This window comes from uncultured Desulfovibrio sp. (genome assembly GCF_902477725.1).
GTDB lineage: Bacteria > Desulfobacterota > Desulfovibrionia > Desulfovibrionales > Desulfovibrionaceae > Desulfovibrio.
In genome coordinates this window covers 113,655-286,850 of record NZ_CABSIF010000003.1, presented here as the reverse complement: position 1 = coordinate 286,850, position 173,196 = coordinate 113,655, and the positions used below count along the sequence as shown (strand labels likewise).

The following is a 173,196-nucleotide window of genomic DNA, read 5'->3' as shown; positions in this document are numbered from 1 at the left end:
AGGAAAGCTCAAGCACACCCAGAAGGTCTTCAGGACAGTCCACAGGGATCTGATAATCAAGACCCTTGGGATTCTGGGCCCGAGAGGCCGCCTCCTGTTTGATGTCGGACACAAAGCTCGGCCAAGGGCCGCTTTCAAGCTGGTCCAACAAGGGGGTTGCATGTTTCGCCATTGCCATACCTCCACATGGTTTGTTTGTATCACGCGCTCGCGTGACGTGCCGGTCAACTGCGGCGATCCGGTGCGGCAATCCGGGGTACAGGCGCGAAATCGCTGCCCGTGCATGCGGGGATACTCCCCCCAGCACACGCATGAAGGTAAAAACCTGCATGCGCCCGCCCCGTAAAATCGGGACGCCCCAAGGGATCGCGGATAACGGACGTGCAAGGGCCACCGACCGTCAGGCCGCAACGCGGTCAAAACACTGATTAGCCCATTTTCCACTTAATGACAACCGGGGCGGCATGATATACGCAAAAGGCGCAAGAATACCCGGCGATCAAGGCTTTGCGACACAATGCACGTGAGCACAGTATGCCAAAATCATTACTTTAGACGAGAGGCACAGGCATTTTTTTACGTAAAAAAGCAACTTTTTTCTTAAATATTGTACTATTTTTCACAACAATATCGCACAGCCTTGGCAAAGTGCTTTCTTGCGCGTATGATTAAAATGGATTGTGCGGATGCGCCGCACCAACAACGGCCTCACATGGCCCATATCCGCAAGGATTATCATTATAATGAAAGACGAACTTGGACTGTACTATCACCCGCAGGCGGGCAATGCCCTTTCGCGCGTCTACGTGCGCCGCGGGCCTGACGGCGAGGTTGAATTTCGCCTCTGGCGCGCCGACCATCCCGAAGTGTGGGAGCGGCACCCCTGGCTGAGCATGGCTGTGGTGCGCAGTGCCGCGCGCATGTATCAGCAAGAACGCAATGCCGAATCTGACCCCCTGCTGCTGTACGACATCGCCGTGGCCCGCGCCCTGCTCCAGGAGGACGAAGCGTGAACGGACGCTGGCTGCTGGCCAACCGCGATTTTCTTGTGCGCGATCTGGTGCGCGACTATTGCACCGTTTACAGCCTGCTGGTCGACCAGCGCCGCCGCTTTGACGTGGACGGAGCCGTTTCTTACACAGCCTTGCGCGACCTTTTGGGCGAGGCCATGCGCAAGGGCGTTTTCTGGCGGCTCAAGGATACGGCCCACCACCTTTTCCGCAACAGCCCCGGCATAGAGGCCATGGCCCCCGGCGGCATGCCGCCGCTGGAGCTGCCGTTGCCGGAAGAACCCGCCGATGATAACGGCAATGCCGCAGAGATGGCGCAGATCACGGCGTTACGCCGCCATGCGGACAATGTGCTGCCTGGCGGCGCTCATGCCCAGAAGGCATTTGAAACCCTCATTGACTGGTGCATCGGCTACGCCTTTCACGAATGCGCCAAACTGAAGGAAGACGCCTTTCAGGGCCAGCATTACGCCAACCGCCTTATCCAAATTTCGCGCAGGCCTGGGGTTACGGCAGACATGTACAACCCCTTGCGCGGCCTTGGCGGCCAAACCTCTGAAAGCTCCTCGCGCGAACTTTCGCGCATAATGCACGTTCTGGCCCACGGGCTACGGCTCCTCACAAGTTATCTGGCGGTCGAGCGGCACAACGCCCATCTGGCGCGCTGGCTTGCCACAGAAGAAGACTTTGCCCGTCAGGTCTTTGGCCCGGGTTACGAACACCTCCTGGCTTCGCTCTTTGGCAATGACAGGGAGCGCCTCTACCTTCTGGCTGCAAGGGATTTTCTCAATGCTGGCCGCCGCAACCCGGCACTGGCCCTGCTTGCCCGAGCACGCGATCGCGGCAGTCTGGGGCAGGAAGGCCTTGCCCTGCTGCATGAACTGGAATGCACCGCCGCGTCTGAGGCCGACTGCTCCGGTCTGTGCGCCGCCTGCGGCAAAAAGAACACACTCCCCTGCCTGCCCTACCTGAGCAGCCCGGGACGTGGATGTGCATGACGGTCAGACCGCTCCTTGTTTTTCTTGTTGCTCTGCTTTGCGCCGCGCTCTTGAGCGGCTGCGGTTCACGCTCCTGGCGTAAGGGCGGGGTTCCCGGCAGTCGCCCTTATACGGTGCGCGGCAAGACCTACTATCCCCTCAAGTCAGCCAACGGTTTTGTGGAAGAAGGCACGGCCTCATGGTACGGCCCTGGTTTCCACGGCAAAACTACGGCCAATGGCGAGACCTACAATCAGTACGCCATGACGGCAGCCCACAAGCTGCTGCCCCTGGGCACCAAGGTGCGCGTCACCCATATGGGCAACGGGCGCTCCATCATTGTGCGCGTCAACGACCGTGGGCCTTTTGTGGACGACCGCGTCATTGACCTCTCCCGCGCTGCGGCCACCCGCCTGAACATCCTTGGCCCCGGCACGGCGCGGGTGCGCATTCAGAGTATGGGCGGCGTTGAGCGCATGAAAGAAGACGGCGATCTTACCGGTGCTTTTTATGTGCAGGTGGGGGCATTTGCCGACAGGGTGAACGCCGACAACCTCATCAACATCCTTTCCCAGACCGGCAACCGAGGACGCCTCATCTACGGCAGCAACAACATGTGGAATGTGCAGGTGGGGCCGTGGCCCGATTCTTTCGGAGCACAGCAACAACTTGATATTTTCCGCGCCATGTATCCCGGCGCTTTTGTAGTGGGCGACAATTAGAGACAGTGCATATAGGTCAGAGGCGTGAGGATTTACGGGGGAGGGAGCCTCCACCGACTTGAAGAAGTCACCAGCCGCCGGGACTCTCCCGATCTCTGTACCCATTGCTATTTTGACCTTGGACAACAAAAAACCCCGCTTGCGCGGGGTTTCATATTTCTGGAATGCGGTTGGCTGCTACAGGTTGGCTGCGTACCAGTCGCCTGCAAGCCGCAGGCCTTGGCGCACGTCAAACTGGGGGCCGTAGCCCAGCAGGTTTGCTGCACGGCTGATATCGGCAAGGGAGTGCCGCACATCGCCAGCGCGGAAGTCGCGATGCACGCATTCGGCGCTCATGACTTCGGGCTTGTGGCGGGCCACTTCTTCCTTGATGAGGTCAAAAAGCTCATTCAGGGTGGTGCGCTGGCCAAAGGCCACGTTGTAAATCTTATTGGTGGCATCGCCCTGGGCAAAGCTGGCAAGCAGATTGGCCTGCACCACGTTGTCGATATAGCAGAAGTCGCGGCTGGTTTCGCCGTCGCCGTTCACAAAAACGGTTTCCTGCTTGATGAGGCTGGCGAACCACTGGGGAATAACGGCGGCATACGCGCCGTAAGGATCCTGGCGCTGGCCGAACACGTTGAAATACCGCAGGCCAACGCTGGAGAAGCCATAGCAGCGGTTGAACACGTCCGCATACAGTTCGTCCACGTACTTGGTGACAGCATAAGGGGAAAGCGGGCTGCCGATCTTGTCTTCTACCTTGGGCAGTTCGGGCGAATCACCGTAGGTGGAGGAAGACGCGGCGTACACAAAGCTCTTCACGCCCGCATCGCGCGCGGCCACAAGCATGTGCAGATAGCCAGTGATATTGCAGCTGTTGGACAACAGCGGGTCGTCAATGGAACGCGGCACAGAACCAAGGGCCGCTTCGTGCAGAACATGCTGCACGCCCTTGCAGGCGGCGTGGCAGGTGTCGATATCGCGAATGTCGCCTTCGATGAAGGTAAACCGACTCCACGCTTCTGGGCCAACGATGTCTCGCACCATGTCCAGATTTTTCTGGTAGCCGGTAAGAAAGTTGTCCAGACCAACCACGGTCTGCCCAAGTTTCAGCAGATGTTCCAGCAGGTTGGAGCCAATAAAACCCGCAACGCCGGTGATAAGCCAACGCGAAGGCTGGGCAGTCATGGACTTGGTAAGATCGGAATACGCGCTCATTTTTGCGTCCTGTTTTCAGATTTCCGGCCTGCGCCAAGGCATACTCCCGGGCAGCAGAACCATTCCTCTTTTACCCTGTAGCAGCGCGACTGTAAAGCTGCGGCGGCCTGCGCCGCCTATATATGCAAAAGCTTCTCCCCTTTTCATAACACGGTTGTAGTGCTATAGGCTTGCGCATGCGACACAAGCCCGCAGGGCAAGCGCCGAACAAGGGAGAGCGCCGAGCATGAAGATCATTGTTCTGGGTAACCAGACCAAAGCCATGAGCAACTTCTGGAGTGTATTGATCCGGCACATGCGCAAGGCCGGGCACGAGGTAGTTTGCTGCGCCCCGCCAGGCGATGCCGATGCTGAAGCAGCACTGGCCGCTCAGGGCGCGCGCCTGCGCCACTATTCGCTGGACAGGAAGGGGCTGAACCCCCTGAGCGACCTGCGCACCACGCGGGAGTTGTTCAGCCTTTTCAGGGACGAAAAGCCAGACCTGCTTTTCGCCTCCACCATCAAGCCTGTGATCTACGGCTGCATGGCGGCAAGAGCGGCTGGGGTTCCCCACATTTATGCCACCATCACCGGCCTTGGTTATGCCTTTGAGGCTGATTCCTTCTTCAAGAAATGCGTCAACCTTCTGGGCCGCCTGCTATACCGCGTGGCGCTTTCGGGCGCGGAAGGCGTTTTTTTTCAGAATCAGGACGACATACAGGTTTTCCGCCAGTCGGGCATCCTCGGGCGCAATGCACGCGTGCTTACGGCGCGCGGCACCGGAGTGGATACCAAGCGCTTTGCCCCCAGCCCTTTCCCCAACTATTCCGCCGATGGCCGCCTGAGCGGGTCACCCGTTTTTTTGCTGGTGGCGCGGCTGCTTGAAGCCAAGGGCTTGCCGGAATATGCCGAAGCCGCGCGCCTGCTCAAGGCCCGGTACCCTGACGCCCGCTTTCAGGTGCTCGGCCCGCCGGAAAAAGGCCTTGGCAGCGTGAGCATGGAACAGATGGATGCGTGGCAGAAACAGGGCTGCATAGAATACCTTGGTGAAACACGCGATGTGCGCCCCTATGTGGCTGCCGCCCATGTACTTGTGCTGCCTTCGTGGCGCGAGGGAACGCCGACCTCCATTATGGAAGGAATGAGCATGGGCCGCCCCGCAGTGGTCACGGACGCCCCCGGCTGCCGAGAGGTTGTGCGCAACGGCGTCAACGGCTATCTTGTGCCGGTACGCGACCCGCAGGCACTGGCTGGCGCCATGGAATCCTTTATCACCAGCCCTGAAAGCATTGCCCGCATGGGACAGGCCGGGCGCGAACTGGCCCTGAGTGAATTTGACGCAGAAAAAGTGGCCGCGCGCATTCTTGTAGACATGCGCGTGCCCGCCATTGAGGATACCCTATGATAAGCACATACCGCATGGCCATGCTGCAGGTTCTGGATCTGATCTGCATTTTACTGGCTCTCAGCATTTCCGGCTTTCTGACGGTCGAATCCGATCTGAGCATTTTCCACGACTATACGGGCGCTACGCTCTTTACCATCTTCTTTTACATGCTCTTCTTTTACATCCTCGATGCGTACAGCGTGGGCAACGAGGACTTCAAGGAAACCGTGGGGCGGGTGCTGGTAGCCTGCCTGCTTGGCATTGTTTCTTCGGCTACCGCTTCTTATGCCTTTCAGCACTGGCGTTTTGACCGCGAAACCGTGGCCATGCTTTTTGCCCTTTCGCTGGCCTTTTCTCTGGGCTGGCGCTGGATTTACCACCTCAACGCCGAAAGGCTTACCCACCCGCTGCGCATTTTGCTGGTAGGGGTGGACCGCGCGGGCAAGGTGCGCCAGTTGCTCGCAGAAGGCCTGCCCAAGGCCGAGATTCTTGGCTATGTGGGCGAGCGAGATCAGGGGCCGGATGCCGGGCCGTGCCTTGGTGCCCCCTTCATGGCACTGGACATTGCCAAAGAAAAACAGGCGACCATGATCCTTTTGTTGCCCGATGCGCCCATTGACGACGACATTGCCCATGACCTTCTGGAAGCAAAGCTGCGCGGCAGCATGGTGGTGGATATCCGCAGTTTTTACGAGCACGTGGTACAGCGCCTGCCGCTCTCGCAGATCAACGATGAGTGGCTGTTGCAGACCGAAGGTTTTTCGCTGAACACGCGTGGCTCGCTGCGCAGGCTCAAGCGCGCGCTGGACGTGCTGATTTCCCTGCTCCTTCTCATTCCCGCAGCACCCATCATGCTGTTGACGGCCATTGTGGTGCGGTTGGAATCGCCCGGCCCGGTCATTTACAAGCAGGATCGCGTGGGCCTTTTTGAAAAGGAATTCACGGTCTACAAGTTCCGCTCCATGCGCGCCGATGCCGAAAAGAACGGAGCAGTATGGGCCAGCACCCATGATGCGCGCGTGACAAAGTTCGGCAAGTTCATCCGCAAGGTGCGCATAGACGAGCTGCCCCAGATCTGGAATATCCTGAAGGGCGACATGAGCTTCATCGGCCCGCGCCCCGAGCGTATGGCCTTTGTGACCAAGCTCAAAGAAACCATCCCCTACTACAGCCTGCGGCATACGGTTAAGCCGGGCCTCACCGGCTGGGCGCAGGTGTGTTATCCCTACGGCGCGTCAGAAGACGATGCCCGCCGCAAACTGGAATATGACCTGTACTACATCAAGAACATGTCCATTCTGCTGGACATAAATATCGTGTTTAAAACGGTCGGCGTTGTGCTCTTCCCCAAGGGAGCGCGCTAGCCCGAGCCTGAAAGCGCATACCGCTGTAAATGCCAAAGCCCCGCAGGAATAACCTGCGGGGCTTTTTACGGCCTTGAAAAAAGGGGAATTAAGCCATTATCCCAGCAATGCTATCGGCGGAATTTTTCAGATAGGTTGCAAAATCGCTGCCGCTGAGCGCCTGCGAAAAAATATACCCCTGAATTGTACTGCAACCATTTTCCGCCAAGAAATCAAGCTGTTCCCGCGTTTCAACCCCTTCGGCTACTGTTGCCATACCAAGGCCGGAGGCGAGAGTCAGGACGGTTTTGACAAGTTCGTTAGAGGCATTGAGCGGTGCGTTAATGGCGTCAATGAACGACTTGTCGATTTTCAGGCTGGCGATGGGCATGGTGTGCAGGTAATACAGCGATGAGTATCCGGTTCCAAAGTCATCCAGATATATCTGTATTCCCTGCTCGCTCAACGCCGCTATGGCCCTCGAGGCCTCAGCCATATTGGACATAAAGGCCGTTTCAGTGATTTCCATGCCCAGGTGCTCGGGGCGCATGTCTTCCCGGCCCAGCACATCCAGCACATCATCCACAAATGTTTCTGCAATGATGCTGCGCCCGGACATGTTCACAGACATATGGACATTCCCAAGGCCCTGCTCCCGCCATTCCCTCTGTTGCCGGCACGCCTTGCGCAGCACAAACATGTCGAGCCGACGCACAAGCCCGGTTTCTTCAGCCAGGGGGATAAACACAGAGGGAGCAATCCATGTGCCGTCAGCGCGCTTCCAGCGCACCAGAGCTTCACAGCCTGCCACTGCGCCGTTGCCAATATCAATCTTGGGCTGGTAGTGCACCTCAAAAGCGGCACTGTCCATGGCGCGAAAAAGCTCAGTTTCCAGCGCCATGCGGTCATTGGCCGCCACCGTGAGGTCTTCTGTAAAGAACGTATGCGTGTTCTTGCCCTTGGCCTTGGCTCTGTACATGGCAAGGTCGGCGCTTTGCATCAGTGCTTCCACTGTAGTGCCATCGCCGGGATAACAGGCAATACCAATGCTTGCGCTAAGATAGATGGAATATTCGTCCACATAAAAACAGCGGTTCAACGAATGCAACACATTGTTTGCCAGGGCCTCAAGCTGGATCTTCCCCTGCGCCTTGCCCACAACAATGACAAATTCATCGCCGCCAGTCCGGGCCACGCAATCATCCTGCCGGGCCAGATACGTCAGACGCTCCGCAGCCTGCCGCAAGAGCTTGTCGCCCAACGAATGCCCGAAGCTGTCGTTCACCTGCTTGAAGCGGTCAAGATCGATAAGCAGCACGCCAACCATGCCCCCGAATTCATGCACATCTTGCATGGCGGCCATGAGTCGCGTTGCCACCAGAGCCTTGTTGGCAAGCCCTGTGAGCAGGTCATGGTTGGCCCTGTAGGCCAGCTCCCTCTCCATTGCCGAGCGTTCCGAAATATCCAGGAGGGAAATGACTGACAGGCCGCTCTCTGGAACTTTTGCCCGGGTTACCAGCACATTGATGGTTTTTCCCATGCTGCTCCGGATTTCTGCTTCATATTTTTCACTGCTCCGTGTTGCAGAAGAGCCGAACGACAGCGGCGAATGCCCTTCGCCCTTACCCAGAAATCTGCTTATGAAGAGCTTTCCTTCAATTTCGTCCTGCGGCATGCCCACAAGGTTGGAAAATTCCGTATTTGTCAAAAATATCAGCCCTGTACTGCTGATAACCGCCGTTGCCGTGCCAGTGTTCATAAACAGGGTCTTGTACCGCTCTTCTGAGCGTTGCAGTTCCTTACGTGTTGTTTCCAGATCCGTTATATCCACAAACGATTCCAGAAAAATCTCTTCGCCCTTCATCTCAATGGCGCGCACGGATTTGACGATGGTCTTCATGGTGCCGTCTACAGACGTCAGCTGGCCTGCGAGCAACTCGCCCTTGGGATTGCCATTGCTCATGGGACAGAGATCCACCCCGCCGGGGCAGATAAATTCATGACAGGGCCTGCCCACAATTTCATCAGCGGGCAAGCCGATGAACTGTTGCGCAAAAGCATTGATGCTGCGCACTTTCAGGCTGCCCGGTTCAATAGTGATTACGCCAGCCTGAAGAGTATCCAGCGTCTGTTGCAAAAACTTTTCGTTGGATTGCAGGGCGTCGATCATGCTGTTGATCTTCTGGGAGAGGTCAAATATTTCGTCATCACCATGAATATCAATCTTTTTTAGCGGTTCGCTGCTTTTTTCAATATGCTGCGCCTGCCGCTGCATGGAGAGAATGCGCCTGAGTATCTGCTTTTCTGTAAACACCAGGAATGCAATCAGCATACCCATGCCTGTGACGACAATCAGAATAAAATTCTGCAAAAACATGCGTTTGCCAAGCTGAGCAATTTCCCGGCCTGTCACAAGCCGCAGGCAAAAGGCCGCACAATCAAACACATCGCGCATCACTGAGTATGAATTGATGCTGCCGTCTTCACGCACTATTTTGAAGGCGTTCACATCATCCGCAGCCACGGGCAGGCTGTTGAACGCTTCCACCGGCAGCACGGTAAAGCGCAGCAGGGTATCGTGTTCCACACCCTTTATAAAATCCGCATCAATGGCGCGGGTCATAAAAACCACACCGTTGGCGGGCAGCAGCATAGCCGTATCGCGTATTTTCTGAGCCGCAACAATGTGCGGCACAGAGCCAATCATCATGATCCCTGCAAGGCCTTCTTCCGAACTGCCCTCAAGCCTGTTGACCAGTTGCGCGTAAAGACGTTGCGCCTCAGCTGTAAGCCCAGGCTTGCGCCAATCCGCATCCTCTTCAACCATATATACGCTTGCGGCATTTCTGCTGACGTAGGCAATGGACGACAGGTTCTGCTTTGTCAGCATCTGCTGCCGCAGGTTGGTTCGGACAAATTCATCATTATTGTCCTGCATGAACCGGTAGGCGTCATCCCAGCATGCCCAATCCACTGCGATATGGGTTAGCTGTGTTTCCTGCGCATGGATGTGGTTGCGCAACTGCTTCATTTTTTCGGCGGAACTGTTGCTCTCAATGGCATCCACGCCGCGCACCACCACCAGCTCGGACGTGACGTAGGAAATAAGCACGAACAGCCCGACTATGGCGGCGCACACAATAAAGGAAAGCTGCTTTATACGCATAGATCACCTGCCCGGTGTGCGAGCCTGCCAAGGCAGGCCACCTGAGCGACATACGCGGTTGTACGCCAACACCGTTTGGGAAGGGATAAAATGATGCGGCTGAGCTTGCAGGGTGTAGCCCGCCGTTCCGCTGATAGCATTCGCATAGCCTCTCCCGAATTTTTTGGAAAAAGCAGTGAGCAGTGGCGGCTTAGATAAATACTGGTTTCAAGTTACCTTTTTGCGGGGAACATTTCCACCGCTAGTTACACCCCAATTTTGCCTGCTCATAAAAAAAGCCCGCCAATGGCGGGCTAAAACAAGAAATATTCACTGCGCAGGGGATGCACACCACGCAAATTATCAAAGGATGCTCGGTTGCCTCGCTATGAGTTCTTCAAGCACCACAGCATCGGCAGGCAAAAACCCGAGAGCAAAGGCTTCCTGCGGCTCTACCCACCGCAGGTTCTGCCCTTCTTCGCCACAGGGTTCACCCACGAATTCGGTGACATGAAAAAAATACAGCCGCACGCTGAAGCCGCGCTCCACATATTCATGGTCAAGACTTTTCCAGAACACGACCTGGCGCACGCCCACGCCCAGCTCTTCAGCCAGTTCGCGTTTGAGGGCGTCTTCCGGACTTTCTCCGGCTTCGAGCTTGCCGCCGGGAAATTCCCAGTACCCTTCAAGAGGTTTGTCGCTGAGGCGCTGGCTGGCCAGAAACCTCTTGCCCCGCCAGATGATGCCCGCAGCTACTTCTATATGTTGCATGCCGCTCTCCACACCGGGCGCGAAGCCCTGGAGCAGTTTTGGGTGAAAACGTATTTATACTATTGCACCAAGCTGTTACGTCACGCAACGCCTTTGTGGGGGTTGCCGCGAAACCTGTCGGTCAATCCTGCTCCACGTTCCACTTTTCCCGCACAGCCGTCATGCCTTCTTCAAGTGTGGTCATTTCTTCCAGAATGGCTTCGCTACGCTGCTTGCACGATTCAAATGTCTTGAGCAGATCGCTGGAACGGGCGTGGTCGGCGTACACATCCGGGTCGGCCAGTTGGCCTTCCACAAGGGCCTGCTGGTCAAGCACCGAGGCAAGCTCTGTTTCCAGCGCTTCGTAACGGTTTTGCAGGGGCTTCAGTTCCTTGTGCAGAGCATTGCGCCTGTCGGCCTGTTCGCGCTTGATGCGCTTCTGTTCATCGCGCGATAGCGGCTGCGCGACGGACGCGTCCGTCTGCCGGACGCTGTTGCCCGATGCAATGACGGCACTCTGGGGGCTTTCGCCCAAACCGTTCTGACGGGCCCTGCGGTTTTCGTCATACGAGGCAAAGTCGGGAAATACGGTCAGCCCGTTCTCATTGAGTTCCCACGCTTCAGCACCAACCTGCGAGAGCAGCCAGCGGTCATGCGCCACCATGAGCAAGGTGCCGTTAAACTTCTGTAGCGCGCTCACCAGGGCTTCGCGGCTTTCAAGGTCAAGATGGTTGGTGGGTTCGTCCAGCAGCAGGAAATTGCAGCGCTTCAAAAACAGCGTCGCCAGTACAAGGCGGCTTTTTTCGCCGCCCGAAAGGGCGCTCACCTGCCGTTCAAAATAGTCCTGCCCCAGCATGAAGAGCCCGAGAACACTCATCAGCTCTTCTTCCGTGGTGCGCGGATCTGAAAGGCGGCGGATTTCGCCAAGCACCGTGGTATCGCCCCGCAGTGTGTCCATCTGATGCTGGGTGTAGTAGCCCATTCGCATTTGCGATGACGTGACCATATTGCCGCCGCAGCGCTCCAGCGTGCCAGCCAACAGCTTGAGCAGGGTGGACTTGCCGCAGCCGTTATGCCCCACCAGAGCCACCCGCTGCCCACGGAACAGGGTCAGGGTCAGCGGCGGCCACATGGTTTTGCCGTCGCCAAAATGAAATTCCAGATCTGCGACGGACAGAACAATCTTTTCTGAATGCGGAGCTTCGGGCCAGCTGAAATTCAGCTCTTTGCGCTTGGGTTCCGGCCTGTAGTCTTCCAGCTCTTTTTCGAGCTTTTTAGCCATCTTCATCCGGGAGCCCGCCTGACGGGCCTTGGTGGCCTTGGCGCGGAACCGCTCAACAAAGGCCATCTTGCGGTCAAGGTCTTCCTTGAGGGCGCGGGCCTCACGCTCACGCTGGGCGTTGTATTCGTCCTGAAGTGTCAGAAACTGCGTGTAGGTGGCCTTGCGGAACACGGGCTTGGACAGCCCGAGGTAGAGAACGTGCGTGCCAACATTATCCATGAACACACGGTCATGGGCCACAAATACCAGTGCGCCGCTGAAGTCCATAAGGAAGGATTCCAGCCATTCCACAGCTTCTACGTCGAGATGGTTGGTGGGTTCGTCGAGCAGCAGCACATCGGCGCCGGCGGTAAGCACACGGGCCAGCTTGGCGCGCTCGCGCCAGCCGCCGGAGAGTTCGCGCAGGGTTCGGTTCCACTTGTTTTCGGCAAAGCCCAGACCGGAAAGCACGGCCTTGGCCCGATGCTCGGGATTGTAGCCGTAGAGCGCCTCAAGCTCACTCTGACGGTGCATCAGGGAGGTCAGGCGCGACTCGTCCTTGCTGGCGGCGGCTTCTTCCCATTCGGCCCAAAAATCGCTCCAGTCGTGCAGCACGTCCAGCACATAGGCCAGCAGCGGCGTTTCGAGGGATTCCTCTGAAAGCTCCTGTTCCACGAAACCCAGGCGGCAGCCGCGCGGCAGAATTACCCGTCCGCCGTCAGGGCTTTCCACCCCGGCCAGAAGGCGCAGCAAGGTGGATTTGCCCGTACCGTTGGGCCCGCAAACGCACAGCCGCACACCGGGATCCACTTCCAGCGAGAAGTTGCTGAGAATGTCCCGTCCGCCAAATGCCTTGGAAAGTTCCTGTATGGTGATCTTCACAACCAGCCCTCGCGGCGGTAGCCGTCGACGGCTTCGGTCATACCTGCCTCAAGGCTCACGCGCGGCGCAAAGCCCAGTTCGCGGCAGATGCGGCTGTTGTCGCACAGCCACCCGGCCTGACGGGCTTCACGGTATTTGTCCAGATTCCAGGCCGGGGCGCGCCGCAGCCCACGCCCCAAAAGGCGGCGGAACACGGCATCGACAGCCACGGCAAAGGCCGTGGACAGCCCGGCAGTACAAGCCATGACGGGCAAAGGCATGCGCACTGCGCGCACATTGCGGGGCGCGCGGCCAAGCGCCTTGTCCACAGCTGCGCCCATAGTCCGGCAAAAACCGGACATGGTATAGGCCTCGCCGTCACTGAGATGATAAACGCCGCTGGCTTCGGGCCTGCATGCGCACAGCACGGCCTGGGCCATGTCGTCCGCATGCACGGCGCTGACCGGGAACTCGCGTCCAGCGCCGGGGCTCACGGCCACATGGGCGCGCATAACCCCCTGAAATACCGGCAGCAGACCCTTGTCGCCCGAGCCATAAATGATGGGCGGGCGCAGGGTTACGAGGTTTTGCCCAAGAGCGCGCCCAAGCACCTGCTCTGTCAGCATTTTTGACCAGCCGTAGGCGGAAACCGGCGCAGGCGGCGTGGCATCGTCCACACCGGGGGCCGTGCCACAGGGGCCGGTTGCCGCGAGGCTTGAAACAAGCACAAAGCGAAAGTCCGACCCAATGTTTCCCTCTCGGGCAAGGCTGGTTATTGCACTGGCCATGCTGCGCGCGGCAAGGGCATTGGCCCGCAGATAATCCTGCCAGCCAAGACCAAAAAGCAGGGCCGCCATGTGGATGACCACATCCTTGCCATGCAGGGCTTCTGCAAGCCCCTGACCCGTGCTTAGATCGGCCTGGACTGTTTCCACACCCGCTGGCAGATGCCCGGTACGCGAGACAGCTCGCGTGAGGCAGGTGACCTGCGCTCCGGCTTCCAGCAGTTGCGGCAGCAGATGCCGTCCCACAAAACCAGTGCCGCCCGTAAGCAGCACTTTTTTACCCGCCAGATGCGGTGTATATACGGCGCTTTCAGTCATGGTCACGACTGAATCTCCCTGCGGTAGAGGCGGTAACGCTTGGTAAGCTCGCCCGAGAAATCTTCGAGCAGATCGTTGACGGGCGCATTGTCTTCCAGCACCCAGGAACCCTCAACCCACTGAAAATGCGGGTGCTGACGCGCCTTTTCCAGCATGAAGTCGAGCAGCAGCAAGGGCAGGCCCATGAGGCGGAATTCTTCACGAATACCAAAAAGAATGATGCGGTAGCCGCCGCGAATTTCTGCGCGGGACTGCCACCAGTGCCACAATGCCGAAATGCCCAGCTTGCCGTTGAGCCGCCGCAAGAGCGGGGCCATATCCGGCAGGGCCACCATGCCTGCGGCTGGTTCATTATTGTGGAAGAACAGCACAAAAAATTCCGGATCAAGAACACTTTTGAGTTCCTTGACGTGCTGCTCCGCCTCGCCGTCAGAAAGGGGAGAAAAACCCCAGTTCTTGGCCCATGAAACTTTGTACAGCTCCAGCATGGCGCGGATATCTTCCGCCAGTGTGGCCTTGCTGGACGTGCGGCAGGTAAAGCGCGCCTCGGCCTTGAGGCGCGTCACTTCCTCACTGAGCCATTCCGGCGGCGTAAGGCGCGAGCGCTCAATCTGGTAGGCGAAAAGATCCTGCTCCTTGCGCAGATGCCACGTTTCGAGCAGTTCTGCGTAATATGGCGGGTTCCAGGGCATCATGATGGTGGGCGCAAGGTCAAAGCCGTGCACCAGCAGGCCGCAGGTATAGTTGGCCGAGGGATTCAGCGGCCCGCGCATAAAGCGCATGCCCTGCGCGGCCAGCCAGCCGTACGCCGCATCCAGCAGGGCGTGGGCCGCCTCGGGATCATTGGCGCTTTCAAAAAAGCCGAAGGCTCCACACTTTTCATTGGCATAGGCATTGTACTTTTCATCCACAATGGCGGCTATGCGGCCAATGGCGCGGCCATCGCGCATCACAAGAAAGAGTTCGCGCCGGGCGCTTTCCCAAAAGGGATGTTCACCGGGCGTGAGCAGTTCACGATCCTGACTTTTAAGGCCAGGAGTCCACAGGGAGCCACGTTCGTACAGGCTCCACGGCAAATCCATAAACTGGTCAAACTCCTGCTTGGAGCGGGCGGGGATAACGGTAAGCGACATAGTTAGTCCAAATCCAGGCTGCCACAATAAGCGCCCAGGTCTTCAATGCCCAGCTTTTCACACAGGGCGGGGAGTTCCTCTGCCAAGGCAAAGGCGCAGTCGGGCCGCATGAAGTTGCCCGTGCCAACCTGCACGGCACGCGCACCCACCAGCAAAAATTCCAGCGCGTCCTCGGCGGTGACAATACCGCCAATACCGATAACGGGGATGTTCACGGCGCGGGCCACCTGCCACACGCAGCGCAGGGCAACGGGCTTGATGGCAGGGCCGGAAAGACCGCCCACCACGTTGGCCAGCGAGGGTTTGCGGCTGTTCAGATCAACAGACATGCCGAGCAGCGTGTTGATGCACGAGATACTGTCCGCGCCCGCGTCTTCAACGCTGCGGGCCATAAGGGCGATATCCGTCACGTTGGGCGAAAGCTTGACCATAACGTGCTTGCCCGGCGCGGCGCGGCGCACGGCAGCCGTAACCTGGGCAGCAAGCGCCGGATCCTGTCCAAACAGCACGCCGCCTTCCTTGACGTTGGGGCAGGAGACGTTCACCTCAAGGGCGGCAACGCCCTCCTCCGCATTGAGACGGGCGGCAAGTTCGGCGAATTCCTCCACCGAACCGGCGTAAATATTGGCGATAACGGCTGTTTCCTGCCAGGGCAGGCGGGGCAGTTTGTCTTTGCAGAAAACCTCGACTCCGTCATTTTGCAGACCCACGGCATTGAGCATGCCCGCAGTGGTTTCCACAATGCGCGGCGTGGGGTTGCCCTGACGCGGCAACAGGGAAAGGCCCTTGGCCACCAGACCGCCAAGCGAGGCAAGATCGCCGTAAGAGGCAAACTCCAGCCCATAGCCGAAGGTGCCTGAAGCCGTGAGCACAGGGTTCTTAAGGGTCAGATCGTGCGTCTGCCCCTTGAGTGTGACGGAAAGATCCATGCCGCTTTCTCCAGATTGCCGGCATCCGGCATTTTGTGCGTGGCTTCGCCTGGCAAGACAGGCCCGCGCGTACCCACGCGCGACCGCCAGTTCGCCGGTGCGGCGCGCCATGGCCGTAAGGGATGCCGCATGCGGGCGTTAACGTCGTTTCAGGAATCAAGGAAGCGCAGGCAAAACCTACAGCTCTATCTGATCCGACCAGAATACCGGGCCGTGGTTGCACACCTGCACCAGCCCTTCGCGCTTTTCTTCAACCGGCCAGGTTTCTGTGGTTTTGGTCACGCAACCAAGGCATGCACCCACGCCGCAGGCCATGCGGTTTTCAAGCGAAACCTGGCAGCGAACGCCAAGTTCGGCGGCAAACTTCTGCACGGTGCGCATAAAAGGCGTAGGCCCGCAGGCAAGCACAAGACCCTTCTGCTCGGCGTATTCGCTCATGCGCTCCTGAATGGTAAAAATAAAGTCGTCCAGATCGCCGGATTCCGCTTCGCGCAAACTGTCCAGCGGCACGTGCTCGTTGATGCTGTCCACAGGATAACAGCTGATGTGCTCGCGGTGTCCAAACAGCATGGACACATTCCACGGCTTCGGATGCTCGCTCACGTAACCCACAAAGGGCACTATGCCCATGCCGCCTGCCAGCAGCAGGGTCGGAGTATCCGGCTCAACGGCAAACCCGTTGCCCAGCGGCCCCCACACACGCACCTTGTCGCCAGGGCGCAACTCGGACATGCGCCGCGTGCCTTTACCGCGCACCTGGAAAAAGCAGATCATATGCCGGGAGGTCATATGGCAGATGCCAAGGGGACGCGCCCAAGGGATATCCAGCCCGAAATTTCGGGGGCGGATCATGACAAACTGCCCAGGCCGCCACCGAGTCCACTCGGGGCGGGAGAGGCGCAACGCAAAAAAGCGGCTTTCGTTGCCGGTCTGCCCAAAAGGCACAAGATCGAGAACATCAAGCTCGCAAGAAGATGTTTGTGACATGTCTATAATTATAGTCCTAGTTAGGTTCTAGGTCAACTGACCACGCTACTCCAAGCCTCTTTGCTAATGTATACAAGAAATGTATCAATTGTCCATTCTCCCGGCCCGCCTGCCCACCATGATCTGCCTCGTTCAACCCCGTCAAATTTAACCTTTTCAGTCAGCCCCGCGCTGGGTATAGTGCCCGCAGGAGAATTTTTATGAGTGACATCTTCGCTTCCCGCCGTGAAAACCTCCGGCGCGCCATGCGTTTGCGCGGGCTTGACGCCATGCTCATCAGCCAGGCTGCCAACAGGTTTTATCTTTCCGGTTTTGAGCTGCATGATCCACAGTTTAACGAAAGCGCAGGCAGGCTTGTCATCACGTCTGATGGGCACGACTGGCTGGCAACAGACGGTCGCTATCTGGACGCAGCCTCACGCATCTGGGATCGCGAACGCATCTTTATATACGGCGGCAGCGCAGCGCGCGAACTGCACAAATTGCTCAGGCGCTGCGGCAGCCGCATCGGCATTGAGGCCAACGGCGTCAGCCTCGCCTTTGCCCGCGAGCTGACTGGCGCTGGCTCCGGCCTGTATTGCGAAGCGGCTGACGGCATGGTCGAGCGCCTGCGCCGCATCAAAGAACCCTGCGAAATCGCCGCGCTGGAAAAATCTTTTGCGCTCAACCACAAGCTGATGAAATGGGTTGAGGGCCAGCTGGAACCGGGTCGCACCGAGGCCCACATAAGCTGGCTCATCGAACGCTTTTTTCGCGAAAACGGCGCATCGGAGCTTGCCTTTGCCAACATTGTGGCCGTGGGCAAAAACGCCGCCCTGCCCCATGCCATCCCCGGCCAGGATGCCGTTACAGACAACTGCCCGGTTCTGGTCGACGTGGGTTGCCGCGTTGAGAACTACTGCTCTGACCAGACGCGCACCTTCTGGGTGGGCACTGCGCCCACTGACGAGTTTCGCCGTGCGCTCGACCTTACCCGGCAGGCGCAAACAGCGGCCATCGAAGGCATGCGCCCCGGTATGCCTTTGCGCACGGCCTATGCGTTGGCGCACGACGTTTTTGCCAAGGCTGGCGTCGCCAATGCCTTTACGCACGGCCTTGGGCATGGCGTGGGCCTTGAAACCCACGAAGCGCCCAGCCTTTCGCCCCGCGCTGAGGGTGTTCTGGAACATGGCATGGTTGTGACCGTCGAGCCGGGGCTCTACTACCCCAACTGGGGCGGCATTCGCTGGGAATACACGGTGCTGGTCGAAGAAGACGGCGTCAGGATCCTTTAAGGGGGCGGCATGAGCATTCTCTTTCTGGTGGGTGCGCGGGCTTCGGGCAAAACCACCATCGGCAAGGCGCTTGCCAGAAGCCTCGGCCTGCCCTTTGCCGACACCGATCAGCATTTGTTGCACCGGGCGGGCCTTACCGTAGAGCAGATTGTGGCCGCAGAGGGTTGGCCCGGCTTCCGCAGCCGGGAAAGTCAGGCCTTGCAGGAAGTGGCGGACGCGTACCCCGCTGGCTGTGTTGTCTCCACCGGGGGCGGCATGGTGCTGGCGGAAGAGAATCGCCTTCTCATGCGGCAACGCGGCATGGTTATTTTTCTTGATGCGCCTTTGCAGACCCTTGCCGAAAGACTGAGCCGCAACCCTGTCAACAGTCAGCGCCCTTCGCTGACTGGCAAGGGGCTCATTGAAGAAATCAGTCAGATTTTGGACGAGCGGCGGCATCTTTATGAACAGGCAGCCCACCACATAGTTGACGCAGCGCAGCCCATGCCTGTTGTCTGCCGACACATAGAACAACTCTGGCAGGAACGGAAACCGCAAGGTCACGCCAAGTCATGACCGCACATTTCCCCCTGCCTTCATTGCTTGCCTTCCATGGCTGCTACTAATCACATTTCATCTCAGTTGCCCGCCCCCCTTGTATCTGTGGTGCTGCCCGCGTGGAATGCGGCCCACACGCTGGGCGCAACCCTGCAAAGCCTGCTCGGACAGCGCCCCGCCCCTGGCGCGCCCTTGCCCGAATTTGAAGTTATTGTTGCTGACGACGGCTCAACCGACGACACCTGCGAGCTTCTGGAATACTGGGCAAACCCCGCCCGTTGCGGCCACAGATTGCGGGCACTGCACCTTCCCCACGGCGGCATCGTGGCGGCGCTTAACGCAGGCCTTGCTGTAGCGCGCGGCACGTTTGTAGCGCGCATGGATGCGGATGACACGGCGCATCCCTTGCGCATTGCCAAGCAGACGGCGCATCTTTTTAACAATTCGCAGATCAGCGTGTCCGCAACCTGTGTGGCCTTTGGCGGGGATCGCGCCACAGCACACGGCTTTGCCCACTTTGTGGACTGGCAGAACAGCCTGCTCACACATGCCCAGATCAGCCGCGCACGCTTTCGGGATACGCCTGTGTGTCATCCGTCGGTCATGTTTCGCCGGGAATGCGTGGACAAATGGGGCGCGTACCGTGACGGCGACTTTGCCGAAGACTGGGAAATATGGCTGCGCTGGCTGCACCACGGGGCGATAATGGAAAAGCTGCCGCACGAAATGCTGGTGTGGAATGACGCTCCCACCCGCGCCACCCGGGCAGACAGCAGATACGCGCGCGCCGCCTGTGACAGGCTGCGGGCACTGTGGCTGGCCCGCTGGCTTGAGGAACACAATCCCTTCCATCCCCATGTCTGGGTAATCGGCGGCGGGCGTGTTGCCAGACAACGGCTGGCCCCCTTGTGGACGCTGGGGCCAAGGCCTGCTGCCTACATTGATATTGACCCCAAAAAGATCGGCAACAGCGTAAACAGTGTTCCTGTTCTTGGACGTAGTGCCCTGCCCAAGCCAGGGCACTGCCGTATTCTCAACGCCCTTACGGCACACGGCGCGGCGGAAGAGGCTGGCCAGTGGCTCGCGCAGGCAGGGTATGGGCAGCAGGACTGGCTCCTGGTTTGATATACCCTTTTTTAATAATGCAGACCTGTTAAATCTGGTTTAGCATTGGTTTGTGTCTTTCTGCGCAAGCGCTTTTCACTCAGTAGTGCACGCTGCCCACTGCAATACTGCAACTACGGTACACTTTATTACACAATTCTCTGCTTCATGCGCTGCCACAACCTGCCGAGCACTTTATTTGTTTGTTTAAACAGCCAATATTGACGCACAGACAGCACTAGGATGATGCAGTAGACCAAAACAATCGTCATAAAGACTGTTTTACACTCCCCGCAGCCTTGAGCACAAAGCTTGTGAAAAAAAAATTGCGGAGTTTGCGAAATTTGTCACCAATACCCTTTGACATAACAGGGCTGAGCAGATATCTTGCAAGGGCTTTATGTATTTTCAACTCCTTCAATCCGCAATTCACATGGAGGATGCGGCATGCTGGACCTAAACGTCACTCTTCTTTTTCAGCTGGCGAACTTCTTTATCGCCATTTATGTGCTTAACATCCTCCTGATTCGCCCCATCCGCGAAATCATCAAAAAGCGCAACGGCGTCATGGATGACATGGCCGAGGAAGCCGGCTCCTTCGAGTACCAGGCTGGCGAACGGCTCACCAACTATGAGGCCGAACTGGCCCGCGCCCGTCAGGACGCAGGCAGCAACCGTGAGGCTGGCCGCGCCGCAGGTGTGGCCGAACAGCAGAAGCTGGTGGGCGAAGCTCAGCAAAGCGCCCGCGATATTCTGGCTGAAACCCGCGCCTCGCTGCAGGCACAGGCTGCGGAAACCCTTGCTGCGTTGCGCAAGCAGGTGGGTGAATTTTCCACCCGTCTGGCCGACCGCCTCATCAAGGGCTAGCAAGCGGCGCTGACACAGGCCTTTGCGGGCCGTTCCGCAACGCTCGCGTTGCGGCTTCATTGGGAACTGTTTTCGAATCGGTATTATCGAACAGAGGGGGTGGGCTTTGAGCAGATGGAAACACGCGGGGTTTATCCTGCCGCTCGTTATTGCCTTTGCCGCGCTGGTGGTCATTCCTGCGGGAGCCATGGCTTCTGAAGGGCATGCAGCGCCGCGTTGGGGCGACTTCGGCTGGCGCGTGCTCAACTTCGTAATTTTTGCCGGCATCCTCTGGTACTTCGTTGGCGGGCTGGCCAAGCGTTTCTTTAAGAACCGCCGCGAAGGCATCAAGAATGCGCTGGACGATCTTGACGAACGTCGCAAGACGGCCAAGGAGCAGCTGGCCTCGGTAGAGACCCGCATTGCCAACCTTAATGCTGAACGCGAGGCCATCCTGGCCGAGAGCCGCCAGCAGGCCGAAGCCCTCAAGCAGGGCATTGTGGAAGAGGCTCACCGCCAGGCCGCTCAGATTGTGGAGCAGGCGCGCCTTACGGCGGAAAATGAAGGCCGCGCGATCTTTGCAGAAGTGCGCGCCTCCATTGCCGATGAGATCGTGAACGCCGCCGAGAAAGCTCTGAGCTCCAAGCTCAATGCGGCCGAACACGACAAGCTTATCGCCAACTCCCTTAACAAGGTGGTGCTCCATTGATTAACACCGTGGTTGCACGCAGGTATGCCAACGCAATTTTTGCGCTTGGCAAAAAGGATGGGGATGCAGCCCTGAGCTCGCGTGGCGATTGCCTGGCGTCTCTTGGTGAAATGCTTGCCGCCGCGCCTGGGCTTGACCTTACCCTGAAAAGCCCTGTTATCGGCGTAAGCGAAAAGAAGGCAGTTCTCGACAAACTGCTGACCAAGCTCAAGGCTGACGAAACCATGCGTAATTTCTGCTTTCTGCTTGCAGATAAAGAAAGGCTTGCCTTTCTAAGCGAAATTGCGGCGTGGTACGGCAAACTGCTGGACGAGGCCAAGGGTATCATCCGCGGCCAATGCATAACCGCAGTACAACTTTCCGCAGACAAAAAGTCTAAGCTCAAGGATACCTTGCAACAGAAAGCGGGCACCGATATTGAGCTGACCTTTGCCGTGGACAAAGACATACTAGGGGGTATGGTGCTCAAAATGGGTGACCGGGTGCTGGACGCAAGTCTGCGCGCGCAGTTGGGAATCCTTCGGGAGACATTCAAGAGGGGTGAATAGCACATGCAGATCAAAGCGGAAGAGATAAGCAAGATCATTGAGGATCAAATCCAAAACTACGAGCAGCGCGTCGAAATGAGCGAAACTGGCACCGTACTCTACGTCGGTGACGGTATCGCCCGTGTCTACGGGGTCAAGAACGCGATGTCCATGGAACTGCTGGAATTCCCCGGCGGCATCATGGGCATGGTGCTCAACCTTGAAGAAGACAACGTCGGCGTGGCCCTGCTCGGTTCGGACGTGGGCATCAAGGAAGGCGACCCGGTCAAGCGTACCGGCAAGATCTTCTCCGTGCCTGTGGGCGACGGCGTTATGGGTCGTGTGCTCAACCCCCTGGGTGAGCCCATCGACGGCCTTGGCCCCATCGAAGCCACGGAAGTGCGCCCGGTGGAAATCAAGGCCCCCGGCATCATCGCGCGTAAGAGCGTGCATGAGCCCATGCCTACCGGCCTTAAGGCCATTGACGCCATGACGCCCATTGGCCGCGGACAGCGCGAACTTATCATTGGCGACCGCCAAACCGGTAAGACCGCCGTTTGCCTTGACGCCATTCTGGCGCAGAAAGAAACGGACATCCACTGCTTCTACGTGGCCATTGGCCAGAAGAAGTCGTCCGTGGCTCTGGTGGCCGACACCTTGCGCCGTCATGGCGCGATGGAATACACCACCATCATTTCAGCCACGGCGTCCGATCCCGCGCCCTTGCAGTACATTGCGGCATACACCGGCTGCGCAATGGCCGAGTTCTACCGCAACAACGGCAAGCACGCCCTCATCATTTACGATGACCTTTCCAAGCAGGCCGTGGCTTATCGCCAGATGTCGCTGCTGCTCCGTCGCCCCCCGGGACGTGAAGCTTTCCCCGGCGACGTGTTCTACCTCCACTCGCGTTTGCTTGAACGCGCCGCGAAGGTGAACGACAGTCTTGGTGCCGGTTCTTTGACGGCTCTGCCCATCATTGAAACCCAGGCGGGCGACGTTTCCGCGTACATCCCCACCAACGTGATTTCCATCACCGACGGTCAGGTGTACCTGGAACCCAACCTCTTCAACGCCGGTGTGCGTCCGGCCATTAACGTGGGCCTTTCGGTTTCCCGCGTGGGTGGCGCAGCGCAGATCAAGGCCATGAAGCAGGTCGCCGGTACCATGCGTCTTGACCTTGCCCAGTATCGCGAACTTGCGGCTTTTGCCCAGTTCGGCTCTGACCTGGACAAGGGCACCAAGGCCAAGCTTGATCGTGGTGCACGTCTGGTGGAACTGCTCAAGCAGCCCCAGTACAAGCCCATGCCCTCGCATGAGCAGGTCGCCTCCATCTACGCCGCTACCCGTGGTCACATGGATGACGTGCCGGTGGATCAGATCCGCAAGTTTGAAGACGACATGCTCACCTTTATGCGTGATACGCGTAAAGACGTGCTTGACGCCATTAAGGATAAGAAAGTCATTGACGAGGCTGTGGAAAAAGCGCTCACCGAGGCCATTACCGCCTTCAAGCAGGGCTGGAAGGCCTAGGGGCCCCCTCCATACGGGAGATAAGCATGCCTTCACTCAAAGACGTAAAAATGAAGATCGTGGGGGTCGGTAAGACCAAGCAGATCACCAAGGCCATGAACATGGTGGCTTCGGCGAAACTGCGCGGCGCCCAGGCCCGCATCGAGCGCTTCAGGCCGTACGCGGCCAAATACCGCGACGTGCTCGCCGAACTGTCGAGCAAGGTGGAGGGCAACGCCCACCCCCTGTTGGCAGAACATGAGGAAAAGAAACACTGCGCCATTGTGCTGGTTACATCAGACCGTGGCCTGTGCGGCAGCTTTAACGGCAACATCATCGCCACCGCAATGCGGTTGGCGAAGGAAAAAGCCGGGGCAGGGATGGAGATCAGCTTTGCTTGTGTGGGACGTAAGGGCCGCGACGCCATTCGTTCTGCCGGGCACACGATCCTCACTGCCTATGGCGACCGCATGGGGAGCATAGACTTCGCTCTCGCCAGCTCAGTGGCGCAAGAAGTCATTCACGGCTACGAAACCTTCGCATTCGACGAAGTGTGGCTGATCTACGGCGAGTTTGTATCCATGGGCAGCCAGCCGCCCCGCACCCTTCGCCTTCTGCCGTTGCAAACGCCGGAAGCTGAAGAAGTGGCAGAAGTGGCCGGAACGCCCCGTTGCGAATACGTGTACGAGCCGCAGGAAGAAAAGCTGTTGGCGGAGCTTTTGCCCCGCTACGTCAAGGTGCAGGTTTACCGTGGCATGTTGGACACCTCGGCCAGCGAGCACGCCGCCCGCATGGCTGCCATGGACAACGCCACACGTAACTGCAACGAGATGATCAACATGCTGACGCGGCTCTATAACAAGACGCGGCAGGCTTCCATCACCAGCGACCTCATCGACATCGTCGGCGGCGCTGAAGCGCTGAAGGGTTAAGGAGCCAAACATGAGCAAAAACATCGGTAAAGTCGTTCAGGTTATCGGCGCCGTGGTGGACGTAGAGTTCAGCGACGGCAACCTGCCGAGTATCTTCACCGCCCTGGAGATAACCAACCCGAACAATAGCGATGCTCCCAGCCTCATCTGTGAGGTTGCGCAGCACCTGGGCGACAACGTCGTTCGTACCATCGCCATGGACGCCACTGAAGGCCTTGTCCGCGGTATGGATGCGGTCGACACCGGGAACCCCATCATGGTTCCTGTTGGCAAGGCCGCCGTTGGCCGTATCCTGAACGTCATCGGTCGCCCCGTTGACGAACTGGGCCCGGTCAATGCTGAAAAATACTATCCCATCCACCGTCCGGCTCCTAAATTCACGGATCTGAACACCAAGGTGGAACTGCTTGAAACCGGCATCAAGGTCGTTGACCTTCTTGTTCCCTTCCCCAAGGGCGGCAAGATGGGCCTCTTCGGCGGCGCCGGCGTGGGCAAGACCGTTATTCTGATGGAGATGATCAACAACATCGCCAAGCAGCACGGCGGTTCGTCGGTTTTCGCGGGCGTGGGTGAACGCACCCGTGAAGGCAACGACTTGTACCACGAACTCAAGGACGCAGGCGTTCTGGAACGCGCTACGCTTGTGTACGGTCAGATGAACGAACCTCCGGGAGCCCGTGCCCGCGTGGCCCTTACGGCCCTTGCTTGCGCGGAATACTTCCGTGATGAAGAACATCAGGACGTGTTGCTCTTCATCGACAACATCTTCCGTTTCACGCAGGCTGGTTCCGAAGTGTCCGCTCTGCTTGGCCGCATGCCCTCGGCCGTGGGTTATCAGCCCACCCTGGGTACTGACCTTGGTGCCTTGCAGGAACGCATCACCTCGACCAACAACGGTTCAATCACGTCGGTGCAGGCCGTTTACGTCCCTGCTGACGACTTGACTGACCCGGCCCCGGCCACCACGTTCTCGCACTTGGACGGAACGCTCGTGCTTTCCCGCCAGATCGCAGAACTTGGCATCTACCCCGCCGTGGACCCGCTCGACTCCACCTCGCGCATCCTCGACCCCAACGTTGTGGGCGATGATCACTACATGGTGGCCCGTCGTGTGCAGATGGTGCTCCAGAAGTACAAAGAACTTCAGGACATCATCGCCATCCTCGGCATGGACGAACTGTCTGACGAAGACAAGCTGACCGTTGCGCGTGCGCGCCGCATTCAGCGCTTCCTCTCGCAGCCCTTCCATGTGGCCGAAACCTTCACCGGCACCCCTGGCCAGTATGTGAAGCTTGAAGACACCATCAAGGGCTTCAAGGGCATTCTGGACGGCGCATACGACCACATGGCGGAAGGCGACTTCTACATGCTGGGCGGCATTGAACAGGCCGTTGCCAAGTACGAACAGCGCAAGCTGCAGGAAGAGAAGTAAGGCGTTAATCGCAACGCTTTGAGGTTCTGGGTCGCGCCTTGTAAGAGGCGCGACCCGAACCCGGCCATCTGCGTATATCAGGAGCGAAGGAGTACCTATGGGCACGCTGCAACTTGAAGTGGTTACGCCGGACAAAACCGTGGTCAGCGGCGAAGTGGAAATGGCCGTCTGCCCAGGAATTGAGGGCGAATTCGGCGTGCTGCCCAAGCACGTTTCCCTGCTTTCTGCCCTGAAGATCGGCGGCCTGCGCTACCGCGCTGACGGCAAAGATGGGCACGTTTTCATCTCCGGCGGTTTCGCCGATGTGAACAACGATGTGCTCACCGTGCTGGCCGAATCGGCAGAGATGGCGGACAGCATCGACACCGCTCGCGCCATGGCAGCCAAGGAACGCGCTGAAAAGCGCATTACCAGCCATGACGAAAAGGTGGACATTGTCCGCGCTGAAGCCGCTCTGCAACGCGCAGTTGTGCGCTTGCAACTGGCCCAGCTCCGCTGAGCTACCAATTTTCAGATTTGTTGGGCCGCAGCAGCGTGGAAACGTCCGCGCTGCTGCGGCTTTGCTTTTTCCTAAAAGTCCATCTGTTCTGTCTGTTGTGCCTTCAATCTCCCCGCTCCGGCATTTTCATCTGCCCGACCTGACAATCCACAGTGACTCGGGCTGAAATCGGCATTCTGCCAAGAATTCTCGCCTTGCAAAAATAGACTTCCGCACGAATCTTGGATATTAATACAGGTTCAACGCGGAAAATTCGCCGCCAACCAATCCAGTTTCTCAGGACATGATCATGCCCAACCAGGAAAATATCCGCAATTTTTGCATTATCGCCCACATCGACCATGGCAAATCCACCTTGGCCGACCGTATTCTTGAGCTGACCCAGGTTGTCAGCAAGCGGGAGGCGCGCCAGCAGTATCTGGATAAAATGGACCTGGAACGGGAACGGGGCATCACCATCAAGGCCCAATCCGTGCGCATCCCCTACACGGCGCAGAACGGGCAGGTGTATGAACTCAACCTCATTGATACACCTGGGCATGTGGACTTCAATTATGAAGTTTCGCGCTCGCTTGCTGCCTGCGAGGGTGCGCTGCTGGTTGTTGACGCCACTCAGGGCGTGGAAGCGCAAACGCTTGCCAACGTCTACCTGGCTCTGGATCACAACCACGAAATCGTGCCTGTGCTTAATAAAATCGATCTGCCCAGCGCGGAAGTTGAACGCGTGAAGGCCGAAATCGAAGAAAGCATCGGCCTTGACTGTTCCGAGGCCATGCCAGTTTCCGCCAAAACGGGCATGGGCGTTGATGCTGTTCTTGAAGCCATTGTGCACCGCCTCCCCGCGCCAAAGGGCGATGTGGCGGGCCCTCTCAAAGCGCTTATCTTCGATTCGTGGTACGACAGCTATCAGGGTGTGGTTATCCTGTTCCGCATTATGGATGGTGCCATCAAGCGTAACGACATGGTGCGCCTGATGAGCACTGGCAAGGAATATGAAGTGCTGCGCCTTGGCGTGTTCTCCCCCGAAGCCACGGATGTGAACGAGCTTCACGCTGGCGAGGTGGGTTTCATGTGCGGCTCGATCAAGGAGCTTGGCGATGCGCGCGTTGGCGACACCATCACACTGGTGGAAAACCCTGCCACAACACCTGTTCCCGGCTTTACGGAAGTAAAACCCATGGTTTTCTGCGGTCTGTACCCCACAGAATCAGACGAGTACGAAAACCTCAAAACCGCCCTTGAAAAACTTCAGCTCAACGATGCTGCTTTTTCCTTTGAGCCGGAAACATCCCAGGCGCTGGGTTTTGGGTTCCGTTGCGGCTTTCTTGGCCTGCTGCACATGGAGATCATTCAGGAACGGCTGGAACGCGAATTTGAGGTCAGCCTCATCGCCACCGCGCCTTCTGTGGTCTACAAGGTAGACACAAACGATGGCAAAACCTTGCAGATCGACAACCCCAGCCATCTGCCAGACCCCACCAAGATCCGCACGCTTTATGAGCCGTATGTGAACATGGACATCCACGTGCCCAACGATTACGTGGGCAACGTCATGAAGCTGTGCGAAGAAAAGCGCGGCATGCAGAAAAACCTGCACTATCTGGCCACCAACCGCGTGGTTGTCACTTATGAGTTGCCGTTTGCAGAAATTGTTTACGACTTTTTCGACCGGCTCAAGTCTGCCACGCGCGGTTACGCCTCCATGGATTACCATCCGTTGGACTACCGCGAATCGGACCTTGTGCGTCTCGATATCATGCTCAATGGTGAAACCGTTGACGCTCTTGCCGTCATTGTTCACCGCGATCGCGCATATACCTACGGACGCGGATTGGCGCTCAAGCTCAAACGCAGCATTCCCCGCCAGCTTTTCCAGGTGGCCATTCAGGCAGCCATCGGGCAGAAGATCATTGCCCGCGAAACCGTTTCAGCCTTCCGCAAGGACGTGACAGCCAAGTGTTATGGCGGCGACATTACGCGTAAGCGCAAGCTGCTTGAAAAGCAGAAGGAAGGCAAAAAGCGCATGAAGCGCATGGGCAACGTCGAGTTGCCGCAGGAGGCGTTTCTGGCTGCTCTCAAAGTGGGCGACGAATAGATTTGAAAATGCAAAAAAGAAGGGTGACTGCAAACGAGTCACCCTTCTTTTTTGCATCGAAGCATGCCCCTCTGTCATCACGCCCAATCTGCTTCACAAATGCCCCTCCAAAGCTCGACTGAACCAGCGCGTATCCATCTATCAAAAATCAAAAAAAAGCGGCTCACAGGGCAAACCTGAGCCGCACTTTTTCGTTTCTCACCACTTTGGTCGACGTGCGCAGCAACTCAAGCCTTGCTGTGTTTGCATGGCTAGCTTGGGGCAGGCGTAATTACGGCAGGCGCAGCTTGCGCATTTCCGCATCACTGATCTCAAAGCGCCTCATGCACATGTCGTAATAGGCGCGCCACGGGAAGTAGCTAGTGTCACCGCGCCACTCATTGTTCATCTGTGTGGCTTCTGCCCGACACTGCTGATTGGCCGCCAAGGCCTGCTGATCGTCAAATGTCAGGGGAGGCCGCTCACGAGGGGTGCATCCGCATGCCAGGCAACCTGCCATCAGGCACAACGTAAGCAAGCCGCTGCCAACCAATGGATTTTTCTGCATGCCGGGCCTCCCTAGCGCTCATACTCGGGCATTGCGCCCAGGCTACATGTCTATGCGACTGATAACCCCATGCACGGCATGCACCGGCATTTTGTAAAACTGTACGAACGACGGCGCCAGTTTTTTGATGATGGCGTAAATGCGCCACAAGGGCGAGCTGGTGAGGATGTCTTCCACACCATAAAAAATGACACGCGGCTTGATGCCCGCCTCAGACAATATGTGGTAGATATCAACTACCTCCATATAACCTGCTGCCACTTCAAAAACACGAATGCCCTCAGCGGGGTCCTCATCAAAATGCCATGTCACGCCAATGGGCTCATTGGTGCGCCCGATGCAAAGCATGATGTTTTGCTCATAAATGATGCCATTGCTGAACATGGTCTTGACTATGTAGGGCGAAACCTTGTCCAGACTGCGCAGAAAAAATATGGCTGTACCGCGTATGGCGCAGCCTCTGGCCCGCTCTTCGGCAAATTTTTCCAGAAACTGCTCCTTGCCCATAGGGCGCATGCGTTGGTACGCAGCCCTCTGCCCACGGGTATAGATAAGGATCACAGTAAGCGGAATAAGGGAAATGAGGATGGACCAGTACCCGCCGTGCGGAAATTTATAAAAATTGGCAAAGAGGTAGATGAAATCAAGTACACAGACCATGGCCGCAATGACGGAATTGAAGTGCCGCCCCTGCAAATGGAAAATCCATACCATGAATACGCCTGTTATGGACATGGTGCCGGTAACGGCAAGACCATAGGCGGCGGCAAGTTTGTGAGATTCGCCAAAACCGCAGATGGCAAGTACCACTGCCACATACAAAGCCCAGTTTACTGAATTGATATATATCTGCGAGTGCAGTTCTTTTGAGGTAAAGTCCACCTTGAACAAGGGCATAATGTGAGTTGCCATGCACTGGTACATGATGGAAAACAAACCGCTTATGAGGGCCTGCGAGGCAATGACCGTGGCCATAAGGCTGAGTATCAGGAATGGAACATACAGATGCCTGGCCTGACTGTTGATCAATTCAAACAGCACGTTCCCGGCATCAGGATTGCGGATAAGAAACGAGGTCTGCCCCATATAGCTGGCCACCAGAGCCACAAAAACAATGCCCCATGCCGCAATAATGGGTTTACGCCCCATGTGCCCCATATCCGCATAGAGAGCCTCGCCGCCTGTGGCGCACAAAATAACCTCAGACAGCACAAAGAAGCTCGCAATACCGTTGTGCACCATAAAATCAATGGCGTACATGGGGTTCAGCGCCTTGACCACCTGAGGCGCCTGCGTAATGGAGGCTATGCCTGAAACAGCCAGCACACCGAACCACAACGCCATAATCGGGCCAAACACGCCAGATACCGCGCCGCTACCCTTTTTCTGTACGGCAAACAGCACCGTTGTAAATACCAGCGCAACGGCAATAATCGCAACCTTGGGGGTTTCCTCAAAGCCTGGCACAAGGGTCAGACCTTCCACGGCTGAAAGAATTGAAATGGCCGGGGTAATGACCCCATCGCCAATGAGCAGTGAAACGCCCACAAAGGCCATAATCGAAGCAAAGCCTATTTTTCTGCCAGAGCGCAGCAAGGGCCGCAGGATGGAAAGCAGCACAATGGTACCGCCCTCGCCGCCCTTGCTCAGGCTCATGGCCAGCCACGCATATCCCACTGTCACAAGCAGCAGCAAAGTCCAGATAATCAGCGAAAGAATGCCGATAAAATGGTCTTCTGTGCGCTCGGTCAGCATGAATATGACGGCCAGCGTATATATAGGGCTCGTGCCGATATCGCCAAACACAAGGCCCAGCGATTTGACGGTTGAAGAAAACGTAATCTGCTGCGAATCCATGTACTCCTCCAAGCATTGCAGCGCACCATAAAGCAGACAAGCGCGACTGGCAAGACAGCTTGGAACGCGCGGCCCATAAGGGTTTGCTGGTTCTCTGATGGGGGGTGCTGCTGTGTTCTGCCTTTGCAGCGGCTCACCCCTTCCCATAAACGCAAAAACGCCGCCCCTTGCGGGGCGGCGCCATATTACGGAAGGAAAACCAAGTTTACGGCAGCATCCAATGCAGCACGTTGGACTGCAGGTAGGTGAGCACGCAGATAAAGCCCGTCATGGCCAAGCTGTGCCCAAGCGTAAACCGGAAGAGGTCGCCTTCATGACCAACCAGATTGGTGGCAGCAGTTGCCACACTGATGGACTGGGGCGAAATCATCTTACCGGTAACACCGCCTGAAGAGTTGGCGGAAACGGCCAGGGCCGGATCCATGCCCACCACTTCAGCCGTGGAGCGCTGCATACCGCAGAACAACGCGTTTGAAGAAGTGTCCGAACCGGTCAGGAACACGCCCAGCCAGCCCAGAAGGGGCGAGAAGAGCGGGAACAGCGGGCCAGTCAAGGTAAAGGCAATACCCAGGGTGGAGCTCATGCCGGAGAAGTTCATGAGATAAGCCAGGCCCAGGATCATGGCGATGGTCGCAATGGGGAAGCGCAGCTGGTGAATGGTACGGAACAGGCAGTTAACAGCCTTGCCGAACGAATAACCAGGCATGAAAGGCACGGAGAAGAAACCAGCCAGCAGGATGGCCGTACCACCGGCGGAGAGCCAGTTGAACACGAACACTGCGGGGTAGTTGGGATCCTTGCCAGCGGCCAGAATGGGGGCAGCCTTGTGCACCATGCCGTCAAGAGCGGGCCAGGAGAACTTGAGCACCGAACCGGGCACGGCGTTCAGCAGGTTCTTGAACTGGGGCAGGCCCCACAAGAACACCATGACGGCCAGAACGATGTAAGGCAGCCACGCACGCAACACCACACCCGTTGAAGGGGCAGCACCGCTCAGCACGGTTTCCTTTTCGCCTTCAAAACGCCACACGGTCTTGGGCTTCCACACGCGCAGCAACAGCACCATCGCGATGATGGTGATAAGAGCCGACATGATATCGGGCAGCGTAGCGCCGTGGTAGTTGGAGAAGAGGAACTGCGAACCAGCAAAGCTCACGCCGGCCACGATGATGGCGGGCAGCACTTCCATGGCGCGCTTGAAGCCGCACATGACCACGCAGAGCCACAGGGGCACCAGCACGGACAGGAAGGGCAGCTGACGGCCCACGATCTGGCTCACGTGCATTTCAGGAATGCCGGAGACCTGGGCGCCAACGATGATCGGGATACCAATGGCGCCAAAGGCCACGGGCGCGGTGTTGGCAATCAGACAGATACCAGCGGCGTACAGGGGGCGGAAGCCCAAGCCCACCAGCATGGCGGCGGTGATTGCCACAGGGGTGCCGAAGCCGGCGGTACCTTCAATGAAGGAACCAAAGGCAAAGGCGATAAAGATGGCCTGCAAACGGCGGTCGTCTGTCAGACGCGCGAGCGATTCTTTGATGTATTCGAATTCGCCCGATTCCACAGTCATGTTGTACACCCAGACCGCCGTAATAACGATCCAGATGATGGGGAAGAGGCCAAAGGCCGCGCCGTAGCTCAATGCGCCCAGCGCTGTTCCGAACGGCATGCCCCACACGGCAACCGCCAGAACGAAAGAAAGTGCCACAGCAAGAGCCGCAGCGTAATGCCCCTTAGCACGGCGCACGGCCAACATGTAAAAAAGGCTGATCAGGGGGATACCTGCCAGCAGGGCGGAAACTACTGCTCCGCCAAACGGATCATACACTTGTGTCCAAGCCATATAACAGACCCTCAACTGTTATGTGTTGCAAGGGGGGCCTGAGCAAAGTGAGTCCCTTCCGTGCGACCCAGAAATGCTACCTCTTTCCCCCCACTAAGACCTTTGAGTGCGAATATAATCTTTCAGCAAAAAATACAATATGTTTCCCTATCCAAGTCGAGACAAAACTTACTGCTATTGTCGCAAATTGGCTGGCAGCGCGAAATACAGGCGAGCGGCCACGTCAAAAAAAATTCCTGGCAGATAGCTTGCCCACCAGAAAAGCCTGAATTTGCGCCCGCTGTTGCGCCAGGGTTTTATGGCCTCCCGGGCGGCGGCGTTGTGCCCTTCGCGCCACAGGGCCACAGCTTTCTGAAAGCATGCCCTGCGGGTCATCATTGTGACAAGGCCTGAATATTCCTGATCATAGCCAGGGTACAACACCCGGTGTTTCTCAAGAATTCGCAAAGTTTCATCAGCAAACTGGCCAAATTTACGAAAGGTCGTGTTGCCCCCATGCACCCGCCAAAGGGTCAGAGGCTCATCCACATAGTCCAGCTCCCAATCGTGAGCGATGCGGTAAAAAACATCGGCCTCCTCGCACACGTTGAGGCTCTGGTCAAACCACCCACCGTTGCGGCCTTCGCCCGACGGAGTTTTGTCAGACGAAAGGCTTGCCAGTGCCTCACGGCTGACCATGGCAGACGACATGGAAATCCACTGGCGTTCCATCAATGCGGCAAAGGCCATACCCCGCGCAGGGGACGTTTCGGCAAAAAGCCTCTTGAACACACGCTTGCCGTCAAAAATTTCCGTATCCGTGCACACCAGGCCCACACGCGGATTGCCTTCAAACAGAGCCACCTGGCGCTCCAGCTTGGTAGGCCGCCACACGTCATCGCAGTCAAGAAAGGCCAGATACCGCCCACGGGCCTGCGCCAGGGCCAGATTGCGCCCCTCGCCCAGAGGCACAATGCTCTCTCCCCGGAAGTAGCGCAACTTTTCGCCATAGCTTTTGGCAATGGCGGGGCTTTCGTCCGTTGAGCAGTTGTCCCAGAAAACAACCTCAAAATCCGTGAATGTCTGGGCCATGAGGCTGTCCATGGCTTCGCGCAGATCGCGGGAACTGTTCAGGCAATTCATGATGACCGAAACTGCGGGGGCGTTCATGCTTTATCCTCATTGCGCGCGGTGGGGGGTGTGGATGTCTGTTGCGCCGGGCTTTGCTCTGCCCCGGCGGGAGCGAATGAAGCCTGAGTTCTGAATACCCAGACCTTGCACAGCGCATAAACCATGACAGGCACGGTCAGAACAGCAACGGGCATGGCCCAAGCATAAGGAACGCCAAGCCGCACCAGCAGCCAGACAATGGCCGAATTGCAGCACAGGCCCACAGCCTGGGTAGCCGCAAAGCGCGGCAGCATGGTGCGATGGCTGGCAATGCCTGCGGCGGAATCTGCGGCGCGGAACGTCCACAGGCATTGCCCAAGATAGGAAACAATAAAACTGAGCGCATAGGCCAGGGCGTTGCCCGCCAGCGTGGGCAAACCTGCCACATTGACGAACAACAACCCCAGCAGAAAGTAGCTTACGGAAGCCGCGCCGCCCACAATGCCAAAGCGCACCCAGCGCCGGGCCAAAAGCCCGCGCACCAGATCCGCCAGCCATCTGAAGCCTGGCACAGCCTGCCAGCCGCTAACCACGGCAAATCTCCAGCGCACTGGCGAGCGCTACTTGAGTGCGGCAACAAGCGCGTCGCACACGCTCTCCACATCTTCGGCGCTGAGGCCGGGGTGCAGGGGCAGGGTCACAAGTTCGCCATAGAGCTGTTCCGTCACGGGCAGCGATTCCGCGCCCCCGCCAAAGCAGCTAAGCAGGTGGTTTGGTTTGTAATGTACGCCGGTGGGGATATCGCGTGCCGCCATAAATTCCTTAACGGCATCTTTGCGGCCACCCAGAACACGCACGGGCATGATATGGCGCACCACAAAGTCCTGCGGGTCAGTGGCCAGCAGGGCAAGGCCCTCCACATTTGCGAGGCGCTGTTCATAAATGGCTGTAAGCATGCGGCGTGCGGGAATAAATTCCGATTCAAGCCGCCCAAGCTGCACCCGCCCGATGGCGGCCATGATATTGCTCATGTGATAGCGCCAGCCCTGACGGGTCACATCGGGATCCCACGAGCGCGCCCCGGCAAAACGCTGTTTTGCATCGTTGGCTACAGAAAGCAGCCGGGCGTCAGAAGCCAGATTTCCGGCGGCCTCATCAAAGGCCACCAGGCAACCGCCTTCACCGCAGGTAATATTTTTGATGCCGTCAAAGCTGAAGCAGACCATGTCGCCAAAACTGCCGATCATGCGTCCCTTGCTTTTGCAGCCAAAGGCGTGAGCGGCGTCTTCCACCACGCGCAAGCCCTTTGCACGGGCAAAATCGTATATGGCGTCAATATGCCAGGGATTGCTGGCATAGTGCACGGGCATGATGGCAATGGTGCGGGGGGTCAGGCGGCGTTCGGCATCGGCAAGGTCAATGGTGCCTGTTTCGGGCAGCACATCGCAGGCCACAGGCTGGCAGCCTGCGGCGGTAATGGCCTGAAAAGACGCCACAAAGGTAAGGGAAGGAACCAGAACTTCCGGCTTGCCGTCTACGCGGCACTGGGCGGCAACGGCATCCACAGCCAGATGCAGGGCCGCAGTACCTGTATTTACGGAAATAACCTGACTGGGCTTGACGCCGAGGTAGCGGGCGACTTCTTCTTCAAAAAGACGCACTTCGTTGCCCATGCCGAGGTAGCCGTCTTCAGTAATAACACGGCTTACGGCGCGGGCTTCAGCTTCACCCACAATGGAGCGGGAAAGACGCATGGACATAAGGCCTCCTGCTGCGGCGGCATAACCGTAGCGGCTGTGCCGCTCCGGCTGGCGAAGGCTTCAGGCTGCGCGTCGTTCACTCAAAATACCGCAGGACGCCGGGCTTTAAAAAGTCCGCCGTCCGCACGGAATCAGTAGTGCGCGCCTGGCCGCCATGCTAACCCGCATCGGCGTTCATGTCGCTCAATAACGTGTCGAGGTCAAGCAGAATGAGCAGGCGGTCTTCAAGCTTGCCCACGCCCCGGATATACTCGGAGCCGATACCGCAAACCACCGGTGGCGCGGGCTCCACTGTGGAGGCGGGAATGCGCAGCACTTCGGATACGCCGTCCACCAGAAAACCCACTATCTTCTGGTTAAATTCCATCACAACAATGCGCGTATTGCCATCGTGCTCCAGGGCGGGCATGCTGAAGCGCGTGCGCATGTTGACGACCGGAATAACCTTGCCGCGCAGATTGATGACGCCTTCAATAAAGGCTGCGGCATGGGGTACCATGGTGATCTGCATGAGACGGATGATTTCCTGAACGGAAAGGATGTCCACCCCGAACTCTTCTTCGCCAATGCGGAACGTCACCAGTTGAAGCAGATCGCCCTCATGTTCCTGCTCGGAACCTTGCAGCACGTCCTGCCTAGTCGCCTGCGCCGCGTCCATTGTATCCGTCATGGGATGGCCTCCATGGTATAAGCGGGCGTTTTCCGCCCATGAATCGCCGCTTTTGCGGCAATCCGTCATATGCAATCCGCTGCAATCTGCGCCGGGATCGACCCCGCTAACTGGAGCGTTCAGGCCCCGGTTTCAACCTTATCGGACAGAGCGGAGAATACTTCAGAGTGGATGACAAAAACAATACTTTCGGGCCGGGTTACGCCCAGCTTTCCACCAGCGCGCGTTCCTGGGGATTCAGGTATTCCATCCAGATTCCCCGCATGTAGTCATAGTGATTGATGCATAGGTCAGGCAGGTTGGTTTGTTTATATGCCCAGGGCTTGGGGCCGTGAAAATGCACGATCCGCGCTTCATCCCTGCATTCCTCTCTATAGGGGGGGCTGTTCCAGCAATCATCCAGCCGCGTAATGCGCTTGCCAAAAAAATAATTCACCAACGACTGATCAAGGTTGCCGATACGCGATTCATTTTCCCGGCAAAAAGCCATGAAGTGTCCTATCAGGTCGCGCTTGCGCAGCCGCTCAAGATTGAACAGCGCCACTCCGCTGGAATATGTCCAGATGGGAAAAGGCATGGGAACGGTATACCGTTCGCCCCTGTATTCATAAAAAAGCTGCTGGTGCTGGTGATAAAATGGAGCTGTGTATTCCCTTGCCATGCCCACGTAGGCGGGATGTTGCGCAAAAAGTTCGTCCAGAGGGCGATAAAAAAGCACATCCGTATCGCAGTAAAGTACACGGTCGTCCTGGGCAAGCTCGGGCACAAGAGCAAGCTCAAGTTTGAGAAAGCATCCGGCGCAGGCCTGCCCCAAGGGTGTGAAACCGCTTGGATCAAGACGCGGCGTATAGCGCGCAACAGGAATATTTTCCGCAGCAAGTTCTGCCAGCAAGGCCGCATCATTTCCGGCGTAGACGCAGAGGCAGGGGGCGTCCTTGCCCTGCACTGCGCGCAATGACCGCACCGCCACCTTGAGCAGGGTCAGATACTTGATCTTGTCGTCAAGGCAAAAAACGGTCTTCACAGGCTTTCTCCGCGCAGACGCCGTTGCAGGGCTGCCGCCTGCCCCTGTAGGGCCGCATTGTCAAAGTCTTTTACCGAGGCAAGAATGGCGGTCAGATCTTCTGCATAGGGGGTGCCGTTCACAAGAGGCATAAACCGTTCAATAGCGCTTTCCGCATTGCCCCAGTCCGTTTCCATCAGTTCGGGCAGTTCGGCAAGCAGAGCCAGCAGGTTGTCCCGGTGCTCGCCTTCCAGATGCATGGTGCCTGCTGTGGCCACGCTCCCATCGCCTTCTAGACAGCGTACGCGCAGCAGCACCTCGTTCATGCACGCTTCAAACTCATCCATCAGTTCTTCACTCGGCGGAATAAGGGGCAAAGAGTTTTCCATGTGCCGCGTAAGGCGGCATACCCGCTCCACGCCAAGGTTGGCGGCAACGCCCTTTACCGTATGCGCCAGACGGGCCGCGCCACGCAGATCGCCGCAGGCAAGCAGCCCGCGCAGCTCCCTGGCGCTCTCGCCGTAGTGATCCACAAAACGCAGCAGCAGTTCACGGTACAATTCGCGGTTGCCGCCTACGGTTGCAAGGCCAGCCTCCACATTGACCGCCTGCCCCTCCGGCACTGAAGAGGCTTGGGCCGGATCGCGCATAACGTCCAGCGAAAGCCGTTCCTCACCCTCCTGAACACGGCTTTCCGCGGCTGCTGCGGCAGAAAAATCATCCGGGCCAACATCTGCGGTCAGCGGATTGGACTGCAATCCGCCCGGAAGCCATGTTTCAAGGGCGGCATACAGGGCGGCAGGATCAACCGGCTTGGTGAGATAATCGTTCATGCCCACGTTCTTGCCTTCCAGACGGGAAGCGGCATCAGCGTGGGCAGTCATGGCAAGAATGGGCAGATCCGCAGGTGAAAAACCCAGCGCGCGGATGCGCATGGTGGCTTGAAGCCCGTCCATTACGGGCATCTGCACATCCATGAGCACAAGGTCAACGCCGCCGTCGCGAACCTCTTTAACCGCCGCAAGACCGTTGGAGGCCACACGCACGGCAAGCCCGGCCTGGGTCAGCAGCTCGCTGGCGATCTGGGCGTTGATATCGTTATCCTCCACCACAAGTACAGTACGGTGCGACGGGGTTGCAACGCCAAGGGCACTGTCCACAACAGCGGCGGCTTCTTCCTGAGCCGAGGTGGTCTCCGTAATGGCTTCGCCCTGTTGCACCCAGCCGAAGGACAATTCAAAGAAAAAGCGGCTCCCCTTGCCGGGTGCGCTTGCCACAGAAAGCTCGCCGCCCATGAGGTTGACCAGCTGCCGCGCCAGCGCAAGCCCGAGGCCAAGGCCACTGTTTGAACGGGTCAACGACTCGTCGCCCAGGGCAAAGGGTTCAAAAAGCTTGTCCTTAAGAACAGCATCCATGCCGGGGCCGCTGTCGGCCACCACAAAAAGCAGACGGCATCCGCCATCTTCCAGGCCGCCGTGAGCAAGCTGCACACTGCACTCTACGGAGCCCGTGCGGGTATATTTGACCGCATTGTCCAGCAGGATGCGCAACACTTCTTCCAGATGCCGTTCATCACCTTCCACAACCACCGGCACAGCCGGATCAAGTGTAAAAATCAGCTCCAACTGTTTTTCAAGGGCGCTGCCCGCCACGCTCTGCCGCAACAGCTCCAGCAGGCGGGGCACCTGAAATGCCCGGTTTTCGCGGCGCAGCAAGCCCTCGTTGGCGCTTGAAAAATCAAGAATCCTGTTGACCATGTCCAGCAGCAGGCTGCCCGATTTGTTGATCTGGGATAGATAGTCGCGCTGCACGCCACTGAGGCCCGCTTGCAGGCTAAGATAGCTCATGCCGATGATGGCATTGAGGGGCGTGCGGATTTCGTGGCTCATGCGGCGTAAAAAATCTTCCTGCACGTGTGAGGCCCTTTGGGCGAGTTCCAGTGACGACAGGGCCTGCGCACGGGCAAGCACGGCCTGCTGCTTGCTTTTGCGAGCACGCCTTTCGGCCTCTTTCAGTTCGCGGATACGGGAGAACAGCGTTCCCTTCATGCGTTGCAGGGAGGCGAACATGACGGCCAGTTCATCGCGGTACTTGAGCTTCAAGGGCTCGGGATCCTCGCCCGCCGCCACGCCTTCCGCATACTGGCTGACCTCGCCCAGCGGCTTGGCGACCCTCTTCTGGAAGATATAAATATTGGCAACCGCGCTGGCCCCTAAGGCCAGCAAGGCAAAAAACATGGCCCAGACCATCTGGACAAGCGGAGACTCCTGTTTGCTCACCTGTTCCAGAAAGCTGCGGTACTGCACTTCGCGCAGGGCCAGCGCGCTGAAAAGAACCTGCTGCGCTTCACTGTCCAGATTGACCCTGTCTACCCAGCTCTGCGCGCCTTTCAGGTCAAGCCCGTCCCTGTCCCACAGAGGCGGCCCGCTATTGCCCACAGCCATGTTCATGGCGGTATCAAGCAGACTGTCGAGGTGCCTGCGCTGGGCAAGAAGCGCCTGAACCTGCCCTTGCAGACCTCCCGTCACATTGAGATTGCGGGCAATATGTTCAAAGGTTCCCTCGTGCCCGACGGCGTCCTGCATCTCGTGGACGCGATCCTGATTCAGCATCTGCCACTTGGCGTAACGCTCTGGATTGCCTGTAAAAATAAAGGCATGGGCTTCTTCGTAACTCTGGCGGGTATTGGTTTCCACATCCACCAGGAGGGAATCAAGCTTGTAGTAGTTTTCGAGTACCCTGCGGCCCTCATTCAGGCCACGCCCCAGAGACACCAGGCAAAGCCCAAGCAGAAGAAGAAGCAGCAACTGCGCGAGGTTGGAAGTTTTGATGATGGTTCTGATGCTCATGCTTCTTGCTCCCGCAGGCAACGGACAGTGCCTTTCGTCAAGCTTGAACCCGGACAGGCAGGCACCCCCGCGCGACTGGCGGATGGCCTCATACCTTGAAGTATTGGCATTCTTACCATAGGCTGCCGCAAAAATCATCCGCGACCATTCTGGAGAAACTGAAAACCCTTATGTCCCCCACCGCCCGGAATTTATTGCCCCACGCGGCCTTGCTGACAGCCATGGCCTTTTGGGGCTCCACCTTTGTAGTGCTGCGCATCGCCCTGACCGCCTTGACCCCCCTGCAAACCATGGCCGGGCGCATGCTTGTGGCCTGCATTGTTTTTTTGCCCCTGTGGCCGCGCCTCTGGCGCGAACTCAAGGAACACGGCAATCTGGGGACGCTGGCGCTCATGGCCCTGTGCGAACCCTGCCTCTTTTTTCTGTTTGAAACCAACGCGCTGCGCCTGACCACGGCCTCGCAGGCTGGCATGATAACATCCCTGCTGCCCCTGCTGGTGGCGGCAGTAGCCTTTGTAGCCCTGCGCGAACACGCGGGCCTGCGCATGTGGTTGGGTTTTTTGCTGGCAGTTTGCGGCGTCACGTGGCTCACCCTTGCCGCGGTTCCGGACGAAAAAGCCGCCAATCCCCTGCTGGGCAACATCCTTGAGGGTATCGCCATGTGCTGTGCCGCCGGATATACCGTGCTGGCCCGCCACCTTTCAACCGTATACAGCGCCCTGTGCATCACCGCGGTTCAGGCCTTTGTAGGCATGATCTTTTTTTGTCTGCTGGCTCTTGTGGTGCCGGAATCAGACACGCTTATCAGCCTTGGCAGAGATTTTCCCACCTGGGTTCCCTGGGCCTGCGTGTTCTATCTGGGCGGCATTGTGACCTTTGCAGGATACGGCCTGTACAATTTTGGCGTTAAGCGCCTTTCTGCTGGGCGCGCCGCCGCCTACACCAATCTCATACCTGTTTTTGCCCTGCTCTTCGGCGTCGCCCTGCTGGGCGAGAAACTCCCGCCCGCGCAATATGGCGGGGCCTTGCTTATCGTGCTTGGCGTGCTGCTGAGCCAATGGCGAGGAATAAGCCGCAACGCCCTGGCCCAAAAACCGACAGCATGATTTTTCTGCTCAAGCCAGTTGCAGCACGTTGAGTATGGCTGGCATGTCCAACGCTGCTTCCACAGCATCGGCCAGCCTGTCCAGCTCGGGGCCGAGGCTGTAGGCTGTTTCCGGCGCTGACGGCAAACCCGCCTCATGCCGCAGGCGGCGCAAAAATGCATGGCGAAAGGCGTCCTCGTCAAAAAGGCCGTGCAGATAACTGCCCCACACGCGGGCGCTCCCCTGGGCATCGCACCGCCCCCAGCCCAGGGCGCTCCCCCCGGAGTCGGTCATCACAACCCGCATGACGGCAGACGCGACAGCGCCCGCAGCTGGTTCGCCAGCTATATCCGACAAATCTCCGTGCAAGGAGGAGGTCTCGCCGTGATGGATTTCATAGCCTGCCACGGCCTGACGTTCTGCCCCGGTCACACAGGCATCCGCCCATCCAGCGGCGCGGCACAGGCGCTTGGCTGCCAGCAGCCTTGTGCGGAGGGGCAGCAGGCCAAGCCCCGGCTCGCATCCGCCTTCTTCAATCAGCAGAGGGTCGGCTATTTCAACTCCAAGCATCTGCAATCCCCCGCAAATGCCCACCAGTGCGCCAGTGCCGCGCGCCATGCACTGACGGGCAAATTCCTGAACCAGCCCGGCCAGCCCGGTGCGCCGCAAAAAATGCAGATCACCCACGGTATTGCGGCTGCCCGGCAGAATGACCACATGCGGCGCGCCCCACTGATCGGCATGGCGTACAATACGCAACTGCACCCCCGGTTCGTCCCGCAGGGCGTCAAGATCCGTGGCATTACTCAAATGCGGCAGATCAGGCACCACGATATCCAGCAAGCCGGGGCCACCAGAGGTTTGCCCCATGTGCAGGCCAGGGGTCAGGCCTTCCTTGAAGCTTACGGAGTCCTCTTCGGGCAGGCGCAGGTTTTCCAGCATGGGCACCACCCCCCAAAAGGGCTTGCCCGTGCGTTTCTGGAGCATGGCCAGGGCGGGATCCAGCAGGCTGGCATCACCCCGAAACTTATTGAGAATAAAGCCCCCTATCCGCACCCTTTCGGCGCGGGTGAGCAGGGCCATGGTGCCCGCCAGAGCCGCAAAGGCCCCGCCACGGTCAATATCCGCCACCAGGGCCACATGCGCCCCGGCATAACGGGCCATGCGCATGTTTACAATATCATGCGCCTTGAGGTTGATCTCAGCCGGGCTGCCCGCCCCTTCAAGCACCATCACGTCCATATCTGCGGCCAGGCTGCGGTAGGCACGGCGCACAGCCTTCCAGGCTTCCGGCTTATAGGCGAGATACTCGCCCACGCGCATGTGCCCCACGGCTTCGCCCAGTACAATAACCTGAGAGCCAACGTTGGACGTGGGCTTAAGCAGCACCGGGTTCATGCGCACGTCTGGCGCGAGGCCGCAGGCGGCAGCCTGCAAGACCTGAGCACGGCCCATTTCCTTGCCGTCGCTGGTTACAAAGGAATTGAGCGCCATGTTCTGCGCCTTGAAGGGCGCAACCCGCAGCCCCCTGCGCGCCAACAGACGGCATACAGCCGCCGTAATCAGGCTTTTGCCCGCGTTTGAGCATGTTCCCTGAATCATGAGAGCCGGGGGCAAAGAGCGCCCCGGCCCCGATTGCGCCATGTGAACCGGTCTGGCCGCCATGTGCGGTAATCCTCCCTGCACCTGCGGCAATGCCCGTTCAGTGCTGTGTCTTTTATAATATCTTTCCGGCAATATATGGATTGAGGGAAGCTACCGCAACCGATGCGCCCGGGCTGTCCGCTAAAGTGCAAAGCTGACCTGTTGCGCTGCGCGTTCTTCGCCTTGCACTGCTTGCCAGCTTTTCGTATAAAAGAAATGGTGGTCATACAAATACCCGCCGCAGCCCTGAAGGGGCACGGCGGTTTACGCGGCCGCCATGGCCGCAAATACCTGCGGAGTTTCAATGAAGCGTGTATTTTTATGGATTCTGGGTGGCGCCACGGTTCTGGCAGTGGCGGCGGCTGTTCTGCTCAGCAGGGTAGACGCTGGATTTGTGGTGCGGCAGATAGCCGATGCCACGGCCAAAGCCACTGGGCAGCCTTTAACGTTTGACAGCCCGCCCGGAATTTCCTTTTTCCCCCCCGGTGTCAATTTTGGACAGGCGCACTGGGGCAGCGCCAGCGATGGGCAGGGCGTGGTCATCTCCGTCAAAAGCGGCATGGCCCAACTGGAGCTGAGCCCCCTGCTTACGGGCAATGTTGTCGTGCGTGAAGTACGGCTGAACAGCCCCGTGATTGAAGTCCGCGAAGGCAAGGCCGTTGCCGCTGCCAAGCCGGACGCGGAAAAAACCGCCGTTGAAACCAAGCCCGCCGCTGCGACCCCGCCAGCCCTTCCCATTGAGCTGAAACGCCTTGTACTGCGTCAAGGTGTTGCGACCTACACAAGCGCAAATGGTAAAACACTGCGCATTGATGATGTAAACTTTTCTGTAGAAAATCTGCGCACCGGGCAAGAAGCAGTGGTGCAGTGCGACTTTGCCTTTATTTTTGGCGACAGCGCCGCCGAGCCTGCTGCCCCCGCCGCCAAATCTGGCGCAAACAACATCTCGGGTACGCTGGCATTTTCTTCCCGCCTGCGCTACGCGCCGCCTCAGCTGCTTTTCCGGCAGACTGCGCTGACTGTCACACCGCTCACCGGAGCGCTGCCCAAGGAAGCCGGGCCCTTGCAGTTCACCTGTGAAGGCTCGTTGCGGCTGAGCGATCTGCACCTCCAGTTGAGCAAGGCCTTGCTCAATACGCCCCAGGCCCGGGTGAGCGCATCCGGCGAAGGCGGATTGGCTCCTCTGGCGTTCAACGGCGCGCTTGAGATGGAAGGTTCGCCCCACAAACTTGCCGCGCTGGCAGGCCACAAACTGGCGACTCCCTCTGCCAAGGACGATCTTCGCTTCAGAACAATGGTGCGCTATGCCGCCAATGCCCTGAACCTCAGCCAGATGCTTCTCCAACTTGACGATCTTTCCCTGCGCGGCGGTTTGCGCCTTGACCTGCCCGAAAGCGCCCCCATGCTTGTGACTGCTGACGTGCAGACCGGCATGCTCAATCTTGACCCCTACATGCCCCAGGCAGAATCCGGCAAAAATGCGGCGGAAACCAAGCCTGCTGGGCACGACGGCGCAGCAGCCAGCGGCAAGCGCGCCAAGCCGGATGCGGAAGCGGCACGGCGCATGCCGGGGCTGGACATCCGCGCCAAAGTGGCTGGCATTACCAAGAGCGGATTGCAGGTAAAAGACATTGCGCTGGCCATCAAGGGAGAAAAAGGACGCTATGCCCTGACCTCCTTAACCGCCAGCCTTGGCAGCGGCGGGCTTATCAAGTCCACCGGCAACATGGATATGGCAACTGAAACTTGCACTCTCAAGGCGCAGGCCGCCGATGTGGAGCTTGGCCCGCTGCTGGTTGCCCTTGGAAAGGGACGGCTGGCCGACGGGCAGGCCTCGCTGGATGCGGATGTGACTATGAGGTGCGCGGACGCCAATGATATTCGCCAAAGTCTTGGTGGGCGCGGGCTGCTTGAAATACGCCGCCTGCATGTTCCGGCCATGGCGGAGCTTTCCAAGAACATCCCCTCGCTCACCGGCAAGGGGGGGGCGCTGCCCGACCGCTTTGATCTGGCCCGTGCGCCCTTTACCGCCCGCGATGGCGAAATCAACGCAAGTCCCATCACTGTCACCTCCGCCACTCTCAACGCTGCGGGCAAGGCGCGCATCAGCCTGCCCAAACAGTACATGGACGCGGCTCTGGACATCAAAACCATGGGGCTGACAATTCCTGTGACGGCCAAGGGGCCTTTGAGTGACATTTCGTATGGTGTTGACCCGCGTTTTGCCCTTGATATGGCAAAAAATCTGCCGGGCACATTGCTGAAAACGGGTAAGGAAGCTGGAAGCACCACCAAGGGCGCGGCAAAGGGCGCGGAAGGGCTGGTTCGCGGTATCCTGGGCCGTTAACAGACATGGCTGCGGCCCTGACAAAAATACTTGCCAGGGCCAAACGGCAAGGCAAACAGCTCCGGTTCACGGGTAAGGGTATTTTGTCCGGGGCTTGCCTTTTCGGCGTCATGGGCTAAAGCTATTAGCATCACGGGCGTTAAGCATTAAAGAAGGCCTGAACGCGCTGTAAAGGCGCGATTGGTGAGCGGAGTGGTCAAAATTCCGCCAGCCAGGCAATACACGAGCTTTACGGGGTTTCCTTGCCCGGTAAGGCATAGAGCGAACAGGCGGCAGTATGTACTTACTTATAGGACTGGTCATTGTTGCGGCTTCAGTCGGCACGGGCTACACCATGGCCCACGGCGACTGGGGCGTTCTTTTTCAGCCCGCCGAGTTCATCATTATTTTGGGTTGCGGCCTTGGGGCTTTTTTTGGTTCGCAGACCAAGTACACCTTTGGCCTGGTTGTCAAAAGCCTCAAACATCTGTTTGCCGACCCTGGTTCCAGCAAAAACCACTACCTTGAGACTCTTGCCCTGCTGTATGCACTCTTTTCCAAAATGCACCGCGAGGGCGTGATCAGTATTGAAAGCGACGTTGAAAAACCCGAATCCAGCCCGATTTTCAGCAAATATCCCAATATTTCCAAAGATACCGTACTGGTGAACTTTGTGGGCGACACGCTACGCGTGTACCTGACCACTGGCGACCCCGCAGATATTGATAGCCTCATGGACGTGGATATCGAAACCATGCGCGAAGAAGGTATTTTGCCCGCCCACGCCGTGTCGCACATGGCCGAATCACTGCCGGGCATGGGTATTGTGGCCTGCGTTCTGGGCGTTGTTTTGGCCATGGGTAAGATCAATGAACCGCCGGAAGTTCTTGGCCACTACATCGCGGCAGCACTTGTCGGCACGTTTTTTGGTATTCTTGCCTGCTATGGCCTTTTTGGCCCCATGGGCGCAAAACTTGAAAACTACGTGGCCGAAGAACATTTTTATTTTAATGCCATCAAGGAAGCCGTGGCTGCCGCCATTCGCGGATCAACTCCGCTGATCGCCGTGGAATACGGGCGCAGGGCCATACCCTACCCCTTCCGGCCTTCTTTTGCCGAAATGGAAGAACGGCTCAAGAGCGGCTAAGCCGGGGAAAACGGGCTGGCTGCCCCCTAATCGGGGAGTGCGGGCGCAGATATTTTGCCCTTCTGTAAAAACCTGCTATGGTTTGTACATCAAGGGCGCGGACGGCTGATTTTTATGCCGTCAGCAAAAGCGTAAGGCCCGGCGCAGATTACTACGAAGGAGAAAGCCTATGGGCGGCGGCGCATGGAAAGTGGCGTATGCCGACTTTGTTACGGCCATGATGGCCTTCTTCCTTCTGTTGTGGATCCTCAGCATGGTGCCGCCCGACACCAAGGCGGGTCTAGCCGCGTACTTCAGCGGCGAGCGCAATTTCGACTCCAGCTCCACATCCCCCATATCAAACAATCCGTTCATCCAGAACACGGATAAAATCGATGCGCGCGACCTCAAAATCAACGAGGTTGAAAAGTCGCACTACGCCATCGCGCAAAAAATCAAGCAGATGCTCATGGCAGATGCCGTGCCGCAAAATTCCTCGGGCATCAGCGCGGATGATGTGGGTGTGCAGTTGCGCGTCAATTCGGACGTTATGTTCCGCCCCGGCAGCGTTGACCTGCTGCCCGAAGGCACCAAGGTGCTGGAAGCGGTGCTGAAGCTCATGAACGAATACAACCTGTACCTTGTGGTGCGCGGACACGCGGACTCCACCGAGGCCAGACCGCCATTTGCCTCCGCGTGGGAGCTTTCCGGCGCGCGCGCATCGGCCATGGTGCATTTTCTTGCCGAAAAGGGCATCAAACCCACGCGTATGCGCGCTGTGAGCTACGGCGATACGCGCCCCCTCAAGCCGGGCATTGACGAACAGAGCCGCGCCATGAACCGGCGTGTGGAATTTTTCTTCCATCGGCCAGAGGTCATGTCGTACAGCGTGGTGTACTAGCCCGCCTTTCTGCCAGCAAATTGCAACAAAAACGACCCCTGTGAAAACTCACAAGGGCCGTTTTTCTATTCACTGCCAGGAATGCCTTTGCGGCCTCCCGTTCAGCGCTATATCTTACGCACTTCCGTATACCAGGCGGCTGCTTCTTCAAGCAGCTTGCCCGTGCGGGCGGCCAATGCCTGAGGATCCTTGAGGTAGCCGTCCAGCAGCAGGCTGGCGTCAAACAGGCAGCCAGTCATGTCGGCCAATATTTTGTCGTCCGCGTCTGCCTTGAACATACGCAACATGCTGCGCAGCAGCGGATGATCGCGGTTGACCTCCAGCACCTTCACAGGGATGGAATCATCCTTCTGCATGACCTTGAGCAGCTTTTCCATGGAGGACGACAGGCCGCCATCGGGCGAAACCAGCACTGCGGGGCTGTCTGCCAGACGGTGAGAAACACGCACGTCCGTCACTTTGTCGCCCAGGATTTCCTTCATCTTGCCAAGCAGGGCGTCAAAGCTTGCCGAATCATCGTCAGAAAGCGGCGCTGCGGCTTCGTGTTCCGGCTGCTCCTTGTCGGCAAAGTCTTTCAGGGCATCGTCCGCCGCTGTTTCCACTGACTTGAATTCCCAATCCTTGTACTTGGCAAGGCCGTCCATGACAAATTCGTCCACAGGCTCGTACAGCCACAGCACTTCAATGCCCTTGCGGCGGAAACGCTCCATGTGCGGATTGAGCCGGGCGGCCTCTCGGTTGGGCGCAGCCACATACCAGATGGTCTTTTGCCCTTCGGGAGCGCGGGCCATGTATTCATCAAGGCTGGTGAGCGCCTCCGCATCAGTGAGGGACGAAGAATTGAAGCGCAGCAAGGCGCTGATACGCTCGCGGTTGGCGTAGTCGTGGTAACCCAGCTTGAAAACCTTGCCGTGCAGCTTCCAGAAGCGGCTGTATTTTTCCGCATCGTCCTTGGCCAGCTTTTCAAGATGGCCCAAGGTCTGTTTGACCAGCACCTGATTGATCTTGCGTAGCACCACGTTTTCCTGAAGCGTCTCGCGCGAGATGTTCAGGGGCAGGTCTTCCGTATCGACCACGCCTTTGAGGAAGGCCAGATATTCAGGCACCAGCTCTTTGTTGCGGTGCTGGATGAGCACGCGTCGGGCATAGAGATCAAGCCCCCAGAATTCGCGGTCGGCACCAAAAAAATCCTGCGCCGAATCGGGCGTGAACAGGAGGGCATTAAACTGCACAGGCGCATCCACAGAAAGATGCAGGGTGTCCAGCGGCTCCTTGGCGTCATAGGTCAGGGCTTTGTAAAAGGAATCGTACTGTTCCTTGGTGACCGAAAACTTTGGCTCGCGCCACAGCGCAGGCTGGGTGTTGACCCGCTCTCCGTCCACGAGGACAGGGAAGGGAACAAAGGCCGAATGCTTGCGGATAACCGACTCAACGCGGAACTTTTCTGCAAATTCGGCGGCATCGTCCTTGAGCCATGCCTTGATAACCGTACCGCGCGCTGGTTCATCCCCGGTTGCGGGTTCAACGGTAAAGGTGCCAAGCCCGTCGCTGACCCACACGCTGGCTTCGGCATCATCGCCAAAAGCCGGACGCGAAGTAACTTCCACCTTGCTGGCCACCATAAAGACGGAATAAAAGCCCACGCCAAACCGGCCGATAATATTGGCGGCATCCGCAGGACCTGAGGTCTCGCCCTCCTCCCCGCCTTCAGGCTTTGCCGCGTCGCTGCCGTTGGCTGCATTTTCAGCCGCAACATCGGCCAAAAACTGCTCTGAGCCGGATCTGGCAATAGTGCCAAGGTTTTCAGCCAGTTCATCTGCGGTCATGCCAACGCCTGTATCTGCAATGGTCAAAACCTTGGAGTCCTTGTCCAGGCTGATGCTGATTTCAAGGGGAATATCAGCAAGACGAGGGCTTTCGCCCCTGTTCATGCGATAGCGCAATTTATCCAACGCGTCCGAGGCGTTGGAAACAAGTTCCCTCAAAAAAATTTCGCGATTTGTATAAAGCGAATTGGTGAGGATATGCAGGACTTTGCGCACCTCAGCGCGGAATTGGCGGGAATTCTTACCAGCCTCTGCCATGACAAACCTCCTGAAAAAAGATATAGTTGAAAATAATATCCCCCGCTGAAATTTCAAGGGGGATTTGCCAAATTTTACGGCATTTTTCCGCGTGGCAGGTGGCAACGCTGGAAAAGTCACGCGTCCGGCACCCTGTAAAACAGGCTGGCAGGCACGCACGGACATTCCAATTCAATATTTCATATAAAAGGGGGATAAAACATCAAGCCCGCAGGATTCATAATCATACGGGCAAAATGATATTCGTAACTACTTGCCATTTGATGGGAAAAAAGCTATCTCGCCAGAAGGATATTCAAGGAGGGCCTACATGGACGTTGTAATGCTTTCGCGTTTGCAATTCGCTGTGGCCGTTTTTTTCCATTTCATATTCGTACCGCTTACGCTCGGTCTTTCCGTCATTCTCGCCTGGATGGAAACCCGCTATGTGCGTACCGGTGACGAATTCTGGAAAAAACAAGCCAAATTTTGGGGAAAACTTTTTCTCATCAACTTTACCCTTGGCGTGGTGACGGGCATCACGCTTGAGTTCCAGTTCGGCACCAACTGGTCCCGCTACTCGGAATACGTGGGCGATATTTTCGGCTCCCTGCTGGCTATTGAAGCCACGGTGGCTTTTTTTCTGGAATCCACGTTCCTTGCAGTGTGGCACTTCGGCTGGAACCGCGTTAGCAAAAAAATGCATCTTGCCGCCATTTACATTGTGGCATTTGCGGGCAACCTTTCCGCCCTGTGGATCATTCTTGCCAACGGCTTTATGCAGCACCCGGTGGGCTATACCATCAATGAGACAGTTGGCCGTGCAGAGCTTGCCAACTTCTGGCAGGTGGTGACCAATGGCTACGCCTGGGGCATGTATGCGCATACGGTGCTTGCATCTTGGGCGCTGGGCGGCTTTTTTGTGCTGGGCGTTTCGGCCTGGCATTTGCTGCGCAAGAGCCAGGTGGACTTTTTCAGGGCCTCCTTCAAGATGGCCGCGCCTTTCACCCTGATTCTTGTTTTGCTGCTGGGCCTTTCGGGCGACCAGCAGGGCAAGACTGTGGCCCAGGTGCAGCCTGCCAAGCTGGCCGCGCTGGAATCCCACTGGGAAACCGGGCGCAACGTGCCCTTCTATCTGCTGGCATGGCCTGACGAGGCCAATGAAGGAAACAAGGTTCAGGCCATTGGCATTCCCGGTCTGCTGAGCTGGATCGCCTACGGCGACACCAACGCCGAAGTGAAGGGCCTCAAGGACTTTGCCAAGGAGGACCGCCCCCCGGTCATGCCTACCTTCCTGAGCTTTCGCGGCATGATCGCCATGGCAGGCCTGTTTGTGCTGCTGGCCGTGGGCGCTTTTTTGCAGCGTAAAAAGGACGAACCCTGCCCCCTGCTGCTCAAGGCGCTGGTGTGGAACATCCCCCTGCCCTACGTTGCCATCATGCTGGGTTGGGCAGTGGCCGAAATTGGCCGCCAGCCCTGGATTGTTTATGGTCTCATGCGCACTTCCGACGCGGTTTCGCCAGTTCCAGCCGAGAATGTCGCCATTTCGCTGGGTGCCTTCATAGTGGTGTATTCCCTGCTTGGCCTTCTGGACATTTACTTGCTGCGTAAATACGCCATCAAGGGCCCTGACGCCCAGGAGGTATAGCCATGTTGGAAACCATCTGGTTTGTGCTGTGGGCATTGTTGTGGGCCGTGTACTTTATTCTGGACGGTTTTGATCTGGGCCTTGGCGCGTTGCTGCCCTTTTTGGGCAAAAACGAGTCTGAGCGCCGCATCATGTACAATGCTGCCGGGCCCTTCTGGGACGGCAACGAAGTGTGGCTTATTTCCGCTGGCGGCGTGACCTTTGCGGCTTTCCCCAAGGCCTATGCGGTTATGTTCAGCGCGCTGTACGCTCCGCTGCTTCTGCTGCTGTTCGCCCTTATTTTCCGGGCTGTTTCCTTCGAGTTCCGCAACAAGGTGGAACATGACAGCTGGCGCGCCCTGTGGGACGGTGTGCACTTTCTTGCCAACCTGATCCCCTGCGTGCTTCTGGGCGTGGCTTTCGCCAACCTGTTCATGGGCATTCCCATTGACGCCAAGGGCGTTTACCACGGCAATCTGCTTGCCTTGCTGAGCATTTACGGTCTTGCGGGCGGCGTGTTCTTTTTGTGCATGTTCCTGCTGCACGGCTCCCTGTGGCTGGCCATCAAGAGCACAGGCAGCCTGCAAACCCGAGCTGTGGCATCGGCTACATTCCTGTGGCCTGTCATGCTGTTGCTGCTGGTGGTCTTTCTGGTTCTCACCGCCATGTACACCAAGCTGTATGCAAACTTCTTGGCCATGCCTGTTCTGTTTGTTCTGCCCTTGCTGGCGCTGGCGGGCCTTGTGGGTGCGCGCATCATGCTGGGTGCGGGCAAGCTGTGGCTGGCCTGGGGGTGCAGCGCCGTATTCATTCTTGGCGTTACATTCTTTGGCGTGGCGGGCATGTTCCCCGGCATGATCATATCTTCCATTGATCCTGCCGCCACGGTTACGGCCTTTAACGGCGCTTCCAGCCAGCTGACGCTCAAGATCATGCTGGGGGTGGCCCTGGTTATGGTGCCCATCGTGCTTGCGTACCAGTTCTGGATGTACAGGCTGTTCTCTGCCCCTGTGACCAATGAAGACATCAAGGACGAACACGCCTACTAGCCTTGTCCACAAATGATTAAAAAAGTCCCGTGCTGGTCTACAGCTCGGGACTTTTTGTCGATACCTGTCACAAACACTTTCTTTATAATCAATCCGTTCCCACTACTGAGCGAGATAATCACCGCCCTGCTGAAAGGAATTTTTCAAATCGAAGCAGTGCATTTATTACTGCCCGATGTGACTTATTCCCCCTCTCAGATTTTACTCCTCCGGCGCTATATTCTTTAACAACTGGCTCAATCTTCGCAGCAAGAGCTAACCATGTCATATTTTCCCATTGGCAAACCTTATCAATACGATTTGCATAGTCATAAACTGTGCTCAAATTACCACTAGGAGTTATAACACTATATCCATTGCTAACAAGCCATTGCCTAAATTCATCCTTCATCTTTGCCCCAAATTTATTAGACACCTTTGGAACAAAAAAGCTTCTGGCAATTGGTTAATCGGTGGATTCCACCTCACGCACACAGTAGCCCTGATGCCGTAGCGGCGTGAAGTAGTTGGTGCCCCAGGTCACGGCCAGCACAAAGAGCGCGGCGAAAAGACCAATGGCAGGGCTCCACACCGGGCTTGCGGAAAGGGCCAGCCGCATGAGCAAGGTGCCGATAACAAAGCCCGAATTGCGGAACACCGCGTGAAAGGCGGGCATATAACGCTGTGCAATGAGCACCATGGCGATATCTGCAAAAATCAGCACCGTGTAGAGAGTTTCAAAGAACTTGAGGTCTTCGCCGGTTTTGACAAAATGCATGAAATCGCGGGAGCCTATGAACAAAAAAATGATAAACAGGGCAAGTGCCAGCATTTTTTTGCTCATGACGTAGCGCATGCGCAAATCGGCCGTGGCGATAAAATGCAGATGCTGCCGTGCAATGCGCTTGTACATCCCAAGGCACATATATACGGCCAGAGCCCCTGCCCCGGAAACCGCGATGCTGACAACCGGCAGCAGGTCGTCAACCACGCTGACCGGCTCCGGCAAATGGGCCAGCTCTTTAAAGGCGTTGCGCAGCAAAATGAGGGTAAGTATCTCAAACTGCTTGCCCATGGATTGCGAAAGGGAACTGGGGATCGCCAGAATCAGGCTCATGACCTCAAGCCCCAGAATCAGGGTAAAGGCCAGATGGATGGCGTAAAAATGGCTGTGCGGCGTAATCGCGGCAAGCCACGGGGGCAAGATGCCCATGCGCTTGAGTTCCACCCCAAGCAGGGAGAGCAGATATACCCAGAGGATGCACAGGGCCACGCGGCGCTGGGTAGCGGCACGCTCCCAGGCTGAGTGCAACCAGTCAAAAACATCCGTAATTGGCTGTAATTTTATGATAAACATGCGGATAACTCCATAGATGAATACCCGGAGGCACAGGGCGCCCCGTCTGGCAGAAGAATATCTACAGCTTGCCAAATGTCAAAGACTACTAATCCTGTTATGGCAGACGGGATGGTGTATGGCGGGCTTGGGCCAATGCCCTGCGCACTTGCCATCCATCAATATAGAACGTAGAGAAAAGGCTTCCCCCGCGTTGCAGACCTTCGGCTTGCCCGATGGGTTTGAACAGTGTCGGCGGCCTGCGGCCTGCCGAGAGCGCGAGTTTTTTCCAAACTGCCATGCCGCCCGACCCCGCATCACTACGGGCATCGGTTCGGCATGGTCGGCTATTGGGCGGCTCGCCAATGCGCGGGAAAACAGGGGGTGGATTGAGCATGCCCCGCCTGTCTTAACGGATTTGACCGGCGGCAACGCCGCAAGAGCTTCATCGAGCTTTACGAGGTAGAACGTCATGCCCCACAAGGGTCCGCATATCTCCATTTCTCCCGACTATGTGGTGAACAGGATTCTGCGCATCAACATTGATGACTTTGCAGAATGGCCCGAATCTGTGCGCAACCTGGCCATCGCCATAGCCGAAGAACTTTTTCTGGTGGCCTACAACCCCTTTATCAATGCGGAAACCGTGCGCACCAGCGTGCGCGAAAGCTATGACAAGGAATCAGTCTCTCTGGCGCACTATTACGCCACGGCCATCAGCGAAGGCCTCACCATGTTCTGGTCGGCCCACGAGGCCGAAACCGCCTTCCGCGCCAAACTGGTGGACGCCCTGCACGGCGTTTTGCCCGATGAATGCATTCTGACCAATCCCGCTGCCATGGTGGAATCGGCAACAGACGCCACCGACTTGCGCATGGAACTGCCCTTGTTGGTGGTTGAGCCGGACAATACCGAGCAGGTGGCCGAGCTTGTAAAGCTTGCCAACGACATGAAGTTTGCGCTCATTCCGCGCGGCGGCGGCTCTGGCATGACCGGCGGCGCAGTACCCGCGCGCAAGCGCACGGTTATTGTCAGCCTTACGCGGCTGACGCGCATCGGGCCCGTTGACCTTGAAACCATGACAGTCACCTGTCAGGCAGGGGCCATCACCCAGGCCGTTATCAATGCTGTGGACGCCGAGGGTGCGCTGTTTTCCGTTGATCCGGCCTCCAAGCAGGCCTCGACCATCGGCGGCAACGTTTCTGAAAACGCGGGCGGCCCCAGCGCCTTTGAATATGGCACCACGCTGGACAATCTGCTGTGGTGGCGCATGGTCACGCCCACGGGTGAAATCATCACCGTTGAACGTGAAAACCACCCCCGCCACAAAATTCTGCCTGACGAAACCGCCGTCTTTGTGGTCAAGGACGTGAGCGGCGGCGTACGTAACGTGGTGCACCTGCGCGGCGACGAAATCCGTCTGCCGGGCCTTGGCAAGGACGTGACCAACAAGGTTTTGGGCGGCCTGCCGGGCATGCAGAAAGAGGGCGTGGACGGCATCATTACCGAAGCCTGCTTTATCGTTCACCCCAAGCCCAAGTATAGCCGCGTCATGGTGCTTGAATTCTTTGGCCGCTCCATGCACCCCGCTGCCATCGTGGTGCGCGAGCTGGTGGCCCTGCGCAACCGTATCCGGCAGGAAGGCGACTACGCCCACCTGTCGGCCATGGAAGAATTCAACGCCAAGTACGTGCAGGCCATCGAATACAAGCGCAAGTCCGAAAAATACGAGGGCTCGCCCATTTCGGTTATCATCCTCCAGGTGGATGGCGACGATCCTTACCTGCTCGACAAATGCGTGGGCGACATCGTGGGCGTTGTGGAACAGCAGGACAACGTGGATATCATCGTTGCTGCCGACGACAAGGAAGGCGAACGCTTCTGGGAAGACCGCCACAGGCTCTCGGCCATCGCCAAGCGCACCTCCGGCTTTAAAATGAACGAGGACGTGGTCATCCCCATGGACCGCATCCCCGACTTTGCGCTGTTCCTTGAGCAGATCAATCTGGAGTGCACGGCGGCCTCCTACCGGTACGCCTTGCAGGAAGTGGGGCGTCTGCCGGGCTTCCCCATGGAAGACAAGGACTTTAACCGCGAGTTTTCGCAGGCCTCCAAGGCTGCCTCGGGCGATGTTGCCGCCACCGAAATTTCGGATATGGAACTGGCCGCCCGCGCCGAAGACTTTCTTGCCAAGCTCAAGGAAAAATACCCCCATCTTGCCAAAAAGATCGACAAGATCAGGGAGTACATGGACGCCAGCCGCATTGTGGTTGCCAGCCATATGCACGCGGGCGACGGCAACTGCCATGTGAACATCCCTGTGAACTCCAACGATGCCCACATGCTTGAAGAAGCGGAAGAAACCGCAGCCCGCATCATGGCTGAATGCCAGGAAATGGGCGGCGAGGTTTCGGGCGAGCACGGCATCGGCATCACCAAGATCGCCTTTTTCGGCAAAGACAAGATGGACGCCCTGCGCGCCTTCAAGGAGCGCGTGGATCCACGCGATGTGATGAACCCGGCCAAGCTGGTTTTCCGCGAACTGCCGGTGCGCCCCTTTACCTTCTCGTTCAACCGCCTGATCCGCGATATTCGCGAAAGCGGCTTGCCCGACAAGGAAAAGCTCATCAGCCTGCTCACCTCCATTCAGGTCTGCACACGCTGCGGCAAGTGCAAGCAGGTCTGCTCCATGTGCTATCCCGAGCGCTCCATGCAGTACCACCCCCGCAACAAGAACATGGTGCTGGGCATGCTGCTGGAGGCCGTGTACTACAGTCAGGTCAACAAGGGCCGCATCGAGGAAAGCCTGCACAAGGCCCTGCGCGATATTGTGGAGCACTGCACCGCCTGTGGCCGCTGCATGGCCAACTGCCCGGTCAAGATTCCCTCGGGCGAGGTGGCCCTTACCCTGCGCGCCCTGCTGGAACACGAAGGCGCTGGCGGGCACCCCATCAAGGGGCATGCCCTTGAGTGGCTCTCGCGCGACATCCAGCACCGTGCGCCCAAGGCGGCCAAAATGGCTTCGCTCGGGCAAAAGATGCAGAACAAGTTTCTCGGTTTCGTGCCAGAAATGTGGAAACGCCGCCTGAAGAGCCCGCTCTTTTCCGGTCGCGGCCCCAAGATGGGCTACACAAATCTGTATGAAACCCTCAAGCTGCACAGGGGTTCCATTTTTGCGCCTGCCGAGCCAACGCCGGGCATGCCCTGCGTCTTGTACTTCCCCGGTTGCGGCGGCGCGCTGTTCTATGACCGCATCGGCGTTTCGTCCGTCATGCTGCTGCTCAAGGCCGGCTTTGCCGTAGCCGTGCCACCCCGGCACATGTGCTGCGGCTTCCCCTTGCTGGCTGCGGGCATGGATACGGCCTTTGAAGACAACATGGCCCAGAACCGGCAGTATCTGGCCTCCATGCTGCGCAATCTTGCCAAGCTGGGCTTTGACTGCAAGCATATGGTAACAGCCTGCGGCTCGTGCCGTGACGGCCTTGAACGCCTGCACATGGAAACGCAGTTCCCGCAGTTGACCCTGCGCGATGTGGGCCAGCTTACCCTGCCCCTGCTGGACAAGGACATGCTCAAGGCTCCCCTGCCGGAAGGCTCAAATGTGGTCTACCATGGCGCATGCCACTGCGAATGGGCCGATGTGCACAAGATCAAGGGACAAAAGCAGATTATCAAGGCGCTGGGCGACTTCAGCGGTGCCAAGATTACGCTCAACCCCGGCTGCTGCGGCGAATCGGGCATGGGCGCCATGACCTCGCCCGACATCTACAACCTGCTGCGTTCGCGCAAGCAGATGCGCCTTGGCGAAGCCTTTGAACAGGGCAATGACGGCCCCGTGATTGTGGGCTGTCCCTCTTGCAAGATCGGTATTGGCCGCTGCCTCATCAACATGCGCGACAAACGCCCTGTCATGCACGTGGTTGAATGGCTGGCCGGTCAGGTGGATGGTGAGGACCGCCGCCAGACTTTCCGCAAGAAGGTCAACGAAATGCGCGGCGAAGTGCGCGTTATTGACCTGAAATAACAGCCTTATCATCAGGCGGCCTGCCCATTCAGGCTCGGCCTCCTGTTTCTGCAAGGCCAGCACACATTCTCAAAATACAGCGCGGGGGGTTCCGGTAACGGGGCCTCCCGCGCAAACACAAGGTCTGTCAGCACATGGCGCACCCTGCCGATTCCTGCCCCGCACACTGCGGTAAATCCCCGGCCCCTGAATTTAAGGCGGATACTTTTACCTTGCCTGCTCCCGGTTGGGGATGGTGGGGGGCAGTTGTGGCTCTGCTGTTGCCCTTTGCCTATGCCTTTGGCTTTCTGTTTCCGCGCGGGGACGACTTTGATGAAGTCACCCGAGCCATGTTCCCCTTTGACCTGCCCGGCGGGCTGTATGAAATTGCCCGCGAATGGCTGACCTGGAGCGGACGCTACACCTATCACTTCCTAGCGGTTTTTCTGGGCAAGGCCGGGGAAATCCGCCCCCTCTACGGGCTTGTATGCGCGGGCGTGGCGGCGCTGTTCGGCCTTGGCCTGTTCGGCCTTGCACGTGTGCTAAACATACGGCGTGGCTCTGCTGCTTTTTGTGGATTGCTGGGCGTGCTTGTGGTGCTCGCTGGTCATCAGAGCCTGCCCAACTTCTACCTGCTGACAGATGCGCTCACCATGGGCCTTTTGCAGGCCATGACCCTTGTCTTTCTGTGGATGCTCTGTCGCCTGTGGGCCGCTCCGACAACCGAGGCCCGCAAGGCGCGGCGTCAGGCCATCATTGTGGGTGTACTGACCGTGGGTGTGTTTGAGCATTCAGCGCTGGCGGCTTTGGCGGCATGCACGGTTGCTGTTCTGCTGGCCCTTGTGGATCACTTTGCAAGCAGGGAGACGGAACCCGATGCCACGCAAAGCGCCCGCACCCGTCTGCGCCATTTAAGCGTTCTGTGGATATGGGTTTTCGGAGCTTTGCTGTTTTCCTTTCTTGCTCCGGGCAATCAGGTACGCAGGGCGGCCCGCCATATCGGCACAGACATACAACTGCGCCAGCTTGCCGCAGCTTTTGACGAATGGCGGCAGGTAGCCTTTTGGTTTTTTGACGGGCTGTGGCCGTGGGCTGTTCTGCTGCTGGTGCTTGTGCTGCGCGGCATGCGCGGGCAATGCCCGGCCTTTGCCAGGGGAACTGCGCGTTCCGGCCTGCTGATGGCAGTTTTGGCTATAGCCGCGTATCTGGGGCTTTCAGCCCTGCTCACCGTGGTGCATGCCCTCAGTGATGTGACCATCAGCTCCACTGGCAAGCTGCCCGCAGGTCTGACTATTTATTCAGCCTATGCCTGCGGCTTTGCCCTCTGGGGCTTGCTGAACGCGTTCCCTTCTGTGGAACGCGCCTTGGCGCGGTTGCCCCAACGGGCGCTCATGGCTGCGCTGCTTATTCCCCTGCTGGTTCTGCTTGCCAGCAGTTCCAACTGGCGCAACACCATGACCAATGCTGCCAACGGCAGCATGCTCCACCTTGGGCTGCAATTGCAGGAGCGCTATGACACGTTGCAGGTCATGGGCGATGCCGCCCAGCCAAAGGATGCGCCGCCGCGCTTCGGCCTGCTTGGCGAAATCTACCGTCCCGGCGCGCGCAAGCGAACCATAGACAAGAATTTGCCCCTGCCTGTGGTGCAGCGCAGTATTCCGGCGACGGTCTTTCCCGTTCAGATGGATGAGGCATTGCCCGCGCAACCAGAAACATGGCCCAACCTCTGGGCGGCCTGGATGCTGGGCCTTGGCGGTGTATACAGCGCACCGCCCGTGGCCACCGCAGCCGTGGCGGCGCTGGAGGCACCTGCGGACATGGCCGCGCAAAAGCCTGTAACGCTCGGCTTGTCGCAGGCCTTGCATGATGCGGGAATTGACGCTGCATGGCTGGTGCGCGCCAATGGCGCGCCGTCAAACGTGCAACCGTCTGCGGCCACCACCTCGTTCAGCGATCTGTGGCTGGTGCTTCACGGACAGGATATTTCAAAGATTGAGCGCATTGCGGTTTTGCGGCTCAACAAAACGGACTGGCGCAGGCTTATGCCCGTATTTCTGCAACGGCTTGCTGCATCACATCTTCTGGAGCGGCAGAGGCTTGCAGACAGCACCGCCGGAGGCTCCGCTTATCAGCAAATACTGACCACACTGGCAGGCGAACAAATCCACTTCATGGCTGAAGGCTGGAAGGTCGGTGAGTATCTGGCCGTACCGGTGAGTCCGGCTGTCAATGTGCCGCTGGGCCTTTTTGTGAGCCTGAACAACGGCCCGATGCTCCGGCTTGATTTGTCAAAACCCTGACCCTCCGGGCATTGCAAGAGCTGGGCAGCGCTGAAGTATATCAGGGATAATCCGGCACTCCGGCTTTATCAGACTTGCTTGTCCGTACTTACTTGGCTGCGGAATGACCTGGCGGCGTGGTCAGGCGTAGCTTGCCCAGGGCACGGCCTGCAATACCGTGGTGACACCGCGAAAGAAAGCCTGTGCTTCCTCCGCTGTAATGTGTTCCGGCAGGGTGTACCGCTCCCTGTACCAGGGCAATGTGAGCCGCAAGGCTGCCTGCATGGCATCCTGGCGCGGGTGCAGCACATCAGCAGGGCGGGTCTGGGTGGCATCCTCGCCCGCTTTACACGGCTGGCCGAAAACTACATAGCGCCTACACGCAATCGGACGTACAGGATAAGCGCCGCAGCACCCCTCCAGCAGGAACGGGCAGGCACCCCCAAGAGTTGTCCGTTCTCTGTGGAACAGCGCAAAGGCTGCTTTGAGAGCATCCCGCCTGGAGGGTGGAAGCTCCAGCTCCGCAAAAAGGCGCAAGGCCAGAATTTCCAGTGGGGTTGCAGGGATGGGCTGGATACAGCAATAGCAGCACCCCGGCCCGCAGGCTGGCGGCTCCTTCTGGAGCGCGATGGATTCCGCTACGCCGCAATCCACCAGGGCATACGCGTCCAGCAGCAGACTCATGCCCGGCATGCGCTCAAACCTGCGGTTGTTGTACCTGAAGCGTTGTGCGTCTTTTTCCTGACTGGCAGCCATTTCTATTTCCTTGCCAACGCGCAGCCCCGCAGAAAACCACTGCAGAAGCAGCGGCCTGTCCACGGGGCTGGCAGATCGGGGGCTACTTCAGCCGTAACGTCCAATCGGTCATGGCCTGCATGAGGGCCGTTGCCTGACTCGCAAGGGCTTCATCCTGCACATCGCCGTTATCGGCAAAGGCAGGCGTGAAAGCGTTGGAAAAAAGCTCAGGCTTGTTCAGTACGTGCAGGTTCAGATACACGCACACCTGACGAAGATGGTACTGCGCCCGCGATGTGCCCATGCCGCCGCCAGCACCCACGATGCAGGCGGTTTTGCCTGTAAGGGGCGCGAGGTCGGGTTCGCGTGAAAGCCAGTCCAGCGCGTTTTTCAGCGCGGGAGCAAGAGAATAGTTGTATTCGGGGCAGGCCAGGACCAGCCCGTCCGCTGCGCTCACCTGATCAATGAGGCGCTGCACCACAGCGGGTTTTTCAATATCCGCGTTGTAGAACGGCAGAGCGGAAATATCTGCAATTTCAAGGCTTACACCCTGAGGAAGATGCGCTGCGCAGCACCGCAAAAGCCCGGTATTGCGCGAAGCCTTGCGCAGACTGCCCGATATGCCGACAAAAGTAAGGTTGCCCATAACTACTCCTTAAGGGTTGCATAGACATGAGTAGTTTACTGTGTTTTTAGGCAAAAGCCCATATGCCAGAGCCGCTGAAATCCCGTAGGGAGGGTTGTTTGTCAGGCTTTTGCCTTGTCCCTGGTTCTGCTCTCAAATTTATCTTTGTTCACAACCACGCGCTCGTGCGTCCCCTCGCCGATCAGCCCTGTCTCGTCATAGGCAGCCACCTTGAAACTCAGGCCTTTGCCGTTGGGGGAAACTGCGGTTACTTCCGCAGTAAAACGCACTTTCATACCCTGCGGCGTCGCTGCCACATGGCTGACGCTGATGCCGGTTCCTACGGTTGTCTGCCCTTCTTCCAGGCTTGGCTGCACCACATCCACAGCGGTGCCTTCCATCCAGGCCACCATCATGGCCGTGGAAAACACGCTGACCTTGCCGCTGCCCACCGTGCTTGCCAGCATGGCCTCGGTAACTGTGGTTTCTGCCATGCCGTTCATGCCGGGCGTAATAGTATTGCTCATGTCTGCCTCGCTGGCTTATTGGATTGGTGGCACGCAGAAGAACATGCCGAGCGCCACTCTGATACTTGCGTATTGTTTGCCAGAGTAAAGGACTTGCCCAGCTCTTTCAACGATTGTCTGCCTTGAGAGGCAGCATGCAGCGAATGGCGCGCCAGCGGGTTGCAAAAAGTTGAAGGCTGCAGAAAATGAAAAAGCCCTCGCAAAGAGGGCCGTTTCATGTGGAGGTTGCTGCCGCCAACGCATACGCGGTGACTGCGGCTATATGGAAAAATCAGGCATTGGCTGCCTTGAGCATCTCTTCAACCATGGAGAGCGAAGGGGTCGCGCCAGAATCAAGGCCGCACAGGCCACGCACTGCCAGCATGAGCATGTCAAACTGGAGGGCCATTTCGGTCACGCCGTTGTGGATCACGCACACATCGCCGCGCATGAACAGCTTGTAGGCGTGACGGCTGCGCTCCTGACCGCTGGAACGAACAATGTAATAGATCTGTTCATTGCTTTCGGTCACATACAGCTTTTGGCGAGTAAGTGTGCCAAGCGATTCGTCATACCAGGAACATTCCGAAAAAAGACGACCGCAAAAAGCAAAGTCGCAGCCGTTGTCCTGTTTCAGGCAAATGTCTTCCATGGTTTTCTGCACGTCCATTCATTCCCTCCGCAGGCTCAGACCATCAAACAATGGCCACAAAATCCCCAGTTAACGTTGGGGAAAACTAGCACCGCACCAGAAGCGTTGTCAATAAAGCGCAGCAAGCGAACAACAAAATCGCATGCACAAAGTGCGATTAAAATTTATAACACATCAATATATATACTTAAAAAAGATATGTTTTCTTTTGCGGTTTACCCTAAAGAAAATGGAACGCCGTACCTGCCACGAATAAAACAGAAGGGGGAAGGCAAGGGTACTCACAGGCAGTTTTTTCTGTCCTGAGCGCTCATTGTTCTCAATACGCATTGCGGTTGCGGGCTCCCTGCCGGGGCTGCCCGCCTGTGCTCAGCGTGTGCGACGCTGCCGAATAAAGCGCGCATAGGCACGCGCCACCGGCGATGCAGGATCCATTGCCTCCAGATACACGCCATCAGCGCACCGAGGCTCTGGTGCTCGTAACCGGGGCGCTGGCTTATCCTCATTTGCCGTTTTCCGCGTTGCGGCTTTGTCCAGACCGGCCTTGCCCATAAGCAGGCTGACCTTTATGGCGCTGAAAAAAGGCTGTTCCATAAAGGCATTGACCCTCTCCAGCATTTCGCCCGCCATAAGGTGCAGCTCCTGCGCCAGCATGGCATCCTCTGCCCCGATAAGCAGAACATCCCTATGATGTCCCATGGGCCGCGCCAAAGGCGCAAGATCAGGCCCCATGACCATGCCCCAGTTGAGCCAGAGCTGTTGCAACCGCGCCCGCGTTTCCCCCTGACCGGGGGCCGCGCCAAGCCCCGCCATCACTGAGGCCATGACCTCCATGGCGTGCATGGGCTGAGAGCCTTTCTGTCGTTTACGGAATACGGCCATTATCGTTCCTTAAAAACAGGCAGCGCCCCGGATCCTGGCGGGAATTCGGGTGCTGTTGGGCGCGGGCTTTTGTCTATGCTTTTTTTGAACATATTGACTATATGCTGATATATTGATACTTACATCAATCAAATTTGATTTATTGAAACTGGACAGATAATGGCACTTTTATTTTTCAAAGCTCTGTCGGATGAAACTCGCCTGCGGCTGGTTCATATTCTGCTGCATTACGAACTCTCGGTCAACGAGCTGGTCAGTATCCTTGATATGGGGCAATCGCGTGTTTCGCGGCACCTCAAGATTCTTACCGAGGCAGGGCTGCTCACTTCGCGCCGTGATGGCCTGTGGGTTTTTTATGCCACGCCTCGCGCGGGCGAATATCTTGATTTTTTGCGCGCCATCACGCCCTTTGTCCACCCGGACGCCGCCATGCGGGCAGACCTCAATATGGCCGCGCAAATTCTTGAAGAACGCGCGCTTAAAACCCGCCAGTTTTTTAACGCCATTGCGGAAGACTGGGACGAGTTGAACCGCGAGGTTCTCGGTAGTTTTGATCTGGCCGGGGCAGTTTTTGATGCCATGCCTGACGACTGCGGCACAGCAGTGGACCTTGGCTGCGGCACTGGCACTGTGCTCGCACGCATGCTGCCCAAGGCGCAAGGGGTCATTGGGGTGGACGGCTCCGCCCGCATGCTTGAAATCTGCCGCCGCCGCTTTACTCCAGAGGATCTGGCCGAAGGCCGCGTTTCACTGCGCATTGGCGAACTGAGCCACCTGCCGCTGCGCGACCACGAGGCGGACTTTGCCTGCATCAACCTTGTGCTGCACCATCTTTCAGACCCGGCTGAAGGCCTGCGCGAGATCCGGCGCATCATGGCTGTGGGCGGCAGGTTCTTTGTGGCCGATTTTCAACGCCATGCCGATGAAACCATGCGCTCCCGCTACGGCGACCGCTGGCTTGGCTTTGACGAACAGCAGCTTGGCCTTGATCTGGCTGCGGCAGGCTTTGCGGTTTTGCACTGCAAGCACATGCAGGTGAACAGAAACATGACCATGCTTCTGCTCAGCGCCGAAGCCCGCTGACAGCCTAGCCCAGCGGCTCATATTTCCCAAGATTTTACCGACAACAACAAAATTGCGGATAGGAGAAAACAATGATTAAGCCTCTTGACCTGACCCTTGACTACAAAGTGGCCGACATATCTTTGGCTGACTTTGGCAAAAAAGAAATGCAGCTTTCCGAGCGCGAAACGCCCGGCCTCATGGAATGCATCAAAAAATACGGTCCCACCCAGCCCCTCAAGGGCCTCAAGGTCACCGGCTCCCTGCACATGACCATTCAGACGGCCATGCTCATCAAGACCCTGCACGCCCTTGGCGCAGACATCCGCTGGGCTTCGTGCAACATCTTTTCCACTCAGGATCACGCCGCCGCCGCCATTGCGGAAAGCGGCATGGCCAAGGTCTTTGCCTGGAAGGGCGAAACCCTTGAAGACTACTGGTGGTGCACGGAAATGGCCCTCACCTGGCCTGACGGCAGCGGCCCCGACCTTATCGTGGACGACGGCGGCGACGCCACCCTGCTGATCCACAAAGGTTTTGAGGCGGAAAACGATCCCTCCATCCTTGACCAAAAGACCGACAACAAGGAATTTCAGTGCATTCTTGACCGCCTTAAGCTGCGCCTCAAGGAAGCCCCGCAGCACTGGCACAAGGTTGCCGCCAAGGTAAAGGGCGTTTCGGAAGAAACCACCACCGGCGTTCACCGCCTCTACCAGCTGGAAGCTGCCGGCACCCTGCTGTTCCCGGCCATCAACGTCAACGACTCGGTCACCAAGTCCAAGTTCGACAACCTGTACGGCTGCCGCGAATCCCTGGCTGACGGCATCAAACGCGCTACCGACATCATGGTGGCGGGCAAGGTTGTTGTGGTCGTGGGCTACGGCGATGTGGGCAAGGGCTGCGCCCAGTCCATGCGCGGTTTTGGCGCACGAGTGCTGGTGACGGAAATCGACCCCATCTGCGCCCTTCAGGCCGCTATGGAAGGATTTGAAGTCACCACGGTTGAAAACGCCCTTCACCAGGGCGATATCTATGTGACCTGCACCGGCAACTACCATGTCATCACCGGCGCCCACATGGAAGCCATGAAGGACGAGGCCATTGTGTGCAACATCGGCCATTTCGACAGCGAAATCGAAATGTCCTACCTGGAAAACACCCCCGGCATAACCTGCCTGAACATCAAGCCGCAGGTGGACAAGTGGACGCTCAAGTCCGGCCGCAGCATCATTGTGCTGGCCGAGGGCCGTCTGGTTAACCTTGGCTGCGCCACCGGGCACGCCAGCTTTGTTATGTCCAACAGCTTCACCAACCAGACCCTTGCCCAGCTCAAGCTTGCCTCCGAACCGCTGGAAAACAAGGTTTACACCCTGCCCAAGGAACTGGACGAAGAAGTGGCCCGCCTGCACCTTGCCCGTCTTGGCGTCAAGCTTACCACGCTTACCCCCGAGCAGGCCGAGTATATCGGCGTGAAGGTTGAAGGGCCTTACAAGCCCAGCCATTACCGCTACTAAACCCGCAAGGCGAACATTCCAGAAAGAAAAAGCCGGAGCATTGCTCCGGCTTTTTCATGTTGCACTGCCCCGGAAAATAAAAGCATACTGTCATGGCACATCCATTTTTTTCATGTTTTCAACCTCATCCATTACTAATTGAATAAATACATCAGGTTTTATTTCAAGCGCCTCACTTAAACAAAACAAAACATTCAATGACACATTCCACTTACCATTTTCCAATCCGGTAATATAAGCCCTTTCTATCATCGCAAGCTCAGACAACTTACGCTTGCTCATGCCAAGAGCTTCACGTCTGCCCTTCAGGATATTCGCAACTGCTTCATTTAAATAAGGATATTTTTCCATCCTATTACTATACCGGAATTTTCTTGACTAGACATGGGAGTATATTACCATCTATATCAGGGGCAAGTAGCCTCGGTGTTTCGTGCTTTTTGGTCAAATAATACAACAGCATTATTTTTTTATTGCAATTCAATTCTATTTTCATAACCAAATAAAATGGGGCTTGAATTATTATCTGCGCAAGCATCTACCTTAATGACAACATAACTACTTCTCATAGTAGTTATTTTATTTTGTATGTAATGTTGTCATAAAAAAAAAATTTCACTTTATTATTTTACACAAAATAGAACTTACGTACTTTTTATTATTATAATATTTTATAATTCCTTTTTATATTTCAGTTCAATGTTATTTTTTCATTTTTATGTGTTTTTATATTTTTACACTTAACCAATATATACCTATCCAAAACACATTAAAATCCGATAATACTAAAATAATAGCAGAAAATTTGATACAAAATCAATATCTGCATTCCATCCAATTAAAATTTTAACAAAAGATTGAGCAAACCGTTTAAACAGATCTTATCACAGTGGAGAAGCATCATGAAGTTGAGTGTCAAGTTATCCTTGATGGCAGGTTTTTTAATGGCTCTGACAATTGCGCTTGGGCTTTTCAGCCTTGTGCAAATGTCAAAGATCAATGACGGCACAACAGACATCAATCAAAACTGGCTCCCCTCCACCAGGTATGTATTGAATCTCAACGTTAATACATCAGATTATCGCCTCGCCCAGGTGCAGCTTGCCAACAGCCCTGAGGCACAGGACAGGGCTCGCTATCAGGCCAGAATGGACACCACGCTCAAAGATATTGAAAAGAACAAGTCGCAGTACGTGCCGCTCATTGCTTCAGCAGAAGAAAAAAAGGTCTACGAGGCTTTCCAGCGCGAATGGCAAAGCTACATGGATATTTCAAAAGATGTGGTCATGCTTGCCGACAAAGGACAACTGGAAGAAGCGCGCGACCTCACCCGTGGCAAAACCCGGGCTATTTTTGAAAAAACCACGGCCTACCTGGAAGATCTTGTCCGCATAAATACCGAGGGCAGCCTGGCCGCCAGCAAGGGTTGTGATGACTTGTACGCCTCGGCCAAACTTTTGGTTATCTGCCTGCTGGTGGCCTCTCTTCTGGCGGGAACCGCCACAGCGGTTGTCATCCTGCGCGGCACCCACAAGCAGCTGGGCAAAGACCCCGGCGAACTGAACACCATTGCCCTGCGGGTTGTGGACGGCGACTACAACATTGACGATGGCAGCCCCAAGGCTGGCGTGTACGAATCCATTGTAGCCATGGTTGCGGCCCTCAAGAGCCACATTGACCACGCCAAGGAAGAATCCCACAAGGCTCAGGAAGCTGCGGAACAGGCCCGCAAGGCACAGATTGTGGCCGAAGAAGCCACCGCGCGGGCAGAAACAGCCCGCAAGGAAGGCCTGCTTGACGCCGCCACCCAGCTTGAAGGCGTGGTCAACGTCATCGCATCAGCCTCTGAAGAACTTTCCGCCCAGATAGAGCAGTCTTCGCACGGCGCTGAGCAGCAGGCCCACCGCATTGCGGACACCGCCACCGCAGTGGAAGAAATGAATGCCACGGTCATTGAGGTTGCCAAGAACGCCGGAGCCGGTGCAAACCTGTCCGCATCCACACAGAGCAAGGCCAAGGAAGGCGATGATGTAACCACAAAGTGTCGGCGAGCCATGGACGAGGTTCAGGCCGAAACAATAGGTCTCAAAACCAACATGGACACTCTTTCTGTCCACGCACAGGCCATCAACGAAATTATGACTGTTATCTCGGACATCGCCGACCAGACAAACCTGCTGGCCCTGAACGCGGCGATTGAAGCTGCGCGCGCTGGCGAGGCGGGCCGTGGCTTTGCCGTTGTGGCAGACGAAGTGCGCAAACTGGCAGAAAAAACCATGTCCTCCACACAGGATGTGGGCAAGGCCATTCAGGCCATTCAGGAAAGTTCCAAAGAAGGTGTGCGCCGTATGGACCAGGCGGTTGGCAAGGTAAACCTTGCTGCCGATCTTGCCGAAAAATGCGGTGCCGCGCTTGCGGAAATTCTCAGCCTTGCGGAGCAGACAGCTGATCAGGTGCGCAGTATCGCCACCGCCAGCGAGGAGCAGTCCGCTTCCTCTGAAGAAATCGCCCGCTCGGTGGAGCACGTCAATACCATTGCGTCTGAGACATCACAGGCAATGGGCGAAGCCAGCAAGGCTGTTTCCGAACTTGCGGCGCAGGCCCAGAACCTGGCCCGCATCATAACCCAGCTCAAAAATTCCTAACTCTCGCTGCATGCAGTCACAGGGCGGCCTTGCATTCGCAGGGCCGCCTTTTTTGGACCCTGGGCGAGGTGCCCGCACACCCGCTATTTTCCCAAACCTCTCTGCGCCACCCAAAGCTCGCCCCACTCCCTCACCAAGAAGAAATACGCACTCCTGCTCTGGCGGCAGTGGCGACAACGTGCTCTTCCATAGCCAAACGCGCCCCGTGCGAGTTCCGCGACCGGAGATGTTCCAGCAGAACCGCATGTTCACGCATGGTGTCCACCAGCCCTTCCTGATTGGAAAAAGGCAACCGCTGGCTTTCAGAAAACAGATCAAAAAACGGGCGCATGGCCTCAATGAAAAAAGGATTGTTTGCCGCTTCAATCATCTGGGTATGAAAGGCGAAATCCAGTTGGGCAAAAAGCTGCACGTCACCGCGCACGCTGGCCTGCTTCATGTCGTCAAGCATGGCTGCCATGTCGTCAAGCTGGGCCTGCGTAGCGTTCAGGGCCACAAGGGCGGCAATGGCTGGCTCTATGGCGTGCCTGAACTGAAAAATCTGCGTTTCTTTGCCCGCAATAAATGACCGGTCAAACCGCGTGACAGGTGCCACAGGCAGGCTCTCCTGCGCGCGTGTCACAAGGAATACGCCCTTGCCGGGCTGAATGGTCACCTTGCCCATGGTCTCCAGAATAACCAGAGCTTCGCGCACCGTAGGACGGCTGACCCCAAGAGATTCCGCAAGCGCGCGCTGCGGGGGCAATTTATGCCCTTCTTGCCAGTTATTATGCAAAATCATTGATAAAATGCTTTCAGCAGCTTCTTCCGAGCTAGACTTCCACATTTTTGTAGCTTCTTCAAGTTTTTCCTGTAATTTAGCACACATAATTTCCACCAAACTGTAGAAGTAATATTTTCCGCCTACCCATGTTGACAAATTTGTAGAAAACGCGCAATCATTTTTTACCGGTCTTACCAGAAAATGACCAAAACGTGGATAATTCCGGATTTACTCAAACATTTTCTTCGGGGGACGTCATGCAATTTTTTCCCAGCCGCCTTGGTTTCATCCTGGCCGTCATGCTGCTGACCGCAGCCCTGCCGCAATCCCTTTACGCCCAACAATCGGGCAACACGCTTGAATCAATAAAAAAATCAGGCGTTATCTCCATTGCTGTTCCGCAGGACTTCCCCCCCTTTGGTTCTGTGGGCGCAGACATGCAGCCTGTGGGTTACGACATCGATACTGCCCGGCTTATTGCAAAAAGCCTTGGCGTCAAAGTGAAGCTTGTGCCAGTAACCAGCACAAACCGCATCCCCTACCTTACCACAGGCAAGGTTGATCTGGTCATCTCCTCACTGGGCAAAAACGCCGAACGCGAAAAAGCCATCGACTTTTCAGTGGCCTACGCGCCTTTCTTTAACGGCGTATTTGGCCCCGCCGATCTCAAGGTCGCCACGGCAGAAGATCTGACGGGCAAGACAATTGCGGTGACCCGTGGCGCGGTTGAGGACATGGAACTGACCAAGATTGCGCCCGCATCCACAGAAATCCGCCGTTTTGAGGACAACAGTTCAACCATCGCCGCATATCTTTCCGGCCAGGTGCAGATGGTTGCCACAGGCAACGTTGTGGCGGCTTCCATCAACGGGCAGAACCCGGCCAAACATCTGGAAGTCAAATTCCTCATCAAGAACTCGCCCTGCTACATCGGGCTGAACAAAAACGAGCCGGAACTGCAAAAGGCTGTGGACGACATCATCATCCAGGCAAAGAAGGACGGGCAGCTTGAAGCCATTGCGCAAACATGGCTGCACACCACCCTGCCGCAGGATTTTTAAAGATTTTCTGGTGGCTTGCCAAAAAGGACAGCGAGGAGCACCGTGCTTACCAACTTTTTACCGGTAAGACCACAAGGTTATAACGGCAAGATTCTGATGCGGCAACCTCGCAAAGCTGCAAAATAGCGACTTTGCCGCAGCAATCAGGACATATGGAGGTGGTCGCCATAGAGCGACCTCCAGTTAGGGGAACAGCCATGGCCTATCAGTTTACCTTCGAGCCCATTGCGGCAAACTGGCCATTGCTGGTTCAGGGGGCAGCACTGACGCTGACCCTCACGGCGGTCAGCGCCACGGTGGGCCTTGCCGTGGGCATTTTGGGAGCGGTTTCGCGCGAGTGGCGGTTGCCCTTTTTGCACCCGTTTTTTACCGCCTATGTAGAATGCGTCCGCAACACGCCCTTTATTGTGCAATTGTACTTCATATACTTCGGCCTGCCCGCCCTTGGGGTGCGGCTGAACGGATGGGAAGCCTCCGTGCTGGCAATGGTCGTCAACCTTGGCGCATATTCGACCGAGATCATCCGTGCTGGTGTGGCGGCTGTGCCCAAAGGCCTGATTGAAGCCGCAGACTCCCTGGCCATGAGCCGCTGGCAGTGCCTGCGCCACGTGATTCTGCGCCCGGCGCTCAAAACCGTGTGGCCCGCCCTGTGCAGCCAGATTGTCATTGTCATGCTGGGGTCTTCGGTATGTTCACAGATCGCCGCCGAGGAACTGACCTTTGAGGCAAACCTGATCCAGAGCCGTACGTTCCGCGCCTTTGAGGTCTACCTCGCCAGCACCCTCATGTACCTTGCTCTGGCCATCGCAGTACGCAAGAGCCTGCATGCCTTTGGCAAACACTGCATCCGCAGGGGGCGCGCATGATCAGCTTCTCCATCTGGGATATGGTGCGCCATCTGCTGACGGGCGCGGGCTGGACAATCGTTTTATCCGTCATCGCTTTCGCTCTTGGCGGATTCATGGGCCTTATTGTGCTGTTTGTACGCATTTCGCCCAAGGCACAGCTGCGCGCCCTGGCCGTGACGTACATTGAGTTTTTTCAGGATACGCCGCTGCTTATGCAGTTTTTTCTCATCTTTTTCGGGCTGGCCCTGTTTGGCGTGGATATTTCGCCCCTGGCCGCCGCTACGTTGGGTCTTACGTTCTTTACCAGCGCGTACCTTGCTGAAATCTGGCGCGGATGTGTTGAGGCGCTGCCCAAGGGTCAGTGGGAGGCATCGGCGTGCCTCGCCATGAACCGTTACGAGCAGCTGCGTCACGTCATTCTGCCCCAGGCCTTGCGCATAGCCATCCCCCCGACTGTGGGCTTTTCAGTACAGGTCGTCAAAGGAACAGCCGTGGCCTCGATCATCGGCCTTGTGGAAATAACCAAAACCGGGACCATGATCGCCAACGCAACCTTCAAGCCGCTGCTGGTCTACGGCCTTGTGGCTGCGGGTTATTTTCTCATGTGCTATCCGCTTTCGGCCTTTGCCCGCTGCATCGAAAGGAGGCTCCATGTCGCTGGTCGTCGTTGATGAACTGCACAAGCAGTTCGGTGAAACCAAGGTGCTGCGTGGGGTCAACCTCACGGTGGAAGAAGGCGACGTTGTGGCCGTCATTGGCCGCAGCGGATCTGGCAAGAGCACGTTTCTACGTATTCTTAACGGGCTGGAAACCTTTGATGCGGGTTTTGTGAGAATTGACGGAGATCGTGTCCATGGGCTGGAAAACGATTTGCGCCCACTGCGGCTCAAAGTGGGCATGGTCTTTCAGCAGTTCAACCTCTTTCCCCACCTTACAGCGGGGGAAAATGTCATGCTGGCCCCGCGCATTGTCAAAAAAGAGCCCGAGGCCGAAGTGCGGGAGCTTGCCGCAGAAATGCTCGCGCGGGTGGGCCTTGCCGACAAATTCAACGCCTTTCCCGATCAGTTGTCTGGCGGGCAGCAGCAGCGGGTGGCCATTGCCCGCGCGCTTGCCATGCGCCCCAAGATGTTGCTGTGCGATGAAATAACCTCCGCCCTTGATCCCGAGCTGGTGGGCGAAGTGCTTGAGGTTGTGCGCAAGCTTGCGGCAGAAGGCATGACCCTGATCATGGTCACGCACGAAATGCGCTTTGCACGTGAAGTAGGCAACAAACTGGTGTTCATGCACCAGGGCAAGGTTCATGAGGCCGGGGCCCCCAAGGCGCTTTTTGCCAAGCCCGGCACTCCGGAGCTGGCTTCGTTCATCCAGACGGTGAACTGAGCATTATGGGCAATTTATCAAAAATTGCTCCGGCGTCCGCCCATGCGAACGCCCGTTGCGGAGACCGGCGCGCTGTGCCCGGTCTGGGCAAGCAAAACTAAATCTGCTCAAGGAGGAAACATGGCTTATCCAGAGGGTTTGCTGAAGACACGGGCCGTCATCCGGCCCGGCGAATATGCGGTCATTCCGCCGGAAGGTCGGGTGCGCAACGTCATACCCGGCATTGAGGGCTGCAACATGTCCATCATTGCCTCCCCCAAACTGGGCGCGAGTTTTGTGCAGTATGTAGGCACCGCCCTGCCCGGCGGGGGTACCGTTGCCCCCTTTGCGCAGGAGCCGGGCGTGGAAGCCTTTTTATATGTCATGGACGGCGCGGAAGCGCTGACCGCAGCCACCTGCGGGCAGAAGCACACTCTGGCCCCCGGCGGCTACGTGTTTGCCCCTGCGGGAAAAGGCCTTGAATTTAGCAACACCACCAATGCCCCAGTGCGCTTTCTGCTCTACAAGCAGCGCTACATAGCCCTGCACGGGTACGAAGCCGAAGCAGTATTCGGCAATACCGCAACAATGGAAGAACGCATTTACGAAGACATGGCCAACGTGTTTATCCGCGATCTGCTGCCCACCCATCTGGGCTTTGACATGAACATGCACACCCTCAGCTTTGACCCCGCAGGCTGCCACCCCTTTGTGGAAACCCACGTGCAGGAGCACGGGGCCTACCTGCTGGAGGGCGAAGGCATCTATCTGCTGGGGGCCGAGTGGATTCAGGTGCAGAAGGAAGACTTCATATTCTTTGGCCCCTACACCCCGCAGGCAGTGTACGCCACTGGCAGGGGACGGCTCACATACATCTACTCCAAAGACTGCAACCGCGATGTGGCCCTCTAGCCTCCCGCTTTTTCAATAAGGATATACCATGTCACAGTTTGGCGAAATTTACCGGGACGAAGACGTTGATATTTCCGTGCTGCACGGCAAGACCATTGCCATCATCGGCTACGGCAGCCAGGGCAAGGCTCAGGGCAAAAGCCTGCGCGACAGCGGCATCAACGTGATTGTGGGCGTTGGCGACAAGACCGTGCACAACAGCTGGAAGGACGCCGAGGCCGACGGCTTTGCCGTGTACGACATCGAGGAGGCGGTCAAACAAGCTGATATCGTTCATATTCTGCTGCAAGACCCGGCCCAGCCCGCTGTGTACTATTCTTCCATCCACGCCCACCTGCGCCCCGGTCAGACCCTCAGCTTTGCGCACGGCTTTGCCATCCTCTACGGTACCATCAAGCCGCCCAAGGATGTGGACGTCATCCTGTTTGTGCCCAACGGCCCCGGCCCGGTGGTGCGCCGCAAGTTCAAGGAAGGCTCGGGCATCTACGGCGCGGTGGCCGTTGATCAGGACGCCAGCGGCCATGCCGCCGACACTGCCCTTGCCATTGCCAAGGGCGTGGGCAGCACCCGCGTGGGCACCATCAAGCTCTCGTTCCAGCACGAAACCGAGGGCGACAATTTTGAAGAGCAGGTGCTCTACGGTGGGGCTATTCAGCTCATGCGCTCCATCTACAAGGTCATGACCGATAACGGCTATCCGGCTTCCTTCGCCTATGCCAAGGCCGTGCGCTCCATCCGCTCCATCATTGACGATATCGATGAAGTGGGCGTGGAAGAATACCTCACGCGGCGGGCCAGCCGCACGTGTGAATTTGCCGTGCGCACATCCGGCCCGCGCGTCATCAACGAAGATGCCATCCAACAAATTTTTGAAGAAACGGAAAAAGGCATCTTTGCCCGTAACTGGCTGAATGAATTCAATCTGGGCATGCCCACCCTCAACCGCATGCGCCGCACCTGGGCCGATTCGGACATGGAGCGCACCGGCAAACTGTTCCGCGACAAATTCGGCATGTCATAGGCTTTTTCCGCCGCTGGCGGGATGTGCCTGCGGGCACGGGCTGGCAGCCCGTGCCCCCGCCGGATAAATAGAGCCTGAACCAAGGGAGAAGGCATGAACTCTGTGCGTGTAGACAAAGCGCGGCTGCAAAACCGCATGGAAGCAATATCTGCATTCGGGGCAACTGCGGGCGGCGGCGTCACCCGACTGGCCCTGTCCGATGCAGACAAAGACGCCCGGCAGCAACTCAGCGCATGGCTGAAGGAGCTGGGTTGCGAAATCCATGTGGACGGCATGGGCAACATCTTTGCCGTGCTGCCGGGCAAGGACAGAAGCCTGCCCCCGGTGATGACAGGTTCTCACGGCGATTCCCAGCCGCTCGGCGGTCGTTTTGACGGCATGCTGGGCGTTGTGGCTGGCGTGGAGGTTGTGAACGCTCTGCGCGATGCGGGCGTGACCCTGCTGCGCGATCTGGTGGTGGCCGACTGGACCAACGAGGAAGGTTCCCGCTTCACCCCCGGCTGCTCCGGCTCCGGCGTATGGGCTGGCAAGCTGGCGCAACAAGATATGTACGCCCTCAAAGACCAGCAAGGCCTTACCCTTGGCGGGGAGCTCACACGCATCGGCTTCCGGGGCGATTCCAGTTATTTCCCCCGCCCTGTACACGCGGCCTTTGAACTGCACATAGAACAGGGGCCTGTGCTGGAAGAGAAAAGCATCCCCATCGGCATACCACAGGGCATTGTGTGCCTGCGCTGGTACAATGTGCGCGTGCAGGGCGTGCCCAACCATGCCGGGCCAACGCCCATGACCAGCAGGCAGGATGCCATATACGCCTTTTCGCTCATGGCAGCGCGCATCTTTGAGATCGCCCGCAGTTCCGGCCAGGTGGTTGCCACTGTGGGCGAAGTGCATGCTTCGCCCAATTCACGCAACGTCATTGCCGGGGATGTGCAGTTCACCATCGACGTGCGCGGCTGGGACGAAGCCGCCACGGATGATGTGTGCCTACGCATCGAGTCCGCGCTGGCCGAAGCTGCGCAACTGGCGGGGTGTGAGGTTACGCCCGAACGCATCTGGCAGGTTTCGCGCGTGCCCTTTGACCAGCGCCTGCGCGGAATGGTGCGCGAGGCTGCGACCAACCTTGGCCTGCCCTGCCTGGACATGGTCTCCGGAGCATCGCACGACATGATTTATATTGCTCAGGTTGCGCCGGGAGCCATGATATTTGTGCCCAGTATGGGCGGGCGCAGCCATGCCGAGGTAGAAAACACCTCGTGGGAAGACTGCGCGGCAGGCGCTGACGTGCTGCTGCACTGTCTGATGCGCGCGGGCAACGAACCCGGCTAGAGCAGTTTACAAATGAAATGAGTTAACTGCTCTGCAAGGATTTTCCTGAAAATTCTTGCCACGAAATACGAGCAGGCAGGCATATCAAGTGTTAACTGCTCTAAAACAATTTTAAATTACGAAATTTTCGGGGGAGGAGGCTATTCTCTCCCCCGCGCCCTCGCGTCATTATTTCTGCCGCAATCTACCCAGGGATCTTTCTGCCGGGTGGAATCCGCCCTCACCTGCCCCAAGAGGCGCATTGCCCAGCAAGGCTTTGCCGTGTATGCTTGCCGTTCGCCGAACAGCTTCGGCAGGAACCCGCGTAAAGGACTACAATGCAGAAAGTGACCATTCATACTGACGGCTCATGCCTGGGCAATCCCGGCCCCGGCGGATGGGCCGCCGTACTCAAACTTGACGATCAGGACTACCGCAAGGAATTTGCCGGAGGCTACAAGCTGACCACCAACAACCGCATGGAAATCCTGGCGGTTGTGGAAGCCCTGAGCCAGTTGCAAACCCCCTGCGAAGTCGAGCTCTACTCCGACTCAAAATACGTCTGCGACAGCATTGAAAAGCGTTGGGTCTGGGGCTGGCAGAAAAAGGGCTGGATCAAGAGCGACAAAAAGCCCGCCCTCAATGTGGATCTGTGGAAGCGCCTGCTGCCCCTGCTTTCCACCCACAAGGTGCGCATGCGCTGGCTGAAAGGCCATGCCGGGCACCCTGAGAACGAACGTTGCGACGTTCTGGCCCGCGCAGAAGCTGGCCGCAGGGATCTGCCCCCCGACACGGGCTATAATCCCTAGCCACGGCGAACCCTAGTTTTGCCCTTGCGGGCATTCCCGCAGGGGCGCGCAAATCCTTGACTGTTCCTCATTTCAGCTTCCGGCAGCGCCAAGCCCATCAGCATGACAGCAACCTCCCCAGATACCGCACTCACACTCGCAAGCCTCTGGCATTCCCTGGGCTGGCCCTTGCTGCGTCTGCTGCTGGGGCTGGCGGTGGGCCTGCTTGTGGCAAACCTGCTGGAGGCCCTGCGCTGGACGCGCCATCTTGCCCGCCTTGCCGCGCCCCTGGCCCAGACCGCCCATCTGCGTGAAGTCGCGGGCGCGAGTTTTTCGCTGGCCTTTGTGTCCCCCGCCGCTGCCAATGGCCTGCTCTCTGACAGCCATAATCTGGGCGAGCTTTCGAGCAACGAGCTTATGCTGGCAAACCTGTTCAACAGCCTGCCAGCCTACCTTGTGCACACGCCCACCATTTTTCTGCTCACCTGGCCGGTACTGGGCACTCCTGCCCTGGTGTACGTGGGGCTTACCTTTATCGCCGCCGCTGGACGCACGGGCTTTACCGTCGTGCTTTCACGCTGGCTGCTGCCGCCGCCACCGCCGGGCTGTATTGCCTGTCAGAACATCAAGCAGGCGGGCACATCGTGGCGCGAGGCCCTGAACAAGGCCTGGCGGCGCTTTTTGCGGCGTCTTCCCAAGCTGGTGTACTTCACGGCGCCCATTTACGTGCTTATGTTCTGCATGCAGCGCTACGGCTATTTTGCGCTGGCAGAAGCATGGCTGGCCGATCATATGGGCTGGCTCTCGTTTTTAAAGCCGCAGGCCATGGGCATCATTGTGTTGCACCTGGCAGCGGAGCTTGGCGCGGCTCTTGGCGCTGCGGGCAGCGTGCTGCAAACTGGCGGGCTTTCGCCGCGCGATGTGGTGCTGGCCCTCATGGTGGGCAATATCCTTTCCACACCCATGCGGGCCATACGGCACCAGCTGCCATCCTATGCGGGCTTTTTCCGCCCGGCGCTGGCCATGCGGCTTATCCTCGCCAATCAGGGGCTGCGGGCCGCCAGTATGACCGTTGTAACCCTCGTTTACTACTTCTGCACATAAGGACAAAGCATGAGCACCCCTCCTGAACTTGAAGAAGTGCAAGAAGACTTTAACATGGGCATTATCTGCGCGCAGCAGGTGCTGGCCCACTTTGCAGACAGGCTTGGCCTGACGGAAGAAACAGCCCTGCGCATTGCCTCGGCCTTCGGCTCAGGCATGGGCAAGGCCGAGGTATGCGGCTGCGTTTCCGGCTCGCTCATGGTCATAGGCATGATGTACGGCCCGAGCGGCCCATGCCCGCGCCCGCAGAAAGAGGCCTTCTACGCCCGGCGCGACGCCTTTACCGAAGCTTTTGCCAAGGCTCACGGCAGTTTGCAGTGCCGGGGCGTTCTGGGGCATGACATTACCACGCCCGAGGGCATGGCAGCTGTCAAACAGAACAATCTTTTCATCAAAACCTGTGCGCCGCTGGTTTGCCATACCTGCGCGCTGCTCGAAGACTACCTGTAGGAGTACTGCATGACTGACACCGCCACCCCGGCTAACGATACCCAGGCAACCGAGGCCGCAGCAGCCCCCGCCGCGCACACCGCTCACGTTCAGGTGGTCAAGCCGGAACACACGGGCGCGCGCGTGACCGTACTGGTGCAGCCGGAAGAAAAATACCTTTCCATGCCCCGGCCCAAGACTTCGCGCCAGCTGCTTGCAGCCCTTGGCCTTGCTGAAGAAACCGCCCTTGTGGCCCGCAACGGTCAGCTGCTTACGCCTGACCGCCACATCTGGCCTGACGACGATCTGCTGGTGCGCAAGGTAGCCTCCTCGGGCTAGGCCCGACCTTGCCGCGCCAAGAGGAAAATGGTACCCGCAACATATGCTGAACCTAGACCTTTCCCAGGTGCTGAGCACCCTGGCCGTAGCCGCTGTACCCGCTCTCCTGGGCATCATTCTGCACGAAGTGGCCCACGGATGGGTGGCCTTTCGCTGCGGCGACCCTACCGCAAAAGTCATGGGGCGGCTGACCCTGAACCCCCTGCCGCATATTGACCCCATGGGCCTTTTGGCCTTTGTGCTGACAAGCCTTTCCGGGGCCTTTGTGTTCGGCTGGGCCAAGCCAGTGCCAGTCAATCCCCGTTACTTCCGCAATCCCGCAAAAGACATGATGCTGGTAGCCCTTGCCGGGCCGCTCACAAACTTTTTGCTGGCAGGGCTTTTTGGCCTTTTGCTGTGGGCGGTGCTGCATGTTTTTCCACCGCAACAATGGATGGACAGCACAAGTTACGTCTTTGCGCTCAAGACCATCCAGACGGGCGTAATCATTAATTTCGGGCTGGGCTGGCTCAATCTGATGCCCATTCCTCCGCTGGACGGCAGCAAGGTTGTGGCCTATTTTCTGCCCCCAAACGCCGCATATCGTTACCTGAGTGTGGAGCGTTACGGATTTGTCATTCTTTTGTTGTTGCTGTTCACCGGGGCGCTTGGGCTTGTGCTTGGTCCGCTGGTCAGCGGCAGCGCCCTTGGCCTGCTGTCGCTGCTGGGCATCATTTAGACCACCTTGCCTTTGAGAATGCATTTTCTTAGGGATGGCCGCACCCGCTGGCAAACGCGCCGTACACAACGAGGCTTGCAGTGAAATTCGTTGCCGTTGATTACGGTCTGGCCCGCACGGGCCTTGCCGCATCCGACCCTGAAGGACGGCTGGCCTTTCCGCTGGCTACCTTGCGGCTTGAAGATTTTACCGACCGCAAGGCCTTTCTGGCCGCCCTTGCCGAGCGCATTGCCGAGGCCGGGGCAGAAGCGGTGGTGGTAGGTTTGCCCCTGACCCTTGATGGGGAAGAAACCATGACCACGCGCCAGATACGCAACGTGACCGAGCGCCTTAAGCGCCGGGTGCCGCTGCCTTTTTTCTTTATGATTGAGGCGCTGAGTTCCGAAGAAGCCTGGGCCGACCTGCGCGAGGCCGGTCTGGAAATGCGCAAACGCAAGGCAGTGCTTGACCAGCAGGCCGCCGTGCGCATTCTTTCTTCCTTTCTTTCGCTTGCGCCCCAAGACCGGAGACCCGCATGAAAACACTGTTGCGCGCGCTGGGCCTGCTGCTTTTGCTGGTCCTCGCAGGCGGAGGATGGTTGGCTTACGAGGCTCACACTTTCCTCACCACCGCACCGGAAACCCCAGGCCGCGATGTCTTTTTTGACGTACCAGCCGGGGCGCGTCTGGCGCAGGTAAGCGCAGGGCTGGTCAAGCAGGGGGTTGTTACCGACGCCCGCAAGCTCGACCTGCTGGCCCGCTATAAAAAATGGGAAAACCGCCTCCAGGCTGGCAGATTCGCCCTCAATACGGGCTGGCTGCCGGAAAAGGTGCTGGACGAGCTGGTCAACGGGCACCCCGTGCTGTACCGCGTTACCGTGCCGGAAGGCCTCACATGGTGGCAGACAGGCAAGGTGCTTGAAGAGGCCGGACTTGTAGTTTTTGACGACTTTCGCAAGGTCGTGACCGACCCGGACTTTCTGCGTCATTACGGCATCCCCTTTGCCACGGCTGAGGGCTTTTTGATGCCGGATACATATCTGCTCAAAAAGAATGACATTGTCGATCTGGCGCAGGCCAAGGCCGTTGCCGGGCGCATGGTGGACAACTTCTGGCGCAAGACCGCCAACGTATGGCCCGACGGCAAAAAACCGGGGCCGAGCCAGACCGAACAGCTCAAAACATGGGTTATCCTTGCTTCCATAGTGGAAAAGGAAACAGGCATTGACGCAGAGCGCGCCCGCGTGGCCGGGGTCTACCAGAACCGCATCAACAAGGGCATGCTGCTCCAGGCCGACCCCACAGTGATTTACGGCCTTGGACCCAACTTTGACGGCAACCTGCGTCGCCGCGATCTGGACGATCCCAATAACTTATACAACACCTATCAGCGCCCCGGCCTGACGCCAGGCCCCATCTGCTCGTTCGGCGCAGCGGCCCTTGCCGCAGCCGTCCACCCCGAGGCGCACAACTATCTGTACTTTGTGGCGAAATTCGATGGTGGCGAGCATGTTTTTTCCACCAACCTCAATGACCACAACAAGGCCGTGCGGCAGTATCTGCAAAACCGCCGCAATGCCAAGCCCGCCGCGCCCGATGCGCGCTGAGGAGGCCCCTGTGAAGTACCTCATCGTTGAAGACTTTTCTGGTCAGGAAGTGCCTTTCATCTTTCCGCGCCGTGTAGACCACAGCGACATGCGCGAACAGCTGCCTTACAGCCGCGTTGTTTCCGCCGGTTTTGTGGAACTGGGGCCAGAGGGTTTTGCCTGCTCCGGAGGTAACCCCGAGCTGCAACTCAAAGCCCGGCCAGAGGCAGACGCGGCCATCATTGCCGAGGCCCTGCGACAACGCTGACAGCATCTGCCGCAAGGCAATCCCTGCCGACATCATACGGAGCGCAAACATGCTCAAGCCGCAGCCGAGCATACCCGGCCTTGTCATAGGCGGCACGGGCAGTAATGCGGGCAAAACGACCTTTACCCTGTCCCTGCTCTGCGCCCTGCACGCTCGCGGGCTCATGGCCCGCGCGGCCAAGACCGGGCCGGACTATATTGATGCTGCCTTTCATGCGGCGCTGACAGGCCAGCCCGCAGCCAATCTGGACACATGGATGTGCCGGGAAGCCACGCCGTCCCCTGCTGAACACCCCCTGCCCGCTGGGCGCATCCCCAAAGGGTTGGGACGCGTTTTTGAACGCATGTCCGCAAGTTGTTGCCAGCATGAGGACGCGGACGATGCAAAGGCCGGAACAAATCCTTCCGCCAAGCCAGACCTGCTGGTGGTGGAAGGGGCCATGGGTCTCTTTGACGGAGGGCACCGTGGCGCGGGCAGCACTGCGCATCTGGCCTCCCTGCTGGGTCTGCCTGTGCTGCTGGTACTCAACGCAGGCGGTATGGGGCAGTCCATTGCCGCGCTGGCAGAGGGCTTCCTGCATCACCGTCCCGCATGGGCTGGCGGCCTGCCTGTCCGTTTTCTTGGCATGGTGTGCACCCATGTGGGCAGCGCCCGCCACGCCGACCTGCTGCGCCAGTCATTGACGCCCTTGGCAAAGAGCGCTCGCGTGCCCCTCTTGGGCCTGCTGCCCCGGCAGGGGGCACCGGAACTTCCCTCCCGCCATCTGGGGCTAGTGGAAGCGCGCGAGGCCCTGCCTGCGGTGGACAGACAAGCGCTGACCCAATGGGTTGAGCAACACTGCGACCTGAACCGCATGCTCAAACTGGCGGGAGTGCAGACGTCACAAAGGGCAGTCGATGCAGACAAGTCCGGGGCGGCAATGCCGGAAGTTGCACGGCAAGCGCGATTATCCGAGGCACATGAACCGCCGTCGGACAGATTTTTTCCCCTTTCAGACGCACAAACGCAGCACCCACCCCGCCCCCACCGCAAGCGCTGGCTTGTTGTGGGCCTAGCATGGGATGAGGCTTTCAGCTTTTGTTATGCGGATCTGCCTGCCGTGCTGCACGATCTTGGGGCGCATGTTGTCGCTTTTTCTCCACTGCGGGATGCCGCGCCGCCAGCCGAATGTTCTGGCCTGTACTTTCCCGGCGGCTACCCGGAACTGCATGCCCCCCGGCTCGCGGCCAACACGGCCATGCGCGCAGCCCTCCACGGGCTGGCTGCACAGGGCATGCCCATGTACGGCGAGTGCGGGGGCTATATCTATCTCATGCAGTCCGTGCAGATTGCAGGGCAAGACCACGCCATGAGCGGCCTCTTGCCGCGCAACTGCGCACTTGGCGCAAGCAAGGCTGCTCTGGGCTACCGGGCCGCGCAAGCCGCGCCTGATTGGCCCGCGCTTAAACGACCTGCCGCCCGTCCCCTGTGGGTGCGCGGACACGAATTTCACTATGCGCAGGAAGAAGAAATACCCCTGCCCACTCCATGCCGTCCCCTGTGGAAGCTCTATGACAGCCATGGCCGTTTTTTACGGGACGAAGGCTGCCGCCTCGGATCTGTCGCCGGATCATGGCTTCACTGCTATCCCGAAGGCTCCCGCCGCTTCTGGCGCGCATGGCTGCGCACTTGCGCCGCCTACTTTTCAGACACACGCCCCTGAGGATTTTATGGTTCACAACCCCACAGACAAAATCAGTGTTGATCTTGACCCGGCCTGCACCCCAGCCGAAATCGAAAGCCGCTCTTTCGCCATCATAGATGCGGAAATTCCTGAACCGCGAACCTTTGATGGCCCGCTCTGGCAAGTGGCCCGCCGCTGTGTCCACACCCTTGGCGATACGGATATCGTGGACGACCTGCGGCTGAGCGCCCTTGGCCTTGAAGCTGGCGTGACCGCCTTGCTCGCGGGCTGCACCGTGTATACCGACACCCGCATGGCCGCCGCTGGCCTGCCCATGCGCCGCCTTGATCCGCTGGGGGTAACAGTGACGCCTCTCATGGCACTGCCCGGCCTTGCGGAGCTTGCCGCCAGCCGGGGCACCACACGCTCCCGCGCCGGACTTGAGAGCATTGCGCAGAACATGGGCGGCAACATTGTGGTCATCGGCAACGCGCCCACGGCCCTGCTGGGCCTTCTGGACGTGCTTGCGCAGGGCGCGCAGCCGCCTGCCCTCATAGTGGGCATGCCTGTGGGCTTTGTGAACGCGGCGCAGTCAAAGGAACTTCTGCGACAAAGCCCCTGGCCCCACTTTACCTTGCTGGGCCGTAAGGGCGGCTCCGCTGTGGCGGCGGCCTGCATCAACGCGCTGGCTGACATAGCCCTTGCGCGGCGCGGCCTCACGCAGGTTGCGGCTCTTTAGACAAAGCACCGGGTAGCGATTTTTTTTCAGCAAAAGTCCGAATACTAGCTGGTTATTGAAAATGGGCATTCTCTGAACATGAACACGTTCAGGGAATGCCCATCAGCTTTTGGCGGCAACACCTTGAAAAATCAGTCACACGGACACATGCTGCCGTCTTTGCAGGTTTGACCTTGGGCAGTTCTTGCTATTTTTTTCATAGCGCGCTACTTATTCCATAGCGCGCGCAAGAACACTACCTTTGCTTGCAGTTTCGCAAAATATGCGGAGCGCAAGCCGCAAGATCAAACGACAAGGAGCAAATCATGCCCGTCATCACCATAGCCATGCACAGCACAACGGAAGAAGTGAAGAAGAACCTGATTGAAGGCCTGACCGCAGCCGCAGTGGCGGCAACGTCCGTTCCGCAGGAAAAGTTTGTGGTATTTGTTGAGGAATACGCAACCGATGCCATCGGTCTGGGAGGCCGGACGCTCAAGGCCATCAAGGCTGCGCAGCAATAGTCGCGGCCCTATTATGCAGGAATCCCCGGAGGAGGCTACGCGAGCCTTTTGCTGAGCAGTTCGCTCCAGCGTTCGGCCTCCTCCGGGGCCACTTCCATAGCCCAGGTAATGGCCCAGGCTCCAAATGGCTCCAGAAGAAGGCTCAACTCCACACCCATGCCTGTCAGAGCATAGCCGTCATTGGTGGTGCACACGAGTTTTGCCTCGCGCAGTTCTTTCAAGCGGCTGTTGAGTACCGCTGGGGATATGGATTCGCAGGCCTCCTGCAAGCCGCGGAATGTGGCCGGGCCCTTGCGCAGTTGCCAGATAACGCCCATGGCCCACCGTTTGCCCAGCAGGTCAAACAGCGCCATGAGCGGCACGCCGCTGCGGGAACCTCGAACAGGTTTACCTGGTATGGGTATGCTCATGCTTCCGCCGCATTCGTGCTGAACAATATGGTGCCATATCAGCAATTAACCTTGCTTGCGGGGCTTTTCAGCCTCATCGGTTGCGGAGGCCACGGGCTTTGACGCGTCAGCGGGACTGGCTGCGCTGTCCGCAGGGGTCGTGTCAGCCTTATCTTCAGCCGAAGCTGCCGTGTCGGGGCTGATAATTTCCGCATCGGTCACATCGTCATCATGCCCTGCTGCTCCATTCCCGTTAGCTGCGCCATCACCCGATGCAGCTTCGGCGTCAAGGGCCGGGGGCAAGGCCTGCGCCTCCACCACATGCCCACCAAGAGCCAGACGCTGCACCTCATTTTGCGGCAGGGGTATGCAACCCTTGTCCACCAGCACGATGCCCGTGCGCTCAAGCACTTCGCGTCGGTATTCATATTCCTGCTGCATGCGGTGATGCCGGTACACAAACCAGCGGTGCACCAGATAGCACACGGCAATAAGTGCGGCCAGACTGCCCGCAATCCAGGGGATATATTCTGCCAGCGCGCCGCCAAGGCGCATCAGGGCAGAGAAAGCCCCGTCCACAAAAAACAATCCCGCACCCAGCAGCATGATGCCCAGCAGCAAAACCACCGTGGGCGCATTGCGGATTATGGCATAGAAACGGCGCAGCCGTTCAGGAACCTGCTCATCGTCCGCCGCCTGCCCTGCTCCCTGCCCGCCCTGCATGCTGTCCTCGCGCCCCAGATAGCGCGAAACCCAGGTGCCGGAAAGGTGCACAATGAGCATCAGCCCCACAGGGGCGAGCACCGCGGCCACGGCCCAGCCAAGCCAGGGGAAACGCGCCAGCGGCGGGCCGCTGGGAACATCCGGCGCGGCATGCATGACGCCGTAAAAAAAAGAAATGCCGCCGACAATCATCTCTACAAAAAAGATGGCGACCATAAGATATATAAGCGCGTCCTTGTACGGGCCAGCGTACCAGGCGGCGCGATCCTGACGGCGGCCTTTATCCGCAGAAGATGCGGACTTGCCTTGCGCTTCGGATCCTTTATTCTCTGCTTTCTGCATTCGTTACCTCGGTCCCCAAAACATACGATGCGGCGCTTTTTCCCGCAAGCCCCCATACCCCGAAACAAGGATTTCACCGTTTCGCGCCGCTCTTGCCCAGAACGCGCATCTGGCTTACTTTGCCTGCATGCACACTGGGAGGTTCTCATGCATGTTCTGGTAACAGGCGCAGCGGGCTTTATTGGATACCATCTTTCCCAACGGCTTCTGGCCGATGGGCACAGCGTGGTGGGCGTTGATAATTGCAACGACTATTACGATGTGCAACTAAAAAAAGACCGTCTGGCCCAACTTGCCGCCATGCCGGAGGCGCAGCGCTTCCGCTTTGAACTTTTGGACATGGCCGATGGCCCGGCAATGACCGCCCTGTTTGCCCGCGAAGGATTTACCCATGTGGTCAACCTTGCGGCGCAGGCTGGCGTGCGCTACAGCCTCCAGAACCCGGAATCGTACCTCAATGCCAACCTGCTGGGCTTTGGGCATATTCTTGAAGGTTGCCGCCAGAACAAGGTGGGGCATCTGCTTTTTGCCTCGTCTTCTTCCGTGTATGGCATGAATACCGCACGGCCCTACAGTGTGCACCATAATGTTGACCACCCGGTCAGCCTGTACGCCGCCACCAAGAAAAGCAACGAACTGATGGCCCATTCCTACAGCCATCTGTTCCGCATTCCCTGCACGGGATTGCGCTTCTTTACGGTATACGGCCCCTGGGGCAGGCCGGATATGGCCCTGCACCTGTTCACCACCGCCATTGTGCGCGGCGAACCCATCAAAGTGTTCAACGAGGGGCGCATGCGCCGCGATTTTACCTATATCGACGACATCATCGAGGGCGTGGTGCGTTTGCTGCCGCTGGCCCCGCAGCCCGACCCGGACTTTGACCCCGCAAATCCCAACCCCGCCAGCAGCTCCGCACCCTGGCGCATCTACAACATAGGCAACAACAATACGGTGGAACTCAACGATTTCATCAGCACCCTTGAAGACGCCCTTGGCATGAAGGCCCGCAAGGAACTTCTGCCCATGCAACCGGGCGATGTTGAATCCACCTGGGCCAATATTGACGACCTCACCGCCGCCACCGGCTTTGCCCCTTCCACGCCTCTCAGCGAGGGTATAGCCCGCTTTGTGGCCTGGTACAAAGAGTATTATAAAATATGAACGACACTTTCTCCACATCTGCGGATCATCTGAGCATATCCGCCCCCACGCCCGCCCGGCCCGAAATTCTGGCTCCGGCGGGCGACGCGCCTTCATTCCTGGCCGCTCTTGCCGCCGGGGCAGACGCCATCTATCTGGGCCTCAAACATTTTTCTGCCCGCATGCAGGCAGAAAACTTTGGCCTGACGGAACTTTCGCGCCTGACAGACCTTGCCCATGCGGAAAACGCCCGCGTTTACGTGGCCATGAATACCCTGGTCAAGCCCAACGAGCCAGCACAGGCCTATCGGCTGGCGGCGCGCCTTGCCCGTCAGGTCAGGCCCGACGGGCTTATCGTGCAGGATCTGGCCATGCTGGATCTGGCGCGCCAGGCTGGTTTTGAGGGCGGGCTTTATCTTTCCACCCTTGCCAACCTCACCCATCCGGAAAGCCTTGTGCAGGCCAAGAAACTCGGCGCCAACCGCGTTATCCTGCCGCGCGAGCTTTCCATTGATGAAATCCGCACCATGGGCGAGGCCTGCCCCGAAGGCCTTGACCTTGAATGTTTTGTTCACGGCGCGCTCTGCTACTGCGTTTCGGGCCGTTGCTACTGGTCGAGCTACATGGGCGGCAAAAGCGGCCTGCGTGGCCGCTGCGTACAGCCTTGCCGCCGCGTGTACCGCCAGGGCGGCCCTGCGGCCATTGCCCTTGTGCGCAATGCGGAACGTGAGGAACAGGACCGCATGCGCCAGGAACAGTCGCGCATGGACATTGCCCGCAAAAACCGCACCGGGCGTGATGGGCGTGGCAAGGCCGACGACCGCCGCAACGAATCTTTTGACGCGCCCCGCCGCCCAAGCTCACGCGGGCAGATACGCGGCAAGGAGCACAACGGGCGCTGGTTCTCCTGCCTCGACCTTTCGCTGGATGTGCTGGCAAAAACCCTGCTGAATATCCCCCACCTTGTGTCGTGGAAGATCGAAGGCCGCAAGAAAGGTCCGCACTACGTGTACCACGTGGTCACGGCCTACCGCATGCTGCGTGACAACCCCGGTGATGCGCAGGCCCGCAAGGCTGCGGAAGAAATTTTGCAGATGTCGCTGGGGCGACCCTCATCCCGCGCGCGCTTTTTGCCGCAGAAGGACCATACCATCCCCACAATGCCGGACGGTCAGACCAGTTCCGGCCTGCTGGCGGGCAAAATTCGCATTGAACCAGAAGGCGGCATAACGCTCAAGCCCTTCTTTGAACTACTGCCGCAGGATTACCTGCGCGTGGGCGTTGAAGACGAGCGCTGGCATGCCACCATGCCCGTAACCCGGCGTATTCCCAAGGGCGGCAGCCTTACCCTGCGCCTGCCCAAGCACAAGACGCCCAAGGCTGGTACGCCCGTTTTTCTTATAGACCGGCGCGAACCCGAGCTTATGCGCATCATCAAAAGCTGGCAGGCGCGCCTTGAGGCCATGCCCTCCCGCCCCAGCAAGGCCGTGGAAAGCGATCCGCGTCTGCCCAAGCCCATCAAGGCCAAAACCCGGCCCGACATGTACGTGCGCTCGAGCGTGCCCCATGGCAAGGAGACACGCACCGGCCGCAGCCAGTTGCAGGCCCTCTGGCTTTCGGCACGCAGCGCCGATCTTTCGCGCACGGTTGCTCCGCGCATGTGCTGGTGGCTGCCGCCGGTTATCTGGCCTGACGAAGAAGAAACCATCCGGCGCTCCATCGGGCGGCTGTGGCGTGACGGCGCGCGACATTTTGTGTGCAACGCTCCGTGGCAGCGCGGATTGTTCCCCGAACAGCTTGAAGAAAACGCCGACCTGTTAGCCGGGCCTTTCTGTAACGCGGCCAATGCCTCGGCCCTTGGCATACTTGCCAGTATGGGATTTTCGGGCGCGTTTGTAAGCCCTGAACTGGCGCGGGAGGACATGCTGGCCCTGCCCGCGCAAAGCCCCCTGCCGCTTGGCGTGGTGCTTTCCGGTTACTGGCCCGTGGGCATCAGCCGTTTCGGCATGTTGGGCGTCAAACCCAACGAGCCATTCCTCAGCCCCATGGGCGAACCATTCTGGGCGCGGCAGTACGGCGGCAACATCTGGATTTATCCCGGCTGGCCCTTGGATATCACCGCCAAAAGGCAGGAACTGCTCTCGGCGGGATACGGTTTCTTTGCGCACATGCAGGAAAATCCGCCGGCCTCTGTGCCTGAAATGCGGCGCAAGAGCCTGTTCAACTGGGAAGGGGATCTGCTGTAGCAGGCATGTCTCCCCAAACATCGGGGGGGGCTGACCGCATTCGCAGCATCCTGACACATACTTGCGGGCCGCCGTCAGAAACCATGTTCTGTCGGCGGCCTTTTTCCGGCGCAGGAAGCCCCAATGCACACGGATGAACCATCTTACAGCGCCCGACAGCTTTTTCCACGCGGGCTGGAGCAGCCGGAGGGCAGTCTGCGCTTTGGCGCGGACGCGCTCCTGCTGGCTGCCTTTGCCGCCCGGCACGTGGAAAGCCTGAACGCGCCACGTCAGGTGCATCTGACAGCAGCAGAACTTGGCTGCGGCTGCGGGGCTGCCCTGCTGGGGCTGGCCTTGCGTTGCCCTGGCATTACCGGGCTGGGGCTGGACAGGGAAGCGCCGCTTGTGCGGGCCGCCGCTGCCAATGCCGTGGGCCTTGGCTTGACAGACAGGCTGCGCTTTGCCGAAGCTGATCTGGCCGACAAAAAGCTCTTGGCAGAGCAGGCAGACGCAACAAGAGTCAGCCATGCCGGAAAGTTTGATCTGGTTCTGGCAAACCCGCCCTATGGAGTAGCCGGGAGGCCCTCGCCCCGCCATATGCGCGAACGGGCACTGCGTGGCGCACAGGGCGAGGAAAATCGGGAATACGTGCTCCAGCTATTCTGCCGAGCTGCGGCAGCTCTGCTGCGGCACCAGGGCTGTTTTTGCTGCATCTATGATGCCTCGGCCTTGCCGCAATTGTGCACGGCCTTGAACGATGCGGGCCTTGGCCTGCGCCTCCTGCTGCCCGTACGGACGCACAGGACAAAACCCGCTTTGCGGATTCTCGCGCTGGCCCGCAAGAATGCCGCACACGAAACCGTGATTGAAGCGCCGCTGACGCTGCACACCGGGGCATCCGTCAATGGCAGCCCTGAAACCAGTAGTGGAGTCATGGGTTGCGGCAAGGGCGGGCCTCGGTGGTCTGCACAGGCCTTACGCTTCTGCCCCTGGTTGGCCTGACGCAGGCTTTACCGTGATCAATCCCGCACAGATTCCATCCCCACAGGGTGAATTATGAATTTTATAGCTGATCTGCACATCCATTCCCGTTTCTCGCGCGCTACAAGCAAGGCTCTCAATCCTCGCCATCTAGCGGCCTGGGCGCGCTGCAAAGGTATCAACGTACTGGGCACCGGGGATTTTACGCACCCCCAGTGGCGGGCGGAACTGGCGGAGCAGCTCGTGCTGGACGAACACACGGGCCTCTATAAGCTGGCGGTTGAGCCGGAAACGCTTGAGTTCATGGATGCCAAGGCTGGCCCGGGCTTGCAGGAATCCACCGCTCCGCTGTTTTTGCTGCAGACGGAAATCAGCTCCATATATAAACGAGGCGGCAAGGTGCGCAAGGTGCACAACCTTGTGTTTGTGCCCACCCTTGAGGATGCAGAGCGCCTTTCGTTGCGGCTGGCGCAGATCGGCAACCTCAATGCCGATGGCCGCCCCATTCTGGGGCTGGACTCGCGCGACCTGCTTGAAATCATGCTGGAATGCGCGCCCGGTTCGGTGATGATTCCCGCCCATGTGTGGACGCCCTGGTTTGCGCTTTTCGGCTCCAAATCAGGCTTTGACAGGTTGGAAGACTGCTACGGCGATCTTTCGGAGCATATCTTTGCGCTGGAAACGGGCCTTTCGTCCGACCCTGCCATGAACCGCCTGATCAGCAGGCTTGACGGCTACGCCCTTGTGTCCAATTCAGACGCGCATTCCGGGGCCAACCTTGGGCGCGAGGCCAATCTGTTTGCGGGCCGCCCCAGCTATGCGGGCATGTTCGCGGCCCTGCGCGCCTCTGCCCGGCGAGAAGACCAGAGCAATCTGGACTGCCGCTTTCTCGGCACCATGGAATTCTATCCTGATGAAGGCAAATACCACCTTGACGGGCACCGCGCTTGCAACGTGGTGCTGGAACCTAAAGAATCGCTGGCCCTTAACAATATCTGCCCGGTCTGCGGCAAGCCGCTCACTGTCGGCGTACTGCACCGGGTGCTGGAACTGGCAGACAGGGAAACCACGCCGGAACTCCCGCGCGAACCGGAAGTGCGCCCACTGATTCCGCTGGCCGAAGTCGTGGGTGAAATCCTCGGCGTTGGCCCGGCATCGCGCCGGGTGCAGGAACGTTACAGCAGCCTGCTGCGCGAACTGGGGCCGGAGCTGGATATCCTTTGCAGCCTGCCGGAAGCAGACATCCGCGCTCACTGGGAGCCGCTGGGCGAAGCTGTGGCCCGCATGCGGCGCGGTCAGGTCTACCGCGAAGGCGGCTATGACGGCGAATACGGCACTGTGCGCGTTTTCTCCCCAGAGGAACTGGCCGATGCGCGCGGCACCCTGCCGGGCGTAAAGGCTCCTGCCAAGCGGGGACGCAAAAAGGCTGATCCGCCAGAGGCTGCGAATGCGCAGGCAACTGCCGCACAGCCCGCATCCGTGCGGGTGCGCCGCGCCAGCCTCCTCCTTGCGGGTGATACCACCACAGGAGCCACAAGCAATTTTTCTGCGGTAAAATCCGCAGCTAAAACTGACACACCTGCGCAGGCCTTTGCCTATTCTGACGAGCAGCAGACGGCGCTTGCAGCGGGCCCAGCGCCAGTGCTGGTGCTGGCTGGCCCTGGCGCGGGCAAAACCCGCGTTCTGGTGGGCCGTTTGCAATGGCTTGTGGAACAGGCCGCGGACATGCGCAGGGTGCTGGCCGTCACCTTTACGCGGCGCGCTGCGGATGAACTGCGAGAGAGACTGGCCAAGGCCTTTGAGGGTACCTCGCAAGCTGCGCTACCGCAGTGCGATACGCTGCACGGCATGGCCTGGGCGGCCCTGCGCGCCGCCAGCGCCGACAATCTTCCCCTGCTGCTTGGCGAGGATGCCGCGCTCAATCTGTTTTATCTGGCGAATCCGGAACTAGAAAAGCGCGATGCGCGCAAACTGTGGGATGCCCTTGCGCTGGCGCGTGAGGGTGGTGTTCTTGCCCAGGAGCCTGCTCAAAGCCCTCTGGCCCGAGCTGCTGCCAACTACGCTGCGCGCAAGAATATGGGGCAGCGTTATGTGGACTACGCCGACCTTCTGGACTGGTGGCTGGAGCACGCCCGCACCCTGCCCGAAAATGAGCGCCCGCAGCACGTGCTGGTAGATGAAGTACAGGATCTTTCGGCTGTGCAGCTTGCCATTGTTCGCGCCTTGCTGCCTGCAGATGGTCATGGATTTTTCGGCATTGGCGACCCGGATCAGGCTATTTACGGCTTCCGTGGCGTTACGGGCCAAAGCGAGATTAGCCTGCGCGCCTGCTGGCCGGGGCTGAACGTCTTCCGCCTTGGGCAGAGCTTCCGTTCCAGCCAGAGCGTGCTGGACATGGCTCGCAGCCTCCTGCTCCACAAGGGGCAGTGCGGCCCGTTGCTGGCCGCGCAATCGCTCACGGCTGAGCTGCGGCTCTTTTCCGCACCCGATGAGCGCACAGAGGCCCGCTGGGTAGCCGAGCGTGTTCGACATCTGTTGGGCGCTACGGCCCACACCCTGCTGGATCACAGCAAGGGGGACGACCTGCACGGTCTGGCCGGAGCACTGGCACCGGGCGACATTGCGGTTCTTGTTCGCCTGAAAGCGCAAATTCCCCCCTTGCGGGCTGCCCTTGAACAGGCGGGGATACCATGCGCCGCGCCCTCGCAAGATGGATTCTGGCAGGACGCCACATGCGCGCGCCTGCTGGGATTGCTTGGCTCTCATTGCGGTTTTGCGCAAATGCCCACTGAGGAGCAGGAGCGACAGGGCGCAGTGCCGCAAAGCTGGGCATCGGCAGAGAGCCTGCCTACGCCGGAGCGCATGCTCCCCTGGCTTGCGGAACAGCCCTGGGCTGGAGAAGTCTTTACCGGCAGCCGCCCTTGGCGCGAACTGTGCCGTCTGTGGCACCAGAGCGGCCACTGGACGGGCTTTTTTGAGCAGTTGGCCTGGCTTCAGGAAACCGAGCTTGTGCGCGCCAAGGCCGAGAGTGTGCAGATTCTGACTTTGCACGCTTCAAAGGGGCTTGAATTTCAGGCTGTTTTTCTGCCGGGGCTTGAAGACGGCCTTTTACCTTTGCGCCGTGAACTTTTGTTCCCTGCCGCGGATGCCGCCACCAGCAGCACCCAAAGCGAGGACAACGAGGCCGAGGAACGCCGTCTGCTGTACGTAGGTCTGACGCGTGCGGCGCGGGCACTTTTTCTCAGTCATTGCGCGCAGCGCACTCTTTATGGCCGCACCCTGCGTTTGCAGCCCTCGCCCTTCATGGGCCAGATTTGTGAATTCTGCCGGCACAGCACCCTGGCAACGCGCACCCGCAAGGAACAAAAGCAGATCAGCCTGCTCTGATCCCCTGCCCCTCCCACGCGTTCAGCAGCGGGATGAAGAACAAAAAAAGCGCCATTGGCGCTTGTGCATTTGCGGGATTGATTTCGGCCTGAGGCAGAGAGGGGCGATTTAACGGGTCATATCGGGCACAGGGGCATTGCACCGCGCTTGCCCCTGTACTTGAACGGTCTGGAAACAAGGGCGCAACAGGCTGTCCGGCCTGACAAACGCCATACCCGGCAAAACTGCTCAAGAGTGCATCACAACGTGACGCAATAAAGCCGCTTATTCTTCCAGCCAGGAGTCGTCTTCAAGCACCTTATAACCGCGCACGATGAGGTACGCCACTCCGTCCGCTTCTTCCATGATGCCTGAAACTTCCACGGGCACGCTGACTTCGTCATCCAGGTCAACCCCGGCGCCGCGCGGCACAATGCGGTATTCCACATCATCCTGCACAACAGCGACACGGGCCTGGCGCGCATCCACAGAACGCGGCACTGCCGCAACATACCCTCTGACAGTAATGGGACTCTTGTTCATAAGCTCTAACATTGCCTTTCAATGCCGATTTTTCTCGCCTATAGCTCCTTTTATTTTCTGACGCAAGCATCCCTGGCTGTTTACCGCGTTTTTTTGCTCGACCTGTCTGAAGTCCTTGCTACAGGCCGTTTTTTTTCATCAGCTCATACCAGTGCCCGCGCGAAATACCTGCCACTTCCGAGGCTTTTCGCACGTCTTCCGAGCACATGTCCCAGACCTGCCGCACGTAGGCTTTTTCAGCCTGCGATTTCCATTCACGCAGGCTGGGCGGTTTTTGCTCCATCGTATCATTGACTAAAAAACCATTTTCGACCGCAGTTATTCCCGCGCTGCCACTCCCGTGTAACCCACCATTCTCTTTGACCGGCGGCACGGTTCCCTGCCCCATGCGACGCCGCACGGAGTCCACACGCATGCGCGTGGGAAGATGCGCAGGCAGGATCAGATCACTTTTACCCGCCGTAAGACACGCCCGCTCAAGGCAATGGATCAGTTCACGCACATTGCCGGGCCAGGTGTACTCCAGCAGCACATCCAGAGCCTCATTGGAAAGAGTTTTTTCCGGCTGGTCACTGCCCAGACAAAAACGCGCAATGGCCTGTCGCACCAGCGCGGGGATTTCATCAAGCCTCTCGCGCAATGGCGGAATTATAATGGTGAGGCCTTGCAGCCTGTAGAGCAGATCTGCCCGAAAGCTGTTTTCCTTGGCCATGTGTTCCAGATTTTTGTTGGTGGCAGCAACCAGCCTGAAATCGCTGCTGACCTCACGCACCTCGCCCACAGGGCGAAAACGTCGCTGCTCCAGTGCGCGCAAAAATACCCCTTGCATGGGCTGGGGCAGATCGCCAACTTCATCCAGAAACAGCGTACCTTTGTCTGCCGCAAGCAGCAGCCCCTCGCGCGCCCTGTCCGCACCAGTGAACGCGCCACGGCTATGCCCGAACAAATGGCTCTCCACCAGTGTTTCTGGCAGAGAGGCGCAGTCAACCGTTATAAATGGCCTGGCTGCCCTTGCACTGTTGCGAAAGAGCGCCCGGGCAAAGAGTTCCTTGCCTACCCCGGTTTCACCCAGCAAAAGTACATTTACTTCGCTTTTTGCGGCCTGCGCCAGCAGCTTCAGCGCGCGGCTCATGCCGGGGCCGCTGCCAAGGATATGCCCGCTGTCCACAACAAGAGCTTCTGATACCGGGGTACGGTTTTGCCTGAATTGCAGAATTTGCCGCAAACACTGTTCAATATCACGCATCTGCAATGGCTTGGTGAGGAATTCCCATGCTCCGGAGCGCAAGGCTGCCTCGGCATTGTCGCCATCGCCGTTGCCAGTGATGACAACTACATCCGGCGCGCCCGGCAAATGTGCAAAATCGGCCTGATATTCAAGCCCGTTACCGTCCGGGAGCCATACGTCCAGCAGCACAACATCCACAGGCTCGTTGACCATACGCAGTGCCTCCTGAATGGAGGCGGCCAGCAGGGTTTCATGCCCCATGCGGTTGCAGACCACCTGCACCATTGTGCGCATCAGCCCTTCATCGTCCACCACGAGCACTTTGGCCATCAGCTTGTTCCCCCTGCGATCCTGCTTCTACCGATTTTTCTGCCTGCACGTTTTACCGCGCTGGCCAGCAACTCCAGCTGCGCGCATGTGCGCTACGCGGTCTTGCCTTGCTCCACATCTGCTGTCAGCGCCTGAACGGCTTCCTGCATTGCGGAGCGTAATTTTTGTGCTTCTTCTGCAATCGCTCCTGATTCCGCACTTTCTGTCGCCGTTGCTACAACGCGCAGATGGTCAAGCCGCATGACGCCTGCCGAGTTTTTGCAGGCATGGGCTGTGCGCCGCAGTTGCTCAAAATCACCCGTTGCAATGGCGGCATCCAAGGCTTGCAGACGCTCATGAAGTTCATGTTCCAATACGTTGGCAAGGCTTTTCAGCACGTCTTCATCGCCATCCAGCGCCTCGAGTGCGGCATTGCGGTTCCAGATCTCAGCTTTGCATTGTATTTCAGCATATTGATGCTCAGTCACGGCGGTTTCAGGCATGTTTGCTATTGCGCTTTTTTCCTGGGTGACATTTTGGGGCTTGCCTGGGCAATCTGTCGACTTTTCTCCCGACTTTGCTGTCACCAGTTTTTCCAGTTCATGGCGCAATTGTTCAAAACTCAAGGGTTTTAAAAACACGCCATCCGCGCCTAGCGCTTCACATTGACGCAGGAATGTGTCGCTTGTTGTTGCAGTATAGACGACGGCGAGAGTTTTTGCCGGGGACAAAGTATCGCCGTTCCGCAAAGCGCGCAGCACTTCCAGCCCATCAATGCCGGGCAACCGACTGTCGAGCACAAGCAAATCCCAATGCCCTTGGTGCGGATCCCGCAGCTGTTCCAGCGCCTTTTCACCAGTTTCAGCCACCACGGGTTCTGCCCCCATGCCTCGCAGCATATGCTGCATGGCATAGGCAATGGATGCGGTGTCTTCCGCCACCAGTACCTTTTTGCGAGCCAGTAAATGCGTTGCGCTATCCTGCGCCTCAGACTTGGCTACATCTAACTTGGGCACATTCTCTATGCTTGTAGCCTGTTCGGGTTGCGCACACTGCAAGAGCCGCACGTGGAGCGTGAAGCAGGCCCCCTGCCCTGTACGGGAAGCCAGATTCACATCTCCGCCCATGAGCCTTGCAAGAGTGCGGGCAATATTCAGGCCGAGGCCGGTTCCCGGAGTGCGGGCGGTATCGCTCCCCCGCTGAAAACTCTCAAACACCCTGGCCTGATCTTCCTGCGACATGCCGGGGCCAGTATCAGTGACAGAAATCGCCAGCTTCAGATGTTCACTGGTGCTTTCAAGCGCCGTGGCGTAAATGCGAACAGAACCTGCCTCTGTAAATTTGACCGCATTGCTGACAATGTTGCCCAAGGCCTGCCGCAGCCGAAAGCTGTCGCCCACTGCGCATTGCGGTAATTTTTCATCCAGGCCAAGCGTCAGGGAAAGCCCCTTACTGTCGGCAATGGGCCTGTACAAGTTCACACAGCTTGCGAGGCACTCCCGCAGGTCAAAGGGCAAGGCTTCAAGCGTGGGAGTTCCCTGCTCCAGTGCTGCGTGGTCTGTTATGTCGCCTACCATTTCCCGCAGGGCCTCTGCGGCTTGCGCAAGATAGCCCAAGGCTTTTTTGCGTTCCTTTTCAGGCAGGTCAGTACGCTGGGCCAATTCGCTCATTCCCACAATGGCTGTTAGCGGCGTGCGCATGTCGTGACTGAGGTGCCCCATAAACGAACTTTTCATACGACTGGCTTCCTCTGCCAGCCAGCGCCGGTGCGTAAGATTGAAGGTCAGGCCGCCGATGGCAAGCACCCCAGTAAACGCAAGCAGGCCATACAACAAGCGCATGTTGTAGCGTTGCCTTTCCAGCCCTCTGTGGAATGAGCTTGCGTCCTGGCTCACGCTGATGCCACCAAGCACTTCCCCCACTTTTTTGTTCACATGGCACCGCAAACAACTTTGCTGAGCCATAAGCACGCTCAGCAGGCGCAAGCTTTGGCCATTGCCGGACTGGGGAGCTGTAAACACTTCGGGGGTTTCTTCCGCACAGCGGGCAAGTGCTGACTTTTCCCACACATCCGCCATGTTTTCCGGCCGTAGCGGCGCACTGCTTATCACGCTGATGGTCACCCCTTCGCGCGAACTGCGCTCCGCCAGCTGACGGCTCATGTATGCGGGGTTGACCAGAACAAGGGTGCGCCCATCCTGTGTGGCTACTGTGCGTTCCGATTCTGGCAACCATGGGTTTGGCTGGCCGTAATCGCTTTTTTCAACATATACGCCGCCATGCGCGGCATTCCAGTTTCTTGCGTCCATTAATTGCTGCGCCATGGTTGAAAGTCGTGTATGCTCCAACGCAAGGCTATGCTCAGCATTGACCTGCACTGCCTGGCTGTAAAGAAAGCCAGTAAGTCCAAGCCAGGCCAAACTGGCAACAAGTACCAACCACGGCATCTTTTTCGACTTTACTAATGATTCGCGCAGCATCGCTCACCCTTCCGGTGGAGTTGTCATTTATTTCTGAATCTGTCTTTTTTTTCTGAATTTTTCTGTGACCGGAATCACTTATTTTGTTCTGATTTCATGCAATTAGCCTATTTATCTACTAATTATTTTTTTATTTAATTTGCCGGTTTTGGTACGTTTTTTGTTTTCTTAAGAGGGATGCCGCCATGGGGGCGGCACACAAGGAGCGAGTTAAGGAGGCTCTATGGGAACACCCCGCAATGGACCATGGCTTAAGGTGCTGTTGGGCGGCGTTGCGGCGGGAATGGTGCTTTTGGGTGTGCTTGCGTACGCCATGACGACAACTGACCAGCGACCTTTTTGCGCCAGTTGTCACATAATGCAGGAAGCTGCCGTGACCCAAAAAATGGGATCACACGCCAAGCTTTCCTGCAATGAGTGCCATGCCCCGCATAATCTGCTGGCCAAGCTGCCGTTCAAGGCCCAGGAAGGTCTGCGTGACTTTATCGGCAATGTTTCAGGCCACGACATTCCGCGTCCTTTGAGCGTTCGCACCAAGGATGTGGTCAATGCCAACTGCATGGCCTGCCATAGTCAGACCAATGTCAATGTGGCCAGCATGGACGCTAAGCCCTACTGCGTGGATTGCCACAAGGGTATGGCCCACATGCGCATGATGCCTATAAGCACAAGGACGGTAGCCAATGACTAAGAGCAACATACACAAGGCCCTGGGAGTGGCGGCCCTGCTTGGCATAGCTTTGCTTGCGGGCTGTCAGGATGTCTCCACAGACCTTAAGCCCCCCAAGTACAAAACTTCCATTCCTGAAAGCGAAACCCGTATTTCTGCTTTCCAGAAAGATTTTCCGCAGCAGTACGCCTCGTACATGAAGAACAACGAATCCTCGGTTATGACCGAATACAAGGGTTCCATCGCCTACCACAAGAACGACAACGTCAATCCCCTGCCCAAGGGCTTCAAGCATGCCCAGCCCTATCTCAAAAATCTGTGGCTGGGTTATCCCTTCATGTACGAATACAATGAAGCGCGGGGACACACCTACGCCATTGAAGATTTTCTCAACATTGACCGTATCAACCGCTTTGCCGCCGACGGCAAGGGCGGCCTGCCCGCCACCTGCTGGAACTGCAAAACCCCCAAGATGATGGAATGGGTCAAGCAGTACGGCGATGCTTTCTGGTCAAAAGACGTCAACGAATTCCGCAGCAAAGACAAGATCAACGAGATGGATGAAACCATTGGTTGCGCCAACTGTCACGATCCTGTGACCATGGAACTGCGCCCTTACTCCGAGCCGCTCAAGGACTGGTTGAAGCGCAGCGGCCAAGACTGGGCCAAGCTTTCTCGCAATCAGAAACGCAGCCTCGTATGCGCCCAGTGCCACGTGGAATACTACTTTACCCACAAGGACAATGGCCCCGCCGCCAAGCCTGTGTTCCCCTGGGACAACGGCTTTAACCCCGAAGACATGTATCAGTACTACAAAGGGCACGGCCCCAAGGGCGCCGATGGCAAGCCCGGGCCTTTTGTTGACTGGACGCACGCGGCCTCCAAGGTCGGCATGATCAAGATGCAGCATCCTGACTATGAGATGTTCCAGGACGGCCCCCACGGCGCTGCTGGCGTTGCCTGCGCCGACTGCCACATGCCCTACATGCGTGAAGGCGGCAAAAAGGTTTCCAGTCACTGGATGACCTCGCCCCTCAAGGATCCTGAACTGCGCGCCTGCCGCCAGTGCCACGCCGACAAGACCGCCGATTACCTGCGCGGCCGCGTGGAATACACCCAGAAGAAGGCCTTTGACCAACTGCTGAAAGCGCAGGAAATCTCGGTCAAGGCACATGAAGCCGTTCGTCTTGCCAATGCCTACGAAGGCAAGCGCGCCGCCGATTACGACGCTCTGATGACTGAAGCGCGCGAAATGGTGCGCAAGGGCCAGTTGTTCTGGGATTACGTTTCTGCGGAAAACAGCGTTGGCTTCCACAACCCCGCCAAGACGCTTGATACACTCATGACCTCTATGGAATGCAGCCAGAAGGCCGTTGATCTTGCCACCAAGGCCACGGATTTTGGCATTGCTGAAGCGCTTTCCAAGGATATCAAGGAAACCGTGCCGCCCATTCTGGAAATGAGCCGCAAGCTCCAGCAGGACCCCGAATTCCTCAAGAAGAACCCCTGGACCAAGCTGCTGCCCACCTTGCCCAAGGCTGATCAGGTTTGGGACAATCAGACAAGGATCACTTCTGAGGCAAAGCCTGCCCAGTAACTCGTATTGAATGTCGAGGCCCGCTCATGCGGGCCTCTGCCCCCACTTAAGCAAGGCTCCATACCGGAGCCTTGCTTTTTTATTGCGCGCTGTTAGTGACAGTGACTCTTTGAAATCATTACGGTATCTCCAAGTTTATTCTCGAAAACCTGAAAATCAGAAGATTCGGCATAAACAGGCACACAAATTGCTTAATCCTATGCAGCACATAGCGTGTTATATTTTTGACTATTGCAAATTTATTTGCAAATACAGCAGGTTGCAGCATGGAAGCAGCAATGCACTCAAACACTTGGCGACGATGGCGCAATTTTGCGCTGTTCTTGGCTTGCGCCGTACTTCTGACAGGTTGCGGAGCTTTCAGGTCAGCTCCTGATGGCGGCCCTGCCCCAGAATCTGCGCGCAAAGTAGTTAAAACGGCCTACACGCAAATGGGCACAAAATACAGACCTGGCGGAGCGTCACCACAAAAGGGCTTTGACTGCTCCGGTTTGATCTGGTGGGCATATAAGCAAAACGGCGTAAAAGTACCGCGCATAACATCTGATCAGGCGCACACAGGGCAACAGATTCCGCTCACGGCGGCTCGCCAGGGCGACATTTTGGTGTTCCGCACAGGCTCCGGCCCCAGAGGCCTGCACACAGGCATCTATGCTGGCAGCAATTCCTTTATCCACAGCCCCAGGCGCGGGGAAAATGTGAGGGTTGAGAGCCTTGATGTACCCTACTGGCGCAACAAACTAATCGCGGTAAGGCGGGTGGTGTACTGATCAGCAGCAGCGCCACCGCGTAATCACGCAATTGTTTATTTTATTGGCGGTAACGGCATAGTCTGTACCGCCTTTTCTGTTTGCTGACTTGCTATTAAATTTTGTTTGGAGTATTTCCAAAAGAATTACATCGGAATCACTTTGTTGCTGATTTCCGTTTCTGCCCACTCCTTTTATCCGATTCAAATTGCCGGGTGACGCGCCTCGTAGCGTGTTTCAGGCGTCCTTTGCCCGGCGCGGGAGGAGACATGGCTCGCAAGGCTGTAGTTGCTGAAAGCCTGTTGAGTATTGCGGATATTTCGCGCCATTTTTCCTTGCCAGAATCCACCACCCGCTATTACTGCAAACGGTTTGCCCATTTTATTCCCAGTGTTGGCGATGGCCGCAGACGCCGCTATCGGCGCGAAACACTGGATGTCATTGCGGCTGTGCTTGAGCAGATGCAAAAATCCCGCACGGCAGCTGCTGTTGAAGATGCGCTTAACGCGCGCTTTCCGCGAAATGCCGTTGCTGTTGCGGATGCTGATTCTTCCACAGCCATTGCTGAAATTCCCTCAAGCAATGACTATTTCCCCTCAGTTGCTCTCCAAATTCTGGAGCGCCAGACAAACGCCATTGAGGGGATTGCCCATCTGCTGCAACTTGTTGTGCAGCGGCTCCCTGCCCCAGGTGACAACAATACGCCAGAGGTTGGGCTTCTGCGCCAGGAGGTTGCAAACTTGCGTGTTCTGCTTGATTCGTCGGAAAAAACGCAACAAGCCGACCTTGATCAGTTGCGCTCATGGATGACCAAGGTTATCCGCAATCGCGGTGGATCAGGACAATCAGAATAATTTTTTCCAATGAACATGAGAAAGGCCGCGCAATTGCGCGGCCTTTTTTGCTTGCGGAACACTCCGCCAGAACATCACTTTGAGGCGTGTCGCTCACTACCGAGCTTGCTGATTTTCTCCAGCCAGACCAGTTCAACCCCGTTTGCGGTTTGTGCCTTTTTATACGGAACGAACCCGAACTTTTCGTATAACCGCAAATTACGTTCGCTCTTTGCGCTGGTGAAGAGTTCATACCGGGCGGCCTTTGTTGCGGACAAAATTGCCGTCATCAGTGCAGAACCGTATCCCCTGCCCTGCCATTGCGGCAGGACGGCAAGGCGGGCAATGTGGGAGGTGTCTTCTGCAAGGTGCGCCCTGACCGTTCCCACCAGCGTTTGCCCATCCAATGCCTTGAGTACGACGCCAGTGCGCCGTTCCTCCACCAGATTCTCAAGCGTTTGCGTGAGAGGCGGGATATCCCAATTTTTTACCAACCTCGCTTCGCTTTCAAACGCAGCCTTTTGCAGGGCCAAAATCTGCGGCAAATCGGATTCACGGGCTGGCAGGATTATCATGTGCTACTTGCTGTTTTTCAGCGCCATATCAACGGCACTCTTAAAGAGATCAAGCGGCAGGGCTCCGCGAACCACCAGGTTGTTCACGAGGAAGTACGGGGTTCCCTCAATACCGAGCTTCTGGGCATCCATCTGATCTTCAGCGATGATGTCCGTAACCTTTTTGCTGTGCACATCCTTGGCAAGGCGCTTCATGTCCACATTGAGGCCTTCAGCAGTCTTTTTCAAGAAGGCTTCACCCTCGGCAATGAGTTTATCCCTGTCTGCAAAGAGTGCTTTATAGAACTGCCAGGCCTTTTCTTCGCTCTGCTGCGATATGGCTACAAAATATGCCGAAGCAATGTTGGCCGGGCCTTTGTCGTCCAGAGGCATGTTTTTAAAAACAAGGCTCACGTCCTTGCCGTATTCCTGCAAAATGGCGTCCACAGTTTTGGATGCTTGCTGGCAGAAGTGGCAGGTAAAATCAGAAAAGGCCACAATGCGCACTTTGGCCTTGGACGCACCCATAACCGGACGGCCTTCAGTTTTAACCGTTTTGGTCACCTTCATGTCTTGCGCCCACTGGGCCTCAAGGCTGTGCTGGCGGCGCAGATTTGACCCCTGCTGAGCAATATCAAGCACAGACTCGCTTTGCCTGCGCAACACATCCATGACCAGTTCTGGCCGCTCACGGAATAGTTTTTCAAGAAGCTTGGGCAGGTTTTCTTCCGTAACTTCTACGGCATTTGCAACGGCGCTCATGCCAGGCACAATCCCAGCAGTCATGCTTGAAGCCAAAATAAAGGACGCCACCATTCTTTTACTAAACATAACTTTCCTCATTTTCTACGCGCTCGCTTAGCCCTGCTCCGCCTCAAGGCGAATCTGTGTTGCGGCGTCCTCAATTTTAAAGAGCAGCTCATCAATGTCAACAGGCTTCATCAGGTAGCCAAATGCCCCCTCGCTCATGGCCTGAACCGCAAGCTGCATGTCAGCATGACCAGAAAGCAAGATCACCTGAGTTTTGGGCCATCGGGAATGGATAATCTGCAAGGCGGACATGCCATCCATAACCGGCATTTTTACATCCATTATTATAATGCCAAAGGGGAACTGCTCCATGGCATCCACAGCTTGTTGCCCGTTAGCAGCGGATTGGCACTCATACCCTCGGCGCCCAAGGCGCTTGGAGAGTATCCGCGTTACATCTGATTCATCATCAACCAACAGCACTTTTGCTAGTTCCATACTTTCTCCAGCCAAGAGATTGTGCCATTTTTTACGCGCTTTAGCTTTACGGGGCAAGTTTTGTTGCTCAATCTGCTTTAAGCCTTGACGCTCTCACCACTCTCTTTTACAAACAACCCATTGCAGCTTCCAGCGCCGCCCCCATGTTTCATGTGAAACACGAAGTTTTTCCTTCAAGTGAACGATGAAAAAGGCGGCAAAGCCAGAAATTTCATGCTCGTTGACGTATCTGCTCCTGACAGGCTCACCTGACAGTTGAAGCAGCAGTTCCTCTAAAATCAGTCAAAATGACTGGGAGGCCTCAATGGCGCGCATCATTTCCATCGCAAATCAAAAGGGCGGGGTGGGCAAAACCACCACGGCCATCAACCTTTCCGCTGCTCTTGCAGTCATGGAAAAAAAAGTTTTGCTCGTTGATTGCGATCCGCAGGCTAACAGCACAAGCGGAATAGGCCTGCACCAGGAAGACCTGCACGGCGACCTTTACAACACCTTTTATGAACCAGAAAAGCTGAAAGAAAATATAGCCAAAAGCCGCTCTCCATTTCTGGATATTTTGCCTGCGAGTACCAACCTTGTGGCCGTTGAGCTGGAACTTGTGGACAAAATGGCGCGCGAATTTTTCTTGGACGAATGCCTCAAAAGCGTGCGCAACGACTATGAGTATATTATTCTCGACTGCCCTCCTTCTTTGGGGCTTTTGACGCTCAACGCCCTCTGTGCGTCCCGCGAACTGCTCATTCCGCTGCAATGCGAATTTTTTGCACTTGAAGGCATCGTCAAACTGCTGCAGACCTACGAACAGGTGAAAAAACGTCTCAATCCTGATCTCTCACTACTGGGCGTAGTGCTGACCATGTACGACACCCGCAACCGCCTGACGAGAGAAGTCAAAAACGAAGTGCGCCGCTGCTTCCCAGAACATCTGTTTGAAACAGTCATTCCTCGCAACGTACGCCTTTCAGAAGCGCCCAGCCACGGCAAATCCATCATCCATTACGATATAAAATCCAAGGGAGCGGAAGCCTACCTTGGATTGGCCAAAGAAATCGTACTACGCAGACCAAGCAAAAAAAATACTGTTCTGCAATAGGCGCAAGATTATTCTTTGGGCGTGGTATGCTCTATCGCAACGTGTTTGTGAAAGTGCTTCTGCCGGATTGTGGTTCCACATGCACGGCAATGAAAAACGAGCAAGCCGCCAATATTAGCGTTAGTCAGAATAAACGGGTGTTCGGGATCATTACGCCAATCCTCGGTGCTGGCAGCACAGTGGGGGCAGGTAACTGAAGGGCTGTAGGGATATTTGAAATCCCAAAACTTCATGAGCTCTTCAAAACTTTCCAGGGGGCCAGCTGCCTGTTCAAGCTCTTGCGGCTTTTCGTCTGCTGCCAAAATATTGCGAACTTTGGGCTCCATTTTTTCCCAGAGGGGCCAGGGAATGATCACAGAAGAAATATTGCCCTTGATATCGGTGATGTACTGAAGCTGCGGGTTATCCAGCATAACAAGTCCTTGAAGTAAAAAGCGGGGCCAAGCCAAAGTCGAGCTTTGGAACAAAAAGATACGCCTCGCACAAGGGCAAAAGACAGCCCATTGCGCAACTGATCAGTCATGCAGGTTTCTGCCAGAAAACAATAGCGCATAAGGTGCCGCGCCCCAAGGGCAAATGTCAAGGAGACTGCAACGAAGTTCAGGTGTTTTACGCAATGAGCTTGCGACCAAAAAATTTACCCTGCATCGTGCAGCAAATGTTCGGCATATACAAATATTGAATGAAGGCAATCACGCAAGCGGTTTGCTGAAACGGCAATCCGCAATGGCAACGGGCCTACACCACTGAGGTTCGAACACTGGTTGTATTGCCGCAACCACAGCTTATGTGGAGGAAAAGAAATGAGCAGCAGCAAGGGATTGGGCAGAGGGCTTGACGCACTGTTTGGTGGAACCGCGCCAAAGCAGGAACCGCAAGGGCTGGAAAGCGCCGTGAACCTGATGCCGATTACGGCCTTGCATCCCAACCCCAATCAGCCGCGCAGGCACTTTGACGATGCCGCATTGCGGGAACTGGCCGATTCCATCAAATCGCAGGGAATTATTCAGCCGTTGCTGGTGCGCCCGCTGGGCGGCGAAAATACCTATCAGATTGTTGCGGGTGAGCGCCGCTGGCGTGCCGCGCAACTGGCGGGGCTCAAAGAAGTTCCCGTTTATGTACGCCAGCTGAGCGACAAAGAGGTTATGGCCGCTGCTCTTATTGAAAACTTGCAGCGCGAAGATCTCAACCCCATTGAAGAAGCCGAAGCCCTCCAGGCCTTGCGGGATGCCCTTGAGCTAACGCAGGAAGAACTGGCAAGTCGACTTGGCAAAAGTCGCCCAGCTATCGCCAACGCATTGCGTTTGCTGCAACTGAGCGCAACGGCAAGGGCCGATATCCAGGCCGGATTGCTCAGCGCAGGGCACGCGCGATGCCTGTTGGGCATTGATGCGCCCATTGCTTCCGAAGCGCTGCGCCAGCGCATCCTGAGCCACAAACTGACTGTACGCGAGGCAGAAGACGCCGCGGCATTCTGGCGTGGGCACAACGCCCTGCCCTGGGAACAGGAGGACACGACTCCGCAACCTCGCGCTAAAGCCCCCAGAAAGAAAAGCCCACAATTCAAAACCCTGCAAATGAATCTTTGCTCCAGCATTGGCTGCAAAACACAGGTAAGCGGCGATGAAAACAGCGGCCGCATTGCGTTTGCATACGGCAGCCGCGAAGAACTTGAACAGCTTTTGCAGAAACTGGGTGTGGCCCTGCCGGAAGCAGAAGAAAAATCTACAGAAAATCCCGCCGGATAAGCAGCGGGAAAATACGCGAACAGAATAGCCTGCCCCACCAATCAGAGGATAAGCGCAATGCGGAATCACCCCGTTGCGCTTACCCTTCTTTGAAAAGATCAAACCTTACGCAACAGCGCACCAAACATGCCCTCAAGCCAGGGGTGCTCAAGTGGCGTCTGCCACTGTCTGAGCAGCTGCAAGCCGTCTAATTCACGCACAAGACGCTCAATCTGCTTTTCATTCTCATTGGGCCGAAGGGTGCAGGTAATGTAGGCTATCTGGCAACCCGAATGCATCCTTTCTGCAAGGCTGCGTAAAATGGATTGCTGCAAGCTCTCATGCGCAATGCCTTCTTGCGGGGATCTACGGCGGATATCAGGCCTGCGGGCAAGAACGCCAAGTCCGGAACAGGGGGCATCCACAAGCAGATAGCCATCCCAATGTGCAAGCGGTGGTTTGACTGCATCGGCAAGTGCAACTGCCGGGCAGACAAGACCCAGCCGTGCGCACTGACCCGGCAAACCCGCAAGGCGCTGCATGCTGCGGTCTGTAGCTAGAGGAACCGCGATCCCCCGTTCTAGCAGGGCAACAGTCTTGCCACCAAAACCAGCACAGACATCCCAAACAGGTTTATCCCAGTCGTAGAGACCAAGCTCCTCAAGAACAAGCTGCGAACCTGCGGATTGAAACGAGAGCGCGCCTTCACCTTGCAAGCCCTGCAAAGAACGACCGCAAACGACAGCCGGCTGCGCACCCGGCGCAAAAGCAATCCCCCACTGCCCCACCGCTTCGCCGCCACTGGCAAGCAGACCCTCACGCAATGTCACGGCAGCAGAATGTTGCGCGTTGACGCGCACCGCGCTCCAGGGTCGCTCAAACGATCTACGGGCAAGTTGCAAGGCGATATCACGCCCATAGTGCTTGTACCAGTGCCCCATGATCCACAAGGGCAAAGAATAGAAAAGTCCCATGTGCTCAGCGCATCCGGCCTCCGCACCCTTGGACAGATAAAAATCTTCATGCATGGGGGCGTCTGCAAGGCGCTGTACTGAACGCAATGCCCCGTTAGTTACACGGGCCAGCCCTTGACCGTATAAGGCCTGTGCAGTCTCAACAGCGCTAAAAACAGCGGCATGATCTGGCACTCTGTCCTGAAACAGCAGGCCGTATACCGCAAGGCCCAGCACATGCAGAAGAGGCCGCGGCAGGGATTGCGGGCGCGGCAACACTCTGGACAAAATAAACGCAATGCGAAGTTCCGTTCGCAGGTATCCGTATACAAGCTCTGAGCATAGATTGCGCTCAACCGGGGCAAGGCCTGAAGCTTCTGAGCTGGAAGCAGTTGTGGACGCACTGGACAAAGCCGCTGCAAGTGCCTGCTGGGCTGTCATGCCGGAATCAACCAACAACAAAGCCCACAGCGCGCAATGACGTGCCGTGGGGCAAAGCTTGCGAATTTTCCCAGGCAAGGGCGCAGGGCCTGATTGGGCAACGCGAATGTTAGCCATGTTATGCCCTGCCCTGATGCAATGGTTGAGAAAGGCCAAGAAAAATCCGCACGGCGTCTTCCAGCGCCTTCATGGGCACAAGCGTATCAACGCACGGCCCATGCGGCCTCTGGTTGAGAACACCAAAAACAGGCAAAGGATAACTGTCCTGAATGCCGGATGTAAGGTCACGTTCGCAAGCAACAGCAATAATGCAGCGCGGGCGCGTTTGCACCACAATGCGGCGGGCAATGGTGCCGCCAGTGGCAATGGCAAGCCGCACACCATATTTGTCCCTTAATGCAAGCAACTCACCAACCGGACATTTGCCACAACGCTGGCAGTTGTCCGGGTTATGGACAAGCCGCTGGGGGCACAAGGCCTGCTGAACGCAATGCGGTAAAAGCAGCAAAAGTTCCTGCGGCTGCGCCGTACAGCCACTGGCAAGCACCAGCTCGTTGTTCACCTTGATAAAGCTGCGCCTCACTCTTCCTCTGTCAATGCCAACTGCTTTTGCAAGCAATTCCATAAGTGGAAAAAACAGACGAATGGTGACATGCCGCACACTATCTACACCAGGCAGAGATTTTCCCGTATAAATATGAAATATAAGAATAATACAAAGCCACAACAAGGCAATGATAACAACAAAACCAAAACCCATGCTCAGCGTAGGCAGCCAGTGTTGCGTAGAGAAAAAACCAATCCACGGCAAAATAAGAAAAAATGCAACCCCGAGGCACAGCAGAAGGCACGAGGCCAGCATAAGCCCGATAAAAACGCGTTTTCGCGCACCACCATACTGCTCTGGCGGCAAAGAAAAGGGCGATTTACGAAACATGTGACCTCGGTTTGATGAGTCAGAAGCAAAAAACAGTCTTGAGCCTCAAAATCGCACAAAACTGCCCTTATGAAAAGCGCAAGCTCGCAACGCGATGAGTAGGTCAAAAAAAGAAAAAACGAGGCTCAAAAGAGCCTCATTAAAAATACCCATTGCGGAAAAAAAATCACTCCCCTGGTTCAGGAACTCTTGCCAGACCGCAAACTCCCTTGGGCAACCCGCGTAGCACTCCGTTGAGCAGATCGCGCGCGGACATTTCTTTTTTCCCCTGAGGCTTGACCGCAGAAAGTACATACCAGCAATCAGCGCAGGCAATGCTCAAACCGTCAGCATCGATCCGCAATGTGCCGGGGGCCTGCCCTTGTGCAGATTGCCCCACCCTGCCCGGGGCAAGAATGAGCGAAAGGGGGTCGCGTTGCTTGCCATCGGGGTCCACAGTTTCAAGCACAGTGCGCGCACCAGGCCACGGGGTAACACCCCGCACCCGCGCATGCACCTGCACAGCGGGAAGCGACCAGTCGATAAAACCGTCTTCCTTGGAAATTTTAGGGGCATGGGTGGCGAGAGCATCGTCCTGCTCCACTGCATGGGCCTTGCCGTCAAGGATATCGTCAAAAACGCGCACCAGTAGTTCTGCGCCAATGCCAGCAAGGACATCGTGCAGAGAACCTGCCGTATGCTCGCCGATGGGCAGGCCATCTGTTGCAAAAACAGGCCCGGCATCAAGTTTGCGCACAATGCGCATGATGGAAATACCAGCCCGAGCACCTGGCTGCCAGCCTTCCATCACTGCCCGCTGAATAGGGGCAGCACCACGCAGGCCAGGCAAAAGCGAAGCATGAACATTGATGGTATCAAGCGTGGGCATGGCAAGGACGGCGTCTGGCAAAATAAGGCCATAGGCCGCCACAGCCAGCAGATCAGGCTTGAAAGCCGCCAGCTCCGCCTGAGCCTCGGCACCTTTCAGACTGGCGGGCTGCATGACAGGCAGGCCAAGCTGCAAGGCAAGCTTTTTGACTGGCGATTCCGCAAGTTTATGGCCGCGCCCTGCTGGTCTGTCCGGCTGGGTGTATACCGCCACAATTTCGCCACGAGGCCAGGCCGCCAGCCTTTTCAGGCTGGCGGCGGCAAACTCGGGCGTTCCCATAAAGACTATACGGCACTTTTTCGTTTGAGCCATTTTTTCACCTTGCTGTCGTACAGGGTGCGGCGCAGCCGGCTTATTTTGTCAATAAACAGAATGCCGTCCAGATGGTCATATTCATGCTGGATAATAATGGCCGGGAATTCGTCCAGATATTCATCAATGATATTGCCGTCCAGATCCATTGCATGCAGATGCACGTTGCTCATGCGCTTGACGTCGGCCCTGTAGTTCATGGGAACAGAAAGGCAGCCTTCCTGTTCGCTCAAAACTTCTTCACCAGAGAGGGTCAACACAGGGTTAATCAGCACCCTGGGCTGTTTTTCCTCGTCCTTCATTGCCGGATCCATCACAAGCATGCGGATGTTGCGCCCAACCTGCGGCGCAGCAAGTCCAACACCAGGCGCAGCGTACATGGTTTCAAGCATGTCGGCTGCAAGCTGACGAATGTCGTCCGTCACCTCGGCAACAGGTTCGCAAACCTCTTTGAGCCTGGGGTCAGGATAGGTGACAATATCAAGAATCATGCAGACGTTCGCCTCCTACGCTTTGTCGGCTGTAGCGCCGTCCTTTTTCTGCTCTGCGCCGGGCACCTCACGCAAGCGCAGGCCGAGATCCCTCAACTGACGCGAAGACACCGGGGAAGGCGCGTTGGTCATGAGGCAGGTTGCCTTCTGCGTCTTGGGGAAGGCAATGACATCACGGATGCTGGACGAACCAGAAAGCAGCATGACCAGACGGTCAAGGCCAAAAGCCAAACCACCATGAGGCGGCGCACCAAGATCAAGCGCCTGAATAAGGAAACCGAACTGCTCTTCTGCCTGCTCGGGCGTAAAGCCAAGGGCCTCAAACATACGGCGCTGCACTTCACCGGAGTGAATACGGATGGAACCGCCGCCCACTTCGCACCCATTAAGCACCATATCATAGGCGCGGGCGCGGGCCTTGGCCGGGTCAGTAACCATCAGTTCCATATGGCCGGGCGCAGGCGAGGTGAAGGGATGGTGGCAGGCCACATAGCGCTTGTCTTCCTCATCGTATTCATACAGCGGGAAGTCCGTAACCCACAGGAAATTAAAGCTGTTTTCAGGTATCAGCTTCAGATGATTAGCAAGATGCACACGCAGGTTGCCAAGGGCGGCGTTGACCATGGAAGCCTCGCCCGCCTGGAAAAAGACAATGTCGCCGACCTGAAGATCAAGCGCTTCCGCAATACCCTTGCGTTCTTCGTCCGAAAGGAACTTGGCGATGGGTGACTGCCATTCGTCGGCCTTGATCTTGATCCAGGCCAGACCCTGAGCGCCATAAATCTTGACGAATTCGGTAAAGGCATCAATTTCCTTGCGGGTCATGGATTCGCCGCCGGGAACCTTCATACCCTTGACCAGCTGCGCAGTGGCAAAAAGCTTGAAGCCGGAGCCACGCACAATATCCGTAATATCCACAAGCTCAAGGCCAAAACGGGTGTCGGGCTTGTCCACGCCATAACGGGCCATGGCTTCGTCCCAGGGCATGCGGGGGAAGGGAAGAATCAGGTCCTTGCCCATCACATCCTTGAAAACTCGGGCCATGAGGCCTTCGGCAATGCCCATGACCTGTTCTTCATCGGCAAAGCTCATTTCAAGGTCAACCTGAGTGAATTCAGGCTGACGGTCAGCACGCAGGTCTTCATCGCGGAAGCAGCGCACGATCTGGAAGTAACGCTCCATACCGGCAACCATCAGCAGCTGCTTGAACAGCTGGGGAGACTGCGGCAAGGCGTAAAATTCACCGTTGTTCAAACGGCTGGGCACCAGAAAGTCGCGCGCACCTTCAGGGGTGGACTTGGTAAGCACCGGGGTTTCCACTTCCGTAAAGCCGTTGTCATCCAGAAAACAGCGGGCAGCCTGCGAAACCTTGTGCCGCAAACGCAGATTGGCCTGCATGCGCGGACGGCGCAGATCAAGATAACGCCAGGTAAGGCGCAGGTTCTCACCGGCGTCGCTGCGGTCTTCAATGGCGAAAGGCGGCGTCTTGGAAGTGTTGAGCAGCTTCCACTCATGGGCCACAATTTCAATCTGGCCAGTGACCATATTGGCGTTGACCATGCCTTCGGGGCGCGGACGCACCTTGCCCTTGACCGCAAGCACATATTCCGAACGCAGAATATGCGCGTTCTCGTGCGCAGAAGGAGCAATATCCGGGCTGAAAACAACCTGAGTGAGGCCGTCACGGTCGCGCAGGTCGACAAATATCAGGCCGCCGTGGTCGCGGCGGTACTGCACCCAACCCATCAGGCAAACATCTTCACCATCATTGGTAATGGTCAACTGACCGCAGGAATGGCTGCGCTGCCAGTCACCAAGCTCAGTGACAAATTTCTGGTGTTCGCGCTGCACATCCTGCTGCGCGTCCTGCGTCTGCATCTGTTCAGTCATTGTTGGTTCCCGTTTGCAAGAATTGGAGTACGCCTGACTGCGGCACAGAGCACTGCTCGCCGCTTTCAAGGTTTTTAACGACCACTGTGCCCTGAGCGGCTTCGTCAGGGCCAATAATCAGACAATGCCCGGCGCCGGACTTTCCAGCCTGACGCATAAGGCTTTTAAAGCCGCCTTCACTGAAATTCATCTCGCCAGAGAGCCCGGCGTCACGCAACTTCTGGGCAAGCTGCCAGCCCTGAGCGCGGCTCTGCGCGTCCATGGCAACCAGATAAAAATCGGCTGCCTGGCCACTGCCCTCGCCCATCATGAGGGCAAGGCGTTCCATGCCGCAGGCAAAGCCAACGCCCGGAACATCAGGCCCGCCAAGACTCTTCACAAGACCGTCATACCTGCCGCCGCCGGCCACTGCAGCCTGCGCGCCAATGCTGCCGCTTACCACCTCAAAAGTAGTGCGGCAATAGTAGTCAAGACCGCGCACAAGCCTGTGATCAAGCTCAAAGGCAAGTCCCTGACCTTGCAGCAGTTCCAGCACCGTATCAAAGTGGGCGCGGCATTCAGGGCAATTGTAATCAATAAGTTTGGGGGCATTGTCCGTAATAGCGCGGCAACCGGGCTGCTTGCAGTCAAGCACGCGCAAGGGGTTGGTTTCCACCCTGCGGGCGCAGTCCGGGCAAAGGGCGTCCTTATCGACTCCGGCAAGATATTCGAGCAATGCAGCCTTGAATTTGGGGCGGCATTCCGAACAGCCAAGGGAATTGATCTTGAGCGTCAGGTCCGTAAGGCCAAGGTCTGACAGAAAGCGCAGCAGCATGCTGACCAATTCTGCATCAGCCATGGGGCTATGACTGCCAAGGCACTCGCAGTTGATCTGGTGAAACTGGCGCATGCGGCCCTTTTGCGGGCGTTCATAACGGAACATGGGGCCGGTGGTGAACAGTCGGCTCACAGGCTCGCGGTTGGTCAGCCCGCTCTCGATATAGGCGCGCATAACGCCAGCCGTGGCTTCAGGCCGCAGGGTAAGCGAACGGCCCTTGCGGTCAGGAAAGGTATACATTTCCTTTTGCACCACATCGGTTTCCTCACCGATGGAACGACAAAAAAGCTCGGTAAACTCCAGCAGTGGCGTGCGAAGCTCCACAAAACCGTAGCGCCCAAAAACCTGACGCGCGGTATTTTCAATGCGTGTGAACTGGTCGCTGTCCGGCGGAAACATATCCGCAAAACCCTTGATACGTGCAATACTCATGGCTTCCTCATAAAAAACTGGCTGCCCTGACGTGCAAGACGGCGCGAAAGAAATGGTCTACCTGCTGGCGCAAGGGGATTCAAGGCTGAATTTTCCGGCGCAATCGTCACAGGGCACAGGATATTCACCAGTGAAGCAAGCCATGCAGTAATGCTGCGGCTTGCTCACGGAGCCGAGCAGCCCTGCTATGCTGAGATAATGCAGCGAATCAACATCCAGCTTGCGGGTTATTTCCGGCAGGCTGTGCTGGGCTGCAATAAGCTCCCCGCGCGAAGAAAAATCTATGCCGTAAAAGCAGGGAAACTTGACCGGCGGGCTGGAAATGCGGATGTGCACCTCTTTGGCCCCCAGCTCGCGGAGCTTTTTGACGCGCGTCATCATGGTGGTGCCGCGCACGATGCTGTCGTCAATAATGCAGATGCGCTTGCCCTCAATCATTTCGCGCACAGGGTTGATCTTAACCCGCACGCCAAAGCTGCGCATGCTCTGCGAAGGCTGGATAAAGGTACGCCCCACATAGTGGTTGCGGATCATGGCATGCTCATAGGGCAGGCCGGAGCGCTGGGCAAAACCAAGGGCGGGATAAATGCCCGAATCCGGGAAGGGCATCACATAATCCACTTCCGGCGCAGATTCGTCAGCCAGATTCCAGCCCATCTTTTTGCGGCACAAATAGACCTGCTCGTCAAAAATATAGGAGTCGGGCCGGGCAAAATAGACCAGCTCAAAAATACACTGGCGTGGCTTTTCGGGCAGCGGCCCCATCAGATGGTCGCTGCGCACGCTGTTGCCGTCAACGATGATCATTTCGCCCGGCTTCACAGAGCGTTCAAAATCGGCCTCAAGCAGATCAAAGGCGCATGTTTCAGAGGCGAACACGGGGCTGCCGTTCATGCGGCCAAAAGCAAGAGGATGGAAGCCGTGGGGATCACGCACCGCCACCATAACGCCGTCTACCATAACCAGCAGGCAGTACGCGCCGCGAACCCGGGCACAGGTTTCCTTGACTGCGCCAGGCAGGTCGTTGTGCCTGAGCGCGCGCACCAGCAGATGCATGAACACTTCAGTGTCGTTGCTGGTGGAAAATATGGCGCCCTCGTTCTCAAGGTCTTCGCGCAACTGCGCGGCATTGACCAGATTGCCGTTGTGCGCAAGCACCACATCCCGTCCCTTGAAATGGGCAAGGAAGGGCTGGGCATTGCTGCTGGAGGAACGCCCGGTGGTGGAATAGCGCACATGGCCTATGGCTGTTCTGCCGGTCAGAGCCTTGAGATGAGCCTCTGAAAAAACATCGGGCACAAGGCCCATGCCCTTGTGTTCGTGTACGCCGTCGGTGTCAAAGGTAACTATGCCCGCGCTTTCCTGTCCGCGATGCTGCTGTGCATACAAACCGAAATAAGCCAGACGAGCCGCTTCCTCGTGGTCATAAATGCCGAATACGCCGCATTCGTGCTTGATCATAGGCCTTACTTCTTCAGTTTTTTGCGCAGATGCGCAATGCGATTATCGATGACCGACGGATTGGGATAATCGTCGCGGGCCAGTTCAAAGTTTTTCAGGGCTTCTTTTCCCTTACCGAGCTGCTCAAGGGCATCAGCCAGCAAATAGCCCGCCAGACCACGCAGAATTTTGTCCGGATCGCTGTCCAGTATCTGCTGGCAAAGGTCAGACACATCCTGCCAGCGTTCCCTTGCCATGTTCTGGTCGGCAAGGTCGTACATGCACATTATTTTGTCATGATCCGCCATGGGCAGAGCAAGACACTGCTGCAAGGTATCTTCGCCTGCGTCAAACCGACGCAGATTGAACTGCATGGCCGCCAGCCTGCGGTAACCATCCACAGTCTGCTCTGCCGACAACCCTGCAAGCCCTATATAAGCATTCCAGGCGTCCGCCGCACGGCCATAACGCCGCAAACCCTCGTTTACCTCGCCCATGCGCCGCAAAATAACGGCGCTTCTGGCGTCATTGTCTGCAAATTCCGCCAGCATGGTCTCAAGGCATTCAAGAGTGGCACGAGGTTCCTGCCCGGCGGCATTGAGCACCACCAGCAACTGCTGCCACGCTTCCCAACGTGAATCAGCATCCCGTGCCTCACGCAGATAACGCTCAAGCAGCCTTTCGGCAAGGGACCAGTCACGCAAAGAAACTGCGGTGCGGGCTGCGGAAAGGTCATCGCCCACCATGCTCTGGTCTCTGCAAGCGCACAAAAAGCCAGCAAAAACGAGGCACAGACACAGGGTCAAACCCTTGCCGCAAACCCGCCGCAATATTTTCATCAGCTGTGGTTATTCTTCACCGTCATCGTCCGCACTGTCGTCAGCAAGCCCTTCGGGCTCGGCAACAACAGGCGCGGAAGCGACATCGGTCATATCGTCCTCGTCCATTTCGGCGCTGGCGTCCCTGCCGGTCTGCCCGCCTTCGTCCACTCGGTCAAAGCCCACAACATGACCGCCTTCATCAAGACGCACGAGCATAACACCCATGGTAGCGCGGCCCTTGCTGCGCACATCGTCCACGCCGATGCGCACGATCTTGTTTGACGAAGTCAGCAGGATAAGCCCGTCGTTGTCGCGCACAGGCATGGCGCCGATCACAGGCCCGGTCTTGGCAGTCACCTTGAAGTTGATGATGCCCTTGCCGCCACGCGATTGCAGGCGATAGAGATCAACACTGGTGCGCTTGCCGTAACCGTTGGCGGAAATGGACATGATCTCGGTGGTCCGGTCGATATCCTTGACGATGACCGCCGCAACCACAAAGTCCTGTCTGCGCAGGGCAATGCCCTTGACGCCCGTGGCCACGCGGCCCATGGGCCGCACATCGTTGCAGGCAAAGCGGATGGAGAAACCGTCCGCCGTAGCCAGAACAATATGGTTATTGTCGCGAATGGGGCGCACCACCACAAGTTCATCGTCTTCACGCAGGCCAACGGCCATGAGGCCTGTCTTGCGGCACTTGGCGTACAACGAGGCGGAAGAACGCTTGATCATGCCTCTCTTGGTGATGAACATGAAAAACTTGTCTTCGGCGAACTCGCGCAGGGCAAGAACTGTCGTAACCCACTCGTTTTCTTCAAGGGGCAACAGGTTGTTGATATGCACGCCCTTGGCCGTGCGGCTGCCCTCCGGCACCTGATGCACCTTGAGCTGGTGCATGCGCCCCTTGTTGGTGAAGAGGCAGAGATACTGATGATTGGTGGTGGACAAAAATTCCTGCACATAGTCGTCATCCGATGTGTGCAGGGCCGCAATGCCCTTGCCGCCTCGTTTCTGCTGCTGATAGTTCTCAAGTCCGGTACGCTTCATGTAGCCACGGCGCGACAGCGTGATAACCACTTCTTCGTCAGGGATGAGATCTTCAATATCAATGTCGGTCAGAGCTTCGCGCAGCACTTCCGTACGGCGGGGAGTGGCGAAATTATCGCGGATTTCGGCAATCTCGCGCTTGAGTTCGCTGCGCAGCACTTCGGCATTTTCCAGAATGGATCGATAAAATTCGATCTTCTGCAACAGATCCTTGTATTCGTTCATCAGTTCTTCGCGCTGAAGACCTGTGAGGCGCTGCAAACGCATTTCAAGAATGGCCTTGGCCTGCACTTCTGAAAACGCAAAGCGCTCCATCAGGGCATTACGGGCTTCTTCAGGATTGGCGGACGCGCGGATAAGGGCCACCACTTCATCGATATTGTCGATGGCGATGCGCAGACCTTCAAGAATATGCGCGCGGGCTTCGGCTTTTTCCAGATCGTAACGCGTGCGGCGGATGACCACCTCACGCCTGTGATCCACAAAGCAGGAAAGCGCCGTCTTGAGGTTCAGCAGCTGCGGGCGGTTGTCCACCACTGCCAGCATGTTGATACCAAAGCTCGTTTCAAGCGGCGTGAACTTGTACAGGGCGTTGACCACAATGTCGGGGATGGTGCCGCGCTTGAGGTCAATAACAATGCGTATGCCCTTGCGGTCGGATTCATCGCGCAGGTCGGTGATGCCGTCAATCTTGCGGTCATTGACCAGAGCCGCGATTTTTTCCACCAGCGAGCTCTTGTTAAGCCCAAAGGGAATCTCGCGGATAACGATGCTCTGCGCGCCCTTTTTGCGGTCTTCAATTTCAATGCGCCCACGCACCTTAACCGTGCCGCGCCCAGTGTGGTAGGCATCGTACAGGCCCTTGCCCGCGTAGACAAAACCCCTGGTAGGAAAGTCCGGCCCTTTCACAAAATCCATGAGTTCATCGATGCTGCACTGCGGGTTATCCAGCAGCAGTTGCAGGGCATCGCACAGTTCACCCAGGTTGTGGGGCGGAATATTGGTGGCCATACCCACGGCAATACCCGAGCTGCCATTGAGCAGCAGGTTGGGAACCTTGCTCGGCATGACCGTAGGTTCCTGAAGGGTGTTGTCGTAGTTGGGGCGAAAATCCACGGTGTTCTTGTCCAGGTCGTTCAAAAACTCCTGGGCAAGCTTGGACATGCGCACTTCGGTATAACGCATGGCAGCAGCGGCATCACCATCAATGGAGCCGAAGTTGCCCTGCCCGTCCACCAGGGGATCGCGCATGGAAAATTCCTGCGCCATACGCACCAGCGCGTCGTACACGGCAGAGTCACCATGCGGGTGATATTTACCGATGACGTCACCGACGATACGCGCGGATTTTTTGTGCGGACGGTTGTAGTTGTTGGCAAGCTCGTACTGCGCAAAAAGAATACGCCTGTGAACCGGCTTAAGGCCATCGCGCGCGTCCGGGATGGCGCGCCCGATAATGACCGAAAGGGAATACTCCAGATACGATTTGCGGAGTTCTGTTTCAATGCTGATCTGCGGCTGCTGCATATCTGCCACTGCGGGCCTCGCTGCTGTTATTTCGGGGCTGGAAGGGCAAGCCCTCCTGATACAAAGGGTCTTGGCCCTGCTGCATCCCCATTTTACGTGTCATGTGGCGAAAAACCTTGTTGAAAATCGGGCTTTTCGCTTCACGCTATTGATATATTCACAGGAAACTCTGTGGAATTTCCCTGTACGGGCAGTTCCACAGAGTTTTCCCTTTAAATATCCAGATCCTGTACGGCCAGGGCGTTGCGCTCGATAAAATCGCGACGCGGTTCCACACGGTCGCCCATAAGTTCGACAAAGGCGTCAGAAGCTTCATTGGCATCTTCCACCGCAACTTGCAGGAGCACGCGATTTTCTGGGTTCATGGTGGTCACCCAGAGCTGGTCGGGGTTCATTTCACCAAGACCCTTGTAACGCTGGATGTTGATGCCCTTACGGGCTTCATCAAGCACCATGCGCATGAGCGTAAACAAGTCCTCTGTGGCAACTTCGCCGTCCTTTTTGCGCAGGGTAAAGGCAAAAGAGCCGCACTGCTGGCGCAGTTCGTCAAAGAGCTGCCAGCCTTGCTTGTAAAGGCGGGAAGAAAAGAACTCCATGCCCCTGCGGGTATGGTGCCCGCCGGTATTTTCAAACACGGCAAACAGGCGTTCTTCCTCGTCTTCGCTCTTTTCCCGCTCAAGGGTAAGCATGTAACCGTGACCGTTAAGCCATTCAGTGAGCTCGCTGTCCTGATTTTCAAGGCTCTGGGCATCAATCTGCTTTTCATGGGTCACAAGGGCCATGAAAAGATCACGCGGGGTGCCGGACATTTCGGCATCGTTCACGCGTCCTTCGGCCTTTTCAATATGCTCCATGAAGCGGATGAGTTCCTTGCCGCTGAATTCCTTGCCGTTGGAGGCCACCACGGTCACGTCTTCGCTCACTCGGGTGAGCAGAAATTCGTTGAGCGCGGGGTCGTCCTTGATGAACTTTTCCATGCGCGAATTGTGCACACGGTACAGAGGCGGCTGTGCGATGTAGACAAAGCCGCGCTCCACCATTTCCTGATACTGCCTGAAGAAAAAGGTCAGCAGCAGGGTGCGGATGTGCGCTCCGTCCACGTCGGCGTCTGTCATGATGATGATTTTATGGTAACGCAACTTGTCGAGGTCTGTATCTTCCTCGCCGATGCCAGCGCCCATGGCGGTGATCAGCGCCTTTACTTCCTTGTTGGCAAGCATCTTGTCAAAACGGGTGCGTTCCGTGTTCAGAATTTTGCCGCGCAAGGGCAAAATAGCCTGATTTTTGGGATTACGCCCCTGCTTTGCTGAACCGCCTGCCGAATCACCTTCCACGATGAACAGTTCGGATTCAACGGGATCCTTGCTCTGGCAGTCGGCCAGTTTGCCGGGCAGCGAGTTGTCGGACAGCGCGCCTTTGCGGCGGACAAGTTCCTTGGCGCGGCGGGCTGCGTCTCGCGCCCGTGAGGCGTCCACGGCTTTTTCGATAATGAGGCGGATATCCTTGGGATTCTCCTCAAAATACACGTTCAGGCGGTCATAAACCACACCGGCAACCAGACCGGCAATCTCGCTGTTGCCGAGCTTGGTCTTGGTCTGCCCTTCAAACTGGGGCTGAGGCAGCTTGACGCTGATAACGGCGGTAAGACCCTCGCGCACGTCATCACCAGACAGCGAGGTGTTCTTCATCTTTTTGACCAGATCAGCCTGGCCCTTGATGTAGCCGTTGATGGCGCGCGTGAGCGCAGTGCGGAAGCCCACAAGGTGAGTGCCGCCTTCCTTGGTGCGGATATTGTTGGCAAAGGTGAAAATGTTTTCCTTGTAGCCCGCATTGTACTGCAAGGCAAAATCCACGGTGACATTATCAACAATGCCTTCACCAAAGATGATGGGGTGAATGCCCTGCTCGCCGGAGTTGAGGTCGCCCACAAACTGACGAATACCGCCCTCGGCGTGGAACACATGGGTTTCGCCAATGCGCTCGTCGATGCACTCGATGGTCAGGCCCTTGTTAAGATAGGCCAGCTCTTCGAAGCGCTTTTTCAATGTTTCATATGAAAACTCGAGAACTTCAAAAATCTCTTCATCAGGTTTGAAGCGAACGGTGGTGCCGTGCCCTTCAACGAAGCCCTCGCTGATAACCACCAGTTCGTCCTGCGGTACGCCACGGGCGTAGTGCTGACGGTAGCGTTTGCCATTACGGCGCACAGTGACGGTAAGCTCTTCAGAAAGGGCGTTGACGCAGGAAACACCCACGCCGTGCAGACCGCCCGAAACTTTGTAGCTCGAGTTGTCGAACTTGCCGCCAGCGTGCAGCTTGGTCATGACCACCTGCACGGCGGGCACGCCTTCCTTGGGATGGATATCCACAGGGATGCCGCGCCCGTCATCGCGAACAGTCACGCTGTTGTCAGCATGCAGGATAACAGTGACCCGCGAACAGAAGCCGGCCATGGCTTCGTCAATGGAGTTGTCCACTACCTCGTACACCAGATGGTGCAGGCCGCGCGCGTCTGTAGAACCTATGTACATGGCCGGGCGCTTGCGCACAGCCGACAGGCCTTCCAGAATGGTAATGGAAGAGGCGTTGTACCCGCCGTTGCCGGTTTCAGGAGCCATTAAACGTCTTCCTCACTATAGTAGGTCGTTTCAGAAACCTTCATGGGCATGATGATAACGGTATAGTCGGCATCATCGGCGCCGCGGATACCGCAGGGGCCTTCAGAGCCGGTAAGCATCATGTCGATCTTTGCAGAAACAAAGTGTCCCAACACGTCAAGCAGGTTGCGCGTGGGGAAGGCAATGCGTTTTATATCGCCATTATAAGCAACTTCAAGGCTTTCATTGGCCGAGCCCACATCTTGCCCCTGGGCGGAAAGCAATGCTTCCCCGGCAGAAAGATCCATGTAGGTGCAGCGGTCGCTCTCAGTATTAAAAATAAGAATACGGCCGAGCGCTTCAATGGCTTCCTTGCGGGCAAGAGTCATGGGGTGCATGTCTTCGCTGGCAAGCTTGCTCATGAAGATGTTGTAATCAGGGTATTCGTGGGCGGCGCGAGGCAGGCTGAGCGTTTCAGCGCCATCCAGGCTGCGCAGATACAGGCGCTTGTCGGTGATGTTCAGTTCAATCTCATCCAGACCAAGCCATTTTTTGATGTCCGCCAGATATTTCTTCTGGATCAGCATACCCGCTTCAGGCAGGCGTTCGGCCAGCTCGTCATGGGTAAAGGAAACAAGGGCAAATTGGTGGCCATTGAGACCGCACACATCAATGCGTCCGTTGCCGCGCGGCTTCATGCACAGGCAGGCAATGGCGTCCATGGCGTCGTCATCGCTGATGCAAAAGCCCACCTTGTCCAGAATGTCCTGCAAAAAATCGCCAGACCAGGTGACGGCGTTTTCAGCAGGAAAGGCAGAAAAATTCTGAAACCACTCCGCCCCGCTCACAGGCAGTTTGTAGGTGCGTCGTCCCTGCTCCAAAAGCAGATTGCCAGAAGCTTCATCAAGGGTGAGGTGCAGAACACCCGTGGGCAACTGACGCACAAGATCCACAAAAGCCCTGCCCTGAACACCTATAAGGCCAGGTGCGGCAACTTCAGCAGGATAACGCCCGGTAAATTCAATGTTGGCGTCCGTGGACATGACTGAAAGGCTGCCTTCTTCAGCCTTGAGCCAGATGGAGCGCAGATACTGCGCCCCTGCCTTGGCAGGAATGATGGCAGCTGCCTTCAGCAGGCCTTCGATGATCTGCTCTTTGTTTACAGTAAGTTTCATATGTTTTTTCCTTACTATTATAGTCGTCTGTGTCTATGTTCTTAAGACAGCTAACGTTCTTTTATTATTGAAAAATAAAGTGAACACTCCAACAACGTCCAAGGAAACACCGGGAACATTTTCCCGTATTTTCGCCCGTTTGCCGGGTTGCTATTGTGCCTTGAGCTCCAGTTCTGTCACTAGTTGTTGGAGCGCTTTGTCACTAACTAGAATTTTCTTAATTTTTTTAATGGCATATATGACAGTGCTATGGTCTTTTCCGCCAAAGGCCCGTCCAAGTTCCGGGTAGGAAAGACCCAGCTTGCGCCTGCATATATACATGGAAACCTGCCGCGCCAGCACGAGGTCTGGCCGGCGTTTGCCGCCAAGCACGTCTTCGGGCCGCAGATTCATGGCCCGGGCCACTACGCCAAGAATTTCCAGACAGCCTGGCGTTTTGTCGGCCACGCCCGTGCGCACAATGTTTTCAAGGTCTGTCTGCGACAATTCGCACCCTGTAACGGAACAAAAGGCCGCCACCTTGAGCAGCAGCCCCTGCAGCAGACGAAACTGCGAACAGCGCTGGGCAATGAACAGCAGCTGTTCTCGAGAGAGGTTCATGTGCCGTTCTTTGCTCATGGCCTGCAGGTAGCGCATACGCACATCAAGATCAGGCTCCATGAGTTCTACCACAAGCCCGCTTTCTAGGCGCGAACGCAAACGTTCGTCCAGAGACTTGAGAGCCTGCGGCTGACCCGTGCAGGCAAAGACCATCTGTCCTGGCTTTCCGTCTTGCCCGCCGCCGCGCGGGCAGGCATCCATGCAGGATACCAGTTTGCGTTGCCAGGCCGACTGGCCAGCGAGATCCTGAATATCGTCCAGCAGCAGAACATCGCACTGTTGCCAGAAAATTTCGGGCCTGCGCACCCATGCCGGATTGTCTGCGCAAAAGCGCGCAGCCGCAGCAATAATTACGCGGCTGCCTGTATGCCCTTCTGCCAGGGTGGCTGCCATGGATCGCAAAATATGGCTTTTGCCTGTACCGCTGTGCCCACAGAGCAGAAAGGGATTGTAGGCCACATCGGCGCGCCTTTCTGCAATTTCCTTGGCGGCAGCCAGGGGAAAGGCATTTTTTGCATTGGCAATAAATGCTGTGAAGGCATCATTTTCAATTCTGGGCGCTGCGGGGATATCCGTGCGCACCATAAAATTTTGCCTGTTCTGATCGGCAGTTTTTTTCTCCACATGCGGGAACGGCCATGTCTGTGCGTGGCCCAGGGTGGGCTGTTCGTATACTATTTGCGGAAGCTTTTTGTCGGCAAAGCGGCAGGAAAGCGCCTGTTCAAAAAGATCGCGCTTTTGCTGGTTGAACCACGCGGCAAAATAAAAGTGGGGAAAGCCGACGGTTAGTGTATCGCCTTCATGGCACAGGGTAAGAGATTCCAGCCAGTCTCCCCTGTCGTTGGCCTTTTGCTGTGCCAGTATGTCCCGCAACTCGTTTTTCAGCATAGCGTATGTGGCCTGTCCATAGGCCTGTGGATAACTGTTTCCTCCGGGGCATTGCGTCAGAACATGCCGGCATTTCAGGCAGGGCCGACAGGCCTTGTTTGCCGGATTTGGCGCGGTTCTCGCCATGAAGGAACAAAGAGCATGCATACCATAAAGCTGAATATGAAACAAGTGCCGCCATATTCAATGGCCTCCAGGCTTACCGTCCGGCGTTGAAAAACAGAGGCGAGCACTGATACCGGTTAAAGGCATGGATACAGTTTTTATAATATACTGCATTACCTGTTAAAATCTGTGTAAAACCTCACTGCCTGTTAAGGCGGCTGGACAAGGAACACCACGGCAGGTATACGTTTGCAATGTTTTTGCACACGAAGATTCGCTGGATACTGGTCGCGGCCCTGTTTCTGCTTTTTGCAGGTTTGTTTGCCTGGGAAAAGGGCTGGCTCCCGTTTGATCGGTTGCAAGCTGACATTTCCGTTGCGGGCGGGCAGGCTTCTGCTGATCAGGCAGCACCTGCCGACGGCGGGGAGGACTCTGCCGACGCTTCCAAAGGCCAGGGGGCAGAAGCATCTTCTCAGGCCAATATTGCAGGTGAGGAAAAAACCGGAGCAGACCTGACGCAATCCGCTACGCCGGACGCTGCAAATCCAGATGAAGAATCTGTCGCCCCTGGCGAGGAAGTGGTCAAAGGTACGGTTGAGAAAGGTGATACTGTCACTAAAATTCTTGCCGGGGCAGACAGCCAGGCCGTGCAGGATTATATAAGCGCCGCGCGCCGAGTGTTTTCCATGCGGGCTTTTCGCGATGGTCAGCCCTACGTGGTTGTAACCGATGCCGCCACGGGCAAGGTAAAACGTTTTGAGTACGAAATAGATAGCCGCCGCCGTCTGGTGGTGGAGGGCATGGAACAGCCCGTGGCCAGGGTGGAGGCCATTGAATATGTCACCCTGCTCACCACGATGAGCGCCACCATTGACGACAATCTTTTTCAGGCAGTGGCTGATGCCGGGGAAAGCCCGCAAATGGCCCTCAAGCTGGCAGAACTTTTTGGTTCGGAAATCAACTTTATCCGTGATTTGCAGGAAGGCGACTCTTTCTCGGTGCTGGTTGAAAAGCGCTATCGTGAGGGCGAATATAAGGGCTATGGCCGTATTCTGGCCGCGCATTTCACCAACAAGGGTAAAACCTTTGAGGCCTACCTGTTCCGCGAAGGAAACAAGGCCGCCAGTTATTATAACAGCAAGGGCGAAAACGTCCGCAAATCATTGCTACAGGCTCCCCTGGCATTCACGCGCGTGACCTCGCGCTTTACAAAAAACCGGCTCCATCCCATATTGGGGTATAGCAGACCACACGAAGGTGTGGACTATGCCGCTCCCACTGGTACGCCTGTCAAGGCTGTGGGTGAAGGTGTGGTTACGCAGCGTGTCTGGGCTGGCGGCTACGGCAACCAGATTATTGTGCGTCATGGCGGTGGGTTGGAGTCTTTGTACGCGCATTTATCCGGCTATGCCCGAGGTCTGCAAAGTGGGCAGAAGGTGCGTCAGGGGCAGGTTATTGGTTTTGTGGGCATGACGGGCCTTGCCACTGGACCGCATCTTGATTTCAGGCTGCGGCAGAATGGCAAATTCGTAAATCCCGCCAAGGCCATTAACCCCAGAGGCGAACCGGTCAGCAAGAACGCCATGAGCGCCTTTGAAAAAGTTATGGCTGTGGAGCTGGCAGCGCTTAAGGGAGAAAAAACTTTTCCCGAGTATACTGTGGACAGCATTGTGGTCGACAAGGTGGATCTGCCACAGCCCGAAACACCATCCGAGCCGGAACACAAGGCCGAAAAGCGCAAAAAGAAGCATAGAAACTAGTTTATTTGCAGCTCGTAAAGTTTTTTCCGACAGGCCTGCCATATCTCGGTAAATGGATGCTCGGCTTTGTGGCGGATTTTCCGCCAGGGGGGGCTTTATGACATACTATGACCCAGCATCCGGGCTTTCTGTTACCGTGCTGCCGGGTTCGCCCGGCAACCCGGACTCCATTACATACTACCCCTCTATTATCAACGATTCTACGGCAGCTGCGGAAGCCCTGCTCGCGGAAGAAAGCGCCAAATCCTTCATGCAGAGTCAGTGGCGGCTGGCCGCCTCCAACATGGTAGGGATTGGCGTTGTTGCCAGCGGTTGGGCCTGATCTGGTTTGTTCCGGATATTTTAATATAATATCAATTATTTAAGCATTTTATATAAAAAATATAACATGCTGCCCTGTTGTCATGCTGACATTCCAAGGCAGGCTCTTGCCCAAGCAACAGCCAAATCTGGCTGAAAGTTACACTGTTTTCCCATCATTTTTGCTGCAAGTGGCCGAACATGGCCTGTTTTTGGCCTTGGCGGTTGCATTGTGAAGCGCGAAACGATACACAAATTCTCATGTCATCGCGCCGTCTTCTTTTTCTTACCCCCGCTCAGGCAGTCACTGCCGTCTTTCCTGCGTTGCGAAATGCGGGCTATGAGCTCGGCATTGCAGAAAATCTCAAGGGCGCTTCCGTTTTTATAAAAAAATCCGGGCCGGACGTGATTTTTTCACGCCCCGCATTGCCGGGTTTTCGTGTGGAAGATCTGCTTGCTGTTGGCGCGGAAGACCCTAATTTTCCCCCTGTTATAGTTATTACGGACAAAGGCAGCCCTGAAGAGGCCGAAAGGCTCATGGGGCTGGGGGCGCGCGATTACTGGCTTGAACCGCTGGACGTGGACCGCGTCGCCGCTGTGGCAGGTCAGAAGCGCAAGACTGCCCCGGTTCCGGCAGTGTCCACTCTTGGTGGGCACAAGGCCCGCCACGAAGGCTCTGGCCCGCGTATTGTGGGCGAGCACCCGGCCATTGCCCGGGTGCTGCAACTGGCCCGTCAGGTGGCCAGATCGCGGGCTACAGTGCTGATTACCGGGGAATCGGGTACTGGTAAGGAAATGTTTGCCCGTTATCTGCATGCCATGAGCAAGCGCGCGGAGCAGGCTTTTGTGGCCGTTAACTGCGCCGCCCTGCCGGAACATCTGCTTGAGAGCGAGCTTTTTGGGCACGAGAAAGGCGCTTTCACTGGCGCTATTGCACGCAAGCCCGGCAAGTTTGAGCTTGCCGATGGCGGCACCCTCCTGCTTGATGAAATTTCTGAGATGGATATGGCCTTGCAGGCGAAACTCCTCCGTGTGCTTCAGGAGGGCGAGATCGACCGCGTGGGCGGCACCGAAACCATCAAGGTTGATGTGCGCGTGCTTGCCACCACCAACCGCGATCTTGAAGGCTGGGTAAAAGAGGGCAAGTTCCGTCAGGACTTGTATTTTCGGCTGAACGTTATTCCTTTGCGTCTGCCTTCGCTGCGCGAACGCGGGGATGACGTGCTGGAACTGGCCAGATTTTTCATAGGCATGTATACGCGTGAATACCAGTTGCCTGCCGCCCCCCTTTCTGAAAGCGCTATTGCCTGGTTGCAGCAGTATGACTTTCCCGGCAATGTGCGCGAACTGCAAAACCTGATGGAACGCGCAGTGCTGCTTGCTAACGGCAGGCCTGTTGAGCCCTGCCATTTTCTGCTTGAGAATGAAGACTGGCCGCTGTTTGATGAAGAGGCTCCCCAGGCGACTGCTCTGGTGGAAGAAGCCCATGCCAACGCGCTGGCGGCTTCTGTGGCTGTTCAGGATGTTGATGCGCCCCGCTCCGGCGAGTACTCCCCAGCAACGGGCGTATCGGCTGGAGACAACCGCATGCAGGGCGCTGTGATTCCTCTGCATGAGATGGAGCGCATCATGATTCTCAAGGGGCTGGAGGTAACCTCCGGCAACCGTACGCAGGCAGCCGATCTGTTGGGTATTTCAGTGCGCACGCTGCGCAACAAGCTGAACGAATACCGAGCTGCCGGGCACCCCATCGACTGATTTTGTCCGGATAACTTTTTCAGACAAATATAAAAACGCCCGCTGATGCGGGCGTTTTGCGTTCCATGCGCTGGTTGGCGTCTCAATTCCAAGGTGGGCGTGCGGGGGGCCTTTTCAAGGCTACCCCTCCCCCCGCCAACACCCACCGTGAAAGGTATTAGTTGTGGATGTCGCAGCAGCTTTTGGCGAGTTTGTCATAAAGCCATGCCATGTCCATTGAACCGTGTTTTTCAATGGATTGCAGCTTTTTTAGACCAGCTTCTGTAATTTTGCGGGCCTGTTCCGCCACAGATGCTGCCTCCTGCCGCCGGATGGACACAATACCGTCTGCATCCCCCACAATCAGATCGCCGGGCTGAATAACCACGTTGCCCATGCTGACAGGCACGTTGATTTCGCCGCAGGCGTCCTTGTATGGCCCGTTGGGCGACACTGCCCGCGCATAGACGGGAAAATCCGTCTGCCGCAGGGCGTCGGCATCGCGCACTGCTCCATCAATAACAAGGCCTGCCAGACCGCGCGCCTTGCCAAGTGCCGCCACAATTTCACCAGCTACTGCTCTTTCCGTATAGCCCGCGCAGGATACCACCAGCACGTCGCCGGGCCGGGCGTTGTCTACAGCATAGTACAGCAGCAGATTTTCACTTGCAGGCAGATTGACGGTATAGGCGGTACCCAGAATGCGGCTGTTGTTAAATGGCTTGAGCGCTGACGGCAGGGCTGCGTTGCGCCCCAGGGCGTCGCAGATGTCCGCAACAGCCAGATCAGCATACTGGCGCACAATTTCAGGTGAAAGGCGGTCAATCTGACAGTTGATGGCGTAACGCATAAACATGTTCCATGGCGCAGGGCGCTGTGTATGAACGGCCGCCTGCCCTTCCGAAGACGCATCGGAAGGGCAGGCAGTTCGCTTGGGTATGGAGAGGGTCTATTTGCAGGGTTCGGCTTCTGTTGCGACCATTGAAGCGGCAATTTCATTACGTGCATCAGCATCGTTGAGCACATGGTCGACGTCTATTTCGCCCCGAAGCACCTTGTTGGCCCGGTCAAGGTCAATGGACTTTTCCCAGCGGCCAATGGCCACTGTGGCGACGCAGTTACCGATGAGGTTGACCACGGCGCGCATTTCGTTAAGCACGCGGTCAATACCAATAACCAGGGTCATGCCCACCACGGGAATGATGTTGGTGGCCGAAAGCGTGGCAGCCAGGGCAATAAGGGCCGCCCCGGCAACACCCGCTCCGCCCTTGGATGTGAGCAGCAGCACCAGCATGAGGGTTATCTGATGGCTGATGTCGAGGTGAATATCCATGGCCTGGGCAATGAAGGATGCCGCCATGGTCAGGTAGATGGCCGCACCGTCAAGATTGAAGGAGTAGCCGGTGGGGAACACCAGACCAACCACGGATTTTTTGATGCCCAGGGCTTCCATTTTTTCCATGCTGCGGGGCAGCACGGCCTCTGTGCTGGCAGTGCCGAGGGTGATGAAAATTTCATCCTTCATATAGCAGATGAGCTGCCATATGTTGATGCCCGAAAATTTGCAGATAAGGCCCAGCACCACGATAACAAAGAGCGCGCTCGTCACGTAGAGGCAGAGCACAAGCTTGCCCAGCGAAGCCAGCGCGCCAACGCCGTACTTGCCGATGGTAAAAGTGATTGCGCCAAAAGCGCCCACCGGGGCCAGCTTCATGATCAGGTTGACCACGCCCAGCAGGGCAGTGCTGAAGCGTTCAAGTGTGCCAAGGATGGCTTCTTTAGGCTTGCCTGACATATGGGAGAGGCTCATGCCGAACAGCACGGAGAACAGCAGCACCTGAAGCAGATTGCCCTCTGCAAACGCGCCGATAACGCTGTGGGGGATGATGCCCATAACAAATTCCATGGTGGTCTGCGCCTTGGCATGGGCGAACTTGCCCAGAGAAGAAGCATCCATGGTGGCAGGGTCGGCATGAATCCCGGCGCCGGGCTGCACAAAATGTACAACAACCAGACCGATAAAAAGAGCAAGAGTGGTAACTATTTCAAAATACAGCAGTGTTTTACCGCCCACACGGCCTACAGCCTTGAGGCTGTCCATGCGTGCAATGCCCACGACGACAGTGCAGAAAATCACTGGCGTAATGATCATTTTGATAAGATTGATGAACGCATCGCCAAGGGGTTTGAGTTTAACAGCAATATCTGGAGAGACAAAGCCGAACGCAATACCCAGAGCGATGCCTACAAGAACTTTGAAATATAGAGAAGAAAATACTTTTTTCGACATATCCACCTCAGTATCAGGCAAGGGGGGAAAATGGGTGCCAAGAAAAACACGGCCAAACACCAGATTTGTGAAAATTTGGGCTAATACGGTTTTAAAAGAGGCCGGCCTGCCCTGACGGTGCCGGTCGGCCTCTTTTAAAGCGTAGCTTAGGCGCTTTCGTACAAACGGGTCATGATGAATTCTCTGTGGCCCAGCACTTCAGCGGCGGTGTTACGGCCGTTGCAGGTGCGGAACAACATTTCGAGCAGCTTGTCGCCAGCGGCATCGAGGTCCATTTCGCGGCGCAGGATGCCGGAAACGTCCACATCGATGTGCTCGCTCATGGTGCGCACGGTGCGGGGGTTTGCCGAAAGCTTGATCACGGGCAGGATGGGGTTGCCGATGATGTTGCCCTGGCCCGTGGGGAAGAAGTGCGCCACAAAGCCGGAGGCAGCGCAAAGGGTGACCATTTCGGCAGCGGCGGAAGAGGAATCCATGAACCACAGGCCGGGGCCAGTGGGCATTTCAGCCTTGTCGAGGCAGCCGATGACAGGCGCTTTGCGGCCAATCTTCTGCACATTGCCCAAGGCTTTTTCTTCGATGGTGGTCAGGCCGCCTTCAATGTTGCCCTTGGTGGGCTGGGAGTCGCTCAGGTCGTCCGTCTTGTGGTCGTCCACAACCTTGGCGTAGCGGTCAAAGAAGGCCTTGAACTGGGCGCGAACTTCAGCGTTGGCGCAGCGTTCCATAACCAGGTGCTCGCCACCGGTGATTTCAGTGGTTTCGCCAAAGAGGGTGGTGGCGCCCTTTTCCCACAGCTTGTCAAAAGCGTTGCCAACAGTGGGGTTGGCGGCAATACCGGAAGTGGTGTCGGATTCGCCGCACTTGGTGGAGACCCACAGTTCGTTCACTTTGCATTCGGTGCGCTGCAGTTCGGTGGCGAAGTGCATGAATTCCTTGGCCTTGCGGGAAGCGCTGCAAATGGTCTCAAGGTCGCCGTGCTGTTCAATGGAAAAACCTTCAACGTGCTTGCCGGTCTTGGCGATACCGTCCACAACGCGCTTGGTCCACTGGGGCTCGATGCCGATAACGATAACGGCGGCAACGTTGGGGTTGCAGCCCACGCCGATCAGCGTGCGGAAATGCAGGTCAAGGTCTTCGCCGAACTGAAGGCGGCCATAAGCGTGCGGAAGAGCAAGCGTGCCCTTTACGTTGTTGGCAACAGCTTCGCAAGCGGCATTGGAAAGGTCGTCCAGGGGCAGAATTATAACGTGGTTACGGATGCCCACGCGGCCATTTTCGCGGCGATAGCCCATAAATGTCTGTTGCATCAGCTTACCACCTCTTGGTTTTGACGTTATGGACATGCAAATGTTCGCCGCGCTTGATGGGCTGTACAACTTTGCCGATGTCAGTGCCGTACTTGATGACGGTATCGCCCACAGCAAGATCCTTCAGGGCAATCTTGTGGCCGATCGGAATATCGCTCAGCGTTTCAAAGTCGATGCTCTGGTTGCCATCCATGACCCAACCGTTAAGCTTATCGCCTTTCTTCACCCCTTCGACAACGACAACGCCGACGCTATCGTCGGGTTCGTGAACCACAAAATGGGTTACCATACCGTTCTCCTTGAATAACAATGGTATAAAAAATGTTTTGTATGGCAAAACTTAACGGCATTATGCGAAAAACAAGAGTTTTTCTTGCGGCATTATGAGTATGCATATGTGGATTATTTTATCCACACATGTAAATACAAATCTTTTTTATGCCTTTAAGCTTTGCTGTAAGAGTTATAGCAATTGGTGTGCCAAAATCAGCGATCCGAATTATTAGGCGGGAAATATGGATTTTTTTCACAATCTTGATTGACCACTCAACTAATAGCTTGATTTGTTGGCACTATTGATGATATTTGGGTAAAAAATTGCCCATATTTAGGCGGAGACCATGGAATACAAAATTACGCCCAATGGATTGAGCAGCCCTTCGCTCACGGTAGGGCAGGTTGTGCACCATCTGGCGCGCATTGTTGCGGGAAAGATCGATAGAAACGCGTTTTTTCAGATATTATCCAAGCAGCTTCGTGTGCTCTTTCACTATGACCGGTTTTGCATCAACCTCTATGATGCCGAGCGGGAATTTCTGAACCTGTTTACTGCTGCGGATGGAACCGTTGTAGAATCACTTTCAAATACCCGTATAGCCCGCAATACCGTTGCCGGGCTTGCCATTTCTTCGCGCAAGCCTGTGGTCATCAACGATCTGGCGGCCCATAATCTGGGCGATGGCCCCATGCCCCTTTCATCGGTGGGCCTCAACGCAACCATTGCCCTGCCTCTCATAATCAACCGCGAAGTCATAGGCACGCTGCATGTTTCTTTTGTAAAGCAGCCGGACAATATTGTTGAGATTCTGAACTTTCTCATTGAACTTACGCCTGTGCTTACCACCTTTCTTTTTGCCGTGCTGGCCGAGGAGCGCGTGGGAAAAGGCAGGCCACTGCCGGAGCAGTCCAGCCGCATACAGGATAACTCGGGCACCATCCTGCTGGAAAGCAAACTGCTCGAAACCCCGCCAATGGCCCGCACCATGGCTATTGTCAGCAAGGTTGCCAAGTTGAACATTCCCGTGCTTATCACCGGGGAAACTGGCACGGGTAAAAGCATGCTGGCGCGCTGGCTGCACCGTCACAGCCCGCGACGGGAAGAAAATTTCGTCAAGGTCAACTGCCCTTCCATAGCGCCTACCCTTTTTGAAAGCGAAATGTTCGGTTACGCCAAGGGGGCTTTTACCGGGGCCACAGCCAAGCGCATTGGGCGTATTGAACTGGCCCAGAACGGAACCCTGTTTCTTGATGAAATTGGCGAGCTTGCGCCGGAAATGCAGAGCAAATTGCTGCTGGTCATGGAAGAAAATTCGTTCGAGCGTGTGGGCGAGGCTGAATCCACTGGTGTGGACATCCGCGTAATTTCAGCTACCAATATTGATCTGGCGGCAGCCATGGCCGAGGGGCGTTTGCGGCGGGATCTGTACTACCGGCTTGGCTCTGTGGTCGTGCGTATGCCTTCGCTGCGGGAGCGCAAAAGCGATATTCCCCTGTTTGTGGATCACTTTATTCATCAGTTCGCCAAAGAGTACGAGATTCGCCCTCCCAGGCTGAGCAGGTCAGTGGTGCAGGCTCTGCACGGGCATTCATGGCCCGGCAATATTCGTGAACTGCGCAATGTGGTGAGCCGTATGCTGCTCCATTCGCTGGATTCGGCTTTGACGGAAGATTTTGTCCTGGAGGCCCTGCACCAGTGGGAACCTGAAACTGCAGAAAAACAGCCCTGCGAATCAGCTGTTCCTGCGGCGGGCGGGATGTTGGGGCGTTTTGCTGATCCGGTATATGGCGGCGCAGGCAGCGAACAGGCGGCAGCCTCGGCGCGCCTTCCCACGCTTGAAGAAAATGAACGGGGCCACATTGAACGAGCGTTGCGCCAGTCCGGCGGGCGTATTTCCGGGCCGCGAGGAGCAGCGGCGCTGCTGGGCGTGCCACGCTCTACCCTGCAACACAGAATGCGCAAGTTGGGCATGGACAGGTAAGGTTTTTTTGCTCCCCGATTTTTCCGCCGCAAGTCGGTAGGTGGCTATTTTCTTTCGTACTGTTCCTGTTGTTGAGTTTCCCACAGTTTGCGCTTATGATGCCTCCCTATCTTTTGGGAAATACCGCATCTCGGAGTAAGCATGCTTGAGTATATCCGTTCCAATTCGCAGTCTCTTGGCGTCAAACTGGCTTTTGGCCTCATTATCCTTGTCTTTGTTTTCTGGGGCGTAGGCAGTATGAAAGACCGGGGCGCAGGCAATGTGGTCGCCATGGTTAACGGCGAACCCATTACCGTGCGTGATTTTGAACTTGCCTATCGCAATGCGGAAGAATCCGTGATGCGCAACAACCCCGGCGCAACGCGCGAGCAGGTCCGTCAGGGCCTTGGGCGTCAGGTGCTGCGTGATCTGGTCAGCCAGTCTCTCGTACGTCAGGAAGCCGCCAGCGCGGGCATTACCGTGACGCCGCTTGAGCTGCGCATTGCCGTGGGACAGATCCCGGCCTTCCAGAACGCCAAGGGGCAGTTTGATCCCGAAGCGTACAAGCGCGTTTTGCAGATGCAGCGCATCTCGCCCGCGCAGTACGAGCATGACATGAGCGAAGACCTGCTGCGGCAGAAGCTCTTTGCCCTGGTCACTGCAGCAGCGTGGCATGATCCTGCAGAAGCGCAGAACCGCTACAACTTCTTGCGTGAACAGCGGGTGCCTGACTACATCTTTATTCCTGCTGCCGATTTCATGGCAAATGCCAAGCCCTCGGATGCGGAAGTAGCCGCCTATTATGACAGCCATAAGGCTGAATTTGCCATTCCTCCCAAGGTGGACGTGGCCTATATCCGCATTTCGCCGGAAAATCTGGTCAAGCCCGAAGCCATCAGCGAGGCAGACGCCCGCAAGTGGTACGATGCCAATCTCTCCCGCTTCAACCAGCAGGAAGAAGTCAAGGCCGCGCACATTCTTGTGCCGCTGGCCGAAGACGCCGCCGAGGCGGACGTAAAGAAGGCCCAGGAATCTGCTGCGGCCATTGAAAAAGAACTCAAAAGCGGCAAAAGTTTTGCCGATGTGGCCAATGCCCACAACGGCCCCAACGCTGCCGGCCCTGGCGGCGAGCTTGGCTGGATCAAGCGCGGCACCACGGTCAAGCCTTTTGAAGACACCGCCTTTGCCCTTGAACCGGGCAAGATTTCCGCACCTGTGCGCAGCCAGTTTGGCCTGCACATCATCAAGGTGGAGGAAAAGAAGGGCGGCGACACGCAGCCCTTTGCCAGCGTTGCCGCCGATGTGCGCAAGGCCATTGCCAAAGAACAGGGCGCGGACAAACTGCGCGATGTGCTTGATAACCTCATTGAAGACAACATTCTCGGCAAGCCGCTTGAAAAGAGCGCGCAGGCTCTGGGGCTTGAAGCCCAGCAGACGGGCATGGCTTCAGCGCAGGATCTGCAACAGAAGATGGGCATCAACGCCGAAGCCGCCGCAAGCCTTGAAAAGGCCCCGGCCAACTCGCCGGTGGACAGGGCGCTTGAAGCTGGCGATGCCTATGTGGTGGCCCGTGTGCTCAAGGCAGAACCTGCATCGACCGCGTCGCTTGAGTCTGTGAAAGATAAAATCACCGCTCGCCTGCAGGGTGAGAAGGCCCTTGCCGAAGCCATGCGTGCGGCGGCGGAGCGCCGCAAGAACCTTGCGGACGGCCCCATCAACCCCACTGTTAAGACGGGCATGGGCATCAAGACCGCCAACCCCATGGATCGTAGCGGAAGCCTGGCAGATTTTGGGGCTGACCCCGAGCTGGCCGCCGCCGTGTTTCATGCCAAGGTCGGCCAGTGGCTGCCTGTTGCCTTTGCCGTCAACAGCCCCAAGGACGGGCAGGGCGCCGTGCTCGTGCACGTTGGCGCTGTGCAGCCTCCCGATCCCCCAGAATGGGACATGATCAAGGACATCATGGTCAATGCCGTGGAGCGCGAGCGCCTTCAGGGTATGTATGAAACCTTCATGCAGCGTCTGCTTTCGACCGCCAAGGTTGAAGTGCACAACATGGACATTGTGGACAGAAAGAACATGTAGCTCTGCCCCGCCGATAGCCCCGTGGCCCCGGCACGCAGGCGACAGATATATTGAACTCTCGGCTGGAACCGCGTATGCGGTTCCGGTCGAGAGTGTTGACAATGTAAGCACAACAGAAAATCAGGGCAGGCTGCGGTTTTGCCGCGCCGGTAAGCGATGGCTTTCCGAACTTCGCTTCGCTTGAAACAGAACCGCATACGCGGTTCCGGCCTTGCATATTTCCCCCCAACCCTCTCCGTTCTGGCGGCAGGGATATTTACAAAACGACATACCTACCTATTTCTCACAGGTCGACCGAGTGGTCTGTGAACGGGCCTTGCCCGGCGATAAAAGGAGGCACTCTATGTGCGGCATTATCGGTTATGCGGGTCACAGGCCTGCGGTACCCGTTGTAGTTGAGGGCTTGCGCCGTCTGGAATACCGTGGGTACGACTCTGCGGGCGTGGCTTTTGCCCGTCAGGGCGATCTGCATGTGGTGCGCGCCACCGGCAAGCTGGCCGCGCTGGAAGAAAAGCTCGCTCACGAAGAAGGCGTCGCCACGCCCACCAGCGCCATGGGCCACACCCGTTGGGCCACGCACGGCGTGCCCGCCGAGCGCAACGCCCATCCCCACCGTTCCAACGATGGCGCACTCGCCATTGTGCACAACGGCATCATTGAAAATTATCAGGAAATCAAGGCTGACCTGACGGCCAAGGGCTATACGTTCAGCTCCGAGACAGACACCGAAGTGCTGGTGAACCTGATAGCCGAACGCCGCAAGACCGAGCCTGACCTGTTGCATGCCTTTGCCGCCGCCCTGCGCGAAGCGCACGGTGCGTATGCGGTCTGCCTCATGGACAAAAACGAGCCTGGCGTTATTTACGCCGCGCGTATGTCTGCTCCGCTTATTTTTGGCCAGGGCACTGGCGAAAATTTTGTGGCGTCCGATATCCCGGCCTTCCTGCCCTACACGCGCCAAGTGGTTTTTCTGGAAGACGGCGAACTGGTTCGGGCCACAGCCTCCGACTTCGCCATCATGCGCCTCAAGGATCTGAGCCCGGTGCAGCCCGAGCCACAGACCATCCAGTGGGACATGCAGGCCGCGCAAAAGGGCGGCTACCGCCACTTTATGCTCAAGGAAATTTTTGAGCAGCCCCGGGTTATCACTGATGGCCTCACGGGTCGCATTGAAGGCGACCACAGCGGTGTGCGCCTTGCGGAGCTGGACAGCCTGCCTGTGCCGCGCCGTCTGCATATTGTGGCCTGCGGCACGTCTTATCATTCCGGCCTGTGGGGGCGGCATTTGCTGGAGCATTGGGCGCATGTGCCCGTGCAGGTAGAAATCGCCTCCGAGTTCCGCTATCGGGACGCGTTGCTGCTGGATAAGGACGACATGGTGCTCGTCATCAGCCAGAGCGGTGAAACCGCTGATACCCTGGCAGCCCTGCGCATTGCCAAGGAAAAGGGCGTGACCGTGCTTGGCCTGTGCAACGTGGTGGGTTCGTCCATTGCGCGCGATGCCTCTGCCGTGCTCTACACCCAGGCCGGGCCTGAAATCAGCGTGGCTTCCACCAAGGCCATGTGCAGCCAGATGCTCATGCTGGCCCTCATGGCCCTGTACTGGAGCAAACGCAACGGCACCATGTCTGCGGACGAGCGGCGCAAGATCATCGACATGCTGGAGAACCTCCCCGCCATGCTGGATGCTTCGCTGCCTGCCATGCACAAAAAGGCGCGCGAGCTTTCGCGCAAGTATGCACAGGCCCGCAATTTCTTCTACCTTGGGCGTGGTCATTGCTATTCCCTGGCTCTGGAAGGCGCTTTGAAGCTCAAGGAACTTTCGTACATCCATGCAGAAGGCTATGCTGCGGGCGAAATGAAGCACGGCCCCATTGCCCTGATCGACCCCTCGTTCCCCACCTTTGCCCTGGCGTTGGACGATGCCCTGCTGCCCAAGGTGAAGTCCAATATGGTCGAGGTGCAGGCCCGGCAGGGCAAGGTTATCGCCCTGACCAACAAGGGTTTTGACCTTGGCGCGGAAGATACCTGGGTTATCCCCTCCCTGCCCGCTCCTCTGGCAGGCTTTATGGCCCTGCCCGCGCTTCAGCTTTTCAGCTATGAAACCGCCGACTACCTGGGCAAGGATGTGGACCAGCCCCGCAACCTGGCCAAGAGCGTAACGGTGGAATAAACATATCAGCCCCCGGCGGGCGCTGCGCCGCCGAGAAAACAGTTGCCCCGCGCCTGTCGTGCCAATGTATACGCACGGCAGGCGCGGGGCTTGCTGTGGTGTACCGGCTGCCCGGTATTTTGGTGCTCTATTCGGTCATGCCTGACCGGCAATTACCGCGTAATTCCCCGATTCTGCGCGGCTTGCCTAGTGCGGGCAAATTGGGCATAATCCGGCTCTGTAACCTTTCAGGCCTTTGCGGAGGCGCATATGCAGCCCGAGATTCTGCTTTTCGACATAGGCAATACTTCCATCAAGATTGGGCTGGGCAACGAGCGTCATGTGCTGACTTCGTACACCCTGCGCACCGATACCGCCCAGTCGGCGGACAATTTTGGTCTTACCCTTCTCACGCTTTTGCAGCATGCGGGCGTTGCCCCCGCGCAACTCAAAGCCTGCGTTGCGTCATCTGTTGCGCCCGGCTTTGATCCCCTGCTGCGCGAGGCCGTGGCCCGCTATGTGGGCTGCCCTTTGCAGCGTGTGGGCAAGGAACTGCCCGTTCCGCTTGAAAACCGTTATGAACGCCCTGCGGAAGTGGGTGCGGACAGGCTGGTGGGAGCCTATGCGGCGCGCCGCATGTATCCGGAAACGCCTTCTCTGCTTATTGTTGATTTTGGCACGGCGGTGACCATCGATTGCGTGAGCGGCGATGCCTACATGGGCGGCCTGATTTTCCCCGGCCCGCGCACGGCCCTGACCGCGCTTTCGCGTGAGGCCGCCAAGCTGCCAAGGGTCAACCTTGACGTGCGCGCCAACGAGCCCACGCCGGGCCGCAATACCACCACCAGCATCCAGCACGGCATTGTTTTTGGCTTTGCCTGTATGGTCGAGGGCCTTACGCAGCGCCTCAAACGGCAAATGTCCGGCCCGGTCAAAGTGCTTGGCACAGGGGGTTTTGCCTCCTCCATAGCCAGAGTCAGCAACGTATTTGATCAGGTGTTGCCCATGCTGCTGCTTGAAGGCCTGCGCAGGCTGCACTATGAAGAACCCAGCGTTGACGAATAGCGCCATGGATCCAGCCTGACTGTCAGGCGGCGCTTCTGGCCCTGAACAGACGTTTCACGGGCAAAATTTCTGATCGACTTATCCGCAGACCATTGGCCTTTGCGCCGTGGTAAGCATTTTCGTAAACAAGCCCCCCAGGGCAAAAGGAGTAGACAATGAGCGGCATTGCTTCAGTTTATGGCCGTGAGATTCTCGATTCGCGCGGCAACCCCACTGTTGAAGTGGAAGTGACGCTGGAATCCGGTCACAGCGCCCGCGCGGCGGTACCCTCCGGGGCCTCCACGGGCAGCCGTGAAGCCCTGGAAATGCGTGATGGCGACAAGAGCCGTTTTGGCGGAAAGGGCGTGACCAAGGCCGTTGACAACGTCAACGGCGAAATCGCCGAGGCCATTGTTGGCATGGACGTGCTGCGTCAGGTGCAGATCGATAACACTCTTATCGACCTTGACGGCACTGATAACAAATCCCGCCTTGGCGCAAACGCCATGCTGGGCGTTTCCATGGCCTGCGCGCGCGTGGCTTCCGAATTTCTTGGCCTGCCGCTCTACAAGTATCTTGGCGGCATCAACGCCAAGGTGCTGCCCGTGCCCATGATGAACATCATCAACGGCGGCGCGCATGCTCCCAACAATCTGGATATTCAGGAATTCATGATCATGCCCGTGGGGGCCATGACCTTCCGTGATTCCCTGCGCATCGGCGCGGAGATTTTCCACACCCTTCAGGCCATCCTCAAGAAGGACGGCCACGTGACCAGCGTTGGCGATGAAGGCGGCTTTGCCCCCAACCTGAAGAACCATGATGAAGCCTTTACCTACATCATCAAGGCCATTGAAGAAGCGGGCTACAACCCCGGCTCCGAAGTGGCTCTGGCCATCGACGCTGCGGCCAGCGAATTTTACAAGGACGGCAAGTACGTGCTCGGCGGCGAAGGCAAGACCTTCAACAATGCCGAGATGAGCGACTGGCTGGCCGAATTCACCCAGAAGTACCCCCTCATCTCCATCGAAGACGGCATGTCCGAAAGCGATTGGGACGGTTGGGGCATGCTGACCGCCTCCCTTGGCGACCATATCCAGCTGGTGGGCGACGACGTGTTCGTGACCAACCCCGGCATCCTGGCCGAAGGGATCGATCAGGGCGTAGGTAACTCCATCCTTATCAAGCTCAACCAGATCGGCACGGTTACGGAAACTCTGGACACCATCGAGATGGCCAAGGAAGCTTCGTACAGCACAGTTGTTTCACACCGCTCCGGCGAAACCGAAGACAGCTTCATTGCCGACCTCGCCGTGGGCGTCAACGCCGGGCAGATCAAGACCGGTTCGCTCTGCCGTTCCGAGCGCATGGCCAAGTACAACCAGTTGCTGCGCATTGAAGAAGAACTGGACGACGATGCGGACTTCTTCGGCCCCATCATGGCTGAATACTATCTCCAGGCAGAAGACGAAGACTAGGTTTATCCGCCCGCAGATCAGGCCGCGCTAAGGCCGGGTCTGCGGGCTTTTCACAGCTGATCGCGTATGGACCTCCAACCCGCGCGCAACCATATTGGAAGGGCGCGGGTACCACCAGCGACCGTCGCACCAGCCGGGCGCGGCGGTCGCCCTGTTTGCGGCGGCTATCTTATTTTTTGGAGTATGACATGATCTTGATTGACGGCAAAAAAACCGCCGCCGACATCCGGGCGGAACTTGGCGCGGAAGTGGCCGCCGCCTGTGCCGAGGGCCATCGTGCTCCGGGTCTTGCGGTTATCCTTGTGGGCGAAGACCCTGCCTCGCAGGTCTACGTGCGCAACAAGGAGCGCGCTTGCGCCGAAGCCGGTATTGTTTCCTTTCCGCACCATTTGCCCGCCACCACCAGCCAGCAGGACCTGCTGCAACTCATTGGCGAGTGCAACGCCAATCCCGCTGTGGACGGCATCCTGCTGCAACTGCCCCTGCCCAAGGGGCTGGACGCGCAGGAATGCCTGCTGGCCATTGATCCGGAAAAGGACGTGGACGGTTTCCACCCTGTGAGCGTGGGCCGTCTTTCGCTGGGCTTGCCGGGATTTGTCTCCTGCACGCCCGCCGGGGTCATGGAGCTGCTGCGCCGCTATGACCTGCCCACCAGCGGCAAGAAGGCCGTGGTTGTAGGGCGCTCCAACATTGTGGGCAAACCGCTGGCCATGTTGCTGGCCCGTTCTGGCCGTTTTGGCGACGCCACAGTGACCGTATGCCATTCGCGCACGCCCGATCTTGCCGAGCAGTGCCGTCAGGCCGATTTTCTGTTTCTTGCCATGGGCAGGCCGCGCTGCATCACAGGCGACATGGTGCGCCAAGGCGCGGTGGTCATTGATGTGGGCATCAACCGCACTCCCGAAGGTCTGTGCGGTGATGCGGATTTTGCCAGTGTAAGCCCCAAGGCGCATGCCATTACGCCTGTGCCCGGCGGCGTTGGCCCCATGACCATTGCCATGCTGCTGAGCAATACCGTGCAGTCGTGGCGGCAGCACCGGGCCTGATTTTGCCTGCTGGGAGGAGAGCACATGGAATTCAGGGATGCCGTAAAAATCTGCCTGACCAAGAAGTATTGCAGCTTTAAGGGCCGGGCCTCGCGCTCCGAATTTTGGTGGTTCTGCCTGTTTACGCTGCTGATCAATATTGCAGTGGTCATTGTGGGAGCTATGGCGCCAGCGCTGGCTTCCATCATCAGTGCCGTGCAGGCCTTGTGGTTGCTGCTGCCAACGGTGAGCGTGTCAACGCGCAGGCTGCATGACCGCGATTTTTCCGGCTGGTGGCAGGCCCTGCCTGTGGCCTTGATGCTGCCCGGCCTGGTCGGCGTGGCGGCTGATGCCGATTGGTTGTTCATTTTGGTGGCCTTTGCAGCGGTCATTGCCAGCATTGGGCTGATGGTCGTGTACGCGCTTAAAGGAACCTCCGGGCCCAACCGTTTTGGCCCTGATCCACTTGACGACAGCGGGGTCTGAGGGCCACCATATAAAGGTTGTGCCGCCCTTCGGCGACAACAGGCGAAAATCCGCGCCAGTGGCCCATTGCAGGCCATCTTGCCAGACGTTCGGCTATAGCGTATGGCCCGGTCATCATCTGCCATATTGAGAGGGCAACTATGTTTCGCAACGCAAAGAATGTTGGTTACTATATGATTGGTTCGGGCAGCCTTGCCCAGCTTGGCGATCTGATCGGCGCGCGCCGCGCCGCAGTGAACGGCCCTGCCGTGTTCTTTATTGACCATTTTTTTGAAGGCAAGGATCTCATTGCCAAGCTGCCCGTGGAAAGCAAGGACATGGTGCTCTATGTAGACACCACCAACGAGCCCACCACTGACAGCATCGACGGCTACACCGACAAGGTGAAGACCTTCCTCAACGGCACGGCCCCCTGCGCCCTGCTGGCCTTTGGCGGCGGTTGCGTTCTTGATACCTGCAAGTGCGTGGGCAACCTGCTGAACAACCCCGGCAAGGCCGAAAACTATCAGGGATGGGAACTGGTCAAGAACCCCGCTCCCTACAAAATCGCTGTTCCCACCCTTTCCGGTACGGGTTCCGAAACCTCGCGCACTGGCATCATCTGCAACGAGGAAAAGAACATCAAACTCGGCATGAACAGCGACTACACCATGTTCGAGCAGGTGCTGCTCGACCCTGACCTCACCGCCAGCGTGCCGCGCAACCAGTATTTCTACACGGGTATCGACACCTACATGCACTGCTTCGAGAGCATCACTGGCTCCTACCGCAACGTGGTGGTGGATTCCCTGGCTGAAAAGGCCATTGACCTCAGCAAGCAGGTCTATCTTTCCAGCGACATGATGAGCGATGAAAACCGCGAAAAGCTCATGATCGCCTCCTTCCTGGGCGGCATGGCCGCCGGTTTCGTGGGCGTGGTGCATCCCCTTTCCGCTGGCCTCAGCATGGTGCTGCACATGCACCACGGCATTGCCAACTGCCATGCCCTCACCGTGCTGGAAGACATCTACCCCAATGAATACAAAGACTTTATGGCCATGATGGAACGCCAGGGCATCGACCTGCCCAAGGGAATCTGCCAGGGCCTTACCGATGCGCAGTACGATGCCCTTTACGATGCCAGTATTGTGCACGAAAAGCCGCTTTCCAACCGCCTTGGCCCGGATTTCAAAAAGATCCTCACCAAGGAAAACGTTATCGAGCGCTTCAAGCGCATGTAGCCGCGCGCGGCGCAACCCGCGCCTTCGCTTGCAGTGATAACCGCAGATTGTGCGCCGTCGGGCCTTCCGGCGGCGCATTTGCCACAAGGAGTCCTCATGGACATTAAAGTAAATTTCAGCGGCCGCGCCATCCGCTACACGGAAGAAGAAATAGCCGTGGTTGTCGAGGTCATGCGCAATGCCGACACGCTCACCCAGGGCGCGCACATGCGTGATTTTGAAAGCAAGTTTGCCAGCTATCAGGGCGTTGCCCAGGGCAGCTGCTTTGTGACCATGAACGGCGTTTCGGCTCTGGAGCTTTCGGCCCAGCTGTGCCGCTTCAAGCCCGGCGATGAAGTGGTCATGCCTTCGCATACCTTTACGGCCTCCGCCTACCCCTACATCAAAAAAGGCGCCACAATGGCCTGGGCTGACGTTGACCTTCTGACCCGGGTCGTCACAGCCGAAAGCATCGAAAAAGCCATTACGCCCCGAACCAAGGCCGTTGTGGTGGTGCACCTGTACGGCTATGTGGCAGACATGGTCGGCATTGCTGCCCTGTGCAAAGAGCGCGGGCTTATCCTCATTGAAGACGCGGCCCAGTCCATTGGCTCCGAGCTGAATGGCAAAAAGGCTGGCAGCTTTGGCGACATGGCCGTTTTCTCCTTCCATTCGCACAAGAACCTCACCACCCTTGGCGAGGGCGGCATGCTCTATGTGCGCGATCCCAAGCTGGCGGCCCTGGTGCCCACCCTGCGCCACAACGGGCATTGCGGCTATGATTTTGAGCGGCCCGACTACTGGAAGCCCGCCATGGGCAACGTTGATCTGCCCATGCTGGACGGGGAACCGCTGCAGCCCAACAACTACTGCCTTGGCGAAGCGGAATGCGCGCTGGGGGCCAAACTGCTTGAGCGTATCGACAGCATCAATGACGAAAAACGCGCCCGCGCCCTGCGCTTCATTGATGCGCTGGCGGACTTTCCAGAGCTGGAGTTCCATCGCGAGGATTCCCGCCGTCATAACTACCACCTGCTCGCCGCGCGTATGACCACGGGCACCGAAGCCCGCGACCGCTTTATCCGCGCCATGTTCAACGAGAAGGGCGTGAAGTGCGTGGTGCAGTATATTCCGCTGGACCGCTACGATTATTACCGCCGTCTGGGCATGGGCAAGGCTGACTGCCCCAATGCCGACACCTTCTTTGACGCCATGATTTCCTTCCCCTTCCAGCACTGGCTGACGGATGAGGAATTTGACTACATGCTGGCTTCCACCCGCGAGGTTCTGGCCAGCCTGCGCTAACGCAGTCTGTATTGCCCCGGACGGCATCGGCATTACCGATGTTGTCCGGGGTTTGCTCACTGCGCCCTGTTCCTTCCGCACAGCAGAGAACACACGTGAAAGAACGCTGCATCGTCATACCTGCCATCAAGAAAAATGCCGTCATTCCTGACCAGCTTGTTAAAAAACTGGCCGGGGTTACGCTTGTGGAACGGGCCGTCAATACCGCGCGCAGCGTCTTGCCCGGTGATGATATTGTTGTGCTGACCGACAGCCAGGAGATTGCGCTCATCTGCGAACGCGCGGGCGTGCGGCACCACTGGAACAAGGATCTGCGGTTCACCAGCCTTGATATCGTTACCGAAATGCGCGGGCTGCTGACAGAGCTTGCGCGGGAATACGAGCACTGCATGATTTTGCGCGCCTCCTGTCCCCTGCTCACCTGGGTGGACGTGGAAGACGCCTGGAAGCGCTTTCGCGAGGCGCAGGCCGATAGCCTGGTGACGGTCAAAAGCATGCGCCAGCGCATCTGGAATGTGCAGGGCGAAGGGCTTGAGAGCCTGCTGGACGAAGACGCCGGGCACGACAGCGAAAAAATGCTGGTGGTGGAAAGCCGCGCGCTGATTATTTTGCGGCTTGCCCTGCTGGACAAGGCCAACGGCCACACCCTTGAGCGCGGCAAGATTGTGCCCTATTTTCTCAACGACAGGGCCATTGAAATTCAGGGCTATCAGGACTGGTGGATCTGCGAACATCTGCTGCAACGGCGGCATGTGGTCTTTGTGGTGGCTGGCTGGCCCGCCATCGGCATGGGGCATGTGTTCCGCGCACTGATGCTGGCGCACGAGATCACCAATCACAAGATCAGCTTTGTCTGTACGCGCGCGAGCGAGCTGGCGGTGGAAAGCATAGCCCGAAAGGACTACAAGATCGTGCGTCAGGGCAACGAGGAGTTGGCAGACACCGTGCTGCGCATGCGGCCCGACCTTGTGGTCAACGATATTCTGAACACCACGGCGGCCTATATGGCGCGCCTGACCACGGCTGGCGTGCGCTGCGTCAACTTTGAGGATGAAGGCCCCGGCGCGGACTGGGCGCGGCTGGTGGTCAATGCCCTGTATGAAGACAGGGACAGCAACGAACGCCTGCGCTACGGGCCGGATTATTTTTGCCTGCGAGATGAATTTCTGGGCGCGGCGCGCAATCCCTTCCGCCCTGAACTCAGGACAGTGCTCATCACCTTTGGCGGCACGGATCTCAACGACTGCTCGCGCCGGGTGCTGGACATCATCGAACCCATCTGCCGGGCCTACGGCATCCGCATCCGCCTTGTGGCGGGGCCGGGCTATGCCCACAAGGACGCCATGGAGGCGCATCTGGCACGGCTGGATAACCCGCTGGTGGAATTTACCTGGGCCACCAATGTCATGAGCCGCATGATGGAAGGGGCCGACCTCGCCATCTGCTCCGCAGGGCGCACGGTGTACGAACTGGCCCACATGCGGATTCCTTCAATGGTGCTGGCCCACCACGAGCGCGAGGCGCGCCATACCTTTGCCCGCCCCCGCAACGGCTTTGCCTTTGTGGGCATTATGGACAGGGTCAGCGATGCCAAGATTCGCAATGTTTTTCTGGCCATGCTCAAGAATCCCCGGCGCAAACGCTTTTGGGATCGCCAGAACGCCCTCAATTTTACGGCCAACAAGGGGCGCGTTGTGGCCCTCATGCAGAACATCCTGCAGGAAGGCCCAGCCAACCCCCAGGTGGTGGAAACTGCCGCCTCCGCAGAATCGCAGCAAGCGTAACATGCTCCACAAAGGAACACCCATGCGCAAGACCGGCAAGGTTATAGCCATTGTTCAGGCCCGCCTCGGCTCCACGCGGCTTCCCATGAAATCACTGCTCTGTCTGCGCGATGTGCCCGTTATCGACTGGGTAACGCGGCGGCTGGCGCAGGCGGCAAAGCTTGACGGCATCATGGTGGCCGTGCCGGATACCCCCCTTGACCGTGTGCTCATGGAGCATCTGCAAAGGCGCGGCGTACCCTGCGTTGCCGGTTCGGAGGACGATGTGCTGGCGCGGTTCTGCCTTGCGGCCCGCACGGCGGATGCCGGGCGCGTGGTGCGCGTGTGCGCCGATAATCCGCTCATCTGGAGCGGGGCCATTGACCGGCTGGTGGATTTTTATGAGCAGGGCGGCTGGGATTATGCCTATAACCATATTCCGCGCAACAATCTCTGGCCCGACGGCCTTGGTGCGGAAATCCTCTCGCGTGAGCTGCTGGAAGAACTGGACGCCAAGGCCGCCCAGACCTCGCAGCGTGAGCACTGCCTCAACTACATCTGGGACAATGCCGCCAGCTTTAAAATAGGCACGTTTGATCCGGAAGAAGACTGGCTGCGCCGCCCCGAACTCAAGCTGGATATGGACAGGCCTGATGACTTTTGCCGTCTGGCGCTCAAGCCCATCCACCCCGACATGGACGCAAGGGATATTGTGCGCGTGTTTGGCTAGGGGGCGTTTCTCAATAATTCTTTTGGCCGGTCACTGCGTCATCCAGCATTTTTTACTCCAGTCATGGACAGAAAGCGTCCACCCCTGCCGTAAAAAACACTGTTTTCCTTGTCCTCGGCGTAAAATCTTTTATTGAGAAACAGCCCCTAGTTTGGTTCAGGGATGCATGCTCAGGCCCCCAAGGTGTTTTTTTAGCCCGTAATGTGGGCTGAGGGACACCTTGGGGGCTTTTTGCATGGGTTTTACAGATAGGGTGAAAATATCCAGCAGGCGGCATTGCGCAGCTTTACGGGCAGGGGCAGGGCGGCAAGGTAATCCCTGGTGATTTCGCGTCCCGTGATGATGGCCCTGTCTATGTGGGCGGTAATCTGGTCGTGCACATCCGGGTTGAACACTTCCATGTTCAGCTCAAAGTTCAGGCGCAGGCTGCGGGCGTCCAGATTGGCCGAACCTATCTGTGAATAGTAGCCGTCCACGGCCAGCAGCTTGGTGTGGGCAAAGGGGGGCTGCTGGTACCATACGCGCACGCCTGCTTCCAGCAGGGTGGGCAGCAGGCGGTACTGCGCCCAGTGCACGTAGAAGAGATTGTTTTTTTCAGGCAGCACAACGCGCACGTCCACACCGCGCTGCCCTGCGGAGCGCAGTGCGGAAACCAGCCCGTGCGAGGGCAGAAAGTAGGGCGTCATGATGCGCACGGAGCGCCGGGCCGCATTGATGACGGCGCAGTAGATGTCGTTGAGGATATCCGCCTCGGAGCCGGGGCCGTCCATGATTATGCGGCAGCGGCTTTCGCCGCGCGGCAGGGTGGTGGTTGGCGGCAGGGGGGTGTAGTTATTGGTGCAGAAACCCCAGTTGAGCAAAAATGCGCGGCGCAACTGATCCACAATTGGGCCTTCGCACTGAAAGTGCATGTCCTGCACATACCTGGTCTTGCCTGCGGCGATGTTGTCGTCCGCTATGTTCATACCGCCGGTAAAGGCCATGGTGTCGCACACCAGCATTTTGCGGTGGTTGCGCAGGTTGATGCTGAAATTGGGCGGAAACAGGCGCGGCGGCATGAACAGGGCCACGCGCACCCCGCGCTTGGCGAGTTTTTTCCACGGCTTGCGCAGGGAATAGAGCATGCCGATGCCGTCCACCAACAGGCGGGCGTCCACGCCGCGCTCCGCAGCACGGGCCAGGGCCTCGCCAAAGGCCGTTGCAACCTGGCCTGCGTTGAAAATATAGGTGCAGAGAAAAACGTGATCCTTGGCATTGTCTATGGCAGCAAGCATGGCCGGGTATGCCTGATCGCCGTTGCGCAAAGGGGTGACGGTATTGCCGGTGCTCAGGTGCTGCTCGGTGAGCACTCGCCCGATGTGTTCCATGCGGGCTATGCTGTCAGGGATATTTTCCGGTGGGACCTTGGAAAGAGGCGGATGGGCATAATCCGGCTCCAGAGGCTGTTGCCGCCGCATGATGCGGCTGGCCCTGCTTTCTGCTCTGCTGATGCCAAAACAGGCATACAGGATGGGGCCTACAACAGGCAGAAACAGGGCCGTGACAGTCCAGCCAAGGGCCGCGCGGGGGTCGTGTTTGGTCAGCAGGGCATGGCAGACGGCAACCCACGAAAGTATGTGGGCGACCAGGAGGCCCAGTGTTTCAAAAAATAGCAGCATTGTTTTCCCACAGTGAGAGCGCGTCAGCAGTGGGTGCGCGCGGTTAAAGGCCGGGCGGCGAGGGATGTCTGCGTATAAGACGGGCTAGGTGACAGTCAGCCTTCACAAACATTTTGCGTCGCCACACCCAGAACTGATGGCGCGGTACTTAGCGGCGTATGGCCAGCAGCGGCGTATCGGTATTGCGCAGCACACGTTCTGTTATGGAGCCGAGCAGCATGTCTTGCAGCCCGTCGCGCCCGTCAGTGAACATGATGATAAGGTCTGCATTTTCCTCATGTGCCACGCGAATGATGGTTTCAGCCGTGGTGCCTTCTTCTATGCGGCAGCGCACAGACCCGACGGGCTTTTCCATTTCCGCCACCACAGTGTTCAGCAGGGTCTGTCCCTTGGCCTTCTGCTCCGCCAGAAGTTCGGCGTGGGCTTCGCCACCGACAATCTGGGGCAGCGGTTCAAAAATGTGCAGGAGGACAATATCGCCGCTGGCAAGTTTTTTGGCGTGACTCAGGGCAGATTTGGCTCGGCTGAGGCCGTTTTTTCCGCTTACAGGGATCAGAATAGTCTTATACATGGCTTCCCTTGGGTCAAAGGTTATCACAATGCTGGTTGCGCCTGATGACAGCGGCCGCTTAGCGGCGCGGGGTCAGGCCGATGCGGTTGCGTTCAACTGCCACGGCCAGCTCGGGCAGCAGGTCGCGCAGTGCGTTCATGTCATTGGCCTTGGCGGCGCGTTCCACACACCGGGCCATACGGGCCAGCACGCGGAAGCCAAAGGCATCGGATTCCGAGGCAATGCGGTTGGCAGCGTCACCCACCACCGCGCAGCGGCGGTTTTTGAAGCCCTGCTGTGCATCGTCCATGGCGGCATCAAGCCGCGCCACAAGCTGCGGAATAGTTTGGTCCGTTTCACGCGGGGCGGTGGGCTGCACAGGAGCCTGCGGCGCAAATGCGGCAGGTTGTGGCTCCACGGTTCTTTGCTCCGCAGGGGGCGTACTATAGCTCTCTGCCTCAGGGGTTTGTGCAGGTGGTGTTTCACCGGAGTGACCGCCTTGAGGCGCATGCTGGGCGTTGTCATGCCCGTTATGGCGCAGCGCCTCTGCCGCGCCTGCAATGAAATTCATGATGGAATTGCCAGTTGCCTTGCCCTTGAGGTGCGCGGCGGTACGCTGGGGTTCCGCAACGTTGGCAGAAACTCCGGCAGGCGACTCTGCGCCGGACGTGCCAGCAAGCGCTGGGGACTCGGCCTGCATAGTGTCCTGCCGGGGCATGGCCGCTAGATCCGCCATGAGATCAGGCTTGCCGCCGGGCAGTGGCTCGTTGTCTGCCCCAAGGGGGCGGTCGCCAGCGCTGCCCAGCAGTTTGAGAATGAGCCGCCCTGTTGCGGTGCGCGGCATTTCAACCTGGCGGGAACGTCTTTCATCAGCAGTATGCCCGGAATCCTGCTTGGAGTCCTGGTTGACCGCACCGGAGGCATCATCCTGCCTGGCGGGCTTGGTCATGGGCATAGGTTCACCCACCCATTCCCCAGGGTGCGCGAGGCTGGGGCTGACATAGCTTTTTTCTTCTCTGGCGGGCGCAGCAGGCGGGCGAGCGGCAGACAGGGCATCCCGTGCGGATGTCTGTGGCATGCCTTGCACAAAACCTGGCGCAGACTGTGGCGCAGATTGGACCGCAGACTGCGCCGCAGGGCTGGCTGTTTTGATGGGGGTGCCAATGGGCATGGGTTCACCCACCCATTCATCCTGAAGGCTGTAGGTATCCCATGCGCCCTTGCCAGCAGGCGCGGGAACATCAAAACCCTGTGTGTTGACAGGGGAAAGCGTGGCTTCGCCGGCCCGACCCGTCATGGCCTTGAGAGTGTCGGCGCTTTCGGCAATGGGCTGTTCGTCTGGCTCTGTGGGCAAAACCGGATCCGAAGGCAGGGCTGCCTCAAGAAATTCCGCCGGAGTAACAGTTTCCCGGGCGGCAGGAGCGGGGCCGGGATGCTGTTCCGGTTCGGGCCAGTCAAGCGTTTCAATTGGAGCAGGTGCCTTGTCCGGGGCAGGCATTTGCTCCGTTGCTTCCAGAACAGGTGCGGCTGCGGGCGTATCTGTGACGAGTTCCGCCTGTTCCACCGCATCGGGTTCCCGTGCGGGTTCAGGCGCCAGCTCGTTCGCCTGCGGGGCCGCAGGGGCTTCTGCCGCCCACAGCGGGCCTTCAAGGCCAGCCGAGGCCATAAATTCAGCGTCAGTGTTGCTCGCCGCCTGCGAGGCTTCCTGCTGCGGGGTAGCAGCGTCAGCTTCCTGCGGCTCTTCTGCCGATGGCTCGGGCAAAATCTCCGTAATAATTTCCGGCTGCGCTTCGGGCTGATGCTCTGCATCGTCCTGCATGCCCAGAGGCTCTGACTGGGCCGCATCCGGCAAAATATCCAGCGGTTCAGGCTGCTGAGACGCAGTTTGCTCTTCTACCGGGGCTGCTTCCTTTTCTACAGGAGCGGGAACAGCGGCGGCAGGTTCCTCCAGGGAAATTTCTGGAGTGTCAGGCATGGCAACAAGCGCCTGTCCGGCATCCTGTGCAGAGTCCTCGGGGGGCAAAAGATCAGTCAGTTCAATGGGCGCGTCTTCTTCTGCCTGCGGGGAATCTTCCATCATGGGCAGCAGCATGCCAGACTGGTCGGCGGTGCCAAAATTCAGCGATTGCGGGGAAGACAGCAACCCATCATGCGGTAGCGGCATTGTCAGCGGCTGAGAATCCACGGATGCGCCCGTGTCGGGCAGGGCATCCTGCAAGGAGGCGTCGTGGCCAAAGAGATCGGGCAGCTGGTTCTGCTCCTGTGCCTGTACGCTGGGTGCAGCATCGGCAGGCAGGCTCTCGGACTCGGGCGAATTTTCCTCGTGAGCGGGCAGGGGAATATCCTCTGCGGGCTGCACAGGATCGTTTTCTTCTGCCGCAGGGACAGGGGCCGACACTGCTGACACAGCCGGGCCATGGTCTGTAAATCCAGCTTCGTCCAGCACTTCCCGCAGGGTAGCGGCAAAGGCTTCCGCGTCCACAGGTTCAAGCAGGGCGTGGGTGTATCCCGTGTCTGCCAGTTCATCCCAGCGGGTATTGTCCTTGGTGACGGCAAGGGCCTTGAACACGGGCAGCCCGGCCTTGAGGGCTTCGGCCTCAAAGCGCCCCAGAGCGTCCGCCTCTGCGGGGCCGTCGTGGGGATCCTGAGTCACCAGCATGAGTGCGGGAGCTTCGCGGTTGCATTCCAGCGCTTCCCGCATGCTGCGGGCCTGGGTGCTGTTGCAGCCGAGGGTGGTTATCATGTGGGCTAACGCCTGACGGTCAACGGCGCTTTCGGCCACCACTGTAATGGTGGGCGCGCGCTGTGGTTCCGGCGCAGCTTCTGCTTCGGTTTCGTTCTCCAGCGGCTTCAGGCGCAGGGTAAAGGCAATGGATGTTCCCTGTGGGCCGCATTCCACATTGAGGTAACCGCTGTTGGAACCGGCCAGTTCCCATGCGCGGGTGAGCGCCAGTGATGATCTGTCGCGCGGCGGAATGCCCGCCCCGGTGTCGGTCACAGTAAACAGCAGATGGCCCGGATCGGCGGTTTCGGGCACACGCCGCACAGAAAGGTGCACTGCACCTCTTTTGGTGGCGCGTACGGCGCTTTCAAGCAGCAGGCCGAGGGTTTCGCGCAGGGCGCGGGCCTGTCCCTCATACATGTGCCCCAACAGCGGGGGCATGTACCACGCAAGGCCAATACCCGAGTTCTCGGCGGCGGCGGTCACGGCATCGTGCGCCTCGCGTACAAGGTGTTGCAGGTTGAAAGCTGCGCGCTGTTCGCCAACGCTGGTCTGATCCAGCTCTTTGCCGGGATTGTCAATAATTCTGGCAAGATCGCCAGCCGCGCCAAGCATGTTCTCGGCATACTGGCGCACCGCAGGTGGCAGAGAGCAATGGCCGAGAGCCGCGCCTTCGCGCATGAGGCGATCCAGCGGCGGGCGCAGCAGATTTTCCCATATGCCGGGATCAACGGCGGAGGCGGATTTTTTCTGGTTTCTGGCAGGCGCTGCAACTGGTTCCAGATCGGAATTGTCAGAAATATCCACCGGCAGGGCGGAAAAGTCAGCGGCGGTTTTGCCTGTGACGGCAGAGGGAGGCAAGAGACGCAGATTGGGGTCGTCCAGCGGGGTATCAAGACTGATGGGGCCATCGTTTGGCCCGGCGCCAAGGCTGGAACTGATCAGCGCTGCATCCAGCGCGGCAGCGTTACGTTTGCTCGCCGCTGCGGATTCGCGCTTTGTGGCCTTGTTGGCTTCTTCAGTTTGGGCGGCATCACGCGGCATGCCTGTTCCGGCAATGAGCAGGGCGCTCAGGGCCGTGCCCCAAAGCGGAGCAGAAGCCAGCAGATTTGCGGCGTAGCCGTAATCAAGCCCCATGACGCCCGCAGCCACAAACAGGGGCGGCACAAGGCAGCCCAAAAGAAAACGCCGTGAGCCGCCAAGGCCCATGAGGGCCCCGCCAAGGGCGCTCAGGGTAAAGATCGCCGTGCAGGCAGGCCAGAGGGAAAGAAAACGGATGCTCCAGCTAAAACCGGGGAGGAGCGGCAGCAGGGCCAGTGCCGCTCCCGGCAGGGAAAGCAATATAAACTGGGCGTCCAGCAGGGGGGAGCGGCCCCTCGTACGCATAAGATGACGGCCCACGTGGGGCAGGAGCATGAGCGCCAGACCAGGCGCAAGCACCGCCAGGGCCTGATTCAGGGTTATGCTGCCGGAGCCGTAGGCAGGCATGCCAACTATGCCCTGCGCAAGAGCAACGCCCACGTAAAGCGCTGTCCAGATGCGCCACTGGCCCCTTTCGGAGAGTCCGCGCAAAAGGCACAGCAGCATGACCACGGCAAGAGCCAGCAGGGCGGCAGTGCCTGCAAGGCTGCCCCAGTTGGAGGCGGCGTCCTGCGGGCTGCGCAGCATGGGGGAAAACCAGATGCCCGGCAGGCCGTCCAGGCGAATATAGCAGGTGATCGGGTCGGCCCCCGGCTCGGGCAGCAGCATCACATTGCGGTGGCTCGGGAGAATCTCGCGCCATTCAACGCTGTCTGTCGTTGGGTTGGCGGCAGGTTCGTACAGAACAGGGTCAGCCGGAACATCCGGCCCCATGTCCAGCAGCATGGCCTGCGAGCGCCCCCCTGCGGGCAGAGGGGCCAAGGTAAAGCGCAGCCACATCACTCCGGTGACTCGCGGCAGTTCCTTGACGTTCAGGGGTTTGAACATCTGGCTGTTGGAAGGGGCGGCAGCCTCCTCCACATCCATGGTTCCCGTCACGTCAATAAAGTATTGCAGGTCGGGCAGCAGCGGCGTGCTTGCTGAACGCAACACGGGCGGAATCATGCCGCTGTGCGCCGTCGACGGCGCTCCAATACCTGCGCAGGCTATGCACAAAAAAAGGGCGCAGGCGCGCAGCAACGCACGCGAAATGCCGGAGGGAGTGAGAGTCATGGTCGTTCCGCCTGTATGATCACCGATCTATCTATGGTCTTTCCCCCTTCAGGCGCGAATGCGCCTCCAAATCCGATGCAGGGGGCGGTTTGTCGTGCTGGGACGGCTTTTGGCCGCAGCTGTGCCTAGCGCAGGTTTCTGATTACGTCAGAAACAGACTGCCCGTCAGGAGCGCGCGCAGCGGGGTTGGCTGCCAGCAGGCGCTGCCATGCCTTCATGGCGTCGTCCTTGCGCTTGAGGTCGAAGTAAAGCACCACGCCCTCGTTGAACATGGCGTTTTCATGCCGGGGATTGACGCTGGAGGCGCGGCGGAAGCTCGTCACGGCCTTGTCGTATTCGCCAAGCTCGCGGTACATGATGCCAAGGTCGGTCAGCACATCGGCATTGTCAGGGGCAAGAGCCAGCGAACGCTCGTAGGCGCTGGCGGCCTTGCGCGACTGGCCGGTGTCAAAATAAAGATTGCCAAGGTCTGTCCAGTTGTTCGCGTCCTTGGGGTTGGCAAGGACATTTTGTTCCATGGAGGCGATTTTGGCTGCCAGCTCGGGCGGAATGGGAGGCTGGTTGTCCTGCTTGGCCTGGCCGGAAGGCTGAGCGGAAGGCTGCCCCGAAGCCTGCGAAGCCGCCTGCGTCTGGCCTGCGGGCGCTTGTTGCGCGGGTTCCTGCGTGAATATTGACGGCACAAGGCTGCCCACATAGACGCCCAGCACAAGGGCAACGGCGATGCCTACAAAAAACACACCCTTGCTGACCTTGCTGATGCCGTGGGGCTGTTCAGCCTGGGGGGCGGTTTCCGGGGTGGATGTGCTGTCGGCGGGCGTGGAAAGCTGCGCTGCCGTGGGAGTATCTGCGGACTTTTTGGGGGGCTTTTTGTTTGCCATGTATTCCTCGTAGCTTGGGAAATATCTTTATCCATCAGCCTACAACCGGAGGAAAAAAGAGGCAAGCCCGCAGCTTGCGCACCCCTGCGCCATGCCCCCGGTTCAGCGCGCCCATCCACCATGAACAATACGGTATATGCCAACCGAAGCCAGAACTACGATGCTCAGGGTCAGATACATGCCGCTGTAGCCTATTGAAGGAATAAGATGGCCGAATATGTAAGGCCCAAGGCCGATACCAAGGTCAAAGAAGATGTAGAATGTTGTGGTTGCCTGCGCATAGCGCGAGCGTGAAACCAGCGAGAGGGATACCGCCTGCCCCACAGATTGAAAGTTGGCAAAGCCCACGCCCAGCAGCAGGCCCGCGCACAGCAGCACGGCAGCGCTATCTGCGCGCGAAAGCACAAACAGGGCCAGAGCCGTGAGCAACAGGGCAGGGTACAAAATCACGTGTTCGCCGTGCCGGTCAAACAAGCGGCCGCTTTGGGGCCGCGTGAGCATGGCCGCCCCGGCGTAACACAGAAAAAAAATGCTGGCTGTGCTCGTGAGTCCGTGCTCCGCCGCAAAGGAAGGCAAGAATGCCTGTATACAGCCATAGCTCGGGCACACGGCAAGCGCCACCAGAGAAAAGCGCACCACTCGCGGGTCAATATAGCTGTACAGGCTCAAAACCGGGCGCGCAGGCTGGCGCATGGGCGGCAGGTTGTGCAAAAAGCAGAAAATTCCCAGACACAGCAAGCTGATGCCCGCATTGAGCAGCATGAGGGTGTGGTATCCGTACCTGAGGGAAAGGAAGATGCCCAAAAATGGCCCGAGGGCCAGCGCCAGTGCGGCACTCATGGTAAAAAGACCTATACCCAGACCATGAAACCGTACAGGAACCACATAGGCCACAATGGCTCCTGTGGCGGTTCCGGCTACGCCTATGCCAAAGCCGGCAGCAAAGCGCTGCACAAAAAGCATGGGCAGAGAATCCACCAGGAACAGGCCGCCAATGCTTGCGGTAAACAGCAGCAGGCCCGCAAGCAGGCAGGGTTTACCCCCAAATGTGGAGAGCTGGTTGCCTGAAAGGAATCGTCCCACAAGGCAGCCGATGACCATGATGCCCGAGGTCAGCCCTGCTGTGCTCAGGCTGGTGCCAAAGGTTTTTTGCACATGGGCCGTGCCGGTGACAAAGATGAGATAGTAGTCCGTCATCAACAACATGTTGATGCAGGTGACAACCAAAAAGTTGCCCCGGCAAATGGCGGCAAAGGTCTCAATGAAACCTGCTTCTGTCTGCTGGGCCGCTGGGCCGTGAAGGTGTTTCCTGGGCATGGCCTGACCTCCATAACAGGGTTCAAGGCAGTTCGTTGCGCACGCAACGATTTATGGCCCCCTGGCCGCGCACTTGTCAAGGCAAGCCCCTCAAGCGTAGCCTTTTTTTGCGGCCTTGCCTGCCGCAATCCATTGGGAGTCGGCTTGCAGAGTCTGCTGACAACCAGCCACAGGAATATGTCATGGAACTTGTCTACAAATGGATCACGCTGGCAAACCGGCATTACTACATGTACCTCAACCGGGCGCTTGCGCCTTTTGGCATCAACAGCAGCCAGTATCTGTTCATTCTCAACCTGTGCCGCGACCCTGGCATCACTCAGGACAAACTGCCCGAACGTATCTGCGTGAACAAAAGCAATGTTGCCCGCACTCTGGCCCAGCTTGAAAAGAAAGGGCTTATCCGGCGGCAGGTTAATCCTGTGGACAAGCGGACGGCGGCGGTTTTTCCCACCGAGCGGGCGCGGGAGCTGTATCCCCAGATAATGGAAGTTATTGCAACATGGGACGATGCCGTGACCAGTGTGCTCAGCGCGCAGGAAAAGGAAAATCTGCTGGAATTCATGCAGCGCGTGGCGGACAAGGCTGCTGCATTGCGCGGGGCAAGCCCTGCTGCCCTCAGGAAGTAGGGCAGTTTTCGCTAAGCGCTTGTGTCTTGTGACCATTACGGGATATGTTGCGGCAAAGGCCATTGCGCCTTGACATGCGGTTTGCGGGAGGAGCGTCATGCTCAGCGTTTTTGATCTGTTCAAGATCGGCATAGGGCCGTCCAGTTCCCATACCATTGGCCCCATGATTGCGGGCAAGGCCTTTGCGGGCGAGCTTGCCGTTTTGGGCATGCTGCCTCTGGTAGGCCGGGTAAAGGTGGAGCTTTACGGTTCGCTGGCGCTTACCGGCGAGGGGCACGGCACCATTGGGGCCGTGCTGGCGGGGCTTGAGGGGGAGGAACCACAGGAGGTGGACATTGTCCATATGGCCCGCCGCACCGCGGATCTGCAAAACAATGCCGATCTGGTGCTCATGTGCGCCTACACCATCCCTTTTAATTTTGAGCGCGATGTATGCCAGCACAAGGGCATATTTCTACCCAAACATTCCAATGCGATGACGCTTTCGGCCTTCAGCGCCGACGGCGCGCTGATATACTCCAAAAATTTCTATTCCATCGGCGGCGGGTTTATCCGCACAGACGACGATTTTGACAGACCGCGCGAACTGTACGCCACGCCCCCCTATCCGTACGAAAAAGCTTCAGAGCTCTTTGACATCTGCTCCCGCGAAAACAAGACCATCGCGCAGATCGTTATGGCCAACGAAGTATTCTGGCGGTCTGAAAGCGAGGTCAACGAGCGCGTAACGGCCATCACAGACGTCATGCGCGAGGCCGTGGAGCGCGGCTGCTATACAGACGGCGTGCTGCCGGGCGGGTACAATGTGCGCCGCCGCGCGCCCAACCTGCTGCGCAAGGTCAGCGCCCTGCAAGCAGCCGGGCGGCGCGACCTCAGCCTGTGGCCCATGCTCTATGCCTTTGCCGTGGCGGAAGAAAACGCCTCCGGCGGTCGCATTGTGACCGCGCCCACCAATGGCGCGGCGGGTATTGTGCCGGCTGTGCTGCTGTATTATCTGAATTTTTACCCCCACGCGACGGATGACGGCGCGCGTGATTTTTTACTCACTGCCGGGGCCATTGGCCTGTTTTACAAGCTCAATGCGTCCATTTCCGGCGCGGAGGTAGGCTGCCAGGGCGAAGTTGGCGTGGCCTGCTCCATGGCTGCTGGCGCGTACTGTGCGGTTACGGGCGGCAACGTCAAACAGGTGGAAGTGGCGGCGGAAATCGGCATGGAACACAACCTCGGCCTTACCTGTGATCCTGTGGGGGGGCTGGTGCAGATTCCATGCATCGAACGCAATGGCGTGGCTGCGGAGCGCGCGGTCAACTGCGCCCAGTTGTCGCGGCTGGAAGACGGGCGGCAGCGGGTGATCTCGCTGGATGATATCATTGAGGTCATGTACCGCACCGGGCTTGATTTGCAGTCCCGCTACAAGGAAACCTCGCTCGGCGGGCTGGCCGAGGCCGTAGCCAAGGTTATGGAGCGCAAAAAGATGGCGGCGGGGGCATCCGGCAAATAGGTGTAAACGCACTTTTTTCCCTTTGGGAACGAGCTAAGAAAACGCGGCTGCAAAGCCGCGTTTTCTTATTGATGGGTAGAGTGAGTTGAAAATATGATCAGCATTTAAGCATTTGCCCGGCGGCAGCTGGAATGGAGAAGTAAAACAGGTTGGGCAAGGATTTTGTAATGCTGAATATTTTATATTTATGCGGCAATGTACATGGCTGTTCTGCGTGAATTATAAATTATCGCGTATGAGTTGTTTGCGTATATTATGAATTGTATTTTTATACTGCGAGAGCACTCAATTTTTATTATGTTTGTGGATGTATCTGAATTATTGGCAGTATATCGACAAAATATAAAAAATAAGGGAGTGTTTTTATACCGTGCGTAGCATTGAGGGCAATGTGGGTATATACCTTATGTGGTGTCTGGTTAAACCGGACGCTGCTCTGGCATATTATTGTCCATGCATAGCTTGAATATTATTGGATAAAAGGAATAATTCATCTTTTTGTCCAGATTTAAGACATTGCAGCAATGGATTTGATCATGCTTCAAAATGCTCTTTATGCTACCTGTTGTACGTCCTGAAACCTGTAACACTGGAAGTGCAAGATGAAAAAAGTATGTTTTGCAATCGTGCTGGCGGCCATGCTTGCCTTGCCCATGACTGCCTCGGCAAAGAGCGACAAGATAGATTTCGGCAAGCTGCCTTGCAGTTCGTTTGTGCAGTTGGACGCCCAGACCATGACCATGTTCTATTTTTGGCTTGATGGTTACGCCAGCGCCAAAACCGGCGACACGACCCTGGATGTCAACGCTGTGGAAAACAACCTGACCCAGATCATGAAGGTCTGCAAACAGAACCCCCAAAAGACCGTACTTTCGGTCATTGCCGACTAATAGCGCAAAGGGCGGGCCGTATGGCCCGCCCCTGTTTCTTGGAGAGAATACCTTCAGCGGTCTGCTATGGTTTTTTCAGGGGTAGGTCTGCCTGACGGGGGACAGCCGTATTTGCGGCAGCAGCGCTGTCTTTTCCAATAGAAAAAAGCTTGTCTGCCAGCTTGCGGTGTGCAGCGGGCATTGCCAGAGTGTCCAGCTCTTGTGGTGTGGCCCAGCGGGCCTCGGTGGCGGCAGAAAGTAGCGGCGGTTGTGGCGGGTCAACCGGTGCAGCCGCACTGTCAAACTCAAGGCCAAAGCAGTGCAGCGTCAGGCGGTAGGTGGTGTATCCGTGCCGGATAATGCCATACTGCGCCGCCACTCGCACGGCAAAGCCCGTTTCTTCCATAAATTCCCGCACGGTGGCCTGTTCGGGACTCTCATCCTGCTCAACCCGGCCGCCGGGAAATTCCCACAGATTGCCCCACACGCCCGAAGGCGGGCGCTTTTGCACAAAAAACTTGTTGCCGCAGCGTAAAACCCCGGTCACGGCGTTGACGGGCTTGATGGTGGCTCGCTTTCCGGGCACCGGGCGCTGGTCTGTGATCCCCAGATGCAGGCTGATGCAGAATTGGGCCAGCGGGCATTCTGCGCAGCGCGGTTTTTTGCCGCAAACAAGCGCCCCAAGCTCCATCATGGCCTGATTGTGCTCGCGCGATTTGCCCTCGGGCACCAGCCGCAAGGCCCAGCGGTGGATGATCCCCGCTGCCGGGTTCTGCTTGACGGGGCTGTCCACATCAAAAATGCGCGCAATGACGCGTTCCACATTGGCGTCCACGCACGGCAGTTTTTCACCAAAGGCAATGCTTGCCACCGCGCCTGCCGTGTAGGGGCCAACGCCGGGCAAACCACGGATGGCTTCAAGCTCTGAGGGAAAAACGCCGCCGTGTTCCGCCATGATTTTGCGGGCGGCGGTCAGGATGTGTCTGGCGCGCGAATAGTAGCCGAGGCCTTCCCATTGGCGCAGCACGTCTTCCTCGCTGGCGGCGGCGAGGCTGGCTATGTCGGGGAAGCGCTGCATCCAGCGGTTGAAATAGCTGACGCCCCGCTCCATCTGGGTTTGCTGGAGCATGACCTCTGAAATCCACACTTCGTAGGGCGTGTAGTTGACCCGCCACGGCAGGCGGCGCTGGTTTGCGGCAAACCAGTCGAGCAGGGCGTTTTGCAGTTCGCCAAGGTGATCCTGGGGCGGCAGATGCGTGCTGGCAGCGGCCTGTTCCGGCATGCCCGGCAGTGTTGCCGGTTGGGGCTTGGAAGTCTTGCGGTTCATGCTGCGAAGCCTATACCGGGAAACGGGCATTGTCATCCGCGCTTCCATACCCTATATTCGCGCCAATGGCGGGGCGAACGCCCGCTGTGCAGAATAACCATTCAAGGAGCACCCATGTCCGACAATCCTACGGTTTTGCTGGAGACTTCCTCCGGCGACATTCTTGTGGAGCTTTATGCCGACAAGGCCCCCCAAACCGTTGCCAATTTTTTGAAATATGTGGATGACGGCTTTTATGCCAACACCATTTTTCATCGCGTTATCCCCGGCTTCATGATCCAGGGCGGCGGCCTCGGCGCGCGCATGGACGAAAAGTCTACCCGCGAGCCTGTGACCAACGAAGCCGACAACGGCCTCAAAAACGAGCGCGGCACCCTGGCCATGGCCCGCACCCGCGATCCCCACAGCGCCACCGCCCAGTTCTTCATCAATCTGGTGGACAACGATTTTCTCAACCACAGCTCCCCCACCCCTGACGGCTGGGGTTACTGCGTTTTCGGCAAAGTGACCGAAGGCATGGAGAATGTGGACAAAATTGCCAAGGTTAAAACCAAGACTGTGGGCTTTCATGAAAATGTGCCCACCGACATGGTGCTGATCACCGGGGCAAGCCGCTTCGAATAAATGGCGCGGCAGGCTTTGCCTGCACCGCTGTCGCATGGAACCGCCGTATGCCCGCAATTGCGGCGCTGCGGCGGTTTTGTGTTTGAGCGGCCTTTTACGCACAGGCAAGCTGTGCGCCAAACCTGAAAGAAGAGGAAAAGCCATGTCCAGAGAAATTGTTGCCGCCCTTGAAGAACCTTATCAGCGCTCCTGGGCCCTGTTGGCCCAGTATATGGACACCTGCCCCGAAAACATCTGGGCCGAAACCAACGGCGGCTGGCCCGTGTGGCAGCAGGTGGCCCACGCCATTGCCGTGCTGAACTTCTTTATCCTTGAAAGTGACGACGAAACTTTTTTGCCCGCGCCTGCCGGTATTGGCGTGCTGATGCTCAAGGAGCAGGGCAAGGATGTTGTGAGCAAAGAAGCCATGCAGGCTTACGGCAAATCCGTAAAGGCCGCAGTGGACGCACGGCTGGCGGCGCTTTCCAATGCCGACCTGACCAAGGTGCAGGAGCGCGTGAGTAAAAAAATTGGCCGGGATCTCACCTATGCGGCCATGATTGCCATGCTGGCCTCGCACACCACCTACCATCTGGGTTCCTGTGATGCGGCTTTGCGGGATCATGGTTTGCCGGGCGTGTTTTAGGCTGCAACAGGTTTTGCTGTTGGCAGGGTGTTCTGCGGCAAGCTTTGGGTCTGCCGCAGAACACCCTGCACTGCCCGCGTATCACGAGCAAGGGCGGGCAGCGGCGCAATTTTTTTTGATAAATCATCTGGAACAGCTTGACTCGGCAGCGTAGAGCCTTAACTAAAATCCATAGCTTGAACGTATGTTTTTTCGGCAGGCGTTGCCGTTAAAAACAGCAATATAGATTTGAGCGCAACCTGCACTAAGCGGGAGGTTGTTATGGCTACCTGGAAGAACGATCCCGACCATTCGCACCTTGGTTTTGTGGTGCGGCATCTCATGATTACCGACATTAACGGCAGGTTTGCAGACGTTGCCATTGACCTTGAAACCGGCAACGATGATCTTTCTGACGCAGTCTTTACCATGACGGCCAAGGCTGTGAGTATTGACACGCATGTGCATGCGCGGGACGAGCACTTGCGCTCGCCGGATTTTTTTGATGTGGCGCAGCACCCCGAAGTTACCTTTCAGAGCACAGCTGTGCGCCTTGGGCCGGATCATACCGGAACCATAACAGGCCTGCTCGAAATGCGCGGCACCTCGAGAGAAGTGACGTTCAACATCACAGCCAGCGACCGTATCACCAACCCCATCAACAGCAAGGAAACGCAGTCTTTCAGCATCACTGGCGAGGTGAATCGCAGCGACTTTGGCATTGGCCCCAACATCCCGGCAGCCATTGTGGGCGACAGGGTGAAGGTGGCTGCCAACTTTGAAGTTTCGCCAGCCTAGGCATCTGAATATTGAGATGTTTTGCGGGGGTTCTTTGATTTGAGAGCCCCCGCGAAATATGACCAAGCATTGTTTGATCTGCCTGCTGTTTTGATGCCTGCATGACTGAAACGCTCACAATGATTACTTTTCGCCTCCGATCTTTCCCACCACGCGAAATCCGGCCCCGCCATACCCCGGGTTACGTTTAAAAGCCGCCCCTGTTAGCAGGCGCGGCTTTTTATTTCTTCTGCCCAGGATTCTTCCGCACAAAAAAGGCCGGGTGCAGATGCCCCGGCCTGATGGCCCCCATCGGGCTGATCGGTATTTTAACCTTACTGGATCTTGCAGTTGCCGTCGTTGCAGTCTTCGGTGGCAATCACAGGAGTGGCCTGGAACAGCACCACCTGCTCGCGCCCCTTGTTGGTGATGACCACCACGGTAATGCGCATGAGGCCCTCGGGCAGCGCAGGCGTGGCCTTGGCCTTGAGGTAGCCTGTGCCGGTGATGAGCTTGGCGTCGCTGATCAAGGCAGTGCGGGCATTGGTGAAGGTCAGGCGATCAATGACCAGTTCCTTGCTCTTGATGGTATTGATGAAGTGTTCCTTGTCCTCAATGTGCCCGTTGGCGTTGATATGCCAGTAGTTGGGGGCCAGCAGGGTTTCAAGGGCCGGGACGTCGCCTGTCATGACGGCTTCGGTATACAGCGCCACGGTGTCGGCCTTGGCGTGGGCAAGCCCGCCGGAAAGGGCAATAACAAGGGCTATGAACACAGTGGTTACTTGCAGAATCTTCATGGTATCCTCCCTGAAGGGGCTATTGGAGCGGCCAGACCGAAAATTGCCAATGTGCACGGATTCTTCTATGGTTATATGTAAAGAGTTAAGCAAAACTCTTCCATTGTAAAGCGAATATCTGCCATAGAGCCGGATTTCCTGGTATTTTTTACTGTGAGGCTTATGTTTTCATGTTAACCAGCATTTTACAAACCATTGGCAACACCCCCATGCTGCGGCTTGATCTTTCACGCGATCTGCCCGGCACTGTCTGGCTGAAGCTTGAAAATCGCAATCCCGGCGGTTCCATCAAGGATCGCGTGGCTTTTCACCTTGTTGGCGAAGCTCTGGAAGAGGGGCGTGTAGAGCCGGGTGGGGTGCTGGTGGAGGCCACAAGCGGCAATATGGGCATCGGCATGGCCCTGGTTGCCTCGGTGCGTGGCTTTCGCTGCATACTGACCATGCCCGAATCCATGAGCGTTGAGCGCCGCAACCTGTTGCGGGCGCTGGGCGCAGAGCTTGTGCTCACCCCGGCGGAACAGGGCATGAGCGGGGCTGTGGCCGCTGCGAAACTCATTGCTGATGAACAGGATGCCTTTGTACTCGGCCAGTTTACCAATCCGCAGGCTGTGGTGGCCCATTACAAGACCACCGGGCCGGAAATTTTCAAGGACAGCGTGGGAAAGATGGACGTGCTGGTTGCGGGCGTTGGCTCCGGCTCGACCATCACTGGCGTAGGGCGGTATCTCAAGGAGCGCATCCCCGGTTTCAGGGTAGTTGCCGTGGAGCCAGCCGCTTCGCCGGTGCTCTCGGGCGGCAAACCAGGGCCTCACCTCATTCAGGGTATTGGGGCTGATTTTGTGCCTGCCATCCTTGACCGCGCGCTTTTGGACGAGATTATCCAGATGGACGGCGAGGAAGCCATAAGAACCGCCCAGATGCTCATGGAGCACGGCATCATGGCGGGCATATCCACAGGCTCCAACGTGCGTGCGGCCCTTGACCTTGCGGCGCGGCCAGAAATGCAGGACAAGAATATCGTTACCTTTGCCTGCGACACGGGCGAACGCTACATGTCGACGCGGTTGTTTCAGGGAGTATAAACTGCTGGCAAGCTGTCTTTGCACCTAATGTATGACGGTATTTTCAATGCTAATGCACTCAGTTTGATATGTCCCCCGTTTTGTGCGAAACAGAAAAATATGAAAAAAACTGTCTTTTCGGCCTGCATGGCTAAATATTTGCACTTGGCAACCGATAAGAGAGTCAGCGTAAGCTTCGCTCACCGGCTGGCAGCAAACAAGTTCAGGTCTGCCGTCCGACATTAACGGGCTTCAGCCCAACGGAGAGCATTTCCATGGCGCAGACCAACATCCTGCTGGAAACCGGCACCAACGAGCTGGAAATTGTGGAATTTTTCGTCAACCAGGACGGTTACGAAGCCCACTACGGCCTTAACGTGGCCAAGGTGGTTGAAATTGGCCGTCGCCAGCCGGTGACTGCCATGCCGGAAATGCGCCATAAAGCGCTTTTGGGCGCGTTTCTGCACCGCAATGGCCGTGTGGTGCCGCTGATTGATATGGCCCAGTTTTTGGGCAGCGGCCCCATTGAAAACGAAGACGCCAAGGTTATCGTCACCGAATTCAACGGCGTATGTACGGGCTTTCTGGTGTCGGGGGTCAACCGCATCTATCGGCTGAGCTGGACGGATGTGGAAGCGCCGGGGCAGTTTTTGCAGAATGTGAGCCGCAGCTCGGTAACGGGCGTGGTGCGGCTGGAAGAGCGCGTGATCTTTTTGCTGGATCTTGAAGCCATTGTAGCCGAACTGCATCCGGCCATGGCCATGCGCTTTGACTCCTCAGACATGCGCCACAGCGGGGAAAAAATTTACAATATCCTGCACGTGGACGATTCAAGCAGTATCCGCAGCCTGCTGCTTGATCTGCTCAACAAGGAAGGCCGCTTCACGGTAACGCAGAAGGTCAACGGGCAGGAAGCCTGGGACTACCTGAAGGTGCTGCGCGACCGCTGCGAAGCCGAAGATCGCCCCATTTCCGATTTCATTCACGGCGTCATCACAGACATTGAAATGCCCGGCATGGACGGTCTGGCCCTGTGCAAGCACATCAAGGATGAAAGAGTCCTTAAAAAGTTGCCCGTGGCCATCTTCTCTTCCATGATCAATGAACCTCTCGCCAAGAAATGCGCTGTTGTGGGGGCTGACGTGCAATACACCAAGCCCGATCTCAAGGTGCTTTCCGTCAAGTTGTATGATCTGGTGACCGAAGCCTGGGGTTAAGGCAGTTTCCGCTTAAAATGCTCTGAAGGCCCTGACCGCACTGGTCAGGGCCTTTTTGTGCGCCCCCCTCAGCCCGCAGCCCCTTTCTTGCCCAGCCCTGAAACCTTCAGTATGCTACACAAAGGGTCTCGCAAATTTACTGCTGAAAAATCTGTAAAGCCCCATATCTGCTGGATCAGCGTCCACTTTTTTACCCTGAGATGCCTATGCCCGCCCTGCCGGAAGAAAAAATGCTTGTCGAACAGGTAATGCACGACAACCCGGAAACCCTGACCCCTGACCATAAGCTCAAGGACGCGCTCCCGGTGTACGAACGGCACGGCGTGAACTGCGTGCCCATTCTGGATGCGGAAAAGAGGGTCAAAGGCATTCTCACCATTTTTCGCCTGGTACAGGCCGTGCGCGCAGGGAAGTCCTTTGAAACGCCCATCAGCGAGGTCATGGACACCAACCTTGTCAGCATCCGTAACGATGACACCTTTGGTATGGCGTGCAGCATGCCCATCGACAGAATGCTTGTGCTGGATCATGAAGACAGGCTTGTGGGCGTTTTGACCAAGAAGGAACTGATCCACAAAATATACGTGGCCTTCAGAAATGCGGATATCCACAACCGCGAGTTGAGCGAGGTTATCAACTGCGCCACTGACGGCATCATGATTTTTGATGCCGAAGGAATCCCGCTGTTCAGTAACGACAAAATCCGCAGCTTGCTGCCAGATTGCGACAATATGGCAGCGCCCGCTTCTCCGGACATGGAGGTCGTGGGCGACCTGCTGAAAAAAGCGGTGGCCCACCGCAAGGCGCACAGTTCACTGCTTGAAGATCACAACGGCAAGCAGGTGGTGCTCACCATAACGCCCTTGTTTGATGAAAAGGAAAAGCTGTTTCGGTGCGTGCTTTCCGCGCAGGATATGACGGAAATCAACCACTTGCAGACAGAGGCGGAGAATACGCGGCGGCGGCTTGCGGCCTTTCAGGAGGCCTCGCACAAAGGCAAAAAGGTTATTGCGTGCAATCCCTCCATGCTGCGTTTGCTGCGCGAGGCTGAAAGGCTTGGCAGCGTGGATTCAACCGTGCTCATCACTGGTGAAACCGGCACGGGAAAAGAAGTGCTGGCCATGCATATCCACAGCCACAGCGGCCGCCGTAACGGGCCGCTTGTGCAGATCAATTGTGGCACCATTCCCCAGCACCTCCAGGAAGCGGAACTCTTTGGCTACGAAAAAGGCAGCTTTACCGGGGCCAATGCCAGCCGCGTGGGCATGCTTGAGGTCGCCAACGAGGGAACCCTCATGCTCGATGAGGTAGGCGAAATGGATATGTCCCTCCAGGTCAAGCTGCTGCGCGCCCTTCAGGAGGGTGTGATCTATCGCATCGGCGGGCGTAAGCCTGTCCACCTCAATGTGCGCATCATTGCCATGACAAACAGGGATCTGCTTAAAATGGTGCGGGAAAACACCTTTCGTGAAGACCTGTATTATCGTCTCAATGTGATTCCGCTTGCGGTGCCGCCCCTGCGTGAAAGGCCGGAAGACATCCTGCCGCTTGCACAGCATTTTCTTGCCAGTTTCAGCAAAAAGTATTCTACCCGGTGCATGATCGGGCCAGAAGAAGAGCAGATGCTCCTGGCCTATCCCTGGCCGGGCAATGTGCGCGAACTGGGGAATTTTGTGGAAAGGCTGACCATTGCCAGTTTTTCCGCCGGGCATTGTGCATCAGTGTGGGAGAGTATTGCTCCGGCTGGCAGGGCTGCAGTTGCCGGTGCTGGCAACATGCGTGACCAGATCAAGATGTTTGAACGCCAGTGCATCGAAAGCGGACTTGCCGCCACAAGCAGCATCCGCGCCGCCGCGCGCAAGCTGGGCATATCCCACCCCACGCTGTTGCGTAAAATGCGGGAGCACGGCCTTTCGGTTCAGGAATGAACCACTTGGCGTGGCCTTTTGCTGTATGACGTTATCAGCACGAGTTCCGGTGCCGTTTTCCTGTGAAAGGGCTACGTTCTGACGGTGGTTTAAAAATGAACCGCATGGTTTGATTTTGAACCATTGTTTCGACACAGGCCAGGGGTTGCCTTCAAAATTATTAACTCAATTAAAACAAATTGTTATATATTTCATTTGCTGAGCATTGTGCGCAGCGAGGCCCGCGAAGTATACGCGGGCTTTTTTATATCTATTTGATAATCAAGATAAAACTTTTTGGAACAAACATTGCTAAGACAGGCTCACAATAGAAAGGCTTTGGTGAAGTGATGCTGTACAAGCACAGTCACGAGAACGTTCAGTCGCAGTTGCCGCCACGGGCCCGGTCGGTGCGCGCCTGAGATAGAGAAAAGCAGGCTGCAGCGGTCAGCCGTACAGCCCATGCGCACGGGCTTTACCCTTGCCGTTCCGCCGCCAGACAGCGGCAAAATCATCCGTTATGATGAGGAGTTTATATGTCATCTTCGGCTTTTTGGATGTTCGGCCTTGCACTCGCGTATACGCTCCTGCTCATTGTCATGAGCCAGATAGCCAAGAAAAAGGCCAAGGCGGGCGAAGATTTTTTTGTGGGCGGGCGCAAGTTCAGCCGATGGACCGTGGCCTTTTGCATTACAGGCCTCTTTTCAGGCTCAACCTATATCGCAATCCTCGAACTTTCATATTTTACAGGTATTTCAGCAATTTGGTACGGCGTTGCGGAACTGACCCACGTGCTCATCATCGCACTGGTGTTGATCGGGCCGTTCCGCAAAAGAATGATGGTCACCATTTCTGGCCTCATTGGCGATAAATACGGACGCACGGCAAAGGGTATAGCCGGAGCCATCACGGCCATCACGTTTCCCATGTGGTCTGTGGCTACGGCGCTTGCTTTCGCCTCGTGCATCAACGCCCTCACAGGGCTGGACATGCTTGCCTCGGTCGTTATTACCGCGGCGCTTATGTATGTTTTTTTGAGTGCTGGCGGCATGTGGTCTGTGGCCATGACCCAGACTGCGAACTTTTTTGTGTTCATGGGCATGTTTGCGGTGGCCATTTATGCCATTGGTGTCAATCCGGGCTACGGCGCGCTGGCAACGTTTCTGGAGACAAACGCCAAGTACGGCAGCCTGACCAGCGTTGGCCTGCAAACCATTCTGGCCTGGTTTGGCACATTCCTGATCAACGTGCTGCTGGCGCAAGCCGCATTCCAGATGGCCCTGTCGTGCAAAACAGCGGACGAAGGGCGCAAGGGCCTGCTGATCGCTGGTGGATTCAACATCATCTTCATTGTCATGGGTGTTCTTGTGGGCGTTGCTGCGGCTATCACCATGCCCGGCAATGCGCGCGGCCTTGTGGCTGTCCCCAAATATCTTATGGAAACCCTGCCCGCCCCCATGGTTGGCATGTTCACGCTGGGCATCTGGGCCTGCGCCCTTGGCTGGGGCGCTCCGTGCCAGTTCTCCGGCGCAACCAGCCTTGGCAGAGATGTCGGCTCGGCCCTGTTCCCTGAAGCGTCAGACGCCAAGCTGGTGCATTTTACCCGCATATCACTGCTGGCGCTGACGGCGCTCATGATTCTGTTTGGCTATCTGCGTTCTGAACAGGCCGCGTGGTGGAACATCTTCGCCTGGACGGCCCGCAACGGTGCAACCTTTGCTCCCATGGTCGCAGCCCTGTTCTGGGGCGTTGCCACGCCCCGTGCCGCTGTCACCGCCCTTGTGGCTGGTTGCGGCGCTGGCCTTGTGTGGAACTGGATGGGCGGTTGGGCCGTCAACAGCTTCTATCTCAAGATACATCCCGTGTGGGTGGCCATGGCCGCCAATATTATTGGTATGACAGTAGTTTCTCTGGCTGAACGCGGCTGGAGCGTCATCACGCCGCAGGGCGGAGCCGCCATGCTGCGCAATGCGGCGCTGTTGGTAGCTCTGGCCTTGCTTGTCTGCCTGGTTTCGGCTGGCGGGTGGCTCTATGCCACAGGCCTTTGGGGCATGACGGCTTTTCTGCTTGTTCTTCTTGTCTGGATTGCCCTCATTGTCAGTACGGAACGTCAACAAGCATCTGCCCGCTAGAGCGGTCGTTACAAAAATTTGCGCTGCCAAATGCCCGCACGGCGAACATGCATAGATGCTTAGGCGCCAGCATGCATTTAAAGCGATAATATCTTAAAGGGGTTTACCATGCCTATGATTAACGTTGAATGGAAAGGGAACATGCTGTTTGAAGGAAGGGATTCCGATAACCGCCCTGTGATTATGGATGCCTCTGCCATATATGGCGGCAATAACGAAGGCGTACGCCCCATGGAGCTGCTGCTTATTTCTTTGGCGGGCTGCACGGGCATTGAAGTGGGCCATGCCCTCAACAAAATGCGTGTTCCCTTCACAGAATTCAAAATCTCTGCCGATGCTGTGCGCCGCGAAGAAATTCCGCAGATATTTACGGAAATCAATGTGGAATACACAGTCAGCGGCGAAGGCGTCACCCTGGAAAAATTTGTGCGCGCATTTGAGCTTGGAGCCGTCAAATATTGCTCCGTAGCCAATATGCTCAAGGTGGCGAGCCGCATCAACTACAGCTTTGTGGTCAACGGCGAACACCACGCCTACCCTCTGCCGACCGCATCGGCCTAGTTGAGGCGGAACAGCGGAACTGCCGACGCTTTTTGCCATTGCGACAGGCAGTTCCCCACCACATCGATGGGGCCGGGAAGTTCGCGAACTTCCCGGCCCCGTGTACAGGAGACAGTATGCCTCAGTATAACTTGCCAGAAGATCTGTTTTATACCCCGGAGCATATCTGGGTGCGGCAAGAGGGAGATGAACTGGTGCTGGGCATTACGGACTTTGCCCAAAGCCAGCTTGAAGAAGTTGTCTATGCGGACGTGCCCAACGTTGGCGCGCAGCTGGAAGCCGAAAAAGAATTCGGCTCGCTGGAATCCATGAAGACCGTCAGCGCCTTGTTTGCGCCGATTACCGGAACCGTCATTGCGGTCAACGGCGATCTGGAAGATTCCCCTGCTCTGATAAACCAGGATTGCTACGGCAAAGGCTGGATCGCGCGCGTACGGCCCGAAGCTCCGGCAGGTTTGCATGCTCTGCTGCGCGCAGCGCAGTACGGCCAGTTGCTGCCGCAAAACAGTTAGCTTTCGGTGCCTTAAAATATGCGCGAGGATGATCGAATGAAAAAACTGACCATCATCGGCAGCGGCCCTGCCGGATATACGGCGGCCTTTGCAGCGGCCCGCGCCGGTCATGACGTAACGCTTGTGGAAAGCGAAGCCATTGGCGGCACATGCCTCAATTCCGGCTGCATTCCCACCAAGACGTTCAAAAGTTCCGCAGATATTCTGGACAAGTTCCGACACATGAGCGAATTCGCCGTTACGGGCTCATCACAGGCAGCCATTGATATGGCCCTCCTTCTGGAGCGCAAAAACCGTGTTATCCGGCTGCTGGCTCAGGGGCTGGAAAAATCCTGCGCACACCTGAATGTGGCTGTGGCCAGGGGCAGGGGCCGCCTTGTCAGCGCCAAAGAGGTGCTGGTGACGGCAAAGGATGGAGGCACACAGCGGATTGACGGTGATGCCGTCATTCTTGCGGTTGGCTCAAGGCCCCTGGAACTACCCGCCTTGCCCACAGACAAGCGCCACATCCTGACCAGCGACGACGTTCTGAATCTGGATCGTGTTCCCGCAAGTATCTGCATTGTGGGGGGTGGCGTGATAGGCTGCGAGATGGCCTGCATTTTCAGGGCATTTGGCGCTGAGGTTACGGTAGTTGAAGGGCAGAACCGTCTGTTGCCCTTGCCTGCGGTTGATGAAGAAATCAGCAAGCTGCTGCACCGCGAACTGAAAAAAGCGGGAATAAAGGTCGAAACGGGCGTCACTGTCAGCCGGGCCGAAGTGGGCGACGGTGTAGTGCGCCTGCATACAGAAGCCGCCAGCGGTGAGCGCTCATCCGTGCCGCCTCCGCTTGAGGTGGAAAGCGTGTTTGTCACTGTTGGGCGCGTGCCGGATACGGAGGGACTGGGGCTGGAGACGGCAGGCGTGGCATGTGACGCGCGCGGCTGGGTGCAGACCGATGCCTTTCTTGAAACGTCCGTGCCAGGCGTATACGCCATTGGCGACATTCTTGGCCCGGGAAAAATCATGCTGGCCCATATGGCCGCCGCAGAGGCGGAATGCGTGGTCGAAAACCTGGGGCAGCAGGCAACGCCGTGTGATTATTCCCTTGTGCCCTCGGCTATTTTCACAACGCCGGAGATCGGCTGCGTGGGGCTTTCTGAAGCGCAGGCGCTGGCAAAAGGGCGCAATGTGTGTTGCGTCCGACTGCATGTGCGCGAGCTGGGCAAGGCGCACGCCATGGGCGAAATCGCCGGGATGTTCAAACTGGTCATTGATGCGGAAAGCCAGGCAATCCTGGGAGCGCATATTTGCGGCCCGCATGCCACAGACCTCATAGCCGAGGCGGCGCTGGCAATCCATATGGGGGCAAGTGTCGAGGATGTGGCCAGCACCATTCACGCGCACCCCACCCTTGCGGAAGGTTTTGGCGATCTGTGCCGCATCGCCAGACTGGCGTAAGGCCTGTCCTGCGCCGGAGCGCATGCGCACTGCGATGTCCGTTGCTGCGCATGCGCCATCTTTTTGAGCAGTCAGACTACGAAATAGTTGCCAGCTTGCGAGTAAGCTGACCTTCAAGTGTTAATCTGCCTCAGCAATGCGCAACCCCCTCTCGGGTAGGGACACGAGAGGGGGCGCGCATGGGGCGGCCAGGGGTAGGGGCCGCCTTTTGTCACTATTTCAGGGCTGTTTAGCCCATCTTGGTGGCGTCAATCACGTTGTAGTCAAGGCCCAGTTCCTTGCCGGGAATACCCAGGGCAAGGCCCACCAGCTGCGAAAGGTGCAGCACGGGCACACGGGCTTTCGACTTGGCTATATCCTGCGCTGCTTCCTGATAAATGTCGAGCTGCATTTGGCAGAGCGGGCAGGGGGTTACAATGCAGGCCGCGCCGGAAGTTGCCGCGCTGTCCACAATCTGGCTGGTCATGCGCATGACGGATTTTTCCGCCGGATACACGGCGTGGAAGCCGCAGCAGTCCAGCCGCTTGGCAAAGGGAACCGTCTGACCGCCAAGGGCGGCAACCACGGTTTCAAAGCTCGAAGGATTCACCGAGCTTTCAAAGCCAAGGGCGGATTCGGGCCGCAGGCTGTGACAGCCATAAAAGGCGGCCACTTTAAGACCCGCAAGCGGCTTGGTCACCTTGGCCTTGAGGGTCTGGGCGTTTTGCGCCAGCACCCAGAGCAGGCTGGTGACTTCGCTGGTGCCGTTATAGGTCATGTTGCCCTTGGCAAGAAAGGTGTTGATGCGGTCCTTCTTGCCGCCGTCAAGCTCTGCCTTGGCGCGACGCAGCATGAGCAGGCAGGTGCTGCACGAGGTCAGCACGGGCAGGCCCATCTTTTCGCCCAGGGCGATGTTGCGGGCGTTGGCAACCAGGGTCGCCACTGGGTCAACATCCTGAGCCTGGGAAGCGCCGCAGCAGCTCCAGCCGGGGATTTCCTTGAGTTTGATGCCGAGCTTCGGGGCCACGGCCTCAAGAGCCATCTTGGATTCCTTGGCGGCCTGAGTCAGCACGCAGCCGGGAAAAAAGGCGAATTCGGTCTGCATACGGCTACTCCTTCTCTGCGGCATGGGCCGCCTGAATCATCTTCACCAGGGCATCATGCCCTTCAATGGTTTCGCCGCCAAAGGCCTCAAGCGGATTCATCTTGCCCTGGCGCAGCAGGGTCACAGCCATGCCCGCGCGGGCAATGGTGCTGATGCCTTCGGTGCGCAGGGCAAGGCGCACTTCGTTGAGGCGGCCAGAATCGTCCACCAGATCGGTGTAGAACGACTTGGCGTGGGCCGGGCCAACGCCGTCGGTCATGCCCTTGGCCATAACCAGGGCACGCAGACCTGCAATGTCATCGGCAGCGCTGATGCCCTTGGGGCAGCGGTTGGCGCATTCCTGACAATGCACGCAGTTCCACAGGCCGCCCGCCACGGCGGGCTTGCCGTGCAGCAGGGGATCCTTGGAGCGTGAATCGTTGGCCACGCGCCATGCGTGGGTGAAGACAAAGGGTTCCATGTAGTCGCTGCGGTCGGCGCTGAGTTTGTTGCACTCAGAGGCGCACGCGCCGCAGAGGATGCAGTCCCACTGCTTGATGATGCGGTCGAATTCCTTCTGGTTCTGGCGGCAGCCTTCCTTCATGGAGAATTCGGACTTTGCCACCATGCCCGGATGCACCCTGCGCAGGTTTTCCATGGCGGGTTCCCAGTCCACCACAAGGTCGGAAATAACCGTGAAGTTCGCCAGAGGCGAAATGTGGAGAGTTTCTGAACCGTAGGTTTTGGCAAGGTCGTCCATCTTGGTGTCGCAGGCCAGAATCGCATGCCCGTTAACGCGCACGGCGCATGCTCCACAGATGGCGCAGCGGCAGGAGGCCGTGAAGTTCAGCGTGGGATCCTGGGTCTGTTTGATGAACAGCAGGGTGTTGAGCACGGTCTTGCCCTCTACGTCCGCCGGATCAAGTTTGTAGCTCTGCTCAAAACTGTTTTTGCCGTCAAAGCGGTCAATGATGATAGTGGGCATTAGTACTTCCGCTCCTCGGGCTTGAATTTGGTGATCTCCACTTCTTTCCAGCCCATGCGCATTTTGCCGCTGTCGTCCATGGTGACCATGCTGTGCTTGAGGAAGTTGGCATCGTCACGCTTGGGGAAGTCCTCG

145 protein-coding genes and 1 pseudogene (1 of these 146 cut by a window edge) are annotated in these 173,196 nt (G+C 57.5%); 82 read left to right on the top strand and 64 right to left on the bottom strand.

Annotated features, from left to right (window positions below):
* A pseudogene (locus RDK48_RS04060) lies at positions 1-172 on the bottom strand (sulfite reductase, dissimilatory-type subunit alpha); the annotation flags it as partial.
* A gap of 571 nt (positions 173-743) precedes the next feature.
* Here RDK48_RS04060 and RDK48_RS04055 point away from each other — a divergent pair.
* The 3 genes from RDK48_RS04055 to RDK48_RS04045 are packed head-to-tail and all read left to right on the top strand — an operon-like array spanning position 744 to position 2,709.
* Positions 744-1,013, top strand: coding sequence for a hypothetical protein (locus tag RDK48_RS04055; protein WP_022658936.1), 270 nt, complete (start codon positions 744-746; stop codon positions 1,011-1,013).
* Positions 1,010-2,008 carry a hypothetical protein gene (locus RDK48_RS04050; RefSeq protein ID WP_298997562.1) on the top strand — a complete coding sequence of 333 codons (999 nt, stop codon included), beginning with the start codon at positions 1,010-1,012 and terminating at the stop codon, positions 2,006-2,008. Before RDK48_RS04055 ends, RDK48_RS04050 begins: the two co-directional genes overlap by 4 nt.
* On the top strand, positions 1,999-2,709 hold the full coding sequence (locus tag RDK48_RS04045) for a septal ring lytic transglycosylase RlpA family protein (protein WP_374042247.1): 711 nt from the start codon (positions 1,999-2,001) through the stop codon (positions 2,707-2,709). The genes RDK48_RS04050 and RDK48_RS04045 overlap by 10 nt, the downstream gene beginning before the upstream one ends.
* 177 nt (positions 2,710-2,886) lie before the next feature.
* Here the strand turns inward: RDK48_RS04045 and RDK48_RS04040 are convergent, their stop codons facing one another.
* Positions 2,887-3,909 carry an NAD-dependent epimerase/dehydratase family protein gene (locus RDK48_RS04040; protein WP_298997564.1) on the bottom strand — a complete coding sequence of 341 codons (1,023 nt, stop codon included), beginning with the start codon at positions 3,907-3,909 and terminating at the stop codon, positions 2,887-2,889.
* Between the two features lie 226 nt (positions 3,910-4,135).
* On the opposite strand from RDK48_RS04040, the gene RDK48_RS04035 reads away from it, so the two are divergent.
* Together RDK48_RS04035 and RDK48_RS04030 are read left to right on the top strand one after the other, a co-directional pair.
* Positions 4,136-5,293 carry a glycosyltransferase family 4 protein gene (locus RDK48_RS04035; protein WP_298997565.1) on the top strand — a complete coding sequence of 386 codons (1,158 nt, stop codon included), beginning with the start codon at positions 4,136-4,138 and terminating at the stop codon, positions 5,291-5,293.
* Positions 5,290-6,639, top strand: a complete 1,350-nt coding sequence (locus RDK48_RS04030) for a sugar transferase (RefSeq protein ID WP_298997566.1) — start codon at positions 5,290-5,292, stop codon at positions 6,637-6,639. Before RDK48_RS04035 ends, RDK48_RS04030 begins: the two co-directional genes overlap by 4 nt.
* Positions 6,640-6,727: 88 nt before the next feature.
* Here RDK48_RS04030 and RDK48_RS04025 read toward each other — a convergent pair whose 3' ends face one another.
* From RDK48_RS04025 to RDK48_RS03995, 7 genes are all read right to left on the bottom strand, one after another.
* Positions 6,728-9,784, bottom strand: coding sequence for an EAL domain-containing protein (locus tag RDK48_RS04025; protein WP_298997568.1), 3,057 nt, complete (start codon positions 9,782-9,784; stop codon positions 6,728-6,730).
* 342 nt (positions 9,785-10,126) lie between these two features.
* On the bottom strand, positions 10,127-10,534 hold the full coding sequence (locus RDK48_RS04020) for a (deoxy)nucleoside triphosphate pyrophosphohydrolase (protein WP_192113060.1): 408 nt from the start codon (positions 10,532-10,534) through the stop codon (positions 10,127-10,129).
* 121 nt (positions 10,535-10,655) lie between these two features.
* Positions 10,656-12,656, bottom strand: coding sequence for an ATP-binding cassette domain-containing protein (locus RDK48_RS04015; RefSeq protein WP_298997571.1), 2,001 nt, complete (start codon positions 12,654-12,656; stop codon positions 10,656-10,658).
* On the bottom strand, positions 12,653-13,738 hold the full coding sequence (locus RDK48_RS04010) for an NAD(P)-dependent oxidoreductase (protein ID WP_298997991.1): 1,086 nt from the start codon (positions 13,736-13,738) through the stop codon (positions 12,653-12,655). The genes RDK48_RS04015 and RDK48_RS04010 overlap by 4 nt, the downstream gene beginning before the upstream one ends.
* A gap of 2 nt (positions 13,739-13,740) precedes the next feature.
* Positions 13,741-14,871, bottom strand: a complete 1,131-nt coding sequence (locus tag RDK48_RS04005; protein WP_298997573.1) for a hypothetical protein — start codon at positions 14,869-14,871, stop codon at positions 13,741-13,743.
* 2 nt (positions 14,872-14,873) lie between these two features.
* Entirely contained in the window at positions 14,874-15,800 is a 927-nt protein-coding gene (locus tag RDK48_RS04000) for a dihydroorotate dehydrogenase (RefSeq protein ID WP_298997575.1), read from the bottom strand.
* 177 nt (positions 15,801-15,977) lie between these two features.
* On the bottom strand, positions 15,978-16,787 hold the full coding sequence (locus RDK48_RS03995; protein WP_298997577.1) for a dihydroorotate dehydrogenase electron transfer subunit: 810 nt from the start codon (positions 16,785-16,787) through the stop codon (positions 15,978-15,980).
* Between the two features lie 200 nt (positions 16,788-16,987).
* On the opposite strand from RDK48_RS03995, the gene RDK48_RS03990 reads away from it, so the two are divergent.
* From RDK48_RS03990 to lepA, 11 genes are all read left to right on the top strand, one after another.
* Positions 16,988-18,061, top strand: coding sequence for a Xaa-Pro peptidase family protein (locus tag RDK48_RS03990; RefSeq protein WP_298997579.1), 1,074 nt, complete (start codon positions 16,988-16,990; stop codon positions 18,059-18,061).
* 9 nt (positions 18,062-18,070) lie between these two features.
* Complete coding sequence (aroL, locus tag RDK48_RS03985) at positions 18,071-18,616, top strand: shikimate kinase AroL (protein WP_298997581.1); 546 nt, start codon at positions 18,071-18,073, stop codon at positions 18,614-18,616.
* Between the two features lie 36 nt (positions 18,617-18,652).
* Positions 18,653-19,723 (top strand): glycosyltransferase, encoded by a 1,071-nt coding sequence (locus RDK48_RS03980; RefSeq protein ID WP_298997583.1) that lies wholly within the window; start codon positions 18,653-18,655, stop codon positions 19,721-19,723.
* A gap of 426 nt (positions 19,724-20,149) precedes the next feature.
* Positions 20,150-20,569 carry an ATP synthase F0 subunit B gene (locus tag RDK48_RS03975; protein ID WP_192113068.1) on the top strand — a complete coding sequence of 140 codons (420 nt, stop codon included), beginning with the start codon at positions 20,150-20,152 and terminating at the stop codon, positions 20,567-20,569.
* A 106-nt stretch (positions 20,570-20,675) separates the two neighbouring features.
* The gene (locus tag RDK48_RS03970) at positions 20,676-21,257 is read left to right on the top strand and encodes an ATP synthase F0 subunit B (protein ID WP_192113069.1); all 582 of its coding nucleotides are present in this window, start codon (positions 20,676-20,678) and stop codon (positions 21,255-21,257) included.
* Positions 21,254-21,805: an ATP synthase F1 subunit delta gene (gene atpH / locus RDK48_RS03965; protein ID WP_192113070.1), complete on the top strand. Its 552-nt coding sequence runs from the start codon at positions 21,254-21,256 to the stop codon at positions 21,803-21,805. Before RDK48_RS03970 ends, atpH begins: the two co-directional genes overlap by 4 nt.
* 3 nt (positions 21,806-21,808) lie before the next feature.
* Positions 21,809-23,317 (top strand): F0F1 ATP synthase subunit alpha, encoded by a 1,509-nt coding sequence (gene atpA, locus RDK48_RS03960; protein WP_298997587.1) that lies wholly within the window; start codon positions 21,809-21,811, stop codon positions 23,315-23,317.
* A gap of 26 nt (positions 23,318-23,343) precedes the next feature.
* The gene (locus RDK48_RS03955) at positions 23,344-24,228 is read left to right on the top strand and encodes a F0F1 ATP synthase subunit gamma (protein WP_298997590.1); all 885 of its coding nucleotides are present in this window, start codon (positions 23,344-23,346) and stop codon (positions 24,226-24,228) included.
* Between the two features lie 10 nt (positions 24,229-24,238).
* Positions 24,239-25,660 carry a F0F1 ATP synthase subunit beta gene (gene atpD, locus RDK48_RS03950; protein WP_298997594.1) on the top strand — a complete coding sequence of 474 codons (1,422 nt, stop codon included), beginning with the start codon at positions 24,239-24,241 and terminating at the stop codon, positions 25,658-25,660.
* 97 nt (positions 25,661-25,757) lie between these two features.
* Positions 25,758-26,159, top strand: a complete 402-nt coding sequence (locus RDK48_RS03945; protein ID WP_298997597.1) for a F0F1 ATP synthase subunit epsilon — start codon at positions 25,758-25,760, stop codon at positions 26,157-26,159.
* A 289-nt stretch (positions 26,160-26,448) separates the two neighbouring features.
* The gene (gene lepA, locus RDK48_RS03940; RefSeq protein ID WP_298997599.1) at positions 26,449-28,254 is read left to right on the top strand and encodes a translation elongation factor 4; all 1,806 of its coding nucleotides are present in this window, start codon (positions 26,449-26,451) and stop codon (positions 28,252-28,254) included.
* Positions 28,255-28,525: 271 nt separating this feature from the next.
* Here the strand turns inward: lepA and RDK48_RS03935 are convergent, their stop codons facing one another.
* From RDK48_RS03935 to RDK48_RS03895, 9 genes are all read right to left on the bottom strand, one after another.
* On the bottom strand, positions 28,526-28,801 hold the full coding sequence (locus RDK48_RS03935) for a hypothetical protein (RefSeq protein ID WP_298997602.1): 276 nt from the start codon (positions 28,799-28,801) through the stop codon (positions 28,526-28,528).
* 42 nt (positions 28,802-28,843) lie between these two features.
* A complete protein-coding gene (locus RDK48_RS03930; RefSeq protein ID WP_298997605.1) occupies positions 28,844-30,658 on the bottom strand; it encodes a KUP/HAK/KT family potassium transporter in 1,815 nt (604 codons plus the stop codon).
* Between the two features lie 205 nt (positions 30,659-30,863).
* Positions 30,864-32,504, bottom strand: coding sequence for an L-lactate permease (locus RDK48_RS03925; protein ID WP_298997608.1), 1,641 nt, complete (start codon positions 32,502-32,504; stop codon positions 30,864-30,866).
* A 174-nt stretch (positions 32,505-32,678) separates the two neighbouring features.
* Positions 32,679-33,653, bottom strand: coding sequence for a glycosyltransferase (locus RDK48_RS03920; protein WP_298997612.1), 975 nt, complete (start codon positions 33,651-33,653; stop codon positions 32,679-32,681).
* A complete protein-coding gene (locus RDK48_RS03915) occupies positions 33,650-34,186 on the bottom strand; it encodes a GtrA family protein (RefSeq protein WP_298997615.1) in 537 nt (178 codons plus the stop codon). The genes RDK48_RS03920 and RDK48_RS03915 overlap by 4 nt, the downstream gene beginning before the upstream one ends.
* Positions 34,187-34,213: 27 nt before the next feature.
* Positions 34,214-35,353 (bottom strand): DegT/DnrJ/EryC1/StrS aminotransferase family protein, encoded by a 1,140-nt coding sequence (locus RDK48_RS03910; protein ID WP_240823211.1) that lies wholly within the window; start codon positions 35,351-35,353, stop codon positions 34,214-34,216.
* A 157-nt stretch (positions 35,354-35,510) separates the two neighbouring features.
* On the bottom strand, positions 35,511-35,978 hold the full coding sequence (locus tag RDK48_RS03905) for a chemotaxis protein CheW (protein ID WP_298997992.1): 468 nt from the start codon (positions 35,976-35,978) through the stop codon (positions 35,511-35,513).
* Positions 35,979-36,222: 244 nt separating this feature from the next.
* Complete coding sequence (locus RDK48_RS03900; protein ID WP_298997620.1) at positions 36,223-37,047, bottom strand: glycosyltransferase; 825 nt, start codon at positions 37,045-37,047, stop codon at positions 36,223-36,225.
* On the bottom strand, positions 37,044-39,875 hold the full coding sequence (locus RDK48_RS03895; RefSeq protein WP_298997623.1) for a response regulator: 2,832 nt from the start codon (positions 39,873-39,875) through the stop codon (positions 37,044-37,046). The genes RDK48_RS03900 and RDK48_RS03895 overlap by 4 nt, the downstream gene beginning before the upstream one ends.
* Positions 39,876-40,045: 170 nt before the next feature.
* Between RDK48_RS03895 and RDK48_RS03890 the strand changes: the two genes are divergently transcribed.
* Entirely contained in the window at positions 40,046-40,981 is a 936-nt protein-coding gene (locus tag RDK48_RS03890) for a DMT family transporter (RefSeq protein WP_298997627.1), read from the top strand.
* A gap of 9 nt (positions 40,982-40,990) precedes the next feature.
* Here RDK48_RS03890 and RDK48_RS03885 read toward each other — a convergent pair whose 3' ends face one another.
* A complete protein-coding gene (locus tag RDK48_RS03885) occupies positions 40,991-42,625 on the bottom strand; it encodes a cobyric acid synthase (RefSeq protein WP_298997630.1) in 1,635 nt (544 codons plus the stop codon).
* A 283-nt stretch (positions 42,626-42,908) separates the two neighbouring features.
* On the opposite strand from RDK48_RS03885, the gene RDK48_RS03880 reads away from it, so the two are divergent.
* The 3 genes from RDK48_RS03880 to RDK48_RS03870 all read left to right on the top strand — a co-directional run bounded on the left by RDK48_RS03880 (position 42,909) and on the right by RDK48_RS03870 (position 46,957).
* The gene (locus RDK48_RS03880; protein WP_298997632.1) at positions 42,909-44,951 is read left to right on the top strand and encodes an AsmA family protein; all 2,043 of its coding nucleotides are present in this window, start codon (positions 42,909-42,911) and stop codon (positions 44,949-44,951) included.
* A 277-nt stretch (positions 44,952-45,228) separates the two neighbouring features.
* Positions 45,229-46,077: a flagellar motor stator protein MotA gene (motA, locus tag RDK48_RS03875; RefSeq protein WP_192113086.1), complete on the top strand. Its 849-nt coding sequence runs from the start codon at positions 45,229-45,231 to the stop codon at positions 46,075-46,077.
* A gap of 169 nt (positions 46,078-46,246) precedes the next feature.
* Positions 46,247-46,957 carry a flagellar motor protein MotB gene (locus tag RDK48_RS03870; protein WP_298997635.1) on the top strand — a complete coding sequence of 237 codons (711 nt, stop codon included), beginning with the start codon at positions 46,247-46,249 and terminating at the stop codon, positions 46,955-46,957.
* Positions 46,958-47,064: 107 nt separating this feature from the next.
* Here the strand turns inward: RDK48_RS03870 and htpG are convergent, their stop codons facing one another.
* Entirely contained in the window at positions 47,065-49,041 is a 1,977-nt protein-coding gene (htpG, locus tag RDK48_RS03865) for a molecular chaperone HtpG (RefSeq protein WP_298997637.1), read from the bottom strand.
* A 310-nt stretch (positions 49,042-49,351) separates the two neighbouring features.
* Here htpG and RDK48_RS03860 point away from each other — a divergent pair, with 310 nt between their 5' ends.
* Both RDK48_RS03860 and cydB read left to right on the top strand, forming a co-directional pair.
* Positions 49,352-50,668, top strand: coding sequence for a cytochrome ubiquinol oxidase subunit I (locus RDK48_RS03860; protein WP_298997640.1), 1,317 nt, complete (start codon positions 49,352-49,354; stop codon positions 50,666-50,668).
* Between the two features lie 2 nt (positions 50,669-50,670).
* The gene (cydB, locus tag RDK48_RS03855) at positions 50,671-51,696 is read left to right on the top strand and encodes a cytochrome d ubiquinol oxidase subunit II (protein ID WP_298997643.1); all 1,026 of its coding nucleotides are present in this window, start codon (positions 50,671-50,673) and stop codon (positions 51,694-51,696) included.
* Positions 51,697-51,814: 118 nt separating this feature from the next.
* Here the strand turns inward: cydB and RDK48_RS03850 are convergent, their stop codons facing one another.
* Both RDK48_RS03850 and RDK48_RS03845 read right to left on the bottom strand, forming a co-directional pair.
* Positions 51,815-52,087, bottom strand: coding sequence for a hypothetical protein (locus RDK48_RS03850; protein WP_298997646.1), 273 nt, complete (start codon positions 52,085-52,087; stop codon positions 51,815-51,817).
* A gap of 54 nt (positions 52,088-52,141) precedes the next feature.
* On the bottom strand, positions 52,142-53,032 hold the full coding sequence (locus RDK48_RS03845) for a hypothetical protein (RefSeq protein WP_298997648.1): 891 nt from the start codon (positions 53,030-53,032) through the stop codon (positions 52,142-52,144).
* Positions 53,033-53,483: 451 nt separating this feature from the next.
* On the opposite strand from RDK48_RS03845, the gene RDK48_RS03840 reads away from it, so the two are divergent.
* Both RDK48_RS03840 and RDK48_RS03835 read left to right on the top strand, forming a co-directional pair.
* Positions 53,484-57,035: an FAD-binding and (Fe-S)-binding domain-containing protein gene (locus RDK48_RS03840; protein WP_298997650.1), complete on the top strand. Its 3,552-nt coding sequence runs from the start codon at positions 53,484-53,486 to the stop codon at positions 57,033-57,035.
* A gap of 248 nt (positions 57,036-57,283) precedes the next feature.
* Positions 57,284-59,314 carry a hypothetical protein gene (locus tag RDK48_RS03835; RefSeq protein WP_298997653.1) on the top strand — a complete coding sequence of 677 codons (2,031 nt, stop codon included), beginning with the start codon at positions 57,284-57,286 and terminating at the stop codon, positions 59,312-59,314.
* A gap of 120 nt (positions 59,315-59,434) precedes the next feature.
* Here RDK48_RS03835 and RDK48_RS03830 read toward each other — a convergent pair whose 3' ends face one another.
* The 5 genes from RDK48_RS03830 to RDK48_RS03810 all read right to left on the bottom strand — a co-directional run bounded on the left by RDK48_RS03830 (position 59,435) and on the right by RDK48_RS03810 (position 62,693).
* A complete protein-coding gene (locus RDK48_RS03830; protein WP_298997656.1) occupies positions 59,435-60,049 on the bottom strand; it encodes a YkgJ family cysteine cluster protein in 615 nt (204 codons plus the stop codon).
* Between the two features lie 82 nt (positions 60,050-60,131).
* A complete protein-coding gene (locus tag RDK48_RS03825; protein WP_298997658.1) occupies positions 60,132-60,674 on the bottom strand; it encodes an NADPH-dependent FMN reductase in 543 nt (180 codons plus the stop codon).
* A 101-nt stretch (positions 60,675-60,775) separates the two neighbouring features.
* Positions 60,776-61,180 (bottom strand): thioesterase family protein, encoded by a 405-nt coding sequence (locus RDK48_RS03820; protein WP_298997661.1) that lies wholly within the window; start codon positions 61,178-61,180, stop codon positions 60,776-60,778.
* Positions 61,181-61,451: 271 nt separating this feature from the next.
* Positions 61,452-61,829 (bottom strand): hypothetical protein, encoded by a 378-nt coding sequence (locus RDK48_RS03815; RefSeq protein WP_022658986.1) that lies wholly within the window; start codon positions 61,827-61,829, stop codon positions 61,452-61,454.
* A gap of 351 nt (positions 61,830-62,180) precedes the next feature.
* Positions 62,181-62,693 (bottom strand): DUF721 domain-containing protein, encoded by a 513-nt coding sequence (locus RDK48_RS03810; RefSeq protein WP_298997663.1) that lies wholly within the window; start codon positions 62,691-62,693, stop codon positions 62,181-62,183.
* A 159-nt stretch (positions 62,694-62,852) separates the two neighbouring features.
* On the opposite strand from RDK48_RS03810, the gene RDK48_RS03805 reads away from it, so the two are divergent.
* Together RDK48_RS03805 and ahcY are read left to right on the top strand one after the other, a co-directional pair.
* On the top strand, positions 62,853-63,776 hold the full coding sequence (locus RDK48_RS03805) for a metalloregulator ArsR/SmtB family transcription factor (RefSeq protein WP_298997665.1): 924 nt from the start codon (positions 62,853-62,855) through the stop codon (positions 63,774-63,776).
* Positions 63,777-63,847: 71 nt separating this feature from the next.
* A complete protein-coding gene (gene ahcY, locus RDK48_RS03800) occupies positions 63,848-65,269 on the top strand; it encodes an adenosylhomocysteinase (protein ID WP_298997667.1) in 1,422 nt (473 codons plus the stop codon).
* 90 nt (positions 65,270-65,359) lie between these two features.
* Here ahcY and RDK48_RS03795 read toward each other — a convergent pair whose 3' ends face one another.
* Positions 65,360-65,620, bottom strand: a complete 261-nt coding sequence (locus tag RDK48_RS03795; RefSeq protein WP_298997669.1) for a helix-turn-helix domain-containing protein — start codon at positions 65,618-65,620, stop codon at positions 65,360-65,362.
* A 551-nt stretch (positions 65,621-66,171) separates the two neighbouring features.
* On the opposite strand from RDK48_RS03795, the gene RDK48_RS03790 reads away from it, so the two are divergent.
* The gene (locus RDK48_RS03790) at positions 66,172-67,914 is read left to right on the top strand and encodes a methyl-accepting chemotaxis protein (protein WP_298997671.1); all 1,743 of its coding nucleotides are present in this window, start codon (positions 66,172-66,174) and stop codon (positions 67,912-67,914) included.
* A gap of 130 nt (positions 67,915-68,044) precedes the next feature.
* On the opposite strand, the gene RDK48_RS03785 is transcribed toward RDK48_RS03790, so the two are convergent.
* On the bottom strand, positions 68,045-68,740 hold the full coding sequence (locus tag RDK48_RS03785; protein ID WP_298997994.1) for a FadR/GntR family transcriptional regulator: 696 nt from the start codon (positions 68,738-68,740) through the stop codon (positions 68,045-68,047).
* A gap of 194 nt (positions 68,741-68,934) precedes the next feature.
* On the opposite strand from RDK48_RS03785, the gene RDK48_RS03780 reads away from it, so the two are divergent.
* From RDK48_RS03780 to RDK48_RS03695, 18 genes are all read left to right on the top strand, one after another.
* The gene (locus RDK48_RS03780; RefSeq protein ID WP_298997672.1) at positions 68,935-69,738 is read left to right on the top strand and encodes a transporter substrate-binding domain-containing protein; all 804 of its coding nucleotides are present in this window, start codon (positions 68,935-68,937) and stop codon (positions 69,736-69,738) included.
* Positions 69,739-69,935: 197 nt separating this feature from the next.
* Positions 69,936-70,604 carry an amino acid ABC transporter permease gene (locus tag RDK48_RS03775; RefSeq protein WP_298997673.1) on the top strand — a complete coding sequence of 223 codons (669 nt, stop codon included), beginning with the start codon at positions 69,936-69,938 and terminating at the stop codon, positions 70,602-70,604.
* Positions 70,601-71,257, top strand: a complete 657-nt coding sequence (locus RDK48_RS03770; protein WP_298997674.1) for an amino acid ABC transporter permease — start codon at positions 70,601-70,603, stop codon at positions 71,255-71,257. The genes RDK48_RS03775 and RDK48_RS03770 overlap by 4 nt, the downstream gene beginning before the upstream one ends.
* Entirely contained in the window at positions 71,238-71,966 is a 729-nt protein-coding gene (locus RDK48_RS03765) for an amino acid ABC transporter ATP-binding protein (RefSeq protein ID WP_298997675.1), read from the top strand. The genes RDK48_RS03770 and RDK48_RS03765 overlap by 20 nt, the downstream gene beginning before the upstream one ends.
* 120 nt (positions 71,967-72,086) lie before the next feature.
* On the top strand, positions 72,087-72,857 hold the full coding sequence (allE, locus tag RDK48_RS03760) for a (S)-ureidoglycine aminohydrolase (RefSeq protein ID WP_298997676.1): 771 nt from the start codon (positions 72,087-72,089) through the stop codon (positions 72,855-72,857).
* 28 nt (positions 72,858-72,885) lie between these two features.
* Positions 72,886-73,878, top strand: a complete 993-nt coding sequence (gene ilvC, locus RDK48_RS03755; RefSeq protein WP_298997677.1) for a ketol-acid reductoisomerase — start codon at positions 72,886-72,888, stop codon at positions 73,876-73,878.
* A 93-nt stretch (positions 73,879-73,971) separates the two neighbouring features.
* On the top strand, positions 73,972-75,207 hold the full coding sequence (locus RDK48_RS03750; protein WP_298997678.1) for a M20 family metallo-hydrolase: 1,236 nt from the start codon (positions 73,972-73,974) through the stop codon (positions 75,205-75,207).
* Positions 75,208-75,524: 317 nt separating this feature from the next.
* Positions 75,525-75,995, top strand: coding sequence for a ribonuclease HI (gene rnhA / locus RDK48_RS03745; protein ID WP_298997680.1), 471 nt, complete (start codon positions 75,525-75,527; stop codon positions 75,993-75,995).
* Positions 75,996-76,097: 102 nt separating this feature from the next.
* The gene (locus RDK48_RS03740; RefSeq protein ID WP_298997682.1) at positions 76,098-77,078 is read left to right on the top strand and encodes a hypothetical protein; all 981 of its coding nucleotides are present in this window, start codon (positions 76,098-76,100) and stop codon (positions 77,076-77,078) included.
* A 9-nt stretch (positions 77,079-77,087) separates the two neighbouring features.
* Entirely contained in the window at positions 77,088-77,528 is a 441-nt protein-coding gene (locus RDK48_RS03735; RefSeq protein WP_298997684.1) for a C-GCAxxG-C-C family protein, read from the top strand.
* A gap of 9 nt (positions 77,529-77,537) precedes the next feature.
* Positions 77,538-77,846, top strand: a complete 309-nt coding sequence (locus RDK48_RS03730) for a hypothetical protein (RefSeq protein WP_298997686.1) — start codon at positions 77,538-77,540, stop codon at positions 77,844-77,846.
* A 43-nt stretch (positions 77,847-77,889) separates the two neighbouring features.
* Entirely contained in the window at positions 77,890-78,564 is a 675-nt protein-coding gene (locus RDK48_RS03725; RefSeq protein WP_298997688.1) for a site-2 protease family protein, read from the top strand.
* Positions 78,565-78,644: 80 nt separating this feature from the next.
* On the top strand, positions 78,645-79,082 hold the full coding sequence (ruvX, locus tag RDK48_RS03720) for a Holliday junction resolvase RuvX (RefSeq protein ID WP_298997690.1): 438 nt from the start codon (positions 78,645-78,647) through the stop codon (positions 79,080-79,082).
* A complete protein-coding gene (mltG, locus tag RDK48_RS03715) occupies positions 79,079-80,149 on the top strand; it encodes an endolytic transglycosylase MltG (RefSeq protein WP_298997692.1) in 1,071 nt (356 codons plus the stop codon). Before ruvX ends, mltG begins: the two co-directional genes overlap by 4 nt.
* 10 nt (positions 80,150-80,159) lie before the next feature.
* On the top strand, positions 80,160-80,396 hold the full coding sequence (locus RDK48_RS03710; RefSeq protein ID WP_022659006.1) for a hypothetical protein: 237 nt from the start codon (positions 80,160-80,162) through the stop codon (positions 80,394-80,396).
* A gap of 49 nt (positions 80,397-80,445) precedes the next feature.
* The gene (locus RDK48_RS03705; protein ID WP_298997694.1) at positions 80,446-82,098 is read left to right on the top strand and encodes a cobyrinate a,c-diamide synthase; all 1,653 of its coding nucleotides are present in this window, start codon (positions 80,446-80,448) and stop codon (positions 82,096-82,098) included.
* Between the two features lie 7 nt (positions 82,099-82,105).
* Complete coding sequence (locus RDK48_RS03700) at positions 82,106-82,798, top strand: precorrin-8X methylmutase (protein WP_298997696.1); 693 nt, start codon at positions 82,106-82,108, stop codon at positions 82,796-82,798.
* 305 nt (positions 82,799-83,103) lie between these two features.
* Positions 83,104-83,301, top strand: a complete 198-nt coding sequence (locus tag RDK48_RS03695; protein WP_227118795.1) for a tautomerase family protein — start codon at positions 83,104-83,106, stop codon at positions 83,299-83,301.
* 35 nt (positions 83,302-83,336) lie between these two features.
* On the opposite strand, the gene RDK48_RS03690 is transcribed toward RDK48_RS03695, so the two are convergent.
* Both RDK48_RS03690 and RDK48_RS03685 read right to left on the bottom strand, forming a co-directional pair.
* A complete protein-coding gene (locus RDK48_RS03690) occupies positions 83,337-83,711 on the bottom strand; it encodes a helix-turn-helix domain-containing protein (protein ID WP_298997700.1) in 375 nt (124 codons plus the stop codon).
* Positions 83,712-83,756: 45 nt separating this feature from the next.
* Positions 83,757-84,755 carry a hypothetical protein gene (locus tag RDK48_RS03685; RefSeq protein WP_298997702.1) on the bottom strand — a complete coding sequence of 333 codons (999 nt, stop codon included), beginning with the start codon at positions 84,753-84,755 and terminating at the stop codon, positions 83,757-83,759.
* Positions 84,756-84,902: 147 nt separating this feature from the next.
* On the opposite strand from RDK48_RS03685, the gene RDK48_RS03680 reads away from it, so the two are divergent.
* From RDK48_RS03680 to RDK48_RS03665, 4 genes are all read left to right on the top strand, one after another.
* Positions 84,903-85,919, top strand: coding sequence for an NAD-dependent epimerase (locus tag RDK48_RS03680; protein ID WP_298997704.1), 1,017 nt, complete (start codon positions 84,903-84,905; stop codon positions 85,917-85,919).
* Positions 85,916-88,144 (top strand): peptidase U32 family protein, encoded by a 2,229-nt coding sequence (locus RDK48_RS03675; RefSeq protein ID WP_298997706.1) that lies wholly within the window; start codon positions 85,916-85,918, stop codon positions 88,142-88,144. The genes RDK48_RS03680 and RDK48_RS03675 overlap by 4 nt, the downstream gene beginning before the upstream one ends.
* 123 nt (positions 88,145-88,267) lie before the next feature.
* Positions 88,268-89,125: an Eco57I restriction-modification methylase domain-containing protein gene (locus RDK48_RS03670; RefSeq protein ID WP_298997708.1), complete on the top strand. Its 858-nt coding sequence runs from the start codon at positions 88,268-88,270 to the stop codon at positions 89,123-89,125.
* 54 nt (positions 89,126-89,179) lie between these two features.
* Positions 89,180-92,491 carry a UvrD-helicase domain-containing protein gene (locus RDK48_RS03665; RefSeq protein ID WP_298997710.1) on the top strand — a complete coding sequence of 1,104 codons (3,312 nt, stop codon included), beginning with the start codon at positions 89,180-89,182 and terminating at the stop codon, positions 92,489-92,491.
* Positions 92,492-92,755: 264 nt separating this feature from the next.
* Here RDK48_RS03665 and RDK48_RS03660 read toward each other — a convergent pair whose 3' ends face one another.
* The 3 genes from RDK48_RS03660 to RDK48_RS03650 form a co-directional block, all read right to left on the bottom strand.
* Complete coding sequence (locus RDK48_RS03660) at positions 92,756-93,013, bottom strand: hypothetical protein (protein WP_298997712.1); 258 nt, start codon at positions 93,011-93,013, stop codon at positions 92,756-92,758.
* Between the two features lie 118 nt (positions 93,014-93,131).
* Positions 93,132-94,571, bottom strand: a complete 1,440-nt coding sequence (locus RDK48_RS03655; protein WP_298997714.1) for a sigma-54 dependent transcriptional regulator — start codon at positions 94,569-94,571, stop codon at positions 93,132-93,134.
* A gap of 92 nt (positions 94,572-94,663) precedes the next feature.
* The gene (locus tag RDK48_RS03650; protein ID WP_366125090.1) at positions 94,664-96,859 is read right to left on the bottom strand and encodes an ATP-binding protein; all 2,196 of its coding nucleotides are present in this window, start codon (positions 96,857-96,859) and stop codon (positions 94,664-94,666) included.
* 394 nt (positions 96,860-97,253) lie between these two features.
* On the opposite strand from RDK48_RS03650, the gene RDK48_RS03645 reads away from it, so the two are divergent.
* The 4 genes from RDK48_RS03645 to RDK48_RS03630 all read left to right on the top strand — a co-directional run bounded on the left by RDK48_RS03645 (position 97,254) and on the right by RDK48_RS03630 (position 100,900).
* Positions 97,254-97,721 (top strand): NapC/NirT family cytochrome c, encoded by a 468-nt coding sequence (locus RDK48_RS03645; RefSeq protein WP_298997718.1) that lies wholly within the window; start codon positions 97,254-97,256, stop codon positions 97,719-97,721.
* Complete coding sequence (locus RDK48_RS03640; protein WP_298997720.1) at positions 97,714-99,297, top strand: ammonia-forming cytochrome c nitrite reductase subunit c552; 1,584 nt, start codon at positions 97,714-97,716, stop codon at positions 99,295-99,297. The genes RDK48_RS03645 and RDK48_RS03640 overlap by 8 nt, the downstream gene beginning before the upstream one ends.
* A 266-nt stretch (positions 99,298-99,563) precedes the next feature.
* Positions 99,564-100,067 (top strand): NlpC/P60 family protein, encoded by a 504-nt coding sequence (locus tag RDK48_RS03635; protein WP_308587799.1) that lies wholly within the window; start codon positions 99,564-99,566, stop codon positions 100,065-100,067.
* Between the two features lie 248 nt (positions 100,068-100,315).
* Positions 100,316-100,900 (top strand): MerR family transcriptional regulator, encoded by a 585-nt coding sequence (locus RDK48_RS03630; RefSeq protein ID WP_298997723.1) that lies wholly within the window; start codon positions 100,316-100,318, stop codon positions 100,898-100,900.
* 74 nt (positions 100,901-100,974) lie between these two features.
* Here the strand turns inward: RDK48_RS03630 and RDK48_RS03625 are convergent, their stop codons facing one another.
* The 3 genes from RDK48_RS03625 to RDK48_RS03615 all read right to left on the bottom strand — a co-directional run bounded on the left by RDK48_RS03625 (position 100,975) and on the right by RDK48_RS03615 (position 102,681).
* Positions 100,975-101,454 carry a GNAT family N-acetyltransferase gene (locus tag RDK48_RS03625; protein WP_298997726.1) on the bottom strand — a complete coding sequence of 160 codons (480 nt, stop codon included), beginning with the start codon at positions 101,452-101,454 and terminating at the stop codon, positions 100,975-100,977.
* Between the two features lie 3 nt (positions 101,455-101,457).
* Positions 101,458-102,195, bottom strand: coding sequence for a thioredoxin domain-containing protein (locus tag RDK48_RS03620; RefSeq protein ID WP_298997729.1), 738 nt, complete (start codon positions 102,193-102,195; stop codon positions 101,458-101,460).
* Between the two features lie 96 nt (positions 102,196-102,291).
* Positions 102,292-102,681: a response regulator gene (locus RDK48_RS03615; protein ID WP_298997730.1), complete on the bottom strand. Its 390-nt coding sequence runs from the start codon at positions 102,679-102,681 to the stop codon at positions 102,292-102,294.
* Positions 102,682-102,985: 304 nt separating this feature from the next.
* Here RDK48_RS03615 and RDK48_RS03610 point away from each other — a divergent pair, with 304 nt between their 5' ends.
* Positions 102,986-103,774 carry a ParA family protein gene (locus RDK48_RS03610; protein ID WP_022659024.1) on the top strand — a complete coding sequence of 263 codons (789 nt, stop codon included), beginning with the start codon at positions 102,986-102,988 and terminating at the stop codon, positions 103,772-103,774.
* Positions 103,775-103,782: 8 nt separating this feature from the next.
* Here the strand turns inward: RDK48_RS03610 and RDK48_RS03605 are convergent, their stop codons facing one another.
* The gene (locus RDK48_RS03605; RefSeq protein WP_298997732.1) at positions 103,783-104,187 is read right to left on the bottom strand and encodes a hypothetical protein; all 405 of its coding nucleotides are present in this window, start codon (positions 104,185-104,187) and stop codon (positions 103,783-103,785) included.
* A gap of 390 nt (positions 104,188-104,577) precedes the next feature.
* Between RDK48_RS03605 and RDK48_RS03600 the strand changes: the two genes are divergently transcribed.
* A complete protein-coding gene (locus RDK48_RS03600) occupies positions 104,578-105,522 on the top strand; it encodes a ParB/RepB/Spo0J family partition protein (RefSeq protein ID WP_298997734.1) in 945 nt (314 codons plus the stop codon).
* Positions 105,523-105,620: 98 nt separating this feature from the next.
* Here RDK48_RS03600 and RDK48_RS03595 read toward each other — a convergent pair whose 3' ends face one another.
* From RDK48_RS03595 to RDK48_RS03540, 12 genes are all read right to left on the bottom strand, one after another.
* Positions 105,621-107,012 (bottom strand): transcription antitermination factor NusB, encoded by a 1,392-nt coding sequence (locus RDK48_RS03595; RefSeq protein ID WP_308587797.1) that lies wholly within the window; start codon positions 107,010-107,012, stop codon positions 105,621-105,623.
* A gap of 1 nt (position 107,013) precedes the next feature.
* Positions 107,014-107,520: a DUF116 domain-containing protein gene (locus tag RDK48_RS03590; RefSeq protein WP_298997997.1), complete on the bottom strand. Its 507-nt coding sequence runs from the start codon at positions 107,518-107,520 to the stop codon at positions 107,014-107,016.
* Between the two features lie 478 nt (positions 107,521-107,998).
* Positions 107,999-109,012: a methionyl-tRNA formyltransferase gene (gene fmt, locus RDK48_RS03585; protein WP_298997737.1), complete on the bottom strand. Its 1,014-nt coding sequence runs from the start codon at positions 109,010-109,012 to the stop codon at positions 107,999-108,001.
* Positions 108,985-109,503 carry a peptide deformylase gene (gene def, locus RDK48_RS03580; protein ID WP_298997740.1) on the bottom strand — a complete coding sequence of 173 codons (519 nt, stop codon included), beginning with the start codon at positions 109,501-109,503 and terminating at the stop codon, positions 108,985-108,987. Before def ends, fmt begins: the two co-directional genes overlap by 28 nt.
* A gap of 15 nt (positions 109,504-109,518) precedes the next feature.
* Positions 109,519-111,393, bottom strand: a complete 1,875-nt coding sequence (gene aspS, locus RDK48_RS03575; protein ID WP_298997742.1) for an aspartate--tRNA ligase — start codon at positions 111,391-111,393, stop codon at positions 109,519-109,521.
* Entirely contained in the window at positions 111,386-112,642 is a 1,257-nt protein-coding gene (gene hisS / locus RDK48_RS03570; RefSeq protein WP_298997745.1) for a histidine--tRNA ligase, read from the bottom strand. Before hisS ends, aspS begins: the two co-directional genes overlap by 8 nt.
* A gap of 57 nt (positions 112,643-112,699) precedes the next feature.
* On the bottom strand, positions 112,700-114,103 hold the full coding sequence (gene purF / locus RDK48_RS03565; protein WP_298997748.1) for an amidophosphoribosyltransferase: 1,404 nt from the start codon (positions 114,101-114,103) through the stop codon (positions 112,700-112,702).
* 5 nt (positions 114,104-114,108) lie between these two features.
* Positions 114,109-114,921, bottom strand: a complete 813-nt coding sequence (locus tag RDK48_RS03560) for a lipopolysaccharide assembly protein LapB (RefSeq protein WP_298997751.1) — start codon at positions 114,919-114,921, stop codon at positions 114,109-114,111.
* Positions 114,922-114,930: 9 nt separating this feature from the next.
* Positions 114,931-117,477, bottom strand: a complete 2,547-nt coding sequence (gene gyrA / locus RDK48_RS03555) for a DNA gyrase subunit A (RefSeq protein WP_298997754.1) — start codon at positions 117,475-117,477, stop codon at positions 114,931-114,933.
* Positions 117,478-117,689: 212 nt separating this feature from the next.
* The gene (gene gyrB / locus RDK48_RS03550; protein WP_298997757.1) at positions 117,690-120,095 is read right to left on the bottom strand and encodes a DNA topoisomerase (ATP-hydrolyzing) subunit B; all 2,406 of its coding nucleotides are present in this window, start codon (positions 120,093-120,095) and stop codon (positions 117,690-117,692) included.
* Positions 120,095-121,249, bottom strand: a complete 1,155-nt coding sequence (gene dnaN / locus RDK48_RS03545) for a DNA polymerase III subunit beta (RefSeq protein ID WP_298997760.1) — start codon at positions 121,247-121,249, stop codon at positions 120,095-120,097. The genes gyrB and dnaN overlap by 1 nt, the downstream gene beginning before the upstream one ends.
* Positions 121,250-121,399: 150 nt before the next feature.
* The gene (locus RDK48_RS03540) at positions 121,400-122,737 is read right to left on the bottom strand and encodes a DnaA ATPase domain-containing protein (RefSeq protein ID WP_298997763.1); all 1,338 of its coding nucleotides are present in this window, start codon (positions 122,735-122,737) and stop codon (positions 121,400-121,402) included.
* 359 nt (positions 122,738-123,096) lie between these two features.
* Between RDK48_RS03540 and RDK48_RS03535 the strand changes: the two genes are divergently transcribed.
* The 3 genes from RDK48_RS03535 (at position 123,097) to RDK48_RS03525 (ending at position 126,660) form a co-directional block, all read left to right on the top strand.
* Complete coding sequence (locus RDK48_RS03535; protein WP_298997766.1) at positions 123,097-124,602, top strand: peptidoglycan DD-metalloendopeptidase family protein; 1,506 nt, start codon at positions 123,097-123,099, stop codon at positions 124,600-124,602.
* A 97-nt stretch (positions 124,603-124,699) separates the two neighbouring features.
* On the top strand, positions 124,700-124,924 hold the full coding sequence (locus tag RDK48_RS03530) for a hypothetical protein (RefSeq protein ID WP_298997769.1): 225 nt from the start codon (positions 124,700-124,702) through the stop codon (positions 124,922-124,924).
* Between the two features lie 239 nt (positions 124,925-125,163).
* Positions 125,164-126,660, top strand: a complete 1,497-nt coding sequence (locus tag RDK48_RS03525) for a sigma-54 dependent transcriptional regulator (RefSeq protein WP_298997773.1) — start codon at positions 125,164-125,166, stop codon at positions 126,658-126,660.
* A 157-nt stretch (positions 126,661-126,817) separates the two neighbouring features.
* Here the strand turns inward: RDK48_RS03525 and RDK48_RS03520 are convergent, their stop codons facing one another.
* From RDK48_RS03520 to RDK48_RS03505, 4 genes are all read right to left on the bottom strand, one after another.
* A complete protein-coding gene (locus RDK48_RS03520; RefSeq protein ID WP_298997777.1) occupies positions 126,818-127,489 on the bottom strand; it encodes an RraA family protein in 672 nt (223 codons plus the stop codon).
* A gap of 99 nt (positions 127,490-127,588) precedes the next feature.
* Positions 127,589-128,929, bottom strand: coding sequence for a C4-dicarboxylate transporter DctA (gene dctA / locus RDK48_RS03515; protein WP_298997779.1), 1,341 nt, complete (start codon positions 128,927-128,929; stop codon positions 127,589-127,591).
* A 146-nt stretch (positions 128,930-129,075) separates the two neighbouring features.
* Positions 129,076-130,236, bottom strand: coding sequence for a UxaA family hydrolase (locus RDK48_RS03510; protein WP_298997783.1), 1,161 nt, complete (start codon positions 130,234-130,236; stop codon positions 129,076-129,078).
* Between the two features lie 4 nt (positions 130,237-130,240).
* Entirely contained in the window at positions 130,241-130,525 is a 285-nt protein-coding gene (locus tag RDK48_RS03505; protein WP_298997786.1) for a UxaA family hydrolase, read from the bottom strand.
* Between the two features lie 331 nt (positions 130,526-130,856).
* On the opposite strand from RDK48_RS03505, the gene RDK48_RS03500 reads away from it, so the two are divergent.
* From RDK48_RS03500 to RDK48_RS03450, 11 genes are all read left to right on the top strand, one after another.
* Positions 130,857-132,494 carry a sigma-54-dependent Fis family transcriptional regulator gene (locus RDK48_RS03500; RefSeq protein WP_298997789.1) on the top strand — a complete coding sequence of 546 codons (1,638 nt, stop codon included), beginning with the start codon at positions 130,857-130,859 and terminating at the stop codon, positions 132,492-132,494.
* 141 nt (positions 132,495-132,635) lie between these two features.
* On the top strand, positions 132,636-134,555 hold the full coding sequence (locus RDK48_RS03495; protein ID WP_298997792.1) for a SurA N-terminal domain-containing protein: 1,920 nt from the start codon (positions 132,636-132,638) through the stop codon (positions 134,553-134,555).
* Positions 134,556-134,898: 343 nt separating this feature from the next.
* Positions 134,899-136,728, top strand: coding sequence for a glutamine--fructose-6-phosphate transaminase (isomerizing) (glmS, locus tag RDK48_RS03490; protein ID WP_298997795.1), 1,830 nt, complete (start codon positions 134,899-134,901; stop codon positions 136,726-136,728).
* Positions 136,729-136,977: 249 nt separating this feature from the next.
* Positions 136,978-137,772: a type III pantothenate kinase gene (locus RDK48_RS03485; RefSeq protein ID WP_298997800.1), complete on the top strand. Its 795-nt coding sequence runs from the start codon at positions 136,978-136,980 to the stop codon at positions 137,770-137,772.
* 155 nt (positions 137,773-137,927) lie between these two features.
* On the top strand, positions 137,928-139,229 hold the full coding sequence (gene eno, locus RDK48_RS03480) for a phosphopyruvate hydratase (RefSeq protein ID WP_298997803.1): 1,302 nt from the start codon (positions 137,928-137,930) through the stop codon (positions 139,227-139,229).
* Positions 139,230-139,417: 188 nt separating this feature from the next.
* The gene (gene folD, locus RDK48_RS03475) at positions 139,418-140,275 is read left to right on the top strand and encodes a bifunctional methylenetetrahydrofolate dehydrogenase/methenyltetrahydrofolate cyclohydrolase FolD (protein ID WP_298997807.1); all 858 of its coding nucleotides are present in this window, start codon (positions 139,418-139,420) and stop codon (positions 140,273-140,275) included.
* Between the two features lie 24 nt (positions 140,276-140,299).
* Entirely contained in the window at positions 140,300-140,740 is a 441-nt protein-coding gene (locus RDK48_RS03470) for a DUF805 domain-containing protein (protein ID WP_298997809.1), read from the top strand.
* A 140-nt stretch (positions 140,741-140,880) separates the two neighbouring features.
* On the top strand, positions 140,881-141,960 hold the full coding sequence (locus tag RDK48_RS03465; RefSeq protein ID WP_298997812.1) for an iron-containing alcohol dehydrogenase family protein: 1,080 nt from the start codon (positions 140,881-140,883) through the stop codon (positions 141,958-141,960).
* A gap of 96 nt (positions 141,961-142,056) precedes the next feature.
* Entirely contained in the window at positions 142,057-143,244 is a 1,188-nt protein-coding gene (locus RDK48_RS03460; protein ID WP_298997814.1) for a DegT/DnrJ/EryC1/StrS aminotransferase family protein, read from the top strand.
* Positions 143,245-143,339: 95 nt separating this feature from the next.
* Positions 143,340-145,028 carry a cytidine 5'-phosphate N-acetylneuraminic acid synthetase gene (locus RDK48_RS03455; protein ID WP_298997817.1) on the top strand — a complete coding sequence of 563 codons (1,689 nt, stop codon included), beginning with the start codon at positions 143,340-143,342 and terminating at the stop codon, positions 145,026-145,028.
* Position 145,029: 1 nt separating this feature from the next.
* The gene (locus tag RDK48_RS03450) at positions 145,030-145,737 is read left to right on the top strand and encodes a cytidylyltransferase domain-containing protein (RefSeq protein WP_298997820.1); all 708 of its coding nucleotides are present in this window, start codon (positions 145,030-145,032) and stop codon (positions 145,735-145,737) included.
* A 242-nt stretch (positions 145,738-145,979) separates the two neighbouring features.
* Here the strand turns inward: RDK48_RS03450 and RDK48_RS03445 are convergent, their stop codons facing one another.
* The 5 genes from RDK48_RS03445 to RDK48_RS03425 all read right to left on the bottom strand — a co-directional run bounded on the left by RDK48_RS03445 (position 145,980) and on the right by RDK48_RS03425 (position 155,055).
* Positions 145,980-147,395: a phospholipase D-like domain-containing protein gene (locus RDK48_RS03445; protein ID WP_298997823.1), complete on the bottom strand. Its 1,416-nt coding sequence runs from the start codon at positions 147,393-147,395 to the stop codon at positions 145,980-145,982.
* 148 nt (positions 147,396-147,543) lie between these two features.
* Complete coding sequence (locus tag RDK48_RS03440) at positions 147,544-147,966, bottom strand: universal stress protein (RefSeq protein ID WP_298997826.1); 423 nt, start codon at positions 147,964-147,966, stop codon at positions 147,544-147,546.
* Positions 147,967-148,024: 58 nt separating this feature from the next.
* Positions 148,025-152,860 carry a response regulator gene (locus RDK48_RS03435; RefSeq protein WP_298997829.1) on the bottom strand — a complete coding sequence of 1,612 codons (4,836 nt, stop codon included), beginning with the start codon at positions 152,858-152,860 and terminating at the stop codon, positions 148,025-148,027.
* A 125-nt stretch (positions 152,861-152,985) separates the two neighbouring features.
* Positions 152,986-153,738 carry a tetratricopeptide repeat protein gene (locus RDK48_RS03430; RefSeq protein WP_298997832.1) on the bottom strand — a complete coding sequence of 251 codons (753 nt, stop codon included), beginning with the start codon at positions 153,736-153,738 and terminating at the stop codon, positions 152,986-152,988.
* Positions 153,739-153,840: 102 nt separating this feature from the next.
* Positions 153,841-155,055: an MFS transporter gene (locus tag RDK48_RS03425; RefSeq protein WP_298997835.1), complete on the bottom strand. Its 1,215-nt coding sequence runs from the start codon at positions 155,053-155,055 to the stop codon at positions 153,841-153,843.
* 182 nt (positions 155,056-155,237) lie between these two features.
* Here RDK48_RS03425 and RDK48_RS03420 point away from each other — a divergent pair, with 182 nt between their 5' ends.
* From RDK48_RS03420 to RDK48_RS03410, 3 genes are all read left to right on the top strand, one after another.
* On the top strand, positions 155,238-155,684 hold the full coding sequence (locus RDK48_RS03420; protein ID WP_298997838.1) for a MarR family winged helix-turn-helix transcriptional regulator: 447 nt from the start codon (positions 155,238-155,240) through the stop codon (positions 155,682-155,684).
* A 97-nt stretch (positions 155,685-155,781) separates the two neighbouring features.
* Positions 155,782-157,185 (top strand): L-serine ammonia-lyase, encoded by a 1,404-nt coding sequence (locus RDK48_RS03415; protein ID WP_298997841.1) that lies wholly within the window; start codon positions 155,782-155,784, stop codon positions 157,183-157,185.
* Positions 157,186-157,787: 602 nt separating this feature from the next.
* Positions 157,788-158,075, top strand: coding sequence for an HdeA/HdeB family chaperone (locus tag RDK48_RS03410; protein WP_298997844.1), 288 nt, complete (start codon positions 157,788-157,790; stop codon positions 158,073-158,075).
* Positions 158,076-158,139: 64 nt separating this feature from the next.
* Here RDK48_RS03410 and mutY read toward each other — a convergent pair whose 3' ends face one another.
* A complete protein-coding gene (gene mutY, locus RDK48_RS03405; protein WP_298997847.1) occupies positions 158,140-159,381 on the bottom strand; it encodes an A/G-specific adenine glycosylase in 1,242 nt (413 codons plus the stop codon).
* A 114-nt stretch (positions 159,382-159,495) separates the two neighbouring features.
* Here mutY and RDK48_RS03400 point away from each other — a divergent pair, with 114 nt between their 5' ends.
* The 3 genes from RDK48_RS03400 to RDK48_RS03390 all read left to right on the top strand — a co-directional run bounded on the left by RDK48_RS03400 (position 159,496) and on the right by RDK48_RS03390 (position 161,407).
* The gene (locus RDK48_RS03400) at positions 159,496-160,005 is read left to right on the top strand and encodes a peptidylprolyl isomerase (protein WP_022659070.1); all 510 of its coding nucleotides are present in this window, start codon (positions 159,496-159,498) and stop codon (positions 160,003-160,005) included.
* A gap of 142 nt (positions 160,006-160,147) precedes the next feature.
* Positions 160,148-160,630, top strand: a complete 483-nt coding sequence (locus RDK48_RS03395; RefSeq protein ID WP_298997849.1) for a DinB family protein — start codon at positions 160,148-160,150, stop codon at positions 160,628-160,630.
* 261 nt (positions 160,631-160,891) lie between these two features.
* Complete coding sequence (locus tag RDK48_RS03390; RefSeq protein ID WP_298997851.1) at positions 160,892-161,407, top strand: YceI family protein; 516 nt, start codon at positions 160,892-160,894, stop codon at positions 161,405-161,407.
* 314 nt (positions 161,408-161,721) lie between these two features.
* On the opposite strand, the gene RDK48_RS03385 is transcribed toward RDK48_RS03390, so the two are convergent.
* Positions 161,722-162,183, bottom strand: coding sequence for a nuclear transport factor 2 family protein (locus tag RDK48_RS03385; RefSeq protein ID WP_192113173.1), 462 nt, complete (start codon positions 162,181-162,183; stop codon positions 161,722-161,724).
* A 170-nt stretch (positions 162,184-162,353) separates the two neighbouring features.
* Here RDK48_RS03385 and cysK point away from each other — a divergent pair, with 170 nt between their 5' ends.
* The 7 genes from cysK to lpdA all read left to right on the top strand — a co-directional run bounded on the left by cysK (position 162,354) and on the right by lpdA (position 171,013).
* Positions 162,354-163,265: a cysteine synthase A gene (cysK, locus tag RDK48_RS03380; RefSeq protein WP_298997853.1), complete on the top strand. Its 912-nt coding sequence runs from the start codon at positions 162,354-162,356 to the stop codon at positions 163,263-163,265.
* A 254-nt stretch (positions 163,266-163,519) separates the two neighbouring features.
* Entirely contained in the window at positions 163,520-164,461 is a 942-nt protein-coding gene (locus RDK48_RS03375; protein ID WP_298997855.1) for a chemotaxis protein, read from the top strand.
* Positions 164,462-164,667: 206 nt separating this feature from the next.
* Entirely contained in the window at positions 164,668-166,389 is a 1,722-nt protein-coding gene (locus RDK48_RS03370; protein ID WP_298997858.1) for a sigma-54-dependent Fis family transcriptional regulator, read from the top strand.
* A gap of 515 nt (positions 166,390-166,904) precedes the next feature.
* Positions 166,905-168,500 (top strand): sodium:solute symporter, encoded by a 1,596-nt coding sequence (locus RDK48_RS03365; RefSeq protein WP_298997860.1) that lies wholly within the window; start codon positions 166,905-166,907, stop codon positions 168,498-168,500.
* Positions 168,501-168,608: 108 nt separating this feature from the next.
* Positions 168,609-169,061, top strand: coding sequence for an OsmC family protein (locus RDK48_RS03360; protein ID WP_298997862.1), 453 nt, complete (start codon positions 168,609-168,611; stop codon positions 169,059-169,061).
* Positions 169,062-169,177: 116 nt separating this feature from the next.
* On the top strand, positions 169,178-169,573 hold the full coding sequence (gene gcvH, locus RDK48_RS03355) for a glycine cleavage system protein GcvH (RefSeq protein ID WP_298997864.1): 396 nt from the start codon (positions 169,178-169,180) through the stop codon (positions 169,571-169,573).
* A gap of 36 nt (positions 169,574-169,609) precedes the next feature.
* Positions 169,610-171,013: a dihydrolipoyl dehydrogenase gene (gene lpdA, locus RDK48_RS03350; RefSeq protein WP_298997866.1), complete on the top strand. Its 1,404-nt coding sequence runs from the start codon at positions 169,610-169,612 to the stop codon at positions 171,011-171,013.
* A gap of 229 nt (positions 171,014-171,242) precedes the next feature.
* On the opposite strand, the gene sdhE is transcribed toward lpdA, so the two are convergent.
* The 3 genes in view from sdhE to sdhA are tightly spaced (at most 4 nt apart) and all read right to left on the bottom strand, a layout consistent with a single transcriptional unit that may run on beyond the window.
* Complete coding sequence (gene sdhE, locus RDK48_RS03345; protein WP_298997869.1) at positions 171,243-172,097, bottom strand: 8-methylmenaquinol:fumarate reductase membrane anchor subunit; 855 nt, start codon at positions 172,095-172,097, stop codon at positions 171,243-171,245.
* Positions 172,098-172,101: 4 nt separating this feature from the next.
* Positions 172,102-173,061, bottom strand: a complete 960-nt coding sequence (locus RDK48_RS03340; RefSeq protein WP_298997870.1) for a succinate dehydrogenase/fumarate reductase iron-sulfur subunit — start codon at positions 173,059-173,061, stop codon at positions 172,102-172,104.
* On the bottom strand, positions 173,061-173,196 hold the 3' end of the coding sequence (gene sdhA / locus RDK48_RS03335; RefSeq protein WP_298997873.1) for an 8-methylmenaquinol:fumarate reductase flavoprotein subunit. Its footprint extends 1,697 nt past the window's final position; the window shows 136 of its 1,833 coding nt (coding positions 1,698-1,833); its start codon lies beyond the right edge, outside the window; its stop codon occupies positions 173,061-173,063. The genes RDK48_RS03340 and sdhA overlap by 1 nt, the downstream gene beginning before the upstream one ends.

Excerpts from the sequence above, each read along its gene's own strand:
- RDK48_RS03850 (WP_298997646.1), bottom strand. The coding sequence starts at position 52,087 with ATGAAGGATGAATTTAGGCAATGGCTTGTTAGCAATGGATATAGTGTT.
- RDK48_RS03590 (WP_298997997.1), bottom strand. The coding sequence starts at position 107,520 with ATGGAATTGCTTGCAAAAGCAGTTGGCATTGACAGAGGAAGAGTGAGG.
- RDK48_RS03460 (WP_298997814.1), top strand. The coding sequence starts at position 142,057 with ATGGACATTAAAGTAAATTTCAGCGGCCGCGCCATCCGCTACACGGAA.
- glmS (WP_298997795.1), top strand. The coding sequence starts at position 134,899 with ATGTGCGGCATTATCGGTTATGCGGGTCACAGGCCTGCGGTACCCGTT.
- RDK48_RS03425 (WP_298997835.1), bottom strand. The coding sequence starts at position 155,055 with ATGCCCAGGAAACACCTTCACGGCCCAGCGGCCCAGCAGACAGAAGCA.
- RDK48_RS03370 (WP_298997858.1), top strand. The coding sequence starts at position 164,668 with ATGCCCGCCCTGCCGGAAGAAAAAATGCTTGTCGAACAGGTAATGCAC.
- RDK48_RS03980 (WP_298997583.1), top strand. The coding sequence starts at position 18,653 with ATGGCTGCTACTAATCACATTTCATCTCAGTTGCCCGCCCCCCTTGTA.
- RDK48_RS03705 (WP_298997694.1), top strand. The coding sequence starts at position 80,446 with ATGCTCAAGCCGCAGCCGAGCATACCCGGCCTTGTCATAGGCGGCACG.
- RDK48_RS03620 (WP_298997729.1), bottom strand. The coding sequence starts at position 102,195 with ATGAGCGCCGTTGCAAATGCCGTAGAAGTTACGGAAGAAAACCTGCCC.
- RDK48_RS03680 (WP_298997704.1), top strand. The coding sequence starts at position 84,903 with ATGCATGTTCTGGTAACAGGCGCAGCGGGCTTTATTGGATACCATCTT.
- RDK48_RS03485 (WP_298997800.1), top strand. The coding sequence starts at position 136,978 with ATGCAGCCCGAGATTCTGCTTTTCGACATAGGCAATACTTCCATCAAG.
- RDK48_RS04055 (WP_022658936.1), top strand. The coding sequence starts at position 744 with ATGAAAGACGAACTTGGACTGTACTATCACCCGCAGGCGGGCAATGCC.
- RDK48_RS03415 (WP_298997841.1), top strand. The coding sequence starts at position 155,782 with ATGCTCAGCGTTTTTGATCTGTTCAAGATCGGCATAGGGCCGTCCAGT.
- mutY (WP_298997847.1), bottom strand. The coding sequence starts at position 159,381 with ATGAACCGCAAGACTTCCAAGCCCCAACCGGCAACACTGCCGGGCATG.
- RDK48_RS03780 (WP_298997672.1), top strand. The coding sequence starts at position 68,935 with ATGCAATTTTTTCCCAGCCGCCTTGGTTTCATCCTGGCCGTCATGCTG.
- lepA (WP_298997599.1), top strand. The coding sequence starts at position 26,449 with ATGCCCAACCAGGAAAATATCCGCAATTTTTGCATTATCGCCCACATC.
- sdhE (WP_298997869.1), bottom strand. The coding sequence starts at position 172,097 with ATGCAGACCGAATTCGCCTTTTTTCCCGGCTGCGTGCTGACTCAGGCC.
- RDK48_RS04010 (WP_298997991.1), bottom strand. The coding sequence starts at position 13,738 with ATGACTGAAAGCGCCGTATATACACCGCATCTGGCGGGTAAAAAAGTG.
- RDK48_RS03630 (WP_298997723.1), top strand. The coding sequence starts at position 100,316 with ATGGCTCGCAAGGCTGTAGTTGCTGAAAGCCTGTTGAGTATTGCGGAT.
- RDK48_RS03530 (WP_298997769.1), top strand. The coding sequence starts at position 124,700 with ATGACATACTATGACCCAGCATCCGGGCTTTCTGTTACCGTGCTGCCG.
- RDK48_RS03975 (WP_192113068.1), top strand. The coding sequence starts at position 20,150 with ATGCTGGACCTAAACGTCACTCTTCTTTTTCAGCTGGCGAACTTCTTT.
- RDK48_RS03925 (WP_298997608.1), bottom strand. The coding sequence starts at position 32,504 with ATGGCTTGGACACAAGTGTATGATCCGTTTGGCGGAGCAGTAGTTTCC.
- RDK48_RS03385 (WP_192113173.1), bottom strand. The coding sequence starts at position 162,183 with ATGAAGATTCTGCAAGTAACCACTGTGTTCATAGCCCTTGTTATTGCC.
- RDK48_RS03400 (WP_022659070.1), top strand. The coding sequence starts at position 159,496 with ATGTCCGACAATCCTACGGTTTTGCTGGAGACTTCCTCCGGCGACATT.
- htpG (WP_298997637.1), bottom strand. The coding sequence starts at position 49,041 with ATGGCAGAGGCTGGTAAGAATTCCCGCCAATTCCGCGCTGAGGTGCGC.
- RDK48_RS03430 (WP_298997832.1), bottom strand. The coding sequence starts at position 153,738 with ATGGCAAACAAAAAGCCCCCCAAAAAGTCCGCAGATACTCCCACGGCA.
- RDK48_RS03830 (WP_298997656.1), bottom strand. The coding sequence starts at position 60,049 with ATGGCTGCCAGTCAGGAAAAAGACGCACAACGCTTCAGGTACAACAAC.
- RDK48_RS03675 (WP_298997706.1), top strand. The coding sequence starts at position 85,916 with ATGAACGACACTTTCTCCACATCTGCGGATCATCTGAGCATATCCGCC.
- cysK (WP_298997853.1), top strand. The coding sequence starts at position 162,354 with ATGTTAACCAGCATTTTACAAACCATTGGCAACACCCCCATGCTGCGG.
- allE (WP_298997676.1), top strand. The coding sequence starts at position 72,087 with ATGGCTTATCCAGAGGGTTTGCTGAAGACACGGGCCGTCATCCGGCCC.
- RDK48_RS03660 (WP_298997712.1), bottom strand. The coding sequence starts at position 93,013 with ATGAACAAGAGTCCCATTACTGTCAGAGGGTATGTTGCGGCAGTGCCG.
- RDK48_RS04000 (WP_298997575.1), bottom strand. The coding sequence starts at position 15,800 with ATGGATCTTTCCGTCACACTCAAGGGGCAGACGCACGATCTGACCCTT.
- RDK48_RS03535 (WP_298997766.1), top strand. The coding sequence starts at position 123,097 with ATGTTTTTGCACACGAAGATTCGCTGGATACTGGTCGCGGCCCTGTTT.
- RDK48_RS03435 (WP_298997829.1), bottom strand. The coding sequence starts at position 152,860 with ATGACTCTCACTCCCTCCGGCATTTCGCGTGCGTTGCTGCGCGCCTGC.
- RDK48_RS03625 (WP_298997726.1), bottom strand. The coding sequence starts at position 101,454 with ATGATAATCCTGCCAGCCCGTGAATCCGATTTGCCGCAGATTTTGGCC.
- RDK48_RS03665 (WP_298997710.1), top strand. The coding sequence starts at position 89,180 with ATGAATTTTATAGCTGATCTGCACATCCATTCCCGTTTCTCGCGCGCT.
- RDK48_RS03440 (WP_298997826.1), bottom strand. The coding sequence starts at position 147,966 with ATGTATAAGACTATTCTGATCCCTGTAAGCGGAAAAAACGGCCTCAGC.
- RDK48_RS03840 (WP_298997650.1), top strand. The coding sequence starts at position 53,484 with ATGCCCCACAAGGGTCCGCATATCTCCATTTCTCCCGACTATGTGGTG.
- RDK48_RS03685 (WP_298997702.1), bottom strand. The coding sequence starts at position 84,755 with ATGCAGAAAGCAGAGAATAAAGGATCCGAAGCGCAAGGCAAGTCCGCA.
- RDK48_RS03735 (WP_298997684.1), top strand. The coding sequence starts at position 77,088 with ATGAGCACCCCTCCTGAACTTGAAGAAGTGCAAGAAGACTTTAACATG.
- RDK48_RS03615 (WP_298997730.1), bottom strand. The coding sequence starts at position 102,681 with ATGGAACTAGCAAAAGTGCTGTTGGTTGATGATGAATCAGATGTAACG.
- RDK48_RS03770 (WP_298997674.1), top strand. The coding sequence starts at position 70,601 with ATGATCAGCTTCTCCATCTGGGATATGGTGCGCCATCTGCTGACGGGC.
- RDK48_RS03815 (WP_022658986.1), bottom strand. The coding sequence starts at position 61,829 with ATGGACGTGCAGAAAACCATGGAAGACATTTGCCTGAAACAGGACAAC.
- RDK48_RS03845 (WP_298997648.1), bottom strand. The coding sequence starts at position 53,032 with ATGTTTATCATAAAATTACAGCCAATTACGGATGTTTTTGACTGGTTG.
- RDK48_RS04005 (WP_298997573.1), bottom strand. The coding sequence starts at position 14,871 with ATGTCGCTTACCGTTATCCCCGCCCGCTCCAAGCAGGAGTTTGACCAG.
- RDK48_RS03805 (WP_298997665.1), top strand. The coding sequence starts at position 62,853 with ATGGCACTTTTATTTTTCAAAGCTCTGTCGGATGAAACTCGCCTGCGG.
- RDK48_RS03790 (WP_298997671.1), top strand. The coding sequence starts at position 66,172 with ATGAAGTTGAGTGTCAAGTTATCCTTGATGGCAGGTTTTTTAATGGCT.
- RDK48_RS04045 (WP_374042247.1), top strand. The coding sequence starts at position 1,999 with ATGTGCATGACGGTCAGACCGCTCCTTGTTTTTCTTGTTGCTCTGCTT.
- RDK48_RS03610 (WP_022659024.1), top strand. The coding sequence starts at position 102,986 with ATGGCGCGCATCATTTCCATCGCAAATCAAAAGGGCGGGGTGGGCAAA.
- RDK48_RS03450 (WP_298997820.1), top strand. The coding sequence starts at position 145,030 with ATGCTCCACAAAGGAACACCCATGCGCAAGACCGGCAAGGTTATAGCC.
- RDK48_RS03505 (WP_298997786.1), bottom strand. The coding sequence starts at position 130,525 with ATGGTAACCCATTTTGTGGTTCACGAACCCGACGATAGCGTCGGCGTT.
- motA (WP_192113086.1), top strand. The coding sequence starts at position 45,229 with ATGTACTTACTTATAGGACTGGTCATTGTTGCGGCTTCAGTCGGCACG.
- RDK48_RS03670 (WP_298997708.1), top strand. The coding sequence starts at position 88,268 with ATGCACACGGATGAACCATCTTACAGCGCCCGACAGCTTTTTCCACGC.
- RDK48_RS03470 (WP_298997809.1), top strand. The coding sequence starts at position 140,300 with ATGGAATTCAGGGATGCCGTAAAAATCTGCCTGACCAAGAAGTATTGC.
- RDK48_RS04040 (WP_298997564.1), bottom strand. The coding sequence starts at position 3,909 with ATGAGCGCGTATTCCGATCTTACCAAGTCCATGACTGCCCAGCCTTCG.
- folD (WP_298997807.1), top strand. The coding sequence starts at position 139,418 with ATGATCTTGATTGACGGCAAAAAAACCGCCGCCGACATCCGGGCGGAA.
- RDK48_RS03360 (WP_298997862.1), top strand. The coding sequence starts at position 168,609 with ATGCCTATGATTAACGTTGAATGGAAAGGGAACATGCTGTTTGAAGGA.
- RDK48_RS03365 (WP_298997860.1), top strand. The coding sequence starts at position 166,905 with ATGTCATCTTCGGCTTTTTGGATGTTCGGCCTTGCACTCGCGTATACG.
- atpD (WP_298997594.1), top strand. The coding sequence starts at position 24,239 with ATGAGCAAAAACATCGGTAAAGTCGTTCAGGTTATCGGCGCCGTGGTG.
- def (WP_298997740.1), bottom strand. The coding sequence starts at position 109,503 with ATGATTCTTGATATTGTCACCTATCCTGACCCCAGGCTCAAAGAGGTT.
- RDK48_RS03390 (WP_298997851.1), top strand. The coding sequence starts at position 160,892 with ATGGCTACCTGGAAGAACGATCCCGACCATTCGCACCTTGGTTTTGTG.
- RDK48_RS03635 (WP_308587799.1), top strand. The coding sequence starts at position 99,564 with ATGGAAGCAGCAATGCACTCAAACACTTGGCGACGATGGCGCAATTTT.
- RDK48_RS03825 (WP_298997658.1), bottom strand. The coding sequence starts at position 60,674 with ATGGGCAACCTTACTTTTGTCGGCATATCGGGCAGTCTGCGCAAGGCT.
- RDK48_RS03860 (WP_298997640.1), top strand. The coding sequence starts at position 49,352 with ATGGACGTTGTAATGCTTTCGCGTTTGCAATTCGCTGTGGCCGTTTTT.
- RDK48_RS03640 (WP_298997720.1), top strand. The coding sequence starts at position 97,714 with ATGACTAAGAGCAACATACACAAGGCCCTGGGAGTGGCGGCCCTGCTT.
- RDK48_RS03995 (WP_298997577.1), bottom strand. The coding sequence starts at position 16,787 with ATGTCACAAACATCTTCTTGCGAGCTTGATGTTCTCGATCTTGTGCCT.
- mltG (WP_298997692.1), top strand. The coding sequence starts at position 79,079 with ATGAAAACACTGTTGCGCGCGCTGGGCCTGCTGCTTTTGCTGGTCCTC.
- RDK48_RS03740 (WP_298997682.1), top strand. The coding sequence starts at position 76,098 with ATGACAGCAACCTCCCCAGATACCGCACTCACACTCGCAAGCCTCTGG.
- atpA (WP_298997587.1), top strand. The coding sequence starts at position 21,809 with ATGCAGATCAAAGCGGAAGAGATAAGCAAGATCATTGAGGATCAAATC.
- RDK48_RS03895 (WP_298997623.1), bottom strand. The coding sequence starts at position 39,875 with ATGAGCATCAGAACCATCATCAAAACTTCCAACCTCGCGCAGTTGCTG.
- RDK48_RS03410 (WP_298997844.1), top strand. The coding sequence starts at position 157,788 with ATGAAAAAAGTATGTTTTGCAATCGTGCTGGCGGCCATGCTTGCCTTG.
- RDK48_RS04035 (WP_298997565.1), top strand. The coding sequence starts at position 4,136 with ATGAAGATCATTGTTCTGGGTAACCAGACCAAAGCCATGAGCAACTTC.
- aroL (WP_298997581.1), top strand. The coding sequence starts at position 18,071 with ATGAGCATTCTCTTTCTGGTGGGTGCGCGGGCTTCGGGCAAAACCACC.
- RDK48_RS03885 (WP_298997630.1), bottom strand. The coding sequence starts at position 42,625 with ATGGCGGCCAGACCGGTTCACATGGCGCAATCGGGGCCGGGGCGCTCT.
- RDK48_RS03540 (WP_298997763.1), bottom strand. The coding sequence starts at position 122,737 with ATGCTGAAAAACGAGTTGCGGGACATACTGGCACAGCAAAAGGCCAAC.
- RDK48_RS03560 (WP_298997751.1), bottom strand. The coding sequence starts at position 114,921 with ATGAAAATATTGCGGCGGGTTTGCGGCAAGGGTTTGACCCTGTGTCTG.
- RDK48_RS03785 (WP_298997994.1), bottom strand. The coding sequence starts at position 68,740 with ATGTGGAAGTCTAGCTCGGAAGAAGCTGCTGAAAGCATTTTATCAATG.
- RDK48_RS03955 (WP_298997590.1), top strand. The coding sequence starts at position 23,344 with ATGCCTTCACTCAAAGACGTAAAAATGAAGATCGTGGGGGTCGGTAAG.
- RDK48_RS03495 (WP_298997792.1), top strand. The coding sequence starts at position 132,636 with ATGCTTGAGTATATCCGTTCCAATTCGCAGTCTCTTGGCGTCAAACTG.
- RDK48_RS03945 (WP_298997597.1), top strand. The coding sequence starts at position 25,758 with ATGGGCACGCTGCAACTTGAAGTGGTTACGCCGGACAAAACCGTGGTC.
- RDK48_RS03870 (WP_298997635.1), top strand. The coding sequence starts at position 46,247 with ATGGGCGGCGGCGCATGGAAAGTGGCGTATGCCGACTTTGTTACGGCC.
- RDK48_RS03910 (WP_240823211.1), bottom strand. The coding sequence starts at position 35,353 with ATGTCCATGCGTCTTTCCCGCTCCATTGTGGGTGAAGCTGAAGCCCGC.
- RDK48_RS03420 (WP_298997838.1), top strand. The coding sequence starts at position 155,238 with ATGGAACTTGTCTACAAATGGATCACGCTGGCAAACCGGCATTACTAC.
- RDK48_RS03820 (WP_298997661.1), bottom strand. The coding sequence starts at position 61,180 with ATGAGCAATACTATTACGCCCGGCATGAACGGCATGGCAGAAACCACA.
- ilvC (WP_298997677.1), top strand. The coding sequence starts at position 72,886 with ATGTCACAGTTTGGCGAAATTTACCGGGACGAAGACGTTGATATTTCC.
- RDK48_RS03890 (WP_298997627.1), top strand. The coding sequence starts at position 40,046 with ATGTCCCCCACCGCCCGGAATTTATTGCCCCACGCGGCCTTGCTGACA.
- RDK48_RS03700 (WP_298997696.1), top strand. The coding sequence starts at position 82,106 with ATGGTTCACAACCCCACAGACAAAATCAGTGTTGATCTTGACCCGGCC.
- RDK48_RS04020 (WP_192113060.1), bottom strand. The coding sequence starts at position 10,534 with ATGCAACATATAGAAGTAGCTGCGGGCATCATCTGGCGGGGCAAGAGG.
- RDK48_RS04025 (WP_298997568.1), bottom strand. The coding sequence starts at position 9,784 with ATGCGTATAAAGCAGCTTTCCTTTATTGTGTGCGCCGCCATAGTCGGG.
- RDK48_RS03935 (WP_298997602.1), bottom strand. The coding sequence starts at position 28,801 with ATGCAGAAAAATCCATTGGTTGGCAGCGGCTTGCTTACGTTGTGCCTG.
- hisS (WP_298997745.1), bottom strand. The coding sequence starts at position 112,642 with ATGAGTATTGCACGTATCAAGGGTTTTGCGGATATGTTTCCGCCGGAC.
- RDK48_RS03795 (WP_298997669.1), bottom strand. The coding sequence starts at position 65,620 with ATGGAAAAATATCCTTATTTAAATGAAGCAGTTGCGAATATCCTGAAG.
- cydB (WP_298997643.1), top strand. The coding sequence starts at position 50,671 with ATGTTGGAAACCATCTGGTTTGTGCTGTGGGCATTGTTGTGGGCCGTG.
- RDK48_RS03930 (WP_298997605.1), bottom strand. The coding sequence starts at position 30,658 with ATGGATTCGCAGCAGATTACGTTTTCTTCAACCGTCAAATCGCTGGGC.
- RDK48_RS03920 (WP_298997612.1), bottom strand. The coding sequence starts at position 33,653 with ATGAACGCCCCCGCAGTTTCGGTCATCATGAATTGCCTGAACAGTTCC.
- RDK48_RS03500 (WP_298997789.1), top strand. The coding sequence starts at position 130,857 with ATGGAATACAAAATTACGCCCAATGGATTGAGCAGCCCTTCGCTCACG.
- RDK48_RS03990 (WP_298997579.1), top strand. The coding sequence starts at position 16,988 with ATGAGTGACATCTTCGCTTCCCGCCGTGAAAACCTCCGGCGCGCCATG.
- RDK48_RS03520 (WP_298997777.1), bottom strand. The coding sequence starts at position 127,489 with ATGCGTTACGCCATCAACTGTCAGATTGACCGCCTTTCACCTGAAATT.
- aspS (WP_298997742.1), bottom strand. The coding sequence starts at position 111,393 with ATGACTGAACAGATGCAGACGCAGGACGCGCAGCAGGATGTGCAGCGC.
- RDK48_RS03765 (WP_298997675.1), top strand. The coding sequence starts at position 71,238 with ATGTCGCTGGTCGTCGTTGATGAACTGCACAAGCAGTTCGGTGAAACC.
- gyrA (WP_298997754.1), bottom strand. The coding sequence starts at position 117,477 with ATGCAGCAGCCGCAGATCAGCATTGAAACAGAACTCCGCAAATCGTAT.
- RDK48_RS03775 (WP_298997673.1), top strand. The coding sequence starts at position 69,936 with ATGGCCTATCAGTTTACCTTCGAGCCCATTGCGGCAAACTGGCCATTG.
- RDK48_RS03595 (WP_308587797.1), bottom strand. The coding sequence starts at position 107,012 with ATGGCTAACATTCGCGTTGCCCAATCAGGCCCTGCGCCCTTGCCTGGG.
- RDK48_RS03750 (WP_298997678.1), top strand. The coding sequence starts at position 73,972 with ATGAACTCTGTGCGTGTAGACAAAGCGCGGCTGCAAAACCGCATGGAA.
- RDK48_RS03690 (WP_298997700.1), bottom strand. The coding sequence starts at position 83,711 with ATGAGCATACCCATACCAGGTAAACCTGTTCGAGGTTCCCGCAGCGGC.
- ahcY (WP_298997667.1), top strand. The coding sequence starts at position 63,848 with ATGATTAAGCCTCTTGACCTGACCCTTGACTACAAAGTGGCCGACATA.
- RDK48_RS03655 (WP_298997714.1), bottom strand. The coding sequence starts at position 94,571 with ATGGCCAAAGTGCTCGTGGTGGACGATGAAGGGCTGATGCGCACAATG.
- RDK48_RS03810 (WP_298997663.1), bottom strand. The coding sequence starts at position 62,693 with ATGGCCGTATTCCGTAAACGACAGAAAGGCTCTCAGCCCATGCACGCC.
- gcvH (WP_298997864.1), top strand. The coding sequence starts at position 169,178 with ATGCCTCAGTATAACTTGCCAGAAGATCTGTTTTATACCCCGGAGCAT.
- RDK48_RS04030 (WP_298997566.1), top strand. The coding sequence starts at position 5,290 with ATGATAAGCACATACCGCATGGCCATGCTGCAGGTTCTGGATCTGATC.
- RDK48_RS03465 (WP_298997812.1), top strand. The coding sequence starts at position 140,881 with ATGTTTCGCAACGCAAAGAATGTTGGTTACTATATGATTGGTTCGGGC.
- RDK48_RS03725 (WP_298997688.1), top strand. The coding sequence starts at position 77,890 with ATGCTGAACCTAGACCTTTCCCAGGTGCTGAGCACCCTGGCCGTAGCC.
- purF (WP_298997748.1), bottom strand. The coding sequence starts at position 114,103 with ATGATCAAGCACGAATGCGGCGTATTCGGCATTTATGACCACGAGGAA.
- RDK48_RS03375 (WP_298997855.1), top strand. The coding sequence starts at position 163,520 with ATGGCGCAGACCAACATCCTGCTGGAAACCGGCACCAACGAGCTGGAA.
- RDK48_RS03340 (WP_298997870.1), bottom strand. The coding sequence starts at position 173,061 with ATGCCCACTATCATCATTGACCGCTTTGACGGCAAAAACAGTTTTGAG.
- RDK48_RS03605 (WP_298997732.1), bottom strand. The coding sequence starts at position 104,187 with ATGCTGGATAACCCGCAGCTTCAGTACATCACCGATATCAAGGGCAAT.
- rnhA (WP_298997680.1), top strand. The coding sequence starts at position 75,525 with ATGCAGAAAGTGACCATTCATACTGACGGCTCATGCCTGGGCAATCCC.
- gyrB (WP_298997757.1), bottom strand. The coding sequence starts at position 120,095 with ATGGCTCCTGAAACCGGCAACGGCGGGTACAACGCCTCTTCCATTACC.
- RDK48_RS03645 (WP_298997718.1), top strand. The coding sequence starts at position 97,254 with ATGGGAACACCCCGCAATGGACCATGGCTTAAGGTGCTGTTGGGCGGC.
- RDK48_RS03695 (WP_227118795.1), top strand. The coding sequence starts at position 83,104 with ATGCCCGTCATCACCATAGCCATGCACAGCACAACGGAAGAAGTGAAG.
- RDK48_RS03525 (WP_298997773.1), top strand. The coding sequence starts at position 125,164 with ATGTCATCGCGCCGTCTTCTTTTTCTTACCCCCGCTCAGGCAGTCACT.
- RDK48_RS03445 (WP_298997823.1), bottom strand. The coding sequence starts at position 147,395 with ATGCTGCTATTTTTTGAAACACTGGGCCTCCTGGTCGCCCACATACTT.
- lpdA (WP_298997866.1), top strand. The coding sequence starts at position 169,610 with ATGAAAAAACTGACCATCATCGGCAGCGGCCCTGCCGGATATACGGCG.
- fmt (WP_298997737.1), bottom strand. The coding sequence starts at position 109,012 with ATGGCTCAAACGAAAAAGTGCCGTATAGTCTTTATGGGAACGCCCGAG.
- dnaN (WP_298997760.1), bottom strand. The coding sequence starts at position 121,249 with ATGAAACTTACTGTAAACAAAGAGCAGATCATCGAAGGCCTGCTGAAG.
- RDK48_RS03730 (WP_298997686.1), top strand. The coding sequence starts at position 77,538 with ATGACTGACACCGCCACCCCGGCTAACGATACCCAGGCAACCGAGGCC.
- RDK48_RS03650 (WP_366125090.1), bottom strand. The coding sequence starts at position 96,859 with ATGGACGCAAGAAACTGGAATGCCGCGCATGGCGGCGTATATGTTGAA.
- RDK48_RS03880 (WP_298997632.1), top strand. The coding sequence starts at position 42,909 with ATGAAGCGTGTATTTTTATGGATTCTGGGTGGCGCCACGGTTCTGGCA.
- RDK48_RS03395 (WP_298997849.1), top strand. The coding sequence starts at position 160,148 with ATGTCCAGAGAAATTGTTGCCGCCCTTGAAGAACCTTATCAGCGCTCC.
- RDK48_RS03510 (WP_298997783.1), bottom strand. The coding sequence starts at position 130,236 with ATGCAACAGACATTTATGGGCTATCGCCGCGAAAATGGCCGCGTGGGC.
- eno (WP_298997803.1), top strand. The coding sequence starts at position 137,928 with ATGAGCGGCATTGCTTCAGTTTATGGCCGTGAGATTCTCGATTCGCGC.
- dctA (WP_298997779.1), bottom strand. The coding sequence starts at position 128,929 with ATGTCGAAAAAAGTATTTTCTTCTCTATATTTCAAAGTTCTTGTAGGC.
- RDK48_RS03600 (WP_298997734.1), top strand. The coding sequence starts at position 104,578 with ATGAGCAGCAGCAAGGGATTGGGCAGAGGGCTTGACGCACTGTTTGGT.